This window comes from Candidatus Arsenophonus nilaparvatae (assembly GCF_045346035.1).
GTDB classification, from domain to species: Bacteria; Pseudomonadota; Gammaproteobacteria; order Enterobacterales; family Enterobacteriaceae; genus Arsenophonus; species Arsenophonus nilaparvatae.
The window spans coordinates 1,958,976-2,189,661 of the sequence record NZ_CP158507.1 but is presented as its reverse complement, the minus strand read 5'-3'; the positions used below and the strand labels follow the sequence as shown (position 1 = coordinate 2,189,661).

180 protein-coding genes, 4 tRNA genes, 4 pseudogenes and 3 riboswitches (2 of these 191 only partly in view) are annotated in these 230,686 nt (G+C 38.1%); of the genes and pseudogenes, 118 read left to right on the top strand and 70 right to left on the bottom strand.

All coding sequences use genetic code 11. The annotated features are described in order from the left end of the window. The 4 genes in view from WH390_RS10315 to WH390_RS10300 are tightly spaced (at most 22 nt apart) and all read right to left on the bottom strand, a layout consistent with a single transcriptional unit that may run on beyond the window. A protein-coding gene (locus tag WH390_RS10315; RefSeq protein ID WP_032114430.1) for an EscV/YscV/HrcV family type III secretion system export apparatus protein crosses the window boundary here: on the bottom strand, nucleotides 1–1,013 show its 5' portion. 1,036 nt of this gene lie to the left of the window's left edge; only the first 1,013 of its 2,049 coding nucleotides appear in the window; its start codon is at nucleotides 1,011–1,013; the stop codon falls past the left edge of the window. A 22-nt stretch (nucleotides 1,014–1,035) separates the two neighbouring features. Next, nucleotides 1,036–2,112 carry a type III secretion system gatekeeper subunit SctW gene (sctW, locus tag WH390_RS10310; RefSeq protein WP_032114431.1) on the bottom strand — a complete coding sequence of 359 codons (1,077 nt, stop codon included), beginning with the start codon at nucleotides 2,110–2,112 and terminating at the stop codon, nucleotides 1,036–1,038. Nucleotides 2,113–2,117: 5 nt separating this feature from the next. Beyond that, nucleotides 2,118–3,800, bottom strand: a complete 1,683-nt coding sequence (gene sctC, locus WH390_RS10305; RefSeq protein WP_052044775.1) for a type III secretion system outer membrane ring subunit SctC — start codon at nucleotides 3,798–3,800, stop codon at nucleotides 2,118–2,120. Next, nucleotides 3,790–4,545: a helix-turn-helix domain-containing protein gene (locus WH390_RS10300; RefSeq protein ID WP_052044776.1), complete on the bottom strand. Its 756-nt coding sequence runs from the start codon at nucleotides 4,543–4,545 to the stop codon at nucleotides 3,790–3,792. The genes sctC and WH390_RS10300 overlap by 11 nt, the downstream gene beginning before the upstream one ends. A gap of 188 nt (nucleotides 4,546–4,733) precedes the next feature. Between WH390_RS10300 and WH390_RS10295 the strand changes: the two genes are divergently transcribed. The 12 genes and pseudogenes from WH390_RS10295 (at nucleotide 4,734) to WH390_RS10240 (ending at nucleotide 17,249) form a co-directional block, all read left to right on the top strand. Continuing rightward, nucleotides 4,734–5,792 carry a hypothetical protein gene (locus WH390_RS10295; protein ID WP_032114432.1) on the top strand — a complete coding sequence of 353 codons (1,059 nt, stop codon included), beginning with the start codon at nucleotides 4,734–4,736 and terminating at the stop codon, nucleotides 5,790–5,792. A 30-nt stretch (nucleotides 5,793–5,822) separates the two neighbouring features. Then, nucleotides 5,823–6,062 carry an EscF/YscF/HrpA family type III secretion system needle major subunit gene (locus WH390_RS10290; protein ID WP_032114433.1) on the top strand — a complete coding sequence of 80 codons (240 nt, stop codon included), beginning with the start codon at nucleotides 5,823–5,825 and terminating at the stop codon, nucleotides 6,060–6,062. Between the two features lie 9 nt (nucleotides 6,063–6,071). Further along, nucleotides 6,072–6,338, top strand: a complete 267-nt coding sequence (gene sctI / locus WH390_RS10285) for a type III secretion system inner rod subunit SctI (RefSeq protein WP_032114434.1) — start codon at nucleotides 6,072–6,074, stop codon at nucleotides 6,336–6,338. 2 nt (nucleotides 6,339–6,340) lie between these two features. Then, a complete protein-coding gene (sctJ, locus tag WH390_RS10280) occupies nucleotides 6,341–7,090 on the top strand; it encodes a type III secretion system inner membrane ring lipoprotein SctJ (RefSeq protein WP_052044777.1) in 750 nt (249 codons plus the stop codon). Nucleotides 7,091–7,107: 17 nt separating this feature from the next. After that, nucleotides 7,108–7,665 (top strand): hypothetical protein, encoded by a 558-nt coding sequence (locus tag WH390_RS10275; RefSeq protein WP_187290924.1) that lies wholly within the window; start codon nucleotides 7,108–7,110, stop codon nucleotides 7,663–7,665. Then, the gene (locus WH390_RS10270; protein ID WP_032114436.1) at nucleotides 7,646–8,353 is read left to right on the top strand and encodes a hypothetical protein; all 708 of its coding nucleotides are present in this window, start codon (nucleotides 7,646–7,648) and stop codon (nucleotides 8,351–8,353) included. The genes WH390_RS10275 and WH390_RS10270 overlap by 20 nt, the downstream gene beginning before the upstream one ends. A gap of 98 nt (nucleotides 8,354–8,451) precedes the next feature. Further along, nucleotides 8,452–8,536 (top strand) — tRNA-Leu (locus WH390_RS10265). A 744-nt stretch (nucleotides 8,537–9,280) separates the two neighbouring features. After that, nucleotides 9,281–10,837, top strand: a complete 1,557-nt coding sequence (locus WH390_RS10260) for a type I restriction-modification system subunit M (protein WP_032114437.1) — start codon at nucleotides 9,281–9,283, stop codon at nucleotides 10,835–10,837. Next, nucleotides 10,834–11,982 carry a restriction endonuclease subunit S gene (locus tag WH390_RS10255; protein WP_032114438.1) on the top strand — a complete coding sequence of 383 codons (1,149 nt, stop codon included), beginning with the start codon at nucleotides 10,834–10,836 and terminating at the stop codon, nucleotides 11,980–11,982. Before WH390_RS10260 ends, WH390_RS10255 begins: the two co-directional genes overlap by 4 nt. Nucleotides 11,983–11,991: 9 nt before the next feature. After that, nucleotides 11,992–13,146 (top strand): AAA family ATPase, encoded by a 1,155-nt coding sequence (locus tag WH390_RS10250; protein ID WP_032114439.1) that lies wholly within the window; start codon nucleotides 11,992–11,994, stop codon nucleotides 13,144–13,146. Between the two features lie 38 nt (nucleotides 13,147–13,184). Beyond that, complete coding sequence (locus tag WH390_RS10245) at nucleotides 13,185–16,301, top strand: HsdR family type I site-specific deoxyribonuclease (protein ID WP_032114440.1); 3,117 nt, start codon at nucleotides 13,185–13,187, stop codon at nucleotides 16,299–16,301. Nucleotides 16,302–16,393: 92 nt separating this feature from the next. Beyond that, a pseudogene (locus WH390_RS10240) lies at nucleotides 16,394–17,249 on the top strand (restriction endonuclease). Nucleotides 17,250–17,491: 242 nt separating this feature from the next. Here WH390_RS10240 and WH390_RS10235 read toward each other — a convergent pair. The 11 genes from WH390_RS10235 to WH390_RS10185 form a co-directional block, all read right to left on the bottom strand. Further along, complete coding sequence (locus tag WH390_RS10235) at nucleotides 17,492–17,614, bottom strand: hypothetical protein (RefSeq protein ID WP_406850574.1); 123 nt, start codon at nucleotides 17,612–17,614, stop codon at nucleotides 17,492–17,494. Between the two features lie 1,004 nt (nucleotides 17,615–18,618). Then, nucleotides 18,619–19,422 carry a nitrilase-related carbon-nitrogen hydrolase gene (locus WH390_RS10230; RefSeq protein WP_032114441.1) on the bottom strand — a complete coding sequence of 268 codons (804 nt, stop codon included), beginning with the start codon at nucleotides 19,420–19,422 and terminating at the stop codon, nucleotides 18,619–18,621. Beyond that, nucleotides 19,379–20,719, bottom strand: a complete 1,341-nt coding sequence (locus WH390_RS10225; protein ID WP_052044778.1) for a cytosine permease — start codon at nucleotides 20,717–20,719, stop codon at nucleotides 19,379–19,381. Before WH390_RS10225 ends, WH390_RS10230 begins: the two co-directional genes overlap by 44 nt. A gap of 21 nt (nucleotides 20,720–20,740) precedes the next feature. Then, the gene (locus tag WH390_RS10220) at nucleotides 20,741–21,421 is read right to left on the bottom strand and encodes a PAS and helix-turn-helix domain-containing protein (protein WP_052044779.1); all 681 of its coding nucleotides are present in this window, start codon (nucleotides 21,419–21,421) and stop codon (nucleotides 20,741–20,743) included. 1,041 nt (nucleotides 21,422–22,462) lie between these two features. Beyond that, a complete protein-coding gene (locus WH390_RS10215; protein WP_052044780.1) occupies nucleotides 22,463–24,427 on the bottom strand; it encodes a M10 family metallopeptidase C-terminal domain-containing protein in 1,965 nt (654 codons plus the stop codon). Nucleotides 24,428–24,910: 483 nt separating this feature from the next. Then, a complete protein-coding gene (locus WH390_RS10210) occupies nucleotides 24,911–26,278 on the bottom strand; it encodes an NCS2 family permease (protein WP_032114442.1) in 1,368 nt (455 codons plus the stop codon). A 407-nt stretch (nucleotides 26,279–26,685) separates the two neighbouring features. Beyond that, complete coding sequence (locus WH390_RS10205) at nucleotides 26,686–29,556, bottom strand: molybdopterin-dependent oxidoreductase Mo/Fe-S-binding subunit (protein WP_032114443.1); 2,871 nt, start codon at nucleotides 29,554–29,556, stop codon at nucleotides 26,686–26,688. Further along, entirely contained in the window at nucleotides 29,553–30,332 is a 780-nt protein-coding gene (gene ygfM, locus WH390_RS10200; protein WP_032114444.1) for a molybdopterin-dependent oxidoreductase FAD-binding subunit, read from the bottom strand. The genes WH390_RS10205 and ygfM overlap by 4 nt, the downstream gene beginning before the upstream one ends. A gap of 50 nt (nucleotides 30,333–30,382) precedes the next feature. Next, on the bottom strand, nucleotides 30,383–31,705 hold the full coding sequence (gene ssnA, locus WH390_RS10195) for a putative aminohydrolase SsnA (protein ID WP_032114445.1): 1,323 nt from the start codon (nucleotides 31,703–31,705) through the stop codon (nucleotides 30,383–30,385). Between the two features lie 2 nt (nucleotides 31,706–31,707). Then, nucleotides 31,708–34,818: a putative selenate reductase subunit YgfK gene (ygfK, locus tag WH390_RS10190; RefSeq protein WP_406850573.1), complete on the bottom strand. Its 3,111-nt coding sequence runs from the start codon at nucleotides 34,816–34,818 to the stop codon at nucleotides 31,708–31,710. 287 nt (nucleotides 34,819–35,105) lie between these two features. Then, on the bottom strand, nucleotides 35,106–35,747 hold the full coding sequence (locus WH390_RS10185; RefSeq protein WP_238565658.1) for an NTP transferase domain-containing protein: 642 nt from the start codon (nucleotides 35,745–35,747) through the stop codon (nucleotides 35,106–35,108). An 18-nt stretch (nucleotides 35,748–35,765) separates the two neighbouring features. Here WH390_RS10185 and yqeC point away from each other — a divergent pair, with 18 nt between their 5' ends. After that, nucleotides 35,766–36,548 (top strand): selenium cofactor biosynthesis protein YqeC, encoded by a 783-nt coding sequence (yqeC, locus tag WH390_RS10180; RefSeq protein WP_032114446.1) that lies wholly within the window; start codon nucleotides 35,766–35,768, stop codon nucleotides 36,546–36,548. A 23-nt stretch (nucleotides 36,549–36,571) separates the two neighbouring features. Then, complete coding sequence (gene yqeB, locus WH390_RS10175) at nucleotides 36,572–38,164, top strand: selenium-dependent molybdenum cofactor biosynthesis protein YqeB (RefSeq protein ID WP_032114447.1); 1,593 nt, start codon at nucleotides 36,572–36,574, stop codon at nucleotides 38,162–38,164. A 76-nt stretch (nucleotides 38,165–38,240) separates the two neighbouring features. Here the strand turns inward: yqeB and arcC are convergent, their stop codons facing one another. The 5 genes from arcC to ygeW form a co-directional block, all read right to left on the bottom strand. Further along, the gene (gene arcC, locus WH390_RS10170; RefSeq protein ID WP_032114448.1) at nucleotides 38,241–39,173 is read right to left on the bottom strand and encodes a carbamate kinase; all 933 of its coding nucleotides are present in this window, start codon (nucleotides 39,171–39,173) and stop codon (nucleotides 38,241–38,243) included. 67 nt (nucleotides 39,174–39,240) lie between these two features. Beyond that, on the bottom strand, nucleotides 39,241–40,620 hold the full coding sequence (hydA, locus tag WH390_RS10165; RefSeq protein WP_032114449.1) for a dihydropyrimidinase: 1,380 nt from the start codon (nucleotides 40,618–40,620) through the stop codon (nucleotides 39,241–39,243). Between the two features lie 58 nt (nucleotides 40,621–40,678). Next, a complete protein-coding gene (locus tag WH390_RS10160; RefSeq protein WP_032114450.1) occupies nucleotides 40,679–41,896 on the bottom strand; it encodes a YgeY family selenium metabolism-linked hydrolase in 1,218 nt (405 codons plus the stop codon). A 66-nt stretch (nucleotides 41,897–41,962) separates the two neighbouring features. Continuing rightward, nucleotides 41,963–43,162: a diaminopropionate ammonia-lyase gene (gene dpaL / locus WH390_RS10155; protein ID WP_032114451.1), complete on the bottom strand. Its 1,200-nt coding sequence runs from the start codon at nucleotides 43,160–43,162 to the stop codon at nucleotides 41,963–41,965. 65 nt (nucleotides 43,163–43,227) lie between these two features. Continuing rightward, nucleotides 43,228–44,415: a knotted carbamoyltransferase YgeW gene (gene ygeW, locus WH390_RS10150; protein WP_032114452.1), complete on the bottom strand. Its 1,188-nt coding sequence runs from the start codon at nucleotides 44,413–44,415 to the stop codon at nucleotides 43,228–43,230. A 660-nt stretch (nucleotides 44,416–45,075) separates the two neighbouring features. Here ygeW and WH390_RS10145 point away from each other — a divergent pair. Further along, on the top strand, nucleotides 45,076–46,860 hold the full coding sequence (locus tag WH390_RS10145) for a sigma 54-interacting transcriptional regulator (RefSeq protein ID WP_032114453.1): 1,785 nt from the start codon (nucleotides 45,076–45,078) through the stop codon (nucleotides 46,858–46,860). A gap of 44 nt (nucleotides 46,861–46,904) precedes the next feature. Here the strand turns inward: WH390_RS10145 and xdhC are convergent, their stop codons facing one another. Genes xdhC through xdhA form a run of 3 tightly spaced genes read right to left on the bottom strand, consistent with a single transcriptional unit; the run spans nucleotide 46,905 to nucleotide 50,540 of the window. Next, nucleotides 46,905–47,375, bottom strand: a complete 471-nt coding sequence (gene xdhC, locus WH390_RS10140; protein WP_032114454.1) for a xanthine dehydrogenase iron sulfur-binding subunit XdhC — start codon at nucleotides 47,373–47,375, stop codon at nucleotides 46,905–46,907. Continuing rightward, a complete protein-coding gene (xdhB, locus tag WH390_RS10135; protein WP_032114455.1) occupies nucleotides 47,372–48,250 on the bottom strand; it encodes a xanthine dehydrogenase FAD-binding subunit XdhB in 879 nt (292 codons plus the stop codon). Before xdhB ends, xdhC begins: the two co-directional genes overlap by 4 nt. 4 nt (nucleotides 48,251–48,254) lie before the next feature. Further along, the gene (gene xdhA, locus WH390_RS10130) at nucleotides 48,255–50,540 is read right to left on the bottom strand and encodes a xanthine dehydrogenase molybdenum-binding subunit XdhA (RefSeq protein ID WP_032114588.1); all 2,286 of its coding nucleotides are present in this window, start codon (nucleotides 50,538–50,540) and stop codon (nucleotides 48,255–48,257) included. A 536-nt stretch (nucleotides 50,541–51,076) separates the two neighbouring features. Here xdhA and WH390_RS10125 point away from each other — a divergent pair. From WH390_RS10125 to WH390_RS10110, 4 genes are read left to right on the top strand one after another with little or no spacing between them, the layout of a single operon-like run. Next, nucleotides 51,077–52,042, top strand: a complete 966-nt coding sequence (locus tag WH390_RS10125) for a methionine ABC transporter ATP-binding protein (protein WP_032114589.1) — start codon at nucleotides 51,077–51,079, stop codon at nucleotides 52,040–52,042. 38 nt (nucleotides 52,043–52,080) lie between these two features. After that, nucleotides 52,081–52,755, top strand: a complete 675-nt coding sequence (locus WH390_RS10120; RefSeq protein ID WP_032114456.1) for a methionine ABC transporter permease — start codon at nucleotides 52,081–52,083, stop codon at nucleotides 52,753–52,755. A gap of 36 nt (nucleotides 52,756–52,791) precedes the next feature. Continuing rightward, a complete protein-coding gene (locus WH390_RS10115; protein WP_052044782.1) occupies nucleotides 52,792–53,634 on the top strand; it encodes a DUF169 domain-containing protein in 843 nt (280 codons plus the stop codon). A 20-nt stretch (nucleotides 53,635–53,654) separates the two neighbouring features. Beyond that, nucleotides 53,655–54,464: a MetQ/NlpA family ABC transporter substrate-binding protein gene (locus WH390_RS10110; protein WP_052044783.1), complete on the top strand. Its 810-nt coding sequence runs from the start codon at nucleotides 53,655–53,657 to the stop codon at nucleotides 54,462–54,464. Between the two features lie 185 nt (nucleotides 54,465–54,649). On the opposite strand, the gene WH390_RS10105 is transcribed toward WH390_RS10110, so the two are convergent. Further along, nucleotides 54,650–55,792 carry a hypothetical protein gene (locus WH390_RS10105; RefSeq protein ID WP_052044784.1) on the bottom strand — a complete coding sequence of 381 codons (1,143 nt, stop codon included), beginning with the start codon at nucleotides 55,790–55,792 and terminating at the stop codon, nucleotides 54,650–54,652. Between the two features lie 353 nt (nucleotides 55,793–56,145). Continuing rightward, nucleotides 56,146–56,712 (bottom strand): hypothetical protein, encoded by a 567-nt coding sequence (locus WH390_RS10100; RefSeq protein ID WP_148305518.1) that lies wholly within the window; start codon nucleotides 56,710–56,712, stop codon nucleotides 56,146–56,148. A 768-nt stretch (nucleotides 56,713–57,480) separates the two neighbouring features. Here WH390_RS10100 and tssB point away from each other — a divergent pair. The 20 genes from tssB (at nucleotide 57,481) to WH390_RS10000 (ending at nucleotide 81,781) form a co-directional block, all read left to right on the top strand. Beyond that, the gene (gene tssB, locus WH390_RS10095) at nucleotides 57,481–58,020 is read left to right on the top strand and encodes a type VI secretion system contractile sheath small subunit (RefSeq protein WP_081932855.1); all 540 of its coding nucleotides are present in this window, start codon (nucleotides 57,481–57,483) and stop codon (nucleotides 58,018–58,020) included. 5 nt (nucleotides 58,021–58,025) lie between these two features. Next, nucleotides 58,026–59,507 (top strand): type VI secretion system contractile sheath large subunit, encoded by a 1,482-nt coding sequence (gene tssC / locus WH390_RS10090; protein WP_032114458.1) that lies wholly within the window; start codon nucleotides 58,026–58,028, stop codon nucleotides 59,505–59,507. 37 nt (nucleotides 59,508–59,544) lie between these two features. Next, nucleotides 59,545–60,039 (top strand): type VI secretion system tube protein Hcp, encoded by a 495-nt coding sequence (locus WH390_RS10085; protein WP_032114459.1) that lies wholly within the window; start codon nucleotides 59,545–59,547, stop codon nucleotides 60,037–60,039. A 99-nt stretch (nucleotides 60,040–60,138) separates the two neighbouring features. Beyond that, nucleotides 60,139–60,585 (top strand): type VI secretion system baseplate subunit TssE, encoded by a 447-nt coding sequence (locus tag WH390_RS10080; protein WP_032114460.1) that lies wholly within the window; start codon nucleotides 60,139–60,141, stop codon nucleotides 60,583–60,585. A 7-nt stretch (nucleotides 60,586–60,592) separates the two neighbouring features. Next, the gene (gene tssF, locus WH390_RS10075; protein WP_032114461.1) at nucleotides 60,593–62,398 is read left to right on the top strand and encodes a type VI secretion system baseplate subunit TssF; all 1,806 of its coding nucleotides are present in this window, start codon (nucleotides 60,593–60,595) and stop codon (nucleotides 62,396–62,398) included. Continuing rightward, nucleotides 62,389–63,330: a type VI secretion system baseplate subunit TssG gene (gene tssG, locus WH390_RS10070; protein WP_032114462.1), complete on the top strand. Its 942-nt coding sequence runs from the start codon at nucleotides 62,389–62,391 to the stop codon at nucleotides 63,328–63,330. The genes tssF and tssG overlap by 10 nt, the downstream gene beginning before the upstream one ends. An 11-nt stretch (nucleotides 63,331–63,341) precedes the next feature. Continuing rightward, nucleotides 63,342–65,321, top strand: coding sequence for a type VI secretion system Vgr family protein (locus tag WH390_RS10065; protein WP_032114463.1), 1,980 nt, complete (start codon nucleotides 63,342–63,344; stop codon nucleotides 65,319–65,321). A gap of 30 nt (nucleotides 65,322–65,351) precedes the next feature. Next, a complete protein-coding gene (locus WH390_RS10060) occupies nucleotides 65,352–65,936 on the top strand; it encodes a DUF6931 family protein (protein ID WP_032114464.1) in 585 nt (194 codons plus the stop codon). Between the two features lie 12 nt (nucleotides 65,937–65,948). Further along, nucleotides 65,949–66,251, top strand: coding sequence for a PAAR domain-containing protein (locus WH390_RS10055; RefSeq protein WP_032114465.1), 303 nt, complete (start codon nucleotides 65,949–65,951; stop codon nucleotides 66,249–66,251). 11 nt (nucleotides 66,252–66,262) lie between these two features. Continuing rightward, on the top strand, nucleotides 66,263–67,342 hold the full coding sequence (gene tssA / locus WH390_RS10050) for a type VI secretion system protein TssA (protein ID WP_406850572.1): 1,080 nt from the start codon (nucleotides 66,263–66,265) through the stop codon (nucleotides 67,340–67,342). 18 nt (nucleotides 67,343–67,360) lie between these two features. Next, nucleotides 67,361–68,008, top strand: a complete 648-nt coding sequence (locus tag WH390_RS10045; protein WP_052044785.1) for a type VI secretion lipoprotein TssJ — start codon at nucleotides 67,361–67,363, stop codon at nucleotides 68,006–68,008. Between the two features lie 75 nt (nucleotides 68,009–68,083). Beyond that, the gene (tssK, locus tag WH390_RS10040; RefSeq protein ID WP_032114467.1) at nucleotides 68,084–69,481 is read left to right on the top strand and encodes a type VI secretion system baseplate subunit TssK; all 1,398 of its coding nucleotides are present in this window, start codon (nucleotides 68,084–68,086) and stop codon (nucleotides 69,479–69,481) included. Beyond that, nucleotides 69,481–69,885: a DotU family type IV/VI secretion system protein gene (locus WH390_RS10035; protein WP_052044786.1), complete on the top strand. Its 405-nt coding sequence runs from the start codon at nucleotides 69,481–69,483 to the stop codon at nucleotides 69,883–69,885. The genes tssK and WH390_RS10035 overlap by 1 nt, the downstream gene beginning before the upstream one ends. After that, entirely contained in the window at nucleotides 69,827–70,111 is a 285-nt protein-coding gene (locus WH390_RS10030; RefSeq protein WP_148305519.1) for a DotU family type IV/VI secretion system protein, read from the top strand. The genes WH390_RS10035 and WH390_RS10030 overlap by 59 nt, the downstream gene beginning before the upstream one ends. 71 nt (nucleotides 70,112–70,182) lie before the next feature. Continuing rightward, complete coding sequence (locus WH390_RS10025) at nucleotides 70,183–73,596, top strand: type VI secretion system protein (RefSeq protein ID WP_148305520.1); 3,414 nt, start codon at nucleotides 70,183–70,185, stop codon at nucleotides 73,594–73,596. Then, a complete protein-coding gene (gene tssH, locus WH390_RS10020) occupies nucleotides 73,593–76,139 on the top strand; it encodes a type VI secretion system ATPase TssH (protein WP_032114469.1) in 2,547 nt (848 codons plus the stop codon). The genes WH390_RS10025 and tssH overlap by 4 nt, the downstream gene beginning before the upstream one ends. Nucleotides 76,140–76,245: 106 nt before the next feature. Beyond that, the gene (locus WH390_RS10015) at nucleotides 76,246–77,484 is read left to right on the top strand and encodes a hypothetical protein (RefSeq protein ID WP_032114470.1); all 1,239 of its coding nucleotides are present in this window, start codon (nucleotides 76,246–76,248) and stop codon (nucleotides 77,482–77,484) included. 18 nt (nucleotides 77,485–77,502) lie between these two features. Then, on the top strand, nucleotides 77,503–78,129 hold the full coding sequence (locus WH390_RS10010) for a response regulator transcription factor (RefSeq protein WP_032114471.1): 627 nt from the start codon (nucleotides 77,503–77,505) through the stop codon (nucleotides 78,127–78,129). After that, a complete protein-coding gene (locus tag WH390_RS10005; protein ID WP_032114472.1) occupies nucleotides 78,126–80,963 on the top strand; it encodes a transporter substrate-binding domain-containing protein in 2,838 nt (945 codons plus the stop codon). The genes WH390_RS10010 and WH390_RS10005 overlap by 4 nt, the downstream gene beginning before the upstream one ends. Next, entirely contained in the window at nucleotides 80,948–81,781 is an 834-nt protein-coding gene (locus tag WH390_RS10000) for a response regulator (RefSeq protein ID WP_032114473.1), read from the top strand. The genes WH390_RS10005 and WH390_RS10000 overlap by 16 nt, the downstream gene beginning before the upstream one ends. A 383-nt stretch (nucleotides 81,782–82,164) precedes the next feature. Here WH390_RS10000 and WH390_RS09995 read toward each other — a convergent pair whose 3' ends face one another. Beyond that, nucleotides 82,165–83,130, bottom strand: coding sequence for a hypothetical protein (locus WH390_RS09995; RefSeq protein WP_032114474.1), 966 nt, complete (start codon nucleotides 83,128–83,130; stop codon nucleotides 82,165–82,167). A 693-nt stretch (nucleotides 83,131–83,823) separates the two neighbouring features. Here WH390_RS09995 and sctR point away from each other — a divergent pair. From sctR to WH390_RS09970, 5 genes are all read left to right on the top strand, one after another. Then, nucleotides 83,824–84,474, top strand: coding sequence for a type III secretion system export apparatus subunit SctR (gene sctR, locus WH390_RS09990; protein ID WP_032114475.1), 651 nt, complete (start codon nucleotides 83,824–83,826; stop codon nucleotides 84,472–84,474). Further along, on the top strand, nucleotides 84,471–84,731 hold the full coding sequence (locus WH390_RS09985) for an EscS/YscS/HrcS family type III secretion system export apparatus protein (RefSeq protein ID WP_032114476.1): 261 nt from the start codon (nucleotides 84,471–84,473) through the stop codon (nucleotides 84,729–84,731). Before sctR ends, WH390_RS09985 begins: the two co-directional genes overlap by 4 nt. Nucleotides 84,732–84,740: 9 nt before the next feature. Continuing rightward, nucleotides 84,741–85,523: a type III secretion system export apparatus subunit SctT gene (sctT, locus tag WH390_RS09980; RefSeq protein WP_032114477.1), complete on the top strand. Its 783-nt coding sequence runs from the start codon at nucleotides 84,741–84,743 to the stop codon at nucleotides 85,521–85,523. Between the two features lie 5 nt (nucleotides 85,524–85,528). Beyond that, the gene (locus WH390_RS09975; RefSeq protein WP_032114478.1) at nucleotides 85,529–86,578 is read left to right on the top strand and encodes an EscU/YscU/HrcU family type III secretion system export apparatus switch protein; all 1,050 of its coding nucleotides are present in this window, start codon (nucleotides 85,529–85,531) and stop codon (nucleotides 86,576–86,578) included. Between the two features lie 167 nt (nucleotides 86,579–86,745). Then, nucleotides 86,746–87,390: a two component system response regulator gene (locus WH390_RS09970; RefSeq protein WP_032114479.1), complete on the top strand. Its 645-nt coding sequence runs from the start codon at nucleotides 86,746–86,748 to the stop codon at nucleotides 87,388–87,390. Nucleotides 87,391–87,403: 13 nt separating this feature from the next. On the opposite strand, the gene WH390_RS09965 is transcribed toward WH390_RS09970, so the two are convergent. Continuing rightward, entirely contained in the window at nucleotides 87,404–90,202 is a 2,799-nt protein-coding gene (locus WH390_RS09965; protein WP_032114480.1) for a two component system sensor kinase, read from the bottom strand. 204 nt (nucleotides 90,203–90,406) lie between these two features. Between WH390_RS09965 and WH390_RS09960 the strand changes: the two genes are divergently transcribed. The 27 genes from WH390_RS09960 (at nucleotide 90,407) to WH390_RS09830 (ending at nucleotide 114,140) form a co-directional block, all read left to right on the top strand. Next, nucleotides 90,407–90,793 carry a hypothetical protein gene (locus WH390_RS09960; RefSeq protein WP_032114481.1) on the top strand — a complete coding sequence of 129 codons (387 nt, stop codon included), beginning with the start codon at nucleotides 90,407–90,409 and terminating at the stop codon, nucleotides 90,791–90,793. After that, on the top strand, nucleotides 90,790–92,256 hold the full coding sequence (locus WH390_RS09955; RefSeq protein ID WP_032114482.1) for an EscC/YscC/HrcC family type III secretion system outer membrane ring protein: 1,467 nt from the start codon (nucleotides 90,790–90,792) through the stop codon (nucleotides 92,254–92,256). The genes WH390_RS09960 and WH390_RS09955 overlap by 4 nt, the downstream gene beginning before the upstream one ends. 2 nt (nucleotides 92,257–92,258) lie before the next feature. Beyond that, entirely contained in the window at nucleotides 92,259–93,464 is a 1,206-nt protein-coding gene (gene sctD / locus WH390_RS09950; RefSeq protein WP_032114483.1) for a type III secretion system inner membrane ring subunit SctD, read from the top strand. An 8-nt stretch (nucleotides 93,465–93,472) separates the two neighbouring features. Next, nucleotides 93,473–93,670, top strand: a complete 198-nt coding sequence (locus tag WH390_RS09945; protein WP_032114484.1) for a hypothetical protein — start codon at nucleotides 93,473–93,475, stop codon at nucleotides 93,668–93,670. Between the two features lie 72 nt (nucleotides 93,671–93,742). Beyond that, nucleotides 93,743–94,099: a hypothetical protein gene (locus WH390_RS09940; RefSeq protein ID WP_052044788.1), complete on the top strand. Its 357-nt coding sequence runs from the start codon at nucleotides 93,743–93,745 to the stop codon at nucleotides 94,097–94,099. A 16-nt stretch (nucleotides 94,100–94,115) separates the two neighbouring features. Continuing rightward, nucleotides 94,116–94,682 carry a secretion protein EspA gene (locus WH390_RS09935; RefSeq protein WP_032114485.1) on the top strand — a complete coding sequence of 189 codons (567 nt, stop codon included), beginning with the start codon at nucleotides 94,116–94,118 and terminating at the stop codon, nucleotides 94,680–94,682. Between the two features lie 57 nt (nucleotides 94,683–94,739). Beyond that, nucleotides 94,740–95,531: a secretion protein EspA gene (locus tag WH390_RS09930; RefSeq protein ID WP_032114486.1), complete on the top strand. Its 792-nt coding sequence runs from the start codon at nucleotides 94,740–94,742 to the stop codon at nucleotides 95,529–95,531. Between the two features lie 10 nt (nucleotides 95,532–95,541). Further along, nucleotides 95,542–96,015 carry a SycD/LcrH family type III secretion system chaperone gene (locus tag WH390_RS09925; RefSeq protein WP_032114487.1) on the top strand — a complete coding sequence of 158 codons (474 nt, stop codon included), beginning with the start codon at nucleotides 95,542–95,544 and terminating at the stop codon, nucleotides 96,013–96,015. 1 nt (nucleotide 96,016) lies between these two features. Further along, nucleotides 96,017–97,447, top strand: a complete 1,431-nt coding sequence (sctE, locus tag WH390_RS09920) for a type III secretion system translocon subunit SctE (protein ID WP_032114596.1) — start codon at nucleotides 96,017–96,019, stop codon at nucleotides 97,445–97,447. Nucleotides 97,448–97,790: 343 nt separating this feature from the next. Then, on the top strand, nucleotides 97,791–98,387 hold the full coding sequence (locus WH390_RS09915; protein WP_032114488.1) for a pathogenicity island effector protein: 597 nt from the start codon (nucleotides 97,791–97,793) through the stop codon (nucleotides 98,385–98,387). A gap of 96 nt (nucleotides 98,388–98,483) precedes the next feature. After that, nucleotides 98,484–98,969 carry a type III secretion protein gene (locus WH390_RS09910; protein WP_148305521.1) on the top strand — a complete coding sequence of 162 codons (486 nt, stop codon included), beginning with the start codon at nucleotides 98,484–98,486 and terminating at the stop codon, nucleotides 98,967–98,969. A 27-nt stretch (nucleotides 98,970–98,996) separates the two neighbouring features. Next, complete coding sequence (locus WH390_RS09905; protein ID WP_052044789.1) at nucleotides 98,997–99,953, top strand: hypothetical protein; 957 nt, start codon at nucleotides 98,997–98,999, stop codon at nucleotides 99,951–99,953. A 662-nt stretch (nucleotides 99,954–100,615) separates the two neighbouring features. Next, complete coding sequence (sctF, locus tag WH390_RS09900) at nucleotides 100,616–100,831, top strand: type III secretion system needle filament subunit SctF (protein WP_032114489.1); 216 nt, start codon at nucleotides 100,616–100,618, stop codon at nucleotides 100,829–100,831. Further along, entirely contained in the window at nucleotides 100,828–101,133 is a 306-nt protein-coding gene (locus tag WH390_RS09895; protein WP_032114490.1) for an EscG/YscG/SsaH family type III secretion system needle protein co-chaperone, read from the top strand. The genes sctF and WH390_RS09895 overlap by 4 nt, the downstream gene beginning before the upstream one ends. After that, nucleotides 101,123–101,422, top strand: coding sequence for a type III secretion system inner rod subunit SctI (gene sctI, locus WH390_RS09890; RefSeq protein ID WP_032114491.1), 300 nt, complete (start codon nucleotides 101,123–101,125; stop codon nucleotides 101,420–101,422). The genes WH390_RS09895 and sctI (WH390_RS09890) overlap by 11 nt, the downstream gene beginning before the upstream one ends. Next, nucleotides 101,419–102,153: a type III secretion system inner membrane ring lipoprotein SctJ gene (sctJ, locus tag WH390_RS09885; protein ID WP_032114492.1), complete on the top strand. Its 735-nt coding sequence runs from the start codon at nucleotides 101,419–101,421 to the stop codon at nucleotides 102,151–102,153. Before sctI (WH390_RS09890) ends, sctJ (WH390_RS09885) begins: the two co-directional genes overlap by 4 nt. Then, complete coding sequence (locus WH390_RS09880) at nucleotides 102,153–102,737, top strand: type III secretion system domain-containing protein (protein ID WP_052044790.1); 585 nt, start codon at nucleotides 102,153–102,155, stop codon at nucleotides 102,735–102,737. Before sctJ (WH390_RS09885) ends, WH390_RS09880 begins: the two co-directional genes overlap by 1 nt. Then, nucleotides 102,734–103,405 (top strand): hypothetical protein, encoded by a 672-nt coding sequence (locus WH390_RS09875; RefSeq protein WP_032114493.1) that lies wholly within the window; start codon nucleotides 102,734–102,736, stop codon nucleotides 103,403–103,405. Before WH390_RS09880 ends, WH390_RS09875 begins: the two co-directional genes overlap by 4 nt. Continuing rightward, the gene (locus WH390_RS09870; protein ID WP_052044791.1) at nucleotides 103,395–104,420 is read left to right on the top strand and encodes an HrpJ domain-containing protein; all 1,026 of its coding nucleotides are present in this window, start codon (nucleotides 103,395–103,397) and stop codon (nucleotides 104,418–104,420) included. The genes WH390_RS09875 and WH390_RS09870 overlap by 11 nt, the downstream gene beginning before the upstream one ends. A gap of 12 nt (nucleotides 104,421–104,432) precedes the next feature. After that, on the top strand, nucleotides 104,433–104,831 hold the full coding sequence (locus WH390_RS09865) for a CesT family type III secretion system chaperone (RefSeq protein ID WP_032114495.1): 399 nt from the start codon (nucleotides 104,433–104,435) through the stop codon (nucleotides 104,829–104,831). An 8-nt stretch (nucleotides 104,832–104,839) separates the two neighbouring features. Then, complete coding sequence (locus WH390_RS09860; protein ID WP_032114496.1) at nucleotides 104,840–108,541, top strand: type III secretion system effector BopA family protein; 3,702 nt, start codon at nucleotides 104,840–104,842, stop codon at nucleotides 108,539–108,541. Between the two features lie 258 nt (nucleotides 108,542–108,799). After that, complete coding sequence (locus WH390_RS09855; protein WP_032114497.1) at nucleotides 108,800–109,159, top strand: hypothetical protein; 360 nt, start codon at nucleotides 108,800–108,802, stop codon at nucleotides 109,157–109,159. A gap of 2 nt (nucleotides 109,160–109,161) precedes the next feature. Further along, entirely contained in the window at nucleotides 109,162–111,195 is a 2,034-nt protein-coding gene (locus tag WH390_RS09850; RefSeq protein ID WP_032114498.1) for an EscV/YscV/HrcV family type III secretion system export apparatus protein, read from the top strand. Further along, nucleotides 111,179–112,492 carry a FliI/YscN family ATPase gene (locus tag WH390_RS09845; protein ID WP_032114499.1) on the top strand — a complete coding sequence of 438 codons (1,314 nt, stop codon included), beginning with the start codon at nucleotides 111,179–111,181 and terminating at the stop codon, nucleotides 112,490–112,492. Before WH390_RS09850 ends, WH390_RS09845 begins: the two co-directional genes overlap by 17 nt. A gap of 5 nt (nucleotides 112,493–112,497) precedes the next feature. Continuing rightward, the gene (locus WH390_RS09840; protein WP_032114500.1) at nucleotides 112,498–112,896 is read left to right on the top strand and encodes a hypothetical protein; all 399 of its coding nucleotides are present in this window, start codon (nucleotides 112,498–112,500) and stop codon (nucleotides 112,894–112,896) included. Next, nucleotides 112,889–113,323, top strand: coding sequence for a hypothetical protein (locus tag WH390_RS09835; RefSeq protein WP_032114501.1), 435 nt, complete (start codon nucleotides 112,889–112,891; stop codon nucleotides 113,321–113,323). Before WH390_RS09840 ends, WH390_RS09835 begins: the two co-directional genes overlap by 8 nt. Next, nucleotides 113,310–114,140, top strand: coding sequence for a hypothetical protein (locus WH390_RS09830; protein WP_032114502.1), 831 nt, complete (start codon nucleotides 113,310–113,312; stop codon nucleotides 114,138–114,140). Before WH390_RS09835 ends, WH390_RS09830 begins: the two co-directional genes overlap by 14 nt. A 496-nt stretch (nucleotides 114,141–114,636) precedes the next feature. Here the strand turns inward: WH390_RS09830 and WH390_RS09825 are convergent, their stop codons facing one another. The 8 genes from WH390_RS09825 to fruB form a co-directional block, all read right to left on the bottom strand. Beyond that, the gene (locus WH390_RS09825) at nucleotides 114,637–117,561 is read right to left on the bottom strand and encodes a pentapeptide repeat-containing protein (protein WP_032114503.1); all 2,925 of its coding nucleotides are present in this window, start codon (nucleotides 117,559–117,561) and stop codon (nucleotides 114,637–114,639) included. A gap of 156 nt (nucleotides 117,562–117,717) precedes the next feature. Continuing rightward, nucleotides 117,718–119,286, bottom strand: a complete 1,569-nt coding sequence (locus tag WH390_RS09820) for a hypothetical protein (RefSeq protein ID WP_032114504.1) — start codon at nucleotides 119,284–119,286, stop codon at nucleotides 117,718–117,720. A gap of 282 nt (nucleotides 119,287–119,568) precedes the next feature. After that, nucleotides 119,569–120,753, bottom strand: a complete 1,185-nt coding sequence (locus WH390_RS09815; protein ID WP_032114505.1) for a Bcr/CflA family efflux MFS transporter — start codon at nucleotides 120,751–120,753, stop codon at nucleotides 119,569–119,571. Between the two features lie 417 nt (nucleotides 120,754–121,170). Next, nucleotides 121,171–122,109 (bottom strand): magnesium transporter, encoded by a 939-nt coding sequence (locus tag WH390_RS09810; protein ID WP_341860361.1) that lies wholly within the window; start codon nucleotides 122,107–122,109, stop codon nucleotides 121,171–121,173. Between the two features lie 132 nt (nucleotides 122,110–122,241). After that, a riboswitch (M-box (ykoK) riboswitch) is annotated at nucleotides 122,242–122,411 on the bottom strand. Nucleotides 122,412–122,678: 267 nt separating this feature from the next. Then, nucleotides 122,679–123,203, bottom strand: coding sequence for a DedA family protein (locus tag WH390_RS09805; RefSeq protein WP_032114601.1), 525 nt, complete (start codon nucleotides 123,201–123,203; stop codon nucleotides 122,679–122,681). A 436-nt stretch (nucleotides 123,204–123,639) separates the two neighbouring features. Next, a complete protein-coding gene (gene fruA / locus WH390_RS09800) occupies nucleotides 123,640–125,337 on the bottom strand; it encodes a PTS fructose transporter subunit IIBC (RefSeq protein WP_032114506.1) in 1,698 nt (565 codons plus the stop codon). A gap of 11 nt (nucleotides 125,338–125,348) precedes the next feature. Further along, the gene (fruK, locus tag WH390_RS09795) at nucleotides 125,349–126,290 is read right to left on the bottom strand and encodes a 1-phosphofructokinase (RefSeq protein WP_032114507.1); all 942 of its coding nucleotides are present in this window, start codon (nucleotides 126,288–126,290) and stop codon (nucleotides 125,349–125,351) included. After that, nucleotides 126,287–127,423: a fused PTS fructose transporter subunit IIA/HPr protein gene (fruB, locus tag WH390_RS09790; protein WP_032114508.1), complete on the bottom strand. Its 1,137-nt coding sequence runs from the start codon at nucleotides 127,421–127,423 to the stop codon at nucleotides 126,287–126,289. The genes fruK and fruB overlap by 4 nt, the downstream gene beginning before the upstream one ends. An 814-nt stretch (nucleotides 127,424–128,237) precedes the next feature. On the opposite strand from fruB, the gene WH390_RS09785 reads away from it, so the two are divergent. Continuing rightward, the gene (locus WH390_RS09785; RefSeq protein ID WP_032114510.1) at nucleotides 128,238–129,407 is read left to right on the top strand and encodes a DUF1624 domain-containing protein; all 1,170 of its coding nucleotides are present in this window, start codon (nucleotides 128,238–128,240) and stop codon (nucleotides 129,405–129,407) included. 302 nt (nucleotides 129,408–129,709) lie between these two features. On the opposite strand, the gene WH390_RS09780 is transcribed toward WH390_RS09785, so the two are convergent. Both WH390_RS09780 and WH390_RS09775 read right to left on the bottom strand, forming a co-directional pair. Further along, the gene (locus WH390_RS09780; protein WP_032114511.1) at nucleotides 129,710–132,121 is read right to left on the bottom strand and encodes a pentapeptide repeat-containing protein; all 2,412 of its coding nucleotides are present in this window, start codon (nucleotides 132,119–132,121) and stop codon (nucleotides 129,710–129,712) included. A gap of 411 nt (nucleotides 132,122–132,532) precedes the next feature. Next, nucleotides 132,533–133,749: pseudogene (locus WH390_RS09775) on the bottom strand (IS91 family transposase). Nucleotides 133,750–134,475: 726 nt separating this feature from the next. Here WH390_RS09775 and WH390_RS09770 point away from each other — a divergent pair. Beyond that, nucleotides 134,476–134,551, top strand: a tRNA-Ile gene (locus WH390_RS09770). A 391-nt stretch (nucleotides 134,552–134,942) separates the two neighbouring features. On the opposite strand, the gene rpoD is transcribed toward WH390_RS09770, so the two are convergent. From rpoD to rpsU, 3 genes are all read right to left on the bottom strand, one after another. Continuing rightward, nucleotides 134,943–136,790 (bottom strand): RNA polymerase sigma factor RpoD, encoded by a 1,848-nt coding sequence (gene rpoD, locus WH390_RS09765; RefSeq protein ID WP_406850571.1) that lies wholly within the window; start codon nucleotides 136,788–136,790, stop codon nucleotides 134,943–134,945. A gap of 181 nt (nucleotides 136,791–136,971) precedes the next feature. Beyond that, nucleotides 136,972–138,717: a DNA primase gene (gene dnaG, locus WH390_RS09760; RefSeq protein ID WP_032114602.1), complete on the bottom strand. Its 1,746-nt coding sequence runs from the start codon at nucleotides 138,715–138,717 to the stop codon at nucleotides 136,972–136,974. Nucleotides 138,718–138,829: 112 nt separating this feature from the next. Then, nucleotides 138,830–139,045 (bottom strand): 30S ribosomal protein S21, encoded by a 216-nt coding sequence (gene rpsU / locus WH390_RS09755; protein WP_026821546.1) that lies wholly within the window; start codon nucleotides 139,043–139,045, stop codon nucleotides 138,830–138,832. A 322-nt stretch (nucleotides 139,046–139,367) separates the two neighbouring features. Between rpsU and tsaD the strand changes: the two genes are divergently transcribed. Next, the gene (gene tsaD, locus WH390_RS09750) at nucleotides 139,368–140,408 is read left to right on the top strand and encodes a tRNA (adenosine(37)-N6)-threonylcarbamoyltransferase complex transferase subunit TsaD (protein WP_032114514.1); all 1,041 of its coding nucleotides are present in this window, start codon (nucleotides 139,368–139,370) and stop codon (nucleotides 140,406–140,408) included. A 29-nt stretch (nucleotides 140,409–140,437) separates the two neighbouring features. On the opposite strand, the gene plsY is transcribed toward tsaD, so the two are convergent. Next, nucleotides 140,438–141,094, bottom strand: coding sequence for a glycerol-3-phosphate 1-O-acyltransferase PlsY (plsY, locus tag WH390_RS09745; protein ID WP_032114515.1), 657 nt, complete (start codon nucleotides 141,092–141,094; stop codon nucleotides 140,438–140,440). A 368-nt stretch (nucleotides 141,095–141,462) separates the two neighbouring features. Between plsY and folB the strand changes: the two genes are divergently transcribed. Further along, the gene (gene folB / locus WH390_RS09740) at nucleotides 141,463–141,819 is read left to right on the top strand and encodes a bifunctional dihydroneopterin aldolase/7,8-dihydroneopterin epimerase (RefSeq protein ID WP_032114516.1); all 357 of its coding nucleotides are present in this window, start codon (nucleotides 141,463–141,465) and stop codon (nucleotides 141,817–141,819) included. A 6-nt stretch (nucleotides 141,820–141,825) separates the two neighbouring features. Here the strand turns inward: folB and WH390_RS09735 are convergent, their stop codons facing one another. Continuing rightward, nucleotides 141,826–143,064 carry a multifunctional CCA addition/repair protein gene (locus tag WH390_RS09735; RefSeq protein ID WP_032114517.1) on the bottom strand — a complete coding sequence of 413 codons (1,239 nt, stop codon included), beginning with the start codon at nucleotides 143,062–143,064 and terminating at the stop codon, nucleotides 141,826–141,828. Between the two features lie 10 nt (nucleotides 143,065–143,074). Then, nucleotides 143,075–143,698, bottom strand: a complete 624-nt coding sequence (locus WH390_RS09730; RefSeq protein ID WP_032114518.1) for a TIGR04211 family SH3 domain-containing protein — start codon at nucleotides 143,696–143,698, stop codon at nucleotides 143,075–143,077. A gap of 482 nt (nucleotides 143,699–144,180) precedes the next feature. Here WH390_RS09730 and WH390_RS09725 point away from each other — a divergent pair, with 482 nt between their 5' ends. The 3 genes from WH390_RS09725 (at nucleotide 144,181) to hldE (ending at nucleotide 149,534) form a co-directional block, all read left to right on the top strand. Beyond that, a complete protein-coding gene (locus WH390_RS09725) occupies nucleotides 144,181–145,137 on the top strand; it encodes an inorganic triphosphatase (protein ID WP_032114519.1) in 957 nt (318 codons plus the stop codon). A 13-nt stretch (nucleotides 145,138–145,150) separates the two neighbouring features. Continuing rightward, nucleotides 145,151–147,997 (top strand): bifunctional [glutamate--ammonia ligase]-adenylyl-L-tyrosine phosphorylase/[glutamate--ammonia-ligase] adenylyltransferase, encoded by a 2,847-nt coding sequence (glnE, locus tag WH390_RS09720; RefSeq protein WP_032114520.1) that lies wholly within the window; start codon nucleotides 145,151–145,153, stop codon nucleotides 147,995–147,997. A gap of 109 nt (nucleotides 147,998–148,106) precedes the next feature. After that, a complete protein-coding gene (hldE, locus tag WH390_RS09715; RefSeq protein ID WP_032114521.1) occupies nucleotides 148,107–149,534 on the top strand; it encodes a bifunctional D-glycero-beta-D-manno-heptose-7-phosphate kinase/D-glycero-beta-D-manno-heptose 1-phosphate adenylyltransferase HldE in 1,428 nt (475 codons plus the stop codon). Between the two features lie 75 nt (nucleotides 149,535–149,609). Here hldE and WH390_RS09710 read toward each other — a convergent pair whose 3' ends face one another. After that, on the bottom strand, nucleotides 149,610–149,852 hold the full coding sequence (locus tag WH390_RS09710; RefSeq protein WP_032114522.1) for a ubiquinone biosynthesis accessory factor UbiK: 243 nt from the start codon (nucleotides 149,850–149,852) through the stop codon (nucleotides 149,610–149,612). A gap of 236 nt (nucleotides 149,853–150,088) precedes the next feature. Further along, a riboswitch (FMN riboswitch) is annotated at nucleotides 150,089–150,254 on the top strand. 120 nt (nucleotides 150,255–150,374) lie between these two features. Between WH390_RS09710 and ribB the strand changes: the two genes are divergently transcribed. Together ribB and WH390_RS09700 are read left to right on the top strand one after the other, a co-directional pair. Further along, a complete protein-coding gene (ribB, locus tag WH390_RS09705; RefSeq protein WP_032114523.1) occupies nucleotides 150,375–151,028 on the top strand; it encodes a 3,4-dihydroxy-2-butanone-4-phosphate synthase in 654 nt (217 codons plus the stop codon). Nucleotides 151,029–151,285: 257 nt separating this feature from the next. Next, nucleotides 151,286–153,094, top strand: a complete 1,809-nt coding sequence (locus WH390_RS09700) for a phospholipase (protein ID WP_052044793.1) — start codon at nucleotides 151,286–151,288, stop codon at nucleotides 153,092–153,094. Nucleotides 153,095–153,208: 114 nt separating this feature from the next. On the opposite strand, the gene WH390_RS09695 is transcribed toward WH390_RS09700, so the two are convergent. The 3 genes from WH390_RS09695 to tolC form a co-directional block, all read right to left on the bottom strand. Then, nucleotides 153,209–154,369: a glutathionylspermidine synthase family protein gene (locus WH390_RS09695; RefSeq protein ID WP_032114524.1), complete on the bottom strand. Its 1,161-nt coding sequence runs from the start codon at nucleotides 154,367–154,369 to the stop codon at nucleotides 153,209–153,211. 5 nt (nucleotides 154,370–154,374) lie between these two features. Further along, nucleotides 154,375–155,100, bottom strand: coding sequence for a DUF1190 family protein (locus WH390_RS09690; RefSeq protein WP_187290930.1), 726 nt, complete (start codon nucleotides 155,098–155,100; stop codon nucleotides 154,375–154,377). Between the two features lie 211 nt (nucleotides 155,101–155,311). Further along, nucleotides 155,312–156,697: an outer membrane channel protein TolC gene (gene tolC, locus WH390_RS09685; RefSeq protein WP_032114525.1), complete on the bottom strand. Its 1,386-nt coding sequence runs from the start codon at nucleotides 156,695–156,697 to the stop codon at nucleotides 155,312–155,314. A 220-nt stretch (nucleotides 156,698–156,917) separates the two neighbouring features. Here tolC and nudF point away from each other — a divergent pair, with 220 nt between their 5' ends. The 8 genes from nudF (at nucleotide 156,918) to folA (ending at nucleotide 166,499) form a co-directional block, all read left to right on the top strand. After that, the gene (gene nudF / locus WH390_RS09680; protein WP_032114526.1) at nucleotides 156,918–157,565 is read left to right on the top strand and encodes an ADP-ribose diphosphatase; all 648 of its coding nucleotides are present in this window, start codon (nucleotides 156,918–156,920) and stop codon (nucleotides 157,563–157,565) included. A gap of 104 nt (nucleotides 157,566–157,669) precedes the next feature. Next, nucleotides 157,670–158,509 carry a 3',5'-cyclic-AMP phosphodiesterase gene (cpdA, locus tag WH390_RS09675; RefSeq protein WP_032114527.1) on the top strand — a complete coding sequence of 280 codons (840 nt, stop codon included), beginning with the start codon at nucleotides 157,670–157,672 and terminating at the stop codon, nucleotides 158,507–158,509. Next, on the top strand, nucleotides 158,509–159,093 hold the full coding sequence (gene yqiA / locus WH390_RS09670; RefSeq protein WP_032114528.1) for an esterase YqiA: 585 nt from the start codon (nucleotides 158,509–158,511) through the stop codon (nucleotides 159,091–159,093). The genes cpdA and yqiA overlap by 1 nt, the downstream gene beginning before the upstream one ends. 96 nt (nucleotides 159,094–159,189) lie before the next feature. After that, nucleotides 159,190–161,085, top strand: coding sequence for a DNA topoisomerase IV subunit B (gene parE, locus WH390_RS09665; protein WP_032114529.1), 1,896 nt, complete (start codon nucleotides 159,190–159,192; stop codon nucleotides 161,083–161,085). A 36-nt stretch (nucleotides 161,086–161,121) separates the two neighbouring features. Beyond that, on the top strand, nucleotides 161,122–163,377 hold the full coding sequence (gene parC / locus WH390_RS09660; RefSeq protein WP_032114530.1) for a DNA topoisomerase IV subunit A: 2,256 nt from the start codon (nucleotides 161,122–161,124) through the stop codon (nucleotides 163,375–163,377). Between the two features lie 50 nt (nucleotides 163,378–163,427). Continuing rightward, nucleotides 163,428–164,162, top strand: a complete 735-nt coding sequence (locus WH390_RS09655) for a 1-acylglycerol-3-phosphate O-acyltransferase (RefSeq protein WP_032114531.1) — start codon at nucleotides 163,428–163,430, stop codon at nucleotides 164,160–164,162. A gap of 209 nt (nucleotides 164,163–164,371) precedes the next feature. Beyond that, nucleotides 164,372–165,787 carry a cell division protein FtsP gene (gene ftsP / locus WH390_RS09650; RefSeq protein WP_032114532.1) on the top strand — a complete coding sequence of 472 codons (1,416 nt, stop codon included), beginning with the start codon at nucleotides 164,372–164,374 and terminating at the stop codon, nucleotides 165,785–165,787. Between the two features lie 217 nt (nucleotides 165,788–166,004). Continuing rightward, nucleotides 166,005–166,499 (top strand): type 3 dihydrofolate reductase, encoded by a 495-nt coding sequence (folA, locus tag WH390_RS09645; protein ID WP_032114533.1) that lies wholly within the window; start codon nucleotides 166,005–166,007, stop codon nucleotides 166,497–166,499. A 258-nt stretch (nucleotides 166,500–166,757) separates the two neighbouring features. Here folA and apaH read toward each other — a convergent pair whose 3' ends face one another. The 6 genes from apaH to lptD form a co-directional block, all read right to left on the bottom strand. Beyond that, nucleotides 166,758–167,576: a bis(5'-nucleosyl)-tetraphosphatase (symmetrical) ApaH gene (gene apaH, locus WH390_RS09640; RefSeq protein ID WP_032114534.1), complete on the bottom strand. Its 819-nt coding sequence runs from the start codon at nucleotides 167,574–167,576 to the stop codon at nucleotides 166,758–166,760. A gap of 2 nt (nucleotides 167,577–167,578) precedes the next feature. Beyond that, nucleotides 167,579–167,956 (bottom strand): Co2+/Mg2+ efflux protein ApaG, encoded by a 378-nt coding sequence (gene apaG, locus WH390_RS09635; protein ID WP_032114535.1) that lies wholly within the window; start codon nucleotides 167,954–167,956, stop codon nucleotides 167,579–167,581. A gap of 23 nt (nucleotides 167,957–167,979) precedes the next feature. Then, nucleotides 167,980–168,789 (bottom strand): 16S rRNA (adenine(1518)-N(6)/adenine(1519)-N(6))-dimethyltransferase RsmA, encoded by an 810-nt coding sequence (gene rsmA / locus WH390_RS09630; RefSeq protein WP_032114536.1) that lies wholly within the window; start codon nucleotides 168,787–168,789, stop codon nucleotides 167,980–167,982. Continuing rightward, on the bottom strand, nucleotides 168,782–169,777 hold the full coding sequence (pdxA, locus tag WH390_RS09625) for a 4-hydroxythreonine-4-phosphate dehydrogenase PdxA (RefSeq protein ID WP_032114537.1): 996 nt from the start codon (nucleotides 169,775–169,777) through the stop codon (nucleotides 168,782–168,784). Before pdxA ends, rsmA begins: the two co-directional genes overlap by 8 nt. Before the next feature lie 5 nt (nucleotides 169,778–169,782). After that, nucleotides 169,783–171,084 carry a peptidylprolyl isomerase SurA gene (gene surA, locus WH390_RS09620; protein WP_032114538.1) on the bottom strand — a complete coding sequence of 434 codons (1,302 nt, stop codon included), beginning with the start codon at nucleotides 171,082–171,084 and terminating at the stop codon, nucleotides 169,783–169,785. 83 nt (nucleotides 171,085–171,167) lie between these two features. After that, nucleotides 171,168–173,507, bottom strand: coding sequence for an LPS assembly protein LptD (lptD, locus tag WH390_RS09615; RefSeq protein ID WP_032114605.1), 2,340 nt, complete (start codon nucleotides 173,505–173,507; stop codon nucleotides 171,168–171,170). A gap of 182 nt (nucleotides 173,508–173,689) precedes the next feature. Here lptD and djlA point away from each other — a divergent pair, with 182 nt between their 5' ends. Next, entirely contained in the window at nucleotides 173,690–174,508 is an 819-nt protein-coding gene (gene djlA, locus WH390_RS09610; protein ID WP_032114539.1) for a co-chaperone DjlA, read from the top strand. 40 nt (nucleotides 174,509–174,548) lie between these two features. Here the strand turns inward: djlA and rluA are convergent, their stop codons facing one another. From rluA to thiB, 6 genes are all read right to left on the bottom strand, one after another. After that, complete coding sequence (gene rluA, locus WH390_RS09605) at nucleotides 174,549–175,196, bottom strand: bifunctional tRNA pseudouridine(32) synthase/23S rRNA pseudouridine(746) synthase RluA (RefSeq protein WP_032114540.1); 648 nt, start codon at nucleotides 175,194–175,196, stop codon at nucleotides 174,549–174,551. A gap of 51 nt (nucleotides 175,197–175,247) precedes the next feature. After that, nucleotides 175,248–178,154, bottom strand: coding sequence for an RNA polymerase-associated protein RapA (gene rapA, locus WH390_RS09600; RefSeq protein ID WP_032114541.1), 2,907 nt, complete (start codon nucleotides 178,152–178,154; stop codon nucleotides 175,248–175,250). Nucleotides 178,155–178,697: 543 nt separating this feature from the next. Next, the gene (locus WH390_RS09595) at nucleotides 178,698–179,045 is read right to left on the bottom strand and encodes a hypothetical protein (protein WP_032114542.1); all 348 of its coding nucleotides are present in this window, start codon (nucleotides 179,043–179,045) and stop codon (nucleotides 178,698–178,700) included. 1,112 nt (nucleotides 179,046–180,157) lie between these two features. Further along, entirely contained in the window at nucleotides 180,158–180,859 is a 702-nt protein-coding gene (gene thiQ / locus WH390_RS09590) for a thiamine ABC transporter ATP-binding protein ThiQ (RefSeq protein WP_032114543.1), read from the bottom strand. Then, the gene (thiP, locus tag WH390_RS09585) at nucleotides 180,852–182,456 is read right to left on the bottom strand and encodes a thiamine/thiamine pyrophosphate ABC transporter permease ThiP (protein WP_032114606.1); all 1,605 of its coding nucleotides are present in this window, start codon (nucleotides 182,454–182,456) and stop codon (nucleotides 180,852–180,854) included. Before thiP ends, thiQ begins: the two co-directional genes overlap by 8 nt. Beyond that, nucleotides 182,429–183,418 carry a thiamine ABC transporter substrate binding subunit gene (gene thiB / locus WH390_RS09580; protein WP_032114607.1) on the bottom strand — a complete coding sequence of 330 codons (990 nt, stop codon included), beginning with the start codon at nucleotides 183,416–183,418 and terminating at the stop codon, nucleotides 182,429–182,431. Before thiB ends, thiP begins: the two co-directional genes overlap by 28 nt. Nucleotides 183,419–183,517: 99 nt before the next feature. Further along, nucleotides 183,518–183,629, bottom strand: a riboswitch (TPP riboswitch). A 112-nt stretch (nucleotides 183,630–183,741) separates the two neighbouring features. On the opposite strand from thiB, the gene rppH reads away from it, so the two are divergent. From rppH to WH390_RS09520, 12 genes are all read left to right on the top strand, one after another. After that, on the top strand, nucleotides 183,742–184,272 hold the full coding sequence (gene rppH / locus WH390_RS09575) for an RNA pyrophosphohydrolase (protein ID WP_032114544.1): 531 nt from the start codon (nucleotides 183,742–183,744) through the stop codon (nucleotides 184,270–184,272). 236 nt (nucleotides 184,273–184,508) lie between these two features. Next, on the top strand, nucleotides 184,509–185,408 hold the full coding sequence (gene lgt / locus WH390_RS09570) for a prolipoprotein diacylglyceryl transferase (protein ID WP_032114545.1): 900 nt from the start codon (nucleotides 184,509–184,511) through the stop codon (nucleotides 185,406–185,408). Between the two features lie 66 nt (nucleotides 185,409–185,474). Beyond that, complete coding sequence (locus WH390_RS09565) at nucleotides 185,475–186,326, top strand: thymidylate synthase (RefSeq protein WP_032114546.1); 852 nt, start codon at nucleotides 185,475–185,477, stop codon at nucleotides 186,324–186,326. 267 nt (nucleotides 186,327–186,593) lie between these two features. Then, the gene (locus WH390_RS09560) at nucleotides 186,594–187,073 is read left to right on the top strand and encodes a prepilin-type N-terminal cleavage/methylation domain-containing protein (protein ID WP_032114547.1); all 480 of its coding nucleotides are present in this window, start codon (nucleotides 186,594–186,596) and stop codon (nucleotides 187,071–187,073) included. Continuing rightward, the gene (locus tag WH390_RS09555) at nucleotides 187,067–187,669 is read left to right on the top strand and encodes a prepilin peptidase-dependent protein (RefSeq protein ID WP_032114548.1); all 603 of its coding nucleotides are present in this window, start codon (nucleotides 187,067–187,069) and stop codon (nucleotides 187,667–187,669) included. Before WH390_RS09560 ends, WH390_RS09555 begins: the two co-directional genes overlap by 7 nt. After that, complete coding sequence (locus WH390_RS09550; RefSeq protein ID WP_032114549.1) at nucleotides 187,666–188,133, top strand: YgdB family protein; 468 nt, start codon at nucleotides 187,666–187,668, stop codon at nucleotides 188,131–188,133. Before WH390_RS09555 ends, WH390_RS09550 begins: the two co-directional genes overlap by 4 nt. Further along, nucleotides 188,130–188,522 carry a prepilin-type N-terminal cleavage/methylation domain-containing protein gene (locus WH390_RS09545; RefSeq protein ID WP_032114550.1) on the top strand — a complete coding sequence of 131 codons (393 nt, stop codon included), beginning with the start codon at nucleotides 188,130–188,132 and terminating at the stop codon, nucleotides 188,520–188,522. Before WH390_RS09550 ends, WH390_RS09545 begins: the two co-directional genes overlap by 4 nt. After that, on the top strand, nucleotides 188,500–191,892 hold the full coding sequence (recC, locus tag WH390_RS09540) for an exodeoxyribonuclease V subunit gamma (protein ID WP_032114551.1): 3,393 nt from the start codon (nucleotides 188,500–188,502) through the stop codon (nucleotides 191,890–191,892). The genes WH390_RS09545 and recC overlap by 23 nt, the downstream gene beginning before the upstream one ends. A gap of 4 nt (nucleotides 191,893–191,896) precedes the next feature. Continuing rightward, nucleotides 191,897–194,791 carry a pitrilysin gene (ptrA, locus tag WH390_RS09535; protein ID WP_406850570.1) on the top strand — a complete coding sequence of 965 codons (2,895 nt, stop codon included), beginning with the start codon at nucleotides 191,897–191,899 and terminating at the stop codon, nucleotides 194,789–194,791. After that, nucleotides 194,788–198,396, top strand: coding sequence for an exodeoxyribonuclease V subunit beta (gene recB, locus WH390_RS09530; RefSeq protein ID WP_032114553.1), 3,609 nt, complete (start codon nucleotides 194,788–194,790; stop codon nucleotides 198,394–198,396). The genes ptrA and recB overlap by 4 nt, the downstream gene beginning before the upstream one ends. Beyond that, nucleotides 198,396–200,234, top strand: coding sequence for an exodeoxyribonuclease V subunit alpha (recD, locus tag WH390_RS09525; protein ID WP_032114554.1), 1,839 nt, complete (start codon nucleotides 198,396–198,398; stop codon nucleotides 200,232–200,234). The genes recB and recD overlap by 1 nt, the downstream gene beginning before the upstream one ends. A gap of 269 nt (nucleotides 200,235–200,503) precedes the next feature. Next, entirely contained in the window at nucleotides 200,504–201,133 is a 630-nt protein-coding gene (locus WH390_RS09520) for a hypothetical protein (protein WP_032114555.1), read from the top strand. Nucleotides 201,134–201,306: 173 nt separating this feature from the next. Here WH390_RS09520 and argA read toward each other — a convergent pair whose 3' ends face one another. Continuing rightward, nucleotides 201,307–202,635, bottom strand: a complete 1,329-nt coding sequence (argA, locus tag WH390_RS09515; protein ID WP_032114556.1) for an amino-acid N-acetyltransferase — start codon at nucleotides 202,633–202,635, stop codon at nucleotides 201,307–201,309. Nucleotides 202,636–202,882: 247 nt separating this feature from the next. Between argA and amiC the strand changes: the two genes are divergently transcribed. Beyond that, nucleotides 202,883–204,133 (top strand): N-acetylmuramoyl-L-alanine amidase AmiC, encoded by a 1,251-nt coding sequence (gene amiC / locus WH390_RS09510; RefSeq protein WP_032114557.1) that lies wholly within the window; start codon nucleotides 202,883–202,885, stop codon nucleotides 204,131–204,133. Nucleotides 204,134–204,193: 60 nt separating this feature from the next. Here the strand turns inward: amiC and WH390_RS09505 are convergent. Together WH390_RS09505 and WH390_RS09500 are read right to left on the bottom strand one after the other, a co-directional pair. Beyond that, nucleotides 204,194–204,270, bottom strand: a tRNA-Met gene (locus WH390_RS09505). 25 nt (nucleotides 204,271–204,295) lie between these two features. Beyond that, nucleotides 204,296–204,372, bottom strand: a tRNA-Met gene (locus tag WH390_RS09500). 526 nt (nucleotides 204,373–204,898) lie between these two features. On the opposite strand from WH390_RS09500, the gene tcdA reads away from it, so the two are divergent. Continuing rightward, nucleotides 204,899–205,702, top strand: coding sequence for a tRNA cyclic N6-threonylcarbamoyladenosine(37) synthase TcdA (gene tcdA, locus WH390_RS09495; protein ID WP_032114558.1), 804 nt, complete (start codon nucleotides 204,899–204,901; stop codon nucleotides 205,700–205,702). A gap of 26 nt (nucleotides 205,703–205,728) precedes the next feature. Here tcdA and WH390_RS09490 read toward each other — a convergent pair. Continuing rightward, nucleotides 205,729–206,405, bottom strand: a pseudogene (locus tag WH390_RS09490) (aminotransferase class V-fold PLP-dependent enzyme). A 705-nt stretch (nucleotides 206,406–207,110) separates the two neighbouring features. Between WH390_RS09490 and WH390_RS09485 the strand changes: the two are divergent. The 3 genes and pseudogenes from WH390_RS09485 (at nucleotide 207,111) to rlmM (ending at nucleotide 209,569) form a co-directional block, all read left to right on the top strand. Then, entirely contained in the window at nucleotides 207,111–208,034 is a 924-nt protein-coding gene (locus WH390_RS09485) for a transcriptional regulator GcvA (protein WP_032114559.1), read from the top strand. A 63-nt stretch (nucleotides 208,035–208,097) separates the two neighbouring features. Next, nucleotides 208,098–208,479, top strand: a pseudogene (locus WH390_RS09480) (DUF423 domain-containing protein). Continuing rightward, nucleotides 208,472–209,569 (top strand): 23S rRNA (cytidine(2498)-2'-O)-methyltransferase RlmM, encoded by a 1,098-nt coding sequence (gene rlmM, locus WH390_RS09475; RefSeq protein ID WP_406850569.1) that lies wholly within the window; start codon nucleotides 208,472–208,474, stop codon nucleotides 209,567–209,569. Before WH390_RS09480 ends, rlmM begins: the two are co-directional and overlap by 8 nt. Before the next feature lie 41 nt (nucleotides 209,570–209,610). On the opposite strand, the gene xni is transcribed toward rlmM, so the two are convergent. The 3 genes from xni to queF are packed head-to-tail and all read right to left on the bottom strand — an operon-like array spanning nucleotide 209,611 to nucleotide 212,618. Beyond that, nucleotides 209,611–210,369 carry a flap endonuclease Xni gene (gene xni / locus WH390_RS09470; RefSeq protein ID WP_032114560.1) on the bottom strand — a complete coding sequence of 253 codons (759 nt, stop codon included), beginning with the start codon at nucleotides 210,367–210,369 and terminating at the stop codon, nucleotides 209,611–209,613. Nucleotides 210,370–210,391: 22 nt separating this feature from the next. Next, entirely contained in the window at nucleotides 210,392–211,762 is a 1,371-nt protein-coding gene (gene ppnN / locus WH390_RS09465) for a nucleotide 5'-monophosphate nucleosidase PpnN (RefSeq protein WP_032114561.1), read from the bottom strand. 10 nt (nucleotides 211,763–211,772) lie between these two features. Then, nucleotides 211,773–212,618 (bottom strand): NADPH-dependent 7-cyano-7-deazaguanine reductase QueF, encoded by an 846-nt coding sequence (queF, locus tag WH390_RS09460; protein ID WP_032114562.1) that lies wholly within the window; start codon nucleotides 212,616–212,618, stop codon nucleotides 211,773–211,775. 186 nt (nucleotides 212,619–212,804) lie between these two features. On the opposite strand from queF, the gene syd reads away from it, so the two are divergent. The 3 genes from syd (at nucleotide 212,805) to truC (ending at nucleotide 215,254) form a co-directional block, all read left to right on the top strand. Then, complete coding sequence (gene syd / locus WH390_RS09455; RefSeq protein WP_032114563.1) at nucleotides 212,805–213,368, top strand: SecY-interacting protein; 564 nt, start codon at nucleotides 212,805–212,807, stop codon at nucleotides 213,366–213,368. A 796-nt stretch (nucleotides 213,369–214,164) separates the two neighbouring features. Further along, a complete protein-coding gene (locus WH390_RS09450) occupies nucleotides 214,165–214,506 on the top strand; it encodes a YqcC family protein (RefSeq protein WP_032114564.1) in 342 nt (113 codons plus the stop codon). Beyond that, entirely contained in the window at nucleotides 214,499–215,254 is a 756-nt protein-coding gene (truC, locus tag WH390_RS09445; RefSeq protein WP_032114565.1) for a tRNA pseudouridine(65) synthase TruC, read from the top strand. Before WH390_RS09450 ends, truC begins: the two co-directional genes overlap by 8 nt. Nucleotides 215,255–215,352: 98 nt before the next feature. Here truC and WH390_RS09440 read toward each other — a convergent pair whose 3' ends face one another. The 4 genes from WH390_RS09440 to map all read right to left on the bottom strand — a co-directional run bounded on the left by WH390_RS09440 (nucleotide 215,353) and on the right by map (nucleotide 220,272). Next, nucleotides 215,353–215,724: a DUF3461 family protein gene (locus WH390_RS09440; protein ID WP_310511270.1), complete on the bottom strand. Its 372-nt coding sequence runs from the start codon at nucleotides 215,722–215,724 to the stop codon at nucleotides 215,353–215,355. 99 nt (nucleotides 215,725–215,823) lie between these two features. Continuing rightward, a complete protein-coding gene (gene dapD / locus WH390_RS09435) occupies nucleotides 215,824–216,648 on the bottom strand; it encodes a 2,3,4,5-tetrahydropyridine-2,6-dicarboxylate N-succinyltransferase (RefSeq protein ID WP_032115718.1) in 825 nt (274 codons plus the stop codon). A 26-nt stretch (nucleotides 216,649–216,674) separates the two neighbouring features. Then, the gene (glnD, locus tag WH390_RS09430) at nucleotides 216,675–219,338 is read right to left on the bottom strand and encodes a bifunctional uridylyltransferase/uridylyl-removing protein GlnD (RefSeq protein WP_032115719.1); all 2,664 of its coding nucleotides are present in this window, start codon (nucleotides 219,336–219,338) and stop codon (nucleotides 216,675–216,677) included. Between the two features lie 136 nt (nucleotides 219,339–219,474). Further along, nucleotides 219,475–220,272 (bottom strand): type I methionyl aminopeptidase, encoded by a 798-nt coding sequence (gene map, locus WH390_RS09425; protein ID WP_032115720.1) that lies wholly within the window; start codon nucleotides 220,270–220,272, stop codon nucleotides 219,475–219,477. A 605-nt stretch (nucleotides 220,273–220,877) separates the two neighbouring features. On the opposite strand from map, the gene rpsB reads away from it, so the two are divergent. The 9 genes from rpsB to bamA all read left to right on the top strand — a co-directional run. Then, a complete protein-coding gene (rpsB, locus tag WH390_RS09420; protein WP_032115721.1) occupies nucleotides 220,878–221,603 on the top strand; it encodes a 30S ribosomal protein S2 in 726 nt (241 codons plus the stop codon). A gap of 154 nt (nucleotides 221,604–221,757) precedes the next feature. Further along, entirely contained in the window at nucleotides 221,758–222,609 is an 852-nt protein-coding gene (gene tsf / locus WH390_RS09415) for a translation elongation factor Ts (RefSeq protein WP_032115722.1), read from the top strand. A 290-nt stretch (nucleotides 222,610–222,899) separates the two neighbouring features. Then, nucleotides 222,900–223,628 carry a UMP kinase gene (gene pyrH / locus WH390_RS09410; protein ID WP_032115723.1) on the top strand — a complete coding sequence of 243 codons (729 nt, stop codon included), beginning with the start codon at nucleotides 222,900–222,902 and terminating at the stop codon, nucleotides 223,626–223,628. Nucleotides 223,629–223,745: 117 nt separating this feature from the next. Further along, complete coding sequence (frr, locus tag WH390_RS09405) at nucleotides 223,746–224,303, top strand: ribosome recycling factor (protein ID WP_032115724.1); 558 nt, start codon at nucleotides 223,746–223,748, stop codon at nucleotides 224,301–224,303. 145 nt (nucleotides 224,304–224,448) lie between these two features. After that, nucleotides 224,449–225,651 carry a 1-deoxy-D-xylulose-5-phosphate reductoisomerase gene (gene ispC, locus WH390_RS09400; protein ID WP_032115725.1) on the top strand — a complete coding sequence of 401 codons (1,203 nt, stop codon included), beginning with the start codon at nucleotides 224,449–224,451 and terminating at the stop codon, nucleotides 225,649–225,651. Between the two features lie 220 nt (nucleotides 225,652–225,871). Next, a complete protein-coding gene (uppS, locus tag WH390_RS09395) occupies nucleotides 225,872–226,627 on the top strand; it encodes a polyprenyl diphosphate synthase (protein ID WP_032115726.1) in 756 nt (251 codons plus the stop codon). 9 nt (nucleotides 226,628–226,636) lie between these two features. Then, nucleotides 226,637–227,491, top strand: a complete 855-nt coding sequence (gene cdsA, locus WH390_RS09390; protein ID WP_032115727.1) for a phosphatidate cytidylyltransferase — start codon at nucleotides 226,637–226,639, stop codon at nucleotides 227,489–227,491. Nucleotides 227,492–227,503: 12 nt separating this feature from the next. Beyond that, the gene (gene rseP, locus WH390_RS09385) at nucleotides 227,504–228,859 is read left to right on the top strand and encodes a sigma E protease regulator RseP (RefSeq protein WP_187290957.1); all 1,356 of its coding nucleotides are present in this window, start codon (nucleotides 227,504–227,506) and stop codon (nucleotides 228,857–228,859) included. A 33-nt stretch (nucleotides 228,860–228,892) separates the two neighbouring features. Then, a protein-coding gene (gene bamA / locus WH390_RS09380) for an outer membrane protein assembly factor BamA (RefSeq protein WP_406850568.1) crosses the window boundary here: on the top strand, nucleotides 228,893–230,686 show its 5' portion. 615 nt of this gene lie beyond the right edge of the window; 1,794 of the gene's 2,409 nt are visible here — the first part of the coding sequence; it begins with the start codon at nucleotides 228,893–228,895; the stop codon falls past the right edge of the window.

Below are 230,686 nucleotides of genomic sequence, written 5' to 3'. Positions count from 1 at the left end.
CTAATACTACTATGCTGGCCACTAGTTTTTTGCTGATTTTTAGCCTTTTTTTTATTAAGTAAGGTTTTTCTTAAATAGGAACCGCTGATTAATATTGATAGTAAAATAAATATCAGTGTTGGAAAGCCTGGTAAGAACCCCATAATAAACGTTAAAGCCGCGGTAATAATTAAAGAAAAATCATGAGAAAACAGTTCTTTGATAATATTTTGACCCAAATTTTTCTGCGTGCCTCCCACTCTGGTGACGATAAAACCGGCACTAATCGAAATGAGTAAAGCGGGGATCTGGGCGACTAACCCGTCACCGATGGTTAGCATGGTATAAGTTGTCAATGCTTCACTGAAACTAAAACCCATCTGCACCATTCCAACTGAAATGCCACCTAAAAAGTTAACAAAAATAATTACAATGCCAGCAATAGCATTTCCCTTAATAAATTTCATTGCACCATCAAAGGCGCCATATAATTGACTCTCCTGCTCAAGTTCTATGCGGCGGTGTTTGACACCTTCATTGTCAATAATGCCAGATTTTAAATCAGCATCGATGCTCATCTGTTTACCGGGCATGGCGTCAAGAGAAAAACGGGCAGCAACTTCGGCTACCCGTTCAGAGCCTTTGGTGATTACGATAAACTGTACTACGGTTACGATAGCGAAGATCACCAATCCTACGACTAGATTGTCACCAATCACAAATTGACCAAAGGAAGTAATGATGTCGCCGGCATCGGCATCGAGTAAGATCAGACGGCTAGTGCTAATAGATAATGCCAATCGAAATAAGGTAGTAATCAACAACAGAGCTGGAAAACTGGTGAAATGAATGATTTTGGTAATATAGAAAGAACTCATTAACACTAATAGTGAAATGACAATGTTTAAGCCTATCAACAGATCAACAATATACGTAGGCAATGGCAGTATTAGCATGGCAATCACTAAGATCATGATGCCAAGAACGATAGGTTCAGGCTTGTTTCTAATTTGCAACAAAACTGATTGCAACATATTGCTTTCCCTGCTCTGAAAATTAAAGGCGACGTAAGGTTTTTTCTTTTTGATAAAGTAAGTCAAGTAATGAAAGTAATTGTGATAGTGTTTTTTCCCTGATTTCTGCGCTTAAGTAGATTTCTATGGTTATCGATTTAAATGCCGTCATAAGTTGTTGAAGTAATAGAATATGTTGACTGATAACAATAGTTAGCTGTTTACTAGCGATAATATCTTGAATGATAACCATCATCGCTTCTGGATCACTTAATCCCTTAATAAAAATGGTTAACCAACTAACTTGAACCTTCGGCTGTATTAAAAAGGGTAAATTAGAGCAGTAAGCGAAAAAGATTTTGTCAGCAGAAGAGAGTTGTTTGATCCGGCCTAAAGAGGATAGATAGACAGCAAATTCGGGCATAAAAGAGCAACTAGGTGACAACGCTTGCATATCACAGAGTAACGACTGCAAAACAAAATCAATAATTAAAAAACGTTTATCATAGCCATATTGATTAACCCACTCCTCATAAAACCATAGCGGCTCAATATCTTGGCTAATAAAATCACGGTATAACTGGCGCAATTGCATGGCACTTAATGCCGTTTGATAGCTAAATTGTTTAGCTTTTAGTGCAATATTGATACCCGCTCGGGTTGCTTTTGCTCGTTGATTAGTACCCTGGCAAAGTGAATTGATTTCGGCTTCAATCTCAATGGCCAATGAGGCAGAAAAATAGCGTCGGCGTAAAAGCTCTTTTAGCACTGAGACAAAGTCACTATCATCAGGAAAAAACTGGCGCAGTAAGGCTAAAATATCAGCTAATTTATTCTTTTGGTTGTGTAATAATTTGATCACGGTGGCCAGTTTTCTATCTGCATTATCTTCCAATATACGGCTATTTATTTCGCTACTATCCTGTTGTTTCTTTTGTAGATCTTGTCGGCGATTAAATTGACTCATAGCCATTGACATATCATCCATAATATCTAACAGCTGGTGGTGGTGACTTACTACCATTGGCGTAGGTTTAGTTGTTTCAGTGTCAGATAAATGTTGGCTTTTTGGTTGTTGGTGCAACAAAACTGATGAGTTAATTTTATTGATATCTACCATTTTTATTACCTATTCTCTCCATTGATATAAGTATAAAGAAGGTCAATAGCCGCCTGTGTTTGCGGATCAACCGGCTTAAATGGATTTTTTCCCAGCGAATCATTCAATAGATTTTTTTCTTTAACCAACCTGGGTTGAAGCATAAAAATACGTACCATTTTTTTATTGGTTGTACTGCTATAGCGAAATAATCCACCTATCCATGGAATATTGCCAAGTAATGGGATCTTACTCTCGCTGGCATCTATATCTTCTCTGGTATAACCGCCAATCAGCAAACTATCGCCTTGGGCTACACGAGCCACTGTACTGATATTGGTGCGATTAATTACTGGCAGCGCATCGATTTTTTCTGTTTCACCGTTGTTGGTTTTTTTTTCAGCGCCATCTTCTAAATTGATAACCATCTCAATTTCATTGCCGGCGGGAGAAAGGCGAGGGAGGACACTGATCATAGTACCAAATGTGGCTGACTCTAAGGTGGCAATACGCTCTCCACGTACTTGAGTATAGAATGTGGTGCTGTTATCAAAGATGGCAGGCGTATTTTCTTGCGTTAGGATAATCGGGCGGGAAACCATTTGAGCACTTCCTTCCAGACTCATTGCTCGTATTTTGGCTAAAAAATGTACCCCGGCCGCAGCACTAATATCGCTGGTATTAAGTAAAAAGTTACCGTGTTTAGTGTGGTAACTGCTTTGCCAATCAATACCCAGGCGATCAGCTTCATGCTTGGCGATATCGATGATCCACAATGACAGCTCAATTTGTCGTTTTGGTTGATCAAGCCGTTGGATCATTTCATTGATCAATTGAATACCTTGAATACTGCCTTTGGCTAACAGACTGTTAGAACCAGGTAAAGGCATTAACTCGATTGATTCTTTGCCAACACGGGTAACAAAGGAGGGTTCAGGTTGATATTGTTCGTCAATGTTAGCAATTTTTGTATCCGTTTGACTTGCCGTTTGTTTGTTGGATTGAAAAAGTTGTTGTAAAACGGTACTGATGCCAGGTAAGACTAATTTTTCTCCTCGGATAGAGTAGCTTCTATCGGTGACAAAGGTATTTTTTAAAGCAAAGATGTGAACATAATCATTACCAAAGCGTTTTTCTTCAATAATATCCTGTTTTAACTGCCGTGCTTCTTGATCCAGATATTCTGCCGCAGCTTGAACTAACTTCACATAAATTGGTGGCCCAGAGACATAAAAGGTTTTGTTATTGCTGCCACCACGTAAGGGATAACGTGGATCGTAAAGACCGATAGCATGCAAATACTCTTTTACGCGCTTGAAATCGATCTTTTTTAGATTCAGCATCTGTTGTTTCATTTCACTGCCATCGTAAACATAAATGACGTTACTATCATTAAAATAGATAAATGCCATTCTACGTATGAAAGTATCAAAAGCGGTTTTGGGGGACGAAACATCAAATCGACCTGAAATTCGCTTCTTTTTAACTGCGGAACTGAGAATAAAAGGTTTATTTAATTTATCGGATAATACGTCAAAAAATTGTTCAACCCGACTATCAACGGCAATAAAAAGATCATTGTCCTGTTCAATATGATCTTTAACTAAAACGTCTTCTTTTAAATTTGAAAATGTCGTTGCTTGATTAGGAAAAACAATCAATAGAAAACAACATGAAAGGATGGCCTTAAATAACGGGCTAATCTTCATAAAACGACTTCCTTATCAATCTAAATGACTTAGGTGTGGCGCCAAAAATAACTTTTATCTCTTTTGATAGGTGTGAAGCGGAACTAAAACCGTAATCCAGCGCTATATTGGTTAGCGGTTTATTTTTTAGAATAATTGATAAGATTGCTGAAGTAGCTCGCCATGAACGTAGCTGTTTTTTACCACATAGACCTAAATATTGATGACAAAGGCGCCGAAAGTGAGTCTCTGAAACGCCATACTTCAGACGAATTTCCGTTATATTATTAACGTTTTGTTTCATTTGATTAAGTAAATGATGGGTTATCCAGTAGCATTCATGATTCCTCATCGCTTCAATTAATGGCCGCAATGGCGTCTGATAAGGAGTTAGCAGTGAATTGATAAGTAAAGTTTGAATATCCTTTCCGATGCTAGAATCGAGAATAAACATATGATTTTTAGTTATTATTGATTGGTTAGAATAATGAGGAAGATTGTGGTTAGTTAACGCATAATCGATATAAGCAACCAGTTTTATACAAGAAAAAATATCTGATTTTTCTATTATCCAATGATTATGAATTGGTTTTATTGTTGAGACTTGTTCCAAGGATAAAAATATTTGCTTATCAGTTAAATGATAATATTGATTCTGTTGGTCTTTTATAATTCCAAATGAATTATTATGGATATATAAAAATAAAAAACATTTGATATTTATATTATTAATATCTATTTTATTTTTAGGTATAAAATAATTCATATACTCCTTCCCTGATAAATCTAATTTATAATATAAGTGATTTGTATAATATGATGTTTAACTTGTTAGCTTTAAATTTTTTGGTAAAATGATACACTACTCCTCATAAAAGTATTTTCTTTATTTATAACATCTAAAATTAAATAATCATAAAAGTATATTTAATTACTTTAAAATAGATAAATTCCATGAATATAAATAATAACTATATGATTCGTTTTTTTACTGGAAAACTCAGTGGTATGGTCTTTTCGCTAATACCCGGTCACTATCAAATTATTGTTGGTAGTGACCAATGTATTCAACAATGGTCTGAGCAACATGATAAAAATGATGATGATTTTATACAACTCTATGTACCTATTAATCAGCGAAATAAGCTGATTATTATTGACATTATCTTGCCTGAAGTGGATAACCAACGAGATAGTTTTGGCTATACTTTAAATGAACAAAATGAATCTATTAAATCATTTGAAGCTAAATTTAATTACCCGACTTTCTGGCAAAAAATACCACTATTTGCGATAAAGCGAGTCGATGAAGAATGGTGTGATGAGTGTGAGAATTTGTCTTATTTAAATGAGAAATCCGATAAGTCAAATAAAAATTACTTGATAAAAATAGGAGCTATTTTTTTATTGCTTGTTTTATTTTTATTCTGTTATTATGTGTTCTCTTATGAAGTCAATATTAATAAGAAATCTTTATTTCCTAATGAAGCTATTAATAACTCACTGCCATTTGATTGTGAACAATTTTTGAGTAAAAAAAATAATATAAAAAAAATTATTGATGAAATTAATAGATCGATTCCTAATACTGAATATTTTTATTTCCATATAATAAATTATAATAGTGTTTCTTTTATTTATAAAAACAAACAGACAAAGAAAATAATTGAAGAATTATTTAGCCAATATCAATTATGTCAATTTAATATGAATGCTATTTTATTATCTGATTTAATTGATTATGTGAATAATAAAATTTCAAATAAAGTAAAAAATTATAAATTATGGTTATCAGAAAAAGGATTAATAATTCAGTTGAGTGAAATGTTGACCGAAGATGAGATTTATCAATTGAAATTACAATTAAAATCTTATCAAGCTCAATTGGGAAAAAGTTTTTTTCAATTTCTATTACCTGAAGAACGGGAAATAGAATCAGAAAAAACGCAACTTAAAAGTACCAAGGGATATATTTTTGTTCAACCGGAGCACCGATACTTTCCCGCTGGTTAATTATTAACATTATTGGAAAGGAGATCCTTTATGGCAGTCAATGATAGTACTATCGGGGAAATACTTAAAGAGACTCAAGCAACATCTGATGAATATCAAAAAAGTATTAAAGATACTATTGAAAAATTGAAAAAAGATCCATCTAACTCAGCAGATTTGGCTGAATTTCAGGCAGCGATGGCGGCACATAGTGTTTTACTGAATTTCATGTCAACAACCATTAAAGCACACAAAGAGAATGCACAGACTATATTAGGTAATATGCGTTAAGGATAAATGATGAATATTAGTAGCATAAATAATATTTCTGTTCTGACTGAATCAGCAGAGGGTGGAGCGATGACGTTACAGCAAGCCATCAGTCAGCTATATCGACAACATAATCAAGTTGAACAGCAAGTTACTGATACATTACAAACAGGCGAGCTCTCTTCACTGCTTGCTATCCAGCAAACGACAAGTGATTATCAGGTTGAAATGTCATTGCTAAGTACATTAGCACGTAAAGCACTAACAACTGTTGAAACAGTTATAAAGGCGCAATAACAGTGACAATACTCTTTCGCCACCTATACTTTTTTATCACCATATCTCTTTTCACTTTTCTTTTATCAGGTTGTCATGATGAAGCGTTACTTAATTCGCTGAATCAACGTCAGGCAAATGAAGTACTGGCAGTTTTACAAAAGCATCAAATTATGGTCAGTAAAAGTGCACAAGGAAAAGGGCTCTATAAAATTAATGTGGCGAAAGAGGATTTGTCGGCTGCGGTACAGTTATTACAAGAATATCAATTACCTTCACCAGAACGGCTTGAGATCTCTCAATTATTTCCTGCTGATGCCTTAGTCAACTCGCCGCAAATTGAAAAAGCCAGATTAATTTCAGGTATTGAGCAGCGGCTTGAACAATCTTTAATGGCACTGGACATCATCGCTGATGCGCGGGTACACCTCAGTTACCCTATTGTAGTTAATAGCCGCAGTCAGACACCGATGAAAGCCTCTGTCATCGTATTTTATCATGATGAAAAGCAAGATATTGATGAATTTAAAATGGGTATAAAAGCATTTATTAAAAATGCGATTAGTGAATTGGAACCTCAATATATTACGGTATTTTTAATTCATAAAATATCACCACCAATTTCTTCTCAGCCGAAAAAAAATACATCAGGTGAGGGATATTATTTTTATATATTATTGCTTTTTATCTTAATTATCGGTGCTGGGCTAATATATTGGGCAATTAAACGTAAAAAGCTCGCGCAATCAATAATAAAATCTCAACAGCAATGAAACAGCAAACTTTTAATTTGATAAAAACAATAATGTATCAACCTGCCAGTTATATTCATCACTCATTTGGCTACCCACCATATGATAAGCTAACAATGGTTGAAAAACGGATATATGACCAACAGGTAATGATGCACTTTCAATTGCCAACCAAGGTCGATTTTGAATTTGCTGATAACTTACACGTACAGTTATATATTAATTATTGGTCTAGGCTACCAATAGCAGCTTTATACTTAGGTGGATTATATCAATCATCACAGCTGATGATCGCCAATCAACTCAAACAGTTACCAGAGCCATTCAGTCAATTTTTATCCTGGGCTAAGTTACTGTTACCGCCACAAAAACAACAAATTATCCCGATAACTGCCACGTCCTATTCACAAGATGAACTAACAAAGTTCGGCATGTGGGCAATGAAACCATTAATTGAAAAATGCTCTTTGGCATTAGCTGCTCGTTTTAGTCTACTGTTTAATAAAAATTATCCACAGTGGCAACTTGCTACTGTTTTACCGATTAATTACTCATTATTAAAAACAACGCTCAATTATGTTCCCTACACGACCTGAAAAATTATTGACTCAAGCGATAGATAATGTCTTGATCCGCGCTAAGTCCAAACAGAGCTATGATTATCATCAACTACTGATAAGCCAGGCCAAAAAACAGGCGAAGAAAATAATTATTGCTGCGCAAGCAGAAAAAGAACAAATATTTAGCCAGGCTAAAATCCACGGTTATTGCCAAGGGATCAGCCAGACATCTACTGCGCTTGCCTTATTTATTCAGGCATACCAAACCATCAACCACAACCTTTATAACGATATAATTAAACAAATAGAGCAAACATTAATTCAATTTCTATTAACAGAATCGGTGATTGAGCAGCTACTGGGTAATTTAGTGGCCAAAGTTGACCTCCAGCAGCAAAGCAAAATTTACCTACCGGAAAAGCTGGCAACCACATTATCTGAGCATTGGTCAGACAAATTTAGCAATATCAAACTCACTAGCCACCAACAAAATTATATAATGCTAGAAATGGGTATGGGTAATGAAATTCTTTACTTCTCGCCGGAAAAAAGTGTTACCGAGATGATGAAAAGTATCATTGCAGATAAACAGATCGCCGCCAGCAACCAGCAACAAATAGCCTGCATCACTGAACTGAAAGAAAACTTCGTTAAAACGCTACAACAACGGTTTGAGCACTATCTGACAGCCAGCAACCAAAGCTTGCCTGAAGCAGATAGATGATTGCTTTTTAAGCACTTAACGTCATTGGTGAACAATAACAGTTGCGCCTGACGAGATGACAAGTATAATAGCGCCGTTTTCCGCGATTCTCCCTCAATGCCGAAGTGGCGAAATCGGTAGACGCAGTTGATTCAAAATCAACCGCCTTCGGGTGTGCCGGTTCGAGTCCGGCCTTCGGCACCATAAAACATTTCTGAACATCAGGTGATGTCTTTTTTTGTGTTTGGAATCCTAGTCTTACCAGACGTTCAATCGATTATAACCCCCCAAAATATGGCCGATTCATCTCAGCAGCTAAACAAAGAGATAGAGACCAGCACTGAAACTTAAACGCTTAGCTGAATTTTTATAGCGAATTGATAGCGATATAAGCATGCGTGCTAACCTCACTGGTTGTCAGACTCACTTTATGATTATTTATTTGTTCCATTCTCACGGGGAAGCATTCGATTTTGATAGTGTAAGGTGGAGGATTTTTGCTTAAACTCTATACATGCGGCTTATATTTATAAAGTTGTGCATATAGAGGAAAGTCGACTAATTGTGCAATGGTGCGTAGGCAAATAGGGAGAAGTATAGGGACGAGTGGGTTTGGGAAGTGATACAAGATGTATGATGATATTGCTGACTTGGAGAAAGACTTAAGCTAGTCAAAATGAAAGCATAGTTATCTTTACTGATATTAGTAGATGGTTATGCTGCATAGTTTATTATTTTTTTATGATAGGATTACCCCTAATAAATTTAATTAGTCTAGATTCGTTCAAATATTCCACCTTATATAAATAATATTGCTAATCAGTGACGCGGATAGGATTAATCGATAACGCCATAAATTCAAGAAGAATTGTATATCTAAAGTATTAAACTTTTTTTGATCAGATACTTAATAACATGTTTAAAACGTATTAAAACAGGAATAACACTATGACAAGTACCCAACAACGCGCTGAACTACAGCGTCAAATTTGGCAGATTGCTAACGATGTTAGAGGCTCAGTGGATGGCTGGGACTTTAAACAGTATGTGTTAGGTACACTGTTTTATCGTTTTATTAGTGAAAACTTTGCCAGTTACATTGAAGGTGATGATGAAAGTATCCACTATGCTGAGCTTTCGGATAATGTGATCACCACCGATATTAAAGACGATGCCATTAAAACCAAGGGCTATTTTATTTACCCAAGCCAGCTGTTTACTAACATTGCCGCAGATGCTAATAATAATGAGAATTTAAATACCGATTTAGCTGCCATATTTGCCGCTATTGAAAGCTCAGCGAATGGCTATCCATCTGAACTCGATATTAAAGGCCTTTTTGCTGATTTTGACACTACTAGTAACCGCTTAGGTAATACTGTTAAAGATAAAAATATTCGTTTGGCAGCTGTATTAAGAGGTGTGGCAGGACTGAGATTTGGTCAGTTTGAAAGTAACCAAATCGACCTGTTTGGCGATGCTTACGAGTTTTTAATCTCAAACTATGCCGCCAATGCTGGTAAGTCAGGCGGCGAATTTTTCACCCCGCAACACGTCTCTAAGCTGATTGCCCAACTGGCTATGCATGGTCAAAAGAGCGTGAATAAAATATATGACCCAGCCGCAGGTTCAGGTTCATTATTATTGCAAGCCAAGAAACACTTTGACGACCATATTATTGAAGACGGCTTTTTTGGCCAAGAGATCAACCATACCACCTTTAACCTTGCCCGTATGAATATGTTTTTACATAACATTAACTACGATAAATTTAATATTGCATTAGGCAACACCTTAACCGAACCGCATTTTGTTGATGACAAACCCTTTGATGCGATTGTCTCTAATCCGCCCTATTCAGTGAAATGGATTGGTAGCGATGATCCAACGTTGATTAATGATGAACGTTTTGCCCCGGCAGGCGTGTTAGCACCAAAATCCAAAGCTGATTTTGCCTTTGTACTCCATGCATTAAGCTATCTATCTAGCAAAGGGCGTGCAGCGATTGTTTGCTTCCCAGGTATTTTTTACCGTGGCGGTGCTGAGCAGAAAATTCGCCAATATTTGGTGGATAATAACTATATAGAAACCGTTATCTCATTAGCGCCTAACCTGTTTTTTGGCACGACCATTGCTGTTAACATCCTTGTGTTATCTAAACATAAAACTGACACCTCCACTCAATTTATCGACGCCAGCAGTCTGTTTAAAAAAGAAACCAATAACAATGTTCTTACCGACGCGCACATTAAACAAATTATGCAAGCGTTTGGTAGTAAGGAAGATATTGAACATTTTGCTAAATCGGTTAGTTTTGAATCTATTGCTGAGAATAACTACAATCTGTCGGTCAGCAGCTATGTAGAAGCCAAAGACAACCGCGAAGTGATCGATATTACTAAGCTGAATATGGAATTAAAAACCACAGTTGCGAAAATCGACCGGCTTCGTGCTGATATTGATGCCATAGTGGCCGAAATTGAGGGCGTGGAGATTAAGGGATGAGTAATATGAGCTTTATGGAGAAACTGCTTAATGGGGTTGAGGTGGATTATCTACTATTAGGGAATGTTACGCATTACGAACAGCCAAGCAAATATCTAGTAAAATCGGAAAACTACAATGATGAATTTCACGTACCTGTTTTGACTGCGGGCAAAACTTTCATTCTTGGTTACACAGCTGAAACTAGCGGAATATATAAGGCTTCTGAAAATCCTGTAATAATCTTTGACGACTTTACAGCAGCTAACAAATGGGTTAATTTTGATTTTAAAGCTAAGTCATCTGCAATGAAGATGATTACATCAAGTGATGAGAATAAGGTTTTACTAAAATATATTTTCTATTGGTTGAATACCTTACCCAGCGAATTAGTTGAAGGTGATCATAAGCGGCAATGGATTAGTAACTTTTCCAATAAAAAAATTCCTATCCCACCATTTCATATTCAAGCGAAAATCGTCCGCATTTTGGATACCTTCACCGAGCTTACCGCACGCAAAAAACAATACAACTACTATCGCGATCAATTATTAAATATTGAAGAAGGTGAAGTGGAATGGAAGACGTTGGGAGAAGTTACTTTATCTACAAGCAATATTCGTTGGCGAGATGCGAACCGATCATACCGTTACATTGATTTGACATCTGTTAGCCGTGAAAATAAATCAATCATCGAAACATCTGAAATTACAGCTAAGAATGCACCAAGCAGGGCACAGAAGCTTATTGAAAAAGATGATGTTATTTTCGCAACAACTCGCCCCATTCAACAACGACTTAGTTTGATTAATGATGAATACTCGGGTGAGGTAGCTAGTACAGGTTATTGTGTTTTAAGAGCTAAAAACGATGAAGTTTTACCAAAATGGATTTATTACTATATCTCTTCAACATTATTTAAACATTACGTTGAAGAAAATCAAAGTGGTTCGGCTTACCCAGCAATTTCTGATGTTAAAGTGAAAGCATTTAAATTTCCTATTCCCTCTCTTGCCGAACAAGAGCGCATTATTGCTATCCTAGACAAATTCGACGCTCTAACCAACTCTATCATTGAAGGCTTACCTAGCGAAATTGAATTACGTCTAAAGCAGTATGAGTATTATCGTGACTTAATGTTGAGTTTTTCCAAAAAAAAACAGTAGATTGAAAATATGAACAATTCGTTAATGGATATTGCGCAACAATTAAGAAGTACGAGACATACAACAAGGGCTATAGCTGAAAAAACTAAAGCTGTAACAGTTCAACTTATTTATGCATTTAATAGCTCAGGAAAAACTCGTCTTTCGCGGCAGTTTAAACAGCTAATAGCCCCTAATCAAGATAATAATGACGAGGCTGATGGTGCAGAACAATCAGAATTATCTTGCCCAAAAATCCTATATTACAACGCCTTTACTGAAGATTTATTTTATTGGGATAATGATTTAGAGCGATATGCTGAACCTAAACTCAAAATCCAGCCAAATTCGTTTACGAATTGGGTGCTGAAAGAGCAGGGCCAAGATCGAAATATTATTACTAATTTTCAGCGCTATACCGATCAATACTTGACTCCGTGTTTTAGTGAGGACTTTACGGAAGTTACTTTTTCCTTTGAGAATGGTAATGAAGAGAATTCAGACAAGCTGAAAATATCTAAAGGTGAAGAAAGCAACTTTGTCTGGAGTATTTTTTATACTTTACTGGATCAAGTCATTAACATTTTAAATGTCGTTGAATCCAGCGAACGTGAAACGAATCAGTTTAACCAATTAGAATGGATTTTTATTGATGGCCCTGTCAGTTCATTAGATGAAAATCACTTAATCGAGTTGGCTGTGGATTTAGCGCAACTAATTAAATCAAGTAAATCAGAGCTTAAATTTATCATCACGACACATAATCCACTTTTTTATAATGTGTTACATAATGAATTGAAAAAAGCGAAGAAATATGTGTTGAAGAAAAATGATGATGGTAGCTATGTTTTACGTAACCAGCCAAGTGACTCACCATTTTCATATCATCTTTATCTTAAAGTTGAGCTTGAAAAGGCAATCGAAACAGGACAATTACGTAAATATCATTATAATTTTCTTCGCAATTTTTTAGATAAAACCTCCACATTTCTTGGTTATGAAAAATGGGGAGATTTATTACCTGAAAATGATAGTGGAGGAGCTAATCCGTATGAAACACGTATTATTAATATTAATAGTCACTCAAAGCACGCAAATGAAGAAGTAATTGAACTGAAAGACGATGATAAGCGCGTCTTAGGCTACTTATTGAAAGAAATCAAAACAAAGTATGGCTTCAAGTAGAACTTTAACTAAGAGTGAAAATTTTTGCAGGTAATTAAATGACTGAATATAAACCCATTGCAGAATCAAATAATTTTATTGTATTGGATAAATATACCAAATGCTTGCAGAGAAGCGAAGCCTACCAAAGTGAATGGGATTTGGAGCGAGAATTTATTCAAGATTTACAAAACCAAGGCTATGATTACTTGGCAGATTTAAAATCGCCAGAAAAAATGCTGGCCAATGTGCGAATACAGTTGCAAAATTTGAATAATGTTAGGTTTTTAGACGGTGAATGGTTACGCTTTGTTGAACAATATTTAGATAAACCTAATGATAATATTATCGATAAAACGCGTAAAATTTATAGTGATTATATTTATGATTTTGTCTTTGATGATGGGCATATCGAAAATATTTATTTACTGGATAAGAAAAATATTGCACGTAATAAGGTGCAGGTGATTAAGCAATTTGAGCAAATTGGAACACAAACAAATCGCTATGATGTCACTATTTTGGTTAATGGTTTGCCCTTAGTACAAATCGAGCTCAAAAAACGTGGTGTTGCCATTCGTGAAGCCTTTAACCAAGTACATCGCTATAGTAAAGAAAGTTTTAATAGCGAGAACTCTTTGTTTAAATATTTACAACTATTCGTAGTGTCTAATGGTACAGACGCGCGCTATTTTGCTAATACCACCAAGCGAGATAAGAACAGCTTTGACTTTACCATGAATTGGGCGAAGTCTGATAATATGCTGATTAAAGACCTAAAAGATTTTACGGCTACGTTTTTTCAGAAAAATACTTTATTAAATGTGTTAATTCATTATTCAGTATTTGACGTAAGCAACACCTTGTTAGTTATGCGCCCTTACCAAATAGCAGCTACTGAGCGTATTTTATGGAAAATTAAAAATGCCTATCAAGCTAAAAATTGGAGTAATACCGAGAGCGGTGGCTATATTTGGCATACCACAGGTTCAGGTAAAACCTTAACTAGCTTTAAAGCAGCGCGTCTAGCCACAGAGCTGGATTTTATCGATAAAGTGTTTTTTGTGGTTGACCGTAAAGATCTCGATTATCAAACCATGAAAGAATATCAGCGTTTTTCGCCAGATAGTGTTAATGGATCAGATAGCACCGCAGGGTTAAAACGCAATCTGGCGAAAGAAGACAATAAAATCATTGTTACGACCATTCAAAAACTTAATAACTTAATCAAGAGCGAAAGCGACTTGCCTATTTACAACAAGCAAGTAGTATTCATTTTTGATGAAGCCCATCGTAGCCAGTTTGGTGAAGCACAAAAAAACTTAAAGAAAAAATTTAAACGGTATTACCAGTTTGGTTTTACCGGTACACCAATTTTTCCACAAAATGCTTTGGGTGCAGAAACCACTGGTAGTGTATTTGGTAGAGAGTTGCATTCTTATGTGATAACTGATGCCATTCGCGATGAAAAAGTGTTGAAGTTTAAAGTTGATTACAATGATGTACGACCTCAATTTAAGTCAATTGAGACGGAACAAGATGAGAAAAAATTAACAGCGGCAGAAAACCAACAGGCATTTTTGCACCCTGTGCGTATTCGTGAAATTTCCCAGTATATTTTAAATCACTTCAGGCAAAAAACCCATCGTCTGCAAGCTGGGGGTATGGGCTTTAATGCCATGTTTGCCGTCAATAGTGTGGATGCTGCTAAGGCTTACTACCAAGCGTTTAAGGACTTGCAAAATAGGAATGATAAAAGCCAAACGAGCAGCAAATCACTTAAGATCGCCACGATTTTCTCTTTTGCTGCCAATGAAGAGCAAGATGCTGTGGGTGAAATTCTTGATGAAAGCTTTGACTCCACCGCAATGGATAATAGTGCCAAAGAGTTTTTAAGTCGTGCGATCGATGATTATAACAAGGAATTTAGAACGAATTTTGGTGTAAATAGCAATGGATTTCAAAATTATTACCGTGACCTTGCAAAACGAGTTAAAACTCAAGAAGTGGATTTATTGATTGTTGTAGGTATGTTTTTAACAGTCTTTGATGCTCCGACTTTGAATACATTATTTGTAGATAAAAATCTACGTTATCACGGCTTAATACAAGCCTATTCACGTACCAATCGTATTTATGATGCTACAAAGACCTTTGGTAATATTGTCACCTTCCGCAACTTAGAACAGGCTACGGTTGATGCTATTACCTTATTTGGTGATAAAAACACGAAAAATGTCGTTTTAGAAAAAAGTTACAAAGAATACATGGAAGGCTTTACTGATTTAGTCACCGGCGAAGCCCGCCGCGGATTTTTGGAAGTAGTGACTGAATTACAAAGACGTTTCCCAAATCCTGCTGAAATTGTCAAAGAGCGGGATAAAAAAGACTTTGCTAAATTATTTGGTGAATATTTACGGGCAGAGAATGTGCTGCAAAACTACGATGAATTTGCAGGATTGAAAGCTTTACAGCATGTAGATAAGTGCGACCCTGAAACGGTCGAGAAATTTAAAGCTAAATACTACTTAAGCGATGAAGATATCGCGGCAATGCAAGCGATTGAGATGCCAACAGAACGGATTATTCAAGATTATCGCTCAACTTATAATGATACGCGCGATTGGCTGTGCCGTGAGAAGTCGTCCAATGAGAAAGAAAAATCTACTATTGACTGGGACGATGTGGTTTTTGAAATTGACTTACTTAAATCGCAAGAAATTAATCTCGATTACATTCTTGAATTGATTTTTGAAAATAATAAAAAGAATAAAAATAAAGCAGAGTTGATTGAAGAAGTGCGTCGTTTGATACGTGCTAGCCTTGGAAATCGTGCCAAAGAGAGTTTAGTCGTTGATTTTATAAACCAAACGAATTTAGACGAGGTTGTTGATAAAGCAAACATTATTGATGAATTTTTTAAATTTGCGCAAGCTGAACAAAAGCGTGAAGCAGAAGAATTAATTAACTCTGAAAACTTAAATGAAGAGGCGGCCAAACGCTACATCATAGCATCGTTAAAACGAGAATATGCTAGTGAAAATGGCACTGAGCTAAATTCAACTCTGCCAAAAATGAGTCCGCTTAATCCACAATACAAAATGAAAAAACAGCGTGTTTTTCAAAAAATCGCTGCGTTTGTTGAGAAGTTTAAGGGTGTCGGAGGACATATTTAATCAATGGAATCTCTTGATTAATTTAGGTCAGTCAGCAGGTCAGTCAGGGGACGAATATTGTTGCGTATCCAAATCAATTAGGAAGAAAGATAATGGTTACATTTGATAAACTCATGCTACCGATAATGAAAGCGCTGGTGAACCTTGGTGGTTCAGGTAGCATCGATGAAATCTACGAAAAAGTGGTCGAACTAGAAAAATTTGATGAAAAGATGCTTGCTATTTTACACAACCCCGAAAAAAGCAGCCAGACAGAAATTGGTTATCGCTTGGCTTGGGCGCGAACATATCTTAAGAAAGCAGGTTACCTTGATAATTCATCGCGAGGAGTATGGGCATTAACGGATAAAATGAAGCAAGCTTCAGAAATTGATAGTCGTGAGATTGTAAATTTTGTTCGTTCAATGGAGCGAAAAAATATTCAAGGCAATACTGATTCCTATAACTTTGTATTATCTGTTGATGACTCGCCAGAGGAAATACTCGCTTGGCGAGAAAAATTGCATCATGTTTTGATTGAAAAGATGAGCCCGGATGCTTTTGAAAGGCTTACGCAAAGGCTCCTGCGCGAATCAGGTTTTATCCATGTCGAGGTTACGGGGCGAACGGGTGATGGTGGCATTGATGGTAAAGGCATCGCTCGTATCAATGGGCTGATGAGTTTTCATATTGCCTTTCAGTGTAAGAAATACAAGGGATCCGTTGGTGTGCCAGAAATACGAGATTTCCGGGGGTGCAACTGCTGGACGCGCCGATAGGGGCATGTTTATTACAACGGGAAATTTCACTAAGGCTGCAATTGAAGAAGCAAATCGTGATGGTATGGCTCCAATAGATTTGGTTGATGGTGACCAGCTAGCAGACAAATTAAAGGAGTTGTGTTTAGGAGTTAAAACTGAGCTCGTTGAAAAAGTGATTATTGATCCGGACTGGTTTTTAAACCTCTAGACCAAGCAAGTTAAGTTATCATATTCACAAGCAGGTTATAAATAAACAGTAGATCGATATTACCGACCTTAAAATTTTCCATCCACTCTTCACGTTCCTATTTTGTCTCCACATCATGTAGGTTCAGACCGGGACTTTTGATGTCTACTTTTGCTATTTTTTGTGGAAAGATAGACTATCTCAAGTTCAGTGGCGTGAGCAATGGAGAATTCCTTATCTGTTTTTGTTGGTGTTTCAGCATACTACGCATTGAGAGAACAAACATTTTTTGCCTGTTCTGAACTGTCGCAAATTACCATGCCATTAATAGTATCATCATTTAGTGCATTTTGATTTTTGGCAAAGTCAGTGATGCTATAATCCAACGTGGGTTTTCCCTAATATCAATTTTATCGAAATATGTTACCTTTTTTCGTTATAAGAATCGAATATTTAAGTTAATATGATATTTTTTCATATCAATTTAAATTTTTATCTTGTATATAAAGTATATACTTGAACGGCAAATTCTTTATTTAACTTTTCTATCAACCAAAAAACACATACTCATCCATAATCCAAGTCAATCTAAAGTAGCCGGTTTAGCTTCCAATCAGCCTTGCCACCAACTGCTATTCAATTATCATTTTCAATCTATTAGGCCAATTGGCTAATGGGAAGTTTAGCGGCAAATTATGCCAATGTAGCTGCATCAGCTTAGTGGGTTAATTAAAAGCGCTAAAGACAATCAAGCCTAGTAATAAACGGATAAATTAGCGGCAACTGGAGGATTATATTTAATCTAAGGGGAATTTTGAAAACTAACATAATTAACCCAAAAGCTTGATCAAAAAGAGATCAAATCATTAAAGTAGATTGAGTATTACTATTTTCTAGCAATCAATAAGCTAACTTTTATTTAATTAAACTAGATAAAAACATAAGTGCATAAACGGAGGTATTTTATTTTAAATAATATAGTACTGTTAATTAACGAATCAATTTGATAGATAAGCAGTGATATATGTTGTGAAGGATCATACCCAGCAATTTTTTTGTACAATACTTATTACAAATATCGTGTTATTAATAGAATTTATTAAATTAAAATAAATAAGTGATATTTAATTTGATTAAATAAAATAAATAATACATATAAGTTATAATAAAGATTAATTATTAATCTTTATTATTTTTATTTTTGTGATAGTCAATTTAATAGACAGGCTATTTCATAATATAAATAAAAAGTTTAAATAGCTAAAAGCAATAATATGCATTTTAGCTATTAATTTATAACTAATTATATTAATTTTATTATGTTTTTATGCTCTACATATACTACAGTGTAAAAATATGAAAGCGATAAAAGAGAACATCTTTTAGACTATTATAAATAGGTTGTATAGTTTATTTTTTTATCCTTTAAGTAGTTTAATGACTTTCTGATCTCTGTTTGCGTTGTTAAATCTATTTCATAACTGATCATGTCTTCTGCTTTTTCTGAGGCGTTGGCTACAATCGTTCCTCTGGGATCGATAATTCGGCTGCCGCCAAATAGGTTTATATCACCTTCTTTGCCCCATCGATTGACTGCTACCAAATGCGTTGTATTCTCTAAAGCACGACAAGGCGTGTTTATATACCAAAGATCTTTATCTTGTTTTGACCAAGCAGATGGCATAAATAAAATATCTGCCTTTTTAGTTGCCAAAATTCTGGCAACTTCAGGAAATCCTGCATCGTAACAAATTATTATTCCAATACGACAAATACCAATATCAAAAACTGGCAAGCTATCACCGGGTGTAAACCATAGTTTTTCATGATGAAATAGATGCATTTTCCGATATACAGCTAACCAGTTTTTTCTATTTGGAATCCAAATACCGGCAGAATTATAAATTTTACCGGTTGTATCATCTCGTTCTATAAAACCACAAATAATAACTAAATTAAGTTTGCTGGATAATTGGCTAAATAGCTTATCTGTCTGTTCATTTTGGGTTTCACTAAGTGAATAATATTGTTCTCCTAGTATTGATGGTGAATATCCAGTAGTCGCTAATTCAGGAAAACAGATAATTTGCGCATTGTTTTCCTTAGCCTTATAGCAATAATTTTCTAAACATCGTAAATTTTCATCTTTGTCACCTAAAATTGCGTCCGTCTGAGCTATTGTAACTTTGATCATTTTTTATCTCTTTGGGTATTTTATTGAAAAAATTCTTTAAAATAGACAAGCAGAAATATATCACAGCAGAGATAAATATCGAGTTAACTGATGGAATACCCATAGTTATGGTCATCCCAGCGATAGAGCCTAAAGCCCAAGCAATGAGAGATGGGTAATTTATCCATGGTGTAGCAGCATTATTTGGCAACTTGCCATCTTTACGCGTTGAATCAAGTAAATCTCTATTAGTACGAAGGATATAGTAGTCAGTGAGCATAATCCCAGCTATTGGTGGGAAAATAACACCCGCTATTATCAAAAAATTAATAAAATTATCTAAAATACCGATAACGGTAAAGAAAGTTCCTATACTGCCCGCGATTAGCGTTAATGTAACATAATTGATTTTCTTGCCTATCATACACTCAATAACATTGCTCATGCTAAGCGAGACACTATAAAGATTAATATCATTTATTTTAACCACCGCTAAGATGGTACAAATGACGCCGATCCAGCCTGCATTTTGAATAAGGATATTAACCACATCATCGGTACCCATCGCTTTAGCAATCAATATAGAAACGCCATTAACAATAAATTCACCAACAATGATTGAAATTGTTAACATCCAAAAAACATCTTTTGAATTCTGACAATATCGACTGATATCAGGTGTTATTAGCATTGCAACAATACACCCACCGGCGACCATTGTTGCTCCAGCGCTTAATGTCATCGAGTCCTGCTCTGCTGGAATGATATTGATTAATTCTTTAATGTCGATGGTGGTTAATGAATTAAATGTCACCCAAATCATAACAGCAAAAAATAAAGGTACCGCTATTTTGGCGGTTAGACTTAATCCTTTAAATCCGTATGCAACTAATACGGTAATAAATATGCCTGAAATTGTGGCACTCCAGCCGAAGTCAAGCTTGCCGTTTAATGCATATTCTAAAGCTTTGGCACAAACTCCATTTTGTACGCCGAACCAACCGAGCGAGCTTATCGCAATAGCAAATCCGATCATGGCAGAGCCTATTCGCCCAAAGCCGCACCATCTGGACAGAATGCTGGTAGGTAGCCCTTCCCGACATCCTATAAGACCCAATCCTAGGCCTACAAATTCAAGAATTAAGCTACCCAAAAGTGTTGCTAACATTGCCTGCCAAAATGTCATTGCATGGCCTAATGTAGCACCCAGTATAAACTGCGATAGTGCAGTATTGGCGCCGATACGAATTAAAACAATAGAAAATAAATCAGAGCGTGCTGAAGGTGGAATCCTTTCAAGGGAGTGTTCTTTATCCATGTTTATATTTCTCTATATTATTTAGTTAAATAAATAGCTGCGCGGTCTGAGAAATCGCATCGGTATTTTATTATGAATATTTTTATGAATACAATATTCTATAAGTTGTTCCCGAAAGCTAATCCCCAATTTTTGGTAGATAGATTGTAATTTATTGTTAACGGTATGATGACTAACACAAAGCATTTTAGAAATTTCTTTTGGGTTAAATGAATGTGCTACCAGAAACATTATTTCTAATTCTTTTTTGGTAAATTTTGTTTCAATCAGACAATCTGTTGTTCCATGAATTTTACCAAAATTTTTAAATTTCCTAAAAGGCATTAGTTCCATCTTTCTTGAATGAAACATAACGCCAACACATTCTCCGTCGACAATAAACGGAAATTTTTCACAAATGTAAGGTTGTAATAGTGAATCTTCACCATAAGGATAAATATCAATCGAAATGATATTTCTTTTTTGTTTCAATGTTTCAAAATCATGTGCTTGAAAGTTTTCTGAGAATTCAGCTGTGGGATGAGGTATTTCGCTATCATTTTTTCCGTATAAGTTAAAATTTGTAGATAAATTAAATAACCTGTAGTTTTGTGGATTGCTATAAAAATGAATAGATTGGTCGCCGTCAAATATTTTTATTCCCCACGGATCGCTATTGTTTTCAAACATAGCAATAAGTTGAGGTGATATTTTCACATCCATTATTTCCTCCCGCCGATAGGACTCAATAATACTCATGAATTACCTATAAACAATCTGTTTATTCCTTGTAGAATAGCGTCTTAATATAAATAAATTCTGGACATAATGGAAATTTTTCTAGCAAATTATTTGTCTGTTATTTCAATAACGTTATGTAAGTAATTGTTTTTATTGTTTTATTTTTTATTAAGTCGGGTAATTTGATATCAGACGGATTAATGAATTTATCTGAACTATTAAAACAATAAATTGACCAATTTTTAGCCGAATAAATACCTATATAATCAGCAAAATGAATAAAAAAATAATGCTTCAGTTCACTAAGAGAAGACCAATAAAAAGTCACTATCCATTGCTTATGACAAGAATAAATTGCTGCAAAATTTAGTTATTTATTATCTGCAATGACAATGAAAATAAAATATTAACTAGAAATATATAAAACCAATATTGAAAAAATACTCACTACAGGTGTGCAGCGAAATAATATTCTTCGAATGGCTAATTAATCAAATAATGACTAATAGAGTAAATTAAAAATGTCATTATTGGTGAAGAAGCAGAGGGCTGGTTATTTTCACTTATTACATAAAATTGAATAAAAACCAGTCAATATAATATGGCGAAATTAATTTGACGGCAAATACGAATATCGAGCACAAAAAATCGCATGATAAAAAATTATTATATGGTATGTAACTAAGCGGTGTTTGGGGTTGGTTTTTTGTCGTAATTTTTAGTGGGGTCTGTTTCATGGGACATTAGACTGTAAGAGACTTACAGGAATATTTGTTATTTTTTTAATCTTAATATTTTAGTTAAGTAAGAATTATATTAAATAAGACTATGCCATTTATTTTACTTTGCTAGAGCTAAGGTAACTAGTAAAACAGATCAATTTTTCTGATCGTATTCCAGCAAAAATAATTAGTAATGACTGCTATTGATATGTTCAGCAATGAAAGCATTATTTTTGCCAAGCGGGTAATCAACAACACCCACCACCCCAAAAAACGGTGAGCTAAGCTCACCGTTTTACTATTATGCCAGAATAAGATCGCTTTGTTCGACAACGCCAAGGATATGCAGTTCAAAGTCGGGGATGGCATCACCGTTACCATCTATAAATAATCGACTTAAGTTACTTTCTTCATTATAAGTCAACATCATATCTCCCACTTGTTTAGTAAAATAGTCAACAAAATAGAGTTTAGGGTTGCTATTGATATAACTATCCAGCCTAATGGCAGAGAGATCAATTAAGTCAATGCCAGTTTCAAAATCCATAATTTTATCTGGATTGTCGTAAGGTGAATCTTTGATACTGGAAAAAACAAAGGTATCTTTGCCGCTACCATTGCCAATTTTTTGCGGTTTTTTATCATGATAATAAGGATTAATATCATTCCCATTATAATTATCGATAATCAGGTTAGTACTTGTTGGCTGCCATGATAATTTTTGTTGTTGCTTACAGTAATCGTAGTAGTTGTTATTGCAATAGCCTTGTTGATTTGGGTAAAAGGCATTATAAGCTATGGTGTTGCCGTAATATAGCCCAGGCCACTCTAAACCAAAAGTAAAGCCATTGCTGATGCCATTGGATATCGGCATTGAATAATATGTTGTAGAATAACCATTATTGTTGCAACCTGGATTTGTCCAGGGACAGTAAGGATTTACGTTGTATCCTCCACATGGTGGGGCTGTGCAGCCAGTGTTGCTGACTTCATTATCAGAATAATCTTTTAAAGGTTTGTCATCATCAATGGCGTTGTTTACTTTGGTATCGTCTATCTCGATAGTTGGTTGGTTATCTGTTTTTTTATTTGGCACAATATCGTTATGATTGCCACCCCATAATCTATCTTTGCCTTTGCCGCCATAAATGATGTCGTTACCTTTACCCCCTTCGATGGTATTGTTAGCATCGTTGCCAACAATCACATCATCACCTGAGCCGCCGATAGCATTTTCAATAATGGCGCCCTGAGCAATTGAAACATTGGCTTTAAAGCTGCCGACATCAGAGAAGGAAGCTTCCTTTAAGCTAATGCGTTGGTTTTGATAATAACCAGAAAAATCTAATGTATCGTTACCGCCTGCATCCCAGACACAAAAAACCGCTTTTTGCTTACTGTCGGTTAGGCTATAGAAATCTCTATTGCTATTGGAGTTAAATCCGTAAATGGTATCGCCAGTTCGGGTAGTGGTATTGACACCATGAATTTTTTGTATGGCGGCAATATCATGCATTAGTGGCGCGGTTGGGTAATAGGTATTGTTATGGATATAGTTACCGATTCGCTCATTATAATGATGGTTAGCGCCAGTATTGGTTTCTTCCCAATAGCTCATAACGCTGTATTGGAGAGAGTCTTCTTTATACGGAGCATTGTATTGATAGCCACCTTGCAAGGAGTTATAGTCACCAGGGTGATTTAATCCTAATGCATGTCCTATTTCATGACTATAAGTCTGGCTGCCACCGTTTTCTTGTGTCGGACGTAAGTTATCATGCTTATCGGTGTTGAACCAGATTTTGCTATCGATGCGGTCTATTCTATCAAAAGTTGTAAGGCCATCATTAGCAGCACCATGATAATTACCGAAGGTGAGCATGGCCTTTTCTGTAGAGTCGACTTTAACCAGTTTTATATTGGTGACATCTTGCCAGGCTTGTAAACCAAGTATGGCTTTTTGCTGCTGATCTGCGGTTAGACCTTCTGGAGCAGGATAACGACTGTAGCTATATAAACTTTTGTACTCTCGGTCGGAGTGTTCAGTCCAGTCGGGGAAAGAGTAAGTAATGGTTAGCGGTTGATTGTTGGTATGTTTTTGTTTCCAAAGTAGTGCAGTCTCCCCCCTTGATAATTGTTCTGCCGCCTCATCGACACTATAAGAGGGTTTATAATTGTAAATTAAGTTAGGTGTATTTTGTTGATAATTAATAAAATTTTTGACGCTACTCCACCCTTTATTTTTTCCATGTAAGGAATTATCCATAACTTTAACTTCTCCAATTTATAAATTTAAATTGTTAATTATTTATTGCACCTCTTTGCTTGCAGTTCATACAGTTTCAATTGTTGATAAAATATTATGTGAATATTTCAATCAGGATTATTTATCCGCTATTTAGTTGCCTAATTAAATGTCAACCTGGCGATAAAAAATCCATAATCAAATTTTTTTATATTTATAAAAATAAAATACCCCTTTCAGGAAAGAGAGTAAAATAAAACCTTAATGGTCGTACCTGATTTTATTATATTAATCAATTAGTTATTGTTTATTATTTTACTCTTATTTAGTGTGTGGTTATTACCGTCATGCTTGGTAATTTGTTAATTTTAGAAATAGTTGATATAAGAAATAACTACTGATTTGATTTTAATCTTGATGATAATCTGCAATGTTATAGCCATAAAAAATCATGCAGTTGGCTAAAAAATTTTTCCGAATCATCTTGCAGATTCGGAAAAAGAACTAAATCGCTAAGCCGCCATAATAAAAAATGACTAACAGTAGTGTTAGGAGCAGGGTGCTGGCATTAAGGCGATGCCATTCTTTGGCAAAAATACGGCCGATAACCAGGGTAACAAAACCAAACATTAGGCCGGTTGCGATATTACAAGTGAAAACAATAAAAACAGCGCACACCAGGCCAGACATGGTGTCAACAAAATCATTAAAATTCAGTTTTGAGACATTCTGTAACATTAGTAAGCCAATGTACATTAACGCTGGTGCAGTGGCGTAATGGGGAATTAACAGTGATAGCGGTGCTAAAAATAACATCAATAAGAAAAGAATGCCTACCATCACGGCGGTTAAGCCGGTTTTGCCACCTGCTGCTGTGCCTGCTGTTGATTCTAGGTATACCGCAGCAGGTGATACGCCCATTACGCCCGCAAAAATAGAGCTTACTGAATCTATGGTAAATGCTTTGCCGCCATCGATAACTTTATCCTCTTTATCTAGTAAATTGGCCTGACCAGCTACTGCGCGTAGGGTGCCGGTCGCATCAAATATGGCGGTGATAATCAGTGCTAACGCATAGGGTAACATTTGTGGTTGTAAGGCGGCGCTAATGTTTAAGCTAAAAGTTAGTGATTGGCCACTATCATCAGTTAGTTTGGGTAGGGCAAATACGCCTTGAAATTGTATGTTGGGATCAAATATCAGACCCACAATAGAGATAGCGATGATCACCAATAAAATACTGCCGGGTATACGGTGTTTTTCTAGACCAAAAATAATAGCCAGACCCAATAACGACATAATGGCTGGGAATGAGGTAAAGTCGCCAAGGGCAACCGGTAATCCGGCTAGTGGGTTTTTGGTGATTAAACCAACACCATTAGCCGCAATCAACAGAATAAAGAGTCCGATACCGATACCAGTGCCATAGGCAATACCTTGTGGTAAATGGCGTAATATCCAGGTACGGATGCCGGCAATTGAGATAATGGCAAGAACAATACCCATTAAGAAAACAATACCCAGTACAATTGGGATACTAATTTGTTGTCCTAATACCAGACTGAAAGCGGTAAAGGCGCACATTGAAGTGGTGCAGCCTATTGCCATCGGTAAGTTTGCCCATAACCCCATCAATAATGAACCAAGGCCAGCAACTAAACAGACCACCGTGAAGGTAGTGTTTGGCGGAAAACCCGCCTGGCTCAACATGTTTGGAATAACGACCACAGAATAAACCATGGCTAGGAACGTGGTGATGCCGGCTAAAATTTCTTGCCGAACATTGCTGTCACGTTCAGTAATTTTGAAAAATGTTTCGAGGGCTGTTGCCGTCTGTGTTTCGGTTGGCGCCTCCGGTAAATTGGCAGACATAGTGCTGACCTCTTAGCGTGATTATGTGAAAGACGATGTGTTTGTAGGTGAACCATTCAAATTGTCGATTAGTGGTTTTAGGCGGGTTGTAATAAGCCGGTTAGCAATATGATAAAATAGGCTGAAGATAGGGATTGTTATTAATCTAAACGTATTATAAATGAGCGAGGTTGAGTCATTTTGGTTATTTTTATCCATAGTATCCGACCTATTTTTTTATAATGACAATTAGAGCTGTCGGTAATTTTATTTTGCTGACCGATGACCAAAAAATCGTCAATATTCGCCTTCTGCTGTTATTTGTCGGCTAAAAAATTGCTTATTTAAGTCTGCTAAGTGAAGCAAATTAAAATAGTTAATTGATAGTTGCAGCCTGAGTGGGAGGCTGCTAAAGCAGCCTCAATTAATTACAGTTTTCCCAAGGCAGTTAATATTTTTTCTGGCGTAAAATGCCAATCGCGCAACCAAATATTACAAGCATCATGGATAGCAGAGGCAATAGCTGGTGCGGCGCCATTGACGCCAATTTCAGAGATAGATTTGGCACCAAACGGCCCAACTGGGTCGTCACTGGGAACTAGGAAAGCACCAAAGTCAGCCGGAATATCGCCGATCTTGGGTGCTCCATAGCTACGCAGATCACGCGTTAATGGATTGCCTTGGCTATCATATTGGATCTCTTCAGTTAGGCTGTGGCCGATGGCACGTAGTGTAGCACCATAAATTTGACCAAGCGCTAAATCTGGGTTAATCGGGGTACCACAATCGAGTAGTGCGTAAAATTTGTTGAGCCGAATTTGGCCAGTTCGTAGATTAACTGCGACCTCAGCAAAATTGGCACCAAATGGAAAGGCAAAATCATTGGTCACGTAGCTGGCGGTGGCTACCAGTACACCAAATCCGGTGCCGGTCTCCGCTTGATGGGCAATTTCGGCATAACTGATTTGACCCTGTTTTCCACAGACGATGCCAGGGTGTGCTAACGAAACATCCTCTTTGGGCTCGTTGAGTATTTGCGCGCCATGAAAAAGTATTTTTTGGCGTAAGTTTTCCGCCGCTTTTTTGGCGGCATTACCCGAGAAGCAGGTGCCGGATGAGGCATATGCCCCTTTATCAAACAGGGCATGGTCGGTGTCGCCAGAAATGACATGGATTTCATTCAACGGGCAGCATAATACTTCGGCACACAGTTTTCCCAATACGGTATCTAAACCGGTACCAATATCGGCGCCCCCAGAATGAACAATAAAGGTGCCATCAGATTCTAGCTTGATCATGCAGTTTGCCTGATCAATTTCTGGAATACCCGATTTTTGCATAATGATGGCAACCCCTTTACCGATCCGCCAGTCGCCTGAAGCAGGTTTCGGTCCCTGCCAGTCAATCAATTGGCGTCCTTTACGCAGGATTGGTGTTAAGGCACAACTGGCGGCGGTGGGCGCGCTGGTGGGCATTTTCCCTTCACCGATAGCGCCAAGGATCTTCAACTCTTGGCCTTCTTGAACCCGATTAAGCTCAATCAGATCCAGCTGATCAATACCTAATTTTTCCGCCAATTCAGCCATGGCCATCGTTAGCGCAAAATTACCCTTAGGTGCACCATAGCCTTGATAGGCGCCGGCTGGACAGATGTTACTGTAATAAGTGGTGACTTGAAAATTAACATTATCGCAGGGGTAGAGAGGCAATGACAGCGCTGGGCCATTACTGGGTACGGTTAGCGCATGATTGCCATAAGGGCCGGTATTGGCGCGGAAATTCATGTCGATTGCAGTCAGTTTTCCGTCGTTAGTCGCACCGAGTTTAACGGTCACTTTAGCCACGTGGCGTGAAGTATTGGCAATAAACTCTTCTTCACGGCTATAACGGAAGTAGACCGGTCTACCCGTTACGCAGGTAGCCCAGGCACAAACTTCTTCTAATAGCATATCTTGTTTGGAACCAAAGCCGCCACCAACTCGTTCTTTAATGACATGGACTTTATGCTGTTTTAGCCCAACGATACGTGCAACCTGGCGACGGAGGTGCCAGGGTACTTGAGTTGAGGCGTGGATCACTAAGCGATCACCATCCATATAGCTATAGCAAATATGTGGTTCGGCAGGACACTGTTGTACTTGTTTAGATTGGTAGGTACGTTCGATAATTACATCGGCTTTAGCAAATCCGTCAGCAATATCACCGATGCTACCATGAATACTAGCCGCAATATTGTTGATTGGGCGGGCACCGATCGGAAAGTTGATGATCATCTGCTCGCCACGATTTACCGCCTGTTGATTTTGCTGTGCCAGATCAGCAGGTGCACCGTTGATATAAACTACCGGCTCATCATGGACAATCGGGGCATCTGCAGCCATCGCTTCGTCAATTGACATGACAGGTTTTAATACCTGGTATTCCACTTCGATAAGTTTTAGCGCTGCCAGCGCAATCTCCTCATTTTCTGCGACAACGGCCGCCACGCGATCGCCAACATGGCGTAGTTTCTTGCCAAACATTCGGCGGTCAAGAGGTGAGGGTTCTGGCGCGCTTTGTCCTCCTGGGGTGTAGTAGATATCTGGGCAGTTAAGGTGGGTAATGACATGGATGACACCAGCTAGTGCTTCCGCTTTGGTGACATTAAGTTGTCTGATCACGGCATGGGCATGGGGACTGCGGAGCATTTTTATCACGCAGGCATTGTGGGCAATGCGATCTTCGACATAACAGGGTTTAGCTTGCACCATTTTGGCCGAATCGGTTTTAGGATGGATTTTGCCTATTAAGGTCAAGTCGTCGCGAAAAGTGGGGGCAACGGTTATCTGATGAGCAGGATCTATCAGCCGATTTTTGGCTAAATCGACGACCGTATAAAACTGTTGGTAGCCGGCATCGCGACTAAATAAGCCAGACAGCGCGTCATCGATCTGTTCACGATCAGGATCAGCAATGCGGTTTAGTAAGTCAGTGATGATCAGTGCTGCAGCGGGATCATTGTAGCCAGATTGCACAATGCCGACATCGATCATCGCTTGTTGAACAATACTGAGTTGATTCCAACTAGCGAGTGATTCAGCCGTAACAATGGTTGCGTTATCCAGTTGTGCGGCGATCAGTAGTGAAGCATTATGGATGGTCTGATTAAATAAAATAGCATCAGAGCCAGCGAAGCCAAATCCATCGTCACTATTACGAACTGAATGCATGCCAAGATTGAAAAGCAGTTGCTGAACATTGTCACCAGCTCTGCACTCCAGTTCTTTGGAGCAGCCATTTAGTGTGAAACGAACCATCATTTGCTTTTCTCCTCTTTTTGCCGGCAATCGGTCAATAGATCAGATATCAAAATGCCGGCAATGTAACGTTGGTATGCTGCGCTTCCTAATAAATTATCTGTTGGATGAATTGCATTACTAACCGCTTTTTCCAGTTCTTCTCCTGCTAATGTTAATGATTCGATAGCATGCAAGCGGCGTGCTTTCTCACCGACACCATCCAGGGCGATGCGGTATTCCTGATTATCGCTGATAGCCACCGCCGCCGTAATAACTGACCAACCGGCGGCTGAATGGCTGATTTTGCCGGTGCTACAATGGTCAAAAGGTTTCTTGATAATAATTTCACTTAACAGTCGATCATTAGGTGCGGCTAAGTAATCTTCCAGCGACAAGAGTTGCCCATCGGCACACAGTAGCTGTGTATCTAACACTAATAAGACTGAAAGTAGCACTGATTCCGTTTGTTGGGCGGCTATCTCACCACCAATGGTAGATTGATTGCGTAGATGGCGAGAGTAGATAAAGCCTAACGCCTCATACAGTGCTTGGGGAATAGATGGTGTATCGCGTAATTGCTGTAACTTAGTGAGTGCTCCAATACGTAATGTACCGTTATCCCAATCAATACTATTCATCGGTAAGTTTTGTAGCGAAATGGCTATTTTGCATTCAGTTTTAGTCGGTGTTGCGTTTAATTTGCTGCCACCAGCAAACCAGACTGCCTGATGTTGAAAACGGCGCTTAAGATCCATTGCCTGTTCAATGGTGGTTGGTCGGAAAAATTGCTCAATCATAATCCACCTGTTAATAGCTATTTTTTGTTGTAAGAGAAGGTGTTAGGTTTTTATTTCAGTGTGTTTATTCGTTGCCATAATTTAGCGGCAATTTTTTTGGCTTCAGCGTAAATAGGTTGATGATCAAAAGTAAATTGTCGATTTTCATAAACCATAACACCGTCTATCATTACGCTATCAACACTGGCTGAACTTAAACCAAAGGCCAGATGTCCGGCGATATTTTCTGCTTGTAGTGGTGTTGGTGCTGCATAATCACAAATCGTTAAGTCAGCTTTATAACCCTTTTCTAGCTGGCCAAATTTAGCATTGAAGTTGCGTGCTAGTAAGGTATTACCACTCCACAGATAGCGCGTAAAACTATCTTGCCATAGTGATCCGCCGGCATCGCGATGTTTAAAAAAGGCAAATTTCAATTCTTCCAGCATATCTGAACCGATGCCATCAGTGCCTAAAGCGACATTGTGGTAATTCGCTAATTGCGCGTTATAACCGACATGATTATTCATATTAGAGCGGGCGTTATGTACCAGGAAACCATCATTTTGATTAAGGATCTGTATATCGTTGATCGACAAATAGAGCCCATGAGCAATTAATGTTTTGTGATTGATCAGATCGTATTCAGCTAAACGTTGTAAGGGATCTTTACCGTATTTATCATGGCTATGGGAGACATCATAGTGATCTTCTGCTATATGAATGTGCAAACCGCGTTGGGTTTCTTTGATGGCGTTTTGTAATAAACCAAGTCCGTCATTGGATACCGTAAAGGGGGCATGAGCACCAATGTGGGCTTCTACCAAATAACGTTCTTTGTCTTTGGTGCTATCAATATATTTGGCGAAGTTAATATTTTCTTCAATACCAGCCTCGAGCTCTTGCAGACCACCATTGCGATCAGTGGTTTCAAAGCAGGTCATGCCTCGTAATCCGACTTTCAAAAAAGCGTTACGTAAAGTGTGCAGCGAGCCATGAATAAAATTGGGTGAGGCGTGATGGTCGATAACGGCAGTACAGCCACTTTTAATCGCTTCTAATGCGCAAATCAGGCCACTATAGTAAAGCGCTTCTTCATCCAAAGCTCTGTCCAGTCGCCACCATAAATTTTTTAAAGTAGAAATAAAATCTGGGCAGGGAGGAATTTGCGCCATGATGCCCCGGGATAAGCCAGAGTAGAAATGGTTGTGGGCGCAGACAATACCAGGCATGACAATGCGGCCATTCATCTGTTTAATTTCTGCGGTTGGAAAACGGGCGGTCAAATTTGGATCAATAGCCAAGATCTCTGTATCCTGGATAGCGATATCGATATTTTCTCTCACCCGGGCAGGCTCAAACTCTACTGTCGTGGCATTTTTTAAAATTAGCATAATCAGGCATCCATACGGGTTAATAGATATTGATGGTGTTTGTGTACATGGCTAATGATTTGACACAGGTTATGCAGCTCTGGCGGTATTTTTTGAAATTGACTGTCGTTATTGATGCGTAATAGCCAGGTTCGACTATTGAGTCGGACAGAAATCCGATCGCCTTCGGCCCAAAAACCAGGGTTAGTACTGTTAATGAAGTCCTCTTCCAGGCTAAAGATAGTCACCTTATCTCGATAGGGTTTGCCTTGCCATGGACAGAATTGCGCACAATTGCCACACTCATTGCACATGGCATCTAAATGCAGTGTTTGATAGCGATTTTGAAAGCCAGGTATGGCGATCGAGACATTGGCGCGATTTGGGCAGACATCAACACATTTACTACAAATGTAATTACATTCCAGGCAGCGATCGGCTTCCTGTTCAACAAAAGCCTCACTATGCTGTTTGTCAACCAACTTGACGGTAATTTGACCTTTACGTTGATAAAGATGCTGAGGATCAACGTTACTCCAGTATTTATTACCATGATGGCTATAAATATTTTCCCGCCGCAAAATGGTATCGACAGCGCGACGTGCGGTACTGATTGCCGCAACAATGGAAGAAGGCCCTTGTTGAACATCGCCGATTAAAAATATGCTAGATTGCGTAGTTTCTCCACTGGCCAGATCAATAGCTGGTTTACCATTTTGATCGAGTGGAACTCCAATTGCGGCAAGCATTTGGCTATCTTGTTGCTCACCTATTGCTGTGATTATACTATCGATTTTTAAGCTGGTGGTTTGTTCGGTTGCCACCGCCTGAGGACGTCCGGAGCTATCAATTTTACCTAATTTCATCAGCCTGACTGTTAGTGTACCGTTAATGGCAAAATGTTCAGGATTGGCGAGGAACATAAATTTTACGCCATCAGCTAAAGCTTCTTCGTATTCTTCTGGCCAGGCGGGCATTTCAGCTTTTGAGCGGCGATAGATGATAGTGACTTGTTCTACATCAGGTATACGTAGCGCTGCCCGAGCGCAGTCCATGGCGGTATTACCGGCACCAATTACCGCTACATGTTTACCCATATTCGGTGTAAAACCACGATTATAGTCACGCAGGAAGGGCAGAGATTGGTAGATATTATGATTTTCACCGGCCAGTTTGATGCCACTATTTTTGTCGGTGCCAACGCCAATCAAAACATAATGAAAGCCGGTCGCTTTCAATTTTTCCACGGTTAAATCAGGCTGACATCCAAATTCAAATTTGACGCCATGTTCAGCAATAAAATTGATATCATGCTCGATAAGCTCTGTTGGAATACGAAATTGGGGAATAATATTTTTTACTACCCCACCGGCGCTGGATTCACGCTCAAAAATTGTTACTGGATAGCCTGCTCGGGCTAAAAAGTAGCCGGCACTGAGACCGGCAGGGCCAGCACCGATTATGGCAACCGGGTGGCGAGTACCTGTACCGGCAGGTTTATGCCAACGCTGTTTGTACTCTTGCCAGCCTTTTTCTAACGCAATTTTCTTCAGTTGACGAATATTTAGCGGGCTATCATAGTCCAAACGAGTACAGTTATATTGGCATTGATGATCGCAAATATGACCGGTGATGGCCGGTAGCGCGTTGCGTTGGTAGATAAGTTCTAACGCATCGGTATAACGCTTTTCACCCATTAAACGGATATATTCGGGGATATCCTGTTTAATGGCACAGGCATTAACACAGGGAGCAGCATAGCAATCTGTTAATGGCAGTGAATCATCGATATTTATCTCATGATCAGCCTTCCACTCTTTTTGACAATAATCCATACTGATTGCTTGTTTTGCCAATTTTTCTAACCGTTCTACATCAATTTTTTCTGCCTGCCAGGCCGCGCTATCCGTTAATTCGCGTAGGCATTCAGTCATACGTAGGTAACCACCGGGTTTTAATAGATCGGTTGCCATGGTGATGGGACGAATGCCGGTTGCGAAAATATCACGGATAGTGATCTGGCTAGCACCACCTGAATAAGAGATCGGTAGCATGCCGTCAAAGGCACGGGAAAGAACCGCAGCGACATTGATTGATAGTGGAAATAGTGCACGGCCAGACATGTACATCTCTTCGCCGGCTAGTTTACCTTTATGATTGATAACGCCTAATGTGTTAGTCAGTTTCACGCCAAACCCTAGCTGTTTCTCACTGGCCAGTGTCATTAAGCGGCGCAGCATTGCCAGGGCTTGCTCAAGCTGTAGATCATGCTGGAATGAAGCCTCTTTTAAGCCAATATAATCGAAACCGCAGCTATCGAGGATCGCTCTTACCCGTTGATAACCGAGTAGGGTAGGATTGAGTTTGACAAATGTATTAAGTTTTTTGTCTTGCAACATATAACGACAGATAGCTTCTATTTCATCAGGTGGGCAGCCGTGCATGGTAGATAGGGTTACACCGCTTACCATTTGAGCGGGAATACTTTCGGCTAATGTTGTCAGCGCAGTTTGTTGACTTTCAATACCTAACTGACTAATAAAATCAGGGTTTTCGATCCATGACTGTAAAAGCTGACGGTAACGGTTAAAAGTGGGATGATGAGAAGCATTCATCATGTTATCAATAAATTGCTGCATAGCTGGTTGCTGAATACCAGCTAAATCGTAACCGACACTCATATTAAATATAAAGGATTTCGCTTCGCCTGCTTGGCGTGGCTCAAAAATAGCTTCGAGCAGATGCAAAATAAACCAGGCTTTCAGATATTCATCCCAGGCTTTTACTAGTGTATATTCAGTTGACCACTCAGTGTTAAAGCATTCATCTTCAGCGTCAATACAGGGTTTATCTATTTCTAATTGATCAAGGATCTGCACTGTTTTCAGTTCGATAAAGCGGCCACCAGTTAACCAGGAGACGATAATATTTTGGGCTAACTGGGTATGCGGTCCGGCAGCAGGGCCAATTGGTGTGGCACATGTTTCACCAAATACATTAATTAATGGATGTTGATTTTGCTGACGATAAAATTGTTGTTTGGGAATACCAAATATTGATTGATTTTGTTGGTATTCATCAAAGATGCGCTTCAAAAGTTTATCGAATGGAATTGGGCGCATGATATCTCCCATGAGACTCTCCTTGCTGCGATTTAATTGGGCAAATTGGCAAACAGTTGTCATAAACTTTGCAACAATCACGCCAGAAACAAAGAACCGAGGAATGGTGAATAAGAAATGTGATTAATATCTAATCTTGCTTTTTATTTGTGAAATAACTCACGCTCAGGCAAATAAGAATGATAATCAATAGAAAATAGCTAACTTCAACAGATAGTTATCGATTTTTTAATTCTCAAAAAAATAATTTCACTATCACTTTGATAAATCAAACAGGCAGAAGATGTTTTTTGTTGTCTTTAAGTGGAGGCAAGTAGATTTTCTGTTGCTAGTAACGTCAAATAAATCTCAGGAGTGTCAATATCTGCGGTGACTGCCGATTGATCTAAGTCTAAATATTGCCATTGACCTTTTCGTAAAGCTTGCTGCATTGAGCGGCAATGGGTTTGTTTTACCGCCATATTAAGGCAGTGATAAGGTAATAAAACTGGATGACCAGGTGTTTTTTGATAGCGAGGGATCAACGCATAAGCGCCGCGTTGGTGCCAAATTTGCTGAAATATATTGCTATTCAGGCAAGGCATATCACCGTGCGTAATAAAGCAGTAGTCGCTATTGACAGCCATAGCGCCAGCGCTGATGGAGCTAAATAGTCCCTGCTGATAATCAGCATTATAAACAATGCTGATTGCTGGATGTTGCTGGTAGCGCGCGCTCAATTCTGCCGCCCGATAACCAATCACCAAAATAATGCGAGAACAGAAGGTTAATGCATTTTTGATACTTGCATCAAGTATTGTTCCATTCTGCCAGGGTAACATCATTTTCCATTGTCCCATACGGGAAGAAAGACCGGCAGCTGGAATAATGCAATCGATATTTTTGATTATTTGTGCCGATTTTTTGGCCATTAGGGGGACCGGAATAGCAGATTTATTCATTTTATGGACTCTTAAGTTATGCCACCGGCAAATATACCTGAACCGCTCACTCAGTTTTGTGATGGATCATTAAACTCATCATCTGTTGTTATTAGTTTGATTGGCGCAGGTGGCAAAACCAGTACTTTATTTTGGCTGGCACGACAGTTTTCGTTGTTAGGTAAAAAAGTGATTATCACCACCACAACAAGGATGTATTTACCTGATAAAAATATCCCACTATTGATGTGTTGCGATCCGGCTCATTTACCTGCGGCGGTATTTGCTTCACCAATTTGTGCTTGTTATTCCGCTTGGCAACCCAGTAGTGGGAAAGTACGTGGTTTTTTACCGCAGCAGGTCGATGCACTTGCTCAGCGACACTACGCGGATATCATACTGGTCGAAGCCGATGGTTCACGAGGTCTGCCATTAAAAGCGCCTGCTTTGCACGAACCTTGCATACCGGTTAGTAGTCGCTGCGTAATTGCCGTAACTGGAGGACAGGTTTTAGCCAGGCCATTAGGCCCTGATAATGTACACCGATGGCCAATATTTGCTTCTATAACGAAAATTAAAAGAGGAGATAAAGCAGATATTGCGGTATTGGAGCATTTTATTCGGCATCCGGCAGGAATGTTTAAAAATGTTCCTCTTGATGCCCAGCGTATTTGGTTGATTAATCGTTTTTCTCAATCTGAGAATTTTATCACTAACAAACTATCAGCATTGTTAATAAGCACAGGGTTAGATGCGATTTGGTTGGGAGCTGTCAGAGAGTTTCCTCCTATCAAGAATGTTTTGCAGCGTCAGAGAAATTGAATGGATAACTCACTGAGGTAGTTATGAAAATCTTTATGGAAGCAGCAAAACTTGAGCAGCAGAATCGTCCTTTTGCCATGGCACAAATTATTGAAAGTCGCGGCTCTACACCACGTCACTCTGCGCAAATGTTAGTACTCGATGATGGCAGTGTGATCGGCACGATTGGTGGTGGTATGGTAGAGCGTAAAGTGATTACTGAAGCCCTGTTAGCGCTGGCAGAGCGTAAGCCTCGTATTTTTCATGGTCGAATGAGCCGTAATGGTCAGCATGCGGTTGGCAGTGATTGTGGTGGCTCGATGTCAGTTTATATTGATGTCCATGGTTTAGCCTGCCGTTTGATACTCATTGGTGCCGGACATGTTAATCGTGCTATTGCCCAAACAGCTGCTGCTTTAGATTTTGAAATTGTGGTGATGGATGTTTATGCCGATAGCCTTAATGCCGCTTATTTTCCAGCTGATACCAAGCTATTGCAGGTAAAGTCTTTTAGCCAAGGGATTGAGGAGTTAGCCATTAAAGCTGATGATTATGTGGTGATTGCTACCAATAGCCAAGATTGGGAAGCGCTATCCTTGTTGATCCACTTGCCAGTAAAATATCTTGGGCTTTTGGCCAGTCGTCGAAAAATACAAACTTTTACTCGACAATTATATGATCAAGGGCTTAAAGCATGTCAGCTCGCTCATCTTCATGCGCCTGTTGGTCTTAATATCGGAGCAGAAACGCCGGCGGAAATTGCTATCAGTATTATCGCTGAGATGTTGCAAATTAAGCATCAAGCCGCTGGTGGATCAATGAAGTGCAGCTCTTTTCCCTGCCGCCAGCGGGTGGTTATTCGGGGTGCTGGTGATATTGCAACCGGGGTAGCATTACGTCTTTATCATGCTGGTTTTCACGTCATAATGTTAGAGGTTGAATACCCTACCGTTATCCGCTGTACGGTTGCTTTTGCTCAGGCTATCTATGCCGGAAAAATGACAATTGAAGGTGTGACCGCGAAACATATTAACAGACCAGAGGAAGCCGATCCGCTTTTACAGCAAGGCATTATTCCGCTCTTGATTGATGAGAATGCTAGCTTATTGCCGGCTTTTCAAGTCGACGGTGTAGTCGATGCTATTTTAGCCAAACAAAATAGAGGAACCCACCGTGCAATGGCACCGGTGACGATTGCTTTGGGGCCCGGTTTTGAGGCAGGTAAAGATTGTGATGCTATCATAGAAACTAATCGTGGACACAATTTAGGACGAGTGATTTATCAGGGATCGGCACAAGCTAATACTGGTGTGCCAGGGAATATTAATGGCCATACCACACAGCGTGTAGTGAGAGCGCCAGTCACCGGTGTCATGCGTCGTTGCGTTAATATTGATGATATCGTTAATGTTGGCGATGATATTGCTTACATTGACAATACCCCGATTAAAGCGCCATTAAGTGGCATGGTCCGTGGTTTGTTAAATGATAATTTATCGGTGACGGTAGGGTTTAAAATTGGCGATATAGATCCCCGTGGTGCGGCAGTAGATTTTACTGCTGTTTCGGATAAAGCACGGGCCATAGCGGGAGGGGTGTTAGAAGCATTGATGGCGTTGATGGAAAAATCGGTTTAGTTGCGACGGATAAAAATAGCTAACTTAGTCAATTAGTAAGGGCGCATAGCGCCCTATAAGAAGATAATCGTAACGGTTAGAGGCAAACAATGGTACCCGTTTTACCTTCAATCCCTTGTTTGGCTTTATTTAGCACAGTAATTAGCGTTTCACGACCAGGCCGACTACAGGAAAAAGAGAGAGCCGCTTCAACCTTCGGTAGCATTGATCCTTTGGCAAAATGTCCTTCATTAATATAACGTTGAGCTTGGTCTAGATTAAGTCGTTCCAGCCATTTTTCATTATGTTTGCCAAAGTTAATCGCTACTTTTTCTACTGCAGTCAAAATAATCAACATATCTGCATCGATCATTTCAGCTAATTTGGCACTAGCCCAGTCTTTGTCAATGACGGCACTCACACCGCGTAAATGATTGCCTTCACGCACCACCGGTATGCCGCCGCCACCAACGGTAATGACGACTTGCCCAGCATTAAGTAAGGCTTTGACTGTTTCTTTCTCAACGATAGCGATGGGTTTGGGGGATGCAACTACTCGACGAAAGCCTCGTCCAGCATCTTCTTTTAGTTGATAGCCATTGGCTATCAATTTTTCAGCTTCTTGTGGGCTGAAAAAAGAGCCGATTGGTTTAGTTGGGTTACTAAAGGCCGGATCGTCGGCGGCAACTTCAACTTGGGTAATAATGGAAGCAACGGGAGTCGATAAACCCCGATTGAGTAATTCTTCACTTAGCGCATTTTGCAGATCGTAGCCAATATAACCTTGGCTTAATGCCACACATACTGACATAGGTAACATGGGGGTATGAGCGGCTGTTTTAGCTGCTGCTTCAAATGCCCGATTGATCATGCCGACTTGGGGGCCGTTACCGTGAGTAATGACGACTTTATGACCCTGCTGGATCAAATCAGCAATAGCGTGTGCAGTAGTTTTTACGGCGGCCATTTGTTCGTCTAATCCATCACCTAATGCATTACCGCCCAGTGCAATGACGATTGTTTTTTTCATGATATTTATTATTCCTATTATTTATTGTTATTTACTATCAAAGATGGGTTGGTCATACAGAAAAGCGTTAACTTATTAGGAAAGGTTGGCGGTGCAAGAATTGTCCCCAACCAGCGCTGCCAATAAATTTTCCTTGACTGAAAACCGGTTTTCCTCGTGATAGGGTATGGATGATTGCACCTTGACAAACCATTTCTTCATAAGGGCTATAATCAGCGTTATCATGCAGCTCAGCATGACGAATAGTAGTCCGTTTATGAGGTGCAATGATAACTAAATCAGCATCTGAGCCGGGGGTCAGGCAACCTTTGCGTGGCCAGAGGCCAAACAACTGAGCGGGTTTGCTGCTGGTTAGTGCGACAAAGCGTTCTGGCGTAATGCGTCCACTCATTACGCCGGCAGAAAAGAGTAATAACAGGCGATTCTCTACCCCAGGTAGCCCATTTGGGCAGCGACTAAAGTTTCCTTTCGCAAGTTTAAGCCGCTGCCAAAAAGGAAAAGTGCAGTGATCGGTGGCAACCACGTCAATGCTTCCATCACTAATACCACCCCATAATGCATCTTGTTCACGAATGTTGCGTAGCGGTGGTGTGAGAATAAATTTCATCGCATCTTCACGCAGGTATTGTCGCTCATCTAGCATCAAGTATTGAGGACAGGTTTCTATCCATACCGGCTGCTGATGGGCTTTAGCCAGACGTAAGTAATTGAGTCCGAGACCATTAGATAAATGCACTATATATAAAGGAGCATTACCGGCTAGCTGTGCCAGATTGATCATGCGGGCAATAGCTTCTGCTTCGCATTCAGGTGGCCGGCTAAGGGCGTGATAACGTGGTTCAGTCTGACCACTAGCAATAAATTGGCTGCGTAGATAGCTAATAATGGCATCATTTTCTGGATGAACGGTGGTCAATGCGCCAGCTGTTTTCAATTGTTTTAATGCTTGTAAGATATCGCTATCATTCAACTTATATTGATAAGTTAGATAAAGTTTAAAACTACTAATTCCGTCTTGAACCATAGCCGGAATTTCATCGATAATCGCTTGATTAATATGTTGGATAACTCCATGAAAGCTATAGTCGATAACCGCTTTTCCATTCGCATACTGGTGGTAGGTTTCTAGTTGATGATGTAAGCAACATCCTTTTGGACCAAACCCCATATGATCGATAATGGTGGTGGTGCCACCGCAGGCAGCTGCGCGGGTGCCAGTAAAAAAATCGTCACAACTACGCGCCAGCCCTGTATCAATATTAAAATGAGTATGGACATCGACACCACCTGGCATCACATAACACGCTTTGGCTTGAATAATTTCGCAAGGTTCTGATGGGATAATATTGGGGCTGATTTGCTTGATAAGACCGTTTTCGATTAAAACGTCACTTTGCCGTTGTTCATTAGCATTGACCACAATACCATCTTTGATCAGTAGTTTCATGCATAAGCTCCATAATCAGCCCTAATGTAGTGCCATTAGGGCTAAATGAATAAAACGATTATTTTTTCAATTCAGATAAATAGGTTAATGGGATTGAAGCATACATCGCGGCGCAAGTAACCAGATGATCTTTCGAGGTTTTTTCGTTAGGAGCATGGGCTTGGTCCTCTTTACCAGGACCAAATCCGATCACGGGAATACCATGGCGACCCATAATGGAGACACCATTGGTTGAGAAAGTCCATTTGTCAACCACGGGTTCGCTATGGAATAAGCCTTGCCAGGCTTTACTGAGAGCTTTGACGGTAATATGATCTTCTTCTACTTTCCAGGTAGGGAAATAGCATTCGGTTGGATATACTAAACCCGTCCAGGAAGGACGCTCATAGCGATACATGGAAACAGTGGCTTTGGTCTCCTTAACGGATGATAAGGCGCGGATCTCTTCTAATGCTCCTTGCCAGGTTTCACCCCAGGTTAATCGCCGATCGATTGAAATAGCACAGCTATCGGCTACCGCACAACGACTCGGAGAGGTATAGAAAATTTCCGACACGGTGAGGGTCCCTTTACCCAAGAATTCATCATTGCCTAATCGCTGAGCAAGTTGTTGCAGTTCCATCAATATCGGGCCCATTTTGAAGATGGCATTATCGCCACGTTCCGGGGCAGAGCCGTGGCAGCTGATCCCTTGGACATCAATGCGAATTTCCATGCGTCCACGTTGTCCACGATAAATTTGGCAATCTGTTGGCTCGGTACTGACGACAAACTCTGGTTTTATACCTGATTCTTCAATAATGTATTGCCAACAAAGACCGTCACAATCCTCTTCTTGCACTGTACCGGTTACTAGCAGTGTGTATTGGTCATCCAGTCCAAGATCTTTGATAATTTTACCGGCATAGACCATCGCTGCCATGCCACCTTCTTGATCGGATGCACCACGACCACCGATGATATTCTCTGTCTCCATACCCTGATAGGGATCGAAAGACCAATTCTTGATGTTACCTATTCCGACAGTATCAATGTGCGCATCCATGGCAATCAAATGAGGTCCATGGCCAATATAACCAAGAATATTACCCATTGGATCGATGTCAATTTTATCAAAACCGACTTTTTCCATTTCTTGTTTAATACGGTGGATAACCTTTTTTTCGTCACAACTTTCACTAGGAATGGCTATCATGTCACGCAGAAAACGGCTCATGTCATCTTTATATTTTTTGGCGCTAGCTAGAACGTTATCGAATGGAACTTGCTTAACCATGTTGTTTACTCCCGTTATAAATTCCTACTTTTTCGCAATGATAAAATGCGTTTTAAATTTCGTGCCTTACGCTAATGTTGGGTGTTTGCCTTGCCAGACAACTTCGCGATAGTGTTTGACATCATTATCTCCTTCGGTACTAATTAGCAATACAACGGCATCTTTGGTGAGTCCTAATTTTTCTCTTAACGCATCGCGTTGTGGGTGGTAATGCACCGCTGCCAATACCCCTAAACCGACAGCACCCGATTCGCCGGAGATTATGCGTGGATCTTTTTGGTATGGGTTGCCAAGTACGCGCATGCCTAGGGCAGCGACTGCATCTTGGCAAGAGATAAATTGGCGGGCGCAGTTACGTAGCACCGTCCAGCCAAGTGGATTGGGTTCACCACAGGCCAGCCCCGCCATAATCGTTGGCATATCGCCATCAACATTGACTATCTCTCCTTTGATACCGGAACGATATAGGCAATTTGCTAACTCAGGTTCAGTGACTACCGAATGCAACTGATTAGCGTCATAGACATCAGCCAAATAACCGAGTACTCCACCGGCCATGGCTCCAACGCCGGCCTGAAGAAAAACATGGCTCGGTCGGGCGATCCCCATTTGGTTCATTTGCTCGACCGCTTCATCGGCTAAAGTGGTATAGCCTTGCATGATCCAGGTAGGAATTTGAGTGTAACCAGGCCAGGCAGTGTCTTGAATAACTTGCCAACCATGGATTTTGGCCGTTTCCATCGTCAGCCGGACGGTATCATCATAATTCATGTCAGTGACGATACACTCTGCACCAAGCGCTAGAATATGCTCAACTCTCTCCTGGGCTGAACCCTTTGGCATATAAATTACACTGTGCTGACCAAGTTGTTTGGCAGCCCATGCAACACCGCGCCCATGATTACCGTCAGTTGTGGTGGTAAAGGTTATTTTTTCGGTCAGATTGTTTTTTAACTTTTCGAAAGAAAAATCATCGATATTGATATGGTATTTTTCACACAATAACTGGGCGATAGCATAGGTACTTCCCAGCATTTTGAACGCATTCAGGCCAAAGCGTTGTGATTCATCTTTGACCAGTATTTTGCCAACCTGAAACAGATCAGCCAGTCCATCAAGGGAATAGAGTGGTGTTGGATGGTAGTTATTGATCTTTTGATGAAAAGCCCGCGCCTTACGTGCTTGTTGACGCGAGAACAAGTCGGATTTTTCACCAGTAAAGAAGCGATTTTGCGCAATATCTAACTTTAATGAGAAAATTGACATAGCCAACCTTATTTGTTCATAGAAATACTTTTGTTGTAAGCAGCCAAGAGATGGCTGGAGCAGCGTTATTTGACGCGTTTATTCGCATCTTTTATGAGTTGCTCGAGGATCAAATCAGGTTGAGCGAATTTTCGCGCTAGGATCATGGCGGAGATGATATAGGGTTTCCAGCTAGCTTCTTTATAAGTCGCAATACGATATTTTTCGAATACACCTTCGGTAACTTCACCTTCGGGGCAGGAGACACCAGAGATATCTGCCGGTAAGCAATGCATATAGAGTGCTTTGCCGTTATGGGTAAGTGCCATCATTTCTTCCGTGCAGTGCCAGTTTTTATGATTAGCATTTTGCACCAAACAATGTTTTTCTAATGATTTTAAGCCATCGTGATCGTTGTTACGTAATAATGTGGTGCGTTGCTCCATCACTTTATAAGGCGCCCAAGATTTGGGATAGACAATATCCGCATCTTTAAAAGCTTGTTGCATAGTATTAACCTGGCGGAAAGTGCCTCCCGACGCCTGGGCATTCTTTTTCGCGACGGCGACGACTTCAGGGATAAGTTCATAACCATCAGGATGGGCTAGTGTTACTTCCATACCAAAACGTGTCATTAGTCCAATAATACCCTGGGGAACGGACAGCGGTTTGCCATAACTCGGTGAATAAGCCCAGGTCATGGCAATTTTTTTGCCTTTTAGGTTTTCCAGCGAGCCAAAATGTTCACGTAACCAGGCTAGATCAGCCATTGATTGGGTTGGATGATCGATATCACATTGTAAATTAACTAATGCTGGACGTTGTGGTAGTACACCTTGTTGATAGCCTTCATCCAACGCATCACCGACTTCACGCATATAGGCATTACCTGCGCCAAGATACATATCATCACGAATACCAATGGCATCGGCACAGAAGGAGATCATATTGGCAGTTTCACGTACTGTTTCACCATGGGCAATTTGTGATTTACCTTCATCCAAATCTTGTTGGGTTAGCCCTAACATATTTAACGCAGAAGCGTAGGAAAAACGGGTACGAGTAGAGTTGTCGCGAAAGATAGAGATACCTAAGCCATTGCGGAATACATTAGTTGCAATATTATCTGACCGCATGGTTTTGAGTATGGCAGCAATATTTAGCACCTGAATTAACTCATCCTGACTTTGTTCCCAGGTCAACAAAAAATCTTTTTTGTTAAGGTTGGAGTGCAGTGCTTTGATATCCTTGAGCAATTTATTAATTGTTTTCATCATAAAATCCTAATTTAAAATAGCTAGTCAGATAGCGAATATGCTGTGCAGAACTAAGCCAAGGATCTGCATAAGCTATTGAAGTAATATCAATAAGCATGCCAATTCTTTTGCTCAAAATAAGAAATGATGGCTGAAAGATAATAGCGTGATAATAATCACAGAAAATGATTATTAAGGTAAGGGAATGAAAGCAAACAATAAATTTTTGCGTTATGGCTAGTATTTCTAGATTGATATTTCATGTACTGTATGGCTGATAACTCTATCATTAAGAAATGATTCTATCCTTAATCAGGATTGTAGGCTAAAAATGACATTGTTTGGCAATATAATAAATAAAAAAATTAATTATAAAATAACAGAGTTATCTTTATTAATATACTCATTGGAATAATAAAAACACAATTAAATTACAATTTATAAATATAAATTTAAATTTTAATTATCGATATTTATTAATTCATAATGATAATTTTGATACAGAATTATCATTTTAATAATGAGCTTTGATATTTTACGATGGACTGTAATCCAGGAAGAATCATTTTTCTATCAATTTAGGCTATATGGAGCGATGTTACATTATTTGCACATGCCCTATAGTTCATTAATTACGATATTTGTTGTGTAATAATTTAGAACATAAGGAAAATGATCATGTTGGGTATAAGTTCTCAATCTGCTTTAATGCAGATCCAACCAACTATCCTGCGATTTACGAAAGTTCTTTCCCGTGTATTACAACTTGAAGTTGAAATTGTAGATGGTGCATTAAGACGTGTGGCAGGTTCTGGGCCTTATGGAAAATATTTAGGGCAGAAGCTGGAACGAAATTCGCGTTTATTGCGTTACGTCATTCAAACTGGAAAAGAGAAGGTTGTCATCCAGTCTCGCTTGGATCCACTGTGTGAAGACTGTGAAAATAAAGTAAATTGTAAGGAAAAAGCTTTTTTAGGGACACCAATATTTTTCCAGGATGTTTGTGTCGGTGTAATAAGCTTGGTGGCTTTTACTCATGAGCAGCAGGAAAGAATTAAACATAATTTACATGAATTTTCTGATTATGTGCAACATATTTCGACGATTTTTATTTCAAAATTGTTAGACGAACAAAGTGGTGTCAATAATACCAGCTCTGCATTAATGACTTTAGTTGATAATATTGATCAAGGGGTTTTGATATTAAATAGTCGCAATAAATTAAAATTAGTCAATGCTATTGCACTTAATATACTCAATTTAAATTATGAAAAAATAATCGGCAAGGCGTTTACCATTCGACCGCTAATTTATCAGGAAAGTTTTACCGGTGGTCATATGCAATATGTTATCACTTGCGGAGATATATCTGAAATATTGACAGGTCAACTTCATAATATACAAGATTATCAAATATTTCTGATGGCTTTTCATCAATTACCGCTTTATGCCAATTCGACATTTGAATCTGCTGAACCGCAGATTGAGCATCTGGTTGGGGAGTCACCACCAATGCGTAAGTTGAAGAAATTGATTAGCCGTATTGCGCCAGGCCCTTCAAGTGTACTGATTATTGGTGAAAGTGGTACCGGTAAAGAGGTGGTTGCCAGAGCTATTCATAAATTAAGTCATCGTAGTAATAAAGCTTTTGTTGCAATTAACTGTGCCGCTATTCCAGAACAGCTACTGGAAAGTGAGTTATTTGGCTATGTAAAAGGGGCTTTTACCGGTGCTTCAACTAATGGTAAACAAGGATTAATTCAGGCGGCAAACCAAGGAACACTGTTTTTGGACGAAGTCGGTGATATGCCACTGGTTATTCAGGCAAAGTTATTACGTGCGATCGAGGCGCGCGAAATTCAGCCGATAGGTGCCAGTAAAGCTGTACCGGTTGATATTCGGATTATTTCGGCAACTAATCAAAATCTGGAAAAATTTGTCCGTGAGGGAAAATTCCGCGAAGATCTATATTATCGTTTGAATGTTATTCCTTTAGCTTTACCACCATTACGAGAGCGACAGGGAGACTTACTACTACTTATTCACTATTTTCTTAATCTCCACACTAAGCGTCTTGGACTAGTGTATCCTGGGATTTCACAAGAGGTGTTGGAGCGTCTCAAAGCTTACCACTGGCCAGGTAATTTACGTGAACTAAGCAATTTGATGGAATATTTAATTAATGTCACTTCTTCAGGTGATGTTATTGATATTGCATTACTTCCTCCCAATTTGGTCAATCATCGTAAAAATGATTTTAAGGTTGAGACACTGGTTGTCCCTAACATCGATCTAAACGAACCAGCGATTGATGGTGCGGTAGTGCTTGAAGATATGGAAAAACAGCTGATCCGTGAAGCCCTGAGTCGTTATGGCAGTAAAAAACAAGCAGCAAAAATGCTTGGCATTGGTATTGCTACTTTATACCGTAAGATAAAACGCTATGAATTGACATCGGGCTAATGAAAATGGGCAATGGCTTAAAAAATACCATGCCCAGAGATAACTTATTCGCAGTGTTGTATCGCGTCAATGATCATTTGATAACCCGTACAGCGACATAGATTACCGGCTAACCCATGGCGTATTTGCTTAATAGTTAATGGCTCGGTACGCGGTTTGGCTAAAAAAGCGGTTGTTGCCATAATAAGGCCAGGTGTGCAGAAGCCACATTGAACTGCGCCGTTATTGACATAGGTTTGTTGTATTTTTGATGCGATACCATTGGTCAATTCGCCTTCTACGGTGCGGATTGTTTTACCTTGTGCCCAGATAGCTAGGTAGAGGCAACTATCGATTGCGACGTCATCGACTAGCACCGTACACGCACCACATTCACCGACGTGACAGCCTAATTTGACGCTAAGCAAACCTTCTGCCCGTAACACTTCTGCCAGCGACATTGCTGGCGATAAGGTCAGTTGACGAGGAACGCCATTAATATGACAATCAATCGTGGTTAACGCTTTAGCATTCATATAATTTTCCCTCCTGCGCGCATAACAGCTAAATTTATTACTCGCTCGGTTAAAGTGTGAATAAGATGTAAGCGAAATTCTTTTTCCGCGCGCCATGATGTTCTTGGCGAGACATCGTGCGTAACAGCTTGACCAATAGTGACCAGCGTTTGACGAGTGAGCGCTTTGCCACGGGCAGCTTCTTCTGCATGCAGGCAGCGTATCGGCGTAGGTGCTGCGACACCAAAAGCCAGTTTGAGTTGCTGAAATTTACCCTGTTTAATGTCGCAAAGGGCCGAGCAGCCAATAGTGGCGATATCCATCGCATCGCGCATCGCATATTTGAAGCTGGCAGCACCTTTATTGCGATAATTTTCAGCTTTAAAATGAAAAGCCGTTAAAATCTCATTTGCGGCTAATGCGACTTTTCCTGGGCCGGTATGAAAGCCGTTAATTGAGGTATAGCGACTCCCTCCTGGTGAAGCAATTTCTAGTGTTGCATCATAGATCAAGGATGGACAAGCGGAATCAGCGCTGGGTGCGCCATTGCAAATATTACCACCAAAGGTAGCGACGTTTCGTATTTGTGGTCCGGCGATCATGCTTGCGGCTTCTACCAGGGCCGGAAGATGTTGCTGGGCAATTGGATGGTTGATTAATTCATTGAAAGTCGTACCCGATGCGATACGAATATTACCCGCCTGATCACAATCTATACCGCGTAATTCTGGCAAATCATGGATATCAATAATATGATCAAAGTGTGAATTTAGGTGGTGTAATTGGATCAACACATCCGTTCCGCCGGCCAATAATCGAGCCGTAGGGTTTTGCGCTAACAATGCTACCGCATGAGCGATATTGTCAGCCCGATGATAATTTTTAATGTCATACATATTTCTAACCTCTGATCAGCCCGGCTTGAACAAATTCGCGAAATAATCTTTTTGGTGTGAGAGGCAGGGAATTAATCGCAATGCCCGTCGCCATCCGTAATGCATTACGAATTGCCGGGGCTGGAGAAATTATCGGCGGCTCACCTAATGATTTATGACCATATGCCGATTGTGGTTCATAGTTGTCGATAAAGACACATTCCAGTTCAGGCAGATCCATCATGGTTGGCATTTTATAATCAAGTAAATTAGGATTACGGACAATACCGCTTTTTTCATCGACTATCAGTTCTTCATATAAAGCCCAACCAATTCCCATTCCCATGCCACCATGGACTTGTCCTTCAGCCAGCTTAGGATTAAGAATGCGGCCAGAATCATGTAGGTTAAGAATACGATTGATAGTCACCTTACATAGCGGAATGTCCACCGTTAAATCGACAAAAGTACAGCCAAATGCCGGCGGATTATTCGTCGTTTTACAGGAAGATTCAGCAGAAAGTTGTCCCCCTAATTCAGGATTGTAAAAAGTATCCATGGCGACATTGGCGACTGGGATGAGAATTTTTCCTGGCTGGCTGAGTGATACAATGTTGCCATTGATAATAGTTAGATCTCTTTCTGATTGACTGAGGATAATGGCGGCATGTTGAACAATTTTTTGCCGTAAAGTTTGTGCTGCTTGTTGTAGTGCTGGTGCGGTGACATAACTTTGTCGAGAACTAAACGCGCCAGGATCGAAGGGAGTTATATCGGTATCCTGAGTCGAAATAACATTGATCATATTAACAGGCATGCCCAATGTTTCTGCCACCATCTGGGCAAATACGGTATCTGAGCCTTGACCTATTTCGGTGGCACCTATTTGTACATTCACTATGCCATCTTGATTTAACAGTAGGCGGGAACTGGCAATTTCAACACCAGCCGGCCAGGTATTAGAGGTATAACTAAAACAGGCAACACCAACGCCGCTACGAATATCACCGCTCATTTGTTGACAGGCCGCTTTACGTGCTTGCCAATTAAATAGTTCACGTCCTTTTGTCAAACACTCAATTATACCTGCGCTTTGAATAATGGAGTGATTGATTGGATGGCTGTCTCCGGTGCGGGCAGCGTTGATAAGTCGGATCTCTACCGGATCGATATCTAACTCAGCAGCGGCATCATCAAGTAATGATTCTAAGGCAAAAGTGACTTGTGGAGCGCCATAACCGCGCATAGCTCCTGCCGAAGGTAGATTGGTATAGCAGGTGGTCGCTTGGTAGCCAAATGCACTGCGCGGATATAAGTAAGCAACTTTATTGGCTGCGGCGCCAGCAATTGAGTGACCGTGAGAGGCATAAGCGCCGGTATTAGATAAGACATCTAATTGATATCCTTTCAGTTCTCCGTCGGTCGTGATGCCTAATTTTGCATCAATTCGGAAGGCATGCCGAGTACGCGAAGCATAAAAGCACTCTTCTCGCGAAAGCATCACTTTTACTGGCACACCACCAAGTTTTAGTGTTAAAAACGCCGCCATTGGTTCTTCTAATACGTCCTGTTTGTTACCAAAACCACCACCAACATGAGGCTTGATAACACGTATTTTAGACCATGACATATCCAGTGCTTGTGCAACGATACGACGCACAATATGAGGGATCTGGGTACTGGAGACGATAATAATGCGATCTGATTGTTCCATCCAGGCAAAGCTGGTAACACTTTCCATATGACAATGTTGAACAATCGGGGTGGTAAAACGTTTGCTAAATTGATGTGGAGATTTTTCTATTGCGGATATCGGTTCATTCGCGGTAATTTGGCTATGTTTAAGTAGGTTGCCATTACTATGAATATTTATTGCATCAGCCGCTTTAGCTGATTCAGGGCAGGTAATAACGGGCAGTTGTTCATAGGTTATTTTTACCGTCGCCGCCGCTTTTTCTGCGGTAAGCTCATCCCGAGCGACAACAATAGCAATGCCATCACCAAAATGGCGTACATGGCGAGTTAACAATAAACGATCGGCTATATCGCGTTTTTTTGTATCAAGTGTCCAGGCATGTCCGGCCGTTGCGAAAGGGATCTGAGGAACATCTTGCCAGGTAAATATATTGACAACACCAGGTAGCGCTAATGCCTCACTATAGTCGATTTCAGTAACATAGCCATGAGCGATAGTGCTGCGAACATATTTAGCATAGAGCATGCCTACCATCGATATATCATCGGCATATTTTGCCCGCCCAGTTACTTTTGTCAGAGCATCTGTACGCAAATAAGATAAGCCGAGTTGCATCTCCTCGAACTTTTCCTTTTTTTTTAACATTGCTATTTCTCCTGTTGAGAAAAATCAAACTGATCAATGTTAATACGCAATATGTATGCCACTATGCAGATTGATCTTATGGCAGAGATAAGATTGAGATGGAGATAAAACTCTGGGAAAAATTTTATTAGATTAATAAAATAAATAGGTAACAAAATAATGTCAGTATTTTCATATTGAGAAAAAAATTATTATTTTGATAATTTCCCCAGATTTTATTATTTTATTTATCAATTAATAAACATTAAATCGTTTAATGATATTTTAATAATTTTATTCTATATTATTATTTTGTAATTAATTTGTTATTATTTAAGAATTGATTAAATTATTTTATTTATTGTTCGATATTAGCCGCTGAAAATATTTTTTATTAAAATTGATTAAATGATAATTTATAGTGAAATATTTTTAGGAAAAAGTCATTTTTTTAGAAATAGATCAAAGAATATAATAACAACAATTTTATTATATTAATTAAAATTAAAACAGTAAGGATGAATGTTTTGATTAAAATCAATAAATTTAATAAGCAAATAGCAAATAAAATATTATTGAATGATATTAATCTAAATATCCCACCAGGTGAGATCCATGCATTATTAGGTGCCAGTGGAGCGGGCAAATCGACTTTATTACATTGTATAAATGGTTTAGAACTTACCGGCTGTGATGGCAAACTTGAATGTAATAATATTAATGTTATGAATTTATCCGGTTTATCTTTACGTCGTTATAGAAAAAATATTGGCATGATTTTTCAAGATTTTGCATTAATGCAAAGAAAAACAGTTATTGAAAATGTTGTGTTACCGATGCAATGTTGGAATATTGCTGCCGCAATAAGAAGTCGTCGAGCAAAAGAACTACTGGAATTAGTTGGCTTAGAGAATAGGTCGCAATATCGGCCAGAAGCATTGTCTGGTGGCCAACAGCAACGAGTTGCAATCGCTCGGGCACTAGCCTTACAGCCGAAGGTGTTATTATGCGATGAGGCAACATCAGCTTTAGATCCTATTACTAGCCATGCTCTACTTGAGCTTATTAAACGTATTAATCGTGTTTTAAATGTGACTATTATTATGGTAACTCACCAATTAGACATAGCGAAGCGCATTTGTAACAGTATGTCGATTATTGAAAATGGAAAAATTACGCTTTCAGGAATAACAAAAAATATTTTTTTGGCAGAGCCACCTGCATTAAGACGGCTTGTCGGGCTTGAAAATATTGAAATAAAGCCAGGTGAAACAGGTTTTAAATTAATGATAACGGGTCATGATAACGACGGATCTATTATTATTGATTTATTCAATATTATTGGTAAAAATTTTAAAATGATATTTTTGCGCTCAGAATATTTATTAAATGAATTGATTCACTTTTATTACCTGTCAATAAAAAATGAATTTTGTCATAAAGCTAAAGATTTTTTTACCATTAACGGGATTTGTTTTAATACTATAAATTAACAATTTTATATTATTTGACTATCATGAAGGTCGAAAATATGTTTCTTAATATCACAACAACCCAAGCTTTCAATTATTTGCCTTTAATTATTTTTCCTGCAATTTTAGCAACATTGAAAATGTTATTTTTATCGATGATATTAGGTTTAATTATCGGTTTCTTTATTGGTGTTTTTCTGGTGTTATTTTCACCTGATGGTTTAATGCCAAAAAAAAGCATCTATTATTTTCTTAATGGGTTAGTCAATTTTGTCCGTTCTTTTCCAGTTATTATTTTAATTGTTGCACTTATCCCATTTACCCGTTTCATTATTGGTACTTCTGTCGGTTGGCAAGCGGCGGTGGTTCCTTTAACCATATCGGCATTTTGTGCTATTGCCAGGTTAATTGAAAATTCATTACTTGAAGTCGATAAAAAAGTCATTTTGGCGGCAAAATCTTTTGGCGCCAGTAATCGGCAAATTATTTTTAATGTCATGTTAATCGAGGCATTACCAGCCATTTTTTCAAACCTAATTTTTTCATCAATTCAATTATTGGCAAATACAACTCTGGCTGGTGCGGTTGGTGCCGGTGGATTAGGAGCAATGGCACTGACTTTTGGTTATCAACGATTTGATGAAATTATGATGTATTCGATAGTACTAGTTTTAACCATTTTGGTCTTCATTATACAAAGTGTCGGTAATCATTTTTATAAAAAATTAAAATAATATTTTTTATTGAAAGTTATAGTTAAGGAAGGTTTTGTGAATACACAAAGTATGTGGCTGGAAACGATGCTTGATCTTTCACGCCAGCCGGTTGGTATTCGTTTTTTATATAATGATGAGCTGTATAACCGCTGTGAAACAGCAGAAGCCTCAGCGCCTTTACCCTACTGTTTGGCAGTAAAAAATGCGTCATTTGGTACAGCTTGTAAACTTAATATTAAAAAAATGGCATGTCTGGCCGGCGCGCGAGCGTTGGGTGTTTTAAAATTTGAGCAATATATTGTTAACAATAATGATATAGCTTCTGGCCATCGAAGTTACCAAATGGGACTCTATGCTAATTACGCCATTAGCCATCAAGTTGCTAAGGATATGGTATATTGTCAGCATCAGGTGCAAGGCATTGAAATTAAACCACTATCTTTATATACAGAATCTCATCCTGACGTGGTTATTATTATCGCTAATTCTTTAAATATGATGCGGATCGTTCAAGGCTATGCTTATCATTTTGGTCAATTAAAGAATACTAAAGTTACCGGTAATCAAGCAATATGCCAAGAATGCACCTCTTATCCCTTTGAGCGGGATCAAGTTAATTTCTCTTTTCTATGCTCTGGAACGCGTCATGTAGCAAAGTGGCGCGAAGAAGAGATCGGTATCGGTATTCCTTTTCATTATCTCGATAAGATTATTGATGGCATTTGTCAAACGGCCAATCCAATGGCTAGCAATAAAGCAAAAAAGTTGATATTGGCGAAAGCCGCCAAGTTGGGTTTGTCTAATCGGATAGATATAAAGCTAGGTAACAATTATTACACTGGTGGCTATGGTACTTTGGAATACCATAGACGCAAAAATAATCAAATTATGAAATAGTCTTGCTAAGAGAATTTACAATGAAGAAATTCATTTATACAGTTGTTTCGATTGTTATTGTTTTATTTATATCAAATCACTATCTTGGGTCAATAAAAGGGGCAGATAGCAATAATCCATTACAAAAGCAGATCGCTTGTAGTGGAGTTTTATGTGATATTGTCGATTTTGGTGCTTACTGGATAGCTGAGCACGGTATTAAAACTGAACGTGTTTATATGGATAACGCCGTCAATATTTTGCATGCCGTTAATGATGGTAGTGTCGATGCCGCATTAGGTGTACACGAAAAGTTTTTAGCTTATTTTAATAAAAAAAATAATGCCAATTTGGTAATGATTAAGCCATACCCATTCACGACTGGAATAGGATTGTATTCAGAAAAATACCACTCGCTGGCGGATTTTCCTGTCGGCGCTAAAATTGCCATTATGAATGATGCAATGAATATGGATCGAGCGCTAGCCATGCTACAACAAGCCGGTTTAATTGTACTGGATGCAAATAAAAAGAGTAATTATAGCCTGTTGGATATTATAGATAATCCACGCAAAATTGTATTTATCGAGATGGATCAAACACAAACCGTTAGCGCGTTACCAGATCTTGATGGTGCAGTTGCTTTTTTCACTCATATCTATAATGCAGGCAAAGCGGTCAATTCCTATATTGTTCGTGATAAAGATGCTGAACAATTCCCAATTGGGTATGTGGTTAATAGTCAGAATGCTAAGCAACAATGGGCAAAACTTCTGGCTGACAGTTTATGCGCCAAGCCAGTACGGGAAAGTGTACAAAATGATTTTAATGGAGTGTTCGAATATTATTAATATTCATCACCCGCCTGTGGTAGTGATATTTGCTATTGGTTTTTTAGCTAATAGTATAAATAACATTACGCAGTGACTGATTTATATTTTTAATCATCACCGATGGCCAATTTAAATTGGCCATGGTTTTCCCCTTTTGCTCATTGCTCTATTGGTAATGACCAATCTGGTAAATCAGCTAGCGGTTAAATTTCTGCTATCAGTTGGTAGGTAATTGGGAATTTTTTAGCCATATCCGTTTCTTTTAAACCCATTCTACTTTGGTAGTTAATAAATAAATTCATATGGTGTTGGTTAATAAAAATATTCTTACCATTAAAACTAGGCGATGCTAACATGCTTAATTCGGACCATTTCTTATTTTGACTTTCATTGCCCACTTTTCTTTCGGTAGAGAAATAGTCTCTTACGGTGTAGACATTTTTTCTCATAAGCAAATATTTGGGCAGATCAGCTAACATAGTATCGTAATGTTGTAATATTGCTTCATCAGTCAGAGAAAGGGTGTTGTTTAGTTTTACTCCCCAACATGTTAATTGTTTTTCAACTAAACAACGAACGACTTTGCCAGGATCGGTAAAATCTGTTGGCAGGTTTTTTACACCGTCACCGGTTTCTGACGCATTACCCACAACAGTAGCATGACGTCCGGGCATTGCATAGATGGCAATTTTACCGCGAACATCTAAATTATTGGGCATGACTGGCGTGAAACCCACTGAGGCTTCATGGCGTGCATAGACAGCATAATAGTCATGGACATTAGGTTTAATCTTGGTGCGATGTTCAGCAAACTGAAATAAACCCGGTACCGGATCGATGGCAAATATATTAACCTTAATATGACGTAATTTAGGATCTTCAGCCATGGCATTTGCCATCATATGGCAGGTCACGCCGCCACGACTCCAGCCGACTAAATTAACTACCTCGATTGGTTGACTATTCGTAGTTCGGATTTGAAACTGTTTTTTTTGCGTATGATAGCCTTCTTGTTGCGCAAAGAAGAAGGGAGCAGCTTTCAGCACCGCTAGCGCATGTTCTACGTTATTTTCCCATCCGTTACCAAACAGTTGTCCCGCCATGTTAGAGTGGTTACCTGGTTTTATCCATTTATTCTCTTCTTGTAAATTTCCGCTACCAGGTCCATCGACAATGATCCAATTATAAAATTCTGGGGTAGCCATATTTTTTGCTAAAGTTGAAATTAATTCACCGTCATGAAAAAACCAGGCACTATTTTTATCTTTATCCTCGATGGCGGCATTAGGTGTACTGTCGTTACGATTAGAGCCTGTACCGCAAAAAAATATGGTAAATATCGACATTTTTTATCCTTTATGAGTCAGTGATGAAATCATAATGGTTGTTATCCATGGCAGATAAATATGTTTATCAGTTCAATTTAAACCAATCTTTAATTTGAATGCGTAAGATGTTGTTGTTAGCCATATTTCATCAAATGTATTTTGTTACCCTTAATGATGCTAAGAATGGCTTCTACTGTGAGATTGTTAGCTTTATTTAATAACTATCCGAATACATTACAAATATATTGGCTATATGACGCCATGGTTTAACAACGTTATTCTGCTATAAGTCTTAAATAGGAATGAAAATTTTTTGCTAATTTCATATTTATCTAAAATAGATTTAAATATGTATTAAAAATAAAGCTATATTAAATCACTTGTCGGAAAACAAACGTTGAGCAAGGTCGAAATGATACCTCATTGGTTAATACATTCAGTATTTGCGGTTGACCGACGAAACACCAACCTGAACCACTATAAAACATGAAATTAAAGGCATTGGGGGCATCAATAGTACCATATTCATCAAAATTTAAACTATCGGTGATATTACCGCCACTGGTATTTTTACGAATAAGGTCATTTATTTTTTTATTAGTAGGATGTTGATTATGAAAAATACGAATATAGTTTTTGCCGAGCGGTGAATCTCCTACAATTAGCGAACAACCGTTCATTGCAGGGGTAAAAACAAACTTGTATTGAGGATTAATTCGGAGCACATCAACATAGCCAGAAAGTTCTGTACCACTAACATATGGACACCAATGAGCTTCAATAATAACGTCGTCTTTATCCGAGTGCTTGTCTGATACTAATACTAATTCAAGGTTATTTTTCTGTCCTTTATAAAATTGTAAATCAAATAATGCTTTCTTATCCTTGTTGCATCTATGAATCTGATCTTTGTGTCTTACAGGAGCGTAAGCAGACATTGCTCTATTAAACCAAGTAATAGAACTAATTGTATTTTGTGATATAAAAACTATGGGGTTATTTATAAACTCTTGATTAAGACCATTCATTGCAAGTCCTTATTTATACTTTTTAGATTCTATATTTAAATAAAAATATTTCTTCTGTGGTAAATAATTTTAAAAGGTTAAAAAAGAATAACTTTTCTATATTCAAGCTATTACTGTTGTACACTGATAATTCAAATAATATTTGTGATTATTTAACTGTGAAATTGTTGTTAACTTTTGATTATGTTTTTTATTATATTTATTTAACTATTTTCATAAATAGCTAATTTTATTTTGCACAAATGGATGAAATTTATTTTTATTATTTTTTTATTATTAGTAGTATTTAACCTTAAGGTTTAATTTAAAATAATACAGTCTTTTTATTTTCCACGATAATTCTATTTAATTATTTTTGACTAGTCAGAAATGGCTTTTTTTTGTTCATGTGACTAGTACGAAAATAAAACCACAATTGTTTTATTTTTTATATAAAAAACAATTAGTTGTTTGTTTTTTTGTTTTTTTGTAGCGATGAAAGTTATTGTTTGTAATTACAGAATATGCGATCTTCTGGACTAAAGAATTAATTGATAAATAAAATTAAACGAGAAAGTTTTTTGCTAAGAATAATATTTATGAAATAAGAAATAATTAATTTATCTCTTTTTTGATTTTATCTGGTGGTGTATCCATATCTATCCACCTCCCAATATTTATATTTATGGTAATAGCACAATGAATACACAACATAAACTTAATAGAGTAAGACCACCTAGAGTTCAAATTACTTATGATGTTGAACTTGGTGGTGATGTTGAAGAAAAAGAGTTGCCTTTAGTCATTGGTGTGATTGGTCAATTTTCCGAACAAGCGTTACCAATGCGTGAACGTAGTTTTATGCATATCGATAAAGATAACTTTAATGCAGTTATGGAGGGTTTAACGCCATCACTTGCCATGCAAGTAGAAAGTGTTTTACCGGAAACAGAAGGTTATCTGAATGTCGACTTGCAATTTAAATCGATAGCAGACTTTTCGCCAGAAAATTTAGCCCATCAAATCGAGCCCTTGCGCCAATTATTAGAAATTCGCAGTAAATTAAGCGATCTAAAAGGGCGAGCTTTGAGTAATGAAAAACTACGCGATCGCTTAGCAGAAATTATGGTTGAGCATCAACAAAAGGCTTCTTCAACCGGTCAATCTGAAGTCGAGCCAAAGGCAGATGATGTAGCGCCAAAGACAGATGCACCGCAACCTGATCAAGGGGAGAAATAAACGCAATGGAACAGCAATCACAAGGACAAGGCACGCAATCGCAAGCAGCAGTTAGTGGTGATTTACTGGAACAAATTATTGATGCGACTCAAGCGGTAAGGAGAGATGTAGATCGTTCACGGGTAAAGGAGCAATTAGGGCACTTTATGTCTGAAGTCACTGCTGGTTCTTTAGTTGTTTCCGGTGATTTGATTGACAGTATTGAACTTCGTATTGCCGCAATTGATGAAATTTTATCTGCCCAATTGAGTAAAGTATTACATCATGCTGAATTTCAACGATTGGAATCTTCCTGGACTGGGCTAAAAGGCTTGTTGGATAAGAGTGAAACGGATAATACCCGTATTCTTATGCTTAATGCCACCAAAACGGAGTTAGTCAAAGATTTTAAATCGGCCGCCGATTTTGATCAATCGATGCTGTTTAAAAGTGTTTATGAAAATGAATACGGTACTTTTGGTGGTGAACCTTTTTCAGCTTTTGTCGGTGATTTCGAGTTTGATAACACGCCGGAAGATTTGTATCTATTAGAACAGATATCTCATGTTGCCGCTGCCGCTCATGCGCCATTTCTCAGTGCAGCCAGTGCTGGCATGATTGGTTTAAATGATTTCAGTGAATTACCACGTCCCCGCGATCTGTCAAAGCTGTTGGAGACCTCGGATTATCTGCGCTGGAAACGTTTTCGCGATTCTGATGATTCTCGCTATGTTGGATTAACAATTCCCCATGTAATTGGTCGATTGCCTTATGGTGCAAAGACCGTTCCGGTTGAGCAATTCTGTTTTGAAGAACAAATTGAAGAAGATAATAACAATAGTTATTTATGGGTCAATGCCGCTTATTCGCTAGCCGGATGCATGGTAAAAGCATTTGAGCAATATGGTTGGTGTGCAGCTATACGGGGTATTGAAGGTGGCGGATTAGTTGAGGCATTACCCACTCATCATTACGTTTCGGTGACCGGTGAGAAAAAATTACAGTGTCCGACCGAAGTTGCCATCTCCGATCGTCGTGAAAAAGAGTTAGCCGAGATGGGTTTTATTCCTTTGGTTTATTATAAAGGCACTGATTATGCTGCTTTTTTCTCGGTTCAATCACCGAATAAGCCAAGAAAGTATAAAACCGAATTAGCTAATGCTAATTCTAAGTTGGCCACACAATTGCAGTACATCATGACCACATCGCGTTTTGCTCATTATTTGAAAGTGATTGTACGCGACAAAGTGGGTAGTTTTATGTCACGCAATGAGTGTCAGATTTATCTACAAAACTGGATCAACCAGTATATTGTCGGCTCCGATACTGTCGGCGCTGAAATTAAAGCTAGTCATCCATTACGTGAAGCCAGGATTGAAGTTCTTGAAGTACCTGGTTCACCAGGAACTTACCGAGCAGTGGCTTATTTACGTCCGCATTTCCAATTGGAAGGTTTAAGCATGTCATTGCGTTTGGTCGCTGATTTGCCACCATCATCTGCCGCATAAGTATTTTTTAATAATAAAGTGAAGGGAGTTATTTGTTATGAGTACAGGTATTTTCTTAAATCTAGGTGACATTAAGGGCGAGAGTACAGATAAGAATCACAAAGATTGGATTGAATTGCGCAGTGTTAATTTTGGTATTTCTAACAATGCACAAGTCGCTTCTAGTGGTCAGAGAAAACTGAATAAAGGAACGGCGAGTTTCAGTTATATACATTGTACCAAAGTCATGGATATTAGTTCAGTAAAATTATTGTCTGCTGTTGCACAGGGTAATTTCCTAAAAAATGTAAAACTCAGTGTTTGTACCATGTTTGAGAACGAGCTTCATCCTTATGCTGAATTGGAAATGGATGAATGTATGATCTCAAGTATTTCTGAGAATGCGGACAAAGATGGTGGCTATCCTCATGAAAGTTTCACTATTGTGTTCTCCAAAATCAAATGGACTTTCACACCGCTTACTCCTGAAGGTAAGAAAGGTAATAAGGTAGGACCAGAAGGTTGGGATCTGATACAAAATACTAAACAGTAATATTTACTGACGCTTAAATTAAACAAGTTGCGGACTCAATAGATCGGCAACTTGTTATCTGACAAATAGTTTATTTTTTATCATCGGGAGGGGACACAAATGCAGGCACAAGCCATACCATCGTTCTTATATCGTTTACATGATGATTTCCCGCATGAGGAAGAATTTGAGATAAAAAATAATCAGCGACAAGCAGCGATCGACTCGTTGGTCTCTGATTTAAATATGTTATTTTCATCCCGACCGCTATCAGGCAGTTTAGAGGTTTATGATGAACTTGAGCGTTCAATATTAAATTATGGCGTGATTGATGTGGTTGACGTCGACATTCTGAATGATGATCGCATTGAGTTACTCAGAAAAAATATTTATCAATCTCTGGTGCTATTTGAACCGCGCTTACAAGATATAACCGTAAAATTACAAAACAATTCGCCGGAAAATATTGTTTTTTGGGTGCAAGGACTATTTTGGGGACAGCGCATCGTTTTTTCTGTCACCTGGAGTAGTGTGGCCTATAGCTACTCTATTTTTTGGGGAGAATAACAATTTCATGTTACTACCACAAAAAACCTTAGACTATTATAACCGAGAGTTAAGTTATCTAAGAAAATATGGGGTTACTTTTGCTCGTCGTTTTCCTAAAATCGCGCGTCGATTAGGGCTAGCTGAAGGTATTTCTGAAGATCCACATGTTGAACGTTTGGTGGAATCTTTTGCTTTTTTAACAGCGCGTATTCATCAGAAGATTGATGAAGATATGCCTGAATTGAATAATGCCATGATGGAGATACTAGCGCCCCAATTTATGCGCCAAGTGCCATCTGTTTCATTGGTACAATTCCAACCTGAGCCAGCAACTTCTGGTATAACGGGCGTTTTATCTGTTCCTCGCCACAGTTTTTTAACTTCTAAGCCAGTCGATGATGTTACCTGTCGTTTCCGTACTGTTTATCCGGTAGAAATCTTACCAATAGATTTATCTGAAGCATCACTTAAACAAGATCCCTATGATCGAAATTTTATCTTAACGCTACGTTTTATCACCTGGCCAGCAGCTCAGTTTCAGGCGCAATCTATCCGTTTATATTTACATGGTGCGCCAACGATTACTCATGGTTTATATGAGCTTTTGTTATCACAGGTCGATGAATGGCAGTGTTATGTTGACCAACAACCGGTTGAAACAACAGCCGATAATATTCAAGCGATAGGATTTGAAGAAGCAGATTGCCTCTGTGCGGATGATATGGCTATCAGTCCTGTTCATCATTTATTACGCGACTATTTCAGTTTGTTAGAAAAATTTTTATTTATCGAATTACCGTTACCTAAATGGGAGCTATTGTCTGGTGAGTTCCACTATCGTTTCCGGTTAAAAGATTGTCATACTTTACGCCGGCTTGAGCGCAATTGTGACAAGGTTAATGTAGAAACATTTCGCATGAACTGTAGTCCGATAGTCAATTTATTTCCCCATCAAGCTGAGCCGATGACCTTATCGGATAGTGAAAGTGAATATCTTATTCAGCCTGATGCGCGCCGTCCCTTAAGTATGGAAGTTTATAATATTCGGTCAGTAGAGGTTTTTCAGCGCAGTAAAGAACAGGAATACAACAGCAGCATAAAAGTAAAGGCGCTATTTGGTATTGAGCATCATGAAGAGCGAGGAATACCTTCATTATATTGGCAGACAACCCAAAGAGCATCAATGCTGCCAAATGATCAAGGTATCAATACCTTCATTGGTTTTGCGGATTTGCGTGGTAAACGCCATACTCCGGCGGTAGATGTCGTAATGTTAAAAATTATGTGCACTAATCGCGATATGCCACAGAAATTAAGTAATGGTAATTCAGAGGGTGATTTTGATGCTGAGTTTGCGTTACCCGGCGTAAAGGTTATTGGATTAATTAGGCCACGACCGCCGTTACGCCCACAGCTCGATGCTGCGCAAAATTGGCGAATGGTGGCACAACTCAATCTTAATCATATGTTACTGTCACAGGATGAAAGTGCGCAGCGGCTACGAGAAACGCTCGAACTATATAATTTACAGAATGATATGGCGGTATCGCGCTTGATAGGGTTACTGAGTCGTATCACGATTAATCCAATATCTGTCAGGTTAGATCCGGCTGATCCTTATTCTTTTGCCAAAGGTCTGGAGGTGACGCTGACATTTCAATCTCAAGCCGAAGAGTTTATTGATTTTTATCTATTTTGTTGTGTACTAGAAAGATTTATTGCGCTATATGCGCCAATAAATGGTTTTACCCAGGTCGTTACTTGCTTATCCGGTGTTACCCATAGTCTCAAGCGTTGGCCTAGGCGTTGCGGGAGAATGGTATGGCTATGACTTTTTCCCTGCTCGGTGGTAGTTTTTACCAAAATGTGCGCCGCCTATTGAGAAAATGTCTCAGAAAAGGGCGTCAGGTGAGCGTACCTGATGATGTGGTACGTTTTGAATCGGTATTGACCCTAGATGCACCAGAGCGGGAAGTTGAAAGTCTTACGGTTGATGAGCTGACGGCAGAAGCGACAACTTACTGTATGGCAGTCAACCATTTTGGTTTATTGGGCACCCATGGCGCTTTGCCGTTACGTTATACTGAATGGCTGATTGATCGTCGTTATCGTTATAATGATGATTCAGCTAAAGCGTTTCTCGATGTTTTCAATCACCGTCTACTGAGTTTACGTTTTCAAGTCTGGCAGAAGTATCGATTATATGTCAATGCTGAATTAAATACTCAGCGGCAGCTACCGGCAGTGATTACAGCGGTGACAGGTCTATTTCCCGAAGAAGTCACTACCTTACCGGCGGCTGATATGAGTGGCTTATTATCGGCATCCGTACGTTCGCTAGTCAATTTGGAACGGTTGCTGCAACGTGAATTTCAACTCGCGGTTAAAATTCAGCCATTTTATGGACGTTGGCGTAAGGTAGCCAGTGAATATCAGGCCATTTTAGGGCGCTGTCGTTTAGGCGAAGCGCCTGTCATAGGACAATATTTTTGGGATATTCAATCTCATTTTTTGATCCAATTTACCTGTTCAAAGCCTCAGCAATACGAAAAATTTTTATCAAATAATGATGCTTATCGTCAATTGAATCAGCGGGTATGCTTATTCACCGGCGGTATATTAACTTTTTCTTTAGTATTGTTAATGGGTTATAAGGGAACAGGCATAATATTAGATGGCCAATTTTATTTAGGAAAACATGGTTATCTGGGAAATGAAGCTTTATCAGTAGCGCCCAGACTTTATATAACACCAATTAATTAAAACAGAATATTATGTTATTAGCTCAAAACAATCGATATTTACAGTTGTTCGGCGCAATGGGTAATAGTGTTGCCTTAAGTAAGATTGAAGGAGCAGAGTATTTATCTCGTCCCTATTTATTCACGCTGGAACTTTATTCAGACAAAAAATTTGCTGATTTGCAAAGTTATGTCGGTCATTCGCATGGGTTAAGGATTGGTGATGGGCGGGAAAGCCGTTTTATCCATGGCGTTATAACTAAACTACAGCAGAGTGGTTACAGTGAAACGATTTATTGTTATAAAGCGCAGTTAGAGCCTTGGTTAGTTTTGCTAATGAGTACGCTCAATTCACGCGTCTATCAGGACATTAATGTACCGGATATGGTGTGCGATATATTAAAAAAACGTGGTTTTAGTGATGTCCGTTTAAATTTGAGTTATTCCTACCCAAAACGTGAATTTTGTATGCAATACCGCGAGTCGGATTTTGATTTTATTATGCGTCAATTAGCCTCGGCCGGTATCTTTTATTATTTCAGCCATGAAAAAGATAAGCATCTATTAGTGTTAGCAGATCATCCTAGCTCATTTTCGCGCGCGCCTTTATCAACATTGCCTTATCAAACATCAAGTGGTCAACCTCAATTGATGGGATTGCGCGCTTGGCGTGCTAGCCGTAAGGTGATCCCGGCTAGTGTAGAAATGAGTGGTTACAATATCAAAAATGCCGTACCGGTATTTGCGAGTGCTAAGGCCCGTGGTGATTACGCCGTCAATGATAAACTCTCAATCTATGATTTTGCTGGACTTGAACAACAGCAGCAATTAAACGCTCGTGCCGCTTTATATATGGAGCAGTGGGAGTCGCAGGCTGGTTATTTGGAAGCGATAAATAGTTATCCGGCATTGCAGGTTGGCCAGAGATTTACTCTACAAGGTGATCCCGCCGTTAATGGTAACTATGCCGTTAGCGGACAACAGTTAGTGGCAGAAAGTAATCTGGATAGTAATCAGCAACTATTTTCATCGCGAGTCACTCTATTGCCGGCAGATAAAACCTGGCGCCCTTCTCTGACAGTAAAACGACCCAGTATTGCGGGTGTGTTATCTGCTCAGGTTGTAGGCCCATCGCAGGAAGAGATCCATGTCGATGAAATGGGCAGAATAAAGCTCCAATTTCATTGGGATAAAGAGCATAAGAAAGATGATAACAGTTCATGTTGGATCCGCGTTAGTCAATTGGGGAATGGTGTTCGCTTTGGTACGCAATTTCTACCTCGTGTTGGTAGTGAAGTATTAGTCAGTTTTGTGGATGGCGATCCTGATTATCCGATTGTAGTGGGTACAGTGATGAATGGCGCCAAAATGCCACCTTTTTCATTACCTGAGCAAAAAACCCAAAGCGGGCTAACAACAAGAAGTAGTCGTAAAGGCAATGTTGATCAGGGACATCAATTATGTTTTGAGGATAAAAAGGGTGAAGAATTTATTCTAATCAATTCGCAAAAAGATTTGCAATGGCAGGCTAATAACGATTTATCAGCGGTTATCGAGCGGGATGTGCGATGGGAGATCAAAGGGAAACAGGATGTTTTAATTGATAAAGGTAATGATAGCTTAACGTTAACTAAAGGTAATAAAACCGATACGCTCAATAAAGGAAACTTTGTCACGTTGCTTAATAGTGGTAATTACAGCTTGAATGCCAAAGGTGGCAAAATTGATATCTCGGCAGGACAATCTTGCACTATTACTGCGAAACAGAAGATTGAGTTGCGAGTGGGAAATAGCTCATTGTCAATCACGCCTGCTGGTATCACTGTTAAGGGGCCAGTAATCAATGTAAAAAGTGACGGAATGCTAAAAATGACGGCCGCTAGCACCACAGTGGAAGGGACAGGAATGTTAACGCTGAAAAGTAGTGGTATGACAAAACTCAGCGGTCTGGTGGTACAGATTAGTGCCTCAACCATTGCGATGTTAAAAGGGTTATTGACCAAAATTGGTTAATAGCACGGTTGGTTAATCTTAGGAGCCATCATGGTAAAGCTAAAACACTGTCAATTATCGTCTGTTGCGGAGCAAATATTGCAGCCACTTGCTCCTCATAATCAAAATTTACAGGCTTTACGTCAGGATGCTGAATGGACGGATATGGTGTTTTATACCGTGTTTATGCTGCCATATCGTCAGGCGCTCGATTTGGCTCTGGCATTTATTGGCCACGTTTATGAACGTGAGTTGGTGCAAGAACAGAGGGTATTATTACAACATGCCAGGGATTGGCGTTCACGTGGCGGTGATCAATTCCGTCATCAACTGTTTGAACAAGCAGAGGCGATAGGATTTGATAATCCGATTGCCGGGCTGGTACTGTCCATTTTCCTTAGCGAAGGGAGTGTCACTGCGCCTGACTTGGAAGCTGTCGCTGCTTCTCCGTGGCAGGCGACGCAAGCGTTAGCCAGTGTTTTGTGTCTGATTTTACATTTTTATAGCGACAATCCAGTGTTGCAAGATAAATATGTCGAGCAATTTTTTACCCTAGCCCAACGATATTTGATCCAATTAACTCCTGATACTGACGTCGGTCGGAAAAGTTATTTGTATCAGGAAATGGCTATATAAGGAGAATAATCGATGCCAATGATGCCTGCTGCACGCACTGGTGATTTGCATGTTTGCCCAATGGTTTCACCCGCTGTACCGCCGATCCCGCATGTTGGTGGCCCTATCATCCCGCCGGGAGTACCGACCGTCTTAATCGGTGGTCTACCTGCTGCCACAATGGGCTCAATGTTGCTCTGTGTTGGACCACCAGATACGGTGGTGATGGGTAGTCCAACGGTATTAATTGGTGGTCGCCCAGCTGCTCGATTAGGCGATTTATGTGCTCATGGTGGCGTTATTACCACCGGTTACCCATTGGTTATTATTGCTTGATGGAGAGAAACATGGAGCTGACAGTACTTGACTTTGATCGCTTAATGTTGAAGCACTCTGATGATGTACCGGCCGGAGAAAACATTGAATACCAGCCGATATTTGAGCAGATAAATCAAGCGCGGCAAAGTGATGATGATTTACAGCTTGAAGATATGTGGTCTTGTGAAGTTCGACAGACCGATTGGCGTCAAGTTTCGCTACTTTGTGCTGAGGTATTGGAAAAGCATAGCAAAGATTTGCAGATAGCCTGCTGGTTAACTCAAGCACAAGCTAAATTGCATGGTTTAGCAGGTATGGCGGTTGGTGTCGCATTAATTACCCGTTTATGTGAAACGTTTTGGCCGACACTGTGGCCTAAATTAGATGAAGATGAAGGCGGTTACGGGGCGGATATCCGATTAGCGCAATTAAATTGGTTAGATAATAAATTAAGCCACATATTGGAAGATTGGCCACTAACAAATAACGGTAAGTTGAATGTCAGGCAATGGGCCCGAGTACAACATTATGAGCATAGTGTTGCCGCTAATGCTGAACTTAGAAAGCCGCTCCAGGATGATGGCTATTTTGGCATCGCTGATTGTGAAGAAAGTATTCGCCACACGTCGTCATCACATTTCAATCATCTACTAGAGCAAATTCAGACGTTACAAACTTCTCTGCTGACATTACAGTCGAAGTTGAAAAATTTTTGCGGTGAAAATGTCATTGTTATGAGTGATAGCTTACGGCAGATAGAGGAAGTGCAAAGCTTATTGTCCCGGTTTTATCAAGATCGGCTGCCACAAGTGATAGTGGAAGAACAGTTGCATGAACAGGTTAACACAGACAGGGATGAGCAATTGAATAGCCCGTCACTCAATCGGCCCTGTTCACACCTTGAAAAGAGAAAACAGGCGATAGAGCAGCTGTTAACCATTGCTCAATATTTCCGTTGTAATGAACCGAGCAGTCCTGTTCCTTATTTATTAGAGCGAGCGGCTAGTTGGGCAAATATGGAAACAGCACAATGGTTAGCGGAAATGTTAGTTGATAATGATTCGACGCTACGGGAAGTGATGAGAGTAATTAAAGGATCAGAAAATTAATATAAGTGGGATGATGACATGAATCGAACCAAAATTTGCATTCGTTTGATAGTCATGCTGGTTCTAATGGGAAATGTTACCGGTTGTAATTCATCTTATTCTACCGAACAACAGCGTCAATCAGCGATCGAGCAAGCGTCAGCCACCTTTGCTAGCGATGCGATTAATATTGATCTGATAGCGGATCCGCAATTGAATGCGTTTAATCGAGTGCCCAATAGTTGCACGGTACTTATTATTCAAGCCGAAAGGCGTGAGCAGTTAGATGGTTTATTAAATAACCCTACGCTTTTACGCAATCTTTTTGCTCGTGCGGGCGGTAGTGAAAATATACTTAAATTGGATAGTTATGTCATGATGCCTGGTCAACGCGTGACATTACATCTAGATCGCGTAGAGCAGACACGTTATGTGGCATTGATTGCAGGTTATTACCCGCTGCCGAATGAAAGGCATGCACGGATTTTTTCTATTCCTCTCGAATTAACCTCACAGGGCTGGTGGAATAAGCGTTGGCAAGCCAATTTTATTCCCATCAATATCGAAATTACGCTAGGTGAGGCGTCTATTGTTCGCAGTAATAAATCGGTTAGACGGCCGAGTGATGATGTCGTTTTTCCCTTCCAATCGACAGCGGGGAAAGCGAGTAAATCTACCACCAGATAACCAGTTTAAATTGTGCAAAATAAAGTGCAACGATGAGATGTCGAGATGTTGTCAGCGATATTTTAGGGGAAAATTATGCTTGATTATAAACCCATATATTGGTTTAGCGGCTTGTATTTACAACCGCAGCATTTACAAACACAGCAACTGCATGATGAATATTGGCGTGCCCGCTATCAATTATTGACCCAACCTTGGGCCTGGGGAGTAATAAATATCACATTTCATCAAGCGGCATTACTGGATGAAGAGTTACGTATTTATGAAGGGCAGTTTATTTTGCCAAATGGTATTTATGCTGATTGTAATGTCAATGCTATCGTTGCTCCTCGTTCATTACGACATTGCTGGCCAGTAAGAGAAAAACCAGTACTGGTTTATATTGGCTTAAGACAGATCAGCCATAATCAAAATAATGTTACTTGTGTAGCAAAAGCGAGTGAGATCACTGAACAGACAACGCGCTGGGTCAGTTGGCCGACGGAGAGACCAGTCAGAGATCTTTATGGCAATGGTACTGAAGTTCAGATACAGCAGATGTCATATAACTTACGCTTTTTTTTGCAAGATGAAATAGCGCAATTAACCGGTTATACGCTATTACCGATAGGCCGATTACGTCAAGGATCAAGTGGTATTGAATGGGATAGTGATTACTTTCCTCCAAGTATGACGTTGAAAGCAGTTCCCTGGTTATGGCAGCGAATTGATAATTTATGTTTAGAACTAACAGGGCGGCTTCATCAATTTGAGGAATTTAAACGACCACCGATGATGAAAACCGGTGAGCTTTTCGAGAGAAAAGATATTTTGCTGTTAACAATGCGTACATTGGCGCGTTATGTCATTAGATTGCAGCATTATAAAGAAGCGCAAGACATCCATCCATGGCAAATAATCGGCTTATTAAGAGAGTTGATTGCTGAACTCACTTGTTTTACTGATCTCTGCTCATTTAATGGCATATGCCAATGGGATGATACTGCAGCCGCTGGCTATGATCATCATGATATTGCGGCAAGTTTGACGTTATGTGAACGTAATATCATGGCATTACTAGATAATTTAATGATTAGGCAGGATAGCATTATCTCATTTGCTAAACAGAGTGAAGGCTATTTTTCTGCCGATTGGTTATTGGAGCCACAACAAAAATATGTCGCTATTTATTTAGTCATGCGTTCAGAACGATTTATCGAGCAGGAATATGCAGTACCTGATGATAGATTGATAAAAATGGCCGCAAAAAGCCAGATTGAGACCATTATCACTCGCTCTTTAGCTGGGGTACGTCTTCATTATCAAATTACCCCACCGCAGGGTTTACCAAAAAAAATCAATAGCCGTTATTTCAAGGTAGAAGAGCATAGTCATGAATGGGAAGAAATAAAAAACAGTGGCAGTATCATACTGCATTGGCCAGAAGCACCGGAAGATTTACAGATAGATTTAATTTTGGCCAGGAGTTACTGATGTACTTAGTTGATTTTTATATGCCGGTTTTTCATCGGGTACTGTTGATTGTGCAACAAGCTGAACAATATAGCGATACATTACGAGAAACGGTAAAAACAATGTTAGTGAAGGCACAAGACAATGCACTGATGCATGGTTATGACAAACAAGATATTGATGATGCACATTTTGCCGTATTGGTTTGGGTTGATGAGGTGATATTGAATGCCGGATCTGAATGGCTCGAACAATGGCGTCTTTCATCGCTGCAACAGCTTAGTTATGACTCTACATTAGGCGGGTTAACTTTTTTTGAGCGTTTAAAGTCAATGTCAATCGATCGTTTTCAAGCCAGGCTGGTTTATGTTTGCTGTTTGCTGTTTGCTGTGTGGTTTTCGCGGCCGTTATGCTACCGATGGTGAAATGGCATTAAATCATCTTATTGATCAGGAGATTAATAATTTGCCCGATCATTTTCGCCATTTTATGACCAATAAAAATTTGAGTTTAATGCCGGCAATGCTTAGTCATACAGACAGTCATGCTCAACCTATTATGAGCAAAGGATGGGAACAGTGTCTTGCTATCGGCATAATATTAGCTTTGTATTTGCTCGCTTCGGTCAGCCTTTTTAATCTTGCTACTTAAAAAAATAAGAGAGTAGGAATGAAAAAGTTTTTTTGCGTCGTCGGTATATTATTGCTGATGATAGGTCTCTTATGCCTGTGTTTTGCGATGGTTGCCTTGTGGTCATTGCCAACATTAATGGCACTATGGCTATTTTAGGTTGTTTATGTGGGCTGCTAATAATATATGTCAGCTGGTTAGTTATACCTAAAACACAAAGATGGATAAAACAGTGGTTGATGAAAAAACGCTACGGCCGAAATCGGTTGGAGCGCCAGTTATGGCGTCACTGGAAGCGCGGTGCCGGCATACAAAAACGCTGGCGATTAACGTGGCGGCAGTATGCTCCACCCTGGTATGTTGTATTAGGTATGCAAGGTGGTGATCAGCGAGGGCTGTTAGCTGATAGTCAAATTCCTTCACTGGCAGGCATGCAAAGTCGTTCGGTGAATGAACGACAATTTAGTTGTCGCTGGTGGTTTTTTCGGCGCGCGATGTATCTGGTTATGTCCAGTTATTTTTCAACCGATCGACCATTGTATCGCCAAGCTTGGCAACGTTTAACCACTTGGTTTACCAAGGTTCGACCGCCTGCCGGTATCGTACTTTGTCTACCTATGGATTTATTGTTGCATGCTAACAGTAAAGTGCGTTTTCAGACAGCACGTTTGATGCGAGAACAATTAGCACTTTTGCAGCAACGTCTAGATTATCGTTTATCGGTATGGGTGGTAGTTACTCATAGTGAGTGCTTACCTGGATTTCCAATATGGAGTCGTCAATTGTCGGAACAGCAGCGGCAGCAGATGCTAGGCGGAATGATTGACCAAGAGTTAGATGGTAATTGTATTGGTGCGTTAGATCGTACGTTACAGTCAATTATTCAGACATTAAAGATCACGTGCTTGCGTCATTTAAATGATTATCGTACGACGCCACCGGCGGAGTTACTGATCTTGCCCGAGCAGATAAGACAGCTACAGCCGGCGCTGGAAGAATATTTTCAGGCTCTGTTTGAACCAGATCATTACCAACAGCATAGTTTATTATGCGGTTTATTTTTTACTGCGACAGAAGATAACGATAATCAATCTGGCTCAAAAAGTTTATTTAGTCAGCAGCTGTTAGAAAAAATATTACCTGCTGAAAAAATACAAAAACAGCCTCTTTTTAGCGCACGTTTTTGGCGGCGTCGCGCTTGGTATAGTTTATTCATTTTTATCTTATTATTTGGCGTTGGTCGCTCATTATGGGTTGCTTATGAAGATATGCTTAAGTTAGCTTGCGATCCTTTAAAAAGTGCCTTGGCATGTCGTTATGATCGTTATCAGCAGGCAGAGGCGTGGCAGGATCGTGGGCTGGATTTATTTTCACCGCTGCGTTATCTGTTGCGTCAACATCTTGCGCAACAATATTTATATTTATTAGCGGATAATAATTACTATCCTGACCAAGTTATTCATAATCTGACGACTCGTTTCGTTATGAGTAATAATCAACAAAAGCGCCATCTTATTCTCAATTTGGTCCGTTTCATTAATAGTGAGCAGGCTATGAGTCAAGGTGCCAGCTTAGCGCAATTGCGCCAGCTTCCCGCGTGGTCTGCAACTGAACTTTTCGGGGTGACGGCAGCTATATCACAAGACGAATATATTGCGATATATTTAGCGCAGTATCGTACTGGTCAAGTGCAGCAAACATTATCTCAGTGGCAGTCAGTGTTACAACAATTATTAGAAAAAGACAACCATTGGTTATGGTTGCTGGATGATAATATTGTTAATGATGGTGACAAAGTTACCCTAGCTGATTTTTGGCCACTAGGGGCGGGCGATGAACAAAAATTATCCGTCAACGTTAAGGCGATTTATACCCAAAACGGGGAAAAGGCATTACATGAATTATTCGATGAAATAGCCTTAGCCGTTAATGATACTGCCCTTTTTTCCCAGCGACGAAATCAGTTTATCAGCAACTATCATCAGCAATATCAATCTGCTTGGTTAAGGTTGGCACAAGCGATGCCACAAGCAGAAAGTTACATCCGGGGTAAAAGTAATTGGCAACAATTAATGTTGGATACGGCACAAAACGCCAGTCCCTATCTGCTCTTTTTTAATCGCCTGGCAATAGAAAGTACATCTATCCCACAATCAGAACAACAACCTTGGCTAAGCGATCAATTGTCTTTGTGGCATTTACATAACTATTTGCCAGAGAGCAATTTTTTACAGCAATTGTCGATGCAAGAAAGTGTTTGGCGTCGATTTATTCAAACTAAATTTGGACGTTTACCACCAATTTCTATTCGTGTTGATCAACATGCTTTATTCCGTTATCAAGCCTGGCGGCAGATGTTACAAAAAACCGTCCAATATGCTTTATTAGGGGATAATGAAGCGGAACAGTTAGTGAAAATTTCTCTTGGTGAAGAGCATGATCAGCAAAACGGTAATTTACGCTTACTGGCTAATCAATTTGATTTATGGTGGCAGCCATTGCAGGTTAAAAACATGGCGCAACGTGAACCACTTTTACGGCATTTATGGCAGGGTGATAAACGTTTGTTAGTGCGATTTGCGTTTTTTAGTGCGGCTGAGAAATTACAACAGCAATGGGACAGCCAGGTTATTTGGCCGATGAGTAATGCCAATGATCATCAGTTATTAAGTATCACAGAACAGATGGTACGTTTGTCTGATTATAGTAAACGTTTTATCAAGGAACATGCTAATTATGCATTAAATATCAATGGAGAAGGGATCTCTCGCCGTTCTCTGGCAGGTATCAATTTTCCTGTTAATGATGCATTTTTGCATTTTATTCGTCAGATTGTGCGACCAAATGATTTGGTACCAGCCAGTGCAGATATTCGTAGGCGATTACAGGAAAAACGTGAATTATTGCATACGCGGCAGGGGGGAGAAATAGATCCTGAGCAGAGCCAATGGGCAATGTTAACCTTCACTAGCCAGCCAACAAGTGCTAATCGGCAGGCGCAAGTTTTACCCATCGGCAGTCGTATTAGCTTAGATTGTCAGCAACAAATTCAGCAAATCAACAGTATCAATTTTAATGATAGCGCCACTATGCGTTGGCATCCGCAATGGTGCCAGCGCATAAAAATTGATATAGATTTTCCCAGCTTCCGGTTAACGCAAATTTATAGTGGGACAGAAAATATGGTCCGGGTGATCCGAGCACTATCTCAAGGAGAATTGATCTTTAATGCTAAAGATTTTGCCGGACAATATAGCGCGTTAACCGCATTAGGCATTAAACGTATCACGGTACGTTATTTGTTAGATGGCGCGCCAGAGGCGTTGTCACTTTATCAGCATTGGTCACAGCAGCAGAAACAACAAAGGGATAAGCAACAACAACTGCAACAATTAGATCAACAATTACTGAATTTAAATGCGCCAGCGATACCGGTAAAGGGTTCGTTGTCATCGTTACCATTAGAAATTACTACTTTGTGGTATGAAAAAAGGAATAATTCGTGAGCAGTAATTTAAAACAGATTATTAATAACCTTTCGCTGCAGGCACGTGAGTGTTTGGATAGTGCCGCCAGCTTAGCCGTTAGTCATACGCATCATGAGATAGAAAATGAGCATTTACTGCTAATGTTATTAGAAAAGCAAACCCATTTAGTAGAGCAGTTCTGTTATCACGCTAATGGTGATGCATTGAAATTATTAGAAGCCTGCCAAGCTTCTTTAGCTCAATTGCGTAGCGGATGTCATCGGTCGCCAGTATTTTCTATCATGTTGACGGACTGGTTAGAAAGCGCCTGGATGTATGCCACTATACGCTGGCAGATGGATAAATTATCACCTTTATTATTATTGGCTACTTTGCTGGCAGAGCGTAAATTGCATCAGGGATTACCTCTATATCTACAACAGGCGCTGCAAATTAATGGTGAACAATTAGATAAAGCCGTTGAAATAATGATGCAGCAGCAATCAGTTGCTGCCTCTGAGCCTAAAAGCCAAGCGTCTGCTTTGATGAAATATGCTCATCATTTGACACAGGCAGCGCGTGAAAATAAATTGGATCCGGTACTTGGACGAGAAAAAGAGATCCGTCAATTAATTGATATATTGTTGCGTCGTCGGCAAAACAATCCATTGCTAACAGGAGAAGCTGGGGTTGGAAAAACCGCATTAGTTGAGGGACTGGCGCAACGTATTGTGGCTGGGAATATTCCGGCTGCGTTAGCTAAAGTAGAACTATTTACGCTAGATCTTGGTTTATTACAGGCCGGAGCTAGTGTAAAAGGTGAATTTGAAAATCGCTTACAACAATTATTAGATGAAGTAAAAAATTATCCGTTACCCATTATTTTATTCATTGATGAAGCGCATACCTTGATTGGCGCAGGCGGTCAAGCAGGACAAAATGATGCGGCAAATTTATTAAAGCCGGCGTTAGCGAGAGGGGAGCTCCGTACAATCGCAGCGACAACACAAGCAGAGTACAAAAAATATTTTGAAAAAGATGCGGCACTGGCTCGTCGTTTCCAGTTGATTAAAGTGGATGAGCCTAGTCAGGAGATTGCCATCGCCATGCTGCGTGCTATGGTGCCTATGATGGAACAACATCATGGTGTACGGATTTTAGATGGCGCAGTTACTGAAGCGGTCCAGTTAGCTGCTCGGTATATTACTGGCCGCCAATTACCAGATAAGTCGGTTACCTTGTTGGATAGCGCTTGCGCTCGGGTCGCTATTTCTCAATGTGGTGAGCCTGGACCGATAGAAGATCTACGGGCAATGTTGGCGCAGCGAAATGTTGCGCGTCAATCATTGTTGCGCGAAGGTAATTCTGAGCATGAAAACGTTAGTCGCCAAATTGAACAATTACAAACTTCGCTAAATTTACTATTACCCGAATATCACGAGCAACAACGTCTGGTGCAAGCAATCAATGCAGCAGGTGATAATGAGACAGCAATTACCTCATTACGGAGTGAATTACAGGCACGGCATCAACAGCATGCTTATGTATTTGATTGTGTCGATGCAGCCTGTGTGGCGGACATTGTTTCTGGTTGGACAGGTATTCCATTGGGCCGAATGGTGGAAAATGAGCGTGATGTACTGATTAATCTTGAACAACGTTTAGCTTGCAGAATTATGGGGCAAGATCATGCTTTAGCGCAAATTGCCCGTCAAATACGAATTGCTAAAACGCAACTGGCGGATCCTCAGAAACCTTGCGGTGTTTTTATGTTAGTGGGACCTTCAGGTGTTGGTAAGACGGAAACCGCAATCGCATTAGCGCATGAAATGTATGGTGGTGAACAAAGTATGATTACCGTTAATATGTCGGAATATCAAGAAGCGCATTCGGTTGCGGGTTTAAAAGGGGCACCACCAGGTTATGTCGGTTATGGTCAGGGTGGAGTATTTACTGAATCTGTACGAAGACGCCCTTATAGTGTGATTTTATTGGATGAAGTTGAGAAAGCGCACCCAGATGTATTGGAGCTATTTTTTCAAGTTTTTGACAAAGGTATAATGGAAGATGCGGAAGGGCAACGAATAGATTTCCGCAATAGCTTGATTATTTTAACTTCAAATGTGGGTTCTGAATTAATCATGCGAGCGATTCGGCAAGGAGTGAAAGAAGGGGATACCGTAAGAGCTGCAGAACTGGATGACATCCAACAATTTTTATACCCTGAGTTGCAACGTTTTTTCCCTACCGCGTTCTTGGGACGTTTACAAGTGATCCCTTATTTACCGGTAGAAGGTGAAATTTTGCAAACAATTATTCGTCACAAATTGGCCAAAATTGTTATAAGATTTGAGAAAGCAACTCAGTTGCGATTGACTTACTCTGATAGATTGGTGGAATATCTTGCCAGTCATTGTTTGATAGCAGAAAGTGGTGCCCGGGAAGTTGATAATTTATTATTGCAGCAGGTATTACCATTATTATCAGATAGTCTTCTATCTGGGGATATGGTCAATAGATCCAATATTTATCTGGATGTGCAAGATAATAAGGTTTGTTTCAACTCTATATCATCAGACTAAAAAGCTAATAATAAATATAACTAACCGAGGATAAATAATTTATTGGTATTATTTGTTGGTTTGTGTATTTTCTATGAAAAATAGGCAGTATAATTAGAATAATATAATGAAGACGTTGGAAATATCGCTGTATTGGTTAATTTTTATTTTTGTTGACCTGGGATTAGCCTTATTAAGTTTACAGACTCGTAATATAGGTAGCCTTTATCCATTAATTTGGTTTCCTGCCGGTATTTTAGTCGGCGTTTTATGTATCTCACCACCTCGTTATTGGCCATTATGGTTGGTAACGGGATTTTTGGTGGTGCTTTGTGCGAGTCAATTATCTGATCGTTCGGTATCAGTTTCTTTAATTTTTGCCACGACAGATAGCCTGTATTTGGCGGCAGCGGCATTTATTTGGCAATATTTCTATGGTGTCGCTTATATGCCACGTAATGCTTGGCAGATACTTCATTTTGCCCTGATAAATGTTGTTATTGGCAGTATAGGGTGTTTTATTACAAATATAATATTTTATTTATCTGATCTGTCTTTTGATTTATATGATCCATTTGCAAGAGTCGTCATATATATATTAAATTATTTGCCGTTAAGCTTGTTGGTAATATATAGCTTTTGTCGTAGTCCTCAATTGCCCTATATGCCAAAATTTTGGCTAATGGCTCTATTTTGGGTCGTAATAATAACAGGTTTTATGTATTATCCGGTGACTGCTATTATCTCATCGCCTCTGATTGCCGGATTATTGTTAGTCAGTGTCAGTATTACTATTTTGCTTTCTCTTAGTTGTAATTTATTACTACTCAGTGCTTTTTTATCACTGTGTTCGATAGGTTTTGTCTTATTACCGTTACTGAATATGCCAATTTTTTATGAGGGCGATGAAATAAGGCGTCAAACAATAATAGATTTAGCGCAATGGTGTAGTGTTTTGTTAGCGTTTCCTGCCCTATTTTTGGCTGGTTTTTTGCGCAGTTTATATCATGTGTTATTTCGTTATAAAGCGCGCTTTTTATTAGCTTATAGCGTATTAGAGCAGGATGTTATACATCGTTTTTTATTAAGTAAAGAAGATGAACTTATTACCTGGTATAACTTAAAAACATGGCGGAAATGTTATCCTATCCCAGCCTCATGGGTGCTATTCGTCGCTTGGATCCATTTTGATGATAGAAAAGCGGTTGAGCACCTAAAAATATCAGCTTGTGGTAAACCTAAAGTATTAAAAATTCGGCTATCAGATGGTAAAGGTGGATTTAATGAAGCTCATCTTGCTTTGATTTTGCGACAAGGAGATAGGGGCAAAGAAATGGAAGGTTTGTTGTATGAAATTTCACGTTAAAAATAATCTGAGGGATCTATGAGTAAAAAAATTATTATTGCTGATGATCATCCCGTGTTTTTACTGGGATTACGTATGGTTCTTTCCAGTATGCCAGAAAACTATCAGATTGTTGGTGAGGCACATCATGTCAGTGGGTTGTTATCTTTGTTGCAAACTAAACCGGTAGATATGTTGATAACTGATTTTATTATGCCGGGCGACAAGGATATGGATGGTTTACGTATGATAAGTTATATCCGCAAAAATTGGCCAACTTTACCTATCGTGGTGATCACGATGGTTAATGAACCCAATATAATCAGTATGCTGTCGCGTTACAATGTCAAAGCCATCCTGAATAAAAGCAGTTTAGCGAGCGAACTAGAAAAAGGACTTTATAATACTGCAGGTCAAGAACAGCCTTATATTAGCTCTGACTTTCTCAGTTCCCCTATCGATCAACTCGCTCGTATATTAACGCCTAAAGAGTTAGAAGTGATTCGTTTACTGGCAAAAGGATTAACCGTTAATGATATTGCGACCAAGGTTTTTCGCACTAAGCAAACTATTAGTTCACAAAAACAGAGTGTCATGAAGAAGCTTAATATTCCAAATGATGCGGCTTTATATAATTATTTGCAACAGGTGGGGCTCAGTGGGTGAGCATACGAAAAAGGATAGCCCTCTTATTTGGGGGATGGTATTGGTTTTTTGCTTTACCTGTATTTGGTCAGTCACTATGTAATGATTCATCGCAAGTGACAATTCCGGCTGAAGGGATAGAGATTGGTTATTACTCTAATATAGTGCAACGATTATTTTTGCCTAAGGTGAATTTTGTCGATAATTTTGCAGATAAATCAACGGCTATTTTAGTAGGTATTGTTCGTTGTACTAGTGAACCTTTAATCATTTATCGGTGGGATGGCAAGATAGAAGGAATTTATGCAGATTATCTCAGTGTATTATCAAGATTATTAAAAATACCGATAAAGATACGTATATTCGATAATTACCAGCAGGCGAGAAATGCACTAAATGAAGGATATATTCAGTTATTAGCCCAAACCTCGGCGGCATTAACAGCAACAGTACAAAGAAAAAATGAAAGTAAGCCAATATTAATTCAACCGCTGGTGATGTTGGTAAAAAAAGAGAAAGCTTATTATAAAGCTGAAGAATTACGTGTATTGGTTGCTCATAGTGAACCGCCGGAACTATTGGCGAAAATTCGTCAATCATACCGTGAAGTTGTGGTTGTTGGTTCAGCACAAGAGGCGTTACGGTTAATATTGGATGATAAAGCCGATGGTTTTATTAGTGGACAAGCGCAAATAGCTTATCAGTTTACTTTTCGTTCGTTGCCGAGTTCTTTAGTTTGGCATCATGTCGATTATTCCAGTACGTTGGAAAATAATTTTGTTTTTCGAGTAAATGATCCACGAATGGAGAATATTGATCGCACATTAAACGAACTATATAAAACCATTAAAAATGTTGTTTATGAACGTTGGATTGCCGGTGTTGTTCCCATAATGAGCAGTGAAAATATTAATTTTTCACTAGAGGAAAAGAATTGGCTGTTGCAGCACCCGGTTGTTAATGTTGTGGTAAAACACAATGCGCCGCCATATTCCTTTGAGAATGCTAATGGTCAAATCATTGGTATGAATATCGATATTTTACGCTTAGTCGGGGAAAAAACCGGTATCCATTTTAATCTTGTGACCGTCGATAATTCGGCTGGCATTATTGATTATTTGCAGCAAGGTAAGGCTCAGATGGCGCTGTCATTAGTGAGTAATGAACAACGTCAAAAATGGTTACTGTTTTCTCACCCTTATAGTTCTTTCGAATGGGTAATGATCACAGGGAATTATCGCAATGCACCAAAAAACTTCCAGCAATTACGCCATCGTAAAGTTGTGGTAGTAAGTGGTCACATCTTATTGTCAGAATTTGAACATGAGCCAGATATTGAATTGATTGAAGTTGACAATATGGATAAGGCCATTGAAATGGTATTAGCCGGCGCGGCAGATGCGGTGTTAGATAATTTTGTCAGCGCCAATTATCTACAATCAAGCCGTTATGGTGATAGCATTTTAATACATCCCCTTAATAGAGATTTCTTTCCTGCCAGGTATGCAGTAATTAAGGATTATGCACCATTAGTTAATATTCTGAATAAAGCAATTGATGCGTTGTCGCCAAAAGATCTGCGTTATTTTCATCAAAAATGGTTATCGCCGGTCACTTTTTTTACTTCATATAGTGTATTACATCTTTCTTCTTGGATAATTCTTTGGGGCAGTGTGTTATCAGTGATCTCGATTACTTCAATATTTTGGGGTAGTTGGTTAACACGTCAGATCAGGCAGCGTAAAGCGGCAAAAACAGCGTTACAGAACTCGTTAGCTTATTGGGAAACTTTGTTCAATACGATCCCTGCACCGATGTTTGTCTGTGATCCAATCATGAATATTACGGCTGCTAATCCATGGTTCTTACATGAGATGGGTGACTTGCCGCGCGAGAGGATCATTGGCCATTCTCTATTTTCACAAGGTTTTTTTCAACCATATGATGAAGTAGAGATATTTACTCAATTTCTCAGCTGCTTGTCTGGTGCTCCCGCCTATTTTTCTGATTGCTCTATTTCTGTTCAAGGCCAAACGCGAGAAGTTTACCTATGGCTAGAACATTACCGTGATGCAGAAGGAATTGTTCAGGGTATCATTGGCGGGTGGTTTGATATTACCGAGCGAAAATTATTGTCGCGAGAATTACGAACAGAACGTGATAAGGCAAAACGAGCGAGTAATGAAAAATCGGCTTTTTTAGCGCATATCAGCCATGAGATCCGCACGGCATTATATGTCATTATTGGTATATTGGAATTAGAAGTCAGACAACTACCAGAAAATGTTCCTTTGCATACCGCCAGTCGAGCTGCAAACTCTTTACTGGGTGTGATCGGTGATGTTTTGGATTTCACGCGTATTGAATCTGGTAAGGTAACATTGAATTTACAGTCGGTTGGATTGTATGCCTTGTTGGAACAATGTGCAGAACCTTTTTGTGCAATTGCACAGGATAAAGGGTTAGGTTTCACCCTTGAATTAACTATCCCAAAACAAAATTATTATCTACTTGATGCGACCCGTATTACTCAAGTGATCAACAATTTGCTCAGTAATGCGGTTAAATTTACTGATGAAGGTTTCATTACATTAAGGGCAGCTATCCAGCGCTCGATCAATAGTGAAACGGAAATGCTCTCTTTGTATGTACAGGATACGGGCTGTGGTATTCCAGAACATATGTATAGTGAAATTTTACAGCCTTATGTACAAGTGGAAGCGGATTCAAGGGGAACAGGATTAGGATTACCAATATCAATACAATTAATGGCGTTGATGGATGGAACCCTCAAGTTAGAAGCGGCTCCTGGTAGTGGCACATTGGCACATTGGCACATATGTATTTACCGTTAAAGCGAAGTGAGTTGCAAGAAGAAGAAGTATCTCCTACTCATATTATCCAACCGGAACCACTCAATATCTTATTAGTGGATGACCTACCAGCCAATTTGCAAGTGTTATCTCTACAACTGGCTTCTTCCAAACATCGGGTAACCATTGCTGAAGGTGCAGAGCAAGCATTAACGCTGGTGGAAGAAAATTATTTTGATATGGTATTAACGGATTGTCAGATGCCAGTTATGAATGGCTATGAATTGACTCGAGTATTAAGAACCTCGTCAGCGCAACGTAATTTGCCGCCCCAAGTTATTTTAGGTTGTACCGCAAATGCATTTAGTTCAGAGCTATCATTGTGTCTTGCTGCCGGTATGGATGGTGTATTAGTTAAACCTTTAACACAGGATCATTTGCTGTCGGAAATTGCTCGCTATTATCAGCTGATTAATTCACAAAATGAACTCTGTTTTGATGGTATTAGTGCCTTGGCAAGTGGTGATAAACAGAAAGAATATCAATTGTTACAAGCCATTTTGGAAGGAATAGAACAGGATCTGGCCACGCTGCATAATTTAAGATCAACGTCGATTGATAAGGAAGCGCTTTCGCTACAGGTGCACCGAATGAAAGGTGTATTTGCTTTATTATGCTATCAGCCTGCTTTACGCGTTTGTTGGCGGATTGAAAAAGGTGGATTTTGTGATGATAGCCAAACCTTAGAAACACTATTTTACTATACCGATATTTTTCGGGCGGCAGTTAATGGACGTTTAAATGATAATAATGATCTGGCCAAAGAGTCATCTGATCATAAAATGATATTAACGGAATAATAGCTGTAATTGTTTGAAGACCGGCGGTATTAAATTATTTATTCATGCTGCTTAATTATTCAATTAATAACAACAGGGGAAATATTAAATTTCCCCTGTTTTATTATGTTTCTGCATCCATTTGAATTAGCATTTTTAACTATTAAGACTGTTAAATACTAAGTTATTTTGCTCATCATCAGTTCTATTAACACAATATTGGATTTTGCTATTGAATAACTAGACTAGCGTTACTTTTGCCTGATCTATTATTTTCGATGAGATATCTTATTCTGGGTTGAGTTGGGATATCTGCCAATTTTAAAAAATCTTTAATAAGTTTTGTATTAACACAGAAAGTTTGTAGCCCTACTTATTTAGATGTTCACGAGCAACAACCATAATTAAGAGGTAATTCCCCATATTTTCAATTTTTGGCACCACAAGCGATGTTCAGGTGAAAGCAATTTTAACGGATCATAGGGATAAGGCTTTGGGGTTGCTTGCAGAAATAGTTGGCGCACCATTGCGTGTAACCAAGCAGCGCCAGCAACATCTTCGAAGCCTTTTATTTTTTGCAGACGTAAAACTAAATTATGCAATTTCCCGATTTTCATTTCATAGCTTAATATCTCTTTTTGCTGCTGCTCATACCACTTGGGAAAAATGAATTTAGTTAATCGAGTAAATATATTCTTAGGTGGGCAACTTGCTTCTATAATAGCATCTTTAATAATGGCAGTTGCATTTTTATTAGTTAATAATGGTAATGTTTTCCCTAATGGGGTCGGTAATAGTTCCAAATTATGAATAATTATTCCTTGTAATTTTCTATTATAACTATGTAGTTTTTGTAAATAGTTTTTTAGTTCATTAATATTTTGCTTTTCTATTATTGCTTCTAATTTAATGTCTTCTACTTCTTTTATCTCTCTGGCCTTTTGTAAATATATCTGATGATACATATTAGCTAGCTCTTCTGATAACGAAGCTAAGTTGGTTAAACTTTGAAAGTTAGCATACTGTAGTGTAATTTCAGCATCCAGTTTTGCTATTTCTTCGATTGAATTGTTGTCTGAAATATTTATTTGATCAGTCAGTATGTTATTGATAATAAATGTTTCAGTTTGTCCAGATAATTTTAATTTATTTTTTTTTAAAACAGATGGTTCTAATTTTAAAAATCCCTTAAATGCATTATCTGTATCAATCGTGATTAGATTAATATTATTGATAGATTTATTGCTTTTTTTATAAACATTAATTTTCCCTTTGTATTTTAATGACTTTTCTTTAGTTTCTTTAACTGTGTTAAGTCTGGAGTCATTGATTGCTAAGGGATTATTTGGTGTTGAAAGAATAAATGACATTATAATTTCCCTAGTTATAATTTATTTTTCTTAATAAATAACTTTACTCCATGGTATAGCAAAGTGAAGTTAGCAGCTGAATTTATACAGTTATATCCAGTAAACTACTGAGATTTTATAAAATTTCATTTCAAAGATAAAAACAGAGAAAAATTTTGCTGAAATAGATTAAGTATGCGTTTGCATCAAATATCAATGTACTTAATATCATTTTTATAATGATAAAGACGTTTTCAGTAAAATAACTCTATCGTTATATAATAAATTAACAATATAAAATAGCGTTCTGATCAAAAAAAAATTAAATGGTTATGTTTAAAAATGCGAAAATAATAAAAATTGACTATAAGCTTATAAGGAACTTTATTTTAAAATAAGTTGCAATTTCATTTTGTTACAGAAAATAAATTTTATATTTATGTTAAAAATAAACTTAAAATATGTTTTTTTGTTATTCAATAAAATATATTTGGACTTTATTGTTCATAACCAGTTTGTTATTTAACAAATTAATGAAAAATATATATCATTTTAAATAAATTATGGTAAATAATTATCATTCATTGAGGGAAATAGTTTTCAAATTTTTTATAAAACAGTTATTTTTTCTTTAACTGTTCTCAGGTATTTACCGGATATTTTCGCTTCATCGTACCATGGATACTCTATTTATATAGAGTTAGTGGAGGTATTATGTCGTTATTTAATAATCCGATGCAATTAATTGTAGTGCTTTTTTGTTTATCCATAATGCCTTTGTTTGCGGTAATGGGAACTTCGTTTTTAAAAATTTCGATTGTTTTATCAATGTTACGCAATGCGTTAGGCATACAGCAAATTCCGCCTAATATGGCTATTTATGGTTTGGCATTAATATTGACTTTATTTACGATGGCACCCGTTGGTTTTGCAATTCATGATAATATTAAAGCCCAGCCGATTGATTGGAATTCTGTTGATTCTTTGGAACAAATAAATTCATCAGTTATCGCGCCATATAAAGATTTTTTGAAAAAAAATACCAGCGAAGAACAAATTAAATTTTTTACTCAAATAGGCTATAAAATTTGGCCTAAACAATATCAAACTTCATTATCTCCTGACTCTTTATTAGTCATGGTTCCTGCATTTACCATGAGTCAACTTATTGCAGCCTTTAAAATTGGTTTTTTGATTTATCTCCCGTTTGTTGCGATCGATCTTATTGTTTCTAATGTTTTATTAGCAATGGGAATGATGATGGTTTCGCCAATGACAATAGCGCTTCCTTTTAAATTATTAATTTTTATTTTGATGGGCGGCTGGGACAAACTTATTGGTCAATTGATGGTGTCTTTTTCATGAATGAGTCCACCATAATTCATTTTACTTCGGAGTTGTTATGGATTGTGCTGCTGCTTTCATTACCGATTGTAATAGTAGCATCAGTCACTGGGCTATTAGTGAGTATATTACAAGCGCTCACACAAATCCAAGACCAGACATTGCAATTTCTGATTAAATTAGTGGCTGTGTGTATTACCTTGGCGGTAAGTTATCACTGGATGGGGAGTGCGCTACTTAACTACGCTATTTTATCTTTTGATCAAATAGGTAAATAAGAGGATTAGATGAATAGTCTAATGCAAATGGTGCCTTGGTTGGCATTGAGCATGATGCGACCTCTAGGAATGTTACTATTATTGCCACTGTTTAAAGGGGGAGCAATGGGTAGTAGCTTGATTCGTAACAGCCTGGTATTAGTGTTTGCTTTGCCCATTGCTCCGATAATCAAGACCATGCCGATCGATTTGACCCATCAGACTGTGACAGAGATAGTGTTTCTATACAGTGAAGAATTGCTTATTGGATTAGTGCTTGGTTTTTGTGCAGCTATTCCTTTTTGGGCTATTGATATGGCAGGATTTATTATTGACACGTTGCGCGGTGCCTCGATGTCAACCATCTTAAATCCTTTAATGGGATTACAATCTTCAATTTTTGGCATGTTATTTACCCAAATATTGAGTGTCTTGTTTTTGGTTTCCGGTGGTTTCAATGCGTTACTTACCGCGCTTTACCATTCCTATAATGTATTACCGCCAAATGCACCGTTATCATTTAATGCTTCAATGTTGCTATTCATTCAGCAACAGTGGCATATGATGTTAGAACTCTGTATGAGTTTTGCAATGCCAGCCATAGTGGTAATGATTTTAGTTGATGTTGCATTAGGATTGATTAATCGTTCGGTAGAGCAGCTTAATGTGTTTTTTCTATCTATGCCAATTAAAAGTGTATTAGTTGTGTTTCTTCTTTTGGTGAGTATGTATTTTGCTTTTGATCACTATTTTATGAAGATCCAACTATTTGAAAAACAAATTTCAACTTTATTCCAACTTTGGCGAGGATGATATTAATGGCTGAAAAAACGGAAAAGCCTACACAAAAGCGGATGAATGAGGCACGTAAAAAAGGACAAGTCATTAAAAGTAATGAAATAGTGACAGTATTAAAAATGGCAGTCATTCTCGGCTATTTAATTGTTGAAGGACATGCTTTATTTAATGCGATTGGCGAATTGGTTATTTTAACTGTACGCTCACTTTCTTTACCGATCGATGTTGCTGCTAAAACAATTATTGGTTCCTTTATCATGTTGTTGTTGCGTTTTATGGTTGGCCTGGTGGTGGTATTAATTATCACAATCTGCTTAAGCTGTATAGTTCAAACTGGGCCAATTTGGGCGCATAAAAGTTTGGCATTTAGTTTTAATAAGATGAATATAATCAAAAATGCTAAACAGATTTTTTCGATGAAAAATCTATTTGAGTTTGGAAAGAATATTTTAAAGGTTATTGTGCTGACATTAGTTTTTTATTATTTATTAGATTATTATGTAAACCTATTTCAATACTTGCCAACTTGTGGTATTGACTGTGGTGTAATGGTAACGTTTACGTTAATTCAATGGTTATGGGGAGGATTCTTAGTTTGTTATATTGTATTTGCCATAGCAGATTACGGATTTCAATATTATCATGTTATGAAAGAGTTAAAAATGTCGAAGGAGGATACAAAGCGAGAGTTTAAAGACACAGAAGGTAATCCTCAAATTAAGCAAAAGCGTCGTGAAATACAACGAGAAATAACGAGTAATTCAGTGGTTGCGAATGTAAGAAAATCGACAGTGATTGTTCGTAATCCAACCCATATTGTCGTTTGTCTTTATTACCAACCTGGCATTACTCCATTACCTCAAGTTGTTGAGAAATTTCAAGATAATATGGCTTTGCATATTGTGAAACTCGCTGAAAAAGCAGGTATTCCAATGGTTGAGAATATACCACTGGCTCGTGCGCTATTTCAACAAGTAGAAAGGGGGCAAATAATCCCTGAGAGTTTGTTTGAACCGGTTGCAGAGCTATTGCGTTTAGTCATGGATCTTCGTTACGATAGCGATGATTAATTGTTTATAAAAAATTGAAACTTATCACTCTTTTAGTTGTAGAAATGATAAGCACTATAATGAATAATAAGTTGCATTGTTTTTACTTGTTAAAGTAGTTTCCTCCATCGCTTGAGGTTATGAATTTAGAGTATCAAGTGTGACAAAAACCAAGATGGGGAAGTTAAATGATTACTGGGGATTTGAAACGAATCAAGATCGTTGTGGTGGATGATCATGACTTGATCTTTGATGGCTTAAAAAGCTGTCTTGCCCCCTACTCCGATCTGGAATTAGTTGGATTTGTTACTGATGGTCTTGGTGTGTATGATGCATGTTTAAAATTACAGCCAGACTTAGTGATAATGGATCTTAGTTTACCTGGCATGAGTGGCGTTGAAGCTATTCGCCAATTAAGAAAACGTTGGCCAAAATTAATGGTAATTGTATTGACTGCTTCCGAAGAAGAACGGAAAGCACGTGATGCCCTTGATGCTGGCGCTAATGGTTATGTATTAAAACATGGCTCTAAAAGTACACTGATAGCGGCAATTAAAAGTGTCGGTAGAGGTAAGTTTTTCATCGATCCTAATTTGGATGCAGCAAAAATTGTTGCGTTAAAAGGGGTTGAAAATGGGGATATTCCGGTATTAACCCATAGGGAAAAACAGGTGCTTAAACTTATTTTTGAGGGCAGGCGTAATCGTGATATTGCAGAAGCATTAGTAATCGGCTTGAAAACAGTCGAAACTCATCGAATGAATATTATGAGGAAACTCGATGCGCATAATGTAGCAGATTTGATGAAATGGGCGCACAGAATGGGATTCTAACAGCTTGGCCCTGTTACGGGCCGTGATGAATTAGTGATTGATTATATTCTAGTGCGATTAATAACACCTCAAGTTCATCGCTAGAAAAATGTCCTTGTGATTCGAGACGTTTTTCTAATTCTGCTGCAGTTTTTGATATGTTTTCAAAACCGGTAAGGGCTGCGCTACCTTTTATGTTATGTAAAATGTTTCGTAGATCTTCCCAATTATGCGTTTGTAAGCAATGTTGAGTACGTTTGATCATATCAGAAAAGTGCTGAGCTAGCCGTTGATTAAACTCGTCTTCAGAAAATTTCATAATCGGTTCAGCATTATCGCAGTTAACTTCGGGTTGCATATCGCGATCGATCTGAATTTCGACGGCCATCTCAATGCATTGAGCTAATTGCTCGAGTGACACGGGTTTAGTCAAATAGCCGTTCATTAATGATATGGTTTTTTCATGTTCGCTTGGATTAGCGTTGGCGGTAAGCGCAACAATTGGGCATTCAGTATCCAGAATGACCTTACTTTTACGCCATAATTGAGTCGTCTGGTAACCATCAATATCGGGTATCCGTATATCCATTAATACCAAATCAAAAATATGCTTTTTACCTAGATTAAGCGCTGCTCTACCACTGTCCGCAGTATAAACCATTTGGCCAAGTTCAATTAACATTTGGCTAATAATGTCACGGTTAGTGGCAACATCATCGACTAACAGAATTTTCAGCTTCCAGGGTATTATTGTTTTGAATAGCATTGATGAAGAGGGCAGAGAAATACCGTGCTGGATTTCATATAGCTGTTTCCATAATCGCCATGGCAAGTAGGTTAACTCTTCATTTTCAAGTAATGAATTTTTTCCTTCCTTAGCTCTACCCCCCCACAAAGTAATTTGTGCATGTAGTTTATGTGGTGCCGCGATAGGTTCTGGTTGTAAACACATGGGTGAACTTGGTTCGAGTAAAGGCATACGAAATATGAATGTAGAGCCATAGCCATAATCACTCTTCAGGGTAATATTGCCGCCCATAATAACGGCGATTTTTTCAGAAATGGAAAGACCAAGCCCTGTGCCAACTTTAGAATGTGATGACTGCACAAAAGGTTGGAATATACACGCCTGATCTTCTTCTTTTATCCCCGGGCCGGTATCTTTTATATAAAAACAGAGCTGATTTTCTTCTACTTTAATCGTCAGTATGATATGCCCTTGTTCAGTAAATTTTGCCGCATTTCCCAGAAGATTAACTAAAACTTGCTGCACTCTTAATGAATCTAAATTCGAAGATTCTGGCACATCATTATTGACTATGCAGTGTAATTTAACTGGTTTATCTATTAAATGGGGCTGAATGGTGACCATCGCATCATCGACAATTTTTAGGATTGGGTAGCGGCGAAGATTTAATTCAACCTGATCGGCTTCAATACGAGAAAAATCTAAGATATTGTTAATAATACTGAGCAACGATTTAGCACAGGTATAGGCGGTATTACGTAAATTAGCTTGCTTTTCGGAAAGCGGCGTAGTTTGCAGTAATTCTAACGATCCTGTGATGCCGTTAAGTGGTGTACGTAGTTCATGGCTGATAGTGGTAAGATGCTCACTTTTGCGCGCTGTAGCTCGCTCGGCCAATTGTTTGGCTTCAGTCAGTTCAATGGTTCGAATTGCAACTTTATTTTCTAATTCATCATAACTATGTTTGATAGTATCAAGTAACGTATTATAAGCGCGAGCAATATCACCAAGTTCATCTTTACGTGACTCAGGTAAACGGCGACTAAAGGTCGGCTGAACATCTTGTTTAATAATATTAACAAAATTGCGAATTGGTTTTGCCAGGTACTGCAACAAAATCCACAACATCACAATGGTCATAATAGCAAATGATAACAATGACCATTTCAATTCATGGAGAAAAGGAGTATATGCAATTTTCTTAATACGATCCTTCGGTATTAATGTGATTTGCTGCCAATTTGGGCCATCGATTTGTTCTGATATGGCATAGTAATTGCCAATATCGATCCCATAAAGCGATCCTAACAGATGAGTATAAGTTGGTATCAACATTTTGATATCGGCCATCTCATTCTTAGAAATATTTAACTCATCGTTGAATGATAAAACGCCTTTGGGAGTAAGGAAAAAGTTGATATCGCTGGCATGATAAATATTAGAAACATCTAACATATCATTGATATCAATCACAAAGCCGACTTGTTGATGATTAGGTTTTTGCGATGGCGGTGTGTAGCTCATCAGTACATAAGCACGTTTGCTAACGGTATCATAAAATGGCTCACTCCAACGAAAACCATCTGTTGTTGGTTGCTTGGCTAATGCGGTAATTTCAGCTATTCGTTTGGTTAAATTATTACGTTCTATAGTGGATAACGCATAAATAGCGATACTCTTACCGGGTTCAATAATAAACGTATCAATATATCTTTGTTGACCTGAGGTGCCAAAAGTTTGTAGCGCCCATAGATTAGTCATATTTGTTTCTATCGGATGACTGCCAATATTAATTTGGCGGGCAACTAGTTCATGTTTGTCTAGAAAATGTAGGCATTCAAACTGGGATTCACTAATACGGCGTTCCAATTGCTGAATGTCAGTAATTGACTGTTGAAATAGTTTGCGATTCAAATGAGCCCGAATTTCACTCGTTTGGTGATAGGTCATAAGAATATGTTGTATGGCACCACTATAAATATTGTTATAAAAATTTATTTCAATAAGTATCCATAAACTAATGAGTACCGAAATAAAGGCAAAGGTGAGTTTAGTCACTAAGGATGAACACCAATGTGTATTCATAATTACTCTCTTATCCTAGAACGTATGCACATAGACACACATACAATTTATTAACAATAACGCAAATTGTGGTTAAGAATCTACTCTAATTTCTCTATTTATTTTTAATCTGTTTAGGTAACTATGAGATTAAGGTATTTACCTGATACGCCAAAGATATTGTATTACTCATACTTGTTAACAGATAAAAAAGGTGACAAGACGATGATAAAAAGATTTACAGCAACTGGATTGTTTGAAGTTGTTGAAAAAGCAGAAAGCGATTGGAACGCAATTTGTGCGGGCAGAAATGCAAATTGGTTATCATCTTCTTTTGGTGCCACAGTTGGTGTTCAGATAATACCGCCAGATAACAAAATTTGGTATCAACAAGCAAGTTTAGTGCTTGTTTGCTGTCCAGAAGGAAGGAATATGGGGCTAGATTATCGACACTCTTATTGGGTGCTCTGGCAAGCCTATGATAAAGATATTGATGATAATCTACTTATTCAATCTATTTGTAGTCATCTGGCATTTGCTAAATTTTTGGAAGAAGGTTTGTGTCAACCTGTGGCATCACCACCATTGCGCTATCGGAGTATAAAAAGATGAAAAATAAACTCTGTTGCTTATTTTTATTAACCACAACGGTTGCACAGGCGGCATCAATTTCTTCCATCCATTGGCAGGACAGTGACCCCTTCGTTTATGTGAGTCGTGGGACACCGCTTGCATCGGTAATAAGAGATATTGGTAATTCTTATGGTATTCCTATGGATATTAGTGCACAGATACAAGATACCTTCAGTGGCCGAATTGAAAACAAAACACCGCAGGAAATTCTGGCATTTTTAGCGCACCAGTATGGCTTAGTTTGGTATTACGATGGTGATGTATTACATGCTTATAAAGCACAGGAAATGAACAATCAAATCGTTTCTCTTAGTGCTTTATCAAGTGAACGTGCGCTGAACTATATGGGAAAAGCCGGTTTTTTAGATAAAAATAGTTGTGAAGTTAAATCGATTAATGGATTAAATGCACTACAGGTTTATGGTGTCCCAGATTGTATTAATAAAGTAACCCGATTTATTAATCAGGTTGATCAAGAAGCAAAACAAAACATTCAAACGCAGCGCTTAATTCGCATTTTTCCGCTTAAATATGCTTCTGCAACGGATACCATTTATCAATATCGCAAACAAAATGTGACCGTGCCAGGTATCGTTAGTGTTCTAAAACAGATGAATCAAACTAATGCCAGTGGCGTAAATGCACAACAAGATATAACGTCATTTGCCGCCGATCCAAGGCAGAATGCGGTAGTAGTTAGCAGTAATAAGCACGATATGGGGCTTTATAGCACGTTAATTAAACAGCTTGATATCGCACCAACCATGATTGAAGTCTCTGTCTCGATTATTGATGTAGATGCATCAGATTTTAATCAGTTAGGTATTGACTGGTCGGCAAATGCCAAAATTGGTGGTGGCTCGATTTCTTTTAACCAAGGTACATCAGGCAGTGATAATTTTTCAACTGTCATTGGCAATACCGGCAATTTTATGGTGCGGCTGAATGCATTAGAGAAAACTTCTAAGGCGAAAATACTTTCTCGCCCATCGGTTGTAACGCTTAATAATGTTCAAGCCGTGTTAGATAAAAATATCACTTTTTATACTAAATTACAGGGTGATAAGGTCGCAAAACTGGAATCGGTAACTGCTGGCTCATTACTTCGTGTCACTCCCAGACTGATTGACAGCAATGGTCGCAAAAAAGTGATGTTATCGCTCAATATTGAAGATGGTCAGCAAGCGAAGGCGATTAATGATAGTGAACCATTACCGCAAGTACAGAATTCAGAGATAGCAACGCAAGCAACACTGAATACCGGTGAAAGTTTATTACTCGGTGGCTTTGTTCAAGATAAAGACCAAACGGTGCAAAATAAAATTCCATTATTAGGGGATTTGCCATTGATTGGCGGTTTATTCAGGAGTGAAGATCGTAGCAAACAGAGTGTGATACGTCTGTTTTTAATTAAAGCAGAGCCTATCAATCAAGGAGGTTAATCATGGCAAGCGATTATAAATTGCTATGGTTAAATGGTCCGATGCAAGGGCGAGAATTATTTCTGCCTAAAGGCGATCTGACCATGGGTATCGATGGTGACATTATTGCACCATTATCGGGTCATTCCTCTTTGTCACTGACGGTACAGCCACAAGGTATTACGCTGAATCAGCCGATGACGGTATTAGTTGAAGGAGGGATGCATACTGGCCCCATGACATTTCCGCTAAACCAAGCCATTGTGCTAGCAGGTATCGGTTTTATGGTTGGACGGGCAGATGAATCATTACAATGGCGCCCGTTACCTGAAGCCAAACTGGCCGGTAAAACTAAATGGAGTTTATTACTGTGGGGCGGATTTTCACTCTTTATCTTGCTGGCTAGTTTATTTGTACTGTTATTACCACCATCATCAGCCACTCTGTTTGATCCTCAGATTTGGTTAAAACAGCAGCTGTTGGCACCTGAATTGGTAGAGATACAGTCACAATGGGATAGTAATGGTGGGTTAACGTTGAGTGGTTATTGTAAAAATTTTATCGCTTTGGCACGCCTAGAAAGCGAATTGAAATTTCATGGTATTCGTTTTCGTGACAAAACCGTATGTATTGATCAACTTGTAGCAAATGTGCAGTCAGTTCTGGTCGCTAATGGTTATTTGCATGCAAAAGTAACAACTGGTAAAGAAGCAGGCGATATTCTTATTTCAGGTGCCATCCAGTCGGGCAAGCAATGGGATAATGTTACCCAACAGCTGGGACAATTAAATGGCTTACGTCATTGGCAGGTAAACAATGCGATTGGTGGTTTTAGTCAGCAATTAATCGATACATTACGGAGTAAAGGGTTATTAAGTGGATTGATGGTTGAATCTCGCCAAGACGGCATCATCATCACTGGTTTGAACGACCCAAATAAAGAACAAAAAATATATCAGCTAGCTGCTTCACTTTCCGCTGCAACGGGGCAGCATATGGATGTAAGAATTGAAAATATACCTGTTCGCGAAAATTTAAGTGATTATCTACCTGGCCAAGTTGTCAGTTATGGAGGTAATAGCAAAGCACCTTTTGTTGAGTTAAGTAACGGTATACGACTTAAATATAATAGCCAGTTGGATAATGGTTACGTTGTTAGTTACATCGATTTTACTGGATTAGATTTAAATCGTGATGGTAATTCTGTGCATATTCCATTTTCTTTTTAGGGGGTCATATGACATGTATCACAAAATTGGAAGAGAATTTAAAGCAACAATCAGAATATCAGGCAATTTATTTACAGCAATTAAATGACTGCCAAAAAAGTCTAACCCAAAATGATGCGAAATCTTCGTTGGCATTATTGGAGGCGGTAGAAGCAGCAAAACAGGTTATTAATATTTTAGCGCAACGATATAAAAAGCAAAATTAAATAAATATTTATTTTTCTATTTTTTATAAATTTATTTTTATTATAAGAATTTTTTAACCAGAGGAAATAATTATGTTTAATGACATTCAAGCATTAATATCGGATTTAGATTTTCGCCGTTCATTGTTATTTGAGCAAATGAAAGAGTTTGAATCTTTGCAACAAGAAATTAAACAATTAACTGAAGAATCTAGCCATAATACAACCGCACAAAATAAATTAAAGAAATTAGCACAAGCATTTCCAGAGGGTATTGATAAATGCCAAAAGGATATTCTTGCTAAGATTAATTCTCTTGAAAAAAATTTTAAAGTTATAGAGAAAACTTTTAAATCAATTAATCATGAGCCTGATGAAGGAAATAATACATCGTTAGACTCAAACACCGCAGTAAATACAAAAAAGAAAACTTTTAAATCTTATATTTAGTTATGAGGGCTAAATTATGTCTACTCAAATCTTAAACACATCAGGTAATTATTCTGTTAATTCTGGATCTTTAAATGGCATTAAAGATACCTCCGCAATATATGGTGATTCAGTCTTATCTGGTGGTATTGCGGTTCTGTATATATTTATGAGTTTGTTATCTGATGTTGCCAATCAAAAATATGCGCAAATGCAGCATAAATCAGATGTATCACGTAGCGCCCAGGATATGGCTAATCAGGTTGATGAAATCATTGCTGAGGTATCTAAAAAAGGTGATAAAGCGACCGGTGAGCTTCCTCAAGCTGTTATCGACTATATGCGTAAAAACGGTATTACCGTTGATGGTATGTCAATCGATGATTATATAAAAAAACATGGTGACAAATTAGATCAAGGTCAACTACAGGCAGTTAAGGCAGCGTTGGAAACAGTATCAAACCGTGCTTCTGATTTTGTTTCTCAATCTCAGTTGCAACTGCAAAAAGTGATGCAAAGTTATAATGTGACGGTCAGTTTAATTAATAGTATGCAAACGATGTTGGCAGAAATGAATAAATCGATTGCCCAAAATATCCGTTAATAGATAGTGCTAACCGTTAACAAATAACGTTAACAAATTAAAAAGTGGGAGGTCGCTATGATCCATTTAACCAGCGGCATTAGAGAGGCTTTGTCTGTTAATAAGGGACAAGTGAATAACAGTAATCCCAACAGTGGAGATTATGTTATATCCGGCGGGATCGCGGTTCTCTATTTATTTATGAATTTACTTTCTGACATGGCGCAATTGAAATATAACCAGATGCAAATTAAGTCACAAATGGCACGTGATGCGCAAGATATGGCTAATCGAGTCGATGAAATCATCGCCAAAATTGCCAAAGAAGGCGATAAAGCACTGGAAAAATTGCCGCCTGACGTTATCGACTATATGAGAAATCATGGTGTCACTGTCGATGGCATGTCGATTGATGATTTCCTGCAACAAAACGATCCTACCGCGGCTCTATTGGCCAAATTACGTGAAAAAATCGCTGAATCAGGTGCAGATGGCATGCAGTCAGCCAGTTGGCAGGATGTTGTTCGCTATATGGATGAACATGGTATTAAAGTTGATGGACAACGTTGTAGTGATTATATCTGGGGATTGCCGGAAGTAGGTTCCCGTTCCTATCAAAAGATCAGTCGTGAACATATGCAGCATATTGCTGATGTATTGGCGGCGGCCGGTGGTTTAGATCAAGGGAAGCTAGGCTCGGTTAAAGCGGCGCTGGAAACAGTATCGAACCGTGCTTCCGATTTTGTTTCTCAATCTCAACTGCAATTGCAAAAAGTGATGCAAGGCTACAATGTGACAGTCAGTTTAATCAATAGTATGCAAACTATGTTGGCAGAAATGAATAAATCGATTGCCCAAAATATTCGTTAGGGAGGCAGCAATGGATAATAAAGATTTTGCCACTTTACTTGATTTTGTTCAGCAAGGTGGAGCGTTGAGTTGTCTGGCAAATGTTGATCAAAAGGATCTTGATTTACTTTACCGCTACGCGATGCAACTGATGACTTATGGCGATTATCAGGGTGCCAAGCGAATTTTTTTCTTACTGATGCGACTCAATCAAGGCAATTTTGAATACGTTTATGCTTTAGCAACTTGTTGCCAACAACTGCATGAACATGAAGAGGCTATTTTTTGTTTTGGTCGTGCCGGTATGAATCGTTTGCAAGATCCCCGTAGTCCGTACTTTGCTGGCGTCAGTTACCTGGCACTTGGCAATCGTCAATATGCAGAAAAGTCTTTTCGTGCTGCGCTAAGGGTATGCCGTTGTTTGCCGGCTGAGCAATGGCCAGAAGTCAGAAAAAATGCCAACCAACAGTTAGCTTATTTAATGGGAGAAATGTGCTGTGAATAATATGAGTGTTACTTCATCCATTAATACACCGGATATCCAAAATCCTCATGTTCATAATAGCCATCCGGTTGAAAAAGCCAGTTTACCCGAATGGTCTATGCCAACCTATGTTTCGTTGAATGTGGATCGTGATGAAAAAAATGGCGTTGTTAGTCATCAACAAGTGCAACAGGCTTTTGCCCGTATATTGCATGCTTTACAAGCTGATGATGGTGCCACATTAGATCAAATCGAAAAGGCATCCATTAACGATATGATTTTACTGGCCGCCAACCTGAGTTTAAAAATATTTGGTGATACGGCGAATTCGGCAGCGAAAGCTAGCCAATTGATGACCGATACCCAAGCATTTTTACGTGATAAACGGGTAAAAGAGTTTCAAGAGCAACTGGCCAAACAAATTGAGCAATCGGAAAAAGCGCAAAGAGGCGGTATTTTTGCTGCTATTTTTGATTGGATTGTTGGTGCGGTAGAGGCTGTTTATGGTGCACTCAAACTGGTTGAAGGTGCGGCTCGGCTCGCGGTTGGTGATGTGGTTGGTGGTTCATTAGAAATTGCCAGTGGCGCATCTTATTTAACGGCTGGCATTGCAGGAATGGTCAAAGCTGCAGCAGAAACGGCAATATTGCTAGGTGCAGATAAAGACAAATGCCAGCAAGTTGCCGATATAGCCGGTAAAGTTCAGTTGGGTGCTGAAGTTGTTGCGATGGCGTTAGATATTTTCCAGGCTGGGCGTGCGATATCGGCGACCAGAGCGATAGCCAAAACAACGGGCGAAGCTATGAAAGAAGCGGCGCCAAAATTAGCTGAAGCCGTGGTTAAAAGTTCATCACAAGAAATATCAACTATTGCTAAGCAAGTTGGTCAGCAGGTCTCTGAACAGATCGCTGAGCAGATTGGCAAACAATTAGTTGGAGGTGTGGAGAAAGGTTTAGAAAAAGTGGCTGAACGTGGCGGACAGATTGCTAAATCATTAAGTAAGGCTTTCAGTCAAGAAGCGATCCAAACACTGGTAACTCAATCTGTTGAGAAGATAGCTACCCAAGCAGTAGAAAAAGGGGTGCAAATCACAGCAGAAGAACTTACTAAGCAAGTCACTAAGTTAATCCGTAATGAGGTGATCAAACAAGCCATTAAAGCCTGTACTTTTGTTTCTCTCGATTTGGTCTATGTTAGGGCCAGTGCCGGTAAAACGGTAACTAGCGGTATTATTGGCCTAGAAAAAGCCAAGCTACAAAAACAGATCGAAGCATTGATCTTGCAACAAAATTTTATGGAATTTTGTTTTGATTGGTACGACAAAGCGAAAGAGCAGCAAGGTAAAACGATCAAAGATCTATTAGATAAACAGAGTGATACCTTAGCAGGGGTAAGTAAGACGATTAGTGAAACGGGTATGTTGCAAGCGCGCATTGCTAGTGCCACGGTTTAGTGCAATAAATATTTTTACTGTAGTTGTTTCAATTAGTTATTAATAACCGTAAGTTGTAATTAAACAGCTGGATTTTGATAATTGTAAGGCATTGATAGTGTTATTTTTGTTCAGATTTAGACATTATTAACCTGAAATTAATGATGAAAAGTAAAATTCAGCGGCTAATTGATAGTTGATCATAAAATGATAATCGATATTGAGGTTGTTCTATTATCGCTAATAACGAAATTTGATGATCAACAAAACAACGACATAAAAGCATCCTAAAACAGCACGGTGTAAAACGCGCCAAGAAATGGCTAGTTACTTATTATTCAGATAATTTTAGTAGGAGGCAGTTATGAATGATATTCAATCAATGTCCGCTAATTCAGTTTCAATCGATAAGTATGATGATGTTGGTAACAGTGGGCTCTATGGTGGTAGTAGTATGGATGCCATTGCTCAGATCAATGAATTGATTATTAAGTTAGCTGAAGTATTAAAAAAACTGCGCAATATTTTGCAGGAATTTAACCAAAAGCAACAAGAGTTAGGCTGGAATATACAAACTTCATCACTCGATAAAAAACGCCAAGGAATAGAAGATGCCTATGATGCGGCCAAATTAACCGGTGCGTTTCAAATTGTCTCTGGTGCGGTTGGCGTACTAAGTGGTGCTTTTGCCAAACAATTTGGTGAAATCGCCACTCATTTGGGACAAGCGACCAGTAAAGGTCTGGAAGGAAGTGGCCAGCTGGGTTCTGCTGAAATGACTAAAAAGGCAGAATTGGAAAAAGTTGAAGGTGATTTCCAAGCGATGAATGCGCAGAATTACGCAAAAAACATTAAGGACTCATGGGATAAAGCCTGTCAACTATCCGAACAAATGCGCTCTATCGTCAAAGATTTAGTTGACTTATATACGCGTATTAGCTCAGCAGTAGTAAATAAATAAATCTAAATAATAAATAGCATATTAATAAATTTAGGGAAATGCACCGCTCAAGATACGTTATTGAGCGGTTTTAATTAAGTGAGGCTTTGACCCAAGATGACAATGACAAATATTAATCAGGAGGTTACGTTAGAGCAATTAATAGCCATTATTGAACAGGCATTGACACAACCGCAAACACAACAACAAACACCACAAAATATCTCCAGTGAGGTATTAAATGCGACTTACCAACAAGCTGTAGATGCATATCAACAGCTGTTATTGTCGCCAGCATTAACTGCTTTTACTTATTTGGTAATGTACCAGCCTTGCGAACGAAAATATCTTATCGGCTTGGCTTCAACATTACACGCTTTAGAACAATATCGGTATGCATTAGTGTTTTATGGATATGCCAGTTTACTCGATGCTAGAGATGCAGGAGTAACCTTTCGTATCGCTCAATGCTATCTGGCAATAGAGCAAACTAGCGAAGCTATTGATGCGTTACAGACATCAATTGAGCAGAGTTTTATTGCACCAATACAACCTGATATACGTAGACTTGCACAGACATTATTAGATGAAGTTATACAGTGAACTTCATGACTAATAAGAGGGTATTTTATGCCATATGAAAACACTATCGATCCTGGCAGAGCAACATTAGCTTACCTAGATCTTGCTCAATCACCAATAAAACCATCGACCACGGCACGACAATTTAATATTGACCAGGTACCACTAACAGCCGCCAATAATGTGACAGAATGGTTAGATCTGGCGACGCCAAATGGAGATACAAAGGTAAGCAAGCCACTGGATCTTAAACCAGAAATTGAACAGCAAATTAATCAGTCTAAACAATATTATGATGAAGCTAAGCAACAAGGTGTTGAAATCGCTAAACGTTCTTTTTTTAAAGAGCTATTAAATGTAGGGATCGCAAGTGTTGGTTTAGGGCTTTCGATAGCAGCTACTTTATTTACTGCCGGAGCGACAATGCCATTACTTATTGGTTCAAGTATTACATTTGGTTTGGCGGTTGCTGATGCTGGGTGTGCTTATGCTAATTGGCATAGCCAAGCTAAGGGTGGTGAAGGATTAAAGTTAGGATCTGATACCATAGCCAATGCTGTTTATCGGCTACTTAATAAAGCAGGCATGTCAAGCGATAGCGCTGAAAATTGGTCTAAGTATACCTCTGCTTTTTTACGTTCTGGCCTGGTTGTGGGTACATTATGTTCGGGCGGTGCGGTTACGACAGCAACATTAGGTGCGTTGAGTAGCACTTTCTCAGCGACTAAATTGGTGAGTAACAGTGTCGATGCATTTACCTCAAGGTCGGCATCTGTGGCTTTGGACAATGCGGTTGAGAAAAAAAATCGGATACAGGAACAACAAATGCAGCAGCAGCAAAGGATCAGCAAATTAAGGGAAATGCAAAATGGGCTTACCCAACAGCACAGCGAGCAACAATATCAATTAGATTTGGCCAATTTAGAACAAAAAAATCGTCAATTGCAGTTTGAACTTGAATTGGAAAAAATGAAGGTTCAATCTTGTAAAATTAAATATGCATAAATGTTATCATTATTTAAAGAGTAATAGCTAAAAATTACTATATTATTTGGTAATATTTAGATTTCATATTGCTCATTAAGTCGATAATATGTTGACAATAAAAATTAACCGGTTCTGTTGTAGTCGGTTAATTTTTTAAAAAAATATCCTTGTTTTTTAGTTTAACAAATATATTAATCTTTTCTATCTATCTTTAAATATCAATTTATTTCTTGTCATCTAACGATAAATCTAATTAGTTATATCGAATTTAACTATTATATTCCATTTGGTTATATTTATTTATTCGTATTTATCCTAATTAAATTTAATGCTAATCATAACTTGCTTATTTTTTATTGATATTTCAGGTGAATACCGGATATAGAAATTGAATATTAACCACCAAACTATGTTATATGCAGTAAAGCAATAATATAGAAATAAGTCATTAAATAACAATAAAACACTAACAGAAATATTAATAATGGATAGAGTTGCATAGGTTTTTTAGTTTTAAAAAAGATTTGAATACTGATGCATCGTTAAGTGTTTTGATCAAGTGAAATGGCATTGTTTATCTCGTTTGGTAATAAGTATTTACATCCATTTTTATTGATAGTTGAAAAATAAGATGGATAAGGTCTGGCAAACAATGCTTAATTTGACGTTAGGGTAAAATTATGGATTTCAATGCTATCATCAACCAATTATCGCAACTATCTGCTAATGCTGCTGGTGATATTAAAAGTAAAATTGCCAACGCTGATCCTAGTAATCCGGATCAGATGCTACAGATGCAGTTTGCGGTACAGCAATATTCCAATTTTATCGGTTACGAAAGCGCTTTGATCAAAGTGGTTAAAGACATGATACAAGGGATTATTGCCAAAATATGAAAAAAGAAGATAACCAATTATTGGTAGAAATTGCGCTTGCTGCTGCCAATCATGGATTAATAAAACAGGCTTATGCCATTTTAGCTGTGTTTCCACAATTGATTGCTGACGAAGAGGCGCGTGCGCTATGTAGCGGTTTAGTCTACTTTGCGTTAGGTGAAAATAGTGCCGCGCTGCGTTCATTAATGGGCATGAAGGGTAATCAAGCTGAAGGATTACGATGTTTATTTTCCTTGCCTGCTGACATGATCGATCATGCGCAAATTTATGCTTTATTAGCGGGAGATGAAAATGGACATTAAAGCGGTAGCCCCCATCAATATGATGAAGGCCCAGGCGGCAGAAGCAGTTAATCCTGATAGCCAATTAGTTGAAAAATTCAATCAATTAATGCAACACGGTCAAGGACAAACGGCTGCATTAGGGTCAGTTCTTCCATCAACTGTCGAGCCGATGGCTCAAGCGTTGTCACCTACCCAAGCCGTGCAAGGACAAGCAATGATAGTGAAAGCCGTTCTTGAAGTGGACATGGCAGCTAAAACGGCAGGAAGTCTTGCTCAATCGATCAATAAATTAGTGGCCATGCAATGAAATACTTAAAGTATTTATGTTTATTATTGGTGTTATTTCTGACCGGCTGTAAGGTCGAGTTATACCGCAATTTGCCGCAAGATGAAGCTAATCAGATGGTGGCATTATTGATGTTAAATCACATTGATGTTAATTCTGAAATCGATAGCAAAACTGGCAAAGTAACATTGCAAATCGAAAAAGATAAGTTCATCGATGCGGTGGAAATACTCAGGCAGAATGGTTACCCCAAAACGCAATATGTTGGTATTGAGGATCTTTTTCCTGCAGGTCAATTAGTTTCTTCTCCTGCTCAAGAAGAAGCAAAAATGCGTTATCTTAAAGAACAACAATTAGAACGTACGCTATCAAGCATGGACGGTGTTATTAGTGCACGCGTGTCTATTGCTCAGTCGAACAATAGTGAGGGTAATATTGATAATAGCACGCCAGAAAAGTCGGTAGCGGTTTACATTAAATATTCGCCAGAAGTCAATATGAGTGGTGTTGAAGCGCAAATTCGCAATTTAATTAAGAATGCGATATCAGGTTTGCAATCCGACAAAATTAGTTTGTTTTTGCAACCAGCTGAATTCCGCTATCAACCACAGAAAATTCAAACTGAGCCGCAATGGCAATATTTACAGAATTATATTGTCGCTAATAAAACGTTAATCTTATTGACTATTACCGGAATATTTATTGTCGTATTTGCCGCATTGATATTTGGACGCCGTAAGGATAAATCTTAATGACTGAATTGGCAGTGAGATTTAATTATTTATTATCCCATCCAGGCGAGATCATGCACACTAAATCGTGGCAATCGCTTGGACTTAATGAATGGCAGTCTCGCTACCCAATTAGTAATGAATTAAAACGACGCTTAGATAAATTGATACTTAATCGATTAGGATTTCAACCTACTTTATATCGTCAAGTACCGGAAAATATGCAGACCTGGCTTTTGTTATTAACGAAAAAGCCATTTTTATTCACCGTCGTTGGATTAGTTTCTAATCCCTATCCTGACTATTTGTGGGATAGTGCTTATAGATCACGTTTAGCGACCTTATTAAGCCAGGAACAAATTAAGCAATTAATCGCTTTATGGCCGCCAGAGCGCCACCCGGTTGCGGTGCCTTGGCTAGTTGAGGAATTTCTTGAGCAGGCACATCTTTATGCCTTAAATGTTTTCTCACATTATTGGCAGGAACAAGATTTTGCGCGGCTTTTGGCCTGGTATTTTGCACCATTAGAGCAGCAAATGGTCTGTTCGCAGCAACAGATTGAACAGGCTGTTCGCTGGTTATTTCGTTTGGAGCGTTTCTTATGAATGGATTTTTAGTGTTAGTTAAAGAGTTTGAGCTCTTAAAGCAAACATTGGAAATCACACCTGATGAAATTCAGCAAGGTTTAGCTGAATGTAGACGGGAACAGAAAGCCAAGCAACGTATTAAGCAATATGTAGATAAAGTGCGGCATGAGTGTGACGCGCTTCTGCAGGAAGCTCAACAAATTGTTGCTAAAGCAGAGATGAACGCTAAGGAGCAGGAAAAAGCGTGGCGAGCACAATTGCGGCAAGAAATAGTTGCAGAAAGTCTTAATTGGCTGGTTGAACAGGCGGAGTTAGAAAAACAATTAGTTGTCGTTTTACAGGAACGGATCTGCCAACAAGTAAAATTAGTCATCAAAGCCTGGAGTAAAAAACAAAATATTAGTGAAAATCTGATTAGCCAGATTACTGAACAGATTGGTGAAGCAACCACTAAACAAAGTTTGGTATTGAGTGTTTCACCGGAACAGGCAGATGGGTTGGGTAAAATATTTGCAGAACAGATGCAAATTAGGCTCCGTTCTGATTTTGCACCATGGCAAGCAGAACTGAGTTCAAGTTGTATGACATTACGCTTTGATTTATATGAACACCTTGAAAGGCTACTAGAAACCTGTGTTCCTACAATGGAAAAAACGCACTTGAGAGGAACTTGTGATGCGAATTGATCAATCTGATTATCTCGATTTTCAATCTCTACAAGATAGCAAGCAGTCAGCCAGTTTTTTACCAGCAGAGAGTACCGCAATGCAAGCCAGTATTGCATTAGCAGAAGTACGTGCTGAAGCGCTGGAAGAGACGCTAGAGGGTTTGAGCTTAGGGCTAAGCCAGGTAATGAAAAAAATTGCCGATTCAAATAAAAAGCAAAGTGCATTATTTAATGGTGTAGAAAAACTTTTACAGCAATTAGATGAAAAGCAACGAGGCTTTATTGAGCAGATTGCTAAACAACTGCTCTCCTTTAAAGATGGCGAAAAAATTTTACAGCAAATTCCTCAGCTTGGTTTAGATAAGGGACAGCTTATTTTTTTGTTAGCGACATTACAGGGTATGACGAGTTTAGCCTTATCTGAACGTTCGAAAATCAAAAAGTTTTTAATGTCATTGTTAGCCGAAGAAGATATTGAGTTAGCGTTAATTGCCGCTAGCCAAGGTATGACTATAGATACTTCACGTTTGCAAGCTTATCGTCAACTCTATCAACATGCTGCGCGTGGAGAAAAAGGGCTAAGTCATTGGTTTAAATTATTACAAGAACATAAAGATCGACGGCGGACTATTCAATTATTAATACGTGCATTATCAGAGCCCCTGGTAAGTCATGAACAGTTAGATATGACTAAGTTGGTAACCACGATTGACGATTTACGTCGCTTATGGCTGTTCTTAGCTTTTACTGAGCACTGTGCTTACTTATCGCGCACACTCAATTTAGCAAACGATACCGTTGCAGAAATCAGTATTGAATTATTGGAGCAAGGTTGGATCTATCCTGAAGCATTAGCGCAGTTGATAATAAAATTGCCATTAACAACGTTGCAATGTTTAATTTTTTTACGTAAATGGCGCGAAATTATGGTGGTCATGAGTGAAGCTTGTTATCGCGATCCAGAGCAAAAAGAGCATATCCTGGAAGTCATGTTGCAGCTGCTTGAACAGTGGAATGATGAGTATGCTGTTTAAAGGAGAGGAGAAATGCGTAAAGAAGATAGTGTACTGGCCCGTTTTGGCCAACTATTAGGCCTACCCTTGGTATGGGATGGGAGTGATCAGTGCACTTTATTACTCGATAATCAATTGATGATATCCATCCATGCCAAAGTAACTTATTGGCAGTTGTATGGTTTTTTGGGACAGATTGATGCGCAAAAAGCACATTTACTATTCATTAATTGTATGCACCACAATATGCAACTGGTTGAAAATAATGATGGTGCAGTGGGATATGATTCAGTGCAGCAAACTTTATTATATGCAGTGAATTGGCCGGTTCCCACCAGTGGTGAAGAGCTCTTAGTCTGGTTTGAGCGTGCGACAATTTGCTATGAAGCGCTTTACCGTGAGTTTAGTCAATGCCCGGAGCTAACAATATAGGTTGTTATATGACGATTGAATTGGATAGATTTTCAAAAAATTCGTGGACAGGCCCTTGCTTCATCTCGGCTCAACAAGATCAAGGTTGTTCAAGTTTGGTGCATTCTCAAATGAGTTTTAATGACCATGTGTTAAGTACATTAGCTAAACTACCTTTTTTGAAAAATGAAAATGCGATTCGGACCTATGTTGCACGCCTTAATATCACAGCTCAACAGAAATTAACCGTGTTCTTACGCTCGTTAGCGGAAAGGTATGGTTTGGCTACTGCTGAACAAACATTACCTAGACTTGATTTATCACCAAAGACACCACTGACTGCCCATAAAATAGAATTTATTCCTCAATCTATATTGTTAGCGATGAGCCAAGCGCATCCAATGTCTGATAGTCAAGCTGAAGGTATAAACAATAAAGTCTTTTTACTGAACCAGTGTAGCAATGCGATAAAACGACTAGTCAATCAAGGTGGGCCAAGTCATTTACCTATTCCGACTGCAATACCTAGATTTGGTAATTGGTTTTATTTCGAAGATAAAAATATTCAAAAAGTGCAGCAAGCCATTGCTGGTTATCATAAGTTAGTTGAAAAAAATGAATATCAAAGTGCCTCTTCACGTTTGTTAGCTTTAACTGATCTACGTCACCAGCCTGATGAATTTTCTGATCTTTATAGCAAATTAAAAAGTTATCTTGATTCTTATCGGCAAGCGCTAGATGACATTGAACAATGTTGTCTGACGGTTCCTTCTTCTCAACAAGCTCATTTGACTTCATTATTGCAGCAGGTTTTAGCGCAGAAAAAGCACATTGCCACAGTTGCTGTACAGTTGGCAAAGTTACCTGAATTTTGGCAGCAGACGGTCATAGAGCGGCAGATCATTAATACCCGCTTTGAGAATTTGCCTGGGGAACTTAGAAATTTAGCCTCAGAATCGGTATTATTACTCAGCCATCAGTTAATTGAGATGTTTGATCAGGCGCCTTCAATAGACAAATGGCAAGAACAATTAACTGAATTTTGGGCGAAGGCAGAATTACCATTACCTTCATCATCTGAACTAACAACGTTAGTGGCCATTTTGGCGATTGAACGGCCTCAGTTAGCGGGTCAAATTGCGATCCCTTTTAAACAAGAACAGGATAAAATTCAGTTTGGTGTTTATCAACATTTAATTCAGGTGTTAAAACTAAGTCAGGATCAGGTAAAAAATAGCAAAATGGATCTTGAGCAACGCATGGGAATTGATGACAAACAGAAAAATGTTCGTAGCCAAGCAGCGCTTTTGACCAACTGGTTAAATAGAGCCGGAGAAGAGATCTATTTACATGAACAGTATCTGGTAGCGATGTTGATTGGCATTAGTGGTGAGCGTTGGATCCTACAAGATAAAACACTTATTGCTGATGGAGCGGTGGACCTCGATGATTTAGAGATAGAGCCGGGATGTGAAACTGATATTCAGCGACTAGCAAATGAAGAAAAATGGGGTGCTTTGGCCAGAAAAGTGCTCATTGCACAAGATAAAGTCTATAGATTTGAAGAATTGTATGATAGCGAAAGTGGCCAACCTGCCATAAATTTCCATTGTGATGTGAAACAACGTGTATTGCCATCTCGATTAATGGCATCGCCTGAGCGATATTTGCCTTTTTTAACTGAGAAAATGGCGACATTAACTGATTATCATGCTGCATTACAATCTTTGACTGAAAAATTAAATGTAGACAAAGTACGCAGCCGCTTTGAAGAAGAATTAAAACAAATTAGCGAGCAAATACAGCATTTACGCTTATTACAGGAAGCGGCAACGGTTTGGCAAAGTGTTAAACAGCAATATCAGCAACAAGACCAATACGTTGCTCAGTTGCAAAAATTGCATGATATAACCATTCAGCAAGTAAGGGAGCTTAATAAACAAGGTTATCTGGCTTTTTTACCTCAGTTACGGCAACTTGATTTAGCTATCTATGATCTTAGTCTACAAGAACAAAGGCTGACTGAAGAACTGTCGATGCGGGCATCATATTTAGACGATCGCTTTGACGATAAGAGCTGGCAGAAGAATAAGGAATTACAAGCTGACTCGGAGGTTAGAGAGTATCTATCGAAAGCGAGTGAATTACAAGAAATTGAACAAGGAATTGTCGCGCTAGATGAAGAGTATCAGGCTGCTTTGCTGTTGCTGGTTCGTTTTGATAGACAGGCAAATAAAATGGGCGGATATCCAGAGCAGGGTGATTACTATAATGTGCAAGCATGGCAGCATTGGGTGGTGCAAAATATTACCGGAGATTGGGGAGGATGGTTAGGCGAATTTAGACCTGATTTGCGAACCTTGATTTTACAGCACCAACTAGCAAAAAATGGCATGCATACATTGACAGAGGCTTATCAAGCGCTATTGCAAGTACTTAATCCCTCTCGACTTGCCGGCGCACTTGATACAGATAAGTATCAGGGGATTTCAGCGGCATTTAGTGGTTTTCATCGTTGGGTAATGGCACATCCGATGGAATCACAAACACTAGCCAAGGATATTACCCATGCTTATCAAATTATTAGCGCTAATAGTGGTTGGTTCGGAGCCGATCTAGCGGCTGCTGTTAGTTCTGTTTGGCAAAGTGCGACGGTAGAAAATCAAGTTAAAGATATTCTTCTGGGTACCCGAGAGCTACTCCCCTTACAGCCATCATATTCAATGACGCCTGAAGTGATCGCGCTATTACATTTTACCCATTTATTACCTTATCTTGCCGGTAGCATCAAAGGTGGTGTCCAAAGTGGTTTAGTCAGTTCACTGGCACCGTTTTTTGCTACCGGTTGGGTAACCAGTATGATAGGCGGCTTTGTTCAAACTTGGGCGGAACAGAAAATAGCCTCAACAATATCAGCGCATCGTAATACTGAAGTGATGGTTAACGCATTGATGCTCGGCATTCGTGAACAGGGTAGTTTTCAAGATCGAGCTACTTCGGCAGTCAGTTATATGATGAAACGCCAGTTACTGCAAGATATTGGTAACTTGGCTCGTGATTGTTTTGAAACTAATAAAGTCGGAACTTTTCGCCGTTGGTGGCAGGATACCACTAATTTTTGGCGGCAAATGAATGTTAAAGCAAAATTGTTTAGTATCGCTGCAATTGCCGTTACAGCAGCTATTTCTGCTACCGTTGCAGCTGCTATGGTGTTATTCACGCTAGGAACAGGCGGAGTAGGGTTAGCAGTTTTAGGCTTAGGTGCATTGTTAGCTGCTACAGTAGGTGGTTACTTTGGCTATAGTGGGTTAAGTTTACTAAAAAATAGCAACTTCCTAGGTTTTCGTCAGGCATATGAATTTGCGCAAGATAATATGGCTGAACAGCGTATCCAAGAAGCGTTACAGCGATTTGTCGACAAGCAATATCAGGGTAAAACTGTTGCTAAACATTTAGATATTCAGTTAGTCGATATTGAAAAATATATTTCACTTAAGCAGGTAGCAGAGCAGGAGCAGGCGCAGGCGCAATTTTTTGTGCGCCAACTGGAAAACTGGGGGAACGAAACACAGCAGCAATTGGCCCGCAATCAGCAAAAAGCGCGAGCTGAATTACTGGCCACGGTTGCACAACAATTAGACGGTTGGCAAGAGCTAGACGGTCAGGAATTGACAAACTGTTTGGCTGAAATTGATGAGGCACTGGTCCGATCTAAACTTGTTGTCGACTGATTTTATCAGCCGCATATAAAGGTCATATAACTGCTTGAAGTCATTATAGATTAACGTAGTTTAGAATAACTTATTGATTTAATTAAACTAGTTTTGCTGTATTGATCATTGTATTGTGGCTGTAAATATTTTTTTGTTAATTTTAACCTTGTTGGCGAAAAATTCATTTTACTTGCCGTGAGGTTATTTCAGGTATTTACCGGATACGAAGCCAGAGCTTCCTCTAGCATGCTTAATGAATAGTAAAGAGGGAAGATAATGAAATTGCAACTGGCTCGTAATCTTGAACATTTTTTCTCTTTGTTCAATCACAGAATAGTCGAAATTTCAACGGCAATTGAGTGCCATTGGCCACCTTTTGGTCTACGTATTGAAATTATTGAAGAACGTTTTCTTATAACCAGTTGGTTGTTAAAAGAGGGTGATTTTGATCTCTTGTCAGCATTAAAACTTAATCAACCAGAGCGGTTTTGGGGGACCCCGCAGCGAGTATTTATTATTCGCCACCGACCCTATGTGAGCGCACAGTGCCCAAAAGAGAGTGATGGTCTTTTTTTATTTCGTTTGTGTCAAAGGCAGCGTCAATTTCTTTCACAGTTACCTAAAGGAGCCGCCTGATAATGTCAATCACTCGTTGGCTATCTAAAATTGCAGGACGTCAAGATATTATCCTTAGCGCCATGCTAATGTTGTCAGTATTCATGATGATTTTGCCGCTGCCAACTCCTTTAATTGACGTATTAATCGCGATCAATTTAGGGTTGTCGATCATTTTATTTATGATGGCAATCTATATTCGTGATCCGCTTGACTTCTCTGCCTTTCCATCCATGTTGCTGATAACCACATTGTATCGTTTAGCATTGACTATCAGTACTAGCCGTCTGATCTTATTACAACATGATGCCGGTGAGATAGTATATACCTTTGGTAATTTTGTGGTTGGCGGTAATCTTGGGGTTGGTATCATTATTTTTGCCATTATCACTATCGTACAGTTCATTGTTATTACTAAAGGCTCTGAACGTGTGGCCGAAGTGAGTGCCCGATTTTCTCTTGATGGTATGCCTGGCAGGCAGATGAGTATTGATGGTGACATGCGGGCAGGTATTATTGATGCCACTGAAGCCAAACGCCAAAGAGCATTGGTACAAAAGGAAAGCCAGCTTTATGGTGCCATGGATGGCGCGATGAAATTTGTCAAAGGCGATGCCATTGCCAGCGTAATTGTTATTTTGGCCAATATCTGTGGTGGCATTGGCATTGGTGTGTTGCAACATAATATGTCAGCAACGGAAGCATTGAATACTTATGCTATTTTATCGGTAGGAGATGGATTAATTGCGCAGATACCGTCATTGCTTATTTCAATCACTGCAGGATTAATTGTTACTCGAGTACCCGGAGAGAAAAAGAATAATCTAGCTGGTGATTTAGTACAACAGATAATCAGTCAACCTATGTCATTGCAACTGACTGCTGGTATTTTATTGGTTTTTGCTATCATCCCTGGTTTTCCTTGGTTTGTATTTGGTTCCTTAGCCTTGATGCTATTTGGCTGTTCTTATTGGATGAAACGTAACGCCAAAGTGAAAAAAGGATCAGGTCAGGTCTATTCCTCTGCCGATAATGGAACGGAACAGGGATCACGAGAGATGACACCAGGCACAATACCGCTGTTAGTCATTATTGGCCAACAGCTAATGACCGAGACGATGGCTGATAAAATACAGAATTTACGTTGGCAATTATTTGAAAAATTAGGCTTGCCTTTACCTGAAATACAGTTGCAGGTCGATACAAAAGGGACAAACACATTACAAATACTGCTATATCAAGAACCGGTCTTAAAAACAGAGATAGATCCGGCGGCAATTTTGTTAACTCAAGCAATAGATTTACCTAAAATACGCCAGGAGCAATTGATTTTTAATCATCAAACAATCTATTGGTTAGCGGATGATAATCAATCATTGCCACCAGTGGCCGGTTATCGGGGAGTAGAAATTGTCACCTATTTACTAGAAAAAGTCATTTATCACTTTGGCAAAGCGTTTTTAGGTATACAGGAAACGCGCTATTTGATGGATGCGATGGAGATGCGCTATGCCGAATTAGTGAAGGAATTACAGCGTTTACTGCCCATTAGTAAAGTGACTGACATTTTACAACGTTTAGTTGAAGAACAGATTTCTATTCGTGATTTAAGAACCATTTTCGAAACGCTGGTTGAATGGGGTTCGAAAGAAAAAGATACCGTAATGTTGACCGAGTATGTTCGGGTTTCACTTCGCCGTCATATTCGCCGGCGCTTTACCAGCGAAGAGGGCTGGATCCCAATGTTGTTAGTCGGTGATGGGATTGAAAATAGTATTCGAGAATCTATTCGCCAATCAGCGATAGGATCTTATTGTGCCCTTGAACCTGCGCAAGAGCAGCAGATCATTGCTGCCATAAAACAAAAATTACCCACTCAGGTCGCTTGTGTTGTACTAACTTCACTGGATGTACGTCGTTATCTACGTAAAATTATCGAGCCAGCATTGACAACCACCGCCGTACTTTCATTCCAAGAAATTGGTGAAGATGCCAATATTAAAGTCCTGGCCCAAGTTGATATTACCGGGGAGAAATTGGATGCGCTCACTGGATAAAGCAAAGATCACTCAAGCGATGGCCACCCCGCTATTTCAGCCATTGACGGATATTCTCCCATATCGATGTTTTGGCAAGGTACAGGAAGTATTCACGAATTTGGTTAAAGTGACACTGCCAGGCGCTAAGCAAGGTGAATTATGCCTGATTGATAATCGGCTAGCAGCAGAAGTCATTACCATCAAAGCGCAAGAAGCTTGGTTATCACCGTTTGACGTTACCATCGGGTTAGTGGCCGGCGCTTGTGTTGAACGTTTGGGCCATGGTCATCGAGTGCGGGTAGGAGAGCATTTATTAGGTGGCATTGTGGATGGTTTAGGGCGGCCGTTAGAAAAAATGCCGAACGCGGGTGAATGGCGTAGTAATCATAACTCGGCCCCTGATCCCTTGACACGTCAGTTAATTAGTGAAGTTTTGCCAACCGGCATCAAAGCGATAGATGGTATGTTGACGCTGGGTGTTGGTCAAAGAATCGGTATTTTTGCCGCCGCTGGTGGTGGCAAAAGTACGCTACTTGGTATGTTAGCGCGAGGTTGTGAAGCCGATGTGGTCGTATTGGCTTTGGTTGGTGAACGTGGACGTGAAGTGCGGGAATTTCTCGATAACCATTTACCGGCTTCAGCTCGAAAAAAAACCATATTAGTTGTCGCCACCTCCGATCGCCCGCCATTAGAGCGAATGAAAGCTTCTTTGACAGCAACTACCATTGCTGAATATTTTCGTGATCAAGGTAAACGGGTTTTGTTGATGGTTGATTCATTGACCCGTTTTGCGCGTGCGGCACGGGAAATTGGTTTAGCCGCCGGAGAACCGCCAGTTGCCAATGGCTTTCCACCGAGTGTTTTTGTTCATATGGCCGCTTTACTCGAGCGGGCGGGTTCAGCTAAGGTTGGTAGTATTAGTGCTATTTATACCGTATTGGTGGAAGGTGACAATATGAATGAACCTGTCGCTGATGAGGTTCGTTCTATTTTAGATGGACATATTGTTCTATCTCGTCAATTAGCTGCTGCAGGACATTTTCCCGCTATTGATGTGAACGCCAGTGTTAGCCGAGTTATGGATAATATTGTTAGCAAAGCACATCGCCTACATGCGAGTCGTTTAAGAGAATTGCGAGCACTTTTTCAAGATGTTCAGCTATTAATTCGTGTTGGCGAATATCAATCAGGACAAGATAAAGATACCGATGAAGCCATTAAAAAAAATCAACCAATTAATCAATTTCTTCGGCAAGGTTACGATGAGTTAGTCTCATTCGATCAGACGATAGAAGATCTTAGCCAACTGGTTTAGCGTATATGAATAATCAATTTTCTGACTCTGAGCAAGTTATTATTAAAAAATTATTGCGATTACGACAGCAGAGAGAAATAAGCTTGCAATCTCAAAGGCAACGAGTTCAGCGTGAGCAGCAAGCGCTACAGGCAACCATTACTGAGTTGGAACAACAACGGATGAAATTTTGGCATGATTTAGCGACGCCTTCATTACCAAATGAAACCATTTCCCGTGACCAACTAGCGTTATTTAAACAATCTATGCGCGAAGTTTATCTGGTAGAGCGAGCACTAAAAGAGCGTATCGATCAATTACGTGAGACGATTGTTGGACTAGAGAGCCAAAAGGAACAGCTAGCGAAACAGCGTCTGGTAATGATTAAAAATCAAGAAAAACTGAAAGAGGTGATGAATGACTAATACGATCCAGCGTAATATTGTCACCACTAGTCTGGTGCCTAATATTCATCGCCGGCAGGAGGCTGATCCAGAACTAAAACGGCGTTTTGACCGTTTTTTGATGGCTGACCAGTCTGATAACGCTTCGTCAACGTCTGGTTGGTCTTCGGTGTTAGATACACTGGCCTATAGCAATAGCTCAGTAACATTAAATAATGTTTACTTATTACGTCATGGTAATAGTTTAACTTATCGATTACTGAATGGGCCGATGATGGGCATGGTGATCATTGCTCATTGGCAAAAACCGGGGACGGTACATTTACAGTTAAAACCGGCTAATTCTGTTCAACATCTTACATTAACGCGGGTAGCGAAAAAACTAACAACAACATTAGCAAAACGGGGTTTTTTACTCTCTTTGGAGATAGAAGATGGAGCACAATGAACAGCGAATGCTTTACCAGTGGTTAACTACCGGTTTGGCAAAAGGTAATTGTCGCATTCAGCTTGCTTATGTTGAAGGAGATGGTCAGTGGTGGTCGTGGTTGTCCAATGATTCGGCAGGTGTTTGGTGTGACCACTCTAATTGGCAGCAGGCGCTGCAAACCTATAGTGGTAGTGCTGATCCAACGCTTGTTACTGAAGATTTGTTTCCTTGCATTAGCGCAGCCTGGTTTGCATTGCTTGGTGAAACGGTTAATGCAAAATTGAGCCAACAGCCGATTAATTACCGGTTACCTAAGGGCATTTATCCCGTTATTACGGTAGACGAATGTCAGTTTGTAGTGGTTAATATTGGAGCAGAAAAGTGGCAGGCAGCTTTCGCCGATTGGACGCCATTTCAAGCCCCACCTGTGCAAGTGACGGTTAAATTGTTAGCCGGTTTTATTGCTGATTGTGAAAATATTCGTCATAAGTATGGTTATTGGTTAGCTGGTGATGTGGATATTCGACAAGGTGAGGCATTATTATGGTGGCATGAACCATTGGCTATAGTGACATTAACCGATGTTAATCAATTATGGGTAAAGGAAATCCGACCGACAGTTACATTTAACCAAATACCCTATTTAGCTCAGATTGCTACCATCGATTTGCCATTAGCACAACTGTATACCCTCATAGCAGCCGAAAATTTGACTGGTAAGGTGATGTTAGAGACACGAGTCTGTTTATTGCGTGATGAACAACGCGTTGCTTGGGGTGAGTTATTAACTGCTCGAACTGGGATGGCATTTCACTGTCTTGAACTTGAAAAATAGTTTTACTGTTTTTTCTTACCTCTTTTTCTAATGCAATAATATTAAAAATATTTAGCCTAGACAAAAGAGGTAGAAAAAACAGTGTGTCATCAAACTAGATATGATCATGTTTATGATGACATGCAATGCATTTGATTTTATCAGATAAATACAGCAGGATTAACGATACGATTACCGCGCCAATAAGGTATAAATAGCCAGTGGCTTTGTCATGCCAGTCGAATAAAAACATGCAGTAGAATGAAATCGATGATATTAACAGAAAAGCGATTATCATCAATAAGTACGACACAATCAGCGATAGGCATTTTTTCATATAACCTCCTATTAGATTAGATGACAATATTATTTAAACATCTATCTTTCATTAATATGATCCTAACTATAGATGATTATTAACGGATCGTATAAAAAATTTAAATTTTTCATTATATTTAATATCTTTCGCTACCATTAATAATCATTTTTTAGGCTATTATAAATTTTTTTGCAGCACTTATCGCCAGGCGGATGGTTGAATTTTTTTCAAAACATCATGACAGTGCTCTATTGCATAATCAATCATCAGATCATATAAAACGGCAGTGCAAGAAAAAGCGTTTTCGCAGCCAAGTAATCGATTCTTCCAATTATTAAAGGTATCTTGCGCAATCAGCGTGGGATCAAGTTTATGGGCTTTTTCCATTAAGGCGTAAGCATAATATCTTAGCATCAGAGGAGAATCTAATTCGGTACCAAACACAGCACTGGATGAATAACGGGTAAAAACAGCAGATAAAGCCAGCAGATGTTCAGCTTTATTTCGTTCGCTACTGTTAGCCAAATTATATAGTTCTATGATTTTATTATAATTTTCATTTTTTAAGCTATAGCCATGCTCAAAATCAAGCACATGAGTAAAAATCTCTTTTAGTGTCTGTTGCGACGCTTGATCAACTAATTTAGTGGTAGAAATATTGGATTTTTGTGCATTAAGGAATAGCGTGTCCAGCTGTTCGCCTAAATTTAGTGCTTCAATCAGCTTATTGAATGTTGCTTGGTGTTGGCTATAAGAAAAATGACTAGAAAATAGCGGGAAATCTTGGTTGAAGCATTCATCTAGACTGAATTGTTGCGGGCCTAAATTTTCGCCATCGTGAAAAATAAAAATGTTATTCCACTTGGTTTCCAGATCAGGATGTAGCATTTTTGTCAGAATATTTTCCGCAACTATTAATGTTCTACCTGCCTTTTTCGGTGAAAGTAACAGATAGTTTTGCGCGTTGCTCTCTGCCCAATCTGCCTTTCCATCATAATTGCCAAATATTTCCTTAATTTGTTGATATGCTAGTTGTTGTTTTATTTCAGGAAGTTGTAGATATTGTTCATACAATTGGTTAGCCATTGTGGCGATTTTGCTATCAATATTTCCTCCTGTTCTAGCAGCCAATATAGTTTGAATAAAGCTACTGTTAAATTGGGGGGAAACCATGAGTTCTGGTTGATGGTTAAAATAATCGAGAAAAATATTAATATTAGCAGGACGCGCTTCCAGCATATTAATTAATTGTGTTGAGGGGTTTGCCAGGTAATTATCCATCAGTTTATTGATAAAATTGCTAATTTCTTCATTGCGAATAAACGGCGGTTTACCCAAAATATCTAATAGTGGTAAAGTGACATGGCTGAGATTAATGTCTGGCTGGTCAAGGGAATGAACGAGCTGTAGAGCCAATTTGTTTTTTAGTTCACTATACCGGTTATCAATCGTATTAAGGCTAGTTAGCAGACTGCTTTGGTTGTTGAAATGATTCAGTAGTGCATCTAGGGTATCCTCATCCCACTCGCCAGGCAGGTGAAGGGTAAAACTGTCGTGTAAAGAAGCACCGGCAAAATTAGTGTTACTAATTGTTAACTCTTTTAAGATAGTATTACTCAGATCAGCGTTGCTAACATCGCTGTTCGCAAGGTTAGCCCCAGTTAGGTCAGCTTGATCAAAAATCGCCTCACGTAGTGTAAGGCCATTCAATTTGGCTTGCGTTAAATTGGCACTAGTGAAATTTACACCATTGAGGTTAGTATCAACTAATATCACACCAGTTAGATTAGCCTTGGTCAGATTGGCGTCAGTCAAGTTAGCGTTCGCTATCTTAGCTTGCGCCAAATTGGCGCCAGTCAAATCACTATTAGTCAAGTTACTATTATTTAAGTAGGCTTCTTGCAGTATAGTTCCGTTCATTGCAGAGTTGACTAAATTAGTGTTACATAAATTAGCCTTAGTTAAGTTAGCTCCTGCTAATTGTGCTTCATTTAGATTAGCCATGAGTAAATTAGCATTAGCCAGCTGAGTTTGGTTCATTATCGCTTTTGTTAGGTTAGCTTCCACGATGATAATGTCTTTCAGGTTAGATCTGCTTAGATTAGTACCTTGTAAATTCGCGTGAGCAAGGTTATGGTAGCCACCAAAAACTTGGGTAAGATCCATGTAACTTAAGTCTTCACTTGATAAGTTAAGTTTGCTCCCAATCCGGCGTTTTGCCAATTGTGTGCTTAATGCTTGCAGTTTTTGTTGTTGTGATTGGTAGAAAGAGGAAACTTCAGATTGAAGTGGCCAATTTTTAGCGGCTTCATTCGCCCGTTTGCCGCCCATTCCTTGAGTTTTTAGTTGATAAAGCCGCTCGCGGATTGACACTGGCGCTAATTTCAGTTCACCTGTCGAATTGCGCAGATATTTACAGCCAAAAAGGGTATTCGTTTCCAGATTGATCTGCACCCAAATGTCTTTACCTCGCTGTTTACCGATCTTAACTACCTGAACCTCTTTTTCCAAATCAGGACGATAAGCCACCTCTACTTTAAACGGCTTAATCGGCTCATGCGGCAAATCTTGCGCTTTTTTTTCCAGTGCTTTGATTAATGGGGTTAATCCGCGAACTTTCTGATGGGCTTGCTGCGCGGCGTTTTTTAAGGCATTAATACCTTTTCTTCCCCACGATATTAATAATTCAAAACCGGGATCCGCACCACGTAAAAAATTCACGCCTAAGTCTAAATAAGTTTTAACCGGTAAACGGTTTGCTATATGAGGAATACCAAATTTAACAAACTGTTTACCCCCTTCACGTAATGCTTGTTTGAATGCCACCTGCTTTAATGCGGTTCGTGTGCCATTAATTGCAGCCTCTCCGATCGCTATACTGAACCGCCCCCCAGCCTGTGCGCCTTTACCAATAAAGGGTAAAAAACCTAACAGATCAAATGCGCCTGCCATAATAGCCTGCTCGGTATTGCCCTTTTTCACCTCGGTGATCATGGTATAAAATGGAATCATACTTAAAATAAAAGCTTCCACTTTTTGCCGGGTTGTTTCCTCATAACCTGCCTGTTGCAGTTTTTCGCATAATTTTTCACCCCGCCGTTTAATAAGCTTGTCGATTAGCATGTCTGGCTTATCATTGGCGGTTTTTAAGCACAAAATGGCAGAGGTTTTTAATTTATAATCATCATCATCGCGTGCTTTACCATCATGATAAAACAGCTCAAGAATGGCGTTTTTATTATTGTCGACACGATGTAATTTATAATTGCCGATACCTTGTTAAGTGGTTAATGCATACATCCGTTGTTTGCCGTTAAATGTACACTTTAGCATATCGATCGATTCAGGTACGTGGGTGACAAATTCATCTGAATTCCTTATTCCTTGTCTTGCAGATGGCGGTAGCGGAACACTATTGAAACTATCATTAGCATCAAATTTGACCTCCATCAGTTGAATGTCAGACTGTTGAATAAAAATTTGTTCTTCGTTGCTAAGTGAGTTAAAGGACTGAGGTAGCAGGATCTTTTCTATCTGTTCGGTCAGCTGAGCAATTTGTTGATTCTGATCTTTAAATACATTATCGATATTGGGTAATAATGGCGTCTCACCTCGCCGATTGGTATATTTAACCTCTCGATTTTTATACAAATAGTCATTTAACCAACCTTCATCAATATCATGCTGTTTTAATTGTTGGCGGGCAAGCTCTGGCCGGGATTGCCATTTCTGTAGCAAAGTAATCAGTTTGATAAAAGGATTATTTTGGCCAGATTGTTTTAAATAATCAAAATAACTGTCATATACGGACGTCATTGCCAATGGTGTTGCTAGTGAGCTATTTTCGCTGCTTAGCTGGTGATGGATCATGGCCGGTAATTTGAAATATCGATTATATTCAGCCGGGACAAGTTGTTCCTGCAAAAGCGCGGCTAGTAGCATACCGTTATTGCTGATATCTTCCAGACTCATGTTGTTAATTTCAGCACCACTTTCATTTAGTAATGTCATGCCAGCATGCAGGTAGCCCCATTCCGGTTGATTTATCATCATATTGGACAATGTTTTCTGTTGCTGCTGGTCGTCAGTTTGCAGCATAAATGTTGGCATGATGCGATTAATAACTTGCTGTTGATAATAAATACGGGCTTCCGGTGATAATTTGTTAGGCGGGTGATAATTATTTAGTTGATTGAATAATCGACGTTGCAGGCTGGCATGATGGAAGAGGGAATTTTCCCGTGATTTGATATCACTGACCTGTTTTAACATCCATGTTTCGGATGACATACCGAATACGGCGTATTGTAACCAATTAGTAATGATGGCTTGTTGGCGGGCAGAAGAAATTTTTTCACCTTGATTAGCGCCATATTCACCTAATGGTTGTAATAGTAATCTGGCAAGGGTGGCTATCTTTTCTTTATCATCTTTATAGCGCGTCAGATAATCAGTGACAGGGTTTACCAGCAAAGGTGCCAGCGTCTCGTAATCAAGTTGGGGGAGTGGATAGCCTTCTTCAATTAATAGAGAACGTAATTGTTGACTCTGTTCATCATAGACGAGTTTATTAAAATCTTTAGCAGTAAGGGATAGAATAGGTTTGGTTTGATAAAGCGATTGATTAACAAGAGCAGTAATACCATTATCATGCTTGGGAGCACTATTTGACAATGAAATTTGAGCTGCTTCATGGTCTTGTAGTAGCAAACTTGTTAGTGTTTTTTTGCTACTCGTCGCAAGCTTTTCCTTTGCTATATTTTCGCTTTCTGTTTTTTGGTGCTGGGTAGGATCTGATGTAGTTAATAGCCAGTGAGGTGATGAAGGGAATGAGTTTATGGATGGCATTATGACGATTCTTTATTTAATTAAAATATGAAGATATAGTAAATAAAGGCTAAATACTTTCATAAATAACTTTTATTATAATCGAATCTATATAGCAGCAAACTAGCAAATAAAATAATGTTAATCGTTGATCAATGATGGTGGTTTTTATCTGTTGATACAATCAGCTGGCATCAATGTGTTATTGGCAAAAGTTTTTTATCTTGTTATTGTTCGAGCTAACACATGGTGAATTTTAAAATCAAATTGCTCAGTTAAGATAAACTCAACTGAGCCATAAATTTATAATTTCTTATATTTAGTTAGCATTAACGCCATGCTAGCCACTAAAATTAAAATATAGACCATCCATAGATATAAATTCATTTCAATTAAGAAACTACCTATCCCACCGATTATAGAAGGAATAACTAAAGAAGCTGAACCCATTAACGCTGAGGTTGCTCCCAGACTATTTTTTTGGCTACTCATTGTTAAATAGGTATATAGAGATTCAAATAACCCACCAGTAAACATAATGATGGCAAAGAATGCAAAAAAAGTGATGGTATTATTTTGGTAGATAAATATTGGAATAAATAGAATTATCAATATTTGTAGTGATCTTAGCCAAATGGATAAAATTTTTGTGGCGCTAAATTTCCGTAGTAATTTACTTGATAAAAATGCGCCGGCCAGTAAGAAGAGGCCAATAATGGCAGAGTAGACACCGAATATTGAGGCACTGGCACCAAATTTGAGCATAAAAATAAAAGGCGCGGCAGTAACATAACAATAAATTAATGAAAAAGATAAACCGAGCGATAAACAGGGTAAATAGAATTTAGGTTGGCAGGCGATATGTTGATATATATTGCAGGTTTTGTGCCAGGAAAAAGTTGTCCGTTTTTTTACTTTTAATGTTTCAGGAAAAGCAAAAAAAACATAGACAATTGTGATCAGGGCGTAGATAAAAATTAAGCCAAATATACTACGCCACCCCCATAAATCATTGAAGAAACCACCAATTAATGGTGATGCAATAGGCACAAAGCCTTCAATGGTAATGATAATACTATATAGCAGGGCGGCAACTGTACCTCGAGAAACATCACGCACCGCACTGACTGAGGTGACTAACGTGATTGAAATACTTAATCCTTGAATAACACGAATAACAAGAAAAGCAGGTAGATTATCTGTTTGTGTTAACATAAAGGTGGCAGTTGCATAGATAGCCGCACCAGTTAACATAATTTTGCGGCGACCGATGGCATCGGAAAGCGGGCCAAAGATTAATTGTCCTAAGCCGATTGCCAATGTGTAGACCATAATTGAAAGTTGGGTTGATGACAGACTTTTATTAAATTCTGCTGTGATGTCTGGAATAGATGGTAAATAAGTATCAACACCTAAAATACCCATCATGGTGAGCAGCGCTAAGCCAAAAGTAAAGAACTTTAGATTTTGCCTGTTAATTTTATTCATAAATATTTTCCTTAATTGAAAATTTTATTTCATGCATGCAGGAAAATTCAGATAGATATTCAAACGGAGTTGATGGGAAGTAGCAAACTTTTTTATTTGCTGTTGAGCATTAATTTAGGTTTTATCTGGTTTGCTCATTTTTAAATGGTATTTCATTAAAAGGATAATAATTTAGCAAATTAAAATGTAAAAACGTTGCAGTATAAACGTTTTTAATTAGCAGTAGGTTGATGAAAAAACAGATAGAAATTTACTTCGATGTCATTAAATTATTATGGAAGAGTGATATCTTAAAAAGCTATCACAATTTTAGAATAAGCCACGGAATAACAGGATGTTATTTTTACGCTAATTTTTATCGGTAAATATTTAGATTTTAATAATAAAGGCTCGGTAACTAACCGAGCCTGTTGTATATTATATATTGAGGATAACCTTGGCAATTTCGAAGTAAATAATCAGACCAGTACCATCAACAAGTGTTGTGATAAATGGTGCAGAAACTACTGCCGGATCAATGCCACATCTTTTCAGTAATAATGGAATAACAGAGGAGACAATTGCTGACCAGAGAGTAATACAGACTAGTGACAGACTGACAACAATACAAATATCCCAACCGATATTCATAAAGCTAGCACGCAGGATCCCAGCTGCTCCTAATGTGATGGCGATTAGTACCGCAGTTGACATTTCTTTACGCAAGATCTGCCATATGTGATTAATTGAAAGCTCTCCAATTGCCATTGAACGTACAATTGTTGATGTGATCTGAGTACCGCTGTTCCCACCTGTTCCCACCAATAGTGGAATAAAGAAGGCTAAAGCAATTACAGCCTCTAATTGATCTTCAAATGATTTAATGACAGTACTGGTATAAGCTTCCGCAATAAACAGTAAAAGTAACCAAACACTACGTTTTTTCCATAGAGCAAAAGGCGTCATTTGAAGGTAGGGTTTATCTAACGGTAAACTACCACCTTGCAGTTGAGCATCTTCGGTTGAATCATCTTCCAATATGCGATCAATTTCTCGTTCGCTAAGTGCACCAACTAATAATCCTTTATCTAACACTGGTACTAGATCAAAACCACAGTCATGCAACGATTTTGCTAATTCAGTGCGTTTATCACCAGGAGCAACAAAGAAAAAATTAGGTTGCATGAGTTGGTTGATACTATCACTTTCGTTAGGGTATTTTAATAGTGATTTCACTGATAAAATACTCATTAATTTATCATTAGTGGTAATGAAAATTTGGTTAGTAATACTATTTTCCTCAAGTTTTTCCAGAAAAACTTTTTTTGCTTCAGCGACAGAAATATGTTCTGGTAGAGTCATATAATTCTGGGTCATATATGAAGCTGCAGTCGCGTTTGTCTGGTCTACATGATAGCGAGGTTTAAATGTATTTTGTTGGATAGGTAAAGCCATATAACAGTCCCCTATAGGTGTTAATATCTCTCACCGGGGCGAACTAACGTGGGAAATGGATCCCAACGTTTAGGTTTTAGCTTCTAACAACGTATTCCAAGCGGAAAGTTACTTTTGTAAGACCTTGATTCGATCATACCTGTTTTACCAATACAAGCCTGTCTCCATGCAAGTACGGCAGTAACTTTTGTTTGTTAGGTAGCCTCGCCATAACGAGATCGTTTATTGTATTTCACGTCAACAATGTTGAACGCCAGCGATTATAAATTTACTTATCTTGATTACAATTTTTTCTTAAAGTTGTTTAGTTAAGATTTAACAAAATTAAATTTTAACTGTGAAAAATAAGGAAATATTGTTTTTATCTGATTATAAAGTAAAAGATATGTTTGTTTGAAATATGAATGGAGAAAAATTAGCTGGTTTTTAATCGAAATATTATAAAAATTCTTAACTTTTTGTTTTTACTAGCTTAAATCATTTCATTTATTTTACATAAGTGTTTCTGGAGCGATAATAGTAAATGCGCCTTTAACAATTAAAATAAATACAGCTGCCCATATTGCCGCTGATAATAAACAGATACTGTATACTTTAGTCCTATTCATTAATAACATGCCGGCGACTAATGGGATCATGTACCTTAATACTGCAATAAAACGTGAGGTAAATAACACCGTCATTCCTTGGTTTTGCAACTTGTTATGGGCATTATCAATAGTTGACTGATAGCGATTAAAAAATCGACTAAATAATTTTCTAGTAGTTATCTGATTACCCAAATAGTAGGAAATTATTGAACCTGTGGTTGCCCCTAAAGTAATGGCCAACCAAACTAAACTAATATTCAGTTTTGGCAGACTGGCAGTAATACCCGTTAATAACATAACGGATGCCGGTGGAAGAAAAGAAGATAAAACAACGGTAGATTTGCTCATGGCGATGCTAAATAATATTGTAAATAACCATATTGGATGTAAATTAAACTCTGACCAAAATGCATTTAGATATGTCATAAATTCTTCTGTTTTCATTGCGTTTTTTCTCTTTAATTAGCTATTTTCGGCAGCAATAAGAAAATATTATAATAATATAATCTATCTATATTAGCGTAAATCAACATGATTTAATTGCTGATAGAATAGGATTATTTTTACTAAATTTAAATTTAGTGATTTATGAGTAAATAAAGATTTAACTCATGTACATATGTTAGTGAGTGGTTGGTTGAATGGTAAATTGGCTGCTAGTGACAATCAATATCAAATAAATGAGATCTCTATTTAGTTAGCAATCAGACATCTATTTATTTTAAGACATTTGGCATCAAAATTAGTACAGAGCCTGAACCGGTAAGTAAGATTGATACTACAATATTCTTTGTTTAGTTTTAATATCGATTAATGATTATCTTTGTCATTAACAATATATTTTTTGTTAATGACAAAATAATTAGTTGAGTATTTTTTTATTCAATGAAGCGTCGACTTCTGATCTTTTTAAGTACGCATATAATATTGCGCTGATTAAAGTCCCACTGATAATTGCTAACAGATAAGCAATAATTGGTTGTACCGCCCCAGGGATCAACATAACAAACAGCCCACCATGCGGCGCCATTAGCGTTACATGAAAATACATCGATAATGCACCGGTAATTGCTCCGCCGAGCATACAGATAGGTAATACCCGCATCGGATCACGAGCAGCAAAGGGAATAGCGCCTTCAGAAATAAAGCATAGACCTAATATGAACGCTGCTTTGCCGCCTTCACGTTCATTAGATGAAAATTTATGACGAGCAAATAATGTTGCAAGGCCCATGGCTAAAGGGGGCACCATACCCGCCGCCATAATGGCTGCCATAGGTCCATAAGTTTGGGCACTTAATAACGCGACACCAAATGCATAAGAAGCTTTATTAACTGGTCCCCCCATATCTGTACACATCATCGCACCTAAAATAATACCTAAGATCACCGCATTAGTTGTACCTATGTTGGTTAGCCATTCGGTAAGAGCTGTCATTACCCAGGAAACGGGATTACCGATAATATAGATCATGACTAAGCCAGTTATTAATGTGGCGAACAATGGCACGATCAAGATTGGTTTTAGGGACGCCATACTTTTAGGTAATGGAAAGTGTTGATTGAGCAATTTGGCGACATAGCCAGCCAGAAAACCGGCAATAATACCACCAAGAAAACCGGCATTGGTGCTAACCGCTAGCATGCCACCAACTAATCCAGGCGTTAAGCCAGTTCTATCGGCAATCGAGTAAGCTATATAACCAGATAAAATCGGTACCATGAGGGCTAAAGCAGCGTGTTTACCAATTTGCATTAATGCAGCAGCTAATGTGCCTGGTTGTTCGGCTGCATCTAAACCAAACATAAAAGAGAGCGCGATACAAAGCCCACCGGCTACTACCATGGGTAACATGTAAGAAACACCAGTAAGTAGATGACGATAGACGCCTTGAGTTGCTGTTTTCTCAGTTAACTTGTCTGAGCTATTTTTTACTTTGTGAGGTTGATAATATTCAGCTTTAGTTAATGCATTATCCATTTCTTGTGCTGTTCTTTTTAAGGCGGCACTTGTTGAGGTGTGATAAATACGTTTACCGGCAAATTTCGTTAAATCAACTTCAATATCTGTAGCAGCAATAATAAAATCGGCGTCATTGATCTCTGCTGAGCTAATTTCATTGCCTGTTCCTACCGAACCACGTGTTTCTACTTTGATTTGCCAGCCGCGCTTTTTAGCTTCAATTTCTAAGGCTTCCGCTGCCATAAAAGTATGAGCTACCCCAGTAGGACAAGCAGTCACGGCTAAAACACGCTGATTTTTTGCCGCCGCTGGTTTGCTAAAATTGACCTTGTCCACAATAATCGCTTCTTTTTTGGCTATAGAGAGAATTTTTTCTGACTTACATATTGTCTGTGCTTCATCAGTAAAAAAAACTTTTTTACCAGTTAATTGGCGTTCATCAGATATATTTTCACCAATAACAATAATTAGTTCCGCTTCTGCAATATTATCCGTTAATTTTAAGGATTGTTGTTGTATCTGTTGACATAATATTTGCTTAGCAAGATAGGTTCTTGGTGGCATTTCGGGTGAATGGACAATAGCAATTGTTTTCATCAGGATATTCCTTATATTTGAAATGGGATCAGCTCAACACGGTTCATCATTTTTGTCAGTTGTTGCCGATCCATGCCCCTAACATTGCCTTGGCTGACTGATATGGCACTGATAGCGGTTGCTAAACGCAATGTATGCTCACTGGTTTGTTGCATCATTAAGCCATAGATTAAACCGCCCACCATGGCATCACCTGCGCCAACTGTACTAACGACCTGGCATTTCGGTGGCGTGGCTAACCAGGCACCGGACGAGTTGACCCACATTGCACCTTCTTCACCTAAGGAAATGACAACGTGAGCAATGCCTTGAGTGCGTAATTGCTGTGCTGCTTTGGCAATTTCTTGATAGCTAGATAAGGGGTGGCCAATCCAGCTTTCTAATTCATGTCGATTTGGTTTTACCAACCAAGGATTGGCTTTTAAACCAGCAATCAATGCTTCTCGGCTACTATCAAATATGACGCACATACATTGATCACGTAGCTGTTTCATCCAGTCAGTAAAATCATCTAAATCGATACCTTTGGGTAAACTACCACTTACACATACCATATCAAATTGGCTTAACCAGCTCAGTGAATCTTGAGCAAAATGTTGCCAATCCTGTTTGTTGACTTCAAAACCGGAAAAATTAAAATCACTAACTACACTATTTTTTTCTGTTAATTTGACATTAATTCGAGTTCTACCTTCGATGACATGAAAACGATTTATGATCCCGCGTTCCTTAAAATCCTGTTGGAAACCGGTTAAATTTTCTTTCCCTAAAAAACCACCAACAGTGACATTAATATTTAGATTTTTTAATGTATTAGCAACATTAATGCCTTTACCTGCTGGATATAATCCATGGGTTTTAACTAAGTTGACGGCACCTTTTTCAATATTGTCTAGCATACCGACTAAATCATAGGCGGGATTTAATGTAATGGTAGCAACCTTACTTTTCATGCAATTTCCTCATCCATATTAGCGCTAATGACCTGTTCGATAGCATGTAAGGTTGCTTGGGCGTCAGGGCCACTGATCTTAAATTGGATACGATGATTTTGACGTGCAACTAATCCAATGACACTCATTATATTATGGCCATTGGCGGGAATTCCGCTCCCATCCAAATTAGTAATAGTGACTTTGCTATTAAATTTTTTTATTGTATTAACTAATTGTGAACTTGGGCGTGCATGTAATCCATGTTTATTGTTTAATGTAAACTCCACGGATAGTGTCTCTTTTTCTTCATTTGTTTCAGTCGTTAGCAAGCTAAATACTTGTACGGCATTTGATGCTTGTAATAATTTGGCTATTTTTTTATCGATCAATAAATTGGCCAGGTGATTTAAAGTATTATTAGCTAGATTATCTTTGCATGATAGCGTGATAAGTAGGCAAAGTTGATGATCTTGATAAGATAACGGCTCTTTAGGGCGTGCAATGGCCATTGCTGTTTTTAGATTACCTTTTTTACTATCACTCAGCCAGATACCTTGGCCTAAATAAAGCGGTGGATTAGTGATCACATCGACGATAAAATCATTATTGATGGCATTTGCATCTTGTAAGTGATTAATATTTAACGCTTGTAGTGTCATGATATGGTCGGTATCAACATCTAAAGAGATCATGGAAGCGTTGAAAATGAAGTCATCAATCGACTCTTGGGCAAGCAATATATTATATATTGTGTCTATTGATGTCGTGGTTGCCAATCGCTTGGCAATATTTTCATCACTTAGAATATGTGTCAGTTGTCGTAATAAGGTTAAATGTTCCTCTGATTTAGCGGCGATGCCGATGACAATATAAGCTTTGTGGCCATTATCCCAATCTATGCCCTGTGGAAACTGAAATACTTGTACACCTGTCTGTAATACATTATGGCGCGTTTCTACGGTACCATGAGGAATCGCAATACCATTGCCTAAATAAGTTGACGCTTGATTTTCCCTTTTTTGCATACCGATTAGATAATCTGGCGTAACGTAACCCGCATTGATCAATGCTTGGGCAACTTGTGCGATGGCATGTTGTTTATGATCGGCAATTTGTGCTAAATGGATATCTTTTTTAGGCACATCAAACATGTTTTCTCCTATTCACATAAATGAGTGAAACACTGCAGTTTTTATACAGTCAAACCACAAAAGCTATTTTAGGTTTTATTTTATGCAAGCTGAATCGTTTCAATTTGCATGTAACTTTAGATAAAAACAGATATATTTATCTAATGGTATTTTTTGTTTTTATGAGTTTGTTCACGAATAAAATGTTTTTTGATTTACTAAACGAAAAAATATAAGTCTAGGTTGGCAAAATAAAAAAATGAAAGTAAGTTAATTGATATAAAAATGTGATCTTAATAGTAGATTAAAATAAAATAATTAAATTTTAGTGATATATATTTTAATTTTTGGAAATATAATGCAGCTTTGTTAATTGAAATTAAATTAATGTTGATAATTATTTGTATTTATTTTGCTTTAATCGGCATATAGCAATATTTTTCTGTGTAATATCAAATAGTAGTCTGGCCATTTAGTTATTTTTTGTTGAAGACTAAATAGTAAGATAATTTGGGCTAATTTTAATAATTAATTAAATATATGTAAAATATAATGTTTAATTAAGTGACAAATTGGTAAATATTTTTCTTAATGTTATTAACTAATTATTTTTACATTTTAATGAAAAGTGATAAAAAATGTTTATTTTTAGTTAAATAAAAAAACAATGATGCGACAGCATTATTAATTGTTATTGGTGCAGGGATGCATAGTTATTGTTTTTTATTAATTAACTCGATAGTATAATGTTATATTATAACACAAGTATTTTGCTATTTATTACTAATGAAGCATTTTTTATTTTAACTAGGCCACACAGGGAGTTTTCATTACTATGAATTGTGCTATAACTCGTCCGTCCAACGTTAGTAATCGATTATTATCGATCGATGCATTAAGAGGCATTGTCATGCTTTTAATGTTATTAGATCATGTGCGAGAAACATTTTTTCTTCATATGCAGGTCCCTGATCCAATGATAGCGGGTGAAACACCGGCTGATCTTTTTTTTAGTCGATTTACTGCTCATCTTTGTGCGCCGGTTTTTATTTTTTTGACCGGTTTATCGGCTTATTTGTATGGAAGTAAAAAAACATATTCCCAGTTAGCCACTAGTCAATTTTTATTTAAACGCGGGTTATTTCTTATCATCCTTGAACTCACGTTGATCAATTTTGCTTGGACTTTTCAATTACCGCCGACAAAAATTTTTCTGCAGGTTATATGGGCGATTGGGTTTTCGATGATTGCCTTAGCAATTTTACTTTGGTTACCAAGATGGCTGCTGGTAGTGCTGACGGTTTTATTGATTGCGGGTCATAATCTATTAGATACATTGCATTTCCCAACCGATCATTTTATGCATATTCCTTGGGCAATACTGCATGATAGAGGATGGATTGAGATTACTGACAGTATCAAAGCGCGTACATCTTATCCAATACTACCATGGATCGGTTTAATTATATTTGGTTATTTGGCTGGTTCATGGTTTACAGAAAGTTGTAATCAGCAACAGAGATTAAAGAAACTAAATTGCTGGGGTGTTGGCCTGTTAGTTGGTTTTATTTGTTTAAGAACAATTAATATCTATGGCGATAAACCATGGATATTAGCGGGCTCTTGGCTGGATACCGTGATGAGTTTTTTGAATATTACCAAATATCCGCCCTCTTTATTATTCATTATGTTGACGCTGGGTATTGGCTTACTACTGCTTCGGTTACTTGAGCTAAAACAAAATTTACCATGGTTAAAACTCTTAGTAACCTATGGTTCAGTACCGATGTTTTTTTATATTTTGCATCTTTATATATTGAAATTTCTCTATTTGATCGCAGTGGCTATTTGGGGAACAAATCAAGGTGAGTATTTTGGTTTTGATCATGTTGCGATGATCTGGTTAGTGACCATCATATTAGCGATACTTTTTTATCCGTTTGTGAAGCTGTTTAGCCAGTTTCAAGCGCGCCGCAAGGATTTAATTTGGCTAAAATATCTATAAATTATTTGGCAAAATTACCTAGTGTGATGGGACGGAACTGGATGGCGAGAATTTATTCTAGTTAAAATAATTACCTACAGCAATTGTCCATCTGTGATGAGTTAAATCTTCTGTTTATCATTTAGCCCACTTGATGTGGGCTTTTTTGTTTATTGATAGCTATCACTAAGCGTAATAATAGGGCGTAGCCGTTTGCCTGCCAACTTTGAGTTACCATAAAAAAGTTAGCAGTAATTTTATTTAATGATTGCGAATATATTGTGTTTTATAACCATAAGATTTACCTGTTTTCAATGGAGTAGTTAATTGAACTTGTTTTTTATTTTTTTTGCTTTCTCTTCAATCTTTTTGATAGCTATATTAATGTCCGCCAGAAATTCTCTTTTGGTATCATTTTTAGAAAACTTTGTATCCTGTAGGTTTGCTTCAGCAAAATTTGTTCCTGCTAAATTTGCTTTACTGAATTTAGCTTTTTGACAGTTAGCATTAGTTAAACTTGCATCAGTAAGATTGGCCTTTTTTAAGTTAGCGTTTATTAAAATTGCATCGTTGAATTTGGCTTTTTGACAGTTAGCTTGGGTTAAATCTGCATCAGTAAGATCGGCATTGTTTAATGTGGCGTTTGTTAAAGTTGCTTCCTTGAGATTTGTTTTGTGTAGAAAAATAGTTTCCCCAAAACTTTTTTTAGTCGTATTTGTTTTTTGTAATAAGTAAGCTGCTGCTGAATGTGCATCAGTGAGGGTTGTAGTTAGTAACTTGATAGTTTCTGTTAAGTACTCTCTAGTGATGTTGGTTTTTTTTATGAGTCGTATTACTGCTAACGTTTGGTTATCGGGTATTTTTTGAATGATATCCTTTTCTTTTAATATGTCACTTGCTATTGATTGTGCTTTAATTAACTGCATATTAGTGAGATTTTTTGTAGTTGAGAGACCTCTTTCATTTAATAAAATAGTTGCAGCTAAATATACTTCGATGGCATTTATTTTTTGTAATAAGGGGGTTTTTGGATTTTCTTCAGTGATCTTAAATTCAGTAATATTTATTTTCTGTAATAGGATAGCGGCAGCTATTGCTGCTTCATTGAAATTTTCTTCAACGATATCTATTTTGTTTGATGAGATAGCTGGTGTAAAATTTGCTCCTGTTAAGTCCGCCCCAGAAAAATTGGTTGCTTGTAAGACCGAAGCTGCTAGATCGATATTGTTAGCTTTAATATTCGTTGCTATTGTATTGAATAAATTAGCAAAACTTAAATCTACATTATTTAGTTTTGATCCTGATAGGTTTGCTTTTTCCAGATTAGCGCCGATTAAATTTGCGTTATCAAAATTTGCTTCAATCAGAATGCTTTCTCTTAGATCTGCATTTTTTAAATTAGCATATTTCAGATTTGCCTGGTGCAGGTTTGCATTTGTCAGTTTTACCCCTTGCATGTTTGTTGAAAACAATTGTGCTTCGCTTAAATCGGCTTCAGTCATATCTGACATTATAAAACTGGAAGTGGAAAAATCTGTGTTATTTAATTTTGTATTTTGCAGTTTTGCACCAGATAAATTAGATATTGTTATTTTTGCGTGACTTAAATCGGCTTCAGTAAATGTTGCTTTTTGAAAAAAAGATTTTTTTATATTTGTTTTACTTAATAAAGCGTTACTGAAATTTACATTGCAGAATTTAGAGTCGAAAATATACGCTTGATTTAAATTGGCTTTACAAAATGATGCTCCTTGTGAATCAATTGAATCTAAAGTCGCGTTATTTAACAGTGCTGAATCTAGGCATGCATTTTTTAATGTAGTGGCTTTAATTTCTCCGTTGGGTAGTCTTAATCTGGCCAGTTTTGCATTACTTAAGTCAGCCTTAATCAATGTTGCGTCATCCAGATTAGTGCCCGCGATGGTAGTTCTTACTAACAATACTGAGTCTAATGCTGCATGATTGAATGTCGTGTTTTGAATTATTGCATCGACCATGTTTACGCGAGTAAGTTTTGCGTGATCAAAATTAGCGCCAGCTATAGAGGCTCTTTCTAATAATGCTGAATCTAATTTTGCATATTTGAATGTCGTTTTTTCAATTTTTGCGTCGTTTAAATTTGCTTCAATTAATTTTGCATTATCAAATGTTGTATTTATAATATTAGTGTTTTGCAGATTTGCGCCGGATAAGTCTGTTCCGTTTAGATTTACATTTGAAAAATATGCCTCGCTTAAATCAATTCCTTCTAAAATTCTGGCAGATAGATCGGTATTTAATAAATGAATCTTTCCTTCCTTTATAAATATGTTTGGATCAATTCTATTGTTTAATAACATTAAAGTGGCGGTATTTTTAAATCCTTTTACATCAATATCTGAAGTAAAACTCTCTCCTGTTTGTCCTTCAACGGTAACAGATAGTTTGTCTGAATGATATTCAGAGGGTTTAATAGCTACCGTGCAACCATCAAAATTAAATTTGAGTTCTTTAGGAATATGATAACAATTTGAATTGGCAATTTTTTCTTCTAGTGCGGTGGTCATTGTTTGCATGAAATTATCGTATTGTTTAGATAATTTTCTTTCCACCCCGCCTAGGGTAAAAAAGTTTATAATATGTTCAAGTAAGCCTTTCGGTGACGTCGCTAATTCTTTTCCTTCTATCGGGTTAATATTTATTGCGTAATTAATAAACATTGAACAACGATTGGTATCCATATTTATATATGCCATACTTCCTATTTCCCTAATAGTATTAAATTTAAAATAAGCGCAATTGGCTTATTTTTGATTAATGGTATTACAACAATAGATATATATTAATATTACTGAATATGTTATTAGTATTGATATATAATCAGATATATCGAATTTATACTATATAATTTTTCTAATGTTTTCTTTATAAATGTATAAGAATTTCAAAAATAATTTATAAATGTATAAGAATTTATAAATGTATAAGAATTTCAAAAATAATTTAACGAAAAATTAACATTAATTATTAAGCAGCATAACGGGTATCAAACGTGATTTTTTTCTTTTTGAGGCGAGAGAAAGATTTGTCAATAAGCGGTAATGATGTTTTTATGAACAATATGAGTTAACTTTGTACAATTGAGTGGATTTTAAGTAGATCTCCCCTTACCCCAAAAAGGGGACGTAACGCATTCGAGCAATCTCTAAAGCATGATCGACTAATTGAGCTATCCTCAATCCTTCGATAAAACGAGAAAATTTCATCCTGCCACCACAAAGAATGCAACTAAACGGATCGACTCCTAAAAACCGCTGGCTTAGCAGGGTAAAAGTCATCGAACGTTTTCTTTTGAATGCCGATTGTCCCACTGCTTTTCTAACAATATCGAGTAATTTTCCCACCACTCGATTTGCCAAAAACCAAAATAACGGATCATCCGAAAATGTTTCTCGGGGATCTGTTTGATAAGCCGTAAAATTAATTCTTTCTGGGTTAAATCTAAATTTTTATAATGACCGGTATTATGGTCGAAAAACCGCAACGTAATGCGACTTCCTCCATCATAATGCGCTAGCCTTGCGCCAGAGACTGGCGGTTTCTTCAGGTAACGCCCAATATACTTTGCTGTTTTTTGGGCATTGGATGTCGGGTCGGCAAAATAAACATGCCAATAATCTTTACCTTCAGCATTTTTCCCTGCATTCAGAATAAACCGCTTCCACTCATCATAATCTCTTATGTGCTGTAAACTTTCAGGTAGGTAAATTTTCCCCCAGACAGAAAGAAGATATTGTCGAATATTCCACATCCAACGTTTTCTGACTTTAGCGAGGTCAAATTGCATCGACTTCCATTTTTCATTTTGATTGATGCCGCCCATTGTCCATGAGAGATGAATATGCGTGTTCCAGTTTAGTTTTCTCCCATAGGTATGTAGCGCACCAAAAATACCCATTGTTAATCCCCGTTTTTTTGCTGCATAAAGTAAATTGTCCGCAGCAAACGGGAACAGTTTCCCTAGTAACCATCGATTCAATTCAAAGAGAAGCCAAAGACTATCCGGCATCGTAAACGTACCATGTTGCCATTCGACATCCGGTAAACGCATTATATTTGTGTCTATCCAAGTATCCGTGGCTTTTGTTCCACAGGATGGACAACCTCGTCCCTTGCAGGTAAAACAAACTAACTTCTGATGAGCACAATCTTCATTTTCACAACAGTATTGACGGAACCCCATCATCGTTGTGCCACAGGCTAACATTTTTGTTACCACCTCGATTTCAATATCTCTCAGTTGGGTAGTTTCCATGATCGCCGCCCATGCATTATTCCGCTCAAAAAGCAATTTTAACGGTTTGGGTTGAAAATCAGCTCTCATCGGGAAGTTAACTCACGGAAAAAAGAAACGAAATTAGCCATTTAACGATTAATAACTGTCATGTTTTAGGGTGAAAAAATAATCAATTTTAACGTTGCAGGATTATTTAACCAAATCTTATTTAACTAACCGACAAAACACGCTATAAAACGTCCTGTATCACTTTTTATGAAGAGATATACGATGGGTAATAGGGAATGATAGGTTTTTTTATTTGATAGCCTTAAAATCAATTACAGGCGGTTTTTTTTATGTCTGTACTTACTGGTTATCGATTTGCAGCCGTAGGCTGATTCGTTCAATTCAACATAATAATGCCATACAATAATTTATATTAATTAGATTATTTATTTTATCCAGATCGTTATTTCTTATAAGATAAGACGTATAAGCTTTTTAATATTAATATTTATTTTCTTGATGTTGTTCAACATCAATTATGCTCATAACCTATTATCAATACTTAAATTCTATCAATAGACTTTTACAGCTTTCCTAATGAGTTAGTTTATATTTTATCCATAACTTTGCTGTTAACTTTTGAATGCAAATTTATCAATAAGTTATTTTTGTTCAGTTATTGGCCATGAATTTAAACTGAAATAGTTAATAAATAAATTACACACAGCAAAATCATTAATTTCACTGATTTTGTTTATAAAACAAGCATATGATTTATAAAGACTAGACCCGCACTAAAACAGCACGTATAATGCACCCCACTTAGGCCCCTTGGCTCAGTGGTTAGAGCAGGCGACTCATAATCGCTTGGTCGCTGGTTCAAATCCAGCAGGGGCCACCAAATTTTAGCTATAATAGCAGCCAATTGATACCACTCTCCTATGAGTGGTTTTTGCTATTCTAAAGCCACAGATTTTGCTTGCCTTTGTAGGCAACGGATTTATCACTAACGGCCAGCAGCTAGCGGTGGCGACAATTATCGACGACATCAGTGCAATCAAAACAACCATTTCTGCTCTATAACTGGCAATAATTAATATTGATGGATAACTAAATATCAGATTGGAAATTGAATCGAGGGTGTTTAGGCAACATTTTGTTAGCGTTTTTACCATGTTATCTAATTACAGTGGCTAAAACTTTTACTAATGATCTGCTGAGTTAACATAACTATCAATAAAAAAGCACCTATCTAGAGGTGCTTTTTTATTACGCTAAAGATTAAATAAGCGTTATTCATCCAGGAAACTACGTAACACTTCTGAACGACTTGGATGGCGCAGTTTACGTAACGCTTTTGCTTCTATTTGTCGGATCCGCTCGCGAGTAACATCAAACTGTTTACCCACTTCCTCTAGCGTGTGATCCGTATTCATATCAATACCAAAGCGCATGCGCAGAACTTTTGCTTCACGGGTCGTTAAGCCAGCTAGAACTTCGTGGGTAGCTGATCTTAGACTTTCCGAGGTAGCAGAGTCTAACGGTAACTCTAGAGTAGTATCTTCAATGAAATCACCAAGATGTGAATCTTCATCATCGCCAATAGGTGTTTCCATCGAGATAGGCTCTTTAGCAATTTTTAGTACTTTACGGATTTTATCCTCAGGCATTAACATCCGTTCCGCCAATTCTTCAGGCGAGGGTTCACGACCCATTTCCTGTAACATTTGGCGAGAAATGCGGTTCAGTTTGTTGATCGTTTCGATCATGTACACTGGAATACGGATTGTGCGCGCCTGATCAGCAATTGAACGGGTGATCGCCTGTCGGATCCACCAGGTTGCATAAGTTGAAAACTTATAGCCACGACGGTATTCAAATTTATCAACCGCTTTCATTAGACCAATGTTACCTTCCTGGATCAGATCAAGGAATTGAAGGCCACGATTGGTATATTTTTTAGCAATAGAGATAACTAACCGTAAGTTAGCTTCAACCATCTCTTTTTTCGCTCGACGCGCTTTTGCTTCACCAATAGACATTCGGCGGTTAATATCTTTAACCTGTTCAATGGTTAAACCAGTCTCTTCTTCAATTTGTTGTAGTTTTTGCAACGAGCGTTGTATATCTTCTTCGACTTCAACTAATTTTTCAGACCAGGGTTTATTCATTGCTTTTGCCGCAGCTAACCAATTACCATTGGTTTCATTACCTGAGAATAGGGTAATGAAGTTTTTCTTCGGCATCTTGCATTGTTCAATACAGAGTTTCATGATGAGACGTTCTTGAGAACGAACACGTTCCATCATATCACGCATATTGTTCACTAAATAATCAAACTGTTTTGGTACTAAACGGAACTGTTTGAAAATCTCAGACAACTGCTCGATTTCTGCTACTGAATTAGCATGGTTACGGCCACTTTTTTGGATTTCAATGGACGTACGTTCATATTGCTCACGAAGTTCTGAAAATTTCTGTCGAGCGAGTTCTGGATCGACATTGTTTTCATCACTGTCGTCACTATCGTCGTCTTCGTCTTTATCTTCATCTTCGTCATCATTTAAGGCTTCTTCCGGTAACACTGAACCGATATGTGTTGCTGTCGGTGCTAAATCCTCTTCGGCGTTTGGATCAACGAAGCCGGTAATAATATCAGATAGGCGGATTTCACCTTTTTCAACACGTTCGTATTGGTCTAATAGATAAGCGATAGCCTCAGGATATTCAGCAACAGAACACTGAACCTGATTAATGCCATCTTCGATGCGTTTAGCGATATCAATTTCACCTTCACGGGTCAGTAGTTCTACGGTGCCCATTTCACGCATATACATCCGCACAGGATCTGTTGTGCGGCCTATTTCACTTTCAACACTGGATAATACCTGGGCAGCAGCCTCAACAGCATCATCGTCAGTATCAGTGGCGGTTTCTGCCAGAATAAGATCGTCGGCATCAGGCGCTTCTTCCATCACTTGAATGCCCATATCATTAATCATTTGGATGATATCTTCTATCTGATCTGAATCGACGATATCTTCCGGCAGATGGTCGTTGACCTCAGCATAGGTCAGGTAGCCTTGCTCTTTACCTTTGGTAACTAGTAGCTTCAGCTGTGACTGCGGGTTTTGCTCCATAAGACGGTATCCACACTTCATAATTTGGGTTGGTGTTGGTCGGCGAAAACAAGTCAGCCAACAATAAAATTAAAGGGAATTTAATTATTTTATGTGCCATGCCCTTTACATCATGGCAACTTACAGGCGCTTGCCCTACGTTATACGGCACTTAAGCCGGATGTTTTTTACTTTTTCAAGATTACTGCTTTATTCTTGCAACAGTAATTAAACGAACTTCTTCACGTTCTTCACTGGTTAAGCCTTCTGTTCGCTCTTTTGCCATCAGAAATGCGAACCTTTCATCAAGCGCGGTAATAAATAAATGCTCCAACGCATCCTTGAACATTTTTTCTGCTATCTCTTCTATCTCTATATCGTTCCAAGTTGCCAGTTTTTCAAGTTGTTTAACAAATTTATTATTACGATAGCATTCCAATAATTGACCAGTATTTATGCCAGGATGAGATTGACAAAGTTCAACTAACTCTAAAAACAGCGCTAATCCTGGTAATTGTGAGTGCTTAATTCCATCAAGAGTAGGAATTAGGCTGACAAAATTTGGATTTTGTACCAATAATGCGATCAATATTCGCATTGTTGTCGGTTTAATTTTTGGTGTCTGATAATTTGTTTTTTCCGCCGATCCTTTTTCGATCATGGCAAAAATACGCGAAGTATCAGGAATACCAATAAAATTACCTAATTCTTGTGCCAAATATAACTGTAAAGTATCACCAGGCACTTTTTTAATTAAAGGGATAGCAAGACGATTGAATTTTGCTTTACCTTCATGACTGCTTAAATCAACTTGTGCAACCAATGTATCAAACAAAAATGTAGACAAAGAGTGAGATTTATCCATCCGTTGTTCAAAATTTGTTTTACCTTCTTTACGTATTAGTGAATCAGGATCCTCGCCATCAGGTAAAAACATAAATTGTAGTTGGCGGCCATCACTCAAATAGGGAAGTGCCGTTTCAAGCGTTCGCCATGCGGCTTCGCGACCAGCTTTATCCCCATCATAACAACAAATAACCGTATCTGTTGTCCGAAAAAGTAACTGGATATGCTCTGCCGTGGTTGATGTACCTAATGACGCTACGGCATAATTAATACCAAATTGCGCCAGAGCGACAACATCCATATAACCTTCGACAACTAATAGTTTAGAAAGTGCCAGATTATTTTGTGTTGCTTCATATAAACCGTATAATTGACGGCCTTTATGAAAAATCTCAGTTTCTGGTGAATTGAGATATTTTGGTAATGTGTCATCTAAAACACGGCCACCAAATGCCACGACACGTCCTCTACGATCCCGGATTGGAAACATTATACGTTCACGAAAGCGATCGTAAGTGCGGCCATTATTATTGGTAACTAACATACCAGCCGCATCTAGCTGTTTATGGCTATCAGCGTGTTTAGCGAAATGCTTGAGTAGGTTGTCCCAGCCGCTTGGGGCAAAACCGATAGAAAAGCGATAAATAACTTCATCACTTAAGCCGCGCTGTATTAAATATTGTTTTGCACTCTGCGAGTCTAATTTATTCAATAAATGTTGATAAAATTGATTAATTTCATCCATTAATTGATAAAGATTTTGTCGCTGATGCCGCTCTATTTGGTTTGAACTGTTGCCGGTTTCATAAGGAATTTCCAGTCCGTGCATGGTAGCCAGTTCTTCAATCGTTTCGACAAAATCAAGCTTGTCATAGTTCATCAAAAAATCAATGGCATTACCATGAGCGCCACAGCCGAAACAGTGATAAAATTGTTTATCGACATTAACTGTAAATGAGGGCGTTTTTTCATTATGAAATGGACAACACGCGTGATGGTTTTTGCCTTGCTTTTTTAGCGGCACTTTAGTATCAATAAGATCAACGATATCGGTTCTGGCCAATAAATCATTGATAAATGTACGCGGGATTCGTCCAGCCATAAACTCTTCATTGATGAAAGATAACAAGCCGTGCTTCCTGTTGGAAAGCACGGCCTTCTTGTAATCACTTAATCACTGCTGTCGAATTGTTACGATTGTTGAACCGTAGCAATTAGTACAAACGAGTACGGCGTGCGTTCTCGCGAGCCAATTTTTTAGCGTGGCGCTTTACTGCTGATGCTTTTTCACGTTTACGTACAGTCGTTGGTTTCTCATAGAACTCACGACGGCGCACTTCAGCTAATATTCCTGCTTTTTCGCAAGAACGCTTAAAACGACGTAGTGCTACGTCAAATGGCTCGTTTTCACGTACTTTAATTACCGGCATGTGCCTTTCACCTCAAAAAAATCGGTTTTTGCTAGCAATATCATAGCCAGCTGTCTTTAAAATGGTGCGGAATTTTACTTCAATGTGTAGGGCTTTGTAAAGTGCTGTATAAAAACGAAACGCACAAAATCACCCAATTATTTATTTTTAATAACAAAATAGTTGGCATAGTCTAGATGATAATGAATAAGCCCTACAAATTATTTATATTAATTATAACTGATTTAATCCAGATAGACAGTTATTTATTTGCTGAGAAGTTGCACCTTTTTTACATAAATAGTGATAAACTTGCGCTATTAGCTAAGGTGGTGAGTAATATATGCGTGTTTTAGGTATAGAAACATCTTGCGATGAAACGGGTATCGCGATTTATGATGATCAATTAGGTTTATTAGCCAATCAATTATATAGCCAGGTAAAATTGCATGCCGATTATGGCGGAGTGGTGCCTGAATTAGCTTCTCGCGATCATATTCGTAAAACAATTCCTTTAATTAAAGCGGCACTACAACAAACGGATTCAACTGCTGGTGATATTGATGCGGTTGCTTATACCGCGGGTCCTGGTTTGATTGGTGCTTTATTGGTGGGAGCAACAATCGGGCGTTCATTAGCATTTGCTTGGCGAGTGCCGGCTATTCCTATTCATCACATGGAAGGGCATCTACTGGCGCCAATGCTGGAAGAAAATAGTCCTGAGTTCCCTTTTGTAGCATTATTGGCCTCTGGTGGGCATACTCAGTTAATTAATGTAATAGCGATTGGTCAATATCAATTATTAGGCGAATCAATTGATGATGCTGCGGGTGAAGCTTTTGATAAGACAGCAAAATTATTAGGTTTGGATTATCCGGGCGGGCCAGCACTCTCATTGATGGCAGGGCAGGGACAGGCTGGCCGTTTTGTATTTCCTCGTCCGATGACAGACCGCCCGGGACTGGATTTTAGTTTCTCAGGGTTAAAAACTTTTGCTGCCAATACCATTCGTAATAATAGTATGGATCAACAAACCGCTGCTGATATTGCTCGGGCATTTGAAGATGCTGTTGTGGATACATTAGTGATCAAATGTAAACGTGCTTTAGAACAAACGGGTTCTAAGCGTTTGGTTATGGCAGGTGGTGTAAGTGCAAATCGTACCTTACGGCTAAAAATGGCAGAATCGATAACAAAAATTGGCGGCCAGGTTTTTTATGCTCGACCAGAATTTTGTACTGATAATGGCGCAATGATAGCACTGGCCGGCATGATCCGTTTAAAAAATGGCGTAAGTAATAGCCTGGATATCACCGTGAAAGCACGTTGGCCACTAGCAGATTTATCACCGTTAGCAACAACAACTGGGCATAAATCGACTTAAAGTCTAAAAATTAACACAGTAATCAGTAATTAATCATTTTTTTCTTGCTTTTTAGTGGCTTGAATCAGTTCTTTATTTGTTTTTTCGCTTTTTTTCTTCATTTTTTGCCATATACGGCTTTCTTGGCCTCTCCACAGACGCTGAATGTTATCATGATGGCGAAAGAGTATGAGACATGAAAGCATCGCAACCGGGAAGGTGAATTCCGGTTTAAACCACCAAACATAGAAGGGAGCTAATAGAGCAGTGACAATAGCTCCTAATGATGAATATCCACTGAGTAGTACAGTCAGTAGCCAGGTACCTGCGACAACGCCAGATAACCCCCAGCCAATCGCAACAATTGAGCCAAAAGCAGTAGCAACGCCTTTTCCACCTTTAAAACGAAAGAAAATGGGGTAAATATGGCCCAAACAGGCGGCAATGGCAATAATTCCAAGGTAAAAAGGAGGAATATTTAAATAATAGGCTAGCCATACTGGGATCATCCCTTTTAGGATGTCACAAATGAGCACAGCCAAAGCAGCCGCTTTTCCACCAATGCGTAACACGTTGGTTGCTCCAGGATTCTCGGAACCATGGCGTCTGGGATCAGGAAGACCTATCAATCGGCAGATCAAGACGGCGCTGGAGATTGAACCACAGAGATAAGCGAAGATAATCATGCCAAGTGCGATTGCACTCATATCATTACTCCAAATAATCAAGACCTTTTTAACTTAACGTATTAATAATACATGTATTTTATCGAAGTATTATTTGCATACCGTGTTTTAAAGATCATAGGGATATCAGATCATTAATAAAATATACAGTATAGTTGTTAGTAAAACTAAGGAATATCTTTGCTAAATTTATTTTTTAGTTATAGTGAATTATTTTTCAACTTTTTGGTTTTTTTGGCAAAATCTGTCAGCATGATAGTCGTTAATCTCCTATTATTGCCGCAAATTTTACTAAAATGTGTGATCATTGGGCCATTTTTGTCAATGATAATAGAGAAGTATCTGGAAAGCGATTATTTATCGCAATTAAAAAAATGAGAGAAGGTTAAATGGACATTATATTTATTGAACAGTTATCAGTATTCACAACCATTGGTGCTTATGATTGGGAACAAACGATCCAACAGAAATTGTTGCTCGATATTGAGATGGGATGGGATAATCAGCGGGCAGCCAAAAGTGATCAAGTGGAAAATTGTTTAGATTATGCGCAGGTTAGCCAAGTGGTAATTAAACATATAGAAACACAAAAATTTGCATTGATAGAACGGGTTGCGCAGGAGATTGCTGATATTATTTTAAATCAGTTCAATAGTTGTTGGGTCCGCGTTAAAGTTTGTAAGCCAGGTGCGGTGGCGCAGGCTAAGCAGGTTGGTGTGATTATAGAGCGGACAAAATCTGTTTAGGTTAGCTTAAATCGGTAAAATGGTTTGTTGCTGCCACCAGTCAGTTAATGTTTGGATACGTTTTCGGTTAAGCTCATCCCTGATCGCGATCCCCGTTATACCCTGCTCAATAAGATCTTTGCTTGATACTTGTTGTACAGTCTTAAATGCTTCAATAACAAATTTAGCTTGTGGATAAGTGATATGCTCTCGCCCTATCCGGCCGCGGGCATCAGCTTCACAGGCGATGACTAATTGATTGATACGCTCCGGCTTGCGCCAACTATCTAATTGATTAAATAGATTAATAACAGTTTCTGGTGTTAACTGATGAATTTGGTGGATTTGTTGATGAAAACGAGCCACTAATTTAGCTAACTCTTTCATTCTATTAGGAATACGTAGTCGATTGCACATAGCCTCAATTAGCGAAATACCTTTGCTAACATAATCGTCATGAGCGGGACATTGTTCAGATGGGGTCAGCGCTTTACCAAAGTCATGGCAGAGAGCAGCGAAGCGAGTTTCGACATTGTCAGTTAATGAGGCCGCTACCTTTAAGGTTAAAAGTGTATGTATTCCGGTATCTATTTCGGGATGTGATTTTGCCGCTGATTGTGTGCCAAATAATTGATTAATTTCAGGAAAAAGAATAGCTAGCGCGCCACAATCATATAAGACACGAAAATAGATTTCAGGCGATAATGATTGTAGTGCTTTTTCCGTTTCTCCCCACACTCTTTCTGCGCTAATTGTGCTAAGCTCATGATTAAAAACAATTTTTTTCATCAACGATTGTGTTTCATTGGCAATAGTAAATTTTCGGTTAGCTAGCCGAGCAGCAAAACGTGCCACTCTGAGTATTCGCAAAGGATCTTCGGCAAAAGCAGCGGAAACGTGGCGTAATAGGCGATTTTTTATATCCCGTTCACCATGGTAGGGATCAATCAGTTGGCCATCTTCAGTTTGCGCAATCGCATTGATGGTCAAATCTCGACGTAACAGATCCTCTTCTATCGTGACATCAGGTGCGGCATAGCAAGAAAAACCGGTATAGCCGACACCCGTTTTGCGCTCTGTACGAGCCAGGGCATACTCTTCACGTGTTTTTGGATGGAGAAAAACGGGAAAATCCTTACCTACTTGCTGGAAACCTAATTTGATTAAATCATCTGGGGTAGCTCCGACCACTACCCAGTCACGATCAGAAACAGGCAACCCTAATAGCTGATCTCTTACCGCGCCACCAACAAGATAAATCTGCATGGTATTTTTTTTAATTCATCCAGCGTTCATTACGTTTTTTACGTCGTGGGATGAGATGAGGTAATAATAAACCAAAAATTAAACCTGCACCGGCAACGCCACCGCCATACATAAACCACTGTAAAATGAGCTCACGGCGATTATTATCAAGATTGATTTGTGCAATCTCTAATTTTTTTCCTGAGCGGATTAACTCATTTTTCAGTTTTTCGTTTTCTGCGGTTAGATTAGCAATAGTTTGATCACTGGCTGCTACTTTGCTTTGCATTTCACTGGTTTGATTATTCCAGTTACTATCAATGCTGGTCAATTTTTCACGTAATTCTTGATTTTCCTTTTCAAGTAAGGGAATACGTGCTTTTACACTGGGTGTTTTGCTGAGTTGATTTTTGGGTAACCAAGCAACTCGTCCTTTATAATCACGAACTTGGGCGTAGCCGGTTTCAGCATCTGTGTTCAATAACTGAACTTGATCACCACTTTTAAGGCTACCAATAATGCGATAATCGGTTCCAGGTCCTCGATGGATAAAGGTAGGCAGTTCATCAGAAACATAAAGCGTTTCTTCTGCTTGAGTTGTCATTGGCAGGTTAAATCCTATCAATGCTAAGATAAATAAAGGAAATTTTCTCATTGTATTCAACTATCTTCAAACTGTGAAAAAAGTGCTATTAGCTGATACTAATGCGTTAAATGTATTGATGCAAATCTAAAAAGGTAAAATAATAATTCTTTTAATTGATTTGCCATTATTAATAATATTTCATTTTTTATTATTTTCAGGTAAAAACCATAGAATAAAATTCTTTGTTAGTTATTTTTCTGGTATTTAGTTATTAATATAGACTTAATTAATATTAGAATTGTTTGTTTTTAGAAGAAGCTTTTTACTGTTAGTAAGTAAAAATGCATCACGCTTGGGCTGCTGTTTTCTGGCTTATTTATGTTAAACTTAAAACTCCTTTCTATCGTTAGTCATGAAACTGTCCGTTTTTAATCAGCGACAGAGTAAATAGAAAAAATAACAATCTACATTAAGTATGCGTCTAGACAGTATAAATAAAAATAGAAACGTTTATCCTTCGGGGGAGAAATATCAGAAAATCTGGACTAAATATGCGTCAGCTAGAAATTGAATTAAAATTATCTGTTCTCCCGGAAGCTATTAAGCGGATCCGTGAAAAAATAATATGTTTTCGCTATACACATTTCTCCTTACATAAACTGTCAAATATCTATTTTGAAACAGTGGATTATCAATTACGTCGCTGGGATATGGGGTTAAGGATCCGCGGTTGTGATGGTCGTTATGAAATGACGATAAAAACCGCCGGTAAGGTTATTGGTGGTTTACATCAACGGCCTGAATACAATGTAGAAATTAATAAACCTGAGCTGAATCTTTTGGCATTTCCACGCGAAATATGGCCAAAAAATACCAATGTTGCTCATTTACAGTCACAGTTAACAACCTTATTCTATACTGATTTCTCTCGTGAAAAATGGATTGTTACTTATCAGGGGAGTGAAATTGAAATTGTATTGGATCAAGGTAGCATTTATGCCGGTGCCAGAAAAAAACCAATTATGGAAATTGAACTGGAACTAAAAAAGGGCACATTGATCGAGCTGTTAGCGTTTGCAAAAGAGTTTGTTAACATTGAAGGGTTGCGTTTAGCAAATAAAAGTAAGGCTGAACGAGGCTATTCGTTAGTTCAACATAGCGACTATATTGATACTAAATACTTTTTGCCACACTGTAACTGGCATACTATGCCGATTGAACAGGGCTTAAACCAGTTATTAGCGTATTGGCAGCATTATGAAGAGTGTTGGTTAGATAATCAGCCACAAGCAAAGCAAAATTTGAGTCATTTGCTGGTATTGATACAGGCATTTTTAGTCCATTATTCTCATTCTATTCCTCATTTTGTTCAAGCATCGCCATTAAAAAAAATAACGGCATTATTGGCTATTGCGGATATTCAACCCCAGCAACTCTGTTATAGTGCGGATTGGTTGCGTTGCAAACTTGCTTTTACCCAATGGCTTACGGCTTTAACACTATCCTAATGAAAGGCATTTTATGAAATTGCTGCCATCAATCTTGGTTCAGCAGGCGCAAAGGGTGGTATATGATTTTCAGCGTTACGCGCCTGAACTTTTACCTCTATCGTCACAGGAAAAAATATTTTTTGCCTTAAGTGATTTTGCCTACTTGCAGATCAAAAATCATCCTGCCTGGTGGACGGTTATACGTCAACAGCCACCGCAAATAGGCGAATGGCAACATTATTATCAATGGTTAATCGAACAGCTAGCCAATATAACTGCCGAGGAAGGGTTGCAGCGGATCCTAAGGCAATTTCGCCATCAAATGCTGATTAGAATAGCGTGGCTACAGATATTACATAAGGATAGTACGCCGCAAATATTGCAGCATCTGAGTGTGCTTGCCGAAACGTTAATCATCGCTGCGAGAGATTGGTTGTATGTCCAGTATTGTCATAATTGGGGAACACCTTGTGATAACCTAGGGCAACCACAACCATTGTTGATCCTTGCTATGGGTAAGTTAGGCAGCGGAGAGTTAAATTTTTCATCTGATGTTGATTTGATTTTTGCCTTTCCTGAAAATGGAGTTACCCAAGGGGGTCGTCGTCAGATGGACAATGGCCAGTTTTTTACCCGATTAGGCCAAAAATTAATTAGCCTATTAACGCAAAAAACGATAGATGGTTTTGTCTATCGCGTTGATATGCGTCTACGTCCGTTTGGTGATAGTGGACCATTAGTTTTTAGTTTTGCTGCTTTAGAAGATTATTATCAGGAGCAGGGGCGCGACTGGGAACGTTATGCCATGATCAAAATGCGCATGATAGGTAATGATCGCTCAATTTATACTGATGGATTAAAAAATATGTTGCGCCCCTTTGTTTTTCGACGTTATATCGATTTTAGTGTTATTCAATCGTTGCGTAATATGAAAAACATGATAGCGCGTGAAGTACGCCGTCATGGTTGGCAGAATAATATTAAATTGGGTGCAGGTGGTATCCGTGAAATCGAATTTATTGGCCAGGTTTTTCAGTTAATTCGAGGTGGTCGTGAACCTAAATTGCGCTCACAGGCTTTGTTACCTACATTGATTGCAATCGGTGAGCTTTCATTGCTGACAACGGAGCAAGTCACGCAATTAACGGATAATTATCTGTTTTTGCGTCGAGCAGAAAATATATTGCAATCGATTAATGATCAACAAAGCCAGACGTTACCTGAGCAAACTTTACATCGCACGCGACTGGCATGGGCGATGGGGTTTGACGATTGGTCGGCGTTTTATCAGCAACTCATCGCCAGAATGCAAAGTGTCCACGCTATATTTAAGCAAATTATTGGCCAAGATGATGAGAAAAGCGATGATACGGAGTTAACATTTTTTGTCTATTTTTGGCAACAAATTGCTAACGAAAGTGAATTGCCCCCACTATTTTCTGAATTTAATGACGAAAAAAAGCAAAATATTATTAAACAGTTATGGCTATTTCGCCAAGATTTAGCTAAGCGAACTATCGGTCCCCGTGGTCGTGATGTTCTTGATCAATTGATGCCAAAATTGATAGCTAAAATCTCTCATAGAGATGATATTAATAGTATTTTGCAACGAATTATTCCTTTGCTACTTAGTATAGTTAGCCGAACAACTTATTTAGAATTAATTTTAGAGTCTGAACAGGTACTAACCCATGTGATCCGTCTTTGTGCGGCTTCACCAATGATCGCTGAGCAATTAGCTAGTCATCCGTTGTTACTGGATGAATTAATCGATCCCTTCTCACTATACCAGCCTTTACCTGTTACGGCTTATCGCGATGAATTGAGACAATATTTATTGCGTATTGATGAAGATGATGATGAACAGCAACTTGAAGCATTGCGGCAATTTAAACAAGCACAGCTGTTACGCATTGCCGCAGAAGATATTTCTGGTGTTCTTACTGTTATGAAAGTGAGTGATCATTTAACCTATTTAGCGGAAGCCATTATTGATGCAGTGGTAAGACGGGCGTGGAATAAGTTAATTAAGCGTTATGGTAAACCTGCTCATTTATCTCAACAACAAGCTGCTGTAACCGGTTTTGTAGTGGTTGGTTATGGTAAGCTAGGTGGCTTTGAATTGGGTTATGGTTCTGATTTAGATTTGGTTTTTTTGTTTGATTGCCCATTGGGTGTTGTTACCGATGGGCCACACATAATCGAAGCTCGCCAGTTTTATTTACGATTAGCTCAGCAAATTCTTCATCTTTTTAGTACGCGAACTTCATCGGGTATTCTTTATCAGGTAGATGCTCGTTTGCGTCCATCTGGTGAATCTGGCATGTTGGTAAGTACTTTGCAATCATTCGAGGATTATCAGAAAACGCAAGCATGGACCTGGGAGCATCAAGCTTTGATCCGAGCACGAACGATTTTCGCTGAACCGTCATTAGAACAAGAGTTTAATCGAATTCGACACGAAGCACTGCTCATACCAAGAGAAGATACTATATTACGTCAACAGATCGTTGAAATGCGACAAAAAATGTATCAGCATCAAGCTAATCGGCAGCAGGCATATTTTGATTTAAAAACCGATCCTGGTGGTATAACTGATATTGAATTTATTGCTCAATATCTGGTATTACGTTACTGCGCAGACAATGTAGCATTACTCCGTTGGTCAGATAATGTGCGTATTTTTACCATGTTAGCTGAATATGCTGTAATGCCTACCGAGGAAGCTGAAAAGTTAATTCAAATTTATACTGAAATGCGAGATACCTTGCATCATTTGTCATTACAGGCGTTACCCAGTAAAGTGTTAGTCTCTCAGTTTGAACAGCAACGTAAAAAAGTTCTGCTTAGTTGGCAAAAATGGTTTTATGCTAGTTAAGTTGAAATAGAATTGACTCGCCGTACTTTTAGTATGATTGATAGAGTTGGGCTATGTTACTATTGGTAGCAATCTTGATTGCGGTAATTTATTTGTAATTGGAGTATGGATGAAAATCACTCTCCCTGATTTTAAACAGGCTAGTATTTTGGTGATCGGCGATGTTATGTTAGATCGTTATTGGTATGGATTAACTAACCGAATTTCACCAGAAGCGCCGGTTCCGGTCGTTAAAGTGGAAATGAAAGAAGAACGTCCTGGTGGTGCTGCTAACGTTGCCATGAATATTGCAGCTTTGGGCGCTAATGTTCGTTTGCTAGGGCTGACTGGTATTGATGATGCTGCTGAAGTATTAACCGAGAAGCTTAATCAAGCTAATGTATGTTGTGATTTTGTTACATTATCAACGCATCCTACGATTACTAAGCTGAGAATTTTATCGCATAATCAACAACTTATTCGACTAGATTTTGAAGAAGGATTCGGTGATGTCGATATAAATCCGCTGTTAGATCGGATCAGGCAAGCTTTGCCACGCGTCGGGGCACTGGTATTATCTGATTATGGTAAGGGTGCGTTAGCACAAATTTCGCAGATCATTGCATTAGCAAATGCTGCTCAAGTGCCAGTTCTTATTGATCCGAAAGGTAGTGATTTTGAACGTTATCGTGGAGCGACTTTATTAACTCCCAATATATCTGAATTTGAAGCTATTGTTGGTAAATGTGCAAACAATAGCGAAATTGAGCAGAAAGGAATGAAGTTAATTGATTCCCTTGATCTTAAGGGATTACTTATCACTCGTTCAGAACGCGGGATGACACTGTTGCAGCGTGAAAAACCGCCTTTACATTTACCGACCCAAGCGCAGGAAGTTTATGATGTTACCGGAGCTGGTGATACGGTTATTGGTGTTTTGGCAACGTCGTTGGCGGCTCAACTCGATTTTCATCAAGCTTGTGTATTAGCTAATGCGGCTGCTGGAGTCGTAGTTGGAAAATTGGGTACTTCAACGGTATCACCCATTGAGCTGGAGAATGCCATTCATGGTCGAACTGATGATGGTTTTGGTGTGATGAATGAGCAGCAGCTAAAGCATGCGGTTGCAGCTGCCCGCAGCCGTGGCGAAAAGATTGTGATGACCAACGGTTGCTTTGATATTTTACATGCTGGGCATGTTATCTATTTAGCCAATGCACGTAAGTTAGGCGATCGATTAATTGTTGCGGTGAATAGTGATGCTTCAACTAAACGGCTAAAAGGTGATGATCGTCCTATTAATCCATTAGCTCAGCGTATGACCGTGTTAGGGGCGCTAGGTTCAGTAGATTGGGTGGTCTCTTTTGAAGAGGATACTCCTCAACGCCTGATCAGTGAAATCTTACCCGATGTATTAGTCAAAGGTGGCGATTATAAGCCGGAAGATATTGCTGGTAGCCAAGAGGTTTGGGCGGCAGGTGGTGAAGTTAAAGTGCTTAATTTTGAAGCGGGGCTGTCGACGACAAATATTATTAATACCATTATGAAAAGTGATTAATATTTTGAGATAAAAAATAGCGATGCCACGATAGTAGTATCGTGGCATTTTGTTATTCATTCTTGTTTTCGTTGGCTAGCCGTTTTTTTCTAATTGTTCAATGCGTTTTTCCATTTGTGCCATTTTTTCACGGGTTCGTAGTAAAATTTGTGTTTGAATATCAAACTCTTCACGTGAGACTAAATCGAGTTTTCCTAACTGGGACTGTAATATTGCCCGTAGCTTTTTATCAAAATCTTCGCCTAAGTCGCGTATTCCTTGCGGTAAAGTATCTTTGATCTGGCGAACAACTTGTTCAATTTTTTTCGCGTCAAGCATTACGCTATCCTTTTAGGTCACAAATTATAATCTATAGGCTATTTAGTAGCAGATCTTAAAATAATCAGCTTACTTTGACAAAATTATTTTTAATAAATTTGCTGAGAATAATGGGTCTAAATTAGCGCAATAACCACTTAAACTAAGTTGGCTGACTATATAAATGAAAATACTATTCCATGATATATTTTGTTATTGTTGATTGCTACAGAATTATATTCACGATATAGTTTAGCTGTTTATCTCAGGGCGGAGTGAAATTCTCCACCGGCGGTGATATTTATTCTGTTAATTGAATAATTAAGTCCGCGAGCGTTCCATTATAGCATTTTGTGATGGAAGTCAGCAGATCCAGTGAGATTCTGGAACCGACGGTTATAGTCCGGATGGGAGAGAATAACGATATCTGTAGTTTTGAGGCCTGCCAATTGTGTGCAGATTTTTAAGATACTGATTTGATTTTTTATACTCCCACGTTTGCCCTGGTTCTGGTAATTTAGTATTTATTGATGAGGTTTTACCATGAATCAGACGTCACTTTCCACGTATGGCAATCCGATCGAACGTATAAAACGTGCTCTTAAGGCATTACGTCAAGGTAAAGGTGTTATGGTACTTGACGACGAAGACCGTGAAAACGAGGGTGATATTATTTTTGCTGCTGAAACTATGACTGTTGAACAGATGGCATTAACTATCCGCCATGGCAGTGGAATTGTTTGTCTTTGTATAACGGAAGAACGCCGTAAGCAGCTAGCATTACCGATGATGGTTGAAGAAAATTCTAGTCAATTCCAAACCGCATTTACTATTACCATCGAGGCTTCCGAAGGTGTAACAACCGGCGTTTCAGCCAGTGATCGTTTAATGACTATCCGTAAAGCAATTGCCGATGATGCAAAACCGACCGATCTTAATCGGCCTGGACATGTTTTTCCGTTGAGAGCCCAAGAAGGAGGGGTATTGCAGCGTCGTGGTCATACCGAAGCTACCATTGATTTGGTGACTTTAGCCGGTTTTAAGCCAGCAGGTGTTTTATGTGAGTTGACAAATGACGATGGTACCATGGCCCGTATGCCAGAAGTACTTATCTTTGCCAAGCAACATGATATGCCGGTAATAACTATTGAGGATTTGGTAACTTATCGTCAGCAATTTACCAAAAAAGCAGGTTAGCAGTTTGAATAAGCTATTTCTGGTGATTGAATTTTATCCTATCTGAGTTTTATGCTTAAACCAGTATGTTCAATACTGGAAAGTTTTCTCTCAAATTCCTGCCATATTGAAATATATCGCCATAATGGAAAACTATGGCGATTGAAGAATGATGCGTAAATTTGTTTTGCCGGTAAAACCGGATTGTTTCAATTGGCAGCTCTATATTATTTCAATTATTCCATCGTGATCATCATATTTTAAAAGGAATTTTAAACATGAGTCAGATAGATAATTTGTTGGAAAAACTTAAAAAATATTTTCATCGTCTTAGTGGTCCAAATTATGTCCGCCTAATGGATACTCCGCACGCTTGGGGAAGCTCATTCGATGAACAAATTATGCCCTATTCTTTTAAGCGCCAGCAAGAGTTTGCGACAGCTATCATTGAGATAATCAAAAAAGCACGTTACCGCTGTGATATTTCTTCACTTAACAGCCCTGATGCTGATTGGCGTAAAATTATATTGCAGGCGATTGATAATGGGTTGTCAAAAAAAATAGGGCGAACCAGACCAACTCAATTTCGTTTTCTTTTTGGTCAGTCGCCAACAGTATTTTTAAATGGATTGTTGGCGGTAGAAACAGGTCCCTTTGATTACGTTGCTTTTAAAGATGAGCTATTAAAACTTATTCAATCACGAGCGCAAGATTGGGAATTAATGCCTGAAATTTGGATAAGTCGCTTTTTCCGCCTTGATGAAGGAATGATCAATTCTTTTATAAAAAACCTTTCTCCAGATTTTCTGCCAATTAATGATACCAGAATGACCTGGAATCATACCAAGATCATTGCTGTTGATGGGGTTGAATCTCTGGTAGGGGGGCATAATTTGAATATGGATTTATTCAGAAATTATCCTCCGGTGCATGATGTATCCGTTATTGTTCATGGAGCGGCAGCGCTTGATGCTCAGTGTTACTTAAATGAAATGTGGTTATGCAATAGTGATCTGCTCAAGAAAGAATATTTTGATGTAAAAAGTATGTCATGGCAGATTGGCAGTGAATTACAAGGAAAACCGGAAGATCTACTACAAGATCCAGTTGTGATGATGTCGGTAACCGAGCAGCAAAAATATCTGCTTCAGCTGCATGAAGATATTGATAATCAATGCGGAGCAAAGGGAGATGACTATAGTAAAATCGAAGAATATAAGCGAGCTGATAGGATATTGTCTGTTGGCAAATACTGGACTGGGCCTAATATGAATACCGATTATCATCACGGCTCAGAAATTATGAAAGAACATCTGATTAAAAATACCCGCTATATGATTAGGATCTCGCAGCAAGATTTAATTAGTGCATGGAAAAAAAGATGGGTTGATCATACTGTTTGCCGGTGGCTTATTGAAGCATTGCTTGCTAATAAATCATTACAACTCCATGTGGTTGTGTCTCCTTTGGATGCCGCCACCGGGGCAGCGGGTGATCAATACTCTTTTGGCTCCGGTGCTGAACGAACTTTTGAATTGTTAAAATATTACATCACTCATGATCTTGATACCGATGAATTATTGAGTGATGAAAATGGCGATCGTGCTGATGCATTGAAGCGAGTATTGATAGCGCCTTTTTTTTTCACTGATAGGCTATCAGAACAGCAAACTACGGAGGGAAAAACCTATCAATGGCCGAATCTCGATTTGGCGGCATATACCGCCACGCTTAAGCAGCAGCCTCTGGCAAAAAAGCCGCCATTACGAGGTATAATTGGTAGTTCTCTTATGTCAACCATTGAAGGCAGTGGGTTTATTTACCCTAAGGTGCCGGCTGCTCCGGCAAATCATGCCAAGTTAATGATTATTGACGATGAACTATATGTTGTCGGCTCTGACAATCTTTATCCAGGTCATCTTTCTGAGTTTAATTATGTGGTAGAAGGCAAAAAGGCGGTGGAAGAATTAATTGCAGAATATTGGCAGCAGGTATGGAAATACTCAAGTCCCCATGTTTTTCCCAAGTTAAATCAAGATTTGTATTGTTCATCTGGCAATGCCAATCAGACAAAAAATAGTTTGTAAATAATTAGCTGGCAATGGAATTTTACTTGTTATTTTTTCAACTCATTAGTCATAATAGTAAAAACAGCAAGATAATGATTGCTTTATCATTATCTTGTTCTTATGTTGCATGGATTAATTTAGAATAATATGCGGGTAAAAGCGGGATAGATCTTGGGTAATTAATTGTTTGTCTTCTCGAATACCAATTCCTGCCGGTTGATCATTTACCAGCCAACTACCGATTAATGTATAGTTATTTTCAAATTGTGGTAGCGGATAAAATTGTTGAATAATCATCCCCTCTTCGCCATATGGACCGTCTACTGAGGCAATTTCACGTTCATTATCGATGATACGAATATTTGCTCCTTCTCGTGAAAAAATAGGTTTGATTACATAGCTGTCCAGTTTTGGCGGATTAGCTTCTGCAAAATAGGCCGGTAACAAATTGGGGTGATTAGGAAACATTTCCCATAGCATAGGTAGTAATGCTTTGTTAGAAATAATGCTTTTCCAAGCAGGTTCTAACCACCTTACGCCAGCATCTGCTAACTTAGTAGAAAAAATCTCTCTAAACATAAATTCCCAAGGATATAATTTAAACAGATTGCTAATAACTTGGTTATTAGGATCGGTAAACTGTCCTTTTTCACCTAAACCGATTTGATCAATATAGAGAAATTCGGTGGGAATATTGGCTTCGTGAGCACAGTCTTGTAGGTATTGTATAGTGCCGCGATCTTCGTCACTATCTTGGCAGCAGCTGAAATGTAACCAGTTAAAACCAAATGATTCACGCAAAAACGCAAAGCGTTCAATAAGTTGTTCTTGTATGCTATTAAATTGATCAGCATTTGCTGGCAAATTGCCAGCATTGATTTGATCTTCTAACCAAATCCACTGAAAAAATGCGGTTTCATATAAAGATGTTGGTGTATCTGCATTATTTTCTAATAATTTTGCAGGTCTTTTACCGTCATAAGCTAAATCCAATCGAGAATAAAGTGAAGGTTGGTTAGTTTTCCATGAGTGATTAACAAATTCCCAACAATGTTTAGGGATCTGAAATTTTATCAATAATTCCTCGTTACTAACCACTTTTTCGACCACTTGCAGGCACATTTGATGTAATTCAGCGGTGGTTGCTTCAAGATCTTCGATTTGTTGCATAGTAAATTGGTAATAGGCATTTTCACACCAGTAAGGTTCACCGTATAAGGTGTGAAAATGAAAACCAAATTCAGCTGCCTTTTCTTTCCAATCAGGGCGTTCAGTGATGGGCATCCTTATCATCGCTATCAACCTCCCATAGAACGCTGAGAAGGCGTTGTGGCACTTTGACGCTGCATGCGAGTCTGTTGTTTAGCGACTGATTCACCGAAACCGCCACGAGTGATAGTGGTGGTCGTTGCCGGTTTAGGAGCAAGAGCTGATGGAGGTACGGCCATAGTTCTACCTCCCGCTACAGCCGGTCCATAGTTTTTGCCACTAGCATCAACAAATTTTCCATTGGCGGGACTTGCAGGATTGCTTGAGCTAAAGAGAGGTTGCGCTGCAGGGGCTGGCGCAGCTGTACCACCACCCATTAGACGTCCCATCATGTAACCTGCCATTAATGGCATCCAGAAGCTACCACTTTGTCCACTAGCTTGATTTTCTGTCGCTAAACCAGCTTGAGCTTGAGATGCAGTTTGGGTTGTAGTTGTGGTTTGAGTGGGAGCCTGAGTACATTTTTCTTCCCCAAATTCGGCCACACAATCTTCACGTGTCGCATATTTAGGTGCAGTTTTAGCCTCTTCCTGCAATGCATTTTTATAAGCCAGCGAACATTGTTCACTTTGAGCCGGGTTTTTTTGGGCACAATCCTCTGCGTTAGTATATAAAGAGACGGTTTCGTCGCTTTGCTCACAAGCGGACAACATAAATACCGTACTAATAGCTAAGGCAACAGGTGCTAAGCGGTAGACGCGCCAGCTTTTGCGAAAAGCACCTTGATTAATATTTTTCGTGCGCTTTATTTTCATCATCATTTACCTATCCTAAAGGTCGAAATAAAAATCGTGAAACTAGGATAGAATAGGGTAATTACGCTGGAAATTAAAGCATAAAACGGTTAGAAAGATGGCTATCAACCTGATTATTTATTTTAAGTGGTAAAAATACAACTTTTCTAATTAAATTTCGTTACAATAAAAAATACCCACAATATATGGGTATTAATAGTGGGTTATTTATTTAGTGTATTTGCGGAACACTCATCGGATTGATAATAGCATCCGGTGAGGTGGATAATGTTTTTCCTAAGCTACTATTTAAACGGAGCAGATCGCCTTCATTTAAAGTCCCACGGGCATACTGAATTTTCAAATCATTAATCAAATAATCATAACGTGCATTGGCTAAATTCTGTTTCGCCTGAAAAAGGGCTGTTGTTGCGTTCAATACATCCACGATAGTCCGAGTGCCGACTTGATAGCCTGCTTCCATCGCATCTAACGAACTTTGTGCTGAAACAACCAATTGTTGGTAGGCTTTAATGCTACTAATAGAAGAAATCACATTATTATAGGAAGAGCGTACTATCTGAATAACATTGCGATAAGTACTTTCAAGCTGTTCACTGGCACTAATATAACCATACTGTGCTTGCTCAACGCGTGAGTTAGTTCGGCCACCTGTATATAAAGGCACACTCAACGTTAATCCGACACTATTTTGGCCAGTATAGCTAGGACCATTTCTATTCCATATTTGTTGATTAGCACTACCATGATACTGGGTGTTACTAACACCGGTTGACGCTTCTAATCCAAGGGTAGGTAAATGTCCTGATTGTTCATAACGAATATTTTCTCGCGCCAGATCTTGTGATAAACGGGCGCTAAGTAAACTTAAGTTGCGTGTTTCAGCATCTTTTAATAGCTTCTCTACTCGTGCGGGTGTCTGGGTACTGAAATGAGCAATATTTAAAGCCGCTAATTGACTGTAATAGATGCCGCTAACTTGACGTAACTTTTCCAGCGAATTTTCTAATTGATTACGGCTCGATACTTCTTGAGCTAATACGCTGTCATAATTAGCGCGGGCGTTTTGTACATCGGTAATCGCGACTAATCCTACGTTGAAACGTTGGGTTGTTTGATCTAACTGGCGATAAACGGCTTTTTTCTGTGCTTCAATATAGTCTAATAAGTCAATAGCACGTAATACGTCAAAATAAGCTGTGGCGGTATCAAGAATTAATTTTTGTTGGTTAGTTTGATAAGTTACATCTGCAATACCGGCGGTTTTTTCCTGCATGTCTAACTGTTGCCATTTTGACATATCAAAGATGGTTTGGGTTAGTTTAAGATTGGCGCCAAGTTGGTTGTTTTCCGTGTCACGATTATCACGATAACCGCTGTTATAGGTGAAATTTGCGCCTAAACCTAACTGTGGTAGCAAAGGACTACGAGATTCATTAATTTTTTCAAATGCTTGATTACGTTCTGCTAGCGATTTACGTAAATCTGGATTACTTTCTTTTGCTTTCTGATAGACTTGCAATAAATTTTCAGCTTGTCCAGTGGCACTTAGTCCAACTAGGCTAATGGTGATAAAAAGAGAGATAAATTTTTTCATTCTGATTCCTTGATTATACAATTTTTTGCTTTAGTTATCTCAGAAAAACATGAACACCGCTAATTTTAGCAGAATATGTCATTATTCCATGGTAGCTGTTTGTGCCATCTATCATGTTAAATCTGGCCAATGCTACATTATTTATAAGCTAATTTCCTTAAAAAACGTTATACAAGTCTCACTTTTTGTCAGTTAGTGCATATAAATTCAGAGAGTTTCTATGAGCGATAAAAAAAATTTACCTTTCAAGTTTAGCCAAAATGATGTGGAAATTACCGCTAAATTCGATCTTTATAATGGTTTTTTTCGTTTTGTTGAATACCGTTTTCGACATAAGTTGTTTAATGGTGGTTGGAGCAAGGAAATTCGGCGAGAAGTTTTGGAGCGGGGTAATGCTGGCGTTATTTTACCCTATGATCCCTGTCTTGATAAGGTAGTGTTAGTCGAACAAGTACGGATCCCGGCGATGGATACGAGCGAAACACCGTGGTTGTTAGAAGTTATTGCTGGCATGGTAGAACAAAATGAAAACTTAGAACAGCTAGTTCGTCGCGAAGCAAAAGAAGAAGCGGGTATTACCATTCAGCGTTGTTACTATGCTCTAAGTTATCTTACCAGCCCGGGGGGTACAACTGAGCGTATTTATGTTCATATCGGTGAAATTGATGCATCTGCTATCAAACCCGGCAGTGTACATGGATTAAGCAGTGAAAATGAAGATATTCGTGTCCATGTTGTTAGTCGTGAACAAGCTTATCAATGGATGGAGTTAGGGGTAATTGATAATGCGGCTACCGTAATCGCAATACAATGGTTACAATTAAATCATCTTAGGTTGAAAAATAACTGGTTGAAGAACTTAAAATAACGGTTTGTCATAACATGAAAAAGAAGTGTGTATCAGCCTACAGATATTAATAAAGTATTAATGTTAAAATAACGTATAAAGTAGGTAGAAACTAAGGAAATTGCTTGGATAGTCTGTTTAAATTAACAACAAAGCAAAAAAGCCTGGTGAGGATCTTGCAAATTACCGATACTCACCTTTTTGCTAATGTTGATGATACTCTACTTGGCGTCAATACTTTTGGTAGTTTTCATGCAGTAATTGATGCAATTTTAGCGCGCAATGAAAATGTTGACTTGGTTGTTGCTACCGGTGATTTGGTTCAAGATCAATCGGCATCAGCTTATCAGCATTTTGCGGAAGGGATCAAACGATTATCTGCTCCTTGTGTTTGGTTGCCGGGCAATCACGATTATCAACCGGCAATGGTTGCTACTTTAGCAAAAGCAGGAATTTTACCCTCTAAGCAGGTGCTAATTAATGATAATTGGCAAATCCTGATGTTGGACAGCCAAATTCAAGGTGCTGTGCATGGAAAATTATCTAAGCAACAGCTGTTATGGATGAAACGCTGTTTTGATGCATACAGGGAGCGTAGTCATTTACTAATGTTACATCATCATCCTTTGCCTTCGGGTTGTACCTGGCTTGATCAACATAGCTTGCGTAACTCTCATATTTTGGCTGACTATTTAAATCAATATCAACAAGTTAAAGCGATTTTATGTGGGCATATTCACCAAGAAATAGATGAATATTGGCAAGGGGTTCGTATGATGGCAACACCATCAACCTGTATACAATTTAAACCTCATTGTACTAATTTCACATTAGATACAATGGCACCGGGGTGGCGTTATCTTGAGCTTTCTATCAATGATAACGGTGAAAATGTGTTGGATACACAAGTTTTCAGATTGGATAGTGATAAATTTCGCCCAGATTTCGACTCAGGTGGTTATTAATGTCAACATTAATTTATATACATGGTTTTAATAGTTCCCCCTTATCGCAGAAGGCAAATAGCTTAAAAACTTGGCTAGAGCGACAACATCCAGCAGTTAATATGTTGATACCCCAGCTTCCTTGTTATCCAGCAGAAGCGATTGAGTTATTACAGAATCTCGTAGCAGTCCATGCGGGAGAGCAGATTGGGTTGTTAGGTTCTTCATTGGGCGGTTATTTTGCTATTTGGTTATCGCAGAAATTTAATTTACCCGCTGTGGTTGTCAATCCAGCGGTACGTCCTTTTGATTTGTTTGAGCAGTATTTAGGTGAGCAAGTCAATCCTTATACAAAGGAACGCTACATTTTACGATCCCACCATTTAAATGAACTACAAGCAATACAAATTGATGTATTAACCGCGCCTGATTTGATTTGGCTATTACAACAAACAGGTGATGAAATATTGGACTATCGTCAAGCTGTTACCTATCTTATGGAGTGTAAGCAAACAATAGCGCCAGGAGGTAACCATGCTTTTGTTGGATTTGACTACTATTTTCCACAAATTATGCGTTTTTTAGCTTTGGCAAAGACAAAATAAGTAAAAAATTATCCAAAATAGCTAAATGATTGTTATTATCATCAGTATCTCAGCATTTATTTGCCTAATTAATCGTCAATTACCGCAGAAAATAATATGACTCAATCTAGTTATAATGCAGAGGCAATCGAGGTCCTCAGTGGTTTAGAACCTGTACGTCGTCGTCCAGGCATGTACACCGATACTTCTCGACCAAATCACCTGGCACAGGAAGTAATTGATAATAGCGTGGATGAGGCGCTTGCCGGTTATGCTAAACGTATCGATGTAATCTTGTATGAAGATCAGTCACTGGAAGTGATTGATGATGGCCGAGGTATGCCGGTTGATATTCATCCAGAAAAGAAGGTACCGGCTGTAGAGCTGATTTTGGGGCAGTTACATGCCGGGGGAAAATTTTCTAATAAAAATTATCAATTTTCTGGCGGGCTACATGGTGTTGGTATTTCAGTGGTCAATGCATTATCAAAACGTATTGAAGTAACTGTTAGTCGTGATAGCCAAATATATCGAATTGCTTTTGAAAATGGTGAAAAAGTTCAGGAACTTGAGGTTATTGGTAGTTGTGCTAAACGCACGACCGGTACCGGTGTCCGTTTTTGGCCTGATAGCCATTTTTTTGACAACCCACGCTTTTCCATTTCGCGTTTAGTGCACGTATTAAAAGCCAAGGCTGTGCTATGCCCTGGTGTTGAAATCGTCTTTAAGGATAAAATAAATAATACTGAGCAGACATGGCGTTATAACGATGGCTTGACCGACTATCTAATGGAAGCAGTGAACGGCTTAGTGACTTTACCTGAGAAAGCGTTTGTTGGTAATTTTGCCGGCCAAATAGAAATGGTCGATTGGGCTCTGCTTTGGTTACCAGAAGGTGGAGAACTATTAACCGAAAGTTATGTTAACCTTATTCCAACCCCACAGGGGGGTACCCATGTTAATGGGTTACGCCAGGGCTTACTGGATGCGATGAGGGAGTTTTGTGAATACCGTAATTTACTTCCGCGCGGTGTTAAATTGACCGGTGATGATATTTGGGAACGCTGTGCTTATGTCTTATCAGTCAAAATGCAAGATCCACAATTTGCCGGCCAAACCAAAGAACGTCTTTCTTCTCGCCAGAGTGCTGCGTTTGTTTCCGGTGTAGTAAAAGATGCTTTTAGTTTGTGGTTAAACCAAAATGTTCAAGAAGCTGAGCAATTAGCGGAACTCACTATTTCAAGTGCACAAAGGCGTCTGCGAGCAGCGAAAAAAGTCGTGCGCAAGAAACTGACCAGCGGGCCTGCGTTGCCCGGCAAGTTAGCTGATTGTACTTCTCAAGATCTTAATTTTACTGAGCTATTTTTAGTTGAAGGAGATTCAGCCGGCGGCTCGGCTAAGCAGGCTCGTGATCGAGAATATCAGGCGATTATGCCGCTAAGAGGGAAAATATTGAATACTTGGGAAGTCTCTTCCGATGAGGTTTTAGCTTCACAGGAAGTCCATGATATTTCAGTAGCTATTGGTATTGATCCAGACAGCGATGATCTTAGCCAACTCCGTTACGGTAAGATTTGTGTGCTTGCCGATGCAGATTCAGATGGATTGCATATTGCAACCTTACTCTGCGCGCTTTTTGTTCGCCACTTTCCCGCTTTAGTAAAAGCAGGCCATATTTATATTGCTATGCCACCCTTATACCGTATTGATCTAGGTAAAGAAGTCTATTATGCCCTCGATGAAGGTGAAAAAGCTGCGGTCCTCGACAGACTAAGCTATAAGCGCGGCAAACCGAATGTCCAGCGTTTTAAAGGGTTAGGCGAAATGAATCCGACTCAATTACGTGAAACCACACTTGATCCCAATACACGACGTTTAGTGCAGCTCATTATTAATGATGAGAATTATCAAGAAACACTAGCGATGATGGATATGTTATTGGCGAAAAAACGGGCAGAAGATCGTCGAAATTGGTTACAAGATAAAGGCGATGCGATAGAAATTGAAGTGTAATCGACACTGTTAACCAGAGATTAAGGAATCAAATGAATGAGTGAGATAACTCACGATGGTGTAGAGCAGCAACCACTTTATACCTTTACCGAAAATGCCTATCTCAATTATTCCATGTACGTCATCATGGACAGAGCATTGCCATTTATTGGTGATGGGTTAAAACCTGTTCAGCGACGAATTGTTTATGCCATGTCTGAACTTGGTTTGAGTAATGCCGCTAAGTATAAAAAATCAGCTCGTACAGTCGGTGATGTATTGGGAAAATATCATCCGCATGGTGATAGCGCTTGTTATGAAGCTATGGTATTGATGGCACAACCATTTTCCTATCGTTATCCATTAGTTGATGGTCAGGGAAACTGGGGAGCTCCTGATGATCCTAAATCGTTTGCTGCGATGCGTTACACCGAGTCAAGATTGTCAAAATATGCTGAAACGCTACTCAGTGAATTAGGATTGGGAACGGTATCCTGGACACCTAATTTTGATGGAACATTAACCGAACCCAAAACACTACCGGCAAGATTACCCAATATTCTGCTAAATGGCACGACAGGAATTGCCGTTGGTATGGCGACCGATATTCCGCCGCATAATGCTCGTGAGGTAGCAAGCGCGTTAGTTGCTTTACTGGAAAATCCAAAAGCTGATCTTAAAATGTTGATGGGTTTTATTCCCGCTCCTGATTATCCAACAGAAGCAGAAATTATTTCATCAAAAGAAGATATTCAAAAAATTTACCAAACAGGCCGTGGTTCTATTCGGTTACGTGCTGTATGGGAAATGGATGATGGCAATGCCGTTATTACTGCACTACCTCATCAAGTTTCAGGTGCTAAGGTGTTGGAGCAGATTGCTTCACAAATGCGTGCCAAAAAATTACCGATGGTAGAAGATCTACGTGATGAATCAGATCATGAAAATCCAACACGTTTAGTGATTGTACCTAGAAGTAATCGGATTGATTTAGAACAAGTGATGACACATTTATTTGCCACGACCGATCTAGAAAGAAGTTATCGGGTCAATTTGAATATGATTGGTCTGGATAATCGTCCGGCAGTTAAAGGACTGGTAGAAATTTTAAATGAATGGTTATTATTTAGACGAGAAACCGTACGTAATCGCTTAAATCATCGTTTAGAAAAAGTATTAAAACGCTTACATATCCTTGAGGGTTTATTAATAGCTTATCTTAATATAGATGAGGTTATCCATATTATCCGTAATGAAGATGAGCCTAAAGCAGTATTAGTGTCCCGTTTTGCGCTTTCAGAAACTCAGGCTGAATCTATTCTGGAATTGAAATTGCGTCATTTGGCTAAACTGGAGGAATTTAAATTACGTGGTGAGCAAGATGAATTAGCTAAAGAGCGTGATCAACTGCAAGCTATTTTAGGCTCTGAGCGTCGTTTAAACACCTTGATCAAGAAAGAAATTGAAACCGATGCCCAGACTTATGGTGATGATCGTCGCTCACCACTTAAGGAGCGTATTGAAGCAAAAGCCATGAATGAACATGATATTTTGCCTTCTGAGCCGGTTACTATTGTTCTTTCTGTTATGGGATGGGTGAGAAGCGCAAAAGGCCATGATATTGATCCGACTAATCTTAACTATAAAGCCGGAGATGGTTTCCGTAGCTCAGCAAGGGGCAAAACGAATCAACCGGTTGTTTTCCTTGATAGTACTGGACGTAGTTATTCCCTTGATCCGCTTGATCTTCCTTCTGCCCGCGGACAAGGAGAGCCACTTACTGGTAAATTGGCATTACCACCTGGCGCAACGATTGAACATGTATTGACTGCTCCCGAAGAACAAAAATATTTGTTAGCATCGGATGCAGGTTATGGTTTTATTTGTACTTTTAGCGATTTAGTGGCAAAAAATAAAGCAGGTAAGGCATTAATTACCTTACCTAATAATGCAAAGGTACTGGCGCCATTAGAAGTCAATAATGAACAGCAAGATTTATTATTGGCAATTACTAACGCAGGAAGAATGTTAATATTTCCTGTTAGTGATCTCCCTCAGCTCTCTAAAGGTAAAGGCAATAAAATTATTAATATTGCAGCGGCTCAATCAGCCAGCAGAGAGGATTTGCTAGTTTGGTTAATGTTTTTGCAGCCTCAGTCTTCAATTACCCTCTATTTTGGCAAACGAAAACTGAAATTAAATCCAGAAGATTTGCAAAAATATCGTGCTGAACGAGGTCGTAAAGGTTCTTCATTACCTCGTGGATTACAGAGTATTGAACGTATAGAAGTAACTCCTCCCAGTAATGGATAATTTTTGATTTTTTTATAGGTGTGTGAAGTTACTTATTACTTGAGGTAAATATGTTAGCTATTGTTCGTATTATTATTGTGATCCTATTTACGATATTGGTTTGCGTGTTAGGTTGTTTTTATTGCTTATTAAGTCCAAGAAATCCACACCATGTTATGCGCTTTGGCCGACTGTTTGGCAAATTATCTTATGTCTTTGGTATTACCATTATTAATCGGGTGCCTTCTGAAGCGAAAGATTACGGTCCCAGTATTTATATCGGTAATCATCAAAATAACTATGATATGGTAACTATGTCAAATGCAGTACAGCCAAATACCGTTACTGTTGGAAAAAAGAGCTTAGTATTTATCCCTTTTTTCGGTCAACTATATTGGTTGGCCGGTAATATTCTTATTGATAGGGCTAATCGAACTAAAGCGCACAATACCATTTCACAGGTTGTTAAGCAGATAAAAAAAAGAAAAATTTCTGTTTGGATGTTTCCTGAGGGAACCCGTAGTCGTGGTCGAGGTTTACTGCCATTTAAAACCGGTGCATTTTATGCAGCAATTGCAGCTGGGGTTCCGATAGTACCAGTCTGTTTATCTGAAACAGAAGGGCGCATTAAACTGAATCGTTGGAATAATGGAGTAGTGATTGTCGAAATGCTACCGCCTATTGATACAACAAAGTATAATCGGGAAAACGTGCGTGAATTAGCAGAATATTGCCATGATTTATTCAAAGTTAAAATTGCAGAATTAAATAAAGAAGTGGCAGAAATAGAACAAAAAATGAAATAAAGTTTAAGTTCATTTTTCAAGCAAATTAGTTTCTAAATTGTCATATTTAACAATATATTAATATTTGGCGTTGTATCAATCTATCGTCTTAATGGAATATAGTTATCAAACAATTGTGATAATACAATTACTAGCGGATAGTAAGATAAGGATCTTTCCTGGATGAGCAATAAATGGCGCTAGCTTATTAATGATTTTGTGGAGAAGATATGTCACTAAGTCGGCGTCGATTTCTTAAGCTATCAAGTATAGCTATGAGTGCTTCTATGCTTCCTGCTGTGGTTAGAGCAGAAAAAAATGAAGGGTATCCATTATTGCCAATCCCACCTTTATTGGAATCTCATGTTGGTCAACCGCTGTTTCTTACGTTGAAAAAATCTTATTGGTCTTTTGATGGTAGCCATCGCACTAATACTATTGGTTGTAATGGTTATTATTTGGGGCCAACCATTCGAGTAGAAAATGGTAGTGATTTGAAATTGGTATTTAGCAATCGACTTTCTGAAGAAGTAGCTATGACAGTCAGTGGGTTGCAAGTTCCAGGAACTCAAATTGGTGGGGCGGCAAGATTAATGTCACCCAATGTTGATTGGTCGCCGGTACTGCCGATCCGTCAACCGGCTGCGACCTGTTGGTATCATGCTAATACACCTGGCAAGATGGCAAAACAAATTCATGATGGCTTGGTTGGTATGTGGATTGTGTCAGATAAAACCAGTAAGAATTTAAATATTCCTAATCATTACGGTGTTGATGATTTTCCTATTATTATGCAAGATAAACGGCTAGATAGTTTTGGCGCACCTCACTATAAAGCAACAGCTGAAGGTTTTTTAGGTGATACTTTATTAGTTAATGGTGTGCAGGAGCCGTATATTAAAGTTGCTCGCGGCTGGCTCCGCTTACGGCTGCTTAATGCATCAAATTCAAGGCGTTATATATTGGAAATCAGTGATAAGCGGCCATTTTATTTGATAGGTAGTGATCAAGGGCTGCTACCTGCTCCAGTAAGTATCGAAAGATTACCTATGGCGCCTGGCGAGCGTCGAGAAGTGTTGATTGATATGTCCAAAACAGAGTTATTGACGATAACGGCTGGAAGAGCAGCAGGGGTTATGGATCGTATTAAAGGACTTTTCGAACCGTCAACTTTATTAAATTCAACCAAAGTTTTAACCATTTGTTCTTCAGGATTATTATCCTTAGTAACAGATAATTTACCAGAGACTCTAGTTAATGACACGAGCCAAATCACATCGACGATCCGTAATCGTGAAGTGATCCTTAGCAAACCTTTTGGCATTAATGGTATGATGCGGGATATAAATCGTATTGACTTAATCACCCAGCAGGGAGCATGGGAACGCTGGACGGTAAAAGCGCATGAGCCGCAAGCATTTCATATTGAAGGTGTTCGTTTCAAAGTTATTAATCATAATGGCGTTGTACTAGGGCCGGAAGATTATGGCTGGAAAGATACAGTATGGATCAATGGATACAGTGAATTATTAGTTAATATGCTACAACCGTCTTATGATCATTTTCCTTTTTTGTATTTTAGTCAAAATTTAGAGAAAGCGGATAAAGGCTCAGTTGCGCAGATGGTGATCAATCCATCAACTTAATTTATTTCTATAATATAGAATATTTTGTAGCTGATTATAAAAAAGTGATTGTATTATTTTATGTTTTGTTATTTCGATTGTTATTTATTATTTAAAATTATCTATATAATAGTAATTAATAATTTGATCGTTTTTATAAAAATGTAGATTTATCGAAGAGTGATTGGATTTATTAAATGTAAAATCCAATTTTCTATTATGCCAATATGGTGACCTAATGAATATTAGTTTAATCGCAGCAATGGCGGCGGATCAGGTGATTGGTTTGGAAAATAACATGCCATGGGTGTTATCCGGTGATTTAGCCTGGTTTAAGCGTAATACGTTAAATAAGCCAGTTATAATGGGACGTATAACTTATGAATCTATAGGTAAACCTTTACCTCAACGTTTGAATATTATTCTTAGTCATACTCATTCGAGTGATGATAATGGCGTTGTTTGGGTTAACTCAGTTGATGAGGCATTAGCTGCAGCAGGAGAAGCAGAAGAAATAATGATTATAGGCGGGGGAAAAATTTATGAATTATTCTTACCTCTGGCGAATCGTCTTTATTTAACGCATGTAGATGCGGAAGTGATTGGTGATACCTATTTTCCTGTTTATGAGCCTAATGAGTGGGACTCTGTATTTACTGAATACCATGAAGCAGATGATAAAAATTCTCATAATTATTGTTTTGAAATATTAGAACGCCGTTCACAAAGCTAAGAGAGATTCTTGGTGGTAATAAAAAATCGAAGGCTAATACTTCGGTTTTTTATTATTAATTTGAATTAGTGGATGTTAAATATATAAATAAAAATTAAATTTGTATTCTTAATTAAATAATTTAAGTCAAATATTTATAAATAAGGTTCTATTCAAATAGCTTTTATAGCTATTATTTTAGTCATATTAAAACAAAATTAATTAATTTATTACTTATATTCCATTATTTGTTGCATAGCAAAATAAGCATAGTATTAGTTATCTTTTGGTAAATGCAGGCTGGTGAAAATATTTTTTATCTTCCCAGTGTAATAAAGTCAATTTTCCTCCCCAGCAACAACCGGTATCAAGCCCATAAATATCTTCAGGTGTTCCTTTCCCTTCAAGGGAAGCCCAATGACCAAAAATAATGGCATATTCTGGTGGTATTTTTCGCGGCAGATCAAACCAAGGCTTTAAAGGAGGAGGTGTGTTTTCAGGTTTATTTTTCCAGGTCATGTTTAACTGACCGTCAGGAAAGCAATAACGCATACGAGTCAGGACGTTAGTACTAAAGCGTAAACGGGATAACCCTGTTAAATTGGGTGACCAGTTGTTCGGTATATCGCCATACATGGAGTCGATAAATAAAGGATAGCTATCACTACTAAGAATAGCCTCTACTTCTTTGGCACACATCTGTGCTGTTGCTAAATCCCATTGTGGTGTGATCCCAGCATGTGCCATGATGATTTTTTTCTTATTGTCAACTTGTAATAATGGTTGACGTCGTAACCAATTAACTAATTCATCAGCATCAGGCGCTGTCAGTAATTTTTTCAGTTTGTCTTTGGGTTTATTATGGCTAATATTGGCATATACACCGATAAGGTGGAGATCATGATTACCTAGTACCATTCTGACGGATGAGCCTAGTGTTTTAATGTAACGTAAAACTTTGAGTGAATCCGGGCCTCGGGAGACGAGATCACCGGTGAGCCATAAAACATCCTTTTGTGGTTCAAATTTCACTTGTTTGAGAAGTGCTTTAAGTTCACGATAGCAACCGTGAATATCTCCTATAAGATAAGTAGCCATAATTAGTTTATAACTGTTGGGATAGCAAGACGAAAGACTGGGATATCAACATAAAAATTTTTACCATCATTATCTAACATCACATAATGGCCCTCCATGGTTCCCATTGGCGTTTCTATAATAGCACCACTGGTATAACGAAATTCGGCGCTTGGTTGAATGATAGGTTGCTCTCCTACCACGCCCTGTCCTTGTACTTCGGTACGTTTACCATCACTATTGGTAATTAACCAATAGCGACTTATTAGCTGTACCGGCGTGCGGCCTAGATTGCGAATAGAAACCGTATAGGCAAAAACAAATCTGGCTTCTTCCGGTAAAGATTGATTTTCAATATAGACACTTTGAACTTGTATACAGATGTTAGGTTCATTTAGCATAGTGCCCCCAAAGTTTATCACTATTAGCGAGAGGTTTTAGCCAATTTGCTGGCTAACTTGCAATAATTTTCTACTGAAATATTTTCAGCGCGACAATTTGGATCAATACCTAATTGCTCAAAATCTTGCACGCTAAATAAATCACTTAAACTATTACGAATAGTTTTACGTCGTTGATTAAATGCCTGTGTAGTAATACGACTTAATAATTTGACATCACAAATAGGGTAAGGGTTTCGTTGATGAGGAATTAAACGCACGACAGCTGAATCCACTTTTGGCGCAGGTGAAAAAGCCGACGGCGGTACTTCTAAGATAGGGATTATCTGACAATAATATTGTGCCATAACGCTAAGGCGACCATATGCTTTAGTATTCGGTCCTGCGACTAATCGATTTACAACCTCTTTTTGTAGCATAAAATTCATGTCAGCAATAGCATTAGTATATGTAAAAAGATGGAACATTAGCGGAGTTGAAATATTGTAAGGAAGATTACCGAACACTCTAAGGGGTTGACCCTTTTCTTTCGCTATTGCGCCAAAATCAATCGTCATTGCATCGTTTGCTATAATTGTTAGTTTAGTACTTAGCGCAGGGTGTGCAGCTAAACGGGCGGCAAGATCACGATCTAACTCGATTACCGTCATATTCTCTATAAGTGCACTAATAGGTAATGTTAGGGCGCCTAGACCCGGGCCAATTTCAACAATAGCTTGATCAGGCTTTGGGTTAAAAGCAGTAACCATATTGTCAATAATAAATGGGTCAGTTAAAAAATTTTGCCCAAAGCGCTTACGGGCAAAGTGCCCTTGATGGATTCGTTTATTCATTGTTATTTTGTATCATGCTAATAGCTAATTTTAAGGCGGTTATAAAACTGTTAACATCTGCTTGCCCACTTCCTGCTAGCTCGATCGCTGTACCATGGTCAACCGATGTACGAATAAAGGGTAAGCCTAAAGTAATGTTTACCGCGTGGCCAAAACCTTGATATTTTAGCACAGGCAGACCTTGATCGTGATACATAGTTAAAATCACATCAGCTTGGTTCAGATATTTGGGTTGGAATAGAGTATCCGCCGGGAAAGGGCCATAAAGCTGCAATCCTTCATGACGCAATTTCTCGATAACTGGGATGATAGTATCGATTTCCTCATGTCCCATATGTCCGCCTTCGCCGGCATGAGGATTTAATCCACAGATATAGATGGTGGGTGTTTTAATGCCAAATTTAGATTTTAATTCTTCATTTAAAATATAAATAACTTCTTGTAGGCTTTGAAAAGTAATTGCAGCGGGAACCTGTTTGAGAGGTAAATGGGTTGTTGCTAGCGCAACACGCAATGTTTCTGTCGCTAACATCATGACGACTTTTTTTGTTTTACTTCTGTCAGCAAAAAATTCAGTATGCCCGGTAAAGGGAATACCTGCATCATTGATAATTCCTTTATGAACAGGGCCGGTAACTAATGCTGAAAATTCACCAGTCATACAGCCATCGCAGGCGCGGCTAAGTGTTTCTATTACATAAGTGCTATTTCGTTTATTAAGTTGGCCTGCTTTGACCGGCGCAGGTAATTTTATTGGTAACACGGTCAATGTTTTGGCAGCTTGGTTGTTATCCGAAGTTCCTGGCGAATAAATAGTTAATTCTAATTCTAAGCCGAGTTGATCCGCTCGGCTTATTAGCAGGTCTGGATCAGCACAAGCAACTAATCTAACCAGCCAATTTTGTTGAGCGAGTTGGATCAAAAGATCAGGGCCTACCCCGGCCGGTTCACCGGGGGTGAGAACGATAGTATTAGTTTTTTTTTCCATAAAGATTACTGTGCATCGCTATCATTAAAAATTTTTACATAGGCAGATGCGCGTAGTTCTTGCATCCAAATTTGCGCTTCTTCGTTAAATTTACGATTGAATAATAGACGATAGGCATGATCTTTCTGGGCTACATCGGTTTTATCTACTTGGCGAGTATCTTCCAGCTGAATAAGATGCCAGCCAAAAGAGGACTGGATTGGTTGACTTGTTTCACCTTTATTTAAACGCATTAAACCATCACGAAATGCTGGATCATAAACATTGGGCATATTCCAGCCAAGTTCACCGCCACGTAATGCAGAGCCAGGATCTTGTGAATATTTTTTAGCTGCTTCGGCAAAGGTTAGTTGACCCGTTTTAATTTGCTGTGCAATTTGTTGTATTTTTGCATATGCCTGTTCGCTATTCATAATAGGTGAAAATTTAATAAGTATATGGCGAGCTTTCACTTCGGTAACCGAAATCGGCATATTGCCACTTTGTATATCATTAAGTTTTAGGATATGAAAACCGACACTAGAACGTATAGGCCCAATGATATCGCCTTTTTTAGCATGCTGAATTTGTTGAGCAAAAACGGTTGGCAATTCTTCAACTTTACTCCAGCCCATTTGCCCGCCTTTTAAAGCATTAGGATCGGCAGAGTAAGTAATGGCCAGCTTACCAAAATCAGCGCCTTGCTTTAATTGGGCGATAATTTTATTTACCGTAGCCATCGCTGATTGACTTTGTTCATTAGTTGGATTTTCTGGTAATGGGATCAAAATATGGCTTAAGTTAATATTAGCATCTTGGCCAGCTTGTGAATTAAGTTGGGTAGCCAGTGAGTCTACTTCTTGCGGTAGGACGGTTATCCGTCGACGAACCTCATTATTACGTACTTCTGCGATCATCATTTCTCTACGAACATCGCTGCGGTAATTTTGTATATTGATACCATCCATTGACAATCGTTGTTGTAGTTGGCCAACCGTTAATCTATTTTGAGCTGCAATATTGGCGATAGTAGCATCTATTGCTTGATCAGGGATCTGGATCTGCATTTTTTCGGCTATTTGCATAATAATTTTGTCAATGATCAAGCGTTCTAATATTTGGTGACGTAATGCATTTTCATCAGGAATTTGTTGTCCTGCATTTCTGGCGTTTATTCTTACTATATCTAACATATTATCTACGTCACTTTGTAGCACAACGCCATCATTAACAATAGCAGTCACTTTATCCAATGGTTGTGGCGCGGCCAGTGTGGTAGTGCTAACAGTGAACAACAAGCCAATAATCAGTTTTCTCCAATAATTCATAAAGTTCTCATTTTGTTCGATTATATTAAGGTTTGATCCTATTTCAGGTTTCTTCTATTTGATAGTTGAAAATATCAATTTTATTAGAAGGCTCGTTGATAAGGTAAAATACCACTAGCAAGCATATCCTGACTTCCCAAATTATGATTATTATTTAGGCCTCTTAGTTCCACATTGATTGACCAGCGATTATCATAGTCACTATTGAAGTTTTGTTGTTGCCAGCCGACGATTTTACGCTCATAGCCCATATTAATTGACCAGCAGCACGTACTATATTGTAAACCGATTAATCGACTGGCGGGTTGGTTTTCTTTTAGATCATGGTAGTATGAGCCAACAAAACCCCAGCGATCACCTAAAGGCCAACTCACTACCACCCCCATTTGAGAAATTCCTTTTTGAAAGGCTGGTGCGCTTCTAACTGTTGCTTGAATATAATCGCGATCGACAAAGCGGTAATTTAGCTGAATTAAACGATCTGAATCCAGGCGATATTCGGTCACAACATTCCCCATTGTAATATCACCCAGCCGTCTATCATACTGGAGCCCACCACGCAGTCCCCAGTTATCCGTTAAGCGTAAATAAGTATCACCGGCCCATAATAATGAACCGGTATTACTTTTATCTTCAATTGGTAAATTGGAATCTTCAGTTCTGGGCCGCTCAAAATAGTATATTTGTCCGACAGAAAAATTAAAACGTTCGGTTAATTCTTCATCATAAATACGCGTAGTGATACCGGTCGTTAATTGGTTAGCTGAAGCGATACGATCTAAGCCGCTATAAATGCGGTTACGAAATAAACCGTTATAGTCAGCCTGTAGCAAGGATGAATCATAATTATTAATATCACTTTGGTCGTGATAAGGTATATAAAGATATTGCACCCGAGGTTCTAACGTTTGTACATAATTGCTATTTGTCAGCAGGTCACGTTCGAAAACCAGTTTCGCATCAGAAGTTACTGACGGTAAGACGCGAGTAACATGTTTTTTTAGCGTGCCATTAGCCAGTTTGTCAGGGATATCCTGATCATAATAAGTTGCCATTACCCTTACAGTATTGTTAATACTGGCCCAATCATTTGCTAGTGGTAGGTTCAATTCTGGCTCGATATGTAACCGAGTGGCATCAGGATTATTTGCCCCAACACTTGTAATACGCGCTGCTTGGGCATAAGTTTTCAGATCAAATGGCCCCAGATCATATTTATAAAAATTTAGGTCTAATTGTGGTTCAGTTTTGTAAGCTTTACTATTCGGTGAATCGACAAAAACCTGAAACTGTTTATGTGTTAAGGTTGCATTCCAGTTAGGTTGTGCATAACCGACACTGAATTTCTGAGTGGCATAGCCGTCAGTACTATTACCATATTTAGAGGTAAAATCGGTGAAATATTTTGGATCACTGACTTTGGTATAATCGATATTAAAACGCCATACTTGATTGAGTACGCCCGAATGACCCCAATATAGAAGCCAGCGATCATCACTATCACGAGCGGGATACTTGCCACTATTTTTATCTTTAATATAACTGCGGTCGTGTTTTAGCCAATCAACGGCAACGGTACCTGTTCCAGCAATTGTCAGATAACGAAACTCGTTATTCAGTTTTACGCCACGAAAGGTCATAAATTGTGGTGTAATGGTTGCATCGTAGTTAGGTGCAATATTCCAGTAAAAGGGTAGCGCAAAGTCTAAGCCTGAACCTTTAGAATAACTACCATTAGGTAGTAGAAAACCGGATCGACGTTTATTGCCAATCGGTAATTGTAAATAAGGGCTATAAAAAACAGGTACATTAGCAATGCGAAAACGTGCATTCCATATTTCGGCAACCTGTTCTTGGCGGTCTAAAATAACTTCTGAGCCAACAACGCTCCAGCTATCATTACCTGGAAGGCAGGCAGTAAACATGCCTTTTTCTAAAATGGTATAGCGATTTTCTCCGCGTAATTTCATTTTATTTGCGTAGCCGCGACCCTGACGCCCGACCATCAAATAGTCACCTTTTTCGACATCGGTATCTTTATTACTAAGATTTGACCATGCCTTTGGCCCTTTTAGGATGATTTGTGGATCATCATAATGTACATTTCCTGTTGCTACTACCGTACGCAATGGATTTTTACTTGTCGTCTCTGTTTGGGTCAATTTAACTTCATCGGCGGTGAGAGTCTGGTTACCTTGTTGAATATCTACATTACCTTTATACTCGATGAAATGAGGATATTCACCAGCCACATCTTTTGCGGTGATATGGATGGGTAGATCATTGGGATTACCTTTCACGATGGGTTTAGTATATACCGGTACCCCTAGCATACATTGTTCTGTTAGATCAGCATGGGCCTGTTGGCTATGAACAGCTATCCAAATCATGGTAGCAAGTAGTGTCGGGTGACTTTTTTTCATCATTCTGTATGTAGTTCCTTCATCGATATTATCGTGTAGGCAAAAGTTCAACAATTAACGTACTTAACGGCTCTTGTCTGTATAAAACCATCAGCTATATATTCAGGTTATTAGGCACAGAGTAGAATGAGTAGTATGATAATGCAAAATTATACTCAGGGCATTGGGGAATTGAGAAGTTTATGCGGTATTGGGGAAAAATTATTGGTGTTATGTTGGGGATCATGTCTGGCACTCATATTTGGGGTGTTATCATCGGTTTCATTATCGGTCATGCATATGATAAAGCATCAGAACAGCAAAATTTAGAGAAAACAGGCACTAAGCAGAGCCGTCAGGCACTTTTTTTTGTCAGCACATTTCAGATTTTAGGCCATTTAACGAAAGCAAAAGGCCGAGTCACTGAAGTTGATATTCAACTAGCAACAAACCTGATGGATAGAATGCAGTTGCATGGTGATGCCAGAATTTCAGCACAAAATGCATTTAGAGAAGGTAAGGAACAAAATTTTCCTCTAAGACAAACGCTGAAAAAATTACGCCGAGCTTGTTTCGGTCGATTTGATCTTATCCAGATGTTTCTGGAAATTCAAATACAAGCTGCTTTTGCCGATGGCGCTTTACATCCAAATGAGCGAAAAGTACTGTTTATTATTGCTGAAGAGTTAGGCATTTCACATAATCAGTTTGAACAATTCTTACATATGATGGAAGGCGGTCGACGGTTTGAGCATAGTAGTAACTATTCTTATGGTTCCAATCGCTATCGACATACTGCTCAAGGACCAACATTAGCGGATGCTTGTAAGGTATTAGGTGTGCAACCTGATGATGAACAAACCAAAATTAAACGTGCTTATCGTAAATTAATGGCTGAACATCATCCAGATAAATTGGTTGCTAAAGGATTACCACCAGAAATGATGGAAATTGCCAAACAAAAAGCACAATCCATTCAATTAGCTTATGATTTAATTAAAAAAGAGCGTCACTTTAAATAGTATATAATATTAAACGTTAGTTGAATAAGTTTTCCAGCTGTTAAAAATCGGCTTTACACGTGAAGTGGATAGGTGGCCCATAAACTGGGTGCGTAATGTAAAGCGCTTCTGCGTGTAATTGTAAACGTGAAGAGAGAATTAGCGCTGCTTGATGAGCATAGAATCGATCACCAATAATAGGATGACCTAGTGACAGCAAATGAACACGTAGTTGATGTGAGCGACCTGTAATTGGAATAAGTTTAACTCGCGTTGTTTGTTCTTCATAAGCTAACACTTCGTATTTAGTTTGTGCTTGTTTACCGGTTGTAAAGCACACTTTTTGTTTAGGCCGATTAGGCCAATCGCAGATCAGAGGCAGATCAATAAGTCCTTTTTTATTGGTAATATGACCCCAAACCCTTGCTTGATAAATTTTTTGTGGCTCTCTTTCACGGAATTGACGTTTTAACTCTTTTTCCGCGCTTTTATTCAATGCCACGACCATAACTCCGCTGGTTGCCATATCAAGGCGATGAACGGATTCAGCTGTTGGAAAATCCGCCTGAACCCGTGTCATAATACTGTCTTTATGTTCGGCGGCTTTACCAGGTACTGATAACAAACCACTAGGTTTGTTCACCACAATAATATGCTGATCTTGATAAAGAACGTGTAACCAGGGATCGATAGGCGGATTGTAAAACATATCAGTTGCTCCAACGTGGCCAAAAACTTTATTGTTTCTGGCGATAAATAATTACTGATGGGTAACAATCACCAGGCGTATAGAATCTAATCGCCAATTAGCTTGCTCAATATTGAGCAATAATTGTTGGCGTTCATATTCAATAGCGCTTAATTCATCAGGACGAATATTCGGATTGACAGATTTTAATGCCTCTAATCGCGAATACTCTAACGATAATATTTTATCCGCTTGTGTTTTTGCTTCGGCAATCAACATACTTGTTTCTTTTTCTATCATAGCTTTAGAAAGTTGCAGTATGTTATGTACCTCTTTTTGTACGGCATTTACCAGTTTACTACCAGTATGGCGATTCACAGTATTTAGCTGACGATTAAAACTTTCAAATTCTACTTGCTTAGCCAGATCATTACCTTTTAAATCCATTAGAATACGAATTGGCGTTGGCGGTAAAAAGCGAGTGACTTGTAGATTTTTGGGTGCTTGTGCCTCAACAACATAAATTAATTCAGTAAGTAGTGTACCGACTGGTAAGGTTTTATTTTTCAATAAAGACACAGCACAACTGCCAATTTCGCCAGAAAGGATCAAATCCATACCATTACGAATAATCGGGTGTTCCCAGCTAATAAATTCGGTATCTTCTCTAGACAATGCTTGAGTACGATCGAAGGTAATAGTACAACCATCTTGCGGCAAGCCAGGAAAATCAGGTATCAACATATGTTCAGCAGGCGTAAGAACGATCAGATTATCACTGCGATCTTCTTGGTTAATACCAATGATATCGAACAAATTTAATGAAAAATTAATCAAATCAATACTATTATCTTGTTCTGCAATTTGTTTGGCTAAATATTGACCAATTTCGCCACCATTAGAATTCATTTCTAGTAAGCGATCGCGCCCTTGCTCTAATTGGGTTTTGAGTTGGTTATGTTTAGCTCGGCAAGCTTTAATAAAATCGTCAAAGTTATCAAGGACGGTGGGTTTAGCCAAATACTCAACCAGTTGCTGATAATATTGATCATAAATAGCGCGACCAGTTGGACAAGTATACTCAAAGGCATCAAGCCCCTCATGATACCAACGTAGCAAAATAGCTTGGGCAGTATTTTCAAGGTAAGGTACGCTAATTTGGATATCCCGATTTTGACCGATACGATCCAGACGCCCAATTCTTTGCTCAAGCAAATCAGGATTAAAAGGCAAATCAAACATAACTAACTGGTTGGCGAATTGGAAATTACGTCCTTCAGAGCCAATTTCAGAGCATAGTAATACCTGGGCACCTTGTTCTTGGGAGGCAAAATAGGCAGCCGCCCGATCCCGTTCGAGTAATGATAGATTTTCATGAAAAACGGCCGCTTTGATCGCTTCTTTTTCTCTTAGTACCTGTTCCAATTGTAAGGCAGTAGTTGCTTGAGAGCAGATAACTAAAACTTTTTCTTGCCGATGAGTTGTTAAGAAATGCTTTAGCCATTCAACTCGGGGATCAAAATTCCACCAAGTTGCATTTTCACCTTCAAACGTCTGATAGATTTGTTCAGGATAGAGCATCTCCCGCGCACTGATATCAACGGATTTCTTAGCATTCATGATGCCAGCAACTTTAATCGCCGTTTGGTACTGTGGGGGTAAAGGTAATTTAATAGCGTGTAATTCACGCCGAGGAAAGCCTTTAACGCCATTACGGGTATTGCGAAATAGTAAACGGCTCGTTCCATGACGATCCATCAACATGGTAATCAATTCGCGACGTGCTTTTTTACTTTCTTCATTATCACTGTTACTGGCTTTAAGAAGAGGCTCAATATCCTGCTCCTTAATTAATTCTGTTAGTAAATTTTGCTGCTTATTATTTAATTTTTCACCAGAAAGCAGCAAACTAACGGCTTCGGCAACCGGGCTATAATTTTGTTGTTCTTCAATGAAGTGTTGATAGCTATGAAAGCGATTAGGATCCAGTAAACGTAGGCGAGCAAAATGGCTCTCTTGACCCAGCTGTTCAGGGGTAGCGGTTAATAACAGCACTGAAGGAATTTGCTGAGCCAGCGTGTCGATAGCTTGGTATTCGCGGCTAGGCGACTCTTCACTCCATACCAGGTGATGGGCTTCATCAACAACCATCATATCCCAACTGGCTTCTAGCAGATGATTAAACCGTTTTTTATTGCGGCGAACGAAATCAAGAGAACAGATGACCAGCTGCTCTGTTTCAAAAGGATTCTCACTATCGTGTAATGATTCGGTATAACGGCTGTCATCAAACAGCGAAAAACGCAAATTAAAACGACGTAGCATTTCGACTAACCATTGGTGTTGCAAACTTTCAGGTACGATAATCAGTACTCGTTCAATACGTCCAGCAAGTAACTGTTGATGAATGATCATTCCTGCTTCAATAGTTTTGCCTAATCCAACTTCGTCCGCTAATAAAACACGTGGATGGTGGCGTTTACCTACTTCTTGAGCAATATAAAGTTGGTGAGGGATCAAATTGGCACGCATACCTCTTAGTCCACCGGTTTGGTGACCAAATTGTTGGTATTGGAAACGCAAGGCGCGATAGCGTAATGCAAAACGATCCATTCGATCAAGTTGACCGGCAAACAAACGATCTTGTGGTTTATTAAAAGTTAACTTGCTATCAAGAAACACTTCGCGCAGGCTGACGTTTTTTTCATCAGAATCGATACGAGTTCCTGTATAGACAAGTACTCCCTCGTCTTGTTGTACATTGTCAACTCTCAACTGCCAGCCTTCATGGCTGGTGATCAGATCGCCTTCATTAAACATAACGCGTGTAATTGGTGCATTATTTATTGAATAAAGGCGATTTTCTCCACTTGCAGGGAAAAGTACTGTAACCATGCGGCTATCAATAGCTACCACGGTACCTAATCCAAGTTCACTTTCTGTATCGCTTATCCAGCGTTGACCAAGAATAAATGGCATAAATTTTAACTCAGTTTATCCGTATGTTTGAGAAAATTATGGGTTGTTCATTTTGAAGAGAGTAATTATATTAATCATAAAACAATATCTTACTCTCTTTTTGAAAGGACTGTATGTTAATAAATGCGGTGCCAATAGTCACCTATAAAAATGCTTTTTTATAAGATATTATTATTTATTTGTGTTTTAACAGAGAATGTTAAGGTATTAAGCAGATGAAAAAAAGAACAAATCATCATTTTTTATTATTCTGCATCCTACTGTTTTTGTTCATTAATTTATAATTAACTAATATATAAAGAAAATTATATAGATGTTATGGCTAATTTAATATTGATAAAAATAAAGCATAGAAATAAAAATGCTATGTTATTTAAAATTTTTTACTGGAGGATAAATATTTTTATCACACCTATTAAAATTATCTGCTTAATTTCTAAAACCCAACTTAATCTAATAAATATTAGTATAAATAATACATCAATATTAGATTAAGATTGGGTAGTTAATTAACTTTTTTCTATGATTTCTGAAAAAATAACATTAATCATCATTTTTTAAGATTAAATCAAAGCGGAAGCCATCAACTCTTTCGAATTCTAATTCAAATGGTAAGGTATCTGAATTGACTTCAATTTGATTTTCTACAGCATTATATTCAAAGTAAGTAGCAGTGTTAAATTTAACTAAATTATATCTATCATAAATGACGAGATGAGCAACATGTTGCATACCATCATCAAGAATATCACCAACTGTTACAAAATCTTTGTCTGAATCGATATTTGCTGGTTCGTCGATTCCATGTACGCGGATAAAAGCCCGGTAAGGAAAACCATCACCAGTTTTGTTTAAAAAACGAATGGCTAATTGTTCTTTATTATTTGACATATATAACCTCATCTAGTATTTGGTATATTAAAATTTTGCTAATTAGATGCGCATCTATATTTTATATAACACATGAGCTACATTGCTTTAAGTTATATATAAAATCAAATTCAAAATTTAGAATTTTCATTATTAAATTTTATTATTATTTTTTTATTGTTATTAAAAAAATGGATTTTTATATAAAGTATAAAAAATAAATTTTATTTATATAAAAATAAAGGTAATGATATAACATCATGATGAAAATTTTTATAAGATTAATGAAGTTATTATAATGTTTTTAGTCTTCAATTATTAATTCTTAAAAGTATAAAATAAACATGGTTATAGTTAATAATAAATTTAACAAAGTATTTGATATCACTCTTTAATAATTTTTTAGTTATTTAACAAATTAAAATTAGCTTTATTATTTTTGGTTAATTGCTTTCGCATATTAGTCATTTTTATTTTTTTAATCACTAAAAATAATTAGTTAAGTTAGTGATTTTGTAATTAGTGAGCAACAATCTTAGCTTTTTATAATAATATTATATGTAATAAAATTTTTCGTTTAATATATCCATTCATTTAATAAAATTTTGTGCTATTTTAAATAATCTTTTTAAAAAAATGTTTTTTTATCGATATTATATAATAAGTTATTTAATTTTTTGTTAAATTGCTAGAGTGCTATAATCGCTTATATCTATGTTATTCTTGCTAAAAGCGAGATGAAATAATCAATATTAAGATAAAAAATGATGGAAAAAGTTACGCTTAATTTTATTTACTCAATTATTGATTCTTCTATATCATATAAAAAATAAATAATTATTAAATTTTGTTATAATTTGTGATATGTAGGTATTTTGTTTTAAATGTTTATTTTATGCTCTCAATTTATTGAAAAAATAAATTTTTTGTTGATTGATATTTTTAATATTTAAGGGTTTTTTAAATAAAAAACAAAAAATAGATACGTTTTTAATAAAATTGTGAAAACATATATCTTTGTATTAGAAAAAGTAGTCTTAGTATTAATACAACAAATAGTATTATAAAGGTCGAAAAATACCATCCAATTATTTGCCAAAGTGTGAATTAATAATTAATTATTATAAATAATGTCAAAAATGAGATATACCCAGCAGTTTACTTGCGGGTGTTAATCCATTAATTAAACAATCTGGTTGACCATCATAGGCAATTTTTCCATCTGCAATTACGATAGACCGAGTTGCTATTTGGCTAGCATCTTCCAAATTATGGGAAACCATCAGTAAGGTTAATTGGCGTTCATCACACACCTGTTTAAGTAATGTTAACATTTCATTACGTAAAGCTGGATCGAGAGCAGAAAAAGGTTCATCTAACAATAAAATCGGTTTTTGGCGGATCAAACAACGAGCTAACGCAGTACGTTGGCGTTGTCCGCCTGATATTTGTGCAGGCAAACGAGTGATACAATTATTAAGAGAAACTTGTTCTATGATCTGTTTTACTGCGCGATGTTGAGCTCTTTCTAATCTTAAATTTGGTGAAATGCCTAACGCAATATTTTGCCAAACAGTTAAATGAGAAAAGAGGTTATTTTCCTGAAAAAGGATAGAAACTGGCCGCTTGGCGGGTGGTGTAGCAGTATGATTTTGGCTATTTAGCCAAATTTCCACCTGTTTGGGATATTGAAATCCAGCGATCAAATCCAGTAGAGTACTTTTTCCTGCGCCACTAGGGCCTAATATAGCCACCCTTTCAGCTCTATTTACTTGAAAATCAAACTGCATTGTTAGATTTTCATAACAATAGACAAGTTGATCTAATTTAATCATGCTCTTTTCCTGATAAATATTCTAATAAACTGAATAAGCTGAAACAAAGTAATAGCATTAACAACGCGGTAACTGCCGCATCATTATTACGGTAAGAGCCTAATTGTTGATAGAGATAATAAGGTAGGGTACGAAAGTTCTCATTACCAAACAGTGCAATAATACCAAAATCACCTATTGAGAGTATACAGGCAAAAGCGAAGGCTTGTCCTATTGTACGTTTCAAAGCTTTTAATTCAATTAGAGCTAGTCGATTTATGCCTTTGATCTGTAATGAAAGGCATAATAAATTATAGCGTTCAGCTAAGTCATACATCTGATTTTCTAATATTTTTAAGGCATAAGGAATAGCCATTAAAGCATTCGTCAAGATGATTAAACTATAAGGCGAGTAGGTTAAATTAATAGTATTATTTAGCAATAAAAAGAAGCCGGTAGCTAAAACTATGCCTGGCATTGCAAGTATTAATAATCCACTTAATTCGAAAGTTCGATAAAGTAGTGTTGAGCGGCGCAGACGTAATTCACGACTACTCCAAAGCAACATCATAGTAAGAATAATACAAAGTACCCCAGCACTAATAGCGATAAAAATCGAATTAATGGCTGCTTGCCATAAGCCTGGCTGTTGTAACACGTGTAATAGCGTTAAGTTTAAACCATCAACGATAATAGCCAAGAAAGGCGGAATTAAGAAAAATAGGGTCATACTAATCAGTAATGTATCCCACCATTTCTGCCATCGACTATCAGCTGGATTTGTCCACCGCAATTGTCGACTAGCACCGACGGAAAAGACGACATTTAATTTTTGACTTAATAATACTAGCCCTAAACAGCAAAAAAGTTGGATCAGAGCCAGCAAAGCAGCTTTATTGAGATCAAAATCATAACTTAATGATTGATAGATAGCGAGTTCAATGGTGGTTGCAGCAGGCCCCCCGCCAAGCGTCAGTACGGTAGCAAAACTGGCGAAGCACAACATAAAAATCAGAGCTGATGTTGGTAAAATCTGTCGTCTAAGATAAGGCCATTCAACAATCCGAAAATGTTGCCATTGGTTCATGCCGAGTTGTGCGGCAAGCTGACGTTGCTCAACTGCAATATTCTCTAGCGCAAGCAACAGCATCCGCATAGCTAATGGTAAATTAAAAAAGACATGTGCTAATAAAATGCCTTTTAGGCCATAGGGGGTAAATTGGTAATTAATACCTAACCATTGACAAAATTGAGCAATCCATCCCACCCGACCATAGACGGTTAATAAGCCAAAAATGGCCACTAGTACTGGCAATACCAGTGTCATCGAACATAAGCGTAAAAACAGTATCCGACCCGGAAAATGGCGTCGAAAAAGGGCTTTGGCGAGAAATATTGCAGGGATAACGGATAAGACGGTCGATAGTAATGCTTGCCAAAATGTAAAGCCAATGACGTGCCATAAATAGCTGTCATCAATAAATTCTTGCCAGCTTATTTGCGGGGCATGTAACCATAAAGTGCTGAAAGTAACTACCGCAATAGTGATTAATAGGCCGGACACAACTATGCCAGGCCAAAGTGAACTCCCTATTGGTGGCTGACGGCATTTTGCCATAAATTGATCCATTGATTGCGATGTTGAGTAATATCTTCTGCATTAAATTGTAATGATTTTTTTGGCACAGGTATTTGTTGATAAACGTCGGGTAAGGGTATATCAATGACTGGATACATCCAATTGGTTGTCGGCAACGTTTTTTGGAACGTTGGTGATAGCATAAATTGCATGAATTGTTGAGCTAGTTTAGGCTGCTTGCTGGTTGCTAATTGGGCAGCCACTTCAATTTGCAGATAGTGCCCCTCACTAAATAGTGCCGCAGCATAATTATTTTTTTTATCATTTAACAGATGAAAACCTGGTGAAGAGCTATAACTGAGGACAAAATCGCTTTCACCTTTTAAAAACAATCCATATGATTCGCTCCAACCTTTAGTAACGGTTACGGTTTTTTTTGCTATTTTTTGCCAAGCCTGAGCACTGTTTTGCCCATAAATTTTTTGTATCCAAAGTAATAGCCCTAAACCTGGTGTACTGGTACGTGGATCTTGGTAAATAATTTTCCATGGCTGGGGGCCATTAATAAGTTCATCAAGACTTTTAGGCACTTCGGTGATCCGCGTCTTATCATAAATAAAAGCAAAATAACCATAATCGTAAGGGATAAAAATATTGTTATCCCATTTTATAGGTAATTTCAGTTGACTGATGTCAATTTTACTTTCAGTAAATAAGCCCGTTTTTTTTGCTAGATCAATTAAGTTATTATCAAGTCCGAGCACAATATCAGCTGGGCTATTTTTTCCTTCCATTCTAAGGCGATTTAATAACGCAACCCCATCATTTAGGCCAATTAGCTTCAGTTCACAGTGACAGATTTGTTCGAAGGCAGGCTTTATTGTAGGCCCTGGCCCCCAATCTGCGATAAAGGAATCATAAGTGTAAATGGTTAATATAGGTTTTGCCTGGAGAGCGAAAGCTGAACAACAAATTAAACCAATACTAACTATTTTTAGCAGTACATTCTTCAATACTGAGTTCTCCTATATAATTAAATAAAAGTGATGCTCTAGGATCTGAGGAATGGACAGTAATGAAGCTATTTATTGATGAATAAATCATTAGAGTGGCTCAAATCCCTACGCCGATGTTAATCGGATCAGGTTCGACGAGTTTTTCTCAGCCAGCTATTAACAATATTAATCATAGCAGGCACCCCGTTGAGATGGCCTTATTGTAAGATGTTATCTTATAATTGCAAATACTATATTTGATAAAGGCTTACCATATAGAGTAGTATGAAACAATAAGTTATCTTTTAAATTTTTAACGAGGTAGTCAGATGGTTGACAATGATGGCTACCGCCCGAATGTAGGAATTGTAATTTGTAATCGGCAGGGCCAGGTATTATGGGCTCGTCGCTATGGGCAACATTCATGGCAGTTCCCTCAAGGGGGCATTAATCCTGAAGAATCGCCAGAACAGGCAATGTATCGGGAATTATTCGAAGAGGTTGGGTTGGATCGTAAAGATGTTAAAATATTAGCGTCTACCCGGAACTGGTTACGTTACAAATTACCTAAACGTTTGGTGCGTTGGGACACAAAGCCAGTTTGTATAGGGCAAAAGCAACGTTGGTTTTTGTTACAATTGGTTTGTAATGAACATAATATTAATGTGCAAACAAGTAAAACGCCTGAATTTGATAGTTGGCGTTGGGTGAGTTATTGGTATCCTGTGCGTCAGGTTGTTTCTTTTAAACGCGATGTTTATCGGCGTGTTATGAAAGAATTTGCTCCGATGGTTATGTCACTGCAAAATAGTACAATGACATCAAATAAAAGCCATACCTATAGGCGTAAATGTGGCTAAATAAATTTAGCGAAAGAAAGTAGGTTTATGTTTATTTTAATAGCCAACTTTTGTCGTTTTGAAAGCGAAGTGAGAGTAGCGAAAGCTACTCTTGTTTATTTTTTGGAAAATTTACTAGCCAAAGTATGCATTAGATAGATTTGTTGATGAATTTAATCAATAAAATACTATTAGATTTTAAACCGCATGCAGTCATGCAATTCTATCAAGCTCTATAAAACTAAAGAGTGGAGACGATGAATAATAGTTATATTGTGTTTCCTAATATTGATCCTGTTATATTCTCGATTGGTCCAGTAGCCCTTCATTGGTATGGTTTGATGTATTTGGTGGGATTTGTTTTCGCTCTATGGTTGGCAAAACAGAGAGCCGGAAAAGCAAATAGTGGCTGGACCAAAAACGAAGTTGAAAATCTGCTCTATATTGGTTTCTTAGGTGTCTTTATCGGTGGACGTTTAGGCTATGTTTTATTTTATAATTTGCCGGCCTTCCTGAGCAATCCTTTGTATCTATTTAAAGTTTGGGACGGAGGAATGTCTTTTCATGGTGGGTTAATTGGTGTGATATGCGCTATGTGGTGGTATGCACGCAGAACTCATCGCCATTTTTTTCAAGTTGCCGATTTTGTTGCCCCATTAATCCCATTTGGATTAGGTATGGGACGTATTGGTAATTTTATTAATGGTGAACTTTGGGGACGTGTAACATTAGATACACCATGGGCAATGTTATTCCCAGGCTCACGAGCAGAAGACATTCAGATTGTTAGTCAAGACCCTTCTTTATTACCGATTTTAGAGCAGTATGGCGTATTACCACGACACCCTTCCCAACTTTATGAGATGTTTTTTGAAGGGATCATTTTATTTATTATTTTGAATTTGTTTATTCGTAAACCACGCCCAATGGGTAGTGTTTCAGGATTGTTTTTGATTGGTTATGGGGCTTTCCGTATTTTTGTTGAATTTTTCCGTCAGCCGGATGCGCAGTTGGGGCTATTTGGTGGTGTAAGTATGGGACAAATTTTGTCAGTCCCTATGATCATTATTGGTATTTTAATGATGATCTGGGCCTATAAGAAAGATAGCCATTGTACGGACTATTCCATTACTAGCAAGGCAGAAAAGAGTAAGTAGCAGAAAATTTTAATACAGTGTTTTTATTTATAGTATTAAATAATAGATTCTAAGCGAGTAATAATAATGAAACAATATCTGGATTTATGTCAGCGTATTATTGATAAAGGTCAGTGGGTAGCAAATAAACGCACAGGAGTTCGGTGTTTAACGGTTATCAATGCTGATCTTGAATATGATGTCGCAAATAACCAGTTTCCTTTAATTACGACTCGCAAAAGTTTTTATAAAGCGGCTATTGCTGAATTATTAGGTTATCTAAGAGGTTATTCTAACGCTGCACAATTTCGTGATATTGGCTGTAATACATGGAATGCCAATGCGAATGAAAATCAGGCATGGCTCAATAATCCGAACCGTAAAGGTGAAGATGACATGGGACGAGTTTATGGTGTTCAGGGGCGTTCATGGCAACGGCCTAATGGTACTTATTTAGATCAGCTGCAAAAAGTTATTAGCAACCTTTCGGTAGGAGTAGATGATCGTGCCGAGATAATTACTTTTTACAATCCGGGTGAGTTTGAATTAGGTTGTTTACGTCCTTGCATGCATACGCACACTTTTTCTCTGCTAGCTGATACGCTTTATTTAACTTCATATCAACGTAGTTGTGATGTTCCTTTGGGACTAAACTTTAATCAAATTCAATGTTTTGTTTTACTGGCACTGGTTGCTCAGATCACGGGTCACAAACCAGGTAAGGCTTACCATAAGATAGTGAATGCTCACATTTATGAAAATCAACTTTCGATTATGCGTGATATCCAGTTGAAGCGTACTCCTTATTCTTTGCCGCAACTACGTATTAATCCTAATATTAAAACATTAAAAGATATTGAAACCTGGGTGACTAGTGATGATTTTGAAGTAATTGGCTACCAATATCATGATGCAATTAAATATCCATTTACGGTATGACATTTTTTATGGGTTGCTTTGATCATTAACATCAACAAGGTGACTACCATCTTATTTGCTGTTTTTAATTAATATTATGGTTTAATTAATAAATAGCTACTAAAAACATTAAAATCTGGGAGGCGTTTCTATCTTTGCTCCCCAGTTTTTTGTAATACCAATTTTTTAATAGATCTGTTTCCCTTCTATCTTATTTGATCATTTATTTTTTTATCCTAAATACATAACAATAGTTTGCATTAATTGTGCTACATATGGCAAAAATATATGCGCCAACAAGGGTTCACTCTGCTTGAAATTATGATTGCGATTGCCATAGCAGCCTTGATTGTTGTTGTTAGCATTAAGGGGTGGCGAAATTATCAACAAAAAATACATTTAATTGTTGTTACGCAAAAAGTTGCTGCTTTTATTGCCCGTCATCAAATGCAGGCGGCTTATTTGAATCAAGAGAGGCAATTGATAGTTCAAACGGATAAAACTTCAAATTGGATGCTGATAGTTGCAATTAAAGGTAAAAAAGATACCCAGCAAAGTACAGAGATGAAGTGGATTAATAGGCATAATGAAGTAGTGTTGCATAATTACAGTCGAATATCGACCTTGTTGCTAGGTAAAAGAGGAACGGCATTACCGACAACTTTACGTTTTAGCAATCAATCAGCAGAGATCTCGATCATTATTTCGGGTTTGGGACGAGTGCGTTTATGTAGTAATCAAAGGCTGGGGGGAATAGCTAAATGCTAAATAAACACATTTCTTTTAATTGTAAGCAACAAGGTTTTTCTCTGATAGAAGTCCTAATCAGCTTAGTAATAAGTAGTATTGTTTTTCTCGCTATCATAACGCTATATCCATTACTGACGCAGCAAATCAATCGATTATATCAAGCTTATCATCTTGATATTGTGGCGAGACAATTCTTATTAATGTTGGAAAAAGATGTTCGACGTTCAGGTTATTGTTTTGGTAATTGTGTCGGAGTGGCATTGAAAATTAGTGAAAAACGAGGCGAGGCAAAGCATTCCTGTATTCATCTTATTTACGATTACAATTTAGATGGCAAATGGCAAAAAGCAACAGATGAGACTTCTGATTTCTTTATCTATCGTATTCATCGAGGTAAGCTGGAAATACACCGTAGCGGAGTAGATTGTGAAGGGCAAGGATGGATAAACCTATTTGATCCCAAACAGATAATAGTTTCACAATTTGCTTTAAAAGAGGTGATCATGGATGAAAAACGTTTTTTAGCTGTATTTTTAAGTCTATCTCCGCGAGCATATCCAGATCTATTAAGGGAATACCAACTAAAAATTTATTTAAGAAATCAATCGATATGAAACAGATAAATTGGTTTTTTCCTCACAAATTTGAACAGCAAGGGAGCGTTTTATTAATGGCAATAATAATGCTTATTTCTATGAGTTTATTAATGTTAAAAGCGTTGCATCATCATCAGAATAATATATTGCAGATGTTGGAAAGTGAACGAAGTTATTGGCTCTTTTTTGAGCAAGCTGAGTCTGCATTGGCTTGGGGAAAATATCAACCTTGGGTTATGACTAAGGAAAAAAATACCTCATGGTCTTGTCTGCAACCGTTAGGCGCTAATTTTAAAAGTTGTTTGCGTTACTATAAAAATGATTATTATCTATTAGCTGGCCATGCTTATTTTGAGGGTAAAGCTATATTTACACTTTATCAATGGCTTAAGAAAGATAAAAATGCCATATCTGGTTTTGTTCCTCTAAAACAGGGATGGTTGGATTTTTGTCCAGTTAAAAGAGTGGAATTTTGTCAATGAAAAATTCTAAGCCTAACAGGCAATCTGGAATGGCAATAACCGAAGTTATGGTAGCTATAGCCTTATTTGCTATTTCAGCTATCGCATTAATAAAATATGTTCATAATCTAATGGCTGGATTTTCTCTCGCATGGCAAAAAACACAGCAATTTCGCATGATGCACACTTTTTTTGAAAGTGGAGAAGCGATGCTAGGCATTGACTCTATTAGTGCCGATATAACAAATAATATGCCTAAAAATATTGATTTATCATATCGTTACGTGAACATTACAGATAATTGTAAGCAGATATTAGTTACATTTAAGATGCCTTATAACCAATTAACTGCTGCATCAAGGTGGTACTGTTCGTCAGGAAAAGATTATGCTACAAATTTATCATTCTAATCAATTAGATATTCACAAAGAGCTTATTTCTAGTTTGATCAAAAATAATCCCTTGACCCAGCCGTTTGAGCAAGAAATTATTTTGGTTCAAAGTCCAGGTATGTCGCAATGGCTACAAATAGAGCTTGCGCAAAGCTTGGGAATTGCCGCTAACATTTCTTTTCCGCTACCGGCAACTTTTATTTGGGACATGTTTACTCGGGTTTTATCTGATATCCCATCAGAGAGTGCTTTTACCAAAAAGGCAATGACTTGGAAATTAATGACAATTTTACCTTCCTTGCTACAAGAACCTGAATTCAAGCCTCTTAGACAATATCTTAATGAGGATATGGGTAAACGTAAGTTGTATCAGTTATCAGCTCGGATTGCGGATCTGTTTGACCAATATTTAGTTTACCGTCCCCAATGGTTAGAAAGCTGGCGTAAAAAACAACTAATTGAGGGCTTAAGTGATAATCAGCAATGGCAAAAACGTCTTTGGTTAGCGTTGACAGAGTATACGGAAAAGCTTAATCAATCTAAATGGCATCGGGCAAATCTCTATCAACAATTTATACAAAGTTTGCATGCTAATCTGCCTTCACATATTAGGTTGCCGAAACGTGTATTTATCTGTGGTATCGCCGCATTACCTCCGGTTTATTTGCAGGCATTAAATGCCCTTGGCCAGCATATTGATATTCATTTAATGTTTACTAATCCATGTCGTTATTATTGGGGAGATATTCAGAGCTATGCTTCTTTGGCAAAACTTGAACGACGCAAGTTAAAAAATTATCGAAATAACCATGAAATTGCGCGTTTCAAGGGAGAAAGTTCGCCTGATACGTTATTTAATCAACAAGGTGAACAATTTCTAACTAATCCGCTATTAGCTTCTTGGGGTAAATTAGGCCGTGACAACCTCTATTTTCTGTCTCAGTTGGAGCTATCTAATAAAGTTGCTGCCTTTGTAGATTTACCACGTGATTGTTTGTTGCACCAAGTGCAGCGAGATATTTTAGATTTAGAAGATCATGCGCAACTTGGTTTAACCGAAGCGAGTTATAATAATAGTCTTTCAAAAAGACAATTAAGCAAACAAGATAAATCATTGACATTTCATTCATGCCATAGCCCACAACGTGAAATTGAAGTATTGCAAGATTATTTATTGGGCCTCTTTGAAGACGATCCAAATCTAACACCCAAAGATATAATTGTAATGGTGGCAGATATTGATAGTTACGCACCTTATATCCAAGCGGTGTTTAGTCATGTGTCCCCTGAACGTCGGTTACCTTTTTCTATTTCAGATAGAAAAGCCAGGCAGGTACATCCTATTTTGCAAGCTTTTATTTCGTTACTTGATTTACCCCAAAGTCGTTTTACCACAGAACAAGTATTAGCTTTATTAGAAGTGCCAGCACTGGCTCGTCGATTTTCTATTTACGATGATGAATTACTTTTATTGCGACGGTGGATTAACGAATCAGGTATCCGTTGGGGACTTGATGATGAAAACATTGCAATGCTGGAATTACCAGCAACAGGGCAAAATACCTGGGCTTTTGGTTTAAATAGAATGTTGCTTGGTTATGTGATGGATAGTCATGTAGGGACTTGGAATAAAATTTTGCCTTATGATGAATGCACAGGGTTATCTGCGAAATTAGCTGGGCAGCTTGCCGCATTTATTGATTCATTGGCTAGTTGGAGAAGTAAACTTAATCAGGAAAGAAAATTGTCAGAATGGTTGCCATTATGTCAATGCCTGTTAGATGCTTTTTTTGAGACTGATGAACAAATTGAAGCGATATTCATATTTATGCTCCAGCAATGGCAAAAAACGATTGAGACTGGAATAGTGGCAAAATATGAAGAAATAGTTCCTCTATCGCTTATTCGTGATGAATTAGCAACCTGTTTTGATGATGAAAAGATCAGTCAACGTTTTCTTGCAGGGGCAATTAATTTTTGTACTCTAATGCCTATGCGTTCTATTCCTTTTAAGGTTGTGTGTTTATTAGGTATGAACGACAGGATATATCCACGATCAATACCTCCACTGGGTTTTGATTTAATGGCTGAGCAGCCACAACGTGGTGACAGAAAGCGTCGGGATGATGATCGCTATCTATTTTTGGAAGCTTTAAATTCCGCTTCTCAACTATTTTATGTTAGCTATATTGGGCATGCTATACGTGACAATCAAGCACATAATTCTTCGGTGCTAGTAAATGAATTACTTGATTATATTAGCCAAAGTTTTTGTTTAGAGGGTGATGAACATTTAAATATTGATCTTAGTGCTGATAGAGTAAAAGAACATATAGTGATTAAACATACGCGAGTACCTTTTGCGACAGAGAATTATTTGCCTAATAGCATTCATCAGAGTTATGCCAGTGAATGGTTATCAGCAGCCAGAAAACAAGGTAATCCACGGCCTGAATTCTGTACTCCGTTAATGCCAATGATAGAACATGACAATGAAATATTATTAGAGCAGTTACTCTCTTTTTATCGACACCCGATCCGGGCTTTTTTTCAACAAAGGTTAAAAGTTAATTTTTTTATTGAAGAAGTACAATTACCGGAGGATGAGCCTTTTATTGTAAATAATTTACAACGATATAAATATAATGAACGCTTACTTAAGGCGATGATTTATGAAGAGTCACTGGAGGAGCTGTTAACGACTTTGCGTGCAACGGGTGGATTACCGGCAGAATATTTTGGTCAAATTTATTGGGAAAAACAGATCCAAGATATGCAGCCATTAGCTGATAAAGTAAAGATAAATTGTCATGAATATTTTAATAAACTATTCATCGAACCTTTTGAGAATATTTGTTTGGCTGGACAATTACGAAATATTCAGCAAAACGGTATTATTCGTTATCGTCCTGCAAATTTAACGATTAATGATGGTTTATCTCTATGGATAGAACATTTAATTTTTTGTTTAACCGTTAGATCTGGTGAAAGTTACTATTGGGGAAGAGATAATAGTGAATGGTGTTTTGAGTCAGTGGACAAATATCAGGCGAAAGTATATTTACAACAGCTCATTAATGGTTATCAAGAGGGGATGAATTCGCCATTACCACTTTTTAATAAAAGTGGCTGGAATTGGTTAATGTCATGCTATAACAAAAAAAGTGAACAATTTGATTTTGAGTCTGAGGCTGTTTTGCAAAAAGCAAAAATGCAGCTTATCCACTCCTTACAAGGTACCTATAATCAGCCAGGTGAAATGGAAGATAGCTATATTGGTCGTGCTTTCAGTAAAATAGATAGTAATTTGCTTGAAACAATACAAAAAAAGGCACGTACTTATTTATTGCCAATGGCAATCTATAGAAAAAATAAAAAGAGGATGTAATAAGATGCTTAAAGTAACAAGGGTTGTTATGAAAAACATGATAGTCGTGCTCTTATTACTATTTGGTACGGTAAGTTTTGCTAAGCAGAATTGGCAAGTTTTGCCTGATAGGATAAACAAAAGTGAAAAAGATACTCGAGGGTATCAGGCGATAAAACTTTCTAATAATATGATTGTATTGCTAATATCTGATCCGAAGGCCAGTAAATCATTAGCTGCGGTTACCTTACCAGTTGGCACAATGGAAAGTCCTGATCAACAACTTGGTTTGGCACATTACCTTGAACACATGGTATTGATGGGCTCTAAACGCTATCCTGAGTCAGGTGAAATATCAGAATTTTTGCAAAAACATGGTGGCAATCATAATGCTAGTACGGCTTCTAATCTTACTGCTTACTATTTAGAAGTTGAAAATGGTGCTTTAAAAGCAGCCACAGATCGCTTGGCAAGTGCATTAGCCGAGCCATTACTTGATCCTAAAAATGCCGATCGAGAACGTAATGCAGTCAATGCAGAATTAACAATGGCACGTGCTCGCGATGAAATGCGATTATGGCAAGTGCGTTCTGAAACACTTAATCCGGCTCATCCTAATTCACGTTTTTCTGGTGGGAATTTAGAAACCTTAAGCGATAAGCCTGGTAGCCATTTACAGACTGAGCTCAAGAATTTTTATTATCGCTATTACTCAGCTAATTTAATGAAAGGTATTTTGTATGGCAATGACTCATTGAGTCAATTAGCCAAAATCGCAGCTGAAACTTTTGGTCGTATTCCAAATCGAAAGGCTATTGTTCCTGAAATAACGGTACCCGCTATAACCGATAAAGAAAAAGGAATAATAATTCATTATGTGCCAGCACAACCTAAAAAAGTTCTGCAACTTGAATTTAGTATTGCAAATAATTTATCAGAATTTCGCAGTAAGTCAGATGAATATATTGGCTATTTGATAGGAAATCGAAGTCAAAATACCCTTGCTGATTGGTTACTAAAGAATGGTCTTGCTGAAGAGATTAATGTTGACGTTGTACCAGATGTTGATCGTAATAATGGCATTTTTTCAATAAACGTTTTATTAACGGATAAGGGATTGGGAAATAGAGATAAGATTATTGCGGCAATATTTTCCTATATTGATTTATTAAAAGAACAAGGTATTAAGAGTGGCTATTTTAACGAGATCGCTAATGTTCTGAAGCTTTCATTTCAACATAATTCTATTGTTCGTGATATGAATTATATTCAGCAACTATCTAATCAAATGTTGAATATCCCAATTGCACATGTGCTTGATGCTAATTACATTGCTGATCGCTTTGATCCAAAAGCAATAAGCAGCCGTTTAGCAGAATTAACTCCCTATAATGCCAGAATTTGGTTTATCGCACCGAATGAACCACATAATAAAGAAGCCTATTTTCTCAATGCTCCTTATCAAGTTGATAAAATTAACAGCCAACAATATCAACGATGGTCTGAATTAAAAAAAGCAATGCATTTTTCGTTACCTGAATTGAACCCTTATATTGCTGATGATTTTTCTTTAATTAAAAGTTCTCGTCATTATCAGCATCCAGAATTGGTATATGAGCAAGGAAATGTGCGGGTAGTCTATATGCCAAGTCAATATTTTGCTGATGAACCTAAAGGTGGGATTGCGATAGATTTACGTAATGAGCAGAGCAGTAAAACGGCAAAAGCTCAAGTTAGTGCAGCGTTATTAGAATACCTAGCCTCTTTAAAATTGTCTCAATTAAGTTACCAAGCTTCCGTCGCCGGAATGGAACTGGTGGTATCTTCAAATTTAGGCCTGCAATTGAAAACCAGTGGTTATACTCAACATCTAGCGGAATTGACGACAAAAATGGTTAAGGAATTTCTTACCTTCACAATTTCTGCTGACGAAGTTACACAAGCAAAATCATGGTATAGGGAACAGCTTGAAGTTAGCAATAATCTTAAAGCCTTTGAGTTGGCAATACAGCCGAAACAACGTTTAGAAAAAGTACCTTATTTTGAGCAAGAACAGCGCTTGAAGGCCCTGGAAACGATCACAGCAAATGACATCCTAAACTACCGTCAAGAGACTATTGACAATGCTGCTTTACAAGCGATTGTATTCGGCAATCTAACACAAAAGCAAGGCATTGATATTATTAAGTCTATTGCTCATTTATTGAATAATAAAGGCAAGAATTGGTGGAGAGGGGATATTATTGTTGTTGATAAACAGCATAAAGTAAATTTCCAACATCAGGCAAATAGTACAGATAATGCGTTAGCAGAAATATTTATTCCGACAGGATATGATCGTTATAGTGGATTTGTCTTATCAAATATTTTGGCCAATATTTTACATCCTTGGTTTTTTGAGCAACTTAGGACGCAAGAACAATTAGGCTATGCTGTTTTTGCCTTTACTACTAGCCTTGGTGAGCAATGGAGATTAGGTTTTTTATTGCAAAGTAATAATAAAACCCCTGCGTATTTGAATACACGCTATCAAAACTTTTATCAATTAGCCTTTAAAAAATTAAATGCAATGCCAAAAAAAGAATTTGAGCAATACAAAAAGGCACTATTGACGGAAATGGAACAGCCTCCGCAAACTTTTTATGAGGAGATAGATCGTTTTTTACCAGATTTTGCGAGGAATGATTTTGCTTTTGATAGCAGAAAAAAATTAATCAAAGTATTGAAAACGGTTACACAGCAAGATCTATTAACTTTTTATAACAATGCCGTTTTGCAACAAACAGGTTTAGCTTTTGTTTCACAAATTATTGCAAAAGAGGTTAATAAAGAAGGCTATGCTCAATTGAAAGATTGGATAACTTATCCGACTGCATCTGAATTACAAAAGATTTTGCCAATTGAGGTAGATGCGAAGTGAGTAATCGGAGAATACAGGCTTATCAACTGGATCCTTATTGTTTGCCTCTCTATGGCCAGCGATTGATAGAAGCTTCAGCAGGAACAGGAAAAACCTATACGATAGCTTTACTCTATTTGCGATTGTTATTAGGTGTTGGGCAAAAAAATGCATTTTCTCGCCCATTAAGTGTTGAAGAGATTTTAGTCGTCACTTTTACTGAAGCGGCAACCGATGAGCTACGATCACGTATTCGCCACAATATTCATCAAATGAGAATGGCCTGTATTAGAGATGGTATTGGTTTTGATGAAAATTCAATATTCCGAATCTTACTATCTTCTATTGCAGATAAAGAGGTGGCTGCTCAATGGTTACTTGCTGCTGAACGTCAAATGGATGAAGCGGCAATTTATACTATCCATGGATTCTGTCAACGCATGTTGGTGCATAATGCTTTTGAGTCAGGTATGCTATTTGAGCAATCAATAATAAAAGATGAACATACCATACAAAAACGGGCTTGTGCTGATTTTTGGCGCTGCAACTGCTATCCACTTAATTATTTTATATCAAAAGTTATTGTTGATGTATGGAGTGACCCAGAGGCACTTTTAGCCGAAATAAAGCCTTATTTACAAGGTGATATTCCGAATCTTGTTAACCAATCGATTGAAGCGCAATCAATAAAACAGCGTCATCAGACCCTAATTGACAGGATAAAAAAAGTAAAAGCGTTGTGGCTTTTAAATTCAGCAAGTTTCATTGATTTAATTACTGATTCCGCTATTAATAAACGTAGTTATAGTCGCCGTAATTTACCGGGTTGGATAGCCGCGGTCACTGGTTGGGCTCAATCAGCAACAGTCGATTATAAAACCCCTAAAGAACTAGCTCGTTTTTGCCAATCTGAACTGATAGATAAAACACCGACAGGTCAAGTACCTGAACATGAGGTTTTTCGTGCTATTGATAATTTGATGCAACAATCACTTACATTACGCGATATCATTATTTCAAAAGCGATTATTGATGTTCGTCAAACAATTGTTAAAGAGAAAAGACGACGTGGAGAGATTGGATTTGATGATTTATTAAGTCATTTAGATCAGGCACTACATGCAGAAGGTGGTGAGCGATTATCTAACACGATCCGTAATCGTTACCCGGTTGTTATGGTTGATGAGTTTCAAGATACTGATCCGCAACAATATCGCATTTTTCAACGTATTTATCAGGGGCATAATCATTGTGGTTTGTTATTTATTGGCGATCCTAAACAAGCTATTTATGCTTTCCGTGGGGCGGATATTTTTACTTATCTTAAAGCTAAAGATCAGATTGAATCACACTATACTCTTGATACTAATTGGCGCTCTTCACCAAGTATGGTAGCAGCTATTAATCAATTATTCAGTCGGGCAACAAAACCGTTTTTATTTGAGCAAATACCTTTTAACACAGTTGATTCAGCCTCTTCAAATCAGCATTTAGCATTTATTCATAAAACAGCAAAATTATCAGCTTTAAATTTTTGTTATTTAGATAAAGAAGCGGTTTCAACCTTGGACTATCAACAAACGATGGCCTATCAGTGTGCTAGTCAGATTTGTGATTGGCTTAAAGGGGGTGAGAATGGAACAACCTGGCTGTATCGAAATGATGTAAAACAGCCGGTAACAGCTGCGGATATTATGGTGTTAGTCAGAAGTCGTCGCGAAGCAGTAATGATACGAGAAGCATTAAGTAAATTTAATATTTCGTCAGTTTTTCTTTCTAATCAAGAAAGCGTTTTTGCTACTGATGAAGCGCGCGATCTATTATGGTTATTACAAGCCGTGCTCTCACCTGAAAAGGAGCGTACGCTGCGTTGTGCATTAGCTACTCGTTTAGTTGGGCTAAGTGCACAAGATATTGAGCAATTAAATCAAGATGAAAATCAGTGGGAGATACGGGTTGAAGAGTTTGCCAATTATTTATTGATTTGGCAGCGACATGGTATTTTGCCTGCATTACGAGCTATTATGGTTAACCATCGGATTGCTGAAAACCTACTGATGGATAATATAGATGGTGAAAGGCGCTTGATGGATGTGATGCATCTAAGTGAATTGTTGCAAGAAGCGGAATTACAGCTTGAAAGTGAGCATGCTCTAGTTCGCTGGTTAGCTCAGCAGATCGATCACCCCGATCCGTTAGTAGAAAATCAGCAAATACGTCTAGAGAGTGATAGTCACTTGGTGAGTATTAGTACGATCCATAAATCTAAAGGTTTAGAATTCCCGATTGTTTGGTTACCTTTTGCCTGTCAATTCTCGCAGCAAAAATTGGCAACGTTTCATGATCGTGATAATTTTCAAACTTGTCTTGATCTGACCCAACAAAAAGAGAGCATCAGGCTGGCTAATGAAGAGCGTTTAGCCGAAAATTTGCGGCTGTTATATGTTGCACTAACGCGCTCAAAATATCATTGTAGTGTTGGTATTGCACCTTTAATAAAAGGTCGTCCTAGTGGGGAAAGTGGTAATACGGATTTGCATCAAAGCGCATTAGGTTATTTATTGCAAAATGGACAGCCAGGTAATGCGACTTTATTGCGTGATGCTCTAGGTGCATTAGCGAGTGAAAATATTAGCATCACACCTGTTAGTGATATTAACTTATCGCCTTGGTACCCGAAAGAAAATACACCCGTGAAGTTATTGGCTCGAAATTTTACAGGACAGATCCAAAATACCTGGCGGGTTACGAGTTATTCAGGATTAACCTATCATGATATGTATTCTGATAAATTTACTGCTAGTGATATAAGTATTGAGATTGCTATACAAGATCTGGCACCTAAAATGGACGTTGATGCACAAGGTGACAGCTCATTGGTTCAAGGTGAAATAGCAGAGTGGAGTGTTCATACCTTTCCTAAGGGGGCCACAGCAGGAACTTTTTTGCATTCCCTGTTGGAATTACTGCCATTTAATCAACATCCACAAGAGTCTTGGTTAGCTGAAAAATTAGAGCAAGCCGGTTTTTCCGCTGATTGGGCACCGGTGCTTAAAATGTGGCTAATAAATATTTTTGACACCCCTTTACTTAGTGATAGCCTCAGCTTGTCAACGATCACGCCAGAGAATCAATTAAATGAAATGCAATTTCATTTACCGATAGAAAAATTGTTATTGCCATCTGCATTAGATAGGCTAACTCATCAATATGATGTTTTATCTCAACGTTGTCCACCGCTTAGTTTTGAGCCAGTAACGGGCGTTTTAAAAGGTTATATTGATTTAGTTTTTTGCTGGCAAGACAAATTTTATCTGCTTGATTATAAATCAAATTGGTTAGGGGAAAATGGTCTGGCATATAGTCAGGAGGCCATACAGAATGCCATGATTGATCATAGATATGATTTACAGTATCAGCTTTATACATTAGCTATGCATCGTTATTTACGGAATCGTTTACCTAATTATGATTATCAAAAACATTTTGGTGGAGTTATCTACCTTTTTTTGCGTGGATTTAATGCGAAAAACCCTGGTTATGGTATTTATCACACTATTCCTCCTGATGCGTTTATTAATAGCCTGGATGAGTTATTTAATGCAACTAATCGAGGGGAGCAATGATGATAACTTTACTAAAGCGAGCTGCTGAGCTTAATTTGTTTAGTTGTTTAGACATACAACTTGCTATTCGGTTAGCTGATGATGAAAACCCATTATTGTTATTGATATTTGCAATATTAAGTGCTGAAACTCGAGCAGGTCATGTTTGTTTATTTATTGATAAGCTCGAACCCGCTTATTTATTTGAAGGTAGACAGACGGAAATGGCTTTTATGCTCTGGGAAATGGCAGGAGCACCTGATAGTAACAGGATTTATACTGAGCTTAAACAATGTAATGCAGTTTGTGAGGCACCGCAATCAGCAGCAAAACCATTAGTCTTATCGGATAACAAACTTTATTTTCAGCGGATGTGGGCTGATGAAGGACTAGTGGCTGATTTTTTTTCTCGCCATTTGTTAGAAACCGTTGATGAACAGCGATTAGCGACTATTTTAACTGGTTTTTTTGCGTCCTCGAAAACTCAAGATTGGCAAAAAATAGCTGTTGCTGTTGCAGTAACCAGTCGGATCGCAGTTATTTCTGGTGGGCCGGGTACAGGAAAAACCACGACAGTGGCACGTTTATTAGCTACTTTAGTCCAATTAAGTGATGAAAAGTTAATCATTCAGCTAGCGGCGCCGACAGGAAAAGCGGCTGCTCGATTAACGGAATCATTAAATAATGCATTATTAAAACTGAATTTATCTGCTGATGAGTATGCGGTTATGCCAGAACAAGCGCAGACTGTGCATCGATTATTAGGCGCTCAACCCAATAGCCAATTATTACGTTATCACAAAGACAATCCACTTTTGCTAGACGTTTTAATTATTGATGAGGCATCGATGGTTGATCTGCCTATGATGGCTAGATTAATTGAAGCTCTACCAGATCATGCCCGTGTCATTTTGCTAGGTGATAAAGATCAATTAGCTTCTGTTGAAGCGGGCGCTGTCCTAGGCGATCTTTGTCGTTTTTCAGAATCGGGATACAGTCGTGAAAGAGCGGCACAACTGACTAAAATCACAGCTTGTAATTTATCTGATTTTATATCGAATGATGGGCCAGAGGTTAAAGACAGGATTTGTTTATTACGAAAAAGTTATCGTTTTGATGCGCAATCAGGAATTGGTCGACTAGCTACTACAATTAACAAAGGTAATATTAAACAGGTTGAGCAACTATTAGCGCAGCAAAATGCGGATATTGCTTTTCATTCAATTGCTTCATCTGAGAAATATGGCAAATTACTTTTTGATGCGGCTGAATGTTACCGTTGCTATCTGGATATGATAAAAACGGGTCGAGATCCCGAAGAAATCCTGACTACTTTTAATCGTTATCGTTTATTAGCTGCTTTGAGGGAAGGACCGTACGGGGTTACAGGGTTAAATGATAAATTAGAACAGCTTTTACATCGTCAAGGAAGTATTCGACGGCCTACCTATAGCTGGAATAAAAATTATGAAGGTCGCCCAATAATGATCACCAAAAATGATCGTCCTCTTGGCTTATTTAATGGTGATATTGGTGTTATGTTACGGGATGGTCAACAAGATTTAAAAGCCTATTTTCAGTTGCCTAATGGGGTGATAAAAAAAATACAACCCAGTCGTTTACCTCAGCATGAAACTGTGTTTGTTATGACAGTACATAAATCTCAAGGATCAGAATTTGAACATGCCGCATTAGTTTTACCGCCAATTTTTACTCCTATTATTAGTAAAGAGCTTATTTATACTGCAATTACTAGAGCAAAAATTCAGTTGACGATTTATGCTGAGCGTCATGTTTTTGCTAAAGCGTTAATGACCTCAACGGAACGGCATAGTGGTTTGACTGAGCGCTTACTTTAATGAAAGTAGAACCCATTTTATTCGTTATTTTGTTTGATATTATTAATAGCGATAAAAGTAAAAAATAATAAATATTTAATTGTAGCGAACTGAATTGAAGTATTGCGATATATAACTTTAGTTTTTGCTTTAATTAATTAGTAACTTATTGCTATCAATTATTTTAATTCTGCTATTGATTGTTTTTTAGAAGTATAAATGATTGATATTTGAGATGCTGCAAAATATCTTTGCGATTTATTCTTATTCAATGGGAGGATACAAATAAAATGTTAAATTCAACATCTCAGATTGGGAATTATTCATCTCAAATAGTTAATCAACAGGTTGCTTCTGCGCAAATGGATACGACTACGAATACAGAGAATAAACTTAGCTCTCAATTAAAAACAGTAGGAAATTCTAGTATCGATCTACTTGCGGTAAAAGAAAAGGAAAATGATTTATTTGAGGTAATTAAAAGTAATGAAGATCTTCTAATTATTGCCAATACATCTCAATCTACTGAGCAAGCTGATAGGTTTTATCGCGCTGGATTAGCTGTCGGGATTGTTAATGATTTTTCAACCACTGATATAGAGGTACAAATAGACCACGCAAAAATTAAGACTAATAACATTTGTGGAGCTTTTCCTGTAGAAAATTCTTCTATAGAAAATCAAAGTGATGACCAAAAAGCGGCAATTAAATATAGAGGGATAGGTTTTGTGAAGAGTCTTCTATCAGTTGCTCCTAGTACTCCTTTGGACTCGACAGTCTATGCTCAGGCATTAAATATTGGTAGTGTGGCTAAAAATGGGGGAGCGACCGACAGTACAATGGTTAAGCATTTTTCAACTATGTGGAATGTGCGTGATGGTTTATATCAAAAGCAGCCGCACCACTTGCAGCAGCAATAAAAAATAATTAATTAACCGTTATTTTATTTTCGGCTCTTCTCTTCGTTAAATAGAGAGGAGCCGATATTTTTTGTTTTTTGCTTAAGAGTAATAGAAAACGTTATTTATTTAAATAGTGCATTTTTTATTGTAATTGGGTTTATTAATTAAATTTTTAATTAATTTTATGGTATTTAATTAATATTAAGTATTAAAATTTTTGAGCATCGTTGATAATTATAAAGCGCTTGTTTTTTTATTGGCAACATATCAACTTTTGCTGGAAAAAATCCTCTTTCTAGAAACCAGTGAGTACTTCGGGTTGTTAATACAAAAAGTTTTTCTAAATTTAAATTATTGGCTTGTAGAGTAATGTGTTTAAGCAGTTTTTCACCCCTTGATAAATTACGATAATCAGGATGTACAGCCAGGCAAGCCATTTCTCCAGACTTTTCTTCTAAATAGTCATAAAGTGCTACGCAAGCGATGATCATATTTTCTCGCTCGATGATAGTAAATTTGTCAATTTCTATTTCTAATTGTTCACGTGAACGGCAAATTAATATTCCTTGCTGTTCCAACGGTTGAATTAATTCTAATATTCCTGCAATATCATTGATATTAGCTCGACGAATTTGTTCACAATTTTCCATGATAATTTGGCTACCGATACCTTCATGAGAGAAAAGTTCTTGTAATAAAGCACCATTCTCTTGATAGCTTATCAAATGGCTGCGACGAACACCTTGCCGGCATGCTTTAATTGCGCTATATAAAAAATGCAGTATGTCAGAATGATTATTTGGCTGTTTTTCCAATTCAGCAATATACTTTTCAGCTTCATTCGGCGAGAGTTCCGATAATATATTGCCATTTTTATCACTAATTCCTTGTGAAGAGCAAAATCCAATTAATTTTTCTGCTTTTAATTTTATTGCCAATTGTGTTGCGATTGTTTCTGTCGACAAATTAAAACTTTCTCCGGTGACCGAAACAGCAATTGGGCTAATTAATACAATGGAGCCGTTTTTTAAATGATGGTTGATGGATACTTCATCGATTCTTCGTATACCTCCGCTATGGCAATAATCAACACCATCGTCAATCCCTAAAGGTTGAGCAATAATAAAATTACCACTGACGACATTTATATGGGCACTTTGCAATGGCGTATTGTTGAGACTCATTGATAACAGAGCAGTAATATCTAATTGTAATGTCCCCGATATTTGTTTAGCTAACTCTAGGGTATTTGCATCAGTGACGCGAATATTTTTATGGTAGATTATCGGATATTGTTGGTTTATGAGTTTTTTATCTATCTGTGGGCGTATGCCATAAACAATAACTAGCCGAATACCCAGACTGTGTAATAAACCGATATCGCTAATGATATGAGCAAAATTTTTATCTGCGATAGCGTTACCGTTTAATGTAATAACAAAAGTTTTATCGCGATGTATATTAATATAGGGAACAGAGTGGCGAAATCCATTAACTAAATCAGTACGACGTCCTTTCATATGTTCCTCATATAAATGACTGTTCTTAATGAAAGTATTTTTATGATTTTTGACACAAAATAGCAAGAAGAAATGCATGAAAAATCATCATTATTGCTTCAGAATATATTAGTAGCTAATTATTCATAAAGAGCAATTTATTAATGACAGCTCATTAATGATTGGTTAAAGTTTTCTATAGTTATTTTTTTGTTGTTGATAATATTGAGCGGTTTATAATTATTTGATGCTTTAAGTGGATTTTTCGATGGATCATTCAAATCACGGTTTTTCAAGACGACGTCTTCTGCAAGGTGCAGTGGCTACTATGCTGTTAAGTATTAGTCCATTCGGGCTAGCTTCATCTTCAAGTATAGTTGCTATTCGTATCTGGCCTGCCTCTAGTTATACCCGAGTAACGTTAGAATCGAATATTGCTTTAAAATATCGTCAATTTGCTTTATCTGGGCCTGATCGTATTGTTGTTGATTTAGAAAATATGCAGTTAAATAGTGTGTTGCAGGGCATTAGCCAGCAAATCAGTTCACGTGATCCTTATTTAAAATTAGTCAGAGTAGGCCAATTTGATCAAAAAACGGTTCGCTTAGTTTTTGAAGTAAAAACTCATGTTGAACCTCAAATGTTTACTATTGCGCCTGTTGCTGGTTTTAAACATCGTTTAGTGGTTGATTTTTATCCTGCTTCAGGTGTTTATACTGATGATGATCCGTTGTTAGCGCTATTAGAAGATTATAACAAAGGTAAATTGGATAATACGTTGCCGGTTAAAGCGAAAAAGCCAGCGGGTAAAGCCGGGAGAGATAGGCCAATTATCATCATGATCGATCCTGGTCATGGTGGAGAAGATCCTGGTGCTATAGGAAAATATAAAACGCGGGAAAAAGATATCGTATTGCAAATTGCACGTAGATTAAAAATATTAATTAATCGTGAACCCAAGATGAAAGTTTATATGACTCGTAATGAAGATGTTTTTATTCCTTTAAAAGTGCGAGTTGCAAAAGCGCGGAAAATGCAAGCTGATTTATTTGTTTCTATTCACGCTGATGCCTTTACTAATCGTAAGGCGAGAGGTTCCTCAGTATTTGCATTATCGACCAAAGGAGCAACCAGTAATACCGCCCGTTATTTAGCTCAAACACAGAATGAGGCCGATCTGGTTGGTGGTGTCAGTAAAAGTGGTGATAAATATCTTGATCACACCATGTTTGATTTAGTTCAGACGGCGACTATTAATGATAGTTTGAAATTTGGGACAGAAGTGCTTAAACGGATGGGTAACGTTAACAAATTGCATAAAAACATTGTTGATCAAGCGGGTTTTGCGGTATTAAAGGCACCAGACATCCCGTCAATTCTAGTTGAAACTGCTTTTATCAGTAATATTGAAGAAGAGCGAAAACTAAAGACAGCAAAATTCCAACAGCAGATGGCAGAATCCATTTTTCGGGGTATTAAAGCTTATTTCGACAACGGCGGAAAATTGGCTTTGCGTTAAGTGAGTTAATTAGATAGATAATAGTCCTGTTGGGAAACTAATTTGATATTGAATGAAAGGTGGTTGCGGGGGCCGGATTTGAACCGACGACCTTCGGGTTATGAGCCCGACGAGCTACCAAGCTGCTCCACCCCGCGTCTGAAATGATTAAGGTTTTTATATTGGTTGCGGGAGCCGGATTTGAACCGACGACCTTCGGGTTATGAGCCCGACGAGCTACCAAGCTGCTCCATCCCGCGTCCGATAGCGGCTCACTATACTCAGGATCAGATCCGATGCAAGTTTTTTTCTTAAATATTGCGATATTTTTTTATATTTTGTACATAAAAGAGACTTGATGATTGTTTTTTGTTCTTTTATGCAAATTAGCAATCATGCTTATTGATATACTTTGTCAGCAAAAAATCGATAGCGAAATATGTAATCAACAAACATAAATTCATAACTTTTTTAATGGTCATATAAAAATAGTTATTTAATGATTAGCTTAAATCAGTAAAATATTTTATCGGAAATTATCTTATCAAATGGGGTAGGGTATAATTTATTGCTAATTTAAAAATACAGAATAAGATGCAATTCAGTTGATAAGTATGATACAGATAATATGCTCTAGTCGTTATCACATGATTGACTATGCCATGCAGATGAATAGATAACGAATTAGTTTTTGTTATCATAATAGATTAATCAGGATTTGAATTAATAAATTAGTTTCTTTTTTATTATTGGTGAACACACTATTTTTGTTAGCTAAGGTTAGACATGCAATTACTTCTTTCAGATGCTTGGTTGCGGCGCTTCGCAGGTATTGGCCGCCTCTATGGTCAAAAAGCATTAATGCTTTTTGCTCGTTCTCACATTTGTGTTGTTGGTATTGGCGGCGTAGGCTCATGGGCAGCGGAAGCATTAGCAAGAACCGGGATCGGCACTATTACTCTGATTGATCTGGATGATGTGTGCGTGACAAATATTAATCGACAATTGAATGCATTAAGCGACACTATTGGTCAATCAAAAGTTGAAGTGATGAAATCACGTATTTTGCAAATTAACCCTGAGTGTCAAGTTAATATTATTGATGATTTTGTCTCGGCCAGCAATCTAGCTGAGTTGATATCTATTCAATTTGATTATGTGATTGATGCTATTGATAGCATGCGGCCTAAAGCTGCTTTATTAGCTTATTGTCGCCGTCATAAAATACCTGTCGTCACAACGGGAGGGGCTGGTGGGCAAATTGATCCGACACAGATCCAAGTCAAAGATTTAGCAAAAACGATCCATGATCCCTTAGCAGCAAAATTACGTGAAAGATTAAAAAGTGATTTTAAAATAGTTAAAAATAGTAAAGGTAAATTGGGTATTGACTGTGTTTTCTCAACCGAACAGTTAGTTTACCCACAAAGTGATGGAACCGTTTGTAAGGCTAAAAGTAATGCCGGAGGAACAATGCGTATGGATTGCGCCGCTGGTTTGGGTGCGGCAACAATGGTAACTGCTAGTTTTGGTTTTATTGCTGTTTCTCATGTATTAAAAAAATTGCAGCGTAAAATGATAGCTAGCTAAAAAGTATGAAATAATTTTTTTAATTATTAGCGATCAAAGCTCGTTTTGGGCAATTTAGCGAGTTGATTTTCAGTATAATCTGTTAAGGCAATAGCGTAATTTTCAGCTTGTTGCCAATTAATGGCTTTCATCCAGTCTATAACAGTGTTGAACGCCAACACTCCGGCAATATTTGGCGTACCTGCTTCAAATTGATACAGATACCTAATCCTATTGAGTCATACAGTTTATGGGCTGAGAAGACAAAAAAATCAATGTCTAAAGCTTGTACATCAATACCACGATGCACAATACCTTGTGTACCATCAACCATGACTAAAATATTATGTTGATAAGCTAGCCGAGTGATAGCCTGAATATCGGGTTATTCACCGGTAACATTCGACATTTAGCTAATGGCAATGATCCGAGTTTTTGTGTTAATAAGTGTTGTTAGGTGTTTAATTTACAGTTGTTTAAGTTCTTATAAGGGCCATTTAACGACTTTAGCATCAGTCTGTTCAGCCATTATCAACCATGGGATCAAATTGGCATGATGTTCAATTTCGCTAACAATTATTTCGTCATTAGGTTGCAGGCGAGCACGAAAATAGCCTTGTGTAATAAAATTAATCGATTCAGTACTACCTTTTGTCCAAATAATTTCCTCGGCTAGATTGGTATTGATAAGTTCAGCAACTTTCTTGCCAGTTTGTTCATAAATATGTGTTGTTGTTTGTGCTGTAGGATGTTGGCCTCGATCAACGGACGTATTAATATGTTATTAGTAATCAACCGTTGCCGCGATCATACTCTTGGGCTTAAGGGATATTGCTGCGCTGTTTAGAAAAATAGTTTTGTTTTGTTATTGAGTAGCAGGAAAATATTGGCGAAATTGTGTTATAGAAAATGTTTTTGTCATGAAAACCACAGCTATCAGAATATTTAGGATCTATATTGTGTAATTATTACAATTTTATCTTGTCCTAAATGATCTTTTTCATAAGGTTTGTTATATTTATTTAAATTAGAAAAGTAGTATTAGTCCTGATTAATAATATCTATTCTATCAGTATCATATGTATATCTTCCGATTATATTCGGCGATGAGAAAGATATTTATTTAGCGAATATAAAAAAACGCCGCAATTTATTGCGGCGCATTAAAATAACTATGGACAGACAAGGTAAATGTATAGGAGTGAAAATAGTAGTATTAACTACTCAACCTGGAAAAACCAGATAATTTGTAAACACAACATCACAACCATAAAGCCAAGAACTTTAAATAAATTAACTGCTTAGCGATTCATTCAGGCCTAGGAAGCAGCCTTACTATAGACATATACTGGTTTCTCTACAATGGACAATTTATAATGCTTCAGATTATAAAAACTAATGGATATATAAGGATGAGTAAGACGCGATCATGTCAAAATGTATGCCTCCTCTTAATGCATTAAGGGTATTTGATGCGGCAGCACGCCATTTAAGTTTTACTAAAGCAGCAGAGGAGCTTTTTGTTACTCAGGCTGCAATAAGTCATCAAATAAAAGGTTTGGAAAATTTCTTGGGTTTGAAATTATTTCGTCGGCGTAATCGTTCATTATTATTGACTGAAGAAGGGCAAAGTTATTATTTAGATATTAAAGAAATTTTTTCTTCGTTACGCGAAGCTACTCGGAAACTACAGGCTCTCAGTGCAAAGGGAGCATTAACCGTCAGTTTATTACCAAGTTTTGCTATTCAATGGTTAGTGCCGCGCCTATCGAGTTTTAATCGTGCTTATCCTGATATCGATGTGCGCATTCAGGCTGTTGATCACGAGGGAGCTAAAATGGCTGATGATGTTGATGTGGCAATCTTTTATGGTTATGGTAATTGGCCAGGCTTAAGAACAGATCGTTTGTATGCGGAATACTTAATACCAGTCTGTGCGCCAGCCTTATTAGCGGGGCGTTACCCATTGAAAAAACCGCAAGATTTGATTCATCATACATTGCTACATGATTCTTCTCGACGTGATTGGCAAGCTTATGCACGTCAATTATCATTACAAGATATTATTAACGTAGAACAAGGACCCATTTTCAGTCATAGTGCTATGGTTATTCAAGCCGCAATTCATGGTCAAGGAATCGCCTTGATTAATAACGTTATGACAAAAAATGAACTTGATACCGGTCGTTTGGTATGTCCGTTTAATGATGTTTTAGTCAGTAAAAAAGCTTTCTATTTAGTTTGTCATGATAATCAAGCGGAGTTAGGTAAGATTGCTGCATTTCGTCAATGGATCCTCGCAAAAGCAGCTAGCGAGCAGCAAAAATGGGGATTTGTTACCGGTGAGTTGTAAACTATATGGCAAGTAAAATAATTAATTTAAAAAAAAAAGGATATTAACGTGAATGCTCGTTTAATGTTGATATTTTCAGGAATTAGTGGATTTTTTTGTGTCGCATTTGGCGCAATAGGTTCACATTTATTATCACCTCTACTAAACCATGATCAAATAGAATGGATTCGTATTGGTTTACGTTATCAGTCAATGCATACTTTAGTTCTTATGATATTAGGCGCTATCTTATTGCGTAAAGTTATTTTATGGTTTTATTGGGGGGGGAATTTTCTTCAGTATAGGTATTTTATTGTTCAGTGGCAGTTTTTATTGTATGGCACTTTTACAAGCAAAATATTTTGCCCATTTGGCACCAGTAGGCGGTTTTTGCTTTTTAATTGGCTGGATATTAATTGTTATTGGTGCAACTCGGCTTAGGAATCCAACAATACGTCATGAATAATAATATTATTTTATATTGTCGTTCAGGATTTGAAAAAGAGTGTGCGGCAGAAATTACTGATAAGGCTACCCAGATCGGCGTTTATGGCTATGCTAAAGTAAAAGATAATAGCGGTTATGTTTTATTTGAATGTTATCAGCCTACTGATGCAGATCGTCTAGCTAAAGATATACCCTTTGGTACATTAATATTTGCTCGTCAACTAGTGGTTGTTAGCCAGTTATTGAAAGATTTGCCATCGAACGATCGCGTATCACCGATTGTTGCGTTATTGCAAGGTGTGGTTGAACGAGCTGGTGAGTTACGAGTTGAAGTGCCGGATACGAATGAGAGTAAAGAGCTACTGAAATTTTGCCGTAAATTTACTGTGCCTTTACGTCATGCGCTTCGTCAACAAAAAATATTGTTGCTGAAAGAAAACTATCAACGTCCGGTTATACATGTATTTTTTATTGCTGCCGGCTGTTGCTATGTTGGCTATTCTTATGCAAATAACAATTCACCTTTTTTTATGGGGATCCCGCGGTTAAAACTGCCAGCGGATGCGCCAAGTCGTTCAACATTAAAACTGGAAGAAGCATTTCATCTATTTATTCCTTATGATGAGTGGGAAGAGCGTTTAGCATCGGGTATGAAGGCTGTTGATCTGGGTGCTTGTCCAGGCGGATGGACCTATCAATTAGTGAAGCGCAGTATGATGGTCGATGCGGTTGATAATGGATCAATGGCCGAGAGTTTAATGCAAACAGGTCAGGTACGGCATTATCGAACTGATGGTTTTAAATTTACTCCACACACTAAGAATATTAGTTGGTTGGTGTGTGATATGGTTGAAAAACCGGCAAAAGTTGCTGCTTTGATAACAGATTGGTTGTTAAAAGGCTGGTGCCGGGAAGCGATATTTAATTTAAAGCTACCGATGAAAAAACGTTATCAAGAGGTTTCATCAATTTTGAACAAAATATCACAGACACTAAACGAAAATGGTATTAATGCTCAAATCCAAGCGAAGCAACTCTACCATGATCGCGAAGAGATCACGGTACATATAAGACGAGTTTGGTCAGCCTCTATACCAGAGCGGGATTAGAAGAACAGTGATTAACAATAAAATTTTTATTTTTCATTGTGTTATGGCGTAAATCTGAGTTGTTGTAAATTTCCATTTAACTGTAGATCGGTTTTGAGAGAGGCAACCTGTCGGCTAATAAAGGCTATTTTTTGCGCCGGTTCAATCCGTTTACGCCATTTTTCGGGTAAGGAATGGATATTAGCAAAAATGGCCTCTAATGTGGGATATTGCTGAAGTAAAGTTGCTGCTGTTTTAGGGCCAATGCCGGTTATGCCAGGGATTTTACTACTATTTATGCCAGTTAGTCCCCAATAATCCTGCAGCTGTTCAGGTTTAACCCCAAACTCTTTATTAACAAAGGATAAATCAAGCCAACGTTTTTGAAAATAATCACGAATATAGATCGATGATGAAAGTAGCTGACAATAACCTTTATCTGTTGAAATGATGGTAACACGATAGCCAGCGGTGGCCACTTTAATTGCTAACGTTGCCGCCAGATCGTCAGCTTCATTTTCGATGGCATGCCAACAAGCTAATCCTTGCGCCTTAAATGCGATTTCAAGGTTTTTTATTTCGTGATAAAGATCATCTGGCATTGCTTGTCTGCCAGCTTTGTATTGAGGTAAAAGTTGTTGCCGCCAGTTATTTGTCTGATGTTCTTTGTTATCGAATATTGCTACAGCGTGGGTAGGCGAAGTATGGTTAATTAGCTGGCGAAGAGTTGAAACGCAAGCTTGTTCGCAAGGGCTTCCTTGAACAGCATGAATTCGTCTGATTAGATTTAAAGCATCAACAATAAGTAAGTGGATCATAATTTTTTGTGCATAGTCTTGTCAGTTATTTAATAATTTCATAGCAGGGTATATAGGCTGCCTTGCTAGGTAGTTTCATTCTATGTTGACTAACAAACCCTCGTAATAATGTATCCATATGAGCCATAATTTGGGCATCACCATGAAGTTTATAGGGGCCATGCTTTTCAATTTCTTTCATACCTACTTCTTTCACATTACCGGCAACAATCCCCGAAAAGGCTCGTCGTAAGTTAGCGGCCAATTTTTCCGGCTGTTTTGGATCACAAAATAGGTTAAGTTTTGCCATATTATCATGGGTTGGTGTAAAGGGTTTTTGTAATTCTGAATTAACTTTTATTGACCAATTAAAGCTATAGGCATCACCAGTATTGAGACGATTTTCTTTGACTTGTGGCATCTGTTTTTTCATTTCACGTTCTACAGCTGCTGGATCATCAATAATAATCTGATAATAATTGCAGGCCTGTTCACCGAGGGTATGCTTAATGAAATCATCGAGGGTGTCAAAATAGGCTTGGCTCTCTTTTGGGCCAGTTAAAATTAATGGTAATGCCTGATTATTATTGGCAGGATCCATTAAAATTCCCAATAAATAAAGTAGTTCCTCTGTAGTACCAGCACCGCCAGGAAAGATAATGATACCATGAGCAACTCGAACAAATGCTTCAAGGCGTTTTTCAATATCTGGCATGATAACAAGTTCATTAACTAGAGGGTTAGGTGGCTCAGCAGCGATAATGGAAGGTTCAGTTAAACCAAGAAAGCGGCCATTTTTATAACGCTGTTGTGCATGGCATACTGCGGCACCTTTCATCGGCGCTTCCATTGCGCCAGGGCCACAGCCAGTGCAAATATTTAATTCACGTAATCCTAATTCATTTCCAACCTTGCGGGCATAAAGATATTCAATTTCATTTATTGAATGGCCTCCCCAGCAAACAATAGTATTCGGATCTTCATCGAGATGTAGTGCGCGGGCATTACGCAGAATGGTAAAAATAATATTAGTGATACTGATGCTGTCATGCAGACTTAATGCCAGCAGTTTTTCTGCTGAAATAATCTGGGTATGAACAAAAAGAATATCTCTTAACACAGAAAATAAGTTTGCTTGTAGTGAACGGATAATTCTGCCATCGACAAAAGCTTTTTCAGGCGGGTTAATTAATTCCAGTTTGACACCGCGCTCACGTTGTAGAACATTGATATCAAAATTGGGATATTTAGCGATTAATTCTTTACTATTATCTGTCTTGCTACCTGAATTAAGTACAGCTAAGGAGCAGTTTCTAAATAGCTGATAAAGATCGCTACTGGCAGTGCGTTTAAGGATACTAACTTCAATTTGAGATAGTAGATCCATTGAGCCTAACGGGCTGACATGTGTTATCAATTTAAACTCCTTACTGCCGTGCTAATCGCATCATTGTTGGCTGAAAACTCTCATTACTACGCCAAGGATTGATGTCCAAGCCGCCCCGACGTGTATAACGGGCATAAACGCTTAATTTATCGGGTTGACATAGCTGAAGAATATCATTGAATATTCGCTCGACACATTGTTCATGAAATTCGTTATGGTGTCTGAAAGAGACTAAATAACGGAGTAGTTTTTCTCTATCAATTTTAGCGCCACAATAATGAATTTGTATTGAACCCCAGTCAGGTTGGTTAGTAATTAAGCAATTAGATTTTAGCAGATGGCTAACTAATGTTTCCTCTGCCTTTATATTCGTGGTTGCGTTGTTAAGATAATCACGATTAAATTCATAATCAGTAATTTCTATCTCTTGCTCATCAATACATTCACCAGACAGATTATGAATAGTTTGATTAGCGAACATGGTGAGTGGCTGTAATTTTACTGTCACTTCTCCTGCAGCGCATGCAGTCAAATCTTGGGTTAGTTGTTTTTCAACTTCTTGCCAGCTAATAAATTGGGTTTGATTGAAACTATTTAGATAGAGTTTAAAACTTTTAGATTCAATCAGATTTATGCTATTAGCATTAATGGTAACATGGCCGATAGCCACTTGAGGAACTCCTCGACTGTTTAGCCATGAAAGCTCATAGAGTGTCCAAATGTCTGCGCCATGGAAAGGCAATCTGTCTGATGATAACCCTAAAGGTTGTCGATTTAGGCGACGAGGAACCGCTTGTAGTAGATGAGGTGCATAGTTATCTTGATATTCGGTTTTTTTTCCGAGAGTTAGGTGTTGTAGCTCACCATTATCTTGATCAAGTGGCATGTAGTCCCTTCCTAAAATAGAAAATCAGTAAGATAGTTGCTAGCATAATCAATATATTAGAGTAAGTTTGTTGTTTAATGTATAGCTTAACAACAAATTGAGCAGATAGATAATAATACCTAATGATACTTTTATATATTAGAATGATTTATTCCTATAATTAGTTACCAATAAGAATAATTTACCATGGAAGTAACGATTTTTCAGATATTAACGGAACTCACACAGCGTTATATTGCTTATTGGCAACAGCAGACGGGTGATTTACCGGCGAGTGATGCTTTTTACAGTATTCCTTCACCTTGCATTGAATATAGCAAAGATGATGTCGTTTATTGGTTACCTAAACCGTTTCCGCTGCCAAATGAAAAGTTAGAATCTGTTGAAAAAGCGTTAGACATCCATTTTTATCCTAATATTCACCAATTTTATACAACACAATTAGCCGCTGATATGCGAGTAAAATTTCAAGATCAACAACTTGATTTAATTCAAGTATGGAATATGACCGATTTTACTCGTTTACAAGAAAACTTAATTGGGCATTTAATTACGCAAAAAAGACGTAGACTGACCCCAACTCTCTTTATTGCAAGTTTAGATTCTGAATTTGAAATTATTTCCGTAGATAATATTAATGGCCAAGTTATATTAGAAACATTAGGTCAAACAACACGTCGCGTCTTAGCTGGTAGTCTGATTGAATTTTTACAACAACTTACTCCTGTAATTAAAAAGCAATGTGATTAAGATATTTACTTATTTTTTTGTGATATATAACTTACAAATTATGTAAGTTATATCTGCGTTTATTGCTTTTTAAACCATGAAGCGAGATGAAATATTTTTTTATTTCAGTAGGATAAAAAAATATTCTGTTATTATTGGAAAAAAATGATTAAAAACTATTTTTTCTATTCTTGTGTTCCTCAGATAAATCCGACATTCTTATGCCCGCCGATAAGTTAGCATTTATCAAATGTGCCATAAATCGAAATAAGAAATGGAAATGATTTAACCGGCGTTTATTGCGCGAAATAAATTTAGTCATTGTTACTAATAATAAATGATGAATGTTAGTTTATTTTTTAACTTTGAAATTATTAAATGTTTAATAATATAGAGGAATAAGAAAGGTAGTGTTAGGGATAACGAATTATAAGTATTAGTGCTTACAAATTACTACCTCGTAAATAGTAGGAAGATACATTCAGCAGGAAGCTGATAATGCAGGATGCATAAATATTCTATTTAATAGCGTTACATATTATATAACCAGTCGATTTTATAGACTGGTTTTTTTATGGTTCTATGGCTTTGCAAAAAATTGTTTTTAGCTGCAGTCGCGGATAGTAATATAACCCTATAAGTCAGTGATGTTGTGTATAATTAGTAAGTTTATTTAAATGATTATAATTTAGATAGATTGAATATTTTATATAGATTTACTAATGAGTAATAAAATTAATATCACGCGCTGCTTTTTTGTTTGATAACTAATAATGTTATGATTCATTTGTTTTTACTTATGATACTAGTGTAGGAAATGAATATTAATCTTATCGTTGCTGAAAAACTTCGTCTCATTGAAGTTGAAATGAAAAACCTTAATCTTTGGAGTAATACCACACCGCCAGAGGAAGCTTTTGCTATTGATTTGCCTTTTGCTGTAGACACCATGGCGGCACACGAATGGTTGCAATGGGGACTATTGCCAAAACTATATAAGCTTATTGAACAACATATTGATTTGCCAAAGGCATTCGCTATTACTCCCTATTTTGAAGAAATCTATCAAGAAGAACGAGAAAGTCGTTATTACCAATTATTGGAATATTTACGTGCGTTAGATGAAGTTTTTTCACAAGGTAACTCAACAAATGCTTGAAGTGATTTATCAGGATCAACATTTGATTGCAATAAATAAGCCTGCTGGATGGCTTGTACATCGTAGTTGGCTTGATCGTCATGAAACGCGTTTTATTATGCAAACAGTGCGTGACCAAATTGGTCAGCATGTATTTCCTGTTCATCGTTTAGATAAACCGACTTCAGGGGCGTTATTGATGGCGCTTTCGAGTGAAGTTGCTTGTCTTTTAGCGCAGCAATTTGAACACCATACAATCGAAAAAAAGTATCATGCGATTGTGCGAGGTTATGTTAATCAAGCTGATATTATTAATTATGCACTGACGGAGGAAAAAGATAAGATTGCTGATAAATACGCCAGCAAAATAAGTCAACCTCAACCGAGCATTACTCATTATTCACCGTTGGCTAAGGTTGAATGTCCGATCGAGATAGGTCGTTATCCTACTTCACGTTTCTCTCTGCTAGCTCTAAGACCAATAACCGGCCGCAAGCATCAATTAAGACGCCATATGGCACATATCCGTCATCCCATCATTGGTGATACTACCCATGGTGATCTGCGCCAGAATCGCGGTGTTTCACACCATTTTGCCAGCAGCCGGTTGATGTTACATGCGAGTTATTTATCTTTTAAGCACCCAATGACAGGCGATAAATTGCAGCTAATTGCAAAGTGGGATGATGCTTGGATGCATTTGCTATCACAGTTTGGTTGGTTAGGTATAGTGCCTGAACTCGAGCGTCAACATTTATCGATGGTATGAATTATATTGTTAAACGGTTATGCGAGTTTATCTGCTTAAAATACAAATTTGGCCTACCGGTAAGTTGGTATTAGCATAAATACGCAGCAGTGAGTTATTCAGGAAAGTTTTTTTAAATCTGATTTAATTTCCGCAATTTTGCTGATTACGACAGATTCTAAATGGCACAAATCATTTAATATTTTACTTTTTAAATCATGGTTGGTTTGGTCATGTTGACAAATTTGATTTAATTCTTCGATCACATCACGTAGGTGGAGATTAATTTCATTGATCTCTTTGAGATTGTTATCTAGATTAACCAGCTTTCGTTGCAGCGGATATTTGAATTTTACACTTTTAGCATAGTGTTCATCTTTATCTTTGCGAAAATAAATCTTTAGAATGTCATGATTTGCTTCTTGGCGAAGGGTGTAGTGATCGATATCTTCAGGTTGAGTGATCCCTAAGCTTTTTAAGTTATCATACATATTAATACCTAACGGAATAAGGTTATCTAACAATTGTTACAGATTAGCATAATAATAAGGCTAAGCGGATATTCAATTGATAATCCGCTATGATAAATTTTAGTCTATTGTTCTTAGTAACTCATTAATGCCAACTTTCTTTCTAGTCTTGTCATCGACTTTTTTGACAATCACTGCGCAATATAGGCTGTAGTTGCCATTTTTGGCCGGTAAATTACCCGCGACGACGACCGAGCCGGCTGGAATTCGGCCATAGAGAATTTCACCGCTTTCCCTATCATAAATTTTGGTGCTCTGGCCAATATAGACGCCCATTGAGATAACCGAGCCTTCTTCAACAATGACCCCTTCAACAATTTCAGAGCGAGCACCAATAAAACAGTTATCTTCGATAATAGTTGGATTAGCTTGCAAGGGTTCTAGCACACCACCAATACCAACACCACCGGATAAGTGAACATTTTTACCAATTTGCGCACAAGAGCCAACTGTTGCCCAGGTATCTATCATCGATCCTTCGTCAATATAGGCACCAATATTAACGTAAGATGGCATTAAAACGGTATTTCGGGCGATAAACGCACCTTTTCGAGCCGTTGCTGGTGGAACAACTCTAAATCCTTCTTGTTGAAAACGAGCATGATCATACTCAGCAAATTTCATGGCTACTTTGTCAAAATAGCGGCTTTCTGCACCTTCGATTAATCGATTATCATTGATACGAAAAGAGAGTAGCACGGCTTTTTTAAGCCATTGATGTGTTGTCCATTGTCCATCTATCTTTTCAGCGACTCTTAACTGGCCTTTGTCAAGTTGAGTGATCACCTGATTGATTGCATCACTTAGTTGAACATTGGTCGTCGCGGGTGTGATTTCTGCGCGATGTTCAAAAGCATTTTCAATAATGGTTTTAAGTTGCTCCATAAAATTACTCATCCTCTGGGTTGTAATTATTTAACATGTTTACTATTTTCTTTATCTATTGCAGTCAGGGCTTGGGTCAATTTTTCTGCCAGTTTATGTTGTCTATTTTGATCGAGTGCCTGGTTGTTTTGATCAGTAAGTACAAACAAATCCTCAACTCTTTCTCCAATCGTTGTGATCCTAGCTCCGTGTAAGAGCACGGCCATTTCAGTAAATATATTACCGATCTGTGCCAATAATCCGGGTTGATCGAGGGCGACAAGCTCCATATAAGTCCGCCTGCCATTAAAATTGGGCAAAAAGTGTACTTTAGTTGGTACGTTAAAATGGCGAAATCTATGATGGGCGTTACGTGTTTTCAAGGTTTTGCTATTTGGGGTCTTAATAACTTTTAATAAGGCTTGGCGAATATTTTCATAGCGATCATGAGCCAACGGTTGTCCTTTAGGATCTAATACCACAAAAGTATCCATCGTCATATTATCTTTGTTAGTAAAGATTTGGGCGCTATGGATATTAAGATTTCGTCTATCAAGTTCTCCAGCAACCGCGGCAAATAGAGATGGTCGATCTGGACACCAGATAAAAATTTCAGTACCACCATGCACAGATACGGTACTGATCAGTATTAATGGTTCATTTAAATTGTGTTTTAATAAAGCGCTAGCGTGCCAGGCAAGTTGCTGGGGAGTATGGCGTAAAAAATAATCAGCATGGCAGCGTGACCATAATTTTTTCAGCTCACCTTGATCAATATTTTTTTCGCCTAGCTGGGTTAACGCTTGCAAGCGATTGGATTGGATCCGTTGACGTAAAGTGGGTATTGCTTGCGTATCTTGATTTAATTGATTTTTAGTTAATAGATACAGCTCTTTTAATAGACTCTGTTTCCAGCTATTCCATAAGCTATTATTGGTTGCACATATATCGGCAACAGTTAGACACAAAAGATAATCCAGCCGGTTTATTGATTTCACTTCACTGGCAAATTGTTTAATAACAATTGGATCTTGAATATCACGCCGTTGAGCGGTCACTGACATCAAAAGATGTTGACGTACAAGCCAAGCAATTAAGGATGAATCATGTTCAGATAGGCCGTGTGCTAGGGCAAATTGTTTTGCATCTTCCGCGCCCAGTTCAGAGTGATCACCTTTTCTGCCTTTAGCGATATCATGAAACATAGCCGCCAGCCGTAAAATTTCAGGCTGAGCAAGCTTGGTATAAATGGCAACGCACAAAGGATGTTGGTGACTATTATTTTGGTCAGCAAATTGATCAAGTTTTTGTAATACGCGAATAGTATGTTCATCGACGGTGTAAGTATGAAAAAGATCAAATTGCATTTGGCCAACAATATTTTGCCAAACTGGCGTATAAGCACTAAGTACATCGTGTAAGTGCATGGGTACAATGGCACCTTTTACCGCTCTGGGGTGGCGCAAAATAGTAATAAAAATTTCACGAGCAATTGGGATTTCACACAGAGGTTTAGTCAGTTTTTGACAAGCAAAACGCAATTGACGCAGTGTAGCTGAGTATATTCCTTGAATATTTTCCTGTTCGGCCATTTGATGAAATAGCTGCAATATGGCTGCGGGTTGACGATCGAAAAGAGTGCTATCAATCAGATCGATGAGATTTCCTCTAAGTTGAAATTGATTACCAAGTTTATGTGGTGCGGCTAGGTTTTTTTCGCTAAGAATGGCTTCATCAAACAGTTGTAGCAGCATGCTATTGAGTTCTCGCACACGTCGTGTGACACGATAATAGTCTTTCATCATTTGCTCAACGGGCTGATTGTCTTTACCTTGATAACCAAGTAAGCGGGCAACATTTAATTGATGTTCAAATAGTAGGCGATTGTCATAACGTTTTATCATTAAATGCAGCGCAAATCGAATACGAAGCAAAAAATTTAAACATATTTTTAATTCTCGATATTCTGCTTGACTTAGAAAGTCGAAATGAACTGTCTGCTCAATGGTGGTTGCACCAAAATGTCGGCGTGCGACCCATAACAGTATGTGAATATCACGTAAACCGCCGGGACTACTTTTGATATCTGGCTCAAGGTTGTAACTGGTACTATGATAACGTTGGTGACGCAACTGTTGTTCACTACGTTTGGCAGCAAAAAATTTATCAGACGGCCAAAAATTATCGCTATATATTGCTTGCTGTAATGATAGAAACAGAGCTTGATCGCCACAAATTAACCTTGATTCAAATAGATTAGTTGCGATAGACAGATCTGTTTGTCCTGCCTGTAAACATTCTTCTAATGTGCGCACACTATGGCCAACTTGAAAACCCAAGTCCCACAGTAGAGTAATAAATTGACCAATCTTAGTGGTGATAGCGGTAGCTAAAGGATGTTGACTTAAAATTAATAAATCTATATCTGACAGTGGATGTAATTCTTGTCGGCCATAACCACCCACGGCAATTAATGATAATTGGGGAATTAGCTCGAAACGATTAATTTGCCAAACACGCTGGAGCAACTTATCAAGATAATTGCTACGGACGGCAATAAGTTCAGCGGCGGCAACTCCCTCCTTGAAAGATTGTTCTAACCATTTTTGCAATCGCTCTACCTGTTGTTTTAGTAAAGGTAAAGTAAAATCCTCTTGAGATAATTTATCAAGCGCAAGGACGAGGGTGACAGGCTGATTACTTTTCATCATGGTATTATAACCGCGAAATTGCTGGAGGAGATCTGATTATGCGATCACTAGTAAATGGTATGAATAGACAATAAAAAGCAGTAAAACAATATCATTAAGGTAAAAGCCTCCAAAATTATGGAGGCCAATCTGAAAATTATCTATTCACTAATATAGCCGAAATAAATGGCTCTTCTTCTTTCCGTAAGGTAAAAATTTCACACCCATCGTCGGTGACAGCTAAAGTATGTTCATATTGTGCCGACCAACCTCGATCTTTTGTTTTTACTGTCCAGCCATCTTTCATTGTTCTAATACGATGATCGCCGGTATTTACCATTGGTTCGATAGTAAAAGTCATGCCTTTTTGCAGTATCACACCACCATCATCAGCATCGTAATGTAATACTTGAGGTTCTTCATGAAAGACTCGACCAATACCATGGCCACAATATTCGCGCACGACAGAAAAATGATGCTGTTGAACAAATTGCTGAATTGCCTGACCTATCGTCCGTAAACGAATACCAGGTTTGACCATTTTTAAAGCAAGATAAAGGCTTTCTTGTGTTACCTTACACAACCGTTCGCCTTGAATGGTTGGTTTGCCCACAATAAACATTTTGGAGGTGTCACCATGGAAGCCATTTTTAATAACGGTGACATCAATATTAATGATATCACCTTCTTTTAAGATTTTTTCATCACTCGGAATACCATGACAAATAACATCATTAACGGATGTACAGATAGATTTAGGAAAGCCATGATAATTTAAACAGGCTGGGATAGCTTGCTGTTTTTCGACGATATGTGAGTGACAGATGCGATCAAGTTCACCGGTGGAAATGCCCGGTTTTATGTAAGGTTCAATAATTTCTAACACTTCCGCCGCCAAATGTCCGGCGATACGCATTTTCTGAATATCTTCTTCCGTTTTAATTGAGATAGCCATGAATTCTGCCTATTTATGCTGATTTAAATGAGTAAAAATGCACTTATCAGCCAATTATGTTGATTAAATATAAATACTGTATGTTGACGGTTATGTTAGCAGCGAAGCGCAGTTATGCCAACTAACGACTTAACATATCAATTTTTTTTTAAATATGAAAATAGCCAAAAAGTAATGTTTGGTTATTTTAAATTGAATTATTACTAGTAAACTGTAAAAAAATCATAAAAATTAAGATATTAGCAATAGAACACAATAAAATATTGTTAAAGTAAATTTTATTCAGAAATGAATATTATTCATTTCTGAATAAGCAATACTAATTGTCGGTGTTATTTTTTTATTAAGCTAAATGACTTAAGCGTAGAAAAATATAACTATAGCTGGTGTTTTTGGTTATTTTATGATATAAAGCGCGCCGGCATTCTATGTATTTTATAATAGAAAAACATAGATTAGCTCTAACATAAACTTAACTGTGTTATAACACACACAGATCGGCACATTTTCCGGGGTGCTCTTATGTAGGAAAATCTACAGCTAATGAGTCGGGGAATGGGATCTGTGGAGGCATAACCCCAATTTACTAAATTATAGAGGTTTAAATGGCAACTGTTTCCATGCGCGATATGCTTCAGGCGGGCGTTCACTTTGGTCACCAAACTCGTTACTGGAATCCAAAGATGAAAACTTATATCTTTGGTGCGCGCAACAAAGTGCATATCATTAATTTGGAAAAAACTGTTCCAATGTTCAATGAAGCATTAGCTGAATTGACTAAAATTGCTTCACGAAAAGGCAAAATTCTGTTTGTTGGCACTAAGCGCGCAGCAAGCGAATCGATAAAAGAAGCGGCTAATAGTTGTGATCAGTATTTTGTTAACCACCGCTGGTTAGGTGGTATGCTGACTAACTGGAAAACCGTTCGTCAGTCTATTAAGCGCCTGAAAGATTTAGAAGCACAATCTCAGGATGGTACTTTTGATAAGTTGACCAAAAAAGAAGCGTTGATGCGTACCCGTGAGCTTAGCAAGTTAGAAAATAGTTTGGGTGGTATTAAAGAGATGGGCGGTTTGCCTGACGCTTTATTTGTTGTTGATGCGGAACATGAGCATATCGCTATAAAAGAAGCAAACAACTTAGGTATCCCTGTATTTGCGGTTGTTGATACTAACTCTGATCCAGATGGTGTTGATTATATCATCCCTGGTAATGATGATGCGATCCGTGCAGTTAAACTGTATCTGGATGCAGTTGCGAAAGCTGTCCATGAAGGTCGTTCTAAAGATCAGGCGATTAAACCAGAAGAAAACTTGATAGAAACTGAATAATAAGGCCAGCTCTTCGTTAGTATAGAAGAGCCCTTATGGACCAGGTATTACAATATATTGGTTATAGGGGCCTAATTGGCTCCTTTTTACTTATCAGAATGAGAATTGTCTGCATGGGATGATTTCCCATCAGATAGATTGAGGAATAAATCACATGTCTGGAATTACCGCTGCTTTGGTAAAAGAACTGCGCGAACGTACTGGTGCAGGTATGATGGAATGTAAAAAAGCATTGGTTGAAGCTGATGGAAATATTGAATTAGCTATCGATAATATGCGTAAATCAGGTCAAGCAAAAGCGGCTAAGAAAGCCGGTCGAGTGGCTGCCGAAGGTGTAGTAATGGCGGAAATTTCTGCCGATGGCAAATTTGGTGCATTGCTTGAGTTGAATTGTGAAACGGATTTTGTGGCTAAGGATGCGAGTTTTGTAGCATTTGGTAATGAAGTACTAAAATTCGTTGTGGCAAATAAATTGTCAAATATTGAAGAATTAAAGGCAAAATTTGAAGAACAACGTACAGCAATCGTTGCCAAGATTGGTGAAAATATTAATATTCGCCGAGTCGAGATCCTACAAGGTGAAAAAATCGGCTGTTATTTACATGGTGCTCGTATTGGCGTTCTTGTGTCTGCAAACGGTGCGGATGATGAGCTTATTAAACATATTGCTATGCATATTGCGGCGAGCAAACCCGAATATGTTACACCAGCAGATGTACCAGCCGATGTTGTCGCTCATGAGCATCAAATTCAATTAGATATAGCAATGCAATCTGGTAAACCTCGTGAAATTGCGGAAAAAATGGTAACTGGCCGCATGAATAAATTTACCGGTGAGATCTCTTTAACTGGCCAACAATTTGTTATGGATCCAAGTAAAACAGTTGGTACGTTGCTAAAAGAGAAAAATGCAACAGTGACTAACTTTATCCGTTTTGAAGTTGGTGAAGGTATCGAAAAAGTAGAAACTGATTTTGCTGCTGAAGTCGCGGCAATGAGTAAATAATGATACCAATTGTTAAATAGAGCCGCCAATAGGCGGTTCTGTTTTATCTAATATCGATAATTTATTTTTATCTGTCTGATAATACATTATCAATGATAATTTATGTGTAAATATACCACTAAATTATTTAATTCAGCATATGCTTAATTCAACGGATTAGGGTTAGTATTTAGACTAAATTATCTTTTTCTAAAGTAATGAAGAAAAGTAATTAATCAAGTATTTTACATTCAGACTTTGAACTAAGAATTTTAAACCTTCAATAATTTATCTGCTCAGGACGAAACACCATGGCAACTAATGCAAAACCAGTATATCAACGTATCTTGCTTAAGCTTAGTGGCGAAGCTCTACAAGGTTCAGAAGGTTTTGGTATTGATGCGAGCGTTTTAGATCTTATGGCACAAGAAATTAAGGAACTGGTAGAGTTAGCGATACAAGTTGGTGTCGTTATTGGTGGTGGCAACTTATTTCGTGGTGCAGGGCTAGCCGATGCTGGGATGAATCGTGTAGTTGGTGATCATATGGGAATGCTAGCGACAGTAATGAATGGATTAGCCATGCGTGATGCTTTACATCGTGCATATGTTAATGCCAGACTGATGTCTGCAATACCATTAAATGGTGTGTGTGACAATTATAGTTGGGCTGAGGCGATTAGTTTGCTTCGTAATGGCAAAGTTGTTATTTTCTCGGCCGGAACGGGCAACCCTTTCTTTACAACAGATTCAGCGGCTTGTTTACGAGGGATAGAAATTGAGGCGGATGTTGTTTTAAAAGCAACCAAAGTTGATGGCGTCTATTCTGCTGATCCATCGAAGAGTTCAGATGCGGTTTTTTATAATAAATTAACGTATCAGGACGTATTAGAACGCGAATTAAAAGTGATGGATTTGGCAGCATTTACGCTGGCTCGTGATCATAATTTACCTATTCGCGTTTTTAACATGAATAAACCCGGTGCGTTACGTCGAATTGTGATGGGTGAAAATGAAGGCACGTTAATCTCGTGTGATTAATCTCCTGAGAGACATGGATGATTTTTGGCGGTATGATATTATCAGCATCGTTAAAATAATTGAATTGGGTTATCGGTTATAGCCTAATATTTATAACCAGTTGCTAAGGGTTTAAATGTGATTAATGAAATCAAAAAAGATGCTCAAGAGCGTATGGAAAAAAGCGTCGAAGCATTGAAAAGTCAAATTAATAAAGTTCGTACCGGCCGTGCATCGCCAAGTTTATTGGATGGTATCATGGTTGAATATTATGGTGCTGCAACGCCGTTACGTCAGTTAGCGAATATTACCGCTGAGGATTCACGTACACTCGCCATTACTGTGTTTGATCGTACGTTAGCACCAGCAGTGGAAAAGGCCATTATGGCATCAGATCTAGGTCTTAATCCTTCTTCAGCAGGAACCATAATACGGGTGCCTTTACCACCGTTGACGGAAGAACGACGTAAGGATTTGATTAAAGTTGTCCGTAATGATGCTGAGCAGGGACGTGTATCTGTTCGTAATGCACGACGTGATGCGAATGATAAAATCAAGGCATTACTAAAAGATAAAGAAATTAGTGAGGATGATGAACGTCGAGCACAAGATGAAATCCAGAAGTTGACCGATAATTTTATCAAAAAAGTTGATGAAGCTCTGGAACAAAAAGAAAAAGAATTGATGGAATTTTAAACATTTTTATAATAAAGCCATAAGCTATATAAAAGTAAGTATGGCTTTATTATATCTTTAAATTTATTGCTCCATTTTATGTTATGCTATATGGCTGAGTTAAGAATAATTCTTTTTAATTAAATAGTAGAGCATATATATCACAATGATACGTCTGACAATTTTAGGCTCGACGGGTTCAATTGGTAAAACGACACTATCAGTAGTCAAAAAAAATCCAGCGAAATTTGAAATTATCGCATTAGTTGCACATAAAAATGTGGCTACTATGGTTCAGCAATGCTTAGAATTCCAGCCACAATATGCTGCTATGTCAGACGAAAAATTAGCCAATAATCTAAGAAGCATACTAAATAAACACGGATGTAAAACTGAAGTCTTAGCAGGCCAAAAGGGAGTTTGTGAACTAGCGGCGCTTGATAATGTTGATCAAGTGATGTCCGCAATTACCGGAATTGCTGGATTAATGCCAACATTAGCTGCGATTCGCCAAGGTAAGCGTATTTTATTAGCCAATAAAGAGTCATTAATTACTAGTGGGCAACTGTTTTTCGACGCAATTAAAAAATATGGTGCTCAGGTCCTGCCTATTGATAGTGAACATAATGCGATATTTCAAAGTTTACCGACTGAAATTCAGCATAATTTAGGTTTTGCTAATCTTGAACAACATGGAATAACGCGCATAGTATTAACTGGCTCGGGTGGTCCTTTTCGTGAAATTCCGCTCGCTTCTCTTAAGAACATGACGCCTAATGAGGCTTGCAATCACCCTAATTGGTCTATGGGGCGTAAGATCTCGGTTGATTCGGCAACGATGATGAATAAAGGGCTTGAGTATATTGAAGCTCGGTATTTTTTTAATGCTTCAGCCGAACAAATTGAAGTTATTATTCATCCACAATCTGTTATTCATTCCATGGTACGCTATCAGGATGGAAGTGTGATCGCTCAATTAGGTACGCCTGATATGAGAACACCGATTTCCTATAGTATGGCTTATCCAGATCGTATCCCTTCAGGTGCAGCGGCACTTGATTTTAAACAATTATCTTCATTAACTTTTATTGCTCCAGATTACCAACGTTACCCCTGTTTGAAATTAGCGATTGATGCTTGTCATCATGGGCAAGCAGCAACCACAATTTTAAATGCTGCGAATGAAGTTTCTGTTGCTGCATTTTTGGCCGGAAAGCTTCGATTTACTGATATTGCGCAAGTTAATTTGGATACAGTAGAAAGGTTAAGTTTGGCCGAACCTGATAGCATTGATGCAGTGTTAGCGATTGATAGCGAAGCGCGTCAAATGGCAATTAATTATATTGAAACATTAGTAATATCCTATTAATAAAGAATTTTAGCTGCTCAAATGTTTTTATATTTATCTCAGATTAAACTTTTATAAAATTATAATGGGTTAAGGATATCAAAAATGAATAAAGAGCTAACTATTAACTTATTAGTAAATATGGAAATTTTTTGATTCATCTTAAGTAATTTTATTTTTATTATCCAAAATAATTAAGCGCAATAGTTATGTAAGCTTATAGTAAAGGAACTTTTTTGGCATGAAACTTATGTATGATAATGATAGCTCACAGCAACGAATTCCGAGGCATGTTGCTATTATTATGGATGGTAATGGACGCTGGGCTAAGCAACATGGAAAGTTAAGAATTAAAGGGCATCGAGCAGGAACAGAAGCGGTACAAAAAGCGGTTAAATTTGCTGTTGAAAATGAGATTCAGTCTTTAACGCTCTATGCGTTTAGTAGTGAAAATTGGAATCGACCAGAAACTGAGGTTAGTGCTCTGATGGAACTTTTTACTTGGTTTCTGGATGATGAAGTTAAAAATTTAAATATTCATAATGTAAAATTAACGATTATTGGCGATATCAGCCGATTTAAAACTAAATTACAAAATCGTATCAAACACGCGGTTGACTTAACCGCAAATAATACCGGATTACAACTCAATATTGCCGCTAATTATGGTGGTCGTTGGGATATTACCCATGCAATGGGACTTATTGCAGAGAAAATTAAAGCGGGTTCATTATTACCAGAAAATATTAACGAAGATACGGTAAATGAATTTATTAGTCTACATGATCAACCAACCGTTGATTTAGTTATTAGAACTGGGAGAGAATATCGCATCAGTAATTTTCTTTTATGGCAGATTGCTTATGCTGAATTTTATTTTACCGATGTGCTCTGGCCGGATTTTGATGAGGAAGCTTTCAAAAGTGCAATTGTGGCTTTTAATCAGCGTGAACGACGTTTTGGTAACACTGAGCCTGATGATATCAATGAAGAATAGGGGACTCTTTTGCTAAACTTAAATGCTCGTATCATTACAGCTATCATACTTATTCCATTAGTTATCGCGGCACTTTTTTTCTTACCTCCTAACTTGTTTGGTTATGTTATCATTGTTATTTGCTCGTTAGCTGCTTGGGAATGGAGCCAGTTTATTGGCTGGACAGTGCAGATTAAACGAATTATATCTGCTGTTTTATTTGGTATTTGTTTATTGGGTTTACAATTGTCATTTCAGGATCTCAGTCAATTAACAACAGAGCCTTTGATTTTTTATATTTTATCGGCTGGGTTAGTTTGGTGGTTAGTTGCGATAATATTGGTTGTCACTTTTCCTACTTCTGCTCGATTCTGGTCTCAGTCAGTAATATTAAAAATTTTGTTTGGTGTTTTAACCATTTTACCTTTTTACTGTGGCATGTTGGTGTTAAAAAGCGTCGATTATCATATTGACAATTTTATCGGTGCTTGGTGGGTGCTTTATGTCATGCTATTAGTTTGGAGTGCAGATAGTGGCGCTTATTTTTTTGGACATTTATTTGGTAAACATAAATTGGCGGCGAAGGTTTCTCCTGGTAAAACCTTGGAAGGTATGCTTGGTGGAATGCTGACAGCAGGTATTATAGCCTGGCTATTTAGTTTATTTGTTCCTGTTTTATTAATATCCAAGAATTTACTATTTTGTTCTGTTATTGTTGTAATTATTTCTGTTTTTGGTGATTTAACGGAAAGTATGTTTAAACGTCAGGCTGGCATCAAAGATAGTAGTCATTTAATTCCAGGACATGGTGGCGTATTAGATAGAATCGATAGTTTGACCGCGGCTATACCTGTTTTTGCAGGATTGACATTGTTATTTTTTTAGTTTTTAAGGTATATCATGGGATTTGTTTGGAGTTTAGCGGCATTTATTATTGCATTAGGTGTGCTAATTATCGTACATGAATTTGGCCATTTCTGGGTGGCTAGGCGTTGTGGTATTTATGTTGAGCGTTTCTCCATTGGTTTTGGCAAAGCCTTATGGCGTAAAGTCGATCGTCATGGTACAGAATTTGTTATCGCCCTGATCCCGTTAGGTGGCTATGTTAAAATGCTAGATGAGCGAGTAGCCGCTGTAGCACCAGAGCGTCGCCACTTTGCTTTTAATAATAAAACAGTAGGACAACGTGCTGCAGTGATTAGTGCAGGGCCAATAGCCAATTTTTTATTGGCAATATTTGTTTATTGGTTAGTTTTCATTATTGGTATCCCTTCCGTGCGTCCAGTCATTGAAGATATTCAGTCAAACTCGATTGCTGAGCAAGCAAATATTTCACCAGGTATGGAACTAAAATCAATAGATGGTATCGAAACCCCTGACTGGAACGCAGTTCGTCTCGCCTTAATTAGTAAAATTGGTGATGAAGAATTAAGCATGAAGGTTTTACCTATTGGAAATTCAACGCCGATAAAAAAAGTGATTGATTTGCGGGAATGGCATTTTGATCCAGAAACTCAGGATCCGGTTTTATCTTTAGGAATTATGCCAGTTAGTGCCAGGCAAGATCCCATTGTGCGTAATATTCAACCTGGCTCAGCGGCGGCATTATCAGGTTTACAAGTAGAAGACAGAATTGTAAAAGTGGGTGATCAGATAATAGATGTTTGGCATCCATTCACCTATTTTGTTCGGCAAAGTCCTAATATTCCATTGTTATTGACGATCGAAAGACAAGGTGAACAGCAGCAATTAACGTTAACACCAGAAGTAAAAACGATAGCTAAAGGGCGGCAAATTGGATTTGCCGGGCTTGAATTATCAGTAATACCACTTGCAGATGAGTATAAAATCACTCAGCAATATGGTCCGTTTTATGCGTTGTACCAGGCAACGGATAAAACTTGGCAGTTGATGAAGTTGACAGTTAGCATGATAGGTAAATTGGTCACTGGTGATATTAAACTCAATAATCTTAGTGGGCCTGTTTCTATTGCAAAAGGAGCCGGCATTTCCGCTGAGTCTGGGTTAGTGTATTATCTGATGTTTATTGCATTAATTAGTGTCAATTTAGGGATCATTAACCTGTTTCCTTTGCCTGTATTAGATGGTGGGCACTTACTTTTCTTGTTAATCGAAAAGATTAAAGGAAAACCAGTGTCTGAGCGTGTACAAGACTTCAGCTATCGTATTGGTGCTATTGCATTGATATTATTAATGGGGCTTGCACTTTTCAATGATTTCTCTCGTCTTTAAGAGAGAGACTAGTTAGGAATACTCATAACAACAATGGCGATGAAAAAGTTGCTCATAGCATCGCTGCTATTTGGCAGCGCCACTGCATACGGTTCAGACGGGTTTGTAGTTCAAGATATTCATTTTGAAGGTCTTCAACGCGTCGCCGTTGGTGCAGCACTATTGAATATGCCTGTTCGGGTAGGAGATACGATTAATAATGACGATATAGGTCGTACTATTCGAGCGCTATTTTCAACGGGTAATTTCGAAGATGTTAGAGTTTTGCGTGATGGAAATACGCTTATAGTTCAAGTAAAAGAGCGGCCAACTATTGCAAGCATTACATTCTCTGGTAATAAGTCGGTTAAAGACGATTTATTAAAGCAAAATCTTGAGGCTTCCAATATTCGCGTTGGTGAAGCCCTCGATCGCACAAAACTGGCGAATATCGAAAAGGGTCTGGAAGATTTTTATTACAGTGTTGGTAAGTATAATGCGACAGTTAAAGCAGTAGTCACACCGCTACCGCGTAATCGTGTTGACTTAAAATTAATCTTTTCTGAAGGCGTTTCAGCTAAGATCCAACAGATTAATATCGTCGGTAATAAAGCATTTACCACGGGTGAATTGGTAAATCGTTTTCAATTACGTGATGATGTACCCTGGTGGAATTTTATTGCTGATCAAAAATATCAGAAACAAAAACTGGCAGGTGATTTAGAAACCCTACGCAGTTTTTATCTCGACCGAGGTTATGCCAAATTTAATATCGACTCAACTAATGTCAGTCTGACACCTGATAAGAAAGGTATTTATGTCACTATCAATGTGACAGAAGGTGATAAATATACCATATCCGGCGTTGAATTAAATGGCGAAACTGCTGGCCATTATGATGAAATCAACCAATTAATCACCATCAAACCTTCTTCGCTTTATAATGGTACTGAAGTTACTAACATGGAGAACAAAATTAAGGATCTCCTCGGTCGTTATGGTTATGCTTATCCTCGTGTTATTACCCAACCTGAAATCAATGATGAAGATAAAACCGTTAAACTGCATGTGAATGTTGATGCAGGTAGCCGTTTCTATGTTCGCCAAATCCGTTTTGTCGGCAATGATGTTAGTAAAGATTCTGTTTTACGTCGTGAGATGCGTCAGATGGAAGGCGCTTGGTTAGGCAATGATTTGGTTAACCTAGGCAAAGAACGATTAAATCGGACCGGTTTTTTCGAAACCGTTGATGTTGAAACGCAACGTGTACCTGGTACACCTGATCAAGTTGATGTGGTCTATAAAGTTAAAGAACGTAATACCGGCTCGATGAACTTCGGCATTGGTTTTGGTACTGAAAGTGGTATCAGTTTCCAAGTCGGTGTTCAACAAGAAAACTGGCTTGGTACTGGTAATGCTGTTGGTATTAGTGCAAGCAAGAATGATTATTCGACTTATGCGGAATTATCATTAACCGATCCTTATTTTACCGTTAATGGTGTCAGCTTGGGTGGCCGATTATTCTATAATGATTTTAGTGCCAAGGATGCCGATCTTTCACGCTATAATAATAAAACTTATGGTGTTGATAGTACCTTGAGTTTTCCTTTTAATGAAAATAATGCGTTTCGAATTGGGGCAGGTTTTGTTCATAACTCCCTGTCTGATATGAAAGCTCAAGTTGGAATGTGGCGTTATTTACAAAGTATGGGCGAAAATCCTAATTTTGATGATAAAGCGCGCTATAATGCTAATGATTTTACCCTTAATTTAGGTTGGACTTATAATAACCTAGATCGTGGTTTCTTCCCGACAGCGGGCAATAAAACTTCATTAAATAGTAAAATC

Excerpts from the sequence above, each read along its gene's own strand:
- tolC (WP_032114525.1), bottom strand. The coding sequence starts at position 156,697 with ATGAAAAAATTTATCTCTCTTTTTATCACCATTAGCCTAGTTGGACTA.
- WH390_RS09870 (WP_052044791.1), top strand. The coding sequence starts at position 103,395 with ATGCGAATTGATCAATCTGATTATCTCGATTTTCAATCTCTACAAGAT.
- sctE (WP_032114596.1), top strand. The coding sequence starts at position 96,017 with ATGAGTGTTACTTCATCCATTAATACACCGGATATCCAAAATCCTCAT.
- pdxA (WP_032114537.1), bottom strand. The coding sequence starts at position 169,777 with ATGGAAAAAAAAACTAATACTATCGTTCTCACCCCCGGTGAACCGGCC.
- dpaL (WP_032114451.1), bottom strand. The coding sequence starts at position 43,162 with ATGTCAATTTTCTCATTAAAGTTAGATATTGCGCAAAATCGCTTCTTT.
- WH390_RS09560 (WP_032114547.1), top strand. The coding sequence starts at position 186,594 with ATGCGCCAACAAGGGTTCACTCTGCTTGAAATTATGATTGCGATTGCC.
- folA (WP_032114533.1), top strand. The coding sequence starts at position 166,005 with ATGAATATTAGTTTAATCGCAGCAATGGCGGCGGATCAGGTGATTGGT.
- thiQ (WP_032114543.1), bottom strand. The coding sequence starts at position 180,859 with ATGATTAAATTAGATCAACTTGTCTATTGTTATGAAAATCTAACAATG.
- WH390_RS10215 (WP_052044780.1), bottom strand. The coding sequence starts at position 24,427 with ATGGATAATTCCTTACATGGAAAAAATAAAGGGTGGAGTAGCGTCAAA.
- WH390_RS10145 (WP_032114453.1), top strand. The coding sequence starts at position 45,076 with ATGTTGGGTATAAGTTCTCAATCTGCTTTAATGCAGATCCAACCAACT.
- rppH (WP_032114544.1), top strand. The coding sequence starts at position 183,742 with ATGGTTGACAATGATGGCTACCGCCCGAATGTAGGAATTGTAATTTGT.
- WH390_RS09975 (WP_032114478.1), top strand. The coding sequence starts at position 85,529 with ATGGCTGAAAAAACGGAAAAGCCTACACAAAAGCGGATGAATGAGGCA.
- xdhA (WP_032114588.1), bottom strand. The coding sequence starts at position 50,540 with ATGCAACTCGGCTTATCTTATTTGCGTACAGATGCTCTGACAAAAGTA.
- WH390_RS09815 (WP_032114505.1), bottom strand. The coding sequence starts at position 120,753 with ATGAATAAAATTAACAGGCAAAATCTAAAGTTCTTTACTTTTGGCTTA.
- WH390_RS10300 (WP_052044776.1), bottom strand. The coding sequence starts at position 4,545 with ATGAATTATTTTATACCTAAAAATAAAATAGATATTAATAATATAAAT.
- apaH (WP_032114534.1), bottom strand. The coding sequence starts at position 167,576 with ATGGCTACTTATCTTATAGGAGATATTCACGGTTGCTATCGTGAACTT.
- WH390_RS10205 (WP_032114443.1), bottom strand. The coding sequence starts at position 29,556 with ATGATGGTTCGTTTCACACTAAATGGCTGCTCCAAAGAACTGGAGTGC.
- lptD (WP_032114605.1), bottom strand. The coding sequence starts at position 173,507 with ATGAAAAAAAGTCACCCGACACTACTTGCTACCATGATTTGGATAGCT.
- WH390_RS09735 (WP_032114517.1), bottom strand. The coding sequence starts at position 143,064 with ATGCAGATTTATCTTGTTGGTGGCGCGGTAAGAGATCAGCTATTAGGG.
- rpsU (WP_026821546.1), bottom strand. The coding sequence starts at position 139,045 with ATGCCGGTAATTAAAGTACGTGAAAACGAGCCATTTGACGTAGCACTA.
- tcdA (WP_032114558.1), top strand. The coding sequence starts at position 204,899 with ATGCAATTACTTCTTTCAGATGCTTGGTTGCGGCGCTTCGCAGGTATT.
- hydA (WP_032114449.1), bottom strand. The coding sequence starts at position 40,620 with ATGAAACTACTGATCAAAGATGGTATTGTGGTCAATGCTAATGAACAA.
- WH390_RS09915 (WP_032114488.1), top strand. The coding sequence starts at position 97,791 with ATGAATGATATTCAATCAATGTCCGCTAATTCAGTTTCAATCGATAAG.
- WH390_RS10080 (WP_032114460.1), top strand. The coding sequence starts at position 60,139 with ATGCAGGCACAAGCCATACCATCGTTCTTATATCGTTTACATGATGAT.
- sctF (WP_032114489.1), top strand. The coding sequence starts at position 100,616 with ATGGATTTCAATGCTATCATCAACCAATTATCGCAACTATCTGCTAAT.
- WH390_RS10255 (WP_032114438.1), top strand. The coding sequence starts at position 10,834 with ATGAGTAATATGAGCTTTATGGAGAAACTGCTTAATGGGGTTGAGGTG.
- WH390_RS09690 (WP_187290930.1), bottom strand. The coding sequence starts at position 155,100 with ATGAAAATAAAGCGCACGAAAAATATTAATCAAGGTGCTTTTCGCAAA.
- WH390_RS10230 (WP_032114441.1), bottom strand. The coding sequence starts at position 19,422 with ATGATCAAAGTTACAATAGCTCAGACGGACGCAATTTTAGGTGACAAA.
- WH390_RS09940 (WP_052044788.1), top strand. The coding sequence starts at position 93,743 with ATGTTTAATGACATTCAAGCATTAATATCGGATTTAGATTTTCGCCGT.
- WH390_RS09700 (WP_052044793.1), top strand. The coding sequence starts at position 151,286 with ATGAGTCAGATAGATAATTTGTTGGAAAAACTTAAAAAATATTTTCAT.
- WH390_RS09595 (WP_032114542.1), bottom strand. The coding sequence starts at position 179,045 with ATGTCAAATAATAAAGAACAATTAGCCATTCGTTTTTTAAACAAAACT.
- syd (WP_032114563.1), top strand. The coding sequence starts at position 212,805 with ATGGAAGTAACGATTTTTCAGATATTAACGGAACTCACACAGCGTTAT.
- WH390_RS10030 (WP_148305519.1), top strand. The coding sequence starts at position 69,827 with ATGTTTGCTGTTTGCTGTTTGCTGTGTGGTTTTCGCGGCCGTTATGCT.
- pyrH (WP_032115723.1), top strand. The coding sequence starts at position 222,900 with ATGGCAACTAATGCAAAACCAGTATATCAACGTATCTTGCTTAAGCTT.
- arcC (WP_032114448.1), bottom strand. The coding sequence starts at position 39,173 with ATGAAAAAAACAATCGTCATTGCACTGGGCGGTAATGCATTAGGTGAT.
- rsmA (WP_032114536.1), bottom strand. The coding sequence starts at position 168,789 with ATGAATAAACGAATCCATCAAGGGCACTTTGCCCGTAAGCGCTTTGGG.
- xdhB (WP_032114455.1), bottom strand. The coding sequence starts at position 48,250 with ATGTATGACATTAAAAATTATCATCGGGCTGACAATATCGCTCATGCG.
- WH390_RS09880 (WP_052044790.1), top strand. The coding sequence starts at position 102,153 with ATGACTGAATTGGCAGTGAGATTTAATTATTTATTATCCCATCCAGGC.
- WH390_RS09835 (WP_032114501.1), top strand. The coding sequence starts at position 112,889 with ATGACTAATACGATCCAGCGTAATATTGTCACCACTAGTCTGGTGCCT.
- WH390_RS09825 (WP_032114503.1), bottom strand. The coding sequence starts at position 117,561 with ATGCTAATCGACAAGCTTATTAAACGGCGGGGTGAAAAATTATGCGAA.
- sctR (WP_032114475.1), top strand. The coding sequence starts at position 83,824 with ATGTCGTTATTTAATAATCCGATGCAATTAATTGTAGTGCTTTTTTGT.
- WH390_RS09785 (WP_032114510.1), top strand. The coding sequence starts at position 128,238 with ATGAATTGTGCTATAACTCGTCCGTCCAACGTTAGTAATCGATTATTA.
- WH390_RS09840 (WP_032114500.1), top strand. The coding sequence starts at position 112,498 with ATGAATAATCAATTTTCTGACTCTGAGCAAGTTATTATTAAAAAATTA.
- WH390_RS09945 (WP_032114484.1), top strand. The coding sequence starts at position 93,473 with ATGACATGTATCACAAAATTGGAAGAGAATTTAAAGCAACAATCAGAA.
- WH390_RS09930 (WP_032114486.1), top strand. The coding sequence starts at position 94,740 with ATGATCCATTTAACCAGCGGCATTAGAGAGGCTTTGTCTGTTAATAAG.
- WH390_RS09485 (WP_032114559.1), top strand. The coding sequence starts at position 207,111 with ATGTCAAAATGTATGCCTCCTCTTAATGCATTAAGGGTATTTGATGCG.
- WH390_RS09905 (WP_052044789.1), top strand. The coding sequence starts at position 98,997 with ATGCCATATGAAAACACTATCGATCCTGGCAGAGCAACATTAGCTTAC.
- WH390_RS09845 (WP_032114499.1), top strand. The coding sequence starts at position 111,179 with ATGCGCTCACTGGATAAAGCAAAGATCACTCAAGCGATGGCCACCCCG.
- WH390_RS09810 (WP_341860361.1), bottom strand. The coding sequence starts at position 122,109 with ATGACCCAGAATTATATGACTCTACCAGAACATATTTCTGTCGCTGAA.
- WH390_RS10160 (WP_032114450.1), bottom strand. The coding sequence starts at position 41,896 with ATGGTTAAGCAAGTTCCATTCGATAACGTTCTAGCTAGCGCCAAAAAA.
- WH390_RS10290 (WP_032114433.1), top strand. The coding sequence starts at position 5,823 with ATGGCAGTCAATGATAGTACTATCGGGGAAATACTTAAAGAGACTCAA.
- fruB (WP_032114508.1), bottom strand. The coding sequence starts at position 127,423 with ATGTTTGATGTGCCTAAAAAAGATATCCATTTAGCACAAATTGCCGAT.
- WH390_RS10085 (WP_032114459.1), top strand. The coding sequence starts at position 59,545 with ATGAGTACAGGTATTTTCTTAAATCTAGGTGACATTAAGGGCGAGAGT.
- ispC (WP_032115725.1), top strand. The coding sequence starts at position 224,449 with ATGATACGTCTGACAATTTTAGGCTCGACGGGTTCAATTGGTAAAACG.
- WH390_RS10110 (WP_052044783.1), top strand. The coding sequence starts at position 53,655 with ATGAAGAAATTCATTTATACAGTTGTTTCGATTGTTATTGTTTTATTT.
- WH390_RS09725 (WP_032114519.1), top strand. The coding sequence starts at position 144,181 with ATGCGTCAGCTAGAAATTGAATTAAAATTATCTGTTCTCCCGGAAGCT.
- WH390_RS09565 (WP_032114546.1), top strand. The coding sequence starts at position 185,475 with ATGAAACAATATCTGGATTTATGTCAGCGTATTATTGATAAAGGTCAG.
- sctJ (WP_032114492.1), top strand. The coding sequence starts at position 101,419 with ATGAAATACTTAAAGTATTTATGTTTATTATTGGTGTTATTTCTGACC.
- WH390_RS10000 (WP_032114473.1), top strand. The coding sequence starts at position 80,948 with ATGTATTTACCGTTAAAGCGAAGTGAGTTGCAAGAAGAAGAAGTATCT.
- recD (WP_032114554.1), top strand. The coding sequence starts at position 198,396 with ATGATAACTTTACTAAAGCGAGCTGCTGAGCTTAATTTGTTTAGTTGT.
- WH390_RS09695 (WP_032114524.1), bottom strand. The coding sequence starts at position 154,369 with ATGATAAGGATGCCCATCACTGAACGCCCTGATTGGAAAGAAAAGGCA.
- sctT (WP_032114477.1), top strand. The coding sequence starts at position 84,741 with ATGAATAGTCTAATGCAAATGGTGCCTTGGTTGGCATTGAGCATGATG.
- xdhC (WP_032114454.1), bottom strand. The coding sequence starts at position 47,375 with ATGAATGCTAAAGCGTTAACCACGATTGATTGTCATATTAATGGCGTT.
- WH390_RS09965 (WP_032114480.1), bottom strand. The coding sequence starts at position 90,202 with ATGAATACACATTGGTGTTCATCCTTAGTGACTAAACTCACCTTTGCC.
- nudF (WP_032114526.1), top strand. The coding sequence starts at position 156,918 with ATGAGCGATAAAAAAAATTTACCTTTCAAGTTTAGCCAAAATGATGTG.
- WH390_RS10295 (WP_032114432.1), top strand. The coding sequence starts at position 4,734 with ATGAATATAAATAATAACTATATGATTCGTTTTTTTACTGGAAAACTC.
- WH390_RS09925 (WP_032114487.1), top strand. The coding sequence starts at position 95,542 with ATGGATAATAAAGATTTTGCCACTTTACTTGATTTTGTTCAGCAAGGT.
- WH390_RS10010 (WP_032114471.1), top strand. The coding sequence starts at position 77,503 with ATGAGTAAAAAAATTATTATTGCTGATGATCATCCCGTGTTTTTACTG.
- WH390_RS09970 (WP_032114479.1), top strand. The coding sequence starts at position 86,746 with ATGATTACTGGGGATTTGAAACGAATCAAGATCGTTGTGGTGGATGAT.
- yqeB (WP_032114447.1), top strand. The coding sequence starts at position 36,572 with ATGAAAATCTTTATGGAAGCAGCAAAACTTGAGCAGCAGAATCGTCCT.
- WH390_RS10105 (WP_052044784.1), bottom strand. The coding sequence starts at position 55,792 with ATGTCGATATTTACCATATTTTTTTGCGGTACAGGCTCTAATCGTAAC.
- dnaG (WP_032114602.1), bottom strand. The coding sequence starts at position 138,717 with ATGGCTGGACGAATCCCGCGTACATTTATCAATGATTTATTGGCCAGA.
- WH390_RS09960 (WP_032114481.1), top strand. The coding sequence starts at position 90,407 with ATGATAAAAAGATTTACAGCAACTGGATTGTTTGAAGTTGTTGAAAAA.
- WH390_RS10220 (WP_052044779.1), bottom strand. The coding sequence starts at position 21,421 with ATGGATGTGAAAATATCACCTCAACTTATTGCTATGTTTGAAAACAAT.
- dapD (WP_032115718.1), bottom strand. The coding sequence starts at position 216,648 with ATGGAGCAACTTAAAACCATTATTGAAAATGCTTTTGAACATCGCGCA.
- tsaD (WP_032114514.1), top strand. The coding sequence starts at position 139,368 with ATGCGTGTTTTAGGTATAGAAACATCTTGCGATGAAACGGGTATCGCG.
- argA (WP_032114556.1), bottom strand. The coding sequence starts at position 202,635 with ATGAAAGGACGTCGTACTGATTTAGTTAATGGATTTCGCCACTCTGTT.
- uppS (WP_032115726.1), top strand. The coding sequence starts at position 225,872 with ATGAAACTTATGTATGATAATGATAGCTCACAGCAACGAATTCCGAGG.
- ygeW (WP_032114452.1), bottom strand. The coding sequence starts at position 44,415 with ATGAAAACAATTAATAAATTGCTCAAGGATATCAAAGCACTGCACTCC.
- WH390_RS10055 (WP_032114465.1), top strand. The coding sequence starts at position 65,949 with ATGCCAATGATGCCTGCTGCACGCACTGGTGATTTGCATGTTTGCCCA.
- glnE (WP_032114520.1), top strand. The coding sequence starts at position 145,151 with ATGAAATTGCTGCCATCAATCTTGGTTCAGCAGGCGCAAAGGGTGGTA.
- WH390_RS09830 (WP_032114502.1), top strand. The coding sequence starts at position 113,310 with ATGGAGCACAATGAACAGCGAATGCTTTACCAGTGGTTAACTACCGGT.
- tssF (WP_032114461.1), top strand. The coding sequence starts at position 60,593 with ATGTTACTACCACAAAAAACCTTAGACTATTATAACCGAGAGTTAAGT.
- ygfK (WP_406850573.1), bottom strand. The coding sequence starts at position 34,818 with ATGGGAGATATCATGCGCCCAATTCCATTCGATAAACTTTTGAAGCGC.
- WH390_RS10260 (WP_032114437.1), top strand. The coding sequence starts at position 9,281 with ATGACAAGTACCCAACAACGCGCTGAACTACAGCGTCAAATTTGGCAG.
- WH390_RS09850 (WP_032114498.1), top strand. The coding sequence starts at position 109,162 with ATGTCAATCACTCGTTGGCTATCTAAAATTGCAGGACGTCAAGATATT.
- WH390_RS09910 (WP_148305521.1), top strand. The coding sequence starts at position 98,484 with ATGACAATGACAAATATTAATCAGGAGGTTACGTTAGAGCAATTAATA.
- sctI (WP_032114434.1), top strand. The coding sequence starts at position 6,072 with ATGAATATTAGTAGCATAAATAATATTTCTGTTCTGACTGAATCAGCA.
- parC (WP_032114530.1), top strand. The coding sequence starts at position 161,122 with ATGAGTGAGATAACTCACGATGGTGTAGAGCAGCAACCACTTTATACC.
- WH390_RS09860 (WP_032114496.1), top strand. The coding sequence starts at position 104,840 with ATGACGATTGAATTGGATAGATTTTCAAAAAATTCGTGGACAGGCCCT.
- rpsB (WP_032115721.1), top strand. The coding sequence starts at position 220,878 with ATGGCAACTGTTTCCATGCGCGATATGCTTCAGGCGGGCGTTCACTTT.
- sctW (WP_032114431.1), bottom strand. The coding sequence starts at position 2,112 with ATGGTAGATATCAATAAAATTAACTCATCAGTTTTGTTGCACCAACAA.
- lgt (WP_032114545.1), top strand. The coding sequence starts at position 184,509 with ATGAATAATAGTTATATTGTGTTTCCTAATATTGATCCTGTTATATTC.
- WH390_RS10250 (WP_032114439.1), top strand. The coding sequence starts at position 11,992 with ATGAACAATTCGTTAATGGATATTGCGCAACAATTAAGAAGTACGAGA.
- WH390_RS09955 (WP_032114482.1), top strand. The coding sequence starts at position 90,790 with ATGAAAAATAAACTCTGTTGCTTATTTTTATTAACCACAACGGTTGCA.
- WH390_RS10245 (WP_032114440.1), top strand. The coding sequence starts at position 13,185 with ATGACTGAATATAAACCCATTGCAGAATCAAATAATTTTATTGTATTG.
- ribB (WP_032114523.1), top strand. The coding sequence starts at position 150,375 with ATGAATCAGACGTCACTTTCCACGTATGGCAATCCGATCGAACGTATA.
- ptrA (WP_406850570.1), top strand. The coding sequence starts at position 191,897 with ATGCTTAAAGTAACAAGGGTTGTTATGAAAAACATGATAGTCGTGCTC.
- truC (WP_032114565.1), top strand. The coding sequence starts at position 214,499 with ATGCTTGAAGTGATTTATCAGGATCAACATTTGATTGCAATAAATAAG.
- WH390_RS09450 (WP_032114564.1), top strand. The coding sequence starts at position 214,165 with ATGAATATTAATCTTATCGTTGCTGAAAAACTTCGTCTCATTGAAGTT.
- WH390_RS09550 (WP_032114549.1), top strand. The coding sequence starts at position 187,666 with ATGAAACAGATAAATTGGTTTTTTCCTCACAAATTTGAACAGCAAGGG.
- WH390_RS10225 (WP_052044778.1), bottom strand. The coding sequence starts at position 20,719 with ATGGATAAAGAACACTCCCTTGAAAGGATTCCACCTTCAGCACGCTCT.
- ftsP (WP_032114532.1), top strand. The coding sequence starts at position 164,372 with ATGTCACTAAGTCGGCGTCGATTTCTTAAGCTATCAAGTATAGCTATG.
- WH390_RS10060 (WP_032114464.1), top strand. The coding sequence starts at position 65,352 with ATGGTAAAGCTAAAACACTGTCAATTATCGTCTGTTGCGGAGCAAATA.
- plsY (WP_032114515.1), bottom strand. The coding sequence starts at position 141,094 with ATGAGTGCAATCGCACTTGGCATGATTATCTTCGCTTATCTCTGTGGT.
- tssC (WP_032114458.1), top strand. The coding sequence starts at position 58,026 with ATGGAACAGCAATCACAAGGACAAGGCACGCAATCGCAAGCAGCAGTT.
- tssB (WP_081932855.1), top strand. The coding sequence starts at position 57,481 with ATGAATACACAACATAAACTTAATAGAGTAAGACCACCTAGAGTTCAA.
- rapA (WP_032114541.1), bottom strand. The coding sequence starts at position 178,154 with ATGCCATTTATTCTTGGTCAACGCTGGATAAGCGATACAGAAAGTGAA.
- sctD (WP_032114483.1), top strand. The coding sequence starts at position 92,259 with ATGGCAAGCGATTATAAATTGCTATGGTTAAATGGTCCGATGCAAGGG.
- sctI (WP_032114491.1), top strand. The coding sequence starts at position 101,123 with ATGGACATTAAAGCGGTAGCCCCCATCAATATGATGAAGGCCCAGGCG.
- apaG (WP_032114535.1), bottom strand. The coding sequence starts at position 167,956 with ATGCTAAATGAACCTAACATCTGTATACAAGTTCAAAGTGTCTATATT.
- glnD (WP_032115719.1), bottom strand. The coding sequence starts at position 219,338 with ATGATGAAAAGTAATCAGCCTGTCACCCTCGTCCTTGCGCTTGATAAA.
- tsf (WP_032115722.1), top strand. The coding sequence starts at position 221,758 with ATGTCTGGAATTACCGCTGCTTTGGTAAAAGAACTGCGCGAACGTACT.
- parE (WP_032114529.1), top strand. The coding sequence starts at position 159,190 with ATGACTCAATCTAGTTATAATGCAGAGGCAATCGAGGTCCTCAGTGGT.
- WH390_RS09730 (WP_032114518.1), bottom strand. The coding sequence starts at position 143,698 with ATGAGAAAATTTCCTTTATTTATCTTAGCATTGATAGGATTTAACCTG.
- WH390_RS09865 (WP_032114495.1), top strand. The coding sequence starts at position 104,433 with ATGCGTAAAGAAGATAGTGTACTGGCCCGTTTTGGCCAACTATTAGGC.
- WH390_RS09710 (WP_032114522.1), bottom strand. The coding sequence starts at position 149,852 with ATGCTTGACGCGAAAAAAATTGAACAAGTTGTTCGCCAGATCAAAGAT.
- WH390_RS10120 (WP_032114456.1), top strand. The coding sequence starts at position 52,081 with ATGTTTCTTAATATCACAACAACCCAAGCTTTCAATTATTTGCCTTTA.
- WH390_RS10035 (WP_052044786.1), top strand. The coding sequence starts at position 69,481 with ATGTACTTAGTTGATTTTTATATGCCGGTTTTTCATCGGGTACTGTTG.
- WH390_RS10025 (WP_148305520.1), top strand. The coding sequence starts at position 70,183 with ATGCCTGTGTTTTGCGATGGTTGCCTTGTGGTCATTGCCAACATTAAT.
- rluA (WP_032114540.1), bottom strand. The coding sequence starts at position 175,196 with ATGTTTTACAATCCGCCTATCGATCCCTGGTTACACGTTCTTTATCAA.
- WH390_RS10015 (WP_032114470.1), top strand. The coding sequence starts at position 76,246 with ATGAAGACGTTGGAAATATCGCTGTATTGGTTAATTTTTATTTTTGTT.
- WH390_RS10210 (WP_032114442.1), bottom strand. The coding sequence starts at position 26,278 with ATGTCTGCCAATTTACCGGAGGCGCCAACCGAAACACAGACGGCAACA.
- WH390_RS09555 (WP_032114548.1), top strand. The coding sequence starts at position 187,067 with ATGCTAAATAAACACATTTCTTTTAATTGTAAGCAACAAGGTTTTTCT.
- WH390_RS09440 (WP_310511270.1), bottom strand. The coding sequence starts at position 215,724 with ATGTATGATAACTTAAAAAGCTTAGGGATCACTCAACCTGAAGATATC.
- amiC (WP_032114557.1), top strand. The coding sequence starts at position 202,883 with ATGGATCATTCAAATCACGGTTTTTCAAGACGACGTCTTCTGCAAGGT.
- WH390_RS09895 (WP_032114490.1), top strand. The coding sequence starts at position 100,828 with ATGAAAAAAGAAGATAACCAATTATTGGTAGAAATTGCGCTTGCTGCT.
- tssA (WP_406850572.1), top strand. The coding sequence starts at position 66,263 with ATGGAGCTGACAGTACTTGACTTTGATCGCTTAATGTTGAAGCACTCT.
- tssG (WP_032114462.1), top strand. The coding sequence starts at position 62,389 with ATGGCTATGACTTTTTCCCTGCTCGGTGGTAGTTTTTACCAAAATGTG.
- WH390_RS09520 (WP_032114555.1), top strand. The coding sequence starts at position 200,504 with ATGTTAAATTCAACATCTCAGATTGGGAATTATTCATCTCAAATAGTT.
- WH390_RS09985 (WP_032114476.1), top strand. The coding sequence starts at position 84,471 with ATGAATGAGTCCACCATAATTCATTTTACTTCGGAGTTGTTATGGATT.
- WH390_RS10270 (WP_032114436.1), top strand. The coding sequence starts at position 7,646 with ATGTTCCCTACACGACCTGAAAAATTATTGACTCAAGCGATAGATAAT.
- WH390_RS09995 (WP_032114474.1), bottom strand. The coding sequence starts at position 83,130 with ATGTCATTTATTCTTTCAACACCAAATAATCCCTTAGCAATCAATGAC.
- thiP (WP_032114606.1), bottom strand. The coding sequence starts at position 182,456 with ATGGCAAAATGCCGTCAGCCACCAATAGGGAGTTCACTTTGGCCTGGC.
- djlA (WP_032114539.1), top strand. The coding sequence starts at position 173,690 with ATGCGGTATTGGGGAAAAATTATTGGTGTTATGTTGGGGATCATGTCT.
- WH390_RS09855 (WP_032114497.1), top strand. The coding sequence starts at position 108,800 with ATGAAATTGCAACTGGCTCGTAATCTTGAACATTTTTTCTCTTTGTTC.
- map (WP_032115720.1), bottom strand. The coding sequence starts at position 220,272 with ATGGCTATCTCAATTAAAACGGAAGAAGATATTCAGAAAATGCGTATC.
- WH390_RS10045 (WP_052044785.1), top strand. The coding sequence starts at position 67,361 with ATGAATCGAACCAAAATTTGCATTCGTTTGATAGTCATGCTGGTTCTA.
- ssnA (WP_032114445.1), bottom strand. The coding sequence starts at position 31,705 with ATGCTAATTTTAAAAAATGCCACGACAGTAGAGTTTGAGCCTGCCCGG.
- WH390_RS09935 (WP_032114485.1), top strand. The coding sequence starts at position 94,116 with ATGTCTACTCAAATCTTAAACACATCAGGTAATTATTCTGTTAATTCT.
- queF (WP_032114562.1), bottom strand. The coding sequence starts at position 212,618 with ATGCCACTTGATCAAGATAATGGTGAGCTACAACACCTAACTCTCGGA.
- WH390_RS10100 (WP_148305518.1), bottom strand. The coding sequence starts at position 56,712 with ATGTCTGCTTACGCTCCTGTAAGACACAAAGATCAGATTCATAGATGC.
- folB (WP_032114516.1), top strand. The coding sequence starts at position 141,463 with ATGGACATTATATTTATTGAACAGTTATCAGTATTCACAACCATTGGT.
- sctC (WP_052044775.1), bottom strand. The coding sequence starts at position 3,800 with ATGAAGATTAGCCCGTTATTTAAGGCCATCCTTTCATGTTGTTTTCTA.
- WH390_RS09805 (WP_032114601.1), bottom strand. The coding sequence starts at position 123,203 with ATGACATATCTAAATGCATTTTGGTCAGAGTTTAATTTACATCCAATA.
- yqiA (WP_032114528.1), top strand. The coding sequence starts at position 158,509 with ATGTCAACATTAATTTATATACATGGTTTTAATAGTTCCCCCTTATCG.
- tssK (WP_032114467.1), top strand. The coding sequence starts at position 68,084 with ATGCTTGATTATAAACCCATATATTGGTTTAGCGGCTTGTATTTACAA.
- fruK (WP_032114507.1), bottom strand. The coding sequence starts at position 126,290 with ATGAAAAGTAAGGTTGCTACCATTACATTAAATCCCGCCTATGATTTA.
- WH390_RS10185 (WP_238565658.1), bottom strand. The coding sequence starts at position 35,747 with ATGAATAAATCTGCTATTCCGGTCCCCCTAATGGCCAAAAAATCGGCA.
- fruA (WP_032114506.1), bottom strand. The coding sequence starts at position 125,337 with ATGAAAACAATTGCTATTGTCCATTCACCCGAAATGCCACCAAGAACC.
- WH390_RS09655 (WP_032114531.1), top strand. The coding sequence starts at position 163,428 with ATGTTAGCTATTGTTCGTATTATTATTGTGATCCTATTTACGATATTG.
- surA (WP_032114538.1), bottom strand. The coding sequence starts at position 171,084 with ATGAATTATTGGAGAAAACTGATTATTGGCTTGTTGTTCACTGTTAGC.
- hldE (WP_032114521.1), top strand. The coding sequence starts at position 148,107 with ATGAAAATCACTCTCCCTGATTTTAAACAGGCTAGTATTTTGGTGATC.
- recC (WP_032114551.1), top strand. The coding sequence starts at position 188,500 with ATGCTACAAATTTATCATTCTAATCAATTAGATATTCACAAAGAGCTT.
- rlmM (WP_406850569.1), top strand. The coding sequence starts at position 208,472 with ATGAATAATAATATTATTTTATATTGTCGTTCAGGATTTGAAAAAGAG.
- yqeC (WP_032114446.1), top strand. The coding sequence starts at position 35,766 with ATGCCACCGGCAAATATACCTGAACCGCTCACTCAGTTTTGTGATGGA.
- ygfM (WP_032114444.1), bottom strand. The coding sequence starts at position 30,332 with ATGATTGAGCAATTTTTCCGACCAACCACCATTGAACAGGCAATGGAT.
- rpoD (WP_406850571.1), bottom strand. The coding sequence starts at position 136,790 with ATGGAGCAAAACCCGCAGTCACAGCTGAAGCTACTAGTTACCAAAGGT.
- WH390_RS09780 (WP_032114511.1), bottom strand. The coding sequence starts at position 132,121 with ATGGCATATATAAATATGGATACCAATCGTTGTTCAATGTTTATTAAT.
- WH390_RS09875 (WP_032114493.1), top strand. The coding sequence starts at position 102,734 with ATGAATGGATTTTTAGTGTTAGTTAAAGAGTTTGAGCTCTTAAAGCAA.
- WH390_RS09545 (WP_032114550.1), top strand. The coding sequence starts at position 188,130 with ATGAAAAATTCTAAGCCTAACAGGCAATCTGGAATGGCAATAACCGAA.
- WH390_RS09820 (WP_032114504.1), bottom strand. The coding sequence starts at position 119,286 with ATGCCATCCATAAACTCATTCCCTTCATCACCTCACTGGCTATTAACT.
- WH390_RS10065 (WP_032114463.1), top strand. The coding sequence starts at position 63,342 with ATGTTATTAGCTCAAAACAATCGATATTTACAGTTGTTCGGCGCAATG.